The organism is Mannheimia glucosida (genome assembly GCF_046267875.1).
In the GTDB taxonomy this organism is placed as follows: Bacteria; Pseudomonadota; Gammaproteobacteria; order Enterobacterales; family Pasteurellaceae; genus Mannheimia; species Mannheimia glucosida.
The window spans coordinates 689,653-920,338 of sequence record NZ_CP176502.1; the positions used below are offsets into that span (position 1 = coordinate 689,653).

217 protein-coding genes and 2 other annotated features (2 of these 219 running past the window's edge) are annotated in these 230,686 nt (G+C 41.2%); of the genes, 141 read left to right on the top strand and 76 right to left on the bottom strand.

Annotated elements, in window-relative coordinates:
• Both iolE and iolD read right to left on the bottom strand, forming a co-directional pair.
• Positions 1–142 carry the 5' end (the start) of a myo-inosose-2 dehydratase gene (gene iolE, locus ACJ7Z2_RS03490; protein WP_006251495.1) on the bottom strand. It extends 755 nt beyond the left edge of the window, so only the first 142 of its 897 coding nucleotides appear in the window; it begins with the start codon at positions 140–142; its stop codon lies beyond the left edge, outside the window.
• Positions 143–267: 125 nt separating this feature from the next.
• Entirely contained in the window at positions 268–2,202 is a 1,935-nt protein-coding gene (gene iolD, locus ACJ7Z2_RS03495) for a 3D-(3,5/4)-trihydroxycyclohexane-1,2-dione acylhydrolase (decyclizing) (RefSeq protein ID WP_409500792.1), read from the bottom strand.
• A gap of 267 nt (positions 2,203–2,469) precedes the next feature.
• Between iolD and iolC the strand changes: the two genes are divergently transcribed.
• From iolC to ACJ7Z2_RS03515, 4 genes are all read left to right on the top strand, one after another.
• The gene (iolC, locus tag ACJ7Z2_RS03500) at positions 2,470–4,386 is read left to right on the top strand and encodes a 5-dehydro-2-deoxygluconokinase (protein ID WP_409500793.1); all 1,917 of its coding nucleotides are present in this window, start codon (positions 2,470–2,472) and stop codon (positions 4,384–4,386) included.
• A gap of 288 nt (positions 4,387–4,674) precedes the next feature.
• A complete protein-coding gene (locus ACJ7Z2_RS03505) occupies positions 4,675–6,015 on the top strand; it encodes an alpha-L-fucosidase (protein WP_409500794.1) in 1,341 nt (446 codons plus the stop codon).
• Between the two features lie 2 nt (positions 6,016–6,017).
• Positions 6,018–7,358, top strand: a complete 1,341-nt coding sequence (locus ACJ7Z2_RS03510) for a PTS sugar transporter subunit IIC (protein WP_409500795.1) — start codon at positions 6,018–6,020, stop codon at positions 7,356–7,358.
• A gap of 137 nt (positions 7,359–7,495) precedes the next feature.
• Positions 7,496–8,320, top strand: coding sequence for a MurR/RpiR family transcriptional regulator (locus tag ACJ7Z2_RS03515; protein WP_409500796.1), 825 nt, complete (start codon positions 7,496–7,498; stop codon positions 8,318–8,320).
• 43 nt (positions 8,321–8,363) lie between these two features.
• On the opposite strand, the gene ACJ7Z2_RS03520 is transcribed toward ACJ7Z2_RS03515, so the two are convergent.
• Positions 8,364–8,606 (bottom strand): PTS transporter subunit EIIB, encoded by a 243-nt coding sequence (locus tag ACJ7Z2_RS03520; RefSeq protein ID WP_409500797.1) that lies wholly within the window; start codon positions 8,604–8,606, stop codon positions 8,364–8,366.
• 264 nt (positions 8,607–8,870) lie between these two features.
• On the opposite strand from ACJ7Z2_RS03520, the gene rpsP reads away from it, so the two are divergent.
• The 4 genes from rpsP to rplS are packed head-to-tail and all read left to right on the top strand — an operon-like array spanning position 8,871 to position 10,856.
• Positions 8,871–9,119 carry a 30S ribosomal protein S16 gene (gene rpsP / locus ACJ7Z2_RS03525; RefSeq protein WP_005599334.1) on the top strand — a complete coding sequence of 83 codons (249 nt, stop codon included), beginning with the start codon at positions 8,871–8,873 and terminating at the stop codon, positions 9,117–9,119.
• A 32-nt stretch (positions 9,120–9,151) separates the two neighbouring features.
• Entirely contained in the window at positions 9,152–9,679 is a 528-nt protein-coding gene (rimM, locus tag ACJ7Z2_RS03530) for a ribosome maturation factor RimM (protein WP_126301557.1), read from the top strand.
• Positions 9,680–9,723: 44 nt separating this feature from the next.
• On the top strand, positions 9,724–10,479 hold the full coding sequence (gene trmD, locus ACJ7Z2_RS03535) for a tRNA (guanosine(37)-N1)-methyltransferase TrmD (RefSeq protein WP_006250173.1): 756 nt from the start codon (positions 9,724–9,726) through the stop codon (positions 10,477–10,479).
• A gap of 26 nt (positions 10,480–10,505) precedes the next feature.
• A complete protein-coding gene (gene rplS / locus ACJ7Z2_RS03540; RefSeq protein WP_006250172.1) occupies positions 10,506–10,856 on the top strand; it encodes a 50S ribosomal protein L19 in 351 nt (116 codons plus the stop codon).
• A gap of 73 nt (positions 10,857–10,929) precedes the next feature.
• On the opposite strand, the gene ACJ7Z2_RS03545 is transcribed toward rplS, so the two are convergent.
• The 8 genes from ACJ7Z2_RS03545 to dapD all read right to left on the bottom strand — a co-directional run bounded on the left by ACJ7Z2_RS03545 (position 10,930) and on the right by dapD (position 17,413).
• Positions 10,930–11,262 carry a MazG nucleotide pyrophosphohydrolase domain-containing protein gene (locus ACJ7Z2_RS03545; protein WP_409500798.1) on the bottom strand — a complete coding sequence of 111 codons (333 nt, stop codon included), beginning with the start codon at positions 11,260–11,262 and terminating at the stop codon, positions 10,930–10,932.
• Between the two features lie 92 nt (positions 11,263–11,354).
• A complete protein-coding gene (locus ACJ7Z2_RS03550; RefSeq protein ID WP_409500799.1) occupies positions 11,355–12,551 on the bottom strand; it encodes a JmjC domain-containing protein in 1,197 nt (398 codons plus the stop codon).
• A 148-nt stretch (positions 12,552–12,699) separates the two neighbouring features.
• A complete protein-coding gene (gene accC, locus ACJ7Z2_RS03555; protein WP_126301561.1) occupies positions 12,700–14,043 on the bottom strand; it encodes an acetyl-CoA carboxylase biotin carboxylase subunit in 1,344 nt (447 codons plus the stop codon).
• Positions 14,044–14,114: 71 nt separating this feature from the next.
• Entirely contained in the window at positions 14,115–14,582 is a 468-nt protein-coding gene (accB, locus tag ACJ7Z2_RS03560) for an acetyl-CoA carboxylase biotin carboxyl carrier protein (protein WP_006251482.1), read from the bottom strand.
• Positions 14,583–14,834: 252 nt separating this feature from the next.
• Positions 14,835–15,617 carry a glycosyltransferase family 32 protein gene (locus ACJ7Z2_RS03565; protein ID WP_409500800.1) on the bottom strand — a complete coding sequence of 261 codons (783 nt, stop codon included), beginning with the start codon at positions 15,615–15,617 and terminating at the stop codon, positions 14,835–14,837.
• 9 nt (positions 15,618–15,626) lie between these two features.
• Positions 15,627–16,064 carry a type II 3-dehydroquinate dehydratase gene (aroQ, locus tag ACJ7Z2_RS03570; RefSeq protein ID WP_409500801.1) on the bottom strand — a complete coding sequence of 146 codons (438 nt, stop codon included), beginning with the start codon at positions 16,062–16,064 and terminating at the stop codon, positions 15,627–15,629.
• A gap of 6 nt (positions 16,065–16,070) precedes the next feature.
• Positions 16,071–16,529: an N-acetyltransferase family protein gene (locus ACJ7Z2_RS03575; RefSeq protein ID WP_409500802.1), complete on the bottom strand. Its 459-nt coding sequence runs from the start codon at positions 16,527–16,529 to the stop codon at positions 16,071–16,073.
• Positions 16,530–16,588: 59 nt separating this feature from the next.
• A complete protein-coding gene (gene dapD / locus ACJ7Z2_RS03580) occupies positions 16,589–17,413 on the bottom strand; it encodes a 2,3,4,5-tetrahydropyridine-2,6-dicarboxylate N-succinyltransferase (RefSeq protein ID WP_409500803.1) in 825 nt (274 codons plus the stop codon).
• Positions 17,414–17,721: 308 nt separating this feature from the next.
• On the opposite strand from dapD, the gene ACJ7Z2_RS03585 reads away from it, so the two are divergent.
• From ACJ7Z2_RS03585 to ftsN, 6 genes are all read left to right on the top strand, one after another.
• The gene (locus ACJ7Z2_RS03585) at positions 17,722–19,599 is read left to right on the top strand and encodes a beta-glucoside-specific PTS transporter subunit IIABC (protein WP_409500804.1); all 1,878 of its coding nucleotides are present in this window, start codon (positions 17,722–17,724) and stop codon (positions 19,597–19,599) included.
• Between the two features lie 122 nt (positions 19,600–19,721).
• Positions 19,722–21,191, top strand: a complete 1,470-nt coding sequence (locus tag ACJ7Z2_RS03590; RefSeq protein WP_195913501.1) for a glycoside hydrolase family 1 protein — start codon at positions 19,722–19,724, stop codon at positions 21,189–21,191.
• Positions 21,192–21,261: 70 nt separating this feature from the next.
• On the top strand, positions 21,262–22,101 hold the full coding sequence (gene licT, locus ACJ7Z2_RS03595; RefSeq protein ID WP_409500805.1) for a BglG family transcription antiterminator LicT: 840 nt from the start codon (positions 21,262–21,264) through the stop codon (positions 22,099–22,101).
• Between the two features lie 42 nt (positions 22,102–22,143).
• Complete coding sequence (locus ACJ7Z2_RS03600) at positions 22,144–22,827, top strand: M15 family metallopeptidase (RefSeq protein WP_409501101.1); 684 nt, start codon at positions 22,144–22,146, stop codon at positions 22,825–22,827.
• Complete coding sequence (locus ACJ7Z2_RS03605; protein ID WP_409500806.1) at positions 22,824–23,576, top strand: class I SAM-dependent methyltransferase; 753 nt, start codon at positions 22,824–22,826, stop codon at positions 23,574–23,576. The genes ACJ7Z2_RS03600 and ACJ7Z2_RS03605 overlap by 4 nt, the downstream gene beginning before the upstream one ends.
• Before the next feature lie 185 nt (positions 23,577–23,761).
• Entirely contained in the window at positions 23,762–24,637 is an 876-nt protein-coding gene (gene ftsN / locus ACJ7Z2_RS03610; RefSeq protein ID WP_409500807.1) for a cell division protein FtsN, read from the top strand.
• Between the two features lie 42 nt (positions 24,638–24,679).
• Here the strand turns inward: ftsN and ACJ7Z2_RS03615 are convergent, their stop codons facing one another.
• Positions 24,680–25,861, bottom strand: a complete 1,182-nt coding sequence (locus ACJ7Z2_RS03615) for an FAD-dependent oxidoreductase (protein WP_409500808.1) — start codon at positions 25,859–25,861, stop codon at positions 24,680–24,682.
• A gap of 106 nt (positions 25,862–25,967) precedes the next feature.
• Between ACJ7Z2_RS03615 and ACJ7Z2_RS03620 the strand changes: the two genes are divergently transcribed.
• Together ACJ7Z2_RS03620 and ACJ7Z2_RS03625 are read left to right on the top strand one after the other, a co-directional pair.
• Positions 25,968–26,303: a hypothetical protein gene (locus ACJ7Z2_RS03620; protein WP_409500809.1), complete on the top strand. Its 336-nt coding sequence runs from the start codon at positions 25,968–25,970 to the stop codon at positions 26,301–26,303.
• Between the two features lie 131 nt (positions 26,304–26,434).
• A complete protein-coding gene (locus ACJ7Z2_RS03625) occupies positions 26,435–27,967 on the top strand; it encodes a YifB family Mg chelatase-like AAA ATPase (RefSeq protein WP_409501102.1) in 1,533 nt (510 codons plus the stop codon).
• A gap of 38 nt (positions 27,968–28,005) precedes the next feature.
• On the opposite strand, the gene menH is transcribed toward ACJ7Z2_RS03625, so the two are convergent.
• From menH to ACJ7Z2_RS03640, 3 genes are all read right to left on the bottom strand, one after another.
• Complete coding sequence (gene menH / locus ACJ7Z2_RS03630) at positions 28,006–28,854, bottom strand: 2-succinyl-6-hydroxy-2,4-cyclohexadiene-1-carboxylate synthase (protein WP_409500810.1); 849 nt, start codon at positions 28,852–28,854, stop codon at positions 28,006–28,008.
• Positions 28,855–28,902: 48 nt separating this feature from the next.
• Entirely contained in the window at positions 28,903–30,609 is a 1,707-nt protein-coding gene (menD, locus tag ACJ7Z2_RS03635) for a 2-succinyl-5-enolpyruvyl-6-hydroxy-3-cyclohexene-1-carboxylic-acid synthase (RefSeq protein ID WP_409500811.1), read from the bottom strand.
• Positions 30,610–30,798: 189 nt separating this feature from the next.
• On the bottom strand, positions 30,799–31,086 hold the full coding sequence (locus ACJ7Z2_RS03640; protein ID WP_126301576.1) for a YfcZ/YiiS family protein: 288 nt from the start codon (positions 31,084–31,086) through the stop codon (positions 30,799–30,801).
• 119 nt (positions 31,087–31,205) lie between these two features.
• On the opposite strand from ACJ7Z2_RS03640, the gene ACJ7Z2_RS03645 reads away from it, so the two are divergent.
• The 13 genes from ACJ7Z2_RS03645 (at position 31,206) to ptrA (ending at position 47,687) form a co-directional block, all read left to right on the top strand.
• Positions 31,206–31,619, top strand: coding sequence for a PACE efflux transporter (locus tag ACJ7Z2_RS03645; protein WP_409500812.1), 414 nt, complete (start codon positions 31,206–31,208; stop codon positions 31,617–31,619).
• An 84-nt stretch (positions 31,620–31,703) separates the two neighbouring features.
• On the top strand, positions 31,704–32,696 hold the full coding sequence (locus tag ACJ7Z2_RS03650; protein ID WP_409500813.1) for a substrate-binding domain-containing protein: 993 nt from the start codon (positions 31,704–31,706) through the stop codon (positions 32,694–32,696).
• Positions 32,697–32,970: 274 nt separating this feature from the next.
• Positions 32,971–33,960: a galactose/glucose ABC transporter substrate-binding protein MglB gene (gene mglB / locus ACJ7Z2_RS03655; protein ID WP_006253404.1), complete on the top strand. Its 990-nt coding sequence runs from the start codon at positions 32,971–32,973 to the stop codon at positions 33,958–33,960.
• Between the two features lie 71 nt (positions 33,961–34,031).
• Positions 34,032–35,531: a galactose/methyl galactoside ABC transporter ATP-binding protein MglA gene (mglA, locus tag ACJ7Z2_RS03660; RefSeq protein ID WP_126301579.1), complete on the top strand. Its 1,500-nt coding sequence runs from the start codon at positions 34,032–34,034 to the stop codon at positions 35,529–35,531.
• A gap of 13 nt (positions 35,532–35,544) precedes the next feature.
• On the top strand, positions 35,545–36,555 hold the full coding sequence (gene mglC, locus ACJ7Z2_RS03665) for a galactose/methyl galactoside ABC transporter permease MglC (RefSeq protein WP_126301580.1): 1,011 nt from the start codon (positions 35,545–35,547) through the stop codon (positions 36,553–36,555).
• Positions 36,556–36,731: 176 nt separating this feature from the next.
• Positions 36,732–36,877: a sequence feature (His leader region), on the top strand.
• A gap of 25 nt (positions 36,878–36,902) precedes the next feature.
• Positions 36,903–38,489 carry an ABC transporter substrate-binding protein gene (locus tag ACJ7Z2_RS03670; RefSeq protein ID WP_409500814.1) on the top strand — a complete coding sequence of 529 codons (1,587 nt, stop codon included), beginning with the start codon at positions 36,903–36,905 and terminating at the stop codon, positions 38,487–38,489.
• Positions 38,490–38,544: 55 nt separating this feature from the next.
• Complete coding sequence (locus ACJ7Z2_RS03675) at positions 38,545–38,994, top strand: pseudoazurin (RefSeq protein ID WP_409500815.1); 450 nt, start codon at positions 38,545–38,547, stop codon at positions 38,992–38,994.
• A 100-nt stretch (positions 38,995–39,094) separates the two neighbouring features.
• Complete coding sequence (locus ACJ7Z2_RS03680; protein WP_409500816.1) at positions 39,095–39,616, top strand: Tfp pilus assembly protein FimT/FimU; 522 nt, start codon at positions 39,095–39,097, stop codon at positions 39,614–39,616.
• The gene (locus ACJ7Z2_RS03685; RefSeq protein ID WP_409500817.1) at positions 39,576–40,268 is read left to right on the top strand and encodes a type II secretion system protein J; all 693 of its coding nucleotides are present in this window, start codon (positions 39,576–39,578) and stop codon (positions 40,266–40,268) included. Before ACJ7Z2_RS03680 ends, ACJ7Z2_RS03685 begins: the two co-directional genes overlap by 41 nt.
• 8 nt (positions 40,269–40,276) lie before the next feature.
• Complete coding sequence (locus ACJ7Z2_RS03690; RefSeq protein WP_409500818.1) at positions 40,277–40,960, top strand: DUF2572 domain-containing protein; 684 nt, start codon at positions 40,277–40,279, stop codon at positions 40,958–40,960.
• Positions 40,953–41,246 (top strand): DUF5374 domain-containing protein, encoded by a 294-nt coding sequence (locus ACJ7Z2_RS03695; RefSeq protein WP_126301585.1) that lies wholly within the window; start codon positions 40,953–40,955, stop codon positions 41,244–41,246. Before ACJ7Z2_RS03690 ends, ACJ7Z2_RS03695 begins: the two co-directional genes overlap by 8 nt.
• Before the next feature lie 48 nt (positions 41,247–41,294).
• On the top strand, positions 41,295–44,597 hold the full coding sequence (recC, locus tag ACJ7Z2_RS03700) for an exodeoxyribonuclease V subunit gamma (protein WP_409500819.1): 3,303 nt from the start codon (positions 41,295–41,297) through the stop codon (positions 44,595–44,597).
• Between the two features lie 138 nt (positions 44,598–44,735).
• Positions 44,736–47,687: a pitrilysin gene (ptrA, locus tag ACJ7Z2_RS03705; protein WP_409500820.1), complete on the top strand. Its 2,952-nt coding sequence runs from the start codon at positions 44,736–44,738 to the stop codon at positions 47,685–47,687.
• A 48-nt stretch (positions 47,688–47,735) separates the two neighbouring features.
• Here the strand turns inward: ptrA and ACJ7Z2_RS03710 are convergent, their stop codons facing one another.
• The 11 genes from ACJ7Z2_RS03710 to coaBC all read right to left on the bottom strand — a co-directional run bounded on the left by ACJ7Z2_RS03710 (position 47,736) and on the right by coaBC (position 56,050).
• Positions 47,736–49,379 (bottom strand): ABC transporter substrate-binding protein, encoded by a 1,644-nt coding sequence (locus ACJ7Z2_RS03710; RefSeq protein WP_409500821.1) that lies wholly within the window; start codon positions 49,377–49,379, stop codon positions 47,736–47,738.
• Positions 49,380–49,555: 176 nt separating this feature from the next.
• Positions 49,556–50,317 (bottom strand): biotin--[acetyl-CoA-carboxylase] ligase, encoded by a 762-nt coding sequence (locus ACJ7Z2_RS03715; RefSeq protein ID WP_409500822.1) that lies wholly within the window; start codon positions 50,315–50,317, stop codon positions 49,556–49,558.
• An 11-nt stretch (positions 50,318–50,328) separates the two neighbouring features.
• Positions 50,329–51,360 carry a UDP-N-acetylmuramate dehydrogenase gene (murB, locus tag ACJ7Z2_RS03720; RefSeq protein WP_409500823.1) on the bottom strand — a complete coding sequence of 344 codons (1,032 nt, stop codon included), beginning with the start codon at positions 51,358–51,360 and terminating at the stop codon, positions 50,329–50,331.
• Positions 51,361–51,462: 102 nt separating this feature from the next.
• Positions 51,463–52,137 carry a cAMP-activated global transcriptional regulator CRP gene (gene crp / locus ACJ7Z2_RS03725; RefSeq protein WP_021280185.1) on the bottom strand — a complete coding sequence of 225 codons (675 nt, stop codon included), beginning with the start codon at positions 52,135–52,137 and terminating at the stop codon, positions 51,463–51,465.
• 61 nt (positions 52,138–52,198) lie between these two features.
• The gene (locus ACJ7Z2_RS03730) at positions 52,199–52,417 is read right to left on the bottom strand and encodes a YheU family protein (RefSeq protein ID WP_006248722.1); all 219 of its coding nucleotides are present in this window, start codon (positions 52,415–52,417) and stop codon (positions 52,199–52,201) included.
• 2 nt (positions 52,418–52,419) lie between these two features.
• Positions 52,420–53,025: a nucleoid occlusion factor SlmA gene (gene slmA, locus ACJ7Z2_RS03735; RefSeq protein ID WP_126301591.1), complete on the bottom strand. Its 606-nt coding sequence runs from the start codon at positions 53,023–53,025 to the stop codon at positions 52,420–52,422.
• Positions 53,026–53,036: 11 nt separating this feature from the next.
• Positions 53,037–53,492: a dUTP diphosphatase gene (gene dut / locus ACJ7Z2_RS03740; protein ID WP_409500824.1), complete on the bottom strand. Its 456-nt coding sequence runs from the start codon at positions 53,490–53,492 to the stop codon at positions 53,037–53,039.
• A gap of 33 nt (positions 53,493–53,525) precedes the next feature.
• Positions 53,526–54,365 (bottom strand): glycosyltransferase family 8 protein, encoded by an 840-nt coding sequence (locus ACJ7Z2_RS03745; RefSeq protein ID WP_126301593.1) that lies wholly within the window; start codon positions 54,363–54,365, stop codon positions 53,526–53,528.
• Positions 54,352–54,525, bottom strand: coding sequence for a DUF1016 N-terminal domain-containing protein (locus ACJ7Z2_RS03750; RefSeq protein WP_409500825.1), 174 nt, complete (start codon positions 54,523–54,525; stop codon positions 54,352–54,354). Before ACJ7Z2_RS03750 ends, ACJ7Z2_RS03745 begins: the two co-directional genes overlap by 14 nt.
• Before the next feature lie 5 nt (positions 54,526–54,530).
• Positions 54,531–54,848 (bottom strand): hypothetical protein, encoded by a 318-nt coding sequence (locus ACJ7Z2_RS03755; RefSeq protein ID WP_409500826.1) that lies wholly within the window; start codon positions 54,846–54,848, stop codon positions 54,531–54,533.
• Positions 54,848–56,050: a bifunctional phosphopantothenoylcysteine decarboxylase/phosphopantothenate--cysteine ligase CoaBC gene (gene coaBC / locus ACJ7Z2_RS03760; RefSeq protein ID WP_318006824.1), complete on the bottom strand. Its 1,203-nt coding sequence runs from the start codon at positions 56,048–56,050 to the stop codon at positions 54,848–54,850. Before coaBC ends, ACJ7Z2_RS03755 begins: the two co-directional genes overlap by 1 nt.
• Positions 56,051–56,209: 159 nt before the next feature.
• Between coaBC and radC the strand changes: the two genes are divergently transcribed.
• From radC to rpmG, 3 genes are all read left to right on the top strand, one after another.
• The gene (gene radC / locus ACJ7Z2_RS03765) at positions 56,210–56,908 is read left to right on the top strand and encodes a RadC family protein (protein ID WP_409500827.1); all 699 of its coding nucleotides are present in this window, start codon (positions 56,210–56,212) and stop codon (positions 56,906–56,908) included.
• 258 nt (positions 56,909–57,166) lie between these two features.
• Positions 57,167–57,403: a 50S ribosomal protein L28 gene (gene rpmB, locus ACJ7Z2_RS03770; RefSeq protein WP_006251446.1), complete on the top strand. Its 237-nt coding sequence runs from the start codon at positions 57,167–57,169 to the stop codon at positions 57,401–57,403.
• A gap of 11 nt (positions 57,404–57,414) precedes the next feature.
• Complete coding sequence (gene rpmG / locus ACJ7Z2_RS03775; RefSeq protein WP_005613503.1) at positions 57,415–57,585, top strand: 50S ribosomal protein L33; 171 nt, start codon at positions 57,415–57,417, stop codon at positions 57,583–57,585.
• Positions 57,586–57,674: 89 nt separating this feature from the next.
• On the opposite strand, the gene ACJ7Z2_RS03780 is transcribed toward rpmG, so the two are convergent.
• The 4 genes from ACJ7Z2_RS03780 to pdxA form a co-directional block, all read right to left on the bottom strand.
• A complete protein-coding gene (locus ACJ7Z2_RS03780) occupies positions 57,675–58,430 on the bottom strand; it encodes a DeoR/GlpR family DNA-binding transcription regulator (protein ID WP_409500828.1) in 756 nt (251 codons plus the stop codon).
• A 104-nt stretch (positions 58,431–58,534) separates the two neighbouring features.
• A complete protein-coding gene (locus tag ACJ7Z2_RS03785) occupies positions 58,535–59,764 on the bottom strand; it encodes a four-carbon acid sugar kinase family protein (RefSeq protein WP_409500829.1) in 1,230 nt (409 codons plus the stop codon).
• On the bottom strand, positions 59,761–60,759 hold the full coding sequence (locus ACJ7Z2_RS03790) for a 2-keto-3-deoxygluconate permease (protein WP_409500830.1): 999 nt from the start codon (positions 60,757–60,759) through the stop codon (positions 59,761–59,763). The genes ACJ7Z2_RS03785 and ACJ7Z2_RS03790 overlap by 4 nt, the downstream gene beginning before the upstream one ends.
• 10 nt (positions 60,760–60,769) lie before the next feature.
• Complete coding sequence (gene pdxA / locus ACJ7Z2_RS03795; protein WP_154703778.1) at positions 60,770–61,771, bottom strand: 4-hydroxythreonine-4-phosphate dehydrogenase PdxA; 1,002 nt, start codon at positions 61,769–61,771, stop codon at positions 60,770–60,772.
• A 434-nt stretch (positions 61,772–62,205) separates the two neighbouring features.
• On the opposite strand from pdxA, the gene ACJ7Z2_RS03800 reads away from it, so the two are divergent.
• Entirely contained in the window at positions 62,206–63,570 is a 1,365-nt protein-coding gene (locus tag ACJ7Z2_RS03800; protein ID WP_409500831.1) for a diaminobutyrate--2-oxoglutarate transaminase, read from the top strand.
• Between the two features lie 89 nt (positions 63,571–63,659).
• A complete protein-coding gene (gene ddc, locus ACJ7Z2_RS03805; RefSeq protein WP_154703779.1) occupies positions 63,660–65,195 on the top strand; it encodes an L-2,4-diaminobutyrate decarboxylase in 1,536 nt (511 codons plus the stop codon).
• Between the two features lie 68 nt (positions 65,196–65,263).
• On the opposite strand, the gene ACJ7Z2_RS03810 is transcribed toward ddc, so the two are convergent.
• Positions 65,264–65,839: an NAD(P)H-dependent oxidoreductase gene (locus ACJ7Z2_RS03810; RefSeq protein ID WP_409500832.1), complete on the bottom strand. Its 576-nt coding sequence runs from the start codon at positions 65,837–65,839 to the stop codon at positions 65,264–65,266.
• Between the two features lie 175 nt (positions 65,840–66,014).
• Here ACJ7Z2_RS03810 and napF point away from each other — a divergent pair, with 175 nt between their 5' ends.
• The 7 genes from napF to ACJ7Z2_RS03845 all read left to right on the top strand — a co-directional run bounded on the left by napF (position 66,015) and on the right by ACJ7Z2_RS03845 (position 72,449).
• Complete coding sequence (napF, locus tag ACJ7Z2_RS03815) at positions 66,015–66,563, top strand: ferredoxin-type protein NapF (protein WP_409500833.1); 549 nt, start codon at positions 66,015–66,017, stop codon at positions 66,561–66,563.
• On the top strand, positions 66,556–66,822 hold the full coding sequence (locus ACJ7Z2_RS03820) for a chaperone NapD (protein WP_006248701.1): 267 nt from the start codon (positions 66,556–66,558) through the stop codon (positions 66,820–66,822). The genes napF and ACJ7Z2_RS03820 overlap by 8 nt, the downstream gene beginning before the upstream one ends.
• Before the next feature lie 38 nt (positions 66,823–66,860).
• Complete coding sequence (gene napA / locus ACJ7Z2_RS03825; protein ID WP_409500834.1) at positions 66,861–69,359, top strand: nitrate reductase catalytic subunit NapA; 2,499 nt, start codon at positions 66,861–66,863, stop codon at positions 69,357–69,359.
• Between the two features lie 214 nt (positions 69,360–69,573).
• Complete coding sequence (gene napG / locus ACJ7Z2_RS03830; protein ID WP_409500835.1) at positions 69,574–70,479, top strand: ferredoxin-type protein NapG; 906 nt, start codon at positions 69,574–69,576, stop codon at positions 70,477–70,479.
• The gene (gene napH / locus ACJ7Z2_RS03835) at positions 70,479–71,357 is read left to right on the top strand and encodes a quinol dehydrogenase ferredoxin subunit NapH (protein WP_409500836.1); all 879 of its coding nucleotides are present in this window, start codon (positions 70,479–70,481) and stop codon (positions 71,355–71,357) included. The genes napG and napH overlap by 1 nt, the downstream gene beginning before the upstream one ends.
• Before the next feature lie 44 nt (positions 71,358–71,401).
• A complete protein-coding gene (locus ACJ7Z2_RS03840) occupies positions 71,402–71,830 on the top strand; it encodes a nitrate reductase cytochrome c-type subunit (protein ID WP_006251434.1) in 429 nt (142 codons plus the stop codon).
• A gap of 10 nt (positions 71,831–71,840) precedes the next feature.
• Complete coding sequence (locus ACJ7Z2_RS03845) at positions 71,841–72,449, top strand: NapC/NirT family cytochrome c (protein WP_409500837.1); 609 nt, start codon at positions 71,841–71,843, stop codon at positions 72,447–72,449.
• Between the two features lie 61 nt (positions 72,450–72,510).
• On the opposite strand, the gene cpdA is transcribed toward ACJ7Z2_RS03845, so the two are convergent.
• Positions 72,511–73,353: a 3',5'-cyclic-AMP phosphodiesterase gene (gene cpdA, locus ACJ7Z2_RS03850; RefSeq protein WP_409500838.1), complete on the bottom strand. Its 843-nt coding sequence runs from the start codon at positions 73,351–73,353 to the stop codon at positions 72,511–72,513.
• A 289-nt stretch (positions 73,354–73,642) separates the two neighbouring features.
• On the opposite strand from cpdA, the gene ACJ7Z2_RS03855 reads away from it, so the two are divergent.
• The 7 genes from ACJ7Z2_RS03855 (at position 73,643) to ACJ7Z2_RS03885 (ending at position 81,858) form a co-directional block, all read left to right on the top strand.
• Positions 73,643–73,777, top strand: a complete 135-nt coding sequence (locus tag ACJ7Z2_RS03855; RefSeq protein WP_006248694.1) for a hypothetical protein — start codon at positions 73,643–73,645, stop codon at positions 73,775–73,777.
• A gap of 3 nt (positions 73,778–73,780) precedes the next feature.
• Positions 73,781–74,944, top strand: coding sequence for a pentaheme c-type cytochrome TorC (torC, locus tag ACJ7Z2_RS03860; RefSeq protein WP_409500839.1), 1,164 nt, complete (start codon positions 73,781–73,783; stop codon positions 74,942–74,944).
• A gap of 136 nt (positions 74,945–75,080) precedes the next feature.
• On the top strand, positions 75,081–77,546 hold the full coding sequence (torA, locus tag ACJ7Z2_RS03865; RefSeq protein ID WP_409500840.1) for a trimethylamine-N-oxide reductase TorA: 2,466 nt from the start codon (positions 75,081–75,083) through the stop codon (positions 77,544–77,546).
• An 8-nt stretch (positions 77,547–77,554) separates the two neighbouring features.
• Positions 77,555–78,145 (top strand): molecular chaperone TorD, encoded by a 591-nt coding sequence (torD, locus tag ACJ7Z2_RS03870; protein WP_409501103.1) that lies wholly within the window; start codon positions 77,555–77,557, stop codon positions 78,143–78,145.
• A gap of 139 nt (positions 78,146–78,284) precedes the next feature.
• Positions 78,285–78,974, top strand: coding sequence for a CPBP family intramembrane glutamic endopeptidase (locus ACJ7Z2_RS03875; protein WP_154703790.1), 690 nt, complete (start codon positions 78,285–78,287; stop codon positions 78,972–78,974).
• A 140-nt stretch (positions 78,975–79,114) separates the two neighbouring features.
• Positions 79,115–80,410 (top strand): factor H binding protein domain-containing protein, encoded by a 1,296-nt coding sequence (locus ACJ7Z2_RS03880; protein ID WP_409500841.1) that lies wholly within the window; start codon positions 79,115–79,117, stop codon positions 80,408–80,410.
• 53 nt (positions 80,411–80,463) lie between these two features.
• Entirely contained in the window at positions 80,464–81,858 is a 1,395-nt protein-coding gene (locus ACJ7Z2_RS03885) for a surface lipoprotein assembly modifier (RefSeq protein WP_409500842.1), read from the top strand.
• Positions 81,859–81,907: 49 nt separating this feature from the next.
• Here the strand turns inward: ACJ7Z2_RS03885 and nudF are convergent, their stop codons facing one another.
• From nudF to ACJ7Z2_RS03905, 4 genes are read right to left on the bottom strand one after another with little or no spacing between them, the layout of a single operon-like run.
• Positions 81,908–82,528, bottom strand: a complete 621-nt coding sequence (nudF, locus tag ACJ7Z2_RS03890; RefSeq protein WP_409500843.1) for an ADP-ribose diphosphatase — start codon at positions 82,526–82,528, stop codon at positions 81,908–81,910.
• A gap of 8 nt (positions 82,529–82,536) precedes the next feature.
• Entirely contained in the window at positions 82,537–82,956 is a 420-nt protein-coding gene (gene psiE / locus ACJ7Z2_RS03895) for a phosphate-starvation-inducible protein PsiE (RefSeq protein ID WP_409500844.1), read from the bottom strand.
• A 9-nt stretch (positions 82,957–82,965) separates the two neighbouring features.
• Complete coding sequence (locus ACJ7Z2_RS03900) at positions 82,966–83,688, bottom strand: 4'-phosphopantetheinyl transferase family protein (protein ID WP_409500845.1); 723 nt, start codon at positions 83,686–83,688, stop codon at positions 82,966–82,968.
• 5 nt (positions 83,689–83,693) lie between these two features.
• The gene (locus ACJ7Z2_RS03905) at positions 83,694–84,122 is read right to left on the bottom strand and encodes an EamA family transporter (RefSeq protein WP_154703795.1); all 429 of its coding nucleotides are present in this window, start codon (positions 84,120–84,122) and stop codon (positions 83,694–83,696) included.
• 167 nt (positions 84,123–84,289) lie between these two features.
• Here ACJ7Z2_RS03905 and nhaA point away from each other — a divergent pair, with 167 nt between their 5' ends.
• Positions 84,290–85,480, top strand: coding sequence for a Na+/H+ antiporter NhaA (nhaA, locus tag ACJ7Z2_RS03910; protein WP_154703796.1), 1,191 nt, complete (start codon positions 84,290–84,292; stop codon positions 85,478–85,480).
• A 76-nt stretch (positions 85,481–85,556) separates the two neighbouring features.
• On the opposite strand, the gene panF is transcribed toward nhaA, so the two are convergent.
• Genes panF through metJ form a run of 3 tightly spaced genes read right to left on the bottom strand, consistent with a single transcriptional unit; the run spans position 85,557 to position 87,569 of the window.
• Positions 85,557–86,981: a sodium/pantothenate symporter gene (gene panF, locus ACJ7Z2_RS03915; protein WP_409500846.1), complete on the bottom strand. Its 1,425-nt coding sequence runs from the start codon at positions 86,979–86,981 to the stop codon at positions 85,557–85,559.
• Positions 86,974–87,204, bottom strand: coding sequence for a YhdT family protein (locus tag ACJ7Z2_RS03920; protein ID WP_154703798.1), 231 nt, complete (start codon positions 87,202–87,204; stop codon positions 86,974–86,976). The genes panF and ACJ7Z2_RS03920 overlap by 8 nt, the downstream gene beginning before the upstream one ends.
• Before the next feature lie 47 nt (positions 87,205–87,251).
• Entirely contained in the window at positions 87,252–87,569 is a 318-nt protein-coding gene (gene metJ, locus ACJ7Z2_RS03925; RefSeq protein ID WP_409500847.1) for a met regulon transcriptional regulator MetJ, read from the bottom strand.
• Between the two features lie 155 nt (positions 87,570–87,724).
• Here metJ and ACJ7Z2_RS03930 point away from each other — a divergent pair, with 155 nt between their 5' ends.
• The 3 genes from ACJ7Z2_RS03930 (at position 87,725) to ACJ7Z2_RS03940 (ending at position 91,231) form a co-directional block, all read left to right on the top strand.
• Complete coding sequence (locus tag ACJ7Z2_RS03930; RefSeq protein WP_409500848.1) at positions 87,725–88,480, top strand: VacJ family lipoprotein; 756 nt, start codon at positions 87,725–87,727, stop codon at positions 88,478–88,480.
• 236 nt (positions 88,481–88,716) lie between these two features.
• Positions 88,717–90,081, top strand: a complete 1,365-nt coding sequence (gene mpl / locus ACJ7Z2_RS03935; protein WP_409500849.1) for a UDP-N-acetylmuramate:L-alanyl-gamma-D-glutamyl-meso-diaminopimelate ligase — start codon at positions 88,717–88,719, stop codon at positions 90,079–90,081.
• Between the two features lie 160 nt (positions 90,082–90,241).
• A complete protein-coding gene (locus tag ACJ7Z2_RS03940) occupies positions 90,242–91,231 on the top strand; it encodes a virulence RhuM family protein (protein ID WP_409500850.1) in 990 nt (329 codons plus the stop codon).
• Between the two features lie 47 nt (positions 91,232–91,278).
• Here the strand turns inward: ACJ7Z2_RS03940 and ACJ7Z2_RS03945 are convergent, their stop codons facing one another.
• A complete protein-coding gene (locus tag ACJ7Z2_RS03945; protein ID WP_126301620.1) occupies positions 91,279–92,433 on the bottom strand; it encodes a cytochrome-c peroxidase in 1,155 nt (384 codons plus the stop codon).
• A 363-nt stretch (positions 92,434–92,796) separates the two neighbouring features.
• On the opposite strand from ACJ7Z2_RS03945, the gene ACJ7Z2_RS03950 reads away from it, so the two are divergent.
• Positions 92,797–101,229 (top strand): YadA-like family protein, encoded by an 8,433-nt coding sequence (locus ACJ7Z2_RS03950; protein WP_409500851.1) that lies wholly within the window; start codon positions 92,797–92,799, stop codon positions 101,227–101,229.
• Between the two features lie 136 nt (positions 101,230–101,365).
• Complete coding sequence (locus tag ACJ7Z2_RS03955; RefSeq protein ID WP_126301622.1) at positions 101,366–101,665, top strand: DUF4298 domain-containing protein; 300 nt, start codon at positions 101,366–101,368, stop codon at positions 101,663–101,665.
• A 26-nt stretch (positions 101,666–101,691) separates the two neighbouring features.
• Here the strand turns inward: ACJ7Z2_RS03955 and fabR are convergent, their stop codons facing one another.
• Positions 101,692–102,324, bottom strand: coding sequence for an HTH-type transcriptional repressor FabR (fabR, locus tag ACJ7Z2_RS03960; RefSeq protein WP_006250448.1), 633 nt, complete (start codon positions 102,322–102,324; stop codon positions 101,692–101,694).
• A 1-nt stretch (position 102,325) separates the two neighbouring features.
• Positions 102,326–103,210, bottom strand: coding sequence for a DNA-binding transcriptional regulator OxyR (gene oxyR, locus ACJ7Z2_RS03965; RefSeq protein WP_006251712.1), 885 nt, complete (start codon positions 103,208–103,210; stop codon positions 102,326–102,328).
• Between the two features lie 114 nt (positions 103,211–103,324).
• Between oxyR and ACJ7Z2_RS03970 the strand changes: the two genes are divergently transcribed.
• Entirely contained in the window at positions 103,325–104,059 is a 735-nt protein-coding gene (locus tag ACJ7Z2_RS03970; protein ID WP_006251713.1) for a glutathione peroxidase, read from the top strand.
• A 78-nt stretch (positions 104,060–104,137) separates the two neighbouring features.
• On the opposite strand, the gene thrC is transcribed toward ACJ7Z2_RS03970, so the two are convergent.
• Positions 104,138–105,412: a threonine synthase gene (thrC, locus tag ACJ7Z2_RS03975; protein ID WP_409500852.1), complete on the bottom strand. Its 1,275-nt coding sequence runs from the start codon at positions 105,410–105,412 to the stop codon at positions 104,138–104,140.
• A gap of 125 nt (positions 105,413–105,537) precedes the next feature.
• Here thrC and ACJ7Z2_RS03980 point away from each other — a divergent pair, with 125 nt between their 5' ends.
• Both ACJ7Z2_RS03980 and yccS read left to right on the top strand, forming a co-directional pair.
• Positions 105,538–105,996, top strand: a complete 459-nt coding sequence (locus tag ACJ7Z2_RS03980) for a methylglyoxal synthase (protein WP_409500853.1) — start codon at positions 105,538–105,540, stop codon at positions 105,994–105,996.
• A gap of 43 nt (positions 105,997–106,039) precedes the next feature.
• Positions 106,040–108,232, top strand: coding sequence for a YccS family putative transporter (gene yccS, locus ACJ7Z2_RS03985; RefSeq protein WP_409500854.1), 2,193 nt, complete (start codon positions 106,040–106,042; stop codon positions 108,230–108,232).
• A 47-nt stretch (positions 108,233–108,279) separates the two neighbouring features.
• Here yccS and ACJ7Z2_RS03990 read toward each other — a convergent pair whose 3' ends face one another.
• A complete protein-coding gene (locus tag ACJ7Z2_RS03990; RefSeq protein WP_409500855.1) occupies positions 108,280–109,515 on the bottom strand; it encodes a PqiA/YebS family transporter subunit in 1,236 nt (411 codons plus the stop codon).
• Positions 109,516–109,732: 217 nt separating this feature from the next.
• Between ACJ7Z2_RS03990 and ilvC the strand changes: the two genes are divergently transcribed.
• The 3 genes from ilvC to ACJ7Z2_RS04005 all read left to right on the top strand — a co-directional run bounded on the left by ilvC (position 109,733) and on the right by ACJ7Z2_RS04005 (position 112,026).
• Complete coding sequence (gene ilvC, locus ACJ7Z2_RS03995; protein WP_409500856.1) at positions 109,733–111,214, top strand: ketol-acid reductoisomerase; 1,482 nt, start codon at positions 109,733–109,735, stop codon at positions 111,212–111,214.
• A gap of 76 nt (positions 111,215–111,290) precedes the next feature.
• Positions 111,291–111,719: a nucleotidyltransferase substrate binding protein gene (locus ACJ7Z2_RS04000; RefSeq protein ID WP_409500857.1), complete on the top strand. Its 429-nt coding sequence runs from the start codon at positions 111,291–111,293 to the stop codon at positions 111,717–111,719.
• Position 111,720: 1 nt separating this feature from the next.
• Positions 111,721–112,026 (top strand): nucleotidyltransferase family protein, encoded by a 306-nt coding sequence (locus ACJ7Z2_RS04005; protein ID WP_409500858.1) that lies wholly within the window; start codon positions 111,721–111,723, stop codon positions 112,024–112,026.
• Positions 112,027–112,099: 73 nt separating this feature from the next.
• On the opposite strand, the gene ACJ7Z2_RS04010 is transcribed toward ACJ7Z2_RS04005, so the two are convergent.
• Positions 112,100–112,957, bottom strand: a complete 858-nt coding sequence (locus ACJ7Z2_RS04010; RefSeq protein WP_409500859.1) for a phosphoribosylaminoimidazolesuccinocarboxamide synthase — start codon at positions 112,955–112,957, stop codon at positions 112,100–112,102.
• A 198-nt stretch (positions 112,958–113,155) separates the two neighbouring features.
• Positions 113,156–113,281 (top strand) — a sequence feature (His leader region).
• Between the two features lie 27 nt (positions 113,282–113,308).
• Between ACJ7Z2_RS04010 and hisG the strand changes: the two genes are divergently transcribed.
• Both hisG and hisD read left to right on the top strand, forming a co-directional pair.
• Positions 113,309–114,208 carry an ATP phosphoribosyltransferase gene (gene hisG / locus ACJ7Z2_RS04015; protein WP_409500860.1) on the top strand — a complete coding sequence of 300 codons (900 nt, stop codon included), beginning with the start codon at positions 113,309–113,311 and terminating at the stop codon, positions 114,206–114,208.
• Positions 114,209–114,219: 11 nt separating this feature from the next.
• The gene (hisD, locus tag ACJ7Z2_RS04020) at positions 114,220–115,503 is read left to right on the top strand and encodes a histidinol dehydrogenase (RefSeq protein ID WP_409500861.1); all 1,284 of its coding nucleotides are present in this window, start codon (positions 114,220–114,222) and stop codon (positions 115,501–115,503) included.
• Positions 115,504–115,597: 94 nt separating this feature from the next.
• On the opposite strand, the gene plsX is transcribed toward hisD, so the two are convergent.
• The 3 genes from plsX to yceD are packed head-to-tail and all read right to left on the bottom strand — an operon-like array spanning position 115,598 to position 117,347.
• The gene (plsX, locus tag ACJ7Z2_RS04025) at positions 115,598–116,620 is read right to left on the bottom strand and encodes a phosphate acyltransferase PlsX (protein WP_409500862.1); all 1,023 of its coding nucleotides are present in this window, start codon (positions 116,618–116,620) and stop codon (positions 115,598–115,600) included.
• An 18-nt stretch (positions 116,621–116,638) separates the two neighbouring features.
• A complete protein-coding gene (gene rpmF / locus ACJ7Z2_RS04030; protein WP_006251723.1) occupies positions 116,639–116,809 on the bottom strand; it encodes a 50S ribosomal protein L32 in 171 nt (56 codons plus the stop codon).
• 16 nt (positions 116,810–116,825) lie between these two features.
• The gene (gene yceD, locus ACJ7Z2_RS04035) at positions 116,826–117,347 is read right to left on the bottom strand and encodes a 23S rRNA accumulation protein YceD (protein ID WP_409500863.1); all 522 of its coding nucleotides are present in this window, start codon (positions 117,345–117,347) and stop codon (positions 116,826–116,828) included.
• 216 nt (positions 117,348–117,563) lie between these two features.
• Here yceD and ACJ7Z2_RS04040 point away from each other — a divergent pair, with 216 nt between their 5' ends.
• From ACJ7Z2_RS04040 to ACJ7Z2_RS04065, 6 genes are all read left to right on the top strand, one after another.
• Positions 117,564–118,361: an inner membrane protein YpjD gene (locus ACJ7Z2_RS04040; protein ID WP_409500864.1), complete on the top strand. Its 798-nt coding sequence runs from the start codon at positions 117,564–117,566 to the stop codon at positions 118,359–118,361.
• A 126-nt stretch (positions 118,362–118,487) separates the two neighbouring features.
• Positions 118,488–119,777 (top strand): HlyC/CorC family transporter, encoded by a 1,290-nt coding sequence (locus tag ACJ7Z2_RS04045; RefSeq protein ID WP_409500865.1) that lies wholly within the window; start codon positions 118,488–118,490, stop codon positions 119,775–119,777.
• A 320-nt stretch (positions 119,778–120,097) separates the two neighbouring features.
• Positions 120,098–121,606 carry a sodium-dependent transporter gene (locus ACJ7Z2_RS04050; RefSeq protein WP_409500866.1) on the top strand — a complete coding sequence of 503 codons (1,509 nt, stop codon included), beginning with the start codon at positions 120,098–120,100 and terminating at the stop codon, positions 121,604–121,606.
• Positions 121,606–121,701 carry a methionine/alanine import family NSS transporter small subunit gene (locus ACJ7Z2_RS04055; protein WP_409500867.1) on the top strand — a complete coding sequence of 32 codons (96 nt, stop codon included), beginning with the start codon at positions 121,606–121,608 and terminating at the stop codon, positions 121,699–121,701. Before ACJ7Z2_RS04050 ends, ACJ7Z2_RS04055 begins: the two co-directional genes overlap by 1 nt.
• A 335-nt stretch (positions 121,702–122,036) precedes the next feature.
• Positions 122,037–123,542, top strand: a complete 1,506-nt coding sequence (locus tag ACJ7Z2_RS04060) for a sodium-dependent transporter (protein WP_409500868.1) — start codon at positions 122,037–122,039, stop codon at positions 123,540–123,542.
• A 2-nt stretch (positions 123,543–123,544) separates the two neighbouring features.
• On the top strand, positions 123,545–123,640 hold the full coding sequence (locus ACJ7Z2_RS04065; RefSeq protein WP_409500869.1) for a methionine/alanine import family NSS transporter small subunit: 96 nt from the start codon (positions 123,545–123,547) through the stop codon (positions 123,638–123,640).
• A 50-nt stretch (positions 123,641–123,690) separates the two neighbouring features.
• Here ACJ7Z2_RS04065 and ACJ7Z2_RS04070 read toward each other — a convergent pair whose 3' ends face one another.
• Positions 123,691–123,954 carry a GrxA family glutaredoxin gene (locus ACJ7Z2_RS04070; protein WP_409500870.1) on the bottom strand — a complete coding sequence of 88 codons (264 nt, stop codon included), beginning with the start codon at positions 123,952–123,954 and terminating at the stop codon, positions 123,691–123,693.
• A 160-nt stretch (positions 123,955–124,114) separates the two neighbouring features.
• Here ACJ7Z2_RS04070 and srmB point away from each other — a divergent pair, with 160 nt between their 5' ends.
• The 4 genes from srmB (at position 124,115) to ACJ7Z2_RS04090 (ending at position 129,417) form a co-directional block, all read left to right on the top strand.
• The gene (gene srmB / locus ACJ7Z2_RS04075; RefSeq protein WP_409500871.1) at positions 124,115–125,449 is read left to right on the top strand and encodes an ATP-dependent RNA helicase SrmB; all 1,335 of its coding nucleotides are present in this window, start codon (positions 124,115–124,117) and stop codon (positions 125,447–125,449) included.
• Between the two features lie 211 nt (positions 125,450–125,660).
• Positions 125,661–126,329, top strand: coding sequence for a response regulator (locus ACJ7Z2_RS04080; protein WP_409500872.1), 669 nt, complete (start codon positions 125,661–125,663; stop codon positions 126,327–126,329).
• A gap of 5 nt (positions 126,330–126,334) precedes the next feature.
• Positions 126,335–127,624: an ATP-binding protein gene (locus ACJ7Z2_RS04085; protein WP_409500873.1), complete on the top strand. Its 1,290-nt coding sequence runs from the start codon at positions 126,335–126,337 to the stop codon at positions 127,622–127,624.
• A gap of 146 nt (positions 127,625–127,770) precedes the next feature.
• The gene (locus tag ACJ7Z2_RS04090) at positions 127,771–129,417 is read left to right on the top strand and encodes a phosphoethanolamine transferase (RefSeq protein ID WP_409500874.1); all 1,647 of its coding nucleotides are present in this window, start codon (positions 127,771–127,773) and stop codon (positions 129,415–129,417) included.
• An 84-nt stretch (positions 129,418–129,501) separates the two neighbouring features.
• Here ACJ7Z2_RS04090 and ACJ7Z2_RS04095 read toward each other — a convergent pair whose 3' ends face one another.
• From ACJ7Z2_RS04095 to ACJ7Z2_RS04110, 4 genes are all read right to left on the bottom strand, one after another.
• Positions 129,502–129,795: a YfcZ/YiiS family protein gene (locus ACJ7Z2_RS04095; protein WP_409500875.1), complete on the bottom strand. Its 294-nt coding sequence runs from the start codon at positions 129,793–129,795 to the stop codon at positions 129,502–129,504.
• A gap of 1 nt (position 129,796) precedes the next feature.
• A complete protein-coding gene (locus ACJ7Z2_RS04100; RefSeq protein ID WP_409500876.1) occupies positions 129,797–130,837 on the bottom strand; it encodes an LLM class flavin-dependent oxidoreductase in 1,041 nt (346 codons plus the stop codon).
• A gap of 85 nt (positions 130,838–130,922) precedes the next feature.
• Complete coding sequence (dsbA, locus tag ACJ7Z2_RS04105; protein ID WP_409500877.1) at positions 130,923–131,561, bottom strand: thiol:disulfide interchange protein DsbA; 639 nt, start codon at positions 131,559–131,561, stop codon at positions 130,923–130,925.
• Between the two features lie 43 nt (positions 131,562–131,604).
• Positions 131,605–131,874, bottom strand: coding sequence for a YihD family protein (locus ACJ7Z2_RS04110; RefSeq protein ID WP_040081194.1), 270 nt, complete (start codon positions 131,872–131,874; stop codon positions 131,605–131,607).
• Positions 131,875–131,965: 91 nt separating this feature from the next.
• On the opposite strand from ACJ7Z2_RS04110, the gene mobA reads away from it, so the two are divergent.
• Entirely contained in the window at positions 131,966–133,093 is a 1,128-nt protein-coding gene (gene mobA, locus ACJ7Z2_RS04115) for a molybdenum cofactor guanylyltransferase MobA (protein WP_409500878.1), read from the top strand.
• Positions 133,094–133,147: 54 nt separating this feature from the next.
• On the opposite strand, the gene ACJ7Z2_RS04120 is transcribed toward mobA, so the two are convergent.
• Both ACJ7Z2_RS04120 and fbp read right to left on the bottom strand, forming a co-directional pair.
• Positions 133,148–137,656: a S6 family peptidase gene (locus ACJ7Z2_RS04120; protein WP_409500879.1), complete on the bottom strand. Its 4,509-nt coding sequence runs from the start codon at positions 137,654–137,656 to the stop codon at positions 133,148–133,150.
• Positions 137,657–137,839: 183 nt separating this feature from the next.
• Complete coding sequence (gene fbp, locus ACJ7Z2_RS04125; protein ID WP_126301640.1) at positions 137,840–138,844, bottom strand: class 1 fructose-bisphosphatase; 1,005 nt, start codon at positions 138,842–138,844, stop codon at positions 137,840–137,842.
• 123 nt (positions 138,845–138,967) lie between these two features.
• Here fbp and ACJ7Z2_RS04130 point away from each other — a divergent pair, with 123 nt between their 5' ends.
• On the top strand, positions 138,968–139,759 hold the full coding sequence (locus tag ACJ7Z2_RS04130; RefSeq protein ID WP_040081189.1) for a D-hexose-6-phosphate mutarotase: 792 nt from the start codon (positions 138,968–138,970) through the stop codon (positions 139,757–139,759).
• A gap of 69 nt (positions 139,760–139,828) precedes the next feature.
• Here the strand turns inward: ACJ7Z2_RS04130 and ACJ7Z2_RS04135 are convergent, their stop codons facing one another.
• Entirely contained in the window at positions 139,829–140,518 is a 690-nt protein-coding gene (locus tag ACJ7Z2_RS04135) for a pirin family protein (protein WP_409500880.1), read from the bottom strand.
• A 192-nt stretch (positions 140,519–140,710) separates the two neighbouring features.
• On the opposite strand from ACJ7Z2_RS04135, the gene ACJ7Z2_RS04140 reads away from it, so the two are divergent.
• Entirely contained in the window at positions 140,711–141,376 is a 666-nt protein-coding gene (locus ACJ7Z2_RS04140) for a 7-cyano-7-deazaguanine/7-aminomethyl-7-deazaguanine transporter (protein ID WP_021279454.1), read from the top strand.
• An 85-nt stretch (positions 141,377–141,461) separates the two neighbouring features.
• Positions 141,462–142,265: a type I methionyl aminopeptidase gene (gene map, locus ACJ7Z2_RS04145; RefSeq protein WP_006250417.1), complete on the top strand. Its 804-nt coding sequence runs from the start codon at positions 141,462–141,464 to the stop codon at positions 142,263–142,265.
• Positions 142,266–142,380: 115 nt separating this feature from the next.
• Here map and ACJ7Z2_RS04150 read toward each other — a convergent pair whose 3' ends face one another.
• The 3 genes from ACJ7Z2_RS04150 to thiP form a co-directional block, all read right to left on the bottom strand.
• The gene (locus ACJ7Z2_RS04150; RefSeq protein ID WP_040081185.1) at positions 142,381–143,799 is read right to left on the bottom strand and encodes a sucrose-specific PTS transporter subunit IIBC; all 1,419 of its coding nucleotides are present in this window, start codon (positions 143,797–143,799) and stop codon (positions 142,381–142,383) included.
• Positions 143,800–143,916: 117 nt separating this feature from the next.
• Complete coding sequence (thiQ, locus tag ACJ7Z2_RS04155; RefSeq protein WP_409500881.1) at positions 143,917–144,564, bottom strand: thiamine ABC transporter ATP-binding protein; 648 nt, start codon at positions 144,562–144,564, stop codon at positions 143,917–143,919.
• Positions 144,561–146,135 carry a thiamine/thiamine pyrophosphate ABC transporter permease ThiP gene (thiP, locus tag ACJ7Z2_RS04160; protein ID WP_409500882.1) on the bottom strand — a complete coding sequence of 525 codons (1,575 nt, stop codon included), beginning with the start codon at positions 146,133–146,135 and terminating at the stop codon, positions 144,561–144,563. The genes thiQ and thiP overlap by 4 nt, the downstream gene beginning before the upstream one ends.
• Before the next feature lie 260 nt (positions 146,136–146,395).
• Here thiP and ptsH point away from each other — a divergent pair, with 260 nt between their 5' ends.
• From ptsH to ACJ7Z2_RS04220, 12 genes are all read left to right on the top strand, one after another.
• Positions 146,396–146,653, top strand: coding sequence for a phosphocarrier protein Hpr (ptsH, locus tag ACJ7Z2_RS04165; RefSeq protein WP_126301646.1), 258 nt, complete (start codon positions 146,396–146,398; stop codon positions 146,651–146,653).
• Between the two features lie 121 nt (positions 146,654–146,774).
• Positions 146,775–148,496 carry a phosphoenolpyruvate-protein phosphotransferase PtsI gene (ptsI, locus tag ACJ7Z2_RS04170; protein WP_409500883.1) on the top strand — a complete coding sequence of 574 codons (1,722 nt, stop codon included), beginning with the start codon at positions 146,775–146,777 and terminating at the stop codon, positions 148,494–148,496.
• An 84-nt stretch (positions 148,497–148,580) separates the two neighbouring features.
• Entirely contained in the window at positions 148,581–149,081 is a 501-nt protein-coding gene (gene crr, locus ACJ7Z2_RS04175; protein ID WP_006249537.1) for a PTS glucose transporter subunit IIA, read from the top strand.
• Between the two features lie 216 nt (positions 149,082–149,297).
• On the top strand, positions 149,298–150,725 hold the full coding sequence (gene miaB / locus ACJ7Z2_RS04180) for a tRNA (N6-isopentenyl adenosine(37)-C2)-methylthiotransferase MiaB (RefSeq protein WP_409500884.1): 1,428 nt from the start codon (positions 149,298–149,300) through the stop codon (positions 150,723–150,725).
• 116 nt (positions 150,726–150,841) lie between these two features.
• Complete coding sequence (locus tag ACJ7Z2_RS04185) at positions 150,842–151,765, top strand: aminoimidazole riboside kinase (RefSeq protein WP_409500885.1); 924 nt, start codon at positions 150,842–150,844, stop codon at positions 151,763–151,765.
• 104 nt (positions 151,766–151,869) lie between these two features.
• On the top strand, positions 151,870–153,300 hold the full coding sequence (locus ACJ7Z2_RS04190; RefSeq protein WP_409500886.1) for a glycoside hydrolase family 32 protein: 1,431 nt from the start codon (positions 151,870–151,872) through the stop codon (positions 153,298–153,300).
• Positions 153,301–153,345: 45 nt separating this feature from the next.
• On the top strand, positions 153,346–154,362 hold the full coding sequence (locus ACJ7Z2_RS04195) for a LacI family DNA-binding transcriptional regulator (RefSeq protein WP_409500887.1): 1,017 nt from the start codon (positions 153,346–153,348) through the stop codon (positions 154,360–154,362).
• Between the two features lie 24 nt (positions 154,363–154,386).
• Positions 154,387–154,884, top strand: a complete 498-nt coding sequence (locus ACJ7Z2_RS04200) for a thioredoxin family protein (protein ID WP_409500888.1) — start codon at positions 154,387–154,389, stop codon at positions 154,882–154,884.
• Between the two features lie 102 nt (positions 154,885–154,986).
• Positions 154,987–155,268: a DNA-directed RNA polymerase subunit omega gene (gene rpoZ, locus ACJ7Z2_RS04205; RefSeq protein ID WP_025216583.1), complete on the top strand. Its 282-nt coding sequence runs from the start codon at positions 154,987–154,989 to the stop codon at positions 155,266–155,268.
• A 109-nt stretch (positions 155,269–155,377) separates the two neighbouring features.
• Positions 155,378–157,495, top strand: coding sequence for a bifunctional GTP diphosphokinase/guanosine-3',5'-bis pyrophosphate 3'-pyrophosphohydrolase (gene spoT / locus ACJ7Z2_RS04210; protein WP_409500889.1), 2,118 nt, complete (start codon positions 155,378–155,380; stop codon positions 157,493–157,495).
• A 293-nt stretch (positions 157,496–157,788) separates the two neighbouring features.
• The gene (locus ACJ7Z2_RS04215; protein WP_409501104.1) at positions 157,789–157,926 is read left to right on the top strand and encodes an Abi family protein; all 138 of its coding nucleotides are present in this window, start codon (positions 157,789–157,791) and stop codon (positions 157,924–157,926) included.
• A gap of 19 nt (positions 157,927–157,945) precedes the next feature.
• Entirely contained in the window at positions 157,946–158,281 is a 336-nt protein-coding gene (locus ACJ7Z2_RS04220; protein ID WP_409500890.1) for a hypothetical protein, read from the top strand.
• Between the two features lie 58 nt (positions 158,282–158,339).
• Here the strand turns inward: ACJ7Z2_RS04220 and hemH are convergent, their stop codons facing one another.
• A complete protein-coding gene (gene hemH / locus ACJ7Z2_RS04225; RefSeq protein WP_409500891.1) occupies positions 158,340–159,302 on the bottom strand; it encodes a ferrochelatase in 963 nt (320 codons plus the stop codon).
• A 236-nt stretch (positions 159,303–159,538) separates the two neighbouring features.
• Here hemH and rpmH point away from each other — a divergent pair, with 236 nt between their 5' ends.
• From rpmH to yidD, 3 genes are read left to right on the top strand one after another with little or no spacing between them, the layout of a single operon-like run.
• Positions 159,539–159,673, top strand: a complete 135-nt coding sequence (gene rpmH / locus ACJ7Z2_RS04230; protein ID WP_005599701.1) for a 50S ribosomal protein L34 — start codon at positions 159,539–159,541, stop codon at positions 159,671–159,673.
• 35 nt (positions 159,674–159,708) lie between these two features.
• Positions 159,709–160,083: a ribonuclease P protein component gene (rnpA, locus tag ACJ7Z2_RS04235; RefSeq protein ID WP_006249525.1), complete on the top strand. Its 375-nt coding sequence runs from the start codon at positions 159,709–159,711 to the stop codon at positions 160,081–160,083.
• On the top strand, positions 160,032–160,355 hold the full coding sequence (yidD, locus tag ACJ7Z2_RS04240; protein WP_006249524.1) for a membrane protein insertion efficiency factor YidD: 324 nt from the start codon (positions 160,032–160,034) through the stop codon (positions 160,353–160,355). Before rnpA ends, yidD begins: the two co-directional genes overlap by 52 nt.
• Before the next feature lie 104 nt (positions 160,356–160,459).
• On the opposite strand, the gene erpA is transcribed toward yidD, so the two are convergent.
• The gene (gene erpA, locus ACJ7Z2_RS04245; RefSeq protein ID WP_126301656.1) at positions 160,460–160,801 is read right to left on the bottom strand and encodes an iron-sulfur cluster insertion protein ErpA; all 342 of its coding nucleotides are present in this window, start codon (positions 160,799–160,801) and stop codon (positions 160,460–160,462) included.
• 148 nt (positions 160,802–160,949) lie between these two features.
• On the opposite strand from erpA, the gene ACJ7Z2_RS04250 reads away from it, so the two are divergent.
• The 9 genes from ACJ7Z2_RS04250 to rfbB all read left to right on the top strand — a co-directional run bounded on the left by ACJ7Z2_RS04250 (position 160,950) and on the right by rfbB (position 169,149).
• A complete protein-coding gene (locus tag ACJ7Z2_RS04250) occupies positions 160,950–162,074 on the top strand; it encodes an LPS O-antigen chain length determinant protein WzzB (protein WP_126301657.1) in 1,125 nt (374 codons plus the stop codon).
• A complete protein-coding gene (locus ACJ7Z2_RS04255; RefSeq protein WP_195913503.1) occupies positions 162,075–162,581 on the top strand; it encodes a serine acetyltransferase in 507 nt (168 codons plus the stop codon).
• Between the two features lie 15 nt (positions 162,582–162,596).
• Positions 162,597–163,541, top strand: coding sequence for a glycosyltransferase family 52 (locus ACJ7Z2_RS04260; protein ID WP_126301658.1), 945 nt, complete (start codon positions 162,597–162,599; stop codon positions 163,539–163,541).
• Between the two features lie 238 nt (positions 163,542–163,779).
• Positions 163,780–164,613 (top strand): hypothetical protein, encoded by an 834-nt coding sequence (locus ACJ7Z2_RS04265; protein ID WP_409500892.1) that lies wholly within the window; start codon positions 163,780–163,782, stop codon positions 164,611–164,613.
• Positions 164,594–165,463: a beta-1,6-N-acetylglucosaminyltransferase gene (locus ACJ7Z2_RS04270; RefSeq protein WP_409500893.1), complete on the top strand. Its 870-nt coding sequence runs from the start codon at positions 164,594–164,596 to the stop codon at positions 165,461–165,463. The genes ACJ7Z2_RS04265 and ACJ7Z2_RS04270 overlap by 20 nt, the downstream gene beginning before the upstream one ends.
• Positions 165,459–166,268 carry a glycosyltransferase gene (locus ACJ7Z2_RS04275; protein WP_154704751.1) on the top strand — a complete coding sequence of 270 codons (810 nt, stop codon included), beginning with the start codon at positions 165,459–165,461 and terminating at the stop codon, positions 166,266–166,268. Before ACJ7Z2_RS04270 ends, ACJ7Z2_RS04275 begins: the two co-directional genes overlap by 5 nt.
• A gap of 3 nt (positions 166,269–166,271) precedes the next feature.
• Complete coding sequence (locus ACJ7Z2_RS04280) at positions 166,272–167,543, top strand: sugar transferase (RefSeq protein WP_154703837.1); 1,272 nt, start codon at positions 166,272–166,274, stop codon at positions 167,541–167,543.
• A gap of 20 nt (positions 167,544–167,563) precedes the next feature.
• Positions 167,564–168,145, top strand: coding sequence for a GTP pyrophosphokinase (locus ACJ7Z2_RS04285; RefSeq protein WP_006249516.1), 582 nt, complete (start codon positions 167,564–167,566; stop codon positions 168,143–168,145).
• Complete coding sequence (gene rfbB / locus ACJ7Z2_RS04290; protein ID WP_409500894.1) at positions 168,142–169,149, top strand: dTDP-glucose 4,6-dehydratase; 1,008 nt, start codon at positions 168,142–168,144, stop codon at positions 169,147–169,149. Before ACJ7Z2_RS04285 ends, rfbB begins: the two co-directional genes overlap by 4 nt.
• Positions 169,150–169,250: 101 nt before the next feature.
• On the opposite strand, the gene ACJ7Z2_RS04295 is transcribed toward rfbB, so the two are convergent.
• On the bottom strand, positions 169,251–170,507 hold the full coding sequence (locus tag ACJ7Z2_RS04295; RefSeq protein ID WP_409500895.1) for an O-antigen ligase family protein: 1,257 nt from the start codon (positions 170,505–170,507) through the stop codon (positions 169,251–169,253).
• A gap of 141 nt (positions 170,508–170,648) precedes the next feature.
• Between ACJ7Z2_RS04295 and ACJ7Z2_RS04300 the strand changes: the two genes are divergently transcribed.
• The 5 genes from ACJ7Z2_RS04300 to ACJ7Z2_RS04320 all read left to right on the top strand — a co-directional run bounded on the left by ACJ7Z2_RS04300 (position 170,649) and on the right by ACJ7Z2_RS04320 (position 176,741).
• On the top strand, positions 170,649–171,245 hold the full coding sequence (locus tag ACJ7Z2_RS04300) for a Uma2 family endonuclease (protein WP_409500896.1): 597 nt from the start codon (positions 170,649–170,651) through the stop codon (positions 171,243–171,245).
• Positions 171,246–171,392: 147 nt separating this feature from the next.
• Complete coding sequence (gene rpsU / locus ACJ7Z2_RS04305) at positions 171,393–171,608, top strand: 30S ribosomal protein S21 (protein ID WP_006252283.1); 216 nt, start codon at positions 171,393–171,395, stop codon at positions 171,606–171,608.
• A gap of 153 nt (positions 171,609–171,761) precedes the next feature.
• A complete protein-coding gene (dnaG, locus tag ACJ7Z2_RS04310) occupies positions 171,762–173,510 on the top strand; it encodes a DNA primase (RefSeq protein WP_409500897.1) in 1,749 nt (582 codons plus the stop codon).
• 282 nt (positions 173,511–173,792) lie between these two features.
• On the top strand, positions 173,793–175,664 hold the full coding sequence (rpoD, locus tag ACJ7Z2_RS04315; protein WP_154703844.1) for an RNA polymerase sigma factor RpoD: 1,872 nt from the start codon (positions 173,793–173,795) through the stop codon (positions 175,662–175,664).
• A 93-nt stretch (positions 175,665–175,757) separates the two neighbouring features.
• Positions 175,758–176,741 carry a DUF3298 domain-containing protein gene (locus ACJ7Z2_RS04320; protein ID WP_409500898.1) on the top strand — a complete coding sequence of 328 codons (984 nt, stop codon included), beginning with the start codon at positions 175,758–175,760 and terminating at the stop codon, positions 176,739–176,741.
• Between the two features lie 51 nt (positions 176,742–176,792).
• Here ACJ7Z2_RS04320 and ACJ7Z2_RS04325 read toward each other — a convergent pair whose 3' ends face one another.
• A complete protein-coding gene (locus ACJ7Z2_RS04325; protein ID WP_409500899.1) occupies positions 176,793–177,701 on the bottom strand; it encodes a 1,4-dihydroxy-2-naphthoate polyprenyltransferase in 909 nt (302 codons plus the stop codon).
• Positions 177,702–177,880: 179 nt separating this feature from the next.
• On the opposite strand from ACJ7Z2_RS04325, the gene tsaA reads away from it, so the two are divergent.
• The 9 genes from tsaA (at position 177,881) to serA (ending at position 186,388) form a co-directional block, all read left to right on the top strand.
• Positions 177,881–178,618, top strand: coding sequence for a tRNA (N6-threonylcarbamoyladenosine(37)-N6)-methyltransferase TrmO (gene tsaA, locus ACJ7Z2_RS04330; protein WP_409500900.1), 738 nt, complete (start codon positions 177,881–177,883; stop codon positions 178,616–178,618).
• Positions 178,619–178,675: 57 nt separating this feature from the next.
• Positions 178,676–179,395 (top strand): SIMPL domain-containing protein, encoded by a 720-nt coding sequence (locus ACJ7Z2_RS04335; RefSeq protein WP_409500901.1) that lies wholly within the window; start codon positions 178,676–178,678, stop codon positions 179,393–179,395.
• A 186-nt stretch (positions 179,396–179,581) separates the two neighbouring features.
• Positions 179,582–180,268: an aquaporin Z gene (gene aqpZ / locus ACJ7Z2_RS04340; RefSeq protein ID WP_126301671.1), complete on the top strand. Its 687-nt coding sequence runs from the start codon at positions 179,582–179,584 to the stop codon at positions 180,266–180,268.
• Between the two features lie 71 nt (positions 180,269–180,339).
• Positions 180,340–180,480 (top strand): hypothetical protein, encoded by a 141-nt coding sequence (locus ACJ7Z2_RS04345; RefSeq protein ID WP_006252292.1) that lies wholly within the window; start codon positions 180,340–180,342, stop codon positions 180,478–180,480.
• 102 nt (positions 180,481–180,582) lie between these two features.
• Positions 180,583–181,173 carry a peptidylprolyl isomerase gene (slyD, locus tag ACJ7Z2_RS04350; protein WP_409500902.1) on the top strand — a complete coding sequence of 197 codons (591 nt, stop codon included), beginning with the start codon at positions 180,583–180,585 and terminating at the stop codon, positions 181,171–181,173.
• Positions 181,174–181,436: 263 nt separating this feature from the next.
• Entirely contained in the window at positions 181,437–182,966 is a 1,530-nt protein-coding gene (gene ilvA, locus ACJ7Z2_RS04355; RefSeq protein WP_409500903.1) for a threonine ammonia-lyase, biosynthetic, read from the top strand.
• A 25-nt stretch (positions 182,967–182,991) separates the two neighbouring features.
• Entirely contained in the window at positions 182,992–184,326 is a 1,335-nt protein-coding gene (gene glmM, locus ACJ7Z2_RS04360; RefSeq protein WP_409500904.1) for a phosphoglucosamine mutase, read from the top strand.
• A gap of 136 nt (positions 184,327–184,462) precedes the next feature.
• Positions 184,463–185,122: a ribose-5-phosphate isomerase RpiA gene (rpiA, locus tag ACJ7Z2_RS04365; RefSeq protein ID WP_409500905.1), complete on the top strand. Its 660-nt coding sequence runs from the start codon at positions 184,463–184,465 to the stop codon at positions 185,120–185,122.
• A gap of 36 nt (positions 185,123–185,158) precedes the next feature.
• Complete coding sequence (gene serA / locus ACJ7Z2_RS04370; protein ID WP_409500906.1) at positions 185,159–186,388, top strand: phosphoglycerate dehydrogenase; 1,230 nt, start codon at positions 185,159–185,161, stop codon at positions 186,386–186,388.
• Between the two features lie 77 nt (positions 186,389–186,465).
• Here serA and ACJ7Z2_RS04375 read toward each other — a convergent pair whose 3' ends face one another.
• The 4 genes from ACJ7Z2_RS04375 to nadR all read right to left on the bottom strand — a co-directional run bounded on the left by ACJ7Z2_RS04375 (position 186,466) and on the right by nadR (position 189,843).
• Positions 186,466–187,023, bottom strand: coding sequence for a porin family protein (locus ACJ7Z2_RS04375; protein ID WP_015484438.1), 558 nt, complete (start codon positions 187,021–187,023; stop codon positions 186,466–186,468).
• Positions 187,004–187,726, bottom strand: a complete 723-nt coding sequence (gene arcA, locus ACJ7Z2_RS04380; RefSeq protein WP_126301678.1) for a two-component system response regulator ArcA — start codon at positions 187,724–187,726, stop codon at positions 187,004–187,006. Before arcA ends, ACJ7Z2_RS04375 begins: the two co-directional genes overlap by 20 nt.
• A 132-nt stretch (positions 187,727–187,858) precedes the next feature.
• Positions 187,859–188,551, bottom strand: coding sequence for a metallophosphoesterase (locus tag ACJ7Z2_RS04385; protein WP_126301679.1), 693 nt, complete (start codon positions 188,549–188,551; stop codon positions 187,859–187,861).
• A gap of 17 nt (positions 188,552–188,568) precedes the next feature.
• Positions 188,569–189,843 carry a multifunctional transcriptional regulator/nicotinamide-nucleotide adenylyltransferase/ribosylnicotinamide kinase NadR gene (gene nadR / locus ACJ7Z2_RS04390; protein ID WP_154703856.1) on the bottom strand — a complete coding sequence of 425 codons (1,275 nt, stop codon included), beginning with the start codon at positions 189,841–189,843 and terminating at the stop codon, positions 188,569–188,571.
• A gap of 223 nt (positions 189,844–190,066) precedes the next feature.
• Here nadR and ribF point away from each other — a divergent pair, with 223 nt between their 5' ends.
• The 6 genes from ribF (at position 190,067) to rlmB (ending at position 198,150) form a co-directional block, all read left to right on the top strand.
• Entirely contained in the window at positions 190,067–191,029 is a 963-nt protein-coding gene (ribF, locus tag ACJ7Z2_RS04395) for a bifunctional riboflavin kinase/FAD synthetase (RefSeq protein WP_409500907.1), read from the top strand.
• A gap of 13 nt (positions 191,030–191,042) precedes the next feature.
• Positions 191,043–191,345: a hypothetical protein gene (locus ACJ7Z2_RS04400; protein WP_126301682.1), complete on the top strand. Its 303-nt coding sequence runs from the start codon at positions 191,043–191,045 to the stop codon at positions 191,343–191,345.
• 84 nt (positions 191,346–191,429) lie between these two features.
• Positions 191,430–194,246, top strand: a complete 2,817-nt coding sequence (ileS, locus tag ACJ7Z2_RS04405) for an isoleucine--tRNA ligase (RefSeq protein ID WP_409500908.1) — start codon at positions 191,430–191,432, stop codon at positions 194,244–194,246.
• Between the two features lie 193 nt (positions 194,247–194,439).
• Complete coding sequence (locus ACJ7Z2_RS04410) at positions 194,440–195,918, top strand: tannase/feruloyl esterase family alpha/beta hydrolase (RefSeq protein WP_409500909.1); 1,479 nt, start codon at positions 194,440–194,442, stop codon at positions 195,916–195,918.
• Positions 195,919–195,987: 69 nt separating this feature from the next.
• On the top strand, positions 195,988–197,355 hold the full coding sequence (pssA, locus tag ACJ7Z2_RS04415) for a CDP-diacylglycerol--serine O-phosphatidyltransferase (protein ID WP_409501105.1): 1,368 nt from the start codon (positions 195,988–195,990) through the stop codon (positions 197,353–197,355).
• Positions 197,356–197,409: 54 nt separating this feature from the next.
• A complete protein-coding gene (gene rlmB, locus ACJ7Z2_RS04420; RefSeq protein WP_409500910.1) occupies positions 197,410–198,150 on the top strand; it encodes a 23S rRNA (guanosine(2251)-2'-O)-methyltransferase RlmB in 741 nt (246 codons plus the stop codon).
• Between the two features lie 103 nt (positions 198,151–198,253).
• Here the strand turns inward: rlmB and ACJ7Z2_RS04425 are convergent, their stop codons facing one another.
• The 4 genes from ACJ7Z2_RS04425 to ACJ7Z2_RS04440 all read right to left on the bottom strand — a co-directional run bounded on the left by ACJ7Z2_RS04425 (position 198,254) and on the right by ACJ7Z2_RS04440 (position 203,183).
• On the bottom strand, positions 198,254–199,669 hold the full coding sequence (locus ACJ7Z2_RS04425) for an ABC transporter ATP-binding protein (RefSeq protein ID WP_409501106.1): 1,416 nt from the start codon (positions 199,667–199,669) through the stop codon (positions 198,254–198,256).
• A complete protein-coding gene (locus tag ACJ7Z2_RS04430; protein ID WP_409500911.1) occupies positions 199,666–200,448 on the bottom strand; it encodes an ABC transporter permease in 783 nt (260 codons plus the stop codon). The genes ACJ7Z2_RS04425 and ACJ7Z2_RS04430 overlap by 4 nt, the downstream gene beginning before the upstream one ends.
• 9 nt (positions 200,449–200,457) lie before the next feature.
• A complete protein-coding gene (locus ACJ7Z2_RS04435) occupies positions 200,458–201,390 on the bottom strand; it encodes an ABC transporter permease (protein WP_409500912.1) in 933 nt (310 codons plus the stop codon).
• Between the two features lie 218 nt (positions 201,391–201,608).
• Positions 201,609–203,183: an ABC transporter substrate-binding protein gene (locus tag ACJ7Z2_RS04440; RefSeq protein WP_409500913.1), complete on the bottom strand. Its 1,575-nt coding sequence runs from the start codon at positions 203,181–203,183 to the stop codon at positions 201,609–201,611.
• A gap of 227 nt (positions 203,184–203,410) precedes the next feature.
• Between ACJ7Z2_RS04440 and ACJ7Z2_RS04445 the strand changes: the two genes are divergently transcribed.
• The 3 genes from ACJ7Z2_RS04445 to ACJ7Z2_RS04455 are packed head-to-tail and all read left to right on the top strand — an operon-like array spanning position 203,411 to position 205,104.
• Positions 203,411–204,079 (top strand): CsgG/HfaB family protein, encoded by a 669-nt coding sequence (locus ACJ7Z2_RS04445; RefSeq protein WP_409500914.1) that lies wholly within the window; start codon positions 203,411–203,413, stop codon positions 204,077–204,079.
• A gap of 9 nt (positions 204,080–204,088) precedes the next feature.
• On the top strand, positions 204,089–204,436 hold the full coding sequence (locus ACJ7Z2_RS04450; protein WP_126301692.1) for a DUF4810 domain-containing protein: 348 nt from the start codon (positions 204,089–204,091) through the stop codon (positions 204,434–204,436).
• An 11-nt stretch (positions 204,437–204,447) separates the two neighbouring features.
• Positions 204,448–205,104, top strand: coding sequence for a DUF799 domain-containing protein (locus ACJ7Z2_RS04455; RefSeq protein WP_154704753.1), 657 nt, complete (start codon positions 204,448–204,450; stop codon positions 205,102–205,104).
• Positions 205,105–205,222: 118 nt separating this feature from the next.
• Here ACJ7Z2_RS04455 and prfC read toward each other — a convergent pair whose 3' ends face one another.
• Complete coding sequence (prfC, locus tag ACJ7Z2_RS04460; protein WP_409500915.1) at positions 205,223–206,803, bottom strand: peptide chain release factor 3; 1,581 nt, start codon at positions 206,801–206,803, stop codon at positions 205,223–205,225.
• A gap of 221 nt (positions 206,804–207,024) precedes the next feature.
• Between prfC and ACJ7Z2_RS04465 the strand changes: the two genes are divergently transcribed.
• From ACJ7Z2_RS04465 to ACJ7Z2_RS04495, 7 genes are all read left to right on the top strand, one after another.
• Complete coding sequence (locus tag ACJ7Z2_RS04465; RefSeq protein ID WP_126302715.1) at positions 207,025–207,900, top strand: D-alanyl-D-alanine carboxypeptidase family protein; 876 nt, start codon at positions 207,025–207,027, stop codon at positions 207,898–207,900.
• 87 nt (positions 207,901–207,987) lie between these two features.
• The gene (pth, locus tag ACJ7Z2_RS04470) at positions 207,988–208,575 is read left to right on the top strand and encodes an aminoacyl-tRNA hydrolase (RefSeq protein WP_409500916.1); all 588 of its coding nucleotides are present in this window, start codon (positions 207,988–207,990) and stop codon (positions 208,573–208,575) included.
• A gap of 187 nt (positions 208,576–208,762) precedes the next feature.
• Positions 208,763–209,854 carry a redox-regulated ATPase YchF gene (ychF, locus tag ACJ7Z2_RS04475; protein ID WP_409500917.1) on the top strand — a complete coding sequence of 364 codons (1,092 nt, stop codon included), beginning with the start codon at positions 208,763–208,765 and terminating at the stop codon, positions 209,852–209,854.
• 286 nt (positions 209,855–210,140) lie between these two features.
• On the top strand, positions 210,141–211,745 hold the full coding sequence (locus ACJ7Z2_RS04480; RefSeq protein ID WP_409500918.1) for an L-lactate permease: 1,605 nt from the start codon (positions 210,141–210,143) through the stop codon (positions 211,743–211,745).
• 144 nt (positions 211,746–211,889) lie between these two features.
• Entirely contained in the window at positions 211,890–212,621 is a 732-nt protein-coding gene (locus ACJ7Z2_RS04485) for a (Fe-S)-binding protein (protein WP_409500919.1), read from the top strand.
• 1 nt (position 212,622) lies between these two features.
• On the top strand, positions 212,623–214,032 hold the full coding sequence (locus tag ACJ7Z2_RS04490; RefSeq protein ID WP_409500920.1) for a LutB/LldF family L-lactate oxidation iron-sulfur protein: 1,410 nt from the start codon (positions 212,623–212,625) through the stop codon (positions 214,030–214,032).
• Positions 214,033–214,036: 4 nt separating this feature from the next.
• Complete coding sequence (locus ACJ7Z2_RS04495) at positions 214,037–214,738, top strand: lactate utilization protein C (protein WP_126301697.1); 702 nt, start codon at positions 214,037–214,039, stop codon at positions 214,736–214,738.
• Positions 214,739–214,815: 77 nt separating this feature from the next.
• On the opposite strand, the gene ACJ7Z2_RS04500 is transcribed toward ACJ7Z2_RS04495, so the two are convergent.
• Positions 214,816–217,116: a TonB-dependent receptor gene (locus tag ACJ7Z2_RS04500; protein ID WP_409500921.1), complete on the bottom strand. Its 2,301-nt coding sequence runs from the start codon at positions 217,114–217,116 to the stop codon at positions 214,816–214,818.
• Positions 217,117–217,338: 222 nt separating this feature from the next.
• Complete coding sequence (rph, locus tag ACJ7Z2_RS04505) at positions 217,339–218,055, bottom strand: ribonuclease PH (protein ID WP_409500922.1); 717 nt, start codon at positions 218,053–218,055, stop codon at positions 217,339–217,341.
• 279 nt (positions 218,056–218,334) lie between these two features.
• Between rph and ACJ7Z2_RS04510 the strand changes: the two genes are divergently transcribed.
• Positions 218,335–219,198 carry a YicC/YloC family endoribonuclease gene (locus tag ACJ7Z2_RS04510; protein ID WP_409500923.1) on the top strand — a complete coding sequence of 288 codons (864 nt, stop codon included), beginning with the start codon at positions 218,335–218,337 and terminating at the stop codon, positions 219,196–219,198.
• Positions 219,199–219,206: 8 nt separating this feature from the next.
• Positions 219,207–220,097, top strand: coding sequence for a folate-binding protein (locus tag ACJ7Z2_RS04515; RefSeq protein WP_409500924.1), 891 nt, complete (start codon positions 219,207–219,209; stop codon positions 220,095–220,097).
• A 30-nt stretch (positions 220,098–220,127) separates the two neighbouring features.
• On the opposite strand, the gene ACJ7Z2_RS04520 is transcribed toward ACJ7Z2_RS04515, so the two are convergent.
• Positions 220,128–220,388 carry a YfhL family 4Fe-4S dicluster ferredoxin gene (locus ACJ7Z2_RS04520; RefSeq protein WP_006249318.1) on the bottom strand — a complete coding sequence of 87 codons (261 nt, stop codon included), beginning with the start codon at positions 220,386–220,388 and terminating at the stop codon, positions 220,128–220,130.
• 229 nt (positions 220,389–220,617) lie between these two features.
• On the opposite strand from ACJ7Z2_RS04520, the gene rbsD reads away from it, so the two are divergent.
• The 6 genes from rbsD to ACJ7Z2_RS04550 all read left to right on the top strand — a co-directional run bounded on the left by rbsD (position 220,618) and on the right by ACJ7Z2_RS04550 (position 226,496).
• On the top strand, positions 220,618–221,037 hold the full coding sequence (gene rbsD, locus ACJ7Z2_RS04525; protein WP_126301702.1) for a D-ribose pyranase: 420 nt from the start codon (positions 220,618–220,620) through the stop codon (positions 221,035–221,037).
• Positions 221,038–221,046: 9 nt separating this feature from the next.
• Positions 221,047–222,543, top strand: coding sequence for a ribose ABC transporter ATP-binding protein RbsA (gene rbsA, locus ACJ7Z2_RS04530; protein WP_409501107.1), 1,497 nt, complete (start codon positions 221,047–221,049; stop codon positions 222,541–222,543).
• 9 nt (positions 222,544–222,552) lie between these two features.
• Positions 222,553–223,521: a ribose ABC transporter permease gene (rbsC, locus tag ACJ7Z2_RS04535; RefSeq protein ID WP_409500925.1), complete on the top strand. Its 969-nt coding sequence runs from the start codon at positions 222,553–222,555 to the stop codon at positions 223,519–223,521.
• A gap of 22 nt (positions 223,522–223,543) precedes the next feature.
• Positions 223,544–224,422 (top strand): ribose ABC transporter substrate-binding protein RbsB, encoded by an 879-nt coding sequence (rbsB, locus tag ACJ7Z2_RS04540; protein WP_409500926.1) that lies wholly within the window; start codon positions 223,544–223,546, stop codon positions 224,420–224,422.
• A 120-nt stretch (positions 224,423–224,542) separates the two neighbouring features.
• Entirely contained in the window at positions 224,543–225,472 is a 930-nt protein-coding gene (rbsK, locus tag ACJ7Z2_RS04545) for a ribokinase (protein WP_409500927.1), read from the top strand.
• A 13-nt stretch (positions 225,473–225,485) separates the two neighbouring features.
• Complete coding sequence (locus ACJ7Z2_RS04550; protein WP_409500928.1) at positions 225,486–226,496, top strand: substrate-binding domain-containing protein; 1,011 nt, start codon at positions 225,486–225,488, stop codon at positions 226,494–226,496.
• A gap of 35 nt (positions 226,497–226,531) precedes the next feature.
• On the opposite strand, the gene ACJ7Z2_RS04555 is transcribed toward ACJ7Z2_RS04550, so the two are convergent.
• Positions 226,532–227,161, bottom strand: a complete 630-nt coding sequence (locus tag ACJ7Z2_RS04555) for a response regulator (protein WP_409500929.1) — start codon at positions 227,159–227,161, stop codon at positions 226,532–226,534.
• A 197-nt stretch (positions 227,162–227,358) separates the two neighbouring features.
• On the opposite strand from ACJ7Z2_RS04555, the gene rlmKL reads away from it, so the two are divergent.
• The 3 genes from rlmKL to nagB form a co-directional block, all read left to right on the top strand.
• A complete protein-coding gene (gene rlmKL / locus ACJ7Z2_RS04560) occupies positions 227,359–229,518 on the top strand; it encodes a bifunctional 23S rRNA (guanine(2069)-N(7))-methyltransferase RlmK/23S rRNA (guanine(2445)-N(2))-methyltransferase RlmL (RefSeq protein ID WP_409500930.1) in 2,160 nt (719 codons plus the stop codon).
• 10 nt (positions 229,519–229,528) lie between these two features.
• Complete coding sequence (gene trmL, locus ACJ7Z2_RS04565; protein WP_006249846.1) at positions 229,529–230,008, top strand: tRNA (uridine(34)/cytosine(34)/5-carboxymethylaminomethyluridine(34)-2'-O)-methyltransferase TrmL; 480 nt, start codon at positions 229,529–229,531, stop codon at positions 230,006–230,008.
• A 167-nt stretch (positions 230,009–230,175) separates the two neighbouring features.
• On the top strand, positions 230,176–230,686 hold the 5' portion of the coding sequence (nagB, locus tag ACJ7Z2_RS04570) for a glucosamine-6-phosphate deaminase (protein WP_409500931.1). It continues 284 nt past the right edge of the window; 511 of the gene's 795 nt are visible here — the first part of the coding sequence; it begins with the start codon at positions 230,176–230,178; the stop codon falls past the right edge of the window.

Sequence of the window (230,686 nt, forward strand, 5' to 3'; positions counted from 1 at the left end):
TACCCACTTCACAGCCCGTGTAGCCGGCAAGTGCCATCTCACTCACACACTGCTCGAAAGTGTTTTCCGCACCCAGTTCTGGCAGGTCATCGTTCGTCCAACCGATTGGGGCAATGCCTAATTGAATGTTTTCAGCTTTCATAGAGAAACCTCGTTTGATTTATAGAGATAAATTTGGATGCAAGCGGTTATTTTTATCAAAAATTTTGCAAATTTGACCGCTTGATATTCTCCCCTCGTAGCTCAAAGAGGAGAATTGTTTTTTAACTAATACTTCCGAGCCTTAGCTAACTGCTCTTCGGAGCGTTGGCGGGCTTGTTGAATGCGCTCGCTTTCTGAGACTTCCGCCACACCTACGTGCCACCAGCAGCCATAGCCGTGAGCCATTGTTTTCGGCAGCACTTTAATATCGATTAAGGTAGAAACAGTCTGTTTTCTCGCATCATCAAGGGCAGCACGCAATTCGGCTTCGTTGGTTACCCGATAGGTTTTACAGCCGTATGCTTCGGCGTTTTTGGCAAAATCAATCGGTACTAAACCGCCATTGAGCTGGTTAGTTTCGCCATTGCGGAAGCGGAATTCCGTACCGAAACTGTCCATACCGTTACCAATTTGTAGGTTGTTGATACAGCCGTTTGCCATATTGTCGAACAGCACCACGTTGATTTTTTTGCCCTCTTGAATCGAGGTAACTAACTCGGTATGTGCCATTAAGTAAGAGCCGTCACCGAGCAGGGCATAAACCTCTTGTTCAGGACGGGCAATTTTCACGCCGACTGCCGCACTCACTTCATAGCCCATACAGGAGTAGCCATATTCAAGGTGGTAAGTCTCTTCACCTTTACTTAACCAAGTGCGTTGTAAATCACCCGGCAAACTTCCGGCGGCGGCAACAATAATCGCATTGTTATCAATGGTTTCATTCACAATACCCAGCACTTGGGTTTGGGTGAGCTGGGAACCAGTGAGCTGAATAAATTCATTGTGAACCGCTTTATGATCAAGATTATCGTTAATTTCAGGGGTGAAATCAGGGTGATATTGCACCGCGCGCAGGCGTTGAATTTCATCAGCAAAATCCGCTTTCACCTGTGAAATTTCATTCCCCCATTGAGCTTGATAATCAGTAGGAATGGCTTGGCTTAACGCCTCTAATGCAGTTTTTGCATCGGCAACCAGTTGCACGCCGTCTAATTTGTACGCATCAAAACGTGCAACATTAATGTTTAAGAACTGCACGTTCGGGTTTTGGAAAATCCATTTGGAAGAAGTCGTGAAGTCGGTGTAGCGTGTACCAATGCCGATCACTAAATCCGCTTCTTTTGCCAGACGGTTTGCCGCTAAACAACCGGTTTCGCCCACACCGCCTACATTCAATTCGTGATCGGACACCACCGCACTTTTACCCGCTTGGGTTTCAGCAAACGGAATGCCGAACTGTTTGGCAAATTTTTGCAGCATTTGACCCGCTTGCGAGTAGCGAACACCTCCGCCGCAGACAATCAACGGTTTTTTCTTGGTTTGAATTAATTTTACCGCTTGCTCAATCATCGCATTTGTCGGTGGTGTACGCTCCAAGCGATGCACTCGTTTTTGCAGGAAGCTGTTCGGGAAATCAAAACTTTCCGCTTGTACATCTTGTGGCAGAGCAATAGTGACAGCACCGGTTTCGGCAGGGTCAGTCAGCACACGAAACGCATTGATACAGGCACTCATTAACTGCTCAGGGCGTTGCACTCTATCCCAATATTTACTGACAGCACGGAATGCATCGTTAGTACTGATGCTTAAATCGTAAGGTTGTTCGATTTGTTGCAGTACCGGATCCGGCTGGCGAGTCGCAAACACATCGCCCGGTAATAAAAGAAGAGGAATACGGTTCGCTGTTGCTGTTGCCGCAGCCGTAATCATATTTGCCGCCCCCGGTCCGACCGAGGAAGTACAGGCAATAATTTTTTGACGCAGATTTTGCTTAGCAAAGCCCATTGCTAAATGTGCCATACCTTGCTCATTTCTGCCTTGGTAGAGCGTTAAACCACCGGCATTTTGGACAAGTGCCTGACCGATCCCTAGCACATTGCCGTGCCCGAAAATAGCAGCAACACCGTGAACGAATTTAATCTCTTTGCCGTCCACTTCTAAATATTGATTATCCAAAAATTGCACTAATGCCTGTGCAACCGTTAAACGAGTAGTCTGCATAAAGCCTCCTCTGGCTTACATCGCTTTTGCAAGCGGTCGGTTTTCTACTGATTTTCATAAATGAAAAATTTATTTCATTCATAATAGCAAGGAAATCGAAAAAAAGATGTGATCCAGTTCTCATTTCTGCGAAGTCATTGCCTTATTTTTCAAAGTGAGAGCTAGATCACAGAAATGATAATTTAAATAGAATAAATTTGAAATAAAAATTTCATTTTTGTATGATGTATAGTGTGTATTCAAATTTACTTGTTGAAAGGAGCGGTTATGGCAACAGTTAATCATCAAGATCGTCCATTGGATCTTATCTGTTTAGGACGTGTGGCGGTGGATTTGTACGGGCAACAAATCGGTTCCCGTTTGGAAGAGATGACCACATTTTCAAAATACCTCGGCGGCTCGTCAGGCAATGTGGCTTACGGTACAGCAGTGCAAGGTTTACGTTCCTCAATGCTGGCAAGAGTTGGTGACGAACATATGGGGCGTTTTCTGCGTGAAGAGCTACAAAGCGTGGGCGTGGACACCAGCCATTTAATTACCGATAAAGAACGCTTAACCGCACTGGTTATTCTCGGCATTAAAGATAAAGAGACTTTTCCGCTGATTTTCTATCGTGATAACTGTGCGGATATGGCAATCACCAAAGACGATTTTAGTGAAGCCTATATTGCTTCCAGCCGTTGCTTGGCAATTACCGGCACTCATCTCTCAAACCCAAAAACCCGTGAAGCGGTGCTGACTGCACTCGAATATGCGGGTAGAAATGAGGTAAAACGAGCGTTAGATATTGATTATCGCCCTGTGTTATGGGGATTAACCTCACTCGGTGATGGCGAAACCCGTTATATTGATAGTGCCGAAGTCACCAAATCGCTACAAGAAGTATTGCACCATTTCGATCTGATTGTTGGCACAGAGGAAGAATTTCATATCGCAGGCGGTTCGACCGAAACACTCACGGCACTCAAAAATGTGCGTAAAGTCTCCAATGCCGTATTGGTGTGTAAACGTGGTGCATTAGGGTGTTCAGTATTTGAAGGCGAGCTACCGAATGATTTAGACGGTGGCTTGAATGTGTACGGCGTGCGTGTAGAAGTACTGAACGTGCTGGGTGCAGGCGATGCCTTTATGTCGGGCTTACTGCGTGGCTACTTAAATAACGAAGGTTGGGAACAAGCATGCCGCTATGCCAATGCGTGCGGAGCGTTAGTGGTATCTCGTCACGGCTGTTCACCGGCAATGCCGACCAAACGTGAACTTGACGATTATTTAACCCGTGCAGAGAGTGTACCACGTCCGGATTTAGATGAGCGTTTAAACCACTTACACCGTGTCACTACACGCAAAAAACAGTGGGAAAATCTCTGTATTTTTGCTTTCGATCACCGCAAACAGTTGGTGGATATGGCAAATAAAGTCGGAGCAGATCTTGCTCGCATACCGAAACTAAAACAGCTGCTATTAAAAGCGATGGAACAAACCGCAACTCAATCCGGCTTACCACAAAATCAAGCAGGGATCCTAGCCGATACCACTTTCGGGCAAGATGCACTTAATGAGATTACCGGCAAAGATTACTGGATTGCCCGCCCGATTGAAGAGCCGTCTTCCCGCCCGCTGGAATTAGAGTATGGCGATTTAGGTTCTCAACTGGCATTATTCCCACGCGATCACGTCATCAAATGCTTGGCATTTTACCACCCGAATGATGAAAGCGGTTTAAAATCCCGCCAAGATCGCAAGTTAAAAGAGGTGTATCAAGCCTGTTGCCGTACCGGTCACGAGCTATTGTTGGAAATTATTCTGCCTGCTGATATGCCACAGGACGAAGCATTCTATAACCAAGCGATAGCACATTTCTACCAACTTGGCATTAAGCCGGAATGGTGGAAATTGCCGGGCGTTTCTCACGCACAATGGCAAGCAATTTCCACCACTATTGAGGCGAACGATCCGGACTGTCGTGGTATTTTAATTTTAGGTTTAGATGCCCCGTTAGAGGTGTTTAAAGCCACCTTTGAACAGGCAAAAGGCTGTGAGAAAGTGAAAGGCTTTGCAGTCGGCCGCACCATTTTCGGTGAACCGTCCGAAAAATGGCTTGCCGGTGAATTGGACGACAACGCCTTAATTTCAGCGGTATCGGAAAAATATCGCACTTTAATCGATCTCTGGCAACAACGTTAATCATATTGCTTTAAGTGAAAACCCCTTAGCTTATGGTATGAAGCAAGGGGTTTTGTTTTGCAAAAAATCCGGCTAAACAGACCGCTTGCTAGCCGTAAAAATGCCCGAATTTTCCTAAAAAAGCGAATATCGGGCATTCCTCAATCTGCTTATCACAAAATAAGTGTGATGAAGTTCACATTTCATACATAAACCCCGCCCTTTTTATCGAAACAAATTGTTTTATTTTTATCAAAATGGAAAATATATTTCAGTTTAGTTCTATTTAGATCCAATAGGAGTCTGTGTATGAGTTGCAACACTTCACCAAAACGTTTCCACGCCAGTTGGGAGTCGATCAAACAGCACCAAGTACCAGAGTGGTATGAAGATGCTAAGTTTGGGATTTTTATTCACTGGGGGATTTACTCCGTCCCTGCCTTTGCCCCACCGACCTGTCAATTAGGTGAAATTGATATTGATGAACAGTGGTTCTGTAATAACCCTTATGCAGAATGGTATTTTAATTCTATCAATGTCAAAAAAGGCCCGACCTACGAACATCATATCAAAACCTATGGCGAATCCTTTGCCTATGACGATTTCTTGCCACTATGGAAAGCGGAAAAATGGCAACCGGCAGAATGGGCGAAACTGTTTGCCAAAGCCGGCGCAAAATATGTGGTATTAACCACCAAACATCACGATGGTTTCTGTCTCTATCCAAGTAAATATACCGATTTCAACTGCACGCAAGCCGGACCGAAGCGGGATTTAATGGGCGAGCTGACTGAAAATGTGCGGGAGCAAGGCTTAAAAATGGGAGCATACTACTCGGGCATTATTGACTGGACTTATTCTTCTGCCCCGATTTTCACCGAAAGTCAAAACTTCTCAAACGCTTGCCCGACTTACGAATACGCTGACTACGCCTATAAACAAGTGGTAGAGCTGATCGACCGCTATAAACCAGATGTATTGTGGAATGATATTGGCTGGCCAAAAGTGGGCGAGCATATGCTACCACACCTATTTGCTCATTATTACAACAGCGTTCAAGAGGGTGTGGTGGACGACCGCTGGAACAAACTCTGGTGCGATTTCACCTCCAAAGAATACAAACACGGCGTGGCTTCTCGTGATAAAAAATGGGAAATGTGCCGTGGTATGGGCTTATCGTTCGGCTATAACCAAGTAGAAGACGAAAGCCATTTGATTTCGGTGAAAGACTTGATTTCCCTATTGGTAGAAACCGTAGCAGACAACGGCAATTTATTGCTGAATATCGGCCCGAAAGCAGATGGCACTATTCCGCAAGAGCAGGTTGAACGCTTATTAGCACTGGGGAGCTGGCTGGAAATAAATGGAGAGGGAATCTATAAATCCCGTTGTAGCCAACACCAAACCGAGCAAATCGGTGATGTAACCTATCGTTATACCAAAGTTGGGGCGGATCTCTATCTCTACATTGATGGCCTAACCGAAGCCCAAACCAGCTTGCCACTGTCAGTTTATGGTGAGCTACAAGCACTCAATACCGACCTGAAATTTACCATTGAAAACACTGCACAAGGCAGAGTGTTACATATTCAAAACTACCAACCGGATTGGTATGTATTAGGCTTTAAAATTGCAGATGGGGAGAAATAGGTATGTCTGTTTCACAACGCTTTATTAACTTTATGAATACCCACGTTGCCCCAGTGGCACGCCGAATGGAAAATCAACCGCATATTTCTGCTATTCGAGACGGTTTTATTGTAGTGTTACCATTCTTAATTGTCGGCAGCTTTATTATGATTTTGCTAATTCCGCCATTTGATGAAAATACCCAAAATGCTTTCGGTCAAGCTTGGTGGCGTTTTGCTAACTGGGCAAGTCCTTACGGTTGGAATTTCTTCCAAATGTCGTTTAATGCGATTTCGTTATTTACCTCTGCCAGTATCGCCTACAACCTTGCCAAAGCCTATAAAAGAGAGCCTTTACCAGCAGCATTTCTCTCGGTAATGGCATTTTTGTTAGTGGCTGCACCAGTCAAAGACGGAATGATGGATATTAAATTCTTCGGCGGTATTGGGCTATTCTCTGCGATTTTTATTGCCATTTATTCGGTAGAAATGACCCGCTTGTTGGAGTTCTTAAAAATTAAAATCCGCTTACCGAAAGAAGTGCCGCACGCTGTGGCAGAATCTCTGAATATAGTGATTCCAATTTTAGCGATTTTACTGACTCTCTATCCGTTTTCCATTTGGGTGGAAAGTGCCACAGGTCGTAATATTCCACAACTGATTATGGACTTTATGGCGCCATTGATCGCTGTAAGTGACTCACTAGGGGCAATTTGCTTGTTCGTTATTGCTACCCATTTGCTCTGGTTCTTAGGGATTAACGGCTCATTGGTACTAATGCAACTTTGGACGCCATTCCTACTGCAAAATATGGCGGCAAACTTAGCAGCATTCCAAGCCGGTGAACCGCTCCCCTTTATCATCACTAACTCCTTCTGGGATTTCTACATCGTACACGGGGCAAGTGGTGGTGTAATCGCCTTAGCATTCTTGCTGGTACGCAGTAAATCGGCACACTTACGCTCTATCGGTAAAATCGGCTTGGTTCCGTCTTTCTTCTCTATCGGTGAACCAATTGTGTATGGCGTGCCAATAGTCGTCAATCCGCTGTTCTTTATTCCTCTGATTTTCGCACCACTGGCAAATGCTGTGATCGCTTATCTGATTTTAGATTTTAACCTTATTCACCGTGTTTACTTGATGGCACCGTGGACAACACCGGCACCGATTGGGGCATATCTGGTTTCTGCCGGTGATATTTGGGCACCAATTTTAAGTATTGCACTGATTATTTTGGATATTGTGATCTACTATCCATTCTTCAAAATGTATGAAAAAGTCTGCGTCGAGAAAGAAAAAGCACAAAATCTAGATGAAAAAGCACAACAGGAGTTGCTAGAAAAAGCACGAATGGCAGCACAATAACACTTATTTCTAGCGTAATTGAGAGGGGCTAATCGAAAGATTAGCCCCTATTTTTGCAAAAAATTGGCAAAATTTATCCGCTTGTAAACAAGAAAAGCGTATAATGAAATAAAAAATTCAAGCAGAGATAATTTGAAATGAATGGACCTACTCAATTAGCACATTTTCAAGAACAAATCCGAAAAGAGTATGACGGACTAAGTAAACGTTTAAAACAAGTGGCACAGTATGTGCTGGATAATGGCAACAGCGTGGTGTTTGATACGGTTTCTACCATTGCCGAACGTGCAGGTGTTCCGCCTTCCACCTTAATCCGTTTTGCCAATGCGTTTGGATTTAGTGGTTTTAATGAAATTAAACAGCTTTATCGCCAAGATATGATGGAAGGCACATCACGTTACACCGAACGTGTGCAACTTTTTCGTCAAATTGAACCGCTTGATGAGCAAAACAGTGAGCTCAATCATATTTTAGATGTGTTCGTACAGGGTAATACGCAGGCACTGCAACAGTTATCGACACAAATCAGCGAAGAGCAGTTAGCACAAATGGTGGATATTTTACACAATGCTAAACGCATTTTTATTGTGGGTTTAAAACGCTCATTCAGCATTGCAAACTACCTAAATTATGCTTTGCACCATTTGGATTATGATGTTTTTATGATTGATGGTTGCGGCGGTATGTTTGACGAGCAATTAAGCCGAATTCGTGAAGGTGATGCGGTGATTGCGGTGAGCTTTTCACCTTACGCAAATGAAACGCTCAATGTGGTGACAGCAACTGCCAGACCGGGGGTAAAACACATTGCGATCACCGATAGCCAACTTAGCCCGCTCCTTTCATTTAGCGATGTGTCGTTTATTATTAAGGAAGCACAGGTGAGTGGTTTTCGATCCCAGTGTGCTACAATGACGCTTGCACAAACGATTGCCGTTTCACTGGCGTTGAAAAAAGCCTAGATTAAGAAAGTGAAAGACCTGCGTAAATGCAGGTCTTTGCTTATTAGCCGATTAAAGCGTTAATTTCATCACGATACTGCCCGGCTTTTGCACCAAAAATAATTTGTTGCGTATTACCGACTTTAATGACATCAACAGCACCGAGTTTTTTCAATGCCGACTTCTTCAATAAACTGTTATTGTGTAACACCACGCGTAAACGAGTTAAACAAGCTTCAACTTGCTTGATATTCTCTTTGTTTCCTAAAGCATTAATAATTTCTAGAATGACCGATTTCTCAGACATATTTCCTCCATACCTATTTATATTTAAAACTCTTATTATGATATTTTAAACATTTTCTGATGGTTAGAACAATTTTTATTAGTAATTTGTATAAAAAAACGCTAAATGTATCTTTCTTTAAAAGAGTCACATCAATGAATCTCCCTTGTCTTTTCGCAAAAAATCTGTATAATTTGACCGCTTGTTTTCTCTTTTGAAACAAGTTCGTTACCCTCACCTCGAACGAGGGTTTATTTTTTACTATCAACATTTAGAGGAAAGGTTATGGTAACCATTCGTTTAACTCGTGGCGGAGCTAAAAAACGCCCATTTTACCAAATCGTGGTAGCGGACAGCCGTTCACCTCGTGATGGTCGCTTTATCGAGCGTATCGGTTTCTTCAATCCATTAGCAGCAGGTCAAGCTGAGCGTTTACGCTTAGATGTGGCTAAAGTAGATGCTTGGGTTGCTAAAGGTGCTGATTTATCAGACCGTGTTGCTTCTTTAGTAAAAGAAGCTCGCAAAGCAGCTTAATTTTTAAGCCAAAATTAAATAAGTAGGTGAGTATGAGCGAACAAAAGATCGAAGTTGTCGGAAAATTAGGTTCAACCTATGGTATCCGTGGTTGGTTACGTCTCTATTCATCGACAGAACAAACTGAGAGCATTTTCGACTATCAGCCGTGGTTTTTAAAAATTAAAGGTCAGTGGCAGCCGGTCGAATTAGAAAGTTGGCGTTATCACAGCAATGATTTGATTGTGAAATTAAAAGGCACGGAAGACCGTGAAGCCGCACAGTTATTAACCAATGCTGAAATCGGCGTGGATTTAGCTGTGTTTCCTGAATTGGAAGAGGGAGATTACTATTGGCACGATTTAATCGGTTGTTCAGTAGTAAACTTAGAAGGCTACACAATGGGAACAGTTGCCGAAATGATGGAAACAGGTTCAAATGATGTGTTAGTGGTGCGTAATAACGGCAAAGATGCTTTCGGTAAACAAGAACGATTAATTCCGTTTTTGTATGAACAAGTAGTTAAAAGAGTAGATCTCGCCACCAAAACCATTACGGTGGAGTGGGACGCTGGTTTCTAACCTCAGGTATGCGGTGAGCTTTGGAAAACATTTAAGGCGTTAAAATGTGGATTGGTATTATTTCACTGTTCCCTGAAATGTTTAAAGCAATTACCGATTTCGGGGTGACAGGACGTGCAGTTAAACAAAATCTGCTGCAAGTCGAGTGTTGGAATCCTCGTGATTTTACATTCGATAAACATAAAACCGTAGATGATCGCCCTTATGGCGGTGGTCCGGGAATGTTGATGATGGTGCAACCTTTGCGTGATGCGATTCACGCAGCGAAAAAGGCGGCATTAGCAGTAGAAGGCGGTGAAGCTAAAGTGATTTATCTTTCGCCGCAAGGACGTAAACTCGATCAAAACGGTGTGCAAACACTGGCTTCAAATCAGAAACTGATTTTAATCTGTGGACGATATGAAGGGGTTGATGAAAGATTGATTCAAACAGAAGTTGATGAAGAATGGTCAATCGGTGATTACGTTCTTACAGGGGGAGAATTACCTGCAATGACATTAATTGATGCGGTTGCAAGGTTTGTTCCCGGGGTATTAGGCAAACAGGCTTCAGCGTTGGAGGATTCTTTCGCAGAGGGTTTATTAGATTGCCCACATTATACCCGCCCTGAAGTATTAGACGGTATGCCTGTTCCGGAAGTGCTGATGTCTGGACACCATGAACAAATTCGTAAATGGCGGTTGGAACAATCGCTGGAACGAACGTGGTTAAGACGCCCTGAGCTATTGGATAGCCTAGCTCTGACTGACGAACAGCGTGTGTTGTTAGCTAAAATTAAAAAACAGCACAAAATCAGTTAATTCTAGGATTATAGAAGGTTTTCAAAATGAGTAACATCATCAAACAACTTGAACAAGAACAGTTAAAACAAGACTTACCTAGCTTCCGTCCGGGTGACACATTAGAAGTTAAGGTATGGGTAGTAGAAGGTAGTAAAAAACGTTTGCAAGCGTTCGAAGGCGTGGTTATTGCAATTCGTAACCGTGGCTTGCACTCTGCATTCACTCTACGTAAAGTTTCAAACGGCGTAGGCGTTGAGCGTGTATTCCAAACTCACTCACCTGTAATTGACAGCATTTCTGTTAAACGTAAAGGTGCGGTACGTAAAGCTAAACTTTACTACTTACGTGAGCGTTCTGGTAAATCTGCACGTATCAAAGAGCGTCTTGGCGACTAATTGTTACAAAGCAGTGAAATGCACAAAAGCCTTGAGGAAACTCAAGGCTTTTGCTTTTTGTACTTACAAGCGGTTATTTTTCTATATTTTTTTGCAAATAACGTTTCTCAAATTTGGCTTGATGGCGTTCAAGCACTTCTGTCATCGAAATGTCGTATTTATCGGCCAGCACAAAGATATTATCCATCACATCGCCTAACTCTTCAATTAAGTTGTCTCGCTTTTGCTGTTGTGAGGCTTCGGTTTCGTCCGGTCGTTCACGTCCGATTTCAATCGCTCTTACCGCACAAGCTACTTCGCCGATTTCTTCTGTCAGATAAGTCACCCGCATAAAAGGGCTTCGTTCATACCAACCTTGTTGTTGGTAAAACTGACGAACCCATTGTTGATATTGTTCAATTTGCATTTTATTTTTGATTCAAAAAGTAGGGGCGAAAAATTTTTCGCCCTTTTATAAGAAAATGTATCAGGGCAAATAATGATTTGCCCCTAGGAGGGTTACTCTGCTTCAGAGAGAATAATCCAGCCACTATCCAGCCAGTCGCAAATGGTGTCTAGCATTAGCTCCAGCTCCGCTTGGTCTTGCACTTTGGAGGCAAGTTTGTTCCACGAAATCGAATCTCCATTGGCGATACGAATCAGTAATGCCATTTCGGCTTCGTTTAACTCATCAATCCACTCGCCATTCACATAAACCCGTTGAGGGTTCTCGGTGTAGAGGATTTTTACATTTGCATCTTGCTGTAACCAGCCGCCGGCTTCGAGAATTTCTTGCACTTCGTCAGGGTAATATTCATTGTCAGTTTGCAATAATTCATAACGGCGGCTACTTGCTGCAGTGGCAACACTGTGAGTGAGTAACTCATCGAACTGTTCGGAATTTTGGAGCAAGTCGATTAACTGATGTTTAAACATTTTCACCATTTTCGGATCAAGCAACGCATTCGGCTGTTCATTCGGCGTTAAGCGGAACGGAAGATGAAATTCCGATGAATTAATGTTGTCGGCTTGTTGTTCGATGGTTTTGCATAGATTTTCCAGTAAATCGGTCGCATTTGGATAACGTAAACCAAAAGAGAAAGTTAAGCCTTGCTCGCTTTCGGAAACACCATAGTGAGCCATTCGAGACGGTACATAAAGCACATCACCCGGGTTCATTACCTCGTCCATAACCAGTTCGCCCATATCATCAAAAATGCGGATCGGTTGGTTTGGTTTGAATTCGGTGCTTGGGTCACACCATTTGCCTAATTGCCAGCGGCGTTGCCCGTAGCCTTGCACCAAGAACACATCGTACTCATCATAATGTTTGCCGACAGTGCCGTTGAGCGGTGAGCAAGAAACCATAATGTCATCACGTTGCCATTGCGGGATAAAACCAAAAGCCTGCCAAAGCTCGCCTAGCTCAGGCGACCATTGCTCGAGGTTTTGCACCATTACAGACCATTGTGCAGGTAACTCTTCCAAATCTTCCTCAACAAGCGGGCTGGATTTAACAGACCATTTCTCGTCTTTGCATTGAATAAGACGTGCAGTGACTTCTTCCTCTAATGCCAGTTCTAAAATATCTTCCGGCTCAAATAATCCGACAATTTGAGGTAAGCCGTTACGGATTAATAGCGGTCGTTTTTGCCAATATTCTCGCAAAAAGGTTTCAGGGCTGATATTTTCAGGTAAGCAGAATGGAATGTTCATAAAAGCTCCTTGCAACGTGCATCTCTAGGTTTGTTGATATTCTACCCGAGAAATCAGGAAAAGCGGGAAATTTTTTATGATTTAGCGACATCATTCACATTTTGAAAGGGAAATAATGAAAAAGGCGAACATTGTCCGCCTTTGAAATTTATTTTAAGCCGAGTTTTTTCTCGAGATAGTGGATATTTGTGCCACCTTTGCGGAATTCTTTATCCGCAAGAATTTGAGTATGTAAAGGAATATTGGTTTTAATACCTTCTACAATGGTTTCGGAAAGGGCATTTTCCATCCGGCGAATCGCAATATCACGATCTTCTGCAAAGGTAATCAATTTACCAATCATCGAATCGTAATGTGGCGGTACGCTATAGCCAGAGTAAATATGTGAATCCCAACGCACACCTAAACCACCCGGAACGTGTAAACGGGTAATTTTACCCGGTGATGGCAAGAAGGTATTTGGATCTTCTGCGTTGATACGGCACTCAATGGCGTGACCTTTCACTTTAATATCATCTTGTGTGATCGAAAGTGGTAAGCCAGCTGCCACACGCAGTTGCTCTTTTACCAAGTCCACACCGGTAATCATTTCGGTTACAGGGTGTTCTACCTGTAAGCGGGTGTTCATTTCAATGAAGTAGAACTCGCCGTTTTCATATAAGAACTCAAAAGTACCTGCACCACGGTAGCCAATTTCACGGCAGGCATTGGCACAACGCTCCCCGATAAATTGACGCAATTCAGGTGTAATACCCGGAGCAGGTGCTTCTTCCACCACTTTTTGGTGGCGACGTTGCATTGAGCAATCACGCTCTGCTAAATAAACCGCATTACCGTGAGTATCGGCAAGTACTTGGATTTCAATATGGCGTGGATTTTCTAAATATTTCTCCATATACACCATATCGTTATTAAATGCCGCTTTCGCTTCGGCTTTCGTCATTGCGATAGATTCTTCCAAATCTTTCTCGTGATGAACTACACGCATACCACGACCTCCACCGCCGCCTGATGCTTTGATGATCACCGGGTAGCCGATACGTTTAGCGATTTCTTTATTTTTCTTCGGATCGTTACCGACCGGACCGTCAGAACCCGGTACGCAAGGCACGCCGGCTTTTTTCATTGCATTGATAGCAGACACTTTATCGCCCATTAAGCGAATCACATCAGCCGTTGGACCAATAAAGATGAAGCCTGATTTCTCAACTTGTTCGGCAAAGTTTGCGTTTTCAGATAAGAAACCGTAGCCTGGGTGAATAGCATCGGCATTCGTTACTTCGGCAGCGGCAATAATCATCGGGATATTTAAATAGCTTTTTACCGATGGAGCAGGACCGATACAAATGGTTTCATCGGCTAATTTAACGTGTTTTAATTCACGGTCGGCGGTTGAATGCACGGCAACCGTTTTAATGCCTAATTCTTTACAGGCACGCAAAATACGCAGAGCAATTTCGCCACGGTTTGCGATAACAACTTTTTCTAACATAGGGAAGTTCCTTGTGTTTTAGAAAATGTAGGGCGTGTTGCACACGCCCGTTTGAAAATTTAAGGAAGAGATTATTCAATGATGAATAATTTTTGGTCGAATTCTACCGGTTCGCCATCATTAACTAAAATTTCTTTTACCACACCGGCTTTGTCTGACTCGATACGGTTCATCATTTTCATTGCTTCTACAATACATAACGCATCACCGATTTTCACGGTTTGCCCCACTTCAACGAACGGTTTTGCATCTGGGCTTGGGCTACGGTAGAAAGTCCCCACCATTGGTGAAAGCACTGCGTGGCCACTCGTTTCTGCGGCTTTTGGTGCTTCAGCCGGAGCTGCAACAGGTGCTGTCGAAGCTACTTGAGGTGCCGCTGGTGCAACAACAGGAGCTGCTGCATATTGAACTGCAGCTGGTGCAACAGCTGGAGCAGCACGGCTAATACGCACTGTACCTTCTTCTTCAGACACTTCTAACTCGGTAATGCCAGATTCTTCAACTAATTCAATAAGTTTTTTGATTTTGCGAATATCCATAATAAGATTCCGTATGTGATTAAATAAAATAAAAAAGAGAACTCCACATTTGGGGTATAAATTCAAATGTAGAGTTAAAAAATGCTGGGCGTAGAATACCTGAATTTCGCTAATTTTGCGAATAAAATCTGATAATTTTGGCGAAAATGGACGATTTTGGCATTCATCGTACCAGTTGGGGTTAGCGAAGAATGGAGACTTGTAAGTGGTCGAAAATTGCTAATTTTTTGCAAAAAACGACCGCTTGTCAGACTATTTCAATAAATCTTCATTTTTCTTGTAATTCCACTTGCTACCGGGCTTGTCGATATACTGAAAATATTCGTTGGTAAAAGTACCTTGAGCACAAGTTACTTTGTCTCGGCGGAAATTCACTTCTTTATCACCAATGGCGTTATTTAAGGTGTCAGGACCGGTCATAACAAACACTCCACCTTCAATTCGGCGGTTCTCAATATTGCTGATAATTAGCTCAAGTGTGTCTTTTAGAATCCAATTCCCTTTTTCAGCGGCAAGGAAAAAATTAGTATATTTGTCGCGACGCTTGATTAAAACTTCACTATCATTCTCGCCAATAATTTGAGAGAGCGGGTAAACCAAATGCCCATCAATATCAATATAAATACCACCTTCTCTGAGCAAGGTAAAAATTCGCCAAAAATCCGCTTGTGCCGCACCATCGGTTAATTTGCTATAGGCATTAAAGGCGCGTTCATCGGCATTGGCTTTGATGTATGCCTCACGCTCTTCCGTGCTAACGTAGCGATAATCGTAGCTCAATGACATCAAGCGATTGAACAGATAATTCGCATACATTGGCAAGGTCACTTTGTTGGAATAATTCGTTTGCCAAATGGTTTTGGTAATTTTGCTCGGAGTGCTTGATTGGATTTTTGCCGGGCTATATTCGGGAATAGTGAAACGTTTTTTCGGAAACAGGGCGTGAAACGGATAACTCAATATTTTGACGATATTACCCAATAAACGGAAAACTCCGTTACAGATCACAATAAATTGTTCATTTTTAACAGCCATTTTATTGCCTTATGCTTTTAAGTGTGAAATTGCAAAATCCAACGCATATTCATAGCCTTTTGCCCCTAAACCGCAAATAACGCCTTTTGCAATATCACTTAGATAGGAGTGATGGCGAAAAGGTTCACGGCTATGAACGTTAGACAAGTGCACCTCAACAAACGGAATCGACACACTCAATAACGCATCACGAATTGCTACGCTGGTGTGAGTGAATGCCCCGGGGTTAATAATAATAAAATCGGTATGCTGAAAGGCTTGGTGAATGCGGTTGATAATCGGCTCTTCACCGTTGGCTTGAAAGCTCTCCAGCTCAACGCCTTGATCCGCAGCCAATTTTTTTAAGTGGTTTTCAATATCCGCTAAAGTTTGCGAACCGTAAATTTGCGGCTCACGTTTGCCTAACATATTTAAATTCGGGCCATTAAGAAGAAGGATTTTTTTCATATTTACTTATTCAACTTGTAATTCATAATTAAGCCATTCACGGTTTTCTTTCGCCCCCAAGCGTTGATAAAAACGAATACCGCCGTCATTCCAAGGAGCAACCGTCCATTTTATCGTCTTGCAATGATGTGCCTTCGCCTCATTTTTCAAGGCTTGCATTAACGCCTCTCCTACTTTCTGGTTCCGAGCAGTTTCATCAACATAAAGCTCTTTCATATAAATAGCGGGGCGATTTTGGGCAGTGTAAGGGAGAAAATAATAAACCAAAATGCCGATAATGTTAGACGCATTTTCAGCCACTAAGCAGTAAAAATCGGGTGGGTTTTTGCGGAAGCCTGATTCTATTACAACTTCAGGAGTGATCGCAAAAGAATCGATATAGTGCTCAAACACAGCCAGTTTTTGCATCAGTGGGAACACTTGGTGGGTATCTTGTTCGACCATTTTGCGGATTGTAAATGCCATAAAATTCCTTACAAGCGGTAAAAAAATCCCTCACTTTTGCAAAGCGAGGGAGGTTTTAATTATTCGTCAATAGAACGTAATAAGTCGTTTAAGCCCACTTTGCTTAAGGTTTTCTCATCCACTTTTTTCACAATCACCGCACAGTAGAGGTTGTGTGAACCATCTTTTGATGGAAGCGAGCCTGAAACCACAACAGAGCCTGCCGGCACACGGCCGTAATGCACTTCACCGGTTTCACGGTCGTAAATTTTGGTAGATTGACCGATAAACACGCCCATTGAGATCACGCAGTTATCTTCGACAATCACGCCTTCTACGATTTCAGAACGAGCGCCGATAAAGCAGTTATCGCCGATGATGGTCGGGTTTGCTTGTAATGGCTCTAACACACCACCGATACCCACGCCGCCTGAAAGGTGAACATTTTTACCGATTTGCGCACAAGAACCCACTGTTACCCAAGTGTCCACCATTGTGCCTTCGCCAACGTATGCACCGATGTTCACGAAAGATGGCATTAACACCACGTTTTTCTCGATGTGTGAACCTTTACGCACCACCGCACCCGGCACAGCACGGATGCCGTCTGCCTTGAACTGCTCTTCGGTGTAGTTACCGTATTTGGTCGGCACTTTGTCGTAGAATTTGGTTTCTGCACCGTCGATGATTTGGTTGTCTGCGATACGGAATGAAAGCAATACGGCTTTTTTCACCCATTGATTTACGACCCATTCGCCCTCTTTTTTCTCGGCAACACGCAGTGAACCGTTATCCAGACCTGCGATCACCTCTTCTACTGCCGCTTTGGTTTCGGCGTCTACGCTTTTCGGGGTAATTTCCGCACGGCGTTCAAATGCCGCTTCAATAATTGCTTGTAAAGACATTGTTGTGTTCCTTAATACATAAATTAAAACAGAAAATTCGGCTCACTTTTTAACATAGAAAGGCGTATATTTCCATAGAAAAAGATGAAATTATGGGTAAAAAGGCAAATTTTAAAATGTGAACAAGATCACAAATTCAAACATTCCCTTTTGCAAGCGGTTATTTTTTCCGATAAATTTGCAAACGTTGAAACACTTAGGGTGTTACGTTAATTCGGCAAGCCTAAGCAAGATAAAGTATTGAAACTAATTCAGTGTTTTATCTTGCTTAGGCTTTTTTTATTGTCTTATTTCAAGAGGACCGCATTATGGCTAAAGATTTTAGTAAACTTGCGCAAGACATTCTCCGCTTGGTTGGGGGAGAGCAAAATATCCATTCGTTGGTACACTGTGCAACCCGTTTACGCTTTATATTAAAAGATCGGGAAAAAGCGGATAAAGCTCACTTAGAGCAAACCGCCGGTGTGATTAGTGTGGTCGAAAGCGGTGGACAATTTCAAATCGTAATTGGCAATAATGTGCCAAAAGTCTATGCGGAAATAATGAATATCGCCAATATTCAAGCTAGCGACACCGATGAGTTGCCTAAGCCCTCACTCCTTAATCGGGGCATTGATTTTCTTGCGGGTTCCTTTACCCCACTTATCGGTGTAATGGCAGGCGCCGGTATCTTAAAAGGCTTAATTGCGATTTTACAAGTTTCAGGATTATTAGATCCAACATCAGGTACATTTACCGTGCTTGATGCCGCTGCCAGTTCAACCTTCTACTTCTTACCTATTTTGCTCGCCATTACTTGTGCCGCTAAGGTAAAAGCCAGCCCTTATATTGCAGTTGCCGTTGCAACAGCGTTAGTTTACCCAAGTATTGTTGAAGTTAGCTCAAGCGGTAAGCCACTAGACTTTTTAGGGTTTGAATTAGCAACAATGACGTACACTTATAGCGTCATTCCTATTTTGATTGCGGTGTGGGCTCAATCTTATATTCAACGTTTTTTTGAAAATCTCTGGCACGAAGCAGTCCGCAATTTCTTCGCACCTGCCTGTACCCTCCTTGTTGTTGTGCCATTAACCTTAGCCGTGATCGGCCCTATCGGTGGCGCTATCGGACACGGCATTGCTGCGGTATTAGCTTGGCTATATGAAGCCAGCCCGATTGCAACAGGGCTTGTGGTCGGGGCATTATGGCAAGTGTTGGTCATCTTCGGTATTCATTGGAGTATTGTCCCGATTATGATTAACAATATGGCCGTTGTCGGTTTCGATTTAATCGGCCCACTCACTGCCGCCGCAGTATTAGGGCAAGCCGGTGCAACATTTGCCGTATTCCTCAAATCACGCAATAAAGGCATTAAATCCCTTGCTGGTTCAACCACATTTAGCGGTGTATTGGGCATTACCGAGCCGTTGATTTATGGTATTACCTTACGTTTTAAAAAACCGTTTGTATGTGGTGTTTTAGGTGGAGCTGTCGGCGGAGCCGTGATTGGTTGGGGAGGCACAAAAATGTTTGCTTTCGGCTTCTCAGGCTTACTGCTCTATCCGGTGATTATCGGTGAGGGATCAAACATTGTAATGTACACGGTAGGAATGGTGGTGGCATTTATTACCGCAGGTATCTTGACCTATTTATTCGGTTATAGTGATGCAATGTTGCCGCAAACAGCGGATACCGCCAAAGCAGAAAAACCACAAAACGCTCAGGTTTCGACTATTCCGCTGGAAAAATTTAATGTGGTTAGCCCATTGGAAGGTAAATTGCATAAACTAAATAGCATTGCAGACCCAATGTTTGCCTCCGAAGCATTAGGCAAAGGGGTTGCCATCGAACCAACTAAAGGTGAACTGCTATCCCCTGTAAACGGCACAATCAGCTCCGTCTTTCCGACCAAGCACGCTTATAACATTGTATCCGATGACGGCTTAGAGATTTTAATCCATATCGGAATGGATACCGTCCAACTCAACGGCAAACATTTTGAGTCTTTCGTCAAAGATGGAGAACGCATTCAAGCCGGACAACTTCTGGGAACCTTTGATCTTGATGCCATTAAAGCTGCCGGCTACAGCACCATTACCCCTGTGATTATTGCAAATACAGACGATTACTTAGATGTGATTGCCTCTCAAGAAGCACATATTTATCAACGTGAGCCGTTGCTTAAAGTATTACTGAACAAATCATAAGCCTGTAAGCGGTCGGCTTTTGCAAAAAATCGGCAAAATTTGACCGCTTGGAAAGAAACTTTTGATTTAAACACCCTACAAACGGTGAAAAATTCATAACATTTTACAAACAGGAGCAAATTATGCGTCATTTAAAACCATTTCCAACAGATTTCTTATGGGGCGGGGCAACCGCTGCGAACCAAATTGAGGGTGGGTTCGATCAAGGAGGCAAAGGGCTATCTTCTGCCGATATGGTTGCTTATGTACCGAAAGCGGAACGAGGAGCCCACAGCGCCTCAATTGAAGTCTCTTCTCAACGTATTGAAGATATTCTTTCTGGCAAATTCCAAGCTCGTTTCCCAAAACGAGACGGCATTGATTTCTACCATACTTACAAAGAAGATATTGCACTGCTTGCAGAAATGGGCTTCAAAATGTTCCGTATTTCCCTGCATTGGGCAAGAATTTTCCCGAATGGTTATGATGAACAACCTAATGAAGAAGGATTAGCCTTTTATGATCGTGTTTTTGATGAACTGCTCAAACACGGCATTCAACCGATGGTGACACTCTGCCATTATGAAATTCCGTTGGGCTTAGTTCAAAAATATAACGGTTTCTTGGCTCGTGAAACTGTCGATCATTTTGTACGTTATGCCGAAACGGTGTTTACACGCTACAAAGATAAAGTGAAGTATTGGCTTACTTTCAATGAAATCAATATGGTGACGATGCACAGCCCGTACACCGGTGCTGGCGTCGTGTTAGATCGTCTCCCTGAAAGCGAACACGAAAATGCCAAATACCAAGCATTACATCATCAATTTATCGCCAGCAGTTTAGCGACCAAAGCCCTGCACGACATCATTCCTGACGGCAAAATGGGCTGTATGTTGGCTCGAATGCTACATTATGCGCTGACTGCCGATCCTATCGATCAGCGTAAAGCACAATGGGGAAACCAACAAAATCTCTTCTATACCGATGTACACGCACGTGGCGAATACCCGAAATATATGTTACGCCACTGGGCGGAAAATAATGTGCATATTAAAAAAGAAGCGGGCGATGATGCGATTTTGAAGCAGTATCCAGTCGATTTCATCTCATTTAGTTACTATATGTCGGTATGTGTGACTCAGCACAATGATAAAGCCGAAAAAGTGGGCGGTAATTTAATTGAAGGCGTCAAAAATCCATATCTGCAAGCCTCAGACTGGGGCTGGCAAATTGACCCTGTCGGTTTGCGCATTGCCCTAAACGAAATGTACGACCGCTATCAAAAACCACTCTTTATTGTGGAAAACGGACTGGGTGCTTACGATAAAGTAGAAGACGGAAAAGTTCACGATAGCTACCGCATTGACTACCTCCGAGCGCATATTGAACAAATGCAAGAGGCGATCAGCGATGGTGTCGATTTACTCGGGTATTTGGAATGGGGGCCGATTGACTTAGTCAGCATGTCAACCTCTGAAATGTCAAAACGCTATGGCTTTATTTTTGTGGACATTGACGATGATGGCAATGGCTCTCGCCAACGTCTGCGTAAAGACTCCTTCTTCTGGTATAAAAAAGTCATTGCCTCAAATGGTGCCGATCTCGCTTAATTGCGATTGATACAAGCGGTTGTTTTTCGTAAAATTTTTGCGAATTTCGACCGCTTGGATAGGGAATACTATGCTAAAAATTACCAAGATCTTCAACAACAATGCCATTCAAGCTGAAAATGAATTTCAGACGGAACTTGTCGTGCTTGGCAAGGGCATTGCGTTTGGGAAGAAAGTGGGGGATTTAGCCGATGAAAGCTCGGTTGAGAAAACATTTAGCCTAAATAAAAGCCTGTTTGCCACACGTTTAACTGAAATTTTAAGTGAAATTCCGCAAGAATATTTTCAGTTAGTTAATCGAGTGGTGAATTTTGCCAATCAACAATTAGGCACAACCTTATCCAACAGCATCTTTGTCAGCCTGCCTGATCATCTCTTTCACGCCGTTGAAAGAGTGAAACAGCAGCAATCGCTTTCTAACGGATTGCTGTTTGAGATCCAACGGCTATATAAGCAGGAATTTGCCATTGGCTTATATACATTAGAACTCATTGAAAAAATGTTTGGGGTAAAAATGGCAGAAGATGAAGCCGGTTTTATCGCTCTGCACATTTTTAATGCCCGCACCGATGGTTCAACGATGAATGATACCTATCGAGCTACGCAAATGATTAAAGATATTTTGAATATGGTGGGGTATCATTTTAATTTGAAATTAGATGAGCAAAGCTATGATTACGCCCGCTTTTTAACCCATCTACAACATTTTGCCCAACGTTTTTTTGTCAGTACCAGTGCTGCATTAGGCGATGATTTTCTCTATCAACAAACCAAAATCGCTTATCCAAAGGCCTATCAATGCGTGGAAAAAATCAATAAATACCTCACCTCTGCTTATCAAAAATCATTGAATGAAGATGAACAACTCTATTTAATGATTCATATTCAACGTGTCGTTTCTCATCAATAGTCTGCGAATTTGGCAAATTTCATTTATAATCTGCTTTATTTTTTGATACAAGCGGTGATTTTTGTGGAAAAATTTGCAAATTTGCTTACTGGTAAAACACGTGAGCATTTAGTGCCGTTGCCGAATCCTCTTTCGGATAAACATTACCTTCAGCCTCAGGTGGTTGAGGCATTTTTGGCGTTGCAGCAGGCAGCAAAACAAGCCGGCTTTAATTTACAGCCAGCCAGTACCTTTCGTGATTTTGAACGCCAAAAAGGGATTTGGAATGCGAAGTTTAGGGGGGAGCGTAAGGTTCACGATGATAATGGGGTTGCGATTGATATGGCGGCATTATCGGATCTTGAAAAGTGCAGAGCAATGTTACGATGGTCTGCAGTGCCGGGGGCGAGTCGGCATCATTGGGGAACGGAAATTGATATTTTTGACCCTGACTTATTGCCGGAAAATACGCCTTTGCTGCTTGAGCCGTGGGAATATTTAGATGGTGGCTATTTTGCCGGCTTAACCAAGTGGTTACACGCTAATGCGGAAACATTTGGCTTTTATTTCCCGTTTAACGGCAAACATTCTCGAGTGGGTTTTGAGCCGTGGCATATTAGCTATCGCCCGATTTCAAATGAATATGAGCAATGCTTTAACGATGAAATCTTAAAAGCTGCGTGGCAAGATGAAGATGTGGCGGGTAAGGAATGCTTGCTTGAACATTTTGAAGAATTACTAAAATGATCCAATTAATTAACGAAACCCAACAACACGACAAATTCCGCCAAATTTGCGACAAATGGCAGCTGGTTGAAGACAAATCCAGCCCGTTAGCCTTAGTGCTAACGGAGGAACGGCTGGAATTACGCAAATTGGACGAACCCAAGCTCGGGGCGATTGCGGTGAATTTTGTGGACGGTACGATGGCACATCGGCGTAAATTCGGTGGTGGGCGAGGTGAAGCCGTTGCGAAAGCGGTCGGCATTAAAGGGGATTATTTGCCAACTGTGATTGATGCGACAGCCGGTTTAGGGCGAGATGCTTTTGTATTAGCAGCGGTTGGTTGTAAAGTGCTGTTAGTGGAACGCAATCCGATTGTCGCTGCCTTGTTGGAGGATGGTTTAAACCGAGCTTATCAAGATGTGGAAATCGGCAGTTTTATGCAAGAAAGAATGATCTTAGCCGATGTTCGAGACATTTCTCAGTTAGATCCACAATCCCAAATGGCTGAGGTGGTGTATTTAGATCCGATGTATCCGCACAAACAAAAAAGTGCGTTGGTGAAAAAAGAAATGCGAGTGTTTCAACATTTAGTCGGGGCGGATTTGGATTCGGACAGCTTTTTCTTACCTGCAAAAGCATTGGCAAAAAAACGCGTAGTCGTTAAACGCCCGGACTATGCCCCGTTTTTAGCGGAGCAAAAGCCTGATTTTTCACACACCACCAAAAATCATCGTTTTGATGTTTATCTTTCTCACCTGAAAAACGGTTAAAGGTGGATCAGGATCGGTTTTTACAAAACTTTAACTTGAAAAGTGATCGTATCTGATAGGCAAGCGGTTATTTTTACAGTAAAATTTGCTTTTCGCTTGTTCTTTTGGAAATGCAAGTATAGCTAAGCACCCAATGCAGGCGTTGGTACAAATTATTTATAGCTAATTTATAAGAGGCGGTTATCGTGCCACAACGTGATTATGTTGCTCGTTCAAACGAGAAAAAAAGCAAAAAAAATCAAAAAGAGAGTAATGTCAAAAAGATTTTAATGCTGATTATTGGTTTAATTTTATTATGCGCTATTGGTTTATGGTTTTTAAAATCAAGTGCTCCTACGCCAATAGTGCCGACTACAACACAGCCAAGTAATCCGCAAGCAAAAAGCGAATTACCAAGTCGACCGGAAGAGACTTGGAGTTATATTCGTGATTTAGAAACCCGTACAGTGATTACCGATAATAGCCAAACTTCACAGGAACGTTTGGCACAATTAACAGCTGAACAAAAGCAGCAAATTGAAGAAAGACGCAAGCAAGAAGAAGCACGTTTAGCCGCTGAGCAAGCTCAACAAAAGCCTGCGACCGATGTATCTGCTACAGAATCGGCTCCGAAAACAGAGGAAGTTAAGTCGTTAACGGAAGAAGAATTAGCAGCAAAAAAAGCACAGGAGCAAGCTTTAGCACAAAAGCAAGCGGAAGAGAAACGCAGACAAGCAGAGCTTAAAAAACAGCAGGAAGAGAAAAAAGCTGAGCAAGCTAAGTTAGCGGAAGAAAAAGCGAAAAAAGAGCAGCCGGCTAAAATTGTAGCAAGTGTTGCAACACCGGCAGATAAAGCTGCAAATCAGGCGGGTAAATTTGGGTTACAGTGCGGTGCATTTAAAAATAAAGCCCAAGCCGAAAATATGCAAGCAAGATTGGCAATGGCAGGTTTTAACGCCCGTATCGCAAGCAGTGCCGATTGGAACCGTGTTTTTGTCGGCCCAATTGGCGATAGAGCAGCAACGTCAAGAGCGCAATCGAATGCCCGTAGTGTAGCGGAATGCGTGATTGTAGCGATGTAAAGTTAATTAACATAAAAAGAGAGCCTGAGAAGGCTCTCTTTTTTATATCCCAATCGCATATTTCAAAGCTTGCTTTTTGATTGGTGACACTTTATCTGCCAAAACTAAACCGATATTGCGGGCTATTTTGAGCGGTAATAAATCAGTCTTAAACGCTTTATAAAAAACGTCCATTCCTGTTTGCATCAGTAAATTATCCGGTTTGCGTTTTTGCTCATAACGCTTAAGCATCTGCTCACTTGCAAAATTTTCGCCTTTTTTGACCGCTTGTTCAAACACTTCCAGCAAGGTTTTTACATCTTTAAAGCCTAAATTTACACCTTGTCCGGCAAGCGGATTAATGGTGTGAGCCGCATCTCCAACTAACACCACCCCATTTTGCACATAGTGCTGAGCGTGCTGGCGGGTTAGCGGGAAAGCTCCTGAAGCCTGCACCTGAATTTTACCTAATTCTGCATTGAGTCTGCTTGGGAAATGTTGCTCAATCGCAACCCTTAGCTTTTCTGCCGAAAGCGTTTTTAGCTCGGCAATTTTTTGTGGCGAGTCGTACCAAACAACACAACCGTGATTGCCGGAAAGCGGTAAAAAGGCTCGAGGGCCGGTTGAATAGAATTGTTGCCAAGTGCCGCTTGGAGCAGGTTTTTCGGTGGTAACGGTGGCGAGTAAACAATGTTGGCGATATTGCCAAGCAGTTAAACCAATGCCTGCCCATTGGCGAACCTGCGAATTTGCACCGTCTGCGGCAATCAGAAGTGGGGCTGCAAAGGTGTTGCCATCAACCGTTACTTCCCAATATTCACCGGTTTTATTTGCAAAAATTTGCTCAAATCCGACCGCTTGCAGGCAGTTTGGATATTGCTTTAATTGCTCCCATAACGCAATTTGGAGGACGTTGTTTTCGACCATATCGCCGAGCTTTTCCAAGCCTAAGTCAGTTGCTGAAAAAAGGGTGTTGAAACCATCAATTTCCCACGTTTCGAGCTGGGTATAAGGGCAGGTTCTCATTGAAGAAATTTGTTCCCATACGCCTAATTTTTCTAGCAGTTGAATTGAGCCCATACTAATCGCGGAAATTCGCAAATCGTAGCCTGAATCAGGATTAAAAGTCGGCAGAGGGTTTTTCTCCAACAAAGCTAAACGAAGCCCCTGTTTTGCTAATCCTAGGGCAGTCGCAGCCCCAATCATACCGCCACCAATGACAATTATATCTAATTCAGTTTTCATTTTTTCTTCCTTTTTGGTTAGGCAAAATACTGCTAAAACGCCTTGAATTGTAGTCCATTTAAGATTAGGATAAAACCGATTTATTCGTTTCGTTAAGGAGCATTTTATGTCTTGCAAAACTCACGCAAACCACGATCACGAACACGGCGAAGGCTGTGGTCATACTGCTATTAAACATAACGACCACATCGACTATTTACACGATGGGCATTTACACCACAAACACGGTGATCACTATGACGAACACGTTTTAGAGGTGAATGAAACCAACCCGGCAGAATGTAATGCCGCTCATTGCTGCGGCGACCACGTTCACGGTGAGGGTTGCGGACACGAAGCAGTGCCGCACGGCGATCATATCGACTACATCGTGAATGGGCGTTTGCACCACCAACACGGCGACCACTGCGATGACCACGGGCCGGTTGAAATTGTGAAATAAGATTTTTGATGGGAGGTTTTAGCCTCCCATTATTATTTTTGCGATCTCGCTCGAAAAATTGAACATTCCTGCTACCCCTCTCCCGATTTTCCTTTTATGCTCTCGACACTGATTTCTAACACCGAAAAATGATGACCTTAGCGATTGTTTACAGCCGAGCCTCCATTGGCGTTGAAGCCCCATTGGTGACGATTGAAGTGCATATCAGCAACGGGCAACCGAAATTAACCATTGTTGGCTTGCCCGAAGCCACCGTGAAAGAGGCGGGTGATCGTGTGCGGAGTGCGTTGCTGAACGCCAATTTTATCTATCCACCACAGCGGATCACGATTAACCTTGCCCCGGCAGATTTACCCAAAGAGGGCGGCCGTTTTGACTTGCCGATTGCGATAGGCATTCTGGCAGCCTCAGGGCAAATTGATTCTGATTTATTAACGCAGTTCGAGTTTTTGGGCGAGCTGGCACTGACAGGGCATTTGCGAGGGGTGCATGGCACTATTCCGGCGGTGATTTCTGCCGATAAAGCAAAACGGCAGATGATCTTAGCCAAGCAAAATGCGAATGAGGCATCGCTTGTTTCCAATGCCACTACCTACTTTGCTAGCTCGTTGTTGGACGTTGTAAATATGCTCAACAAACGGGATAAGCTGCCGATTTGTCAGCACATTTCGCAAAATTCTGCTGAAATTCGACCGCTTGTCAGCCGAGATCTTACTGATATTATCGGGCAACAACACGCCAAGCGAGCTTTGATGATTGCCGCTGCCGGGCAGCATAATTTGCTGTTTCTTGGCCCACCGGGAACCGGTAAAACGATGTTGGCAAGCCGACTGGCGGATTTACTGCCGGAAATGACCGATGAAGAGGCGATTGAAACCGCCTCGGTGACCAGTCTTGTGCAAAATGAACTGAATTTTCAGAACTGGAAACAACGCCCGTTTCGTTCACCCCATCACAGTGCGTCAATGGTGGCATTGGTGGGGGGAGGTTCGATCCCGAAACCGGGGGAAATTTCTCTTGCCCATAACGGTGTGCTGTTCTTAGATGAGTTACCCGAATTTGAACGTAAAGTGCTTGATGCGTTACGCCAGCCGTTAGAGGCAGGCGAAATTGTAATTTCTCGAGCCAATGCTAAAGTGCAATTTCCGGCACGCTTTCAATTAATTGCTGCAATGAACCCAAGCCCGACAGGGCATTATCAAGGCACGCATAACCGCACTTCGCCCCAACAGATAATGCGGTATTTAAACCGCCTTTCCGGGCCTTTCTTAGACCGTTTCGATCTCTCCATTGAAGTGCCGCTTTTGCCACAAGGGGCATTACAAAGTGGGACGGAGAATCGAGGAGAGACCACCGAGCAGGTTCGCAAGCGGGTGTTTTTAGCCAGAAAAATGCAATTTGAGCGAGCAGGTAAAATCAATTCGCAACTCACCACCCGAGAAATTGAGCGAGATTGCCAATTATCGGCACAAGATGCCCTGTTTTTAGAAACTGCATTGACAAAGCTCGGTTTATCGGTACGAGCCTACCACCGTATTTTGAAAGTTTCTCGCACCATTGCCGATTTAGCCGGCGAGGCGAATATTCAGCAACTGCATTTAGCGGAAGCACTTGGTTATCGGGCGATGGATCGCTTGTTGCAACGGTTGCAGGGGGAGCCCTAACACCTAGCACGGCTGAGCCGTACTAGGTTATATTCAGCCTACGGCTGATTAAGCCCCACTGGGGCTTTTGTGCAGCAGAGCTGCACCGTTATGCTTAACCGATTGCGACCGTGGTCGCTGTCGGAATGGAGTATCCGCAACCTCAATTTCTCCATAAAATCTTTAGCATTAGCCCGATGAGTATTATGCCCTGCATTAGCAATCAGTTGTGTTGGCAGTTGGTGGCTTGATGCCATTTTGCGGAATTTCTGATCCTTTTCACCGATAAAAAAGACAATGTTTTTATCTATCTGTTTGAGTTTTTTAGCGTAGTTAGGCTGTTTGGCAAGGCTTGTAGCCTCTAACATTGCGGCGATCTGCTCCCCTCGGTTGTGCTTGCGGCTTTCGATGTAATGTTGTCGCTCTGTGGCAGTCAAATCTGCAAAAACAGGCTGTTTGTACCAATCTTCAAGCACTTGTTCGATGGGTTCTTGACGGAAACGGTTTGCCCAGTGGAGGTCATTTTGCCAGCGAATCTGACGGTCGTTTTCTGAGCTTAAGCCGATATTTGCCCCTTCTAACACCACACCTTGCAGATTCGGATTATCCATATTTAGCACATAATCCAGTGCTGCTCGCCCACCGAGTGAGTAGCCGACTAAATAGAAAGGCTGTGAGCCGATTAAGCTTTCAAAGGTGGCGTGTAGTTGCTGTCGCAGGTCGGCAAAATCGGTACAGGTAATATGCTTACTGTTTCCGTGAAAAGGAAGATCGATGGTAAGCGGTCGAATTTGCGGAAAATTTTGCAAATGTTGGAGAACAGCTTGCCAGTCTTGTTGTGAGCCGAGTAGTCCGTGTAAGAAAACAACAGGTGTGCCCTGTTGAGCGTGCCATTGATAGGAAAGCATAGTCGATACATTTTTACCCCTCGCAGGATTGGCGAGGGGCAGTTGTGATTAGGCAATTTCCGCCTGTGAAATTTGTTTTAGCAATGATTTATACATATTGCTACCATCGTGTTCGTTCACTTTGATTTCCACAATGGTTACGCCTTTGCGGGCGTAGGCGTGTTTGAGTTTGGTTTTTAAATCAGCCCAAGTAAACGGACGGATATATTCCAGCCCAAACATTGTCGCTACTTGTGCAAACTCAAAGTTATGTGCCAAGCGGTAATATTGGTCTTTCGCTTTGCTTTCAACCGGTAACATATCAAAAATAGCCCCACCGCTGTTATTCACCACAAATAAAATAGTTGGTTGGTTAATTTTGGTGAGTAATGCAATCGAGTTGAGATCATGTAATGCGGAAATATCGCCCACTACACCGACAGTTGGGCGGTCGCTACCTTTGGCAATCCCTGCCATTGTGGCAATTAAGCCATCAATGCCACTTGCACCTCGGTTGGTATAAACAGGGTAGCCTTCCGGCAGTTTGCACAGAGCATCAACCAAACGAACAAATAAGCTATTACCGATAAATAAGTTACCATTAATCGCTAAAACATCTTGAATGTTGTGTGCAAGTGAGGCTTCACTTAAGCTGCCACCCACTTGTTGCTCTATGAAAGTGGAGCAGAATTGCGATAATGCCAATGGCTCAAGCAACCACGGTTTTTGGCGAAGTGGTGGGTGTACTCGCAAAAAGTGATGTGCTTTGGCAATAAAACGGGTTTGATGGTGAGCGTTTGGATTATGGTAATCGTGCGATTGTTCCACCACCCAATATTCCCCTTGGAATGCTTTTAAAAATTCATTCACCCGTTTGCTGACAATTTGCGTGCCGAATTGAATCACGATATCCGCTTGTAATAAACGCTGTTTGACAGTCTCGTTGGAGAGCCAAATATCCGCATACGGCAGGCTAGCTTCAATGCAAGATTGCACATCACTTAGCAAGCACCAACCCATGGTTTCCGCCCAAGTTTTTAAGCCAGTGCCTTGTTCCGGTGGCAGTTTGCCGACCACAATCACTCCACGCTTGGTTCGCCAGTAATCCCAATTTTCGTGCATTGAGACTTCGCTTTGAATCGCTTGTTGGTCTATCCATTTGGTTTGGGCGTTATTTAGCCAACCTTGGATTGGGCGTAACCAAGGTGTATTTAGAATCTCATTAATGTCTGCTTCATAAAGTGGCTCTTCAAAAGGCACATTGATATGCAATACACCGCCTTGTTGTGCTTGGGTGGTGCAGGCTTGCTCAATGGTCGAAACCAGCCAGCTTGCGTGGTAAGCCTCGTTCGCTTTCGGTAGATTGACACTGGCAACCGGGTAATTGGCAAAAATACCTTGCTGATGAATGGCTTGGTTTACCCCACAGCCGATTAATTCGGTTGGGCGGTCGGCAGAAAGAATAATCAGTTTTTGATGGCTCAGGCTTGCCTCTATCACCGCAGGATAAAGGTTCGCTACTGCTGTGCCGGAAGTGACAATAATCGCGACCGGGCTGTCAGTTGCTTTAGCAATCCCTAATGCATAAAAGCCTAAACCACGCTCATCAAAATGAGTGTGGCACTCTGCATATTGCGTTTGTTGAAGTTGCACTGCCTCTAATGTGAGCGGTGTTGAGCGAGAACCCGGAGCAATACAAAAATGTTTTACGCCATAACGCATTAATGCACTTAAAATCACTTTTGCCCAAGTGCGATTAAAAGAACTGGTATTCATATTCTTCTCTACTGATTGATAAATTCGATAAATGGTTAGGATTGTAGCAAAAAGTGAAATTATTGTGGGAAGTTTTAGCGCAAAATTAACGATTTTTTGCAAATTATTAGGCAAAAATGACCGCTTGTAAATGAAAAAGCAGCTTGAATGAAATCAAACTGCTTGGGATAGATTAAACGTTTAAATTAATTAGAAACGTGTCCCTAATTGAAAAATAACCACTTCTGCTTGGCAGCTAAATTTGAAGTGAGCAACCAGTTCAAAACCGCTTTCAATCGGGGTGATTTCACTGCTGATTTCACAGGGTTCAGATTCGACATCACGGGCTTTTTGAATCAATTTTTCAAGTGCTGATTTAGCTTCATTTTCGCTTTCATAAGTGCGTTGAATAGTAGCGACTGTTTCGCTGTTATCTAAAATAGAACCTACATCAAATGTGTTACAGCCTTCGCATTCAATCGGTTTATCGTTTTTCATTGGCTAATCCTTCTAAATTGATGAATAATGTGGGTACTTTAAAACGAAATTGCGTAACCTGCAATCATCAGTGAACGATTATTTGATTTAATTAGTATTTTGCAAAGTTTGGAGTAAAAATGACCGCTTGGGAGCGAGTATTTCACGCGCTGTTATTTGAATTTTTCGCTATTATTTTTACGGTTATCTTAACTTCTTGGCTGACTTCTCATCGTATGGTTGATTTAACCGCTGTGATTGTGATGATTTCGGTGGTTGCAATGGTGTGGAATGTCATTTTTAACTGGGGTTTTGATAAGGTGTTTACCGGTGAGCGAGTGCAACGTGGTCTAGGCATTCGTATTTTGCATTCATTCCTTTTTGAGGGTGGTTTGCTGGTTTTTACTATCCCATTGGTGATGTATATGCTCGATATTGGCTGGTGGCAGGCGTTTGTGATGGATATTGGAATGACTTTATTTGTGTTGGTTTATTCGGTGATTTTTAATTGGGTGTACGATCATTTACGCCTGAGGTGGGTTAAATCTGACTAAATTGTGAACTAGATCACGGTTTCCTTACACAAAATTCGCTATGCTTTAACTGGTTCATATTTGACATAGCAAGAGGGACATTCTATGAAGCGTACAATCTTGAGTGCTTTTGCACTTTCTGTTATTTGCGGTGTGAATCTAAGTTACGCACAATCTGAAAGCAGAGTGGGGGTAACGATTTACAAATATGATGACCATTTTATGACTCAAATGCGTAAGGATATGCAAAACGAGGCGAAAGGCTTCGCTGGGTTGAAGTGGTTTATGAATGATGCGCAAAATTCCCAAGTGAAGCAATTAGCGCAAATTGAAACCTTACTTCAGCATAAAATGCATGTGTTGGTGGTGAATATTGTGAATGCTAATGAATCGAATACCATTGTAGAAAAGGCGAGAGCTTATAATGTGCCGATTGTCTTTTTTAACCGCACACCGAGTAAACAAGCGTTAGAAAGTTACGAAAAGGCGTATTTTGTGAGTGCTGATCCTAAAGAAGCCGGTAAAATCCAAGGGGAATTAATTGCGAAAGCGTGGAAATCAAACCCAGATTTCGATCTGAATAAAGACGGTAAATTGCAATTTGTATTGCTTAAGGGAGAGCAGAGTGATGTGAGTACCGAACGTTCTCAAGCAGTAGTCCAATCGCTCAATCAACAAGGTGTTGAAGTGCAAGAAATTTACAGTGATACGGCAAGATGGCGTAGAGCAGAGGCTCGAAATAAAATGAATGAGTGGTTGGTGGCAAACCATGCAGCTGAGATTGAAGTCGTGATTTCAAACAATGATGAAATGGCAATCGGTGCTTTAGAAGCATTAAATGCACACGAGAAAAAATTGCCGATCTTTGGGATTGATGCCTTACCTGAGACCTTAGCATTAATGAAAAAAGGGGAAATAGCCGGCACGGTATTAAATGATAGCTCCGCACAAGCGAAAGCGGTGGTGAAATTGGTGTCTAATTTGGCAAAAGGTAAGCCAGCACTGAAAGATACGCAGTGGGAAAACCATTCCTCTAAAACGATTTATCTTCCGCATATTGGTATTGATAACGAAAATTTAGGGCAATTTTTACCTTAAATGGAGGAGCGGGGCGTTATAAATACGCCCCTTATTGATGATAACAAGCGGTCATTTTTCAGTAAAATCTTGCAAATCCTTTCTCTTTTCTTCCAACAGATTTGAATAGAGCGAATATTCAAATTTTATACTTCAAATTAAAAATTTCTCCACTTTGTCTTAATTCTGTGAGAATGATCACGGATTGTTTTCTAAAAATTAGTTATGCTTTGCCTCAAGTTGCTTATGGTAAGCAATTCATTTCCCTATAAACACATAAAAGAGGTGATCTCCTATGAAGAAAGCAGTATTAAGTGCAGTTGCAATGGCAGTCGCATTAGGTGCAACGATCAGTACAGCTCAAGCTGAAAACCGTATTGGTGTAACAATTTATAAATATGACGATAACTTTATGGCATTAATGCGTAAAGAAATCGAAAAAGAGGGTAAAACACAAAAAGTTGAGTTATTAATGAATGACTCGCAAAATACGCAATCCATTCAAAACGACCAAGTTGATGTATTACTTTCTAAAGGGGTTAAAGCATTAGCAATTAACTTGGTGGATCCATCAGCTTATAAAACAATTATTCAAAAAGCGAAAAGTGAAGATGTGCCTGTGGTGTTCTTCAATAAAGACCCGGGTGCAGCTGCGATTGATAGCTATCCGAAAGCCTATTATGTAGGTACTGAGCCGAAAGAGTCAGGCATTATTCAAGGTGAGTTAATTGCAAAACAGTGGAAAGCCCACCCTGAATTAGACTTGAATAAAGACGGTAAAATCCAATTTGCGTTATTAAAAGGTGAGCCGGGTCACCCTGATGCGGAAGCTCGTACAAAATATGTGGTAGAAAGCTTAAAAGCACAAGGTATCGACAGCGAGCAAATCTTTATGGATGCAGCATTATGGGATGCCGCTCAAGCGAAAGATAAAGTGGATGCTTGGTTATCAAGTGGTAAAGCGAAAGACATCGAAGTAATTATTTCTAATAATGATGGTATGGCGTTAGGTGCATTAGAAGCAACTAAAGCTCACGGTAGAAAATTACCAATCTTCGGTGTAGATGCATTGCCAGAAGCACTTCAATTAATCAAAAAAGGTGAATTAGCCGGTACGGTATTAAATGATGGTGTAAACCAAGGTAAAGCGGTTGTTCAGCTTTCTGCTAACTTAGCAGACGGTAAAGATGCAGTTGCTGGTACACAATGGAAATTGGAAAACCGTGTGGTGCGTATTCCTTACGTTGGTGTCGATAAAGACAACTTATCTGAATTTTTAAAATAATTCACGCTTTTAGCACGGGTGATGGATACCCGTGCTTTTTTTCGATTTTTCGATGTAATCAGGGGTGAGATATGACAGGTGAAGTTTTACTCACAATGACAAATGTTAGCAAGTCATTTCCCGGGGTAAAAGCCTTAGATAATGCTAACTTAACGGTGAAATCCCATAGTGTTCACGCCTTAATGGGAGAGAATGGAGCAGGTAAATCAACGTTACTGAAATGCTTATTTGGGATTTATGCTAAAGATGAGGGAGATATTCTCTTTCTTGGCAAGCCGGTGAATTTTAAGACCTCAAAAGAGGCGTTAGAAAATGGGATCTCAATGGTTCACCAAGAGTTGAACCTAGTAAAACAAGTGACGGTAATGGATAACTTATGGCTAGGTCGTTACCCACTAAAAGGGCCTTTTGTAGATCACGATAAAATGTATCGTGATACTAAGGCGATTTTTGATGAATTAGATATTGATGTTGATCCACGTGATAAAGTAGCCAAATTATCGGTTTCACAAATGCAGATGATCGAGATTGCAAAAGCTTTCTCTTACAATGCCAAAATTGTGATTATGGACGAACCAACTTCGTCACTTTCAGAAAAAGAAGTCGAGCATTTATTTAAAATTATCCAAAAACTGAAAGACAGAGGCTGTGGCATTATCTATATTTCACACAAAATGGACGAAATTTTTAAAATTTGTGATGAAATTACCATTTTGCGTGACGGTAAATGGGTAAACACCGTTGCGATTAAAGATACCTCAATGGATCAAGTGGTTTCAATGATGGTTGGGCGTGAATTAACCCAACGTTTCCCAGAGAAAACCAATACGCCAAAAGAAACTGTACTTGAAGTTGAACATTTAACTGCGAAAAATCAGCCTTCTATTCAAGATGTTAGTTTTAGTTTGCGTAAAGGTGAAATCTTGGGGATTGCTGGCTTGGTCGGGGCGAAACGAACAGATATTGTAGAAACGATTTTCGGTGTACGTGATAAAGCTAGTGGATCTATTAAATTGCATGGTAAAGAGGTTAATAACCGCAATGCGTTTGATGCCATTAATAATGGCTTTGCGTTAGTGACGGAAGAGCGCCGTTCAACGGGTATTTATGCAAACTTGAGTATTGAGTTTAACTCCCTGATTTCAAATATGAAGTCTTACCTAGGGAAATTTGGTTTGCTAAGCAATAAAAAAATGAAAAGTGATACCCAATGGGTGATTGATGCGATGAATGTAAAAACGCCATCGCACCAAACCCATATCGGCTCACTTTCCGGCGGTAACCAACAAAAAGTGATTATCGGGCGCTGGCTTTTAACTCAGCCTGAAATTTTGATGCTTGATGAGCCGACCCGAGGTATTGATATTGGGGCGAAATTTGAAATTTATCAGCTAATTTTAGAGTTAGCGAATAAAGACAAAGGAATCATTATGATTTCATCGGAAATGCCTGAATTACTTGGGGTAACAGACCGAATTTTGGTAATGAGTAACGGAAGAGTCGCAGGTATTGTCGAAACCGCTCACACTTCGCAAGAAGAAATCTTGCAACTCGCAGCAAAATACTTATAACAAGGAGTGAATTATGTCTGCCTTACAACAAAATAAAACGCTCGATTTTTTTAAACAAAATGCGATTTACTTTGTACTTTTGATTTTATTAATTGTGATTATTGTGCAAGATCCGAGTTTCTTGAGCTTGCGTAACTTCAGTAATATTTTATCGCAATCTTCGGTTCGCCTTATTATTGCACTCGGCGTAGCGGGGTTAATTGTTACACAGGGAACTGACTTATCTGCCGGTCGTCAGGTAGGTCTTGCGGCGGTCATTTCGGCAACCTTGTTGCAATCAATGGAAAATATGAACAAGGTGTTCCCGAACCTCTCGGAAATTCCGATTCCGGTAGTGGTACTTACTGTCTGTGTAATTGGCGGATTAATCGGCTTATTTAACGGTATTGTAGTTGCTTATCTTAACGTAACACCTTTTATTGCCACAATGGGGACGATGATCATTGTTTATGGTATCAACTCACTTTACTATGATGCGGTAGGTTCATCGCCAATTGCCGGTTTTAGTGACGATTTCTCAACCTTTGCACAAGGTTTTTTCCGATTTGGAGAATTTAAATTATCCTATATTACGATTTATGCGGTAGTTGCGACCATTATTATGTGGACACTGTGGAACAAAACTCGTTTTGGTAAAAATGTGTTTGCTATTGGTGGAAACCCGGAAGCAGCACGTGTTTCAGGGGTGAATGTGCCACTTAACTTAATGTTCATCTATATGCTTTCAGGTATCTTCTATGCTTTTGGCGGTATGTTAGAGGCAGGGCGTATCGGAAGTGCGACTAACAACCTGGGCTTCATGTATGAAATGGACGCTATCGCTGCTTGTGTGGTAGGTGGGGTATCCTTTGCCGGTGGTGTGGGTACTATCATTGGTGTAGTAACAGGGGTGTTAATCTTTACCGTTATCAACTACGGCTTAACCTATATTGGCGTAAACCCTTACTGGCAATATATTATTAAAGGTGGAATCATCATCTTAGCGGTGGCGATTGACTCCCTTAAATATGCGAAGAAAAAATAGCCTATTGCTTGGAAACCTAGGAGCAAATCGAAATTTTCTCCTAGGTACGATACAAGCGGTTAAAAATGTTGAATTTTTTACAAAATTTTAAAGAAAACGTTTGCAATTGATTTTTAAAAAGCGTAAATTCTTAAACATTCAATTTTGGAGAATATTATGAGCTATTGCGTTAAACATCATCACCACCATTTGACCGATTAATCTTTCGGGCATTTGGCGTGTTCGGAAGATATCTTCCGAAAACCTGAAATGGCAAACGCAATCCAAAATCGCAAACCCAATTCTAACCCTTTCGGAAGGCAACTTTTGAAAGGGTTTTTTATTGCTTAACATTTAAGGATATGACAATGAACAAGCTGACACAACTTGCACTTATTTCTTTAGCATTTACAGGTTCTGCTTTCGCAGCACCTAAATCTTTTACTTACTGTTTGGAATCATCTCCGGCAGCATTGAATCCTCAGATTGCAACAGATGGAGCTACTCTTGATGTCGGGCAAGCAATCTATAATCGCCTGATTGATTTTGAAAAAGGTACAACTAACCTCACTCCTTCTCTGGCAGAGCGATGGGAAATCAGTGAAGACGGAAAAATTTATACTTTTTTCTTGCGTCAGAATGTGCAGTTCCAGAGTAATAAAAGTTTTACCCCTAGTCGTTATTTTAATGCTGATGATGTTATTTTTTCGATTAACCGTCAGTTTGATAAGACGAATCCATATCACAAATTGTCCGGCGGTAACTATGAGTTTTTCTACGGAATGAATATGCAAAACATCATCAAAAATGTAACAAAAGTAGATGATTACACGGTAAAAATCGAATTATCTGAACCGAATGCCCCCTTTCTTGCTAATTTAGCTATGGATTTTATGGCGATCTTTTCTGCGGAATATGCAAATAAAATGCAAATAGCGGGTACGCCGGAAAAATTAGATTTAGAACCTATAGGCACAGGTGCATTCCAGTTCTATGGTTACCAAAAGGACGCTGCGGTAAGATTTACAGCATTTGAACACTATTGGGAAGGAAAAGCGAAGATAGATCGCCTTGTATTTAGTATTACGCCCGATGCCTCAGTACGTTTAGCTAAATTGGAGAAGAACGAATGCCAAGCGATGCCTTATCCGAACCCGTCAGATTTGCCTGCTTTAAAAGCGAATAAAGATATTCAATTATTTGAAAAGTCAGGCCTAAATATCGGTTATATTACTTTTAATACTCGTAAGCCCCCTTTTGATAACCCTAAAGTTCGCCAAGCATTGAATTATGCGGTGAATAAAACTGAAATTTTAACTTCCGTTTATCAAGGCTATGCAACGCCAGCTAAAAACCCAATGCCTTCTACGATCTGGGGATATAACAACGAAGTAGCCGGTTATGAATTTAATCCGGAAAAGGCGAAGAGCTTGCTTAAAGAGACCGGATTAGAAAATGGTTTTGAAACAGAAATTTGGGCAATGCCTGTTTCTCGCCCTTACAATCCAAATGCCCGTAGAATGGCTGAAATGATCCAAGAGGATTGGAAAGCAATAGGGGTAGAGGCAAAGATAGTGAGCTATGAATGGGGAGAATATCTTAAACGAATGGGAAACGGCGAGCACGCTACCGGAATGATTGGTTGGACAGGAGATAACGGCGATCCGGATAATTTCCTCAATGCCCTGCTCAGTTGTAATGCGGTGGAACAAGGCTCAAACTATGCAGGGTTTTGTAATCCAGAGTTTGACCGTTTAATTAATGAGGCTGCGACTATCAGTGATCAAAACAAGCGGTCAGATTTATATAAAAAAGCGCAATTCATCTTCAATGAGCAAGTACCTTGGTTACCGATTGCACATTCAACGGTGTATTTTCCGGTAAGGAAAGAGGTAAAAGGCTATGTTGTTAGCCCGTTTATTGCTCATAATTTTTATGGTGTTGAGCTGGAATAACCTAAGGTATAATGAATTGAACTCATTTTGTGCCTCATAAATTTAGGAGCAATATATGTTAGCGAAACTTAAGTGGAATCAATTAGCTTGTGTCACATTGGCATTTTGTTCAGCCTCAGTCTTTTCAGCCCATCACGAAATCAAAATGTTAGATAACAATGCGGAAGGCTCAATGGTATTTGAGCCCGGTTATGTAAAAGCAGAGGTGGGCGATACGGTAACTTTTATTCCATCTCATAAAGGACATTGGGTCGAGAGCCGAGCGATACCAGAAGGGGCGGAAAAGTTCTTATCTAAAGAAGATGAAGAATTTACTATTACCCTTACTCACGAAGGTGTTTATGTTTACTACTGTCCGCCACACCGAACCATGAATATGACCGGAATTATCCAAGTAGGACAAGCTCTCAATCTTGAAGCCGCACAAAAAGAAGTGGAAAAAATTGAAAAACGCACGAAAGGAAATAAAGGACGTTTATTTGAATATTTAGAGCAAGTTAAGTAGATGTGATTTAATTTTGCGATCTGCATCGAAAAATCAATATTTAATAGTTTACAAATGATGCTTAAATTCTAAGATACCCTTTATCAATGAGGGTATTTTTATGTATAAAGCCATCACATTAATTGAAATACTAACCACTATCACTATTATGGTGATCGCTGTTTATTTTATCTCGCCGGTTATTTTTACCTTGCAAGATAGAATTGCACTCAATAGTGAAATTGAAAATATTCAATCTTTTATTCACCAAATCCAAACCAAAGCACGTTATACCAAACGTAATTATACTTTAACCCTTTCTCAGCGGAATGAACAGTGGTGTATGATTGCGATAATTAAGCCAATTAATACCACTAAGCAGATTATTTGTGATTGTTTAAATAAACAGTTTTGTGATTTAGGGAAAGAATATCATCTTTATACGCCGACTCATCAACATATTGTTTTAAAAAATAAAAGCTTATATCCCAAATCCTTTATTAATATTGATGGGGTAAGTGGTCAATTAGAGTCTAAATGTATTAAGCTCAGTTTAAATAAAGAAAATGAAATTTTACAATTTGAACAATTAGGGCGTGTTTATGTGGCAGCAAAAAATAAACGTAGTACCTGCAAAGATTAGTTTATCTGCTTTTAGCCTAATTGAAGTATTAATGGCTAGTGCATTAGGGGCGTTTTTATTATTGCTTGTTGCCTCAAATTATGCTGATTTTTATTACACTCAAACCAAACAAAAAGAACAGCTCTACTTGCAAGCAGAAGCTCACCAGTTACTGAATTACTTTCAACAGCATTTTCAACACATTGGCTATCAAGGCTCTCACAGAACAGACAGTAATTTTGATTTATTTCAGCACGCAGGGAAAAGCCTGAATATTTTGCATAAAAACTGCATTATTGGATTTTACGATCTAAACCAAGACGGTTGTTTGGGAAAACGTAGGACAAAAACGACCGCTTGTAAGTTAGGAACAGTGAATAATACCAAAGAGGTGTTAAAAGAAATTATTGGTTTTAAACTAGAAAATAATGAAATCTATACTTTTTCATCGCAATTAGATAATTGTATTAAAGAACAATGCCAAACGTTACTCAAAAATTGCGATGGAAATTGGAGTAAATTTACCGAAGTACATAATTTTAAAACCAATAAACTGGATTTTAGTTGGAAGCAAGAGGATAACTTATTAAAAATAGAGTTGGAAATAGAATCGGCTAAACAAAAAGGATTAGTTTATGCGGCAACGCGTTATATTTTTATCTTAAATCATTAGGGGTAAAAGTGAATAAATATAAAAATGCCAGTGCATTATTGGTTTCATTACTACTGATTTCTACGATTTTATCGGTTTTATTTTTAAGTAAAGAAAAATGGCTTGAACAACAAAATATTACCCATTTTTATAGTGAGAAATATCTTGCGGATCAATATGCTTTTTTAACGTTATATCCACAAGATAAAACTAAAATATGCCAAAAATTTCAAAAAGAGCAGATCAGCCAAGCGGATTTATCCGATAAGCAATTTAAGTTTTTACAGTATCAATTTGCCTGCCAATTCCATAGTTTATTTAAAGATAAAAAACCGACTAAAGAGAAATATATTCACTTTACCCGTTTGGCGGATTATTTGGATTTATCAAATGTGCCAAACCAAGAGATTTATACGATTCATTCTTTGGCTGAATTGCCGAGTAGCAGTGAACGTGAGCCTAAAATTGTGCTTGCTAAAAACGCAATTAATGAAAACTTACCGCAAGATTTTTACGGCATCGTGATAACTGACTATCTGTTTGATATTACAGGCCAAAAAATGTACGGCACGCTTTATTCCTCTTATGATAATGCCCGAGAGGAGCGAAATTTAACCTTTAAAAAAGAGGTACTGGCAGAGCTTGAGGCGAGGTATTCCACTTGGCGATATTTGCCGCATTCCGAACATCTGATGGGGGCAGTTGATGATTAAATATAAAGCAGAAACGACTTTATCGCTTTTGGTTGGCATCACGCTATTTGCGATTGTGATATTGAGTTTCAGCTATTGGCAATCGGCACAAAACCGAAGGTTAAACCAGCATTTCCAACAGCAACAAGCAGTCATTATTTTAGAAAATCAGCTTGCCCTAAAATTAGCCGGGTTAGATTGTGAGCCAAGCATTACCCAGAATCAGATTCGGTATCAGATTCAATGCACTGGCAATCGCTTAAGCATTCGTTTCCCGTTAGGCAAAATTGAGCTGAATAATGATTGAATCGTCCCTCGCTTTGGAGGACAATAATTCGATTAGCGAGGCGTTATTATGTTTACACTTTACCAATCCAACCAAATTTCATCACTGGCGGAGATGCTGGTGAAAATCCAGCAGGTAAATCCACTTGAAGATCCGTTTGAGCCGGAAACCATTTTGATTCAAAGTCAGGGGATGGCACAGTGGCTACAAATGCAGATTGCTGAATTAAACGGTGTGATGGGGAATTGTGATTTTCTCTACCCCACAACTTTTTTATGGCAACAGTATCGGCTATTGTTCCCGGAGCTGCCGAAAGAGAATATTTTTGAGCGTAGTTCTCTAGTTTGGCGGATTATGCGGTTATTGCCGAGTTGTTTGGCACTATCGGAGTTTGCCCCACTCAAACGTTACTTAAGCGATCAGCCTAAAGAGAAGAATGAAGAGCAGTATCAGCTTAAGCTCTATCAACTCTCTGCCAAAATTGCCGAATTGTTCGACCAATATTTGGTGTATCGCCCGCATTGGCTGGTGAGTTGGGAAGAGGGCAAATTACAAGCGGTTGAAAATGAGATAAAAATTGCAACTGCCGCCAAGCCGATTGATTTTGATTTAATTCGAGCTGATATGAAATGGCAAAGCCATTTATGGCAGCAGATTGTATCTGATCTGCAATCGGAATCTGATGAGCAGGTTTTTACTACCTCCCACCGTGCTTATTTGCAACAAAATTACTTTGCTAAGTTAGATTCGCTTACCGATGTAGAAAAAGCCAAATTGCCAAAACGCATTTTCATTTTTGGGATTTCGTCCTTCTCGCCATTACAGTTAGCGGTGTTTAAGAAACTCAGCGAGCATTGCGATATCCACCTGTTCTTTTTCAACCCAAGCGAAAAATATTGGGGCGACAGTGTGGAAGAAAAAGTGTGGCAAAAATTGGCGTTAAGCCACAAGATTTCGCAAGACGATCTGGATAACTTATTGGCAGAGCAAAGCAATAAACTGCTGAATCTTTGGGGCAAACAAGGGCGGGATTTCTTAGCCCAATTAATCGAATTTGAGCCGAATACCATTGATGTATTTGTCGAACCAGAGGAAAACAGTAACCTCAATAAACTCAAAAAACAGATTTTCAGTTTAGAAAATAACGCCACTATTACCGATTTAACCTCTGATAATTCACTCCAAATTCATTCGTGCCACAGCCCAATGCGGGAAGTGGAAGTGTTGCATAACCAGCTACTGAACTTGTTTGAGCAAGATAGCACCTTGCTACCAAAAGACATTATCGTAATGTCGCCGGATATTAATAGATACGCTCCTTACATTGATGCGGTGTTTTCTCGCTACAATACTGGTAATCGGGATCCTCGCTATATTCCTTTTTCATTATCCGACCAAGCATTTACGCAGGTTGATCCGATTATCCACAGTTTCCTGCAACTGCTGGCAATGAAAGAAAGCCCGTTTAATGCCGAAGAACTGTTTGATTTGCTGGAAGTGAATGCGATCCAAACCCGTTTTGGCTTTAGTACGGAAGATATTCATACCCTGCGGGTTTGGGCGAGAAATGCCGGCGTACGTTCGGGTGTAGAAATCGAGCAACCTCACTGGCAAAACTACAATTCGTGGGAAAACGGGCTAAACCGTTTATTGCTTGGCTCAAGCCTGAAAGAAGAGCAGGGGATTTGGGAAAACACCCTTGCCTTTGGGGATAGCTATGGCTTAAATGCCGAGCTGGTGGGGCGACTTGCCTCTTTTATTGAGGCTTTATTAGCGTGGGTAAACTTTATGCAAACGCCACAGCCGTTGGCTGCGTGGCAGCAGGCAATAAAAAATTTGACTGCTGATCTGTATCAAGAAAATGCCGAAAATGCGGCATCAATTTTATTGTTGAATAATGTGAATGATCAGATTATCGAGCAAATTTCCGCAACCCATTTTTCAGACGATCTGCAAATTGAGGTTTTAGTCTTATTGTTTGAGCAGCAGCTCAGCCAACATTCACAGCAGCTCAATTTCTTGGTCGGACGGGTGAATTTTGCCACTTTGCTTCCGATGCGGGCGATTCCGTTTAAGGTGGTTTGCTTGCTAGGTATGAATGAGGCAGATTTTCCTCGCCAACAACAAATCAATAGCTTTGATTTAATGCAGTATGCCCCAAAAAAAGGCGACCGTGCCAAACGTGATGATGATCGTTATTTGTTCTTAGAAGCCTTACTTTCCGCTCAACAGGTGTTTTACATCAGCTATGTCGGGCAGTCGCAAAAAGACGGTAAAGAGATGCTACCGTCGATTTTGGTTTCCCAGCTGTTAGATACGATTAATGATGCTTCAACACCTGAATTGAAGCAACGATTAGGCGATGAAGTGGAAAAAGTTTTGGTCAGAAAACAACCTTTAAGCGTGTTTAGCAAAAAGAATTTTACCCACCCACGAGATTACGCTTACAACGCAGAGTGGATCATCAAGCCAACCTCTGCAGTACAAGATTTTCTCAGCGAGCCTTTAATCAACGAAAGCGTGTCTTCGGTAGAAGTTGATGAAGTTATCTCTTTTGTGCAAAACCCGATTAGGTTTTTCTTTCTAAAAGTGTTGGGGATTTCGTTTAACACTTATGATGACACCATTGATGAAAGCGAAATTTTTGAGATGTCGGGGCTGGATAACTACCGGATTTTAAACGAGTTATTAACGGTAAATTCAGCACAACAGCAACGTTTTTTTGCCGAAGAGCAACTCAAAGGCAATTTACCTGCTTCTCATTTTGCTCAAATTGCCACACAAGATTTGATCGGCAAAATTACCGAAATGCAAACGGCATTAAGCCACTATTTAGCCAGTGAAAGCGGTATTTTGAGTGTTAATCAGGAGCTTGAGTTGGAACGCCAAACCCTCAGCCTAAACGGCAATATTGCCAACCTATATCACAATGAAGTGGTGTTATGGCGAGTGGGGCATTTACGAGATAAAGACAAGATTCAGACTTGGATCTATCATTTATTGCTGTGTGCCTATTTTCCTGAAAAAACGGTAAAATTCTATTATCGAGAAGGCGAGCAAGTTGGTGTGTTGAGCTTTGAAACCGTCTCGCAGATAGAGGCATTATCGCAATTAAGCATTTATTTGAATGCTTATTTGGACGGATTATCGCAAGCCCAGTTAGTGATCTACAACCGAATTGAGGAATATCTCAAAGGCGATGGCACAAACAGTGAGCAAGTTTTTATCGATTTAGCAGATAAAGATGAGCGAGACGGCAGTTACCTCAATCGGATTCTTGCTCAAACTAAAGAGCTGGATTCTCAAGCAATTTACCAACGTACTCAAAGCTGGTTTAGCTTAATGAATGAGAAAGTAGAGAAAAACGATTAACTGCAAGCGGTCGTTTTTGGCTAAAAATTTGTAAAATGATGAAAGGCGAATAATGATTCGCCTTACCTATAAAAATAGAATTTTCCCCGCATTTTACTGTCCATTGATTACTACAATGTTAATTTCAAAAGGAGATGTATGAAATTATCTTTTCTTACCCAATTCGTTGCAGCGGCTTTTGCCCTTAATGTGATGACTTACCCTGCATTTGCAGAAGTTGCAAAAAACGCAGAAAAAACGAACGCTAGTCAATCTCAACCTCAATCCCAACTCGGTTTTGAGCTGATTAAACAGAGCATCAACAAAAGCCCGAATGATAAAGCGATTTATCAAGGCATTAAACTTGATAATGGAATGGAAGTGCTACTGATTTCCGACAGCCAAGCGAATAAATCGCTAATGTCTGCAATTATTCCGATTGGTTCAATGGACGACCCGATTTCTCAGCAAGGTTTAGCCCACTATCTTGAGCATATGATCTTGATGGGCTCGAAAAACTATCCGGAAACCAACAGCTTAGACGGTTTTTTAACCAAAAATGGCGGTATGAATAATGCCTCGACTGCTTCTCACCGCACGGCGTATTATCTACAAGTGAATAACGAAGCCTTTAGTGAGGCGGTTACGCGCATGGCAGATACCCTCGCTTTTCCATTGTTACTCGAAAGTAATGCCAAGAAAGAGATTAATGCAGTGAATGCAGAAATGATCCGAGCCAAATCACATGATGGACATTTATTGCATAGTGTAAATTTAGCGACTTCAAATCCTGCTCACCCTTCAACTAAATTTGCGGTAGGTAATATTCAAACGCTTTCTGATAAACCAGATAGCAAGCTACAAGCCGAGCTAGAAAAATTCTATCAACAACATTATTCTGCGAATCTGTTTAAGGTAGTGCTGTATTCTAATCAATCTATTGAGCAAATGGCGAAATTGGCAGCTAATACTTTAGGCAAAATGGAAAATAAAAACTTAAGTGTGCCGAAAGTCAGAGAACCGTTATATCGTGCTGAAGATCAATCGGTTGTAGTGCAATATAAGCCGATTAAGCCAAGTAAAATGTTAGCAATTTCGTTTGATTTTCCCAATGATGAAATGCAATTTAAGCATAAAACTGGCGAATATATTGCTTATGTATTGAACAATAATACGGAGGGGACTTTATCTGGTTATCTGATTAAGCAAGGTTTGTCAGACAGTGGTGTGACAGCTGCTTCTGTTTCAAATATTGGCCGGGATCGAGGTGCATTTGAAATTTATGTGTCATTAACGGATAAGGGGCTAGTGCAAAAAGATAAAATTATCTCGCTTGTTTTCCAACAACTTGAAAAAATCAAGCAACACGGTATTCAAGAAAGCTATTTTAATGAGGTAAAAGAAAGTCTGAAGCAGGATTTCCAACATTTACAGGTGGAAAAAAATATGGGGTTTGTGGAATTTATTTCTGAGCAAATGCTGTATTTTCCGTTAGAAAATGTGATTGACCAGCCTTACATTGTTGAGACGATGGATAAAGTTGCAATTCAAGAAAAATTAGCCGGAATGACGTTAGAAAATGCACGAATTTTGTTAATTAGTAATAATGCTGTAACCGATAAGAAAACACCACATTTTGAGGCAGGTTATTCGGTAGCTAAAATCAGTGAAGCTCAAAAGAGAAAATGGCTGGATTTTAGCCAAAACCCACAATTGAATTTGCCTGAGCTAAACCCTTATTTCACGACAGATTTCACGTTAAATAATGTTGAAAAAAGCTTAGTCAAACCGAAATTGATTAACGATCAACAAGGCAATTTAATTTACTCGATGCCAAGCTTATATTTTTCCAATGAGCCAAAAGCTAAGATAGGCTTAGGCTTCAATATTCGCCCAAGAAACAATGATTTAAAAAGCGTGATGGCAGCCTCAATTTTAGGCTATATGAATAGTTTGGCACAAACTAAGCTGGATTTTCAATCGTCTGTCGCCGGCATGGATTTAGGTTTAAATGTAACAGCTAATGGGTTCTCTGTGAGCGCAGAAGGATACACACAAAACTTAGGTAAATTAGTCCTAGATAGCGTAAAACAGTTCAGTAGTTTTGAATTGAGTGAGGATATGTTAGCTCAAGCTAAACAACGTTTTCATCAAGAGTTAGATCGTGGTGAAAAAGAGAATAGCCTTCATCAGGCAAATGCGGCTTTAAGCCGTTTTGCAACTTATCCTTATTTCGATATTAATAAGCAGCGAGAGATGATTGATAAGATTACTCTTGAAGATATTCGTAGCTCACGCCGCCATATATTAAATGATGCTACCGGCTTTAAGATGTTATCAGTAGGGAATTTATCTTCAGAGCAAGTTCTATCTCTGGCTGAGAGTTTACAAGCGGTTATAAAAAACCAAAAATCTACGAATACCACTGGGCAATATGTAGATATTAGTGCAAGCCAACGAAAAATTAATGTAATTACTAAAGTACCGAATGAAGATAATGCATTAACAATGGCTTTTATGCCTAATGGCTACGATGAATTAGAAAGCTTTACTCGTGCAAAATTATTGCGAAATATTATTTCCCGATGGTATTTTGACGATTTGCGTACTGATAAACAATTAGGCTATGTAGTTTATGCGACTGATAATTTAATCGGGAAAACATCTGGTATTCAGTTTATGGTTCAAAGCCCAAATACTACGCCGGCAGGTATTTTAGAGCATAACGAACGCTTCTTTAAACAAGCGTTAGAACGTTTACAAAACTTATCTAATGCTGAGTTTGCTAAATATCGAGATAGCTTAGTGGAAAAATGGCAATACAGACCGGAATCTTTAACGGAAGAGTATGCGAGATTTGGTTCTGACTTTAGTAGAAATAATGCAGAATTTGACCGCTTGCCACAGATAATTGCGTTAACTAGGGAGTTAACTAAAGCAGATATCATTGAATTTTATCAAAAAGCAGTGATTGACAAGCAAGGTTTTGTATTTGCCAGCCAAGCAATTGGTACTAAAACAAAAGTAGAGGATGCTGCGAAATTCAATGGTTTTGAACAGATCGAAAGCATTGAAAAGCTACAACGAGAGTTTGAGATTAAGGATTATTAGAGAGTTATTAGAGAGAGTTAGGGGCGAAAAATTTTCGCCCCTCATTTTTTAATCTACAATTTTCACCGGATATAAGTAAGTATATCCAAACGGACTTTGTTTATAGCCTTGCACACGTTTGCTGGTTGGAGCAAAGTTTACCGAGTGAGCCACGTTAATCCAAGGAGCTTGCTCTCTTAAAATAACCTGTGCTTGTTCGTATAACTTAGTACGTTCTGCTTTATCAGATGAAGCTAATGCTTTTTCTAATAACGCATCTAACTCAGGGTTAGTAAAGCGTGCGTAGTTACTGTTACCGATATTTTGTGTGCCGAATAATGGCGATAAGAAGTTATCCGGATCGCCGTTATCGCCCGACCAACCGTAAGTTCCGGCAGTTAATTCACCTGCTTTGGTGCGCTTGATGTAATCGCCCCATTCATAGGTGACTAAATTGGCTTTTACCCCAATTTTTGCCCAGTCCGCTTGAATAATTTCAGACATACGGCGTGGGTTCGGGTTAGAAGCACGTACCACAGGTTGTACCCATAAGTCTGTTTCAAAACCGTTCGGGAAGCCTGCTTCTGCTAATAATTGCTTCGCTTTCTCCACGTTATGCTCAGAATCTGGCAAACTGTCGTTATAGCCCCAAATCGTTGGTGGCAGTGGGTTTTTCGCCGCAAAACCGTTGCCTTGATAAACCACATCAATAATCGCTTTTTTGTCCACCGCTAAGTTTAACGCTTGGCGAACTTTCACGTTATCAAACGGCGCTTTTTCGGTATTGAATGCCACATAAGCAATGTTTAAGCCCGGTTGAGAAAGTAAATTGATCTTCGGATCATTTTTCATTTTCTCAATGTCGGTTGCATTCGGGAAGTCCATTAAATCACATTGACCGGATTGTAATTTTGCATAGCGGGTTGTTGCATCTGGCACGATCTCGAAAATTAAGCGGTCGATGTCCGGTTTGCCTTTCCAATACTCTTTGTTTGCTACATAACGGCTTGCTTGGTCTAGCACATAGCCACTAAATACGAAAGGCCCTGTGCCGATTGGCGTGGTATCCACCGCTTCAGGTGTGCCGGCTTTTAACATTTTATCCGCATATTCAGCTGAATAAATGGAGGTGAAATCCATACCAAGGCTGGATAAGAATGACGCATCACGTTTGGTTAAGGTAATACGAACGGTGCTATCGTCCACTTTTTCTACTGATTTCAATAATGTCGGGAATTTCATCGCATTAAAATACGGATATGTCCCTTTTGAAACCGTGTGATACGGGTGGTTTTTATCTAACTGGCGGTTAAATGAGAAGACCACATCATCTGCATTCAATTCACGACTTGGGGTGAAATCTTTGTTTGAATGGAATTTCACGCCCTTGCGTAATTTAAAGGTGTAAGTTAAACCGTCTTCGCTGATTTCCCAGCTTTCTGCCAATGCCGGTTCAATATCGGTTGTTCCCGGCACAAATTCCACCAAGCGGTTGTAAATTTGTTGCGAGCTGGCGTTATAAGATAAGCCGTCCATCATTAAAATCGGGCTAAAGCCGGTTGGTGAACGGCTAACGCAGTTTACAAAGGTTTTCTCGGCTTGCGGTTTTGCCGCTGTTGTAGCTTTATTTTCATTGCTTTTATCATCACAAGCCGCTAAAGCTAATATTGCTAAAACGCTTGCACTGATTTTAGTTAACGTTGGAAATTTCATATTGTTCTCCGCTTTTAATCTTAGGATTAACTTGTGAAGATTACCTTTTCCACAATGAGGAGTAAAGAACAAAAAGCATTTTGTTATAACGAAATGATATAAAAAGAGAGATGACAAGCGGTTATTTTTGGCAAGTAATTTGCAAAAAACAATAAAATCCGACCGCTTGTAGAGGGCTAATCCGCCCTTAATGAAATTTCACCAATGCCAAAATAGCGGATGTTCTCACCCTGTTTTAGAATTAATTCTCCCTGCTCGTTAATACCTTGCGAAATACCATGGATTTCTTCGGCTTCGGTAATGAGCTTAACCGCTTTGTGGCGGAAAAGGTCGAAGCTTTGCCAACGCTCGGCATAATGAGCGAAGCCGACAAGCGGGTAAATTTTGAGATTTTTTTGCAATTCATAGGCTAAACGGCAAACCAATTCGTTGCGGTCAAAATGGTATTGCGATAAATCTGCCCACGCTTGCGTCACAATATTTTCATCCACTTTTGCCATTCCTAGGTTAAGCCCAATGCCGATAACCACATCTAAACCATTACGATTGGCTTGGGTTTCCAACAAAATGCCCCCCATTTTTTTGCCTTGGTAATAAATGTCATTCGGCCACTTAATTTGAATATCTTTCACCTTTTGAGCAGTAAGACTTTCTGCAATAATGAGTGCAACCACTAAACTTAAGGGCGGTAGATCCGCTGCCTGCTCCATCGGATAATGCCATAAAATCGAGAAATAGAGATTTTCACTCTCGGGCGAATACCAAGTTCGACCGCGTCTGCCACGCCCGGCGGTTTGTTTTTCGGCAAGGCAAACCGTGCCGTTTTCCAAACTGTGGTGATGCGTGAGCAAATATTCATTGGTTGAATCGATTTCATCGAACACAACGGCTTGCCCGCAAATTAACGCATTTTGGATGTGAGCTTGGTTAAGTTTCATTATGTCTCCACTTAGCGAGTGATTTTTTCGCTATCGACCTCGCCGTTCTTGCCGATAAAACGCACTTCAGGCTGAATTTCTACCCCAAATTTTTCTCTCACTCTCTGGCGAACGGTTTTGGCTAATGCCAAAACATCTTGCCCTGTTGCGTTTTCTTTGTTAACCAGCACTAAGGCTTGCTGGGTGTGTACCGCCGCTCCGCCAATTTGTAAGCCTTTCAGCCCGGTTTGGTCAATCAACCAACCTGCGGCTAATTTTACCGAACCATCAGCTTGAGGGTAGTGCGGAATGGTTAGGAATTTGGCTTGTATTGGTGCAAATTGTTCGTTTGAAATCACCGGATTTTTAAAAAAGCTGCCGGCATTGCCAAATTCATCAGGGTTAGGCAATTTTGAGGAGCGAACCGCACAGACTTCATCAAAAATCTGTTGTGCGGTAACCGTTGCCGGATTGAGTTGGGCTAATGAGCCATAACTTAGCACCGGTTTCCACGCTTTGGCTAATTTTAAGCCTACCGAGATAATCGCAAATCCATCACGGTATTGGTGTTTAAACACACTTTCACGGTAGCCAAATTCGCACTCGGATTTGGATAGCTTAAAGCGTTCGCCGGAACGTAAATTTAACACTTCCACGAAATCACACAGCTGTTCAAATTCAACCCCGTAAGCCCCGATATTTTGAATTGGAGCAGAGCCGGCGACACCCGGAATTAATGCCAAATTTTCAATGCCGGCGATATTGTGTGCCAACGTCCATTTAACCAATTCGTGCCAGTTTTCCCCGCCTTGAACGTGCAAATAGTGGAAGTGTTCGTCTTCGTGATGTGCAATCCCTTTGAGTTTATTCACTAACACCACGCCGTCAAAATCCTCTAAAAACAAAACGTTAGAGCCTTGCCCGAGAATTAAAATCGGCAGTTGAGCGTGAAAGGCTTTTTGCCATTCACTCAATAGCTGTTCGGCTGTGGTAAATTCAATAATTTGGGTTGCTTTTGCAGGCAAATGGAAAGTGTGAAAAGGGGTTAAACTGTGTATCATCATCAAATTAGTTAGTTAAGAAGTGGAAATAACAAGCGGTGATATTTTTACAAAATTTTGCAATTAAGATTTTGGGCAAGCACAGGACCTGCCCTACATTCAGAATTACCTTGCCCCATATACCACAATGGTCTTGCCGTGAGCAGAAATCAAGCCTTCGTCTTCCAACATTTTCATAATGCGTCCCACGGTTTCACGAGAGCAACCGACCATTTGTCCGATTTCTTGGCGAGTAATTTTGATCTGCATACCTTCTGGGTGAGTCATTGCATCTGGCATTTTAGCCAAGTTGAGTAAGGTTTGAGCAATGCGACCGGCAACGTCTAAAAAGGCAAGATTACCGACTTGGCGTGAAGTTTGACGTAAACGGCGAGCCATTTGTGCCGATAAATACATTAAAATATCGGGGTTTAAATGGACTAGCTGTTTGAATTTTTTATAGGAAATTTCCGCAATTTCACACGGGCCTTTGGTGCGGACGTAAGCGGTACGTTGTTGGACTTTTTCTTCAAATAAACTTAATTCACCGACAAACTCACCTGTGCCTAAGTTAGTTAAGAGCATCTCTTTGGTTTCATCATCTTTGATGTAAACCGACACCGAGCCATTCACGATGTAGAAAAGCGATTCCGCATCTTCACCGGCGTGAATGAGTGTATATTTCGCCGGATAACGATGGATATGACAATGGGTTAAAAACCACTCCACCGCGGGGTCGTGAATAGAGGGCGGAGGAGTTACATTTTCCAGAGGAGCTGTTGAAAGTGTCATATCTTGCATAGTATTTCCTATAACTCTTATACTAGGTTAAATTTTTAGAATTTTAACACGAAATTAAAGGTTAGCCTAAAAAAGATTTTTTGTCTTTAATATCAAGGCTTTCGTGTAACTCCGACCAAACAATCACCACTTTATCTGCCTTAAGTTGTGTGAGTAATCGTTCTCTTTTTTCCGCCAGAGAAAGTTCCCTTTCCCCGTAGTCTGTGCCTTCTCGTAAAATGAAGGAATCCAAAATATTATGTAAAGTTGATTCTTCGAGTTCTTGCCAAGGTATAATCATAATTAATCAAATAAAGGCTTAATAAATGCCCACTGTTTTTCAAAATGTTGGTGTTGGTTATAGCTAAAATTAGAACGAACCAAGCGTAAAAATTGTCCTTCGCAGAAATTCACTAAATAACCGGCTAAGGCTCTCTCATCTTCAAAGCTCTTGCGTTCACGCAGTTTGCTAAGTTGCAAAATATTGGCAAATTGTAACTCCAAGTTATCAAAGAATTTTGCCACTCGAGCTTTGAGCAGCTCCTCTTCAAACATCAAGGCATGTCCAGTCAGAATGCGGGTAACACCCGGATTTTTGCGAGCAAATTCTAAAATCACATAAAGAATGGCTCGCACCGAATTGGCACTGCTGTCTTGGCGTTTATTAGCGTGAATATAGCTGGTGAGGGTTTGCTCGATTTTCTCGATTAACGCTTCAAACATCTTGGTTTTACTTGGGAAATAGCGATACAACGCCCCCTCCGACACCCCCACTGCAGCGGCTAAACGCTCGGTAGTTACTCGCTGCATACCTTCTTCCGAATTTAACAAGCTGATTAACACTTCCAGCACTTGTTGGCGACGTTCGACCACTGATTTTTTCGGCATTTTAATTTTAGGTTCTGTCATTGCCAATCCTATTATTGCTTACCTGAATGCCCAAAACCGCCTTCGCCACGGTCGGTCTGTTCAAACTCTTGCACAATGTTGAAACTTGCCTGCACCACCGGCACAAAGACTAACTGAGCGATGCGGTCGCCCACATTCACGGTAAAATCGTCTTGGCTTCTATTCCAAAGTGAAACCATTAGCGGACCTTGATAGTCGCTATCAATTAAGCCAACTAAGTTGCCTAGCACGATCCCGTTTTTATGCCCTAAACCTGATCTTGGCAAGATCACTGCCGCCAAATTTGGGTCGGCGATATAAATTGAAATCCCTGTTGGGATCAGCACCGTTTCACCGGCTTTTACCGTCAGTGGCTCGTTGAGCATCGCCCGTAAATCCAACCCTGCTGAGCCTTCTGTCGCATACGCCGGTAATGGAAAGTCCGTACCAATACGGCTGTCTAAAATTTTTAAATCAATTTGTTTCATTGTTTGTCCTTTTTGTAAATTTTTAAAACTATATTATTCAGTTATAAAAGGTTTTAATTGTATCGTTCCAATTGGAAGTTCAGTCAATATTTCCCAGCTTGTGTTGTGGTAAAATCGAAATAAACTTGCAACGTTTTCAACGTAACTTGAATTAAATTTACCTTCTAATGGCTTTATTCCTCCAGTAAAATGAATTATATGTGGAATATAATTTGGCGAAATTTTTTGCTGGGCAATATCATCTAATAAATGTTCTGTTTGATAATTATATTTTCGATCTAACTCAATCCAATTATATTGAAAGCAGTAATTAAGAATATCTTGATCCCCAAATGGTAAATTTTCTTTAAATCTCTCAGTAAGCTTTATAAATGGTTGCTTACTAAAATGCTTTGCATTTAGATAAAATACACCAGCATTGAAATAGTTTTTGTAAATATAGGGATGATTTTTTAGTTTGTTTACATAAGGATCAGCAATTGCAGCAATATTTCCAAAAGAAAAATCTAGGTTTGTAAATGGATCCGTAATATTTCCATTAACTACAAGATCGCAATCTAAATAAATCCAATATGGGCTATCGCTGTGTTCAAATAGTTCTTCAATATAATATCGTAGATAAGTTGAAGTGGTAATATAGCCGTTTGAGTTAAAATTTGCTAAATTATTTGAATCTAAATAGCCAAGTCTTAATGTTGAATATCTATTTTCTAAATAGGGGCGTAATGTTTCTATCCAGTGGTGAGAAATATCGCCAGTACTCAATATAAAAATAGATAAATGACTATGATGAGCTAATAGTGATTTTAAGGCAATCTCTAAATATGGCAGGTAGTTTTTATCTGCTGCAAATACAATATTATACTTTTTCATTTTGATCTTTGACCCTATTTTTCTCTTCTTGCACAATTCGTTCGCCAATTTTCCAATAGGCTTCGACCATTGTTGAATTTACGGCTTGATATACCTTTGGGCGAGAAGATAAAAGAATATGTTTAATGTCGTTGATATACTGATTTGACGTAAGTTGCATAATTTTCATCCTATTACCCTTAAGATTTCACAAGGTAGCCAGCCAATTTCGTTTTCTCTTTTGACAATTGCCCATTGGTAATGTAGTTCAAGGAGTTCTACTCTCTCGCCTTGTGCTGCAACAAGTTCCGTTGGGTTATAATCGCATATCAATTTATCTTCGCTAATAAAATGGCTTGGCACAAAGGTTTTCCAACCGTCAATTTCACAGGCAAACCAGTTTGGGTAGTTTACACATTCACTCCCTAATCGAACGGCAGTACCAGCTGAGAATGTAGGAAATTTCCCTTCGCCTTGATGAAAATAGCTAACCAGTAATTTCATTATTTTTCTCGATAATGTTTTACAATTTCCTGTACCAAACTTTCTGCCAATTTGCTTTTATCCGCCAGAGGAAGCGTTTTTTCACCATTTTTCCAGAACAAATGCAACGCATTTTGATCCTGCCCGAACACTTGTCCGCCTGAGACATCATTGGCACAAATCATATCCAGATTTTTGCGTTCGAGTTTCGATTTAGCGTACTCCGCCACATTTTGCGTTTCTGCGGCAAAACCAACCACAAAAGGGCGATTTTCGGCAAGATTGGCGACGTTAGCGATAATATCGGGGTTTTTTACCAATTTTAGCGTGAGTTCATCATTGGCATCGGTTTTCTTAATTTTTTGGTCAGAGACTGCCGCCATTCGGTAATCGGCAACCGCAGCACAGCCGATAAAAATCGCAGATTTTTGAGCAAATTTGACCGCTTGTTGCTCCATCTCAACCGCAGATTCCACATTAATTCGTTCCACATTTTTCGGTGTCGGCAAATTCACCGGGCCGCTAATCAGCGTAACGTTCGCCCCACGTTCGGCAAAGGCGTTGGCAATCGCATAGCCCATTTTGCCGGAGCTGTGGTTGCTGATATAACGCACAGGGTCAATCGCCTCACGAGTCGGGCCTGCGGTAATGGTTACATTTAAGCCCTCTAAATCTTGATTGTTGGAGAAATGAGCCAACACCGCTTGGTAAATTTCTTCAGGCTCAGACATTCTGCCTGCCCCCACATCGCCACAGGCTTGGAAGCCACTATTCGGGCCGATAAATTGTATGCCTCGAAAGATGAGGGTGGTGATATTTTCTTGCACCGCCAGTTGTTTGTACATTTGTTGATTCATCGCCGGTGCAAGCAAAATCGGGCTTGCAGTTGCAAGACAGAGGGTGGAAAGTAAGTCGTTGCCCATTCCCATACGCAGGCGGGCAATAAAATCGGCACTTGCCGGGGCGATAACGATCAAATCCGCCCATTTTGCCAGCTCAATATGCCCCATCGCCAGTTCGGCTTGTGGGTCAAGCAACGAGGTGGAAACCGCATTGCCGGAAATCGCTTGTAAGGTCAAAGGTGTTACAAAGGCTTCTGCCGCAGGGGTAAGCACTACACGCACTTCCGCATTTGCCTTTTTTAAGTGGCGGATAAATTCAATGGTTTTATAGGCAGCAATCCCACCGGTAATGCCGACTAAAATTTTTTTGTTTTGTAACATCTTTCTATCCTTAAGCGTGGATTCATTTTGCGTATTTTAGCGGAATAAGGAATTGCTCACAACTTCACTATTTTTGCGATCTGGCTCGAAAAATTGAATAAATCCTTTTGTCTGCAAAGGTTGGCTCTTTTATGCTTAACGAAATTGATGGAGGAAAAAATGAACGATTTTTTTGATGAAGATTCTCAAGAGCCAACAATAATGCCGCGTGAGAAATTATTAACACAGGGTGCAGCCTCATTAACTGATGCCGAATTATTGGCAATTTTCCTACGGACAGGAACGAAAGCTGTGCCTGTGTTGGCATTGGCAGAGAGTGTATTGATTGCATTTGGCTCGTTACGCCAATTACTGAATGCAAATATTGATGATTTTTGTAAAATTTATGGTTTAGGAAAAACTAAATACATTCAGTTACAAGCCTCTAAAGAGATGACTAAACGCTATTTGGCTCAGCAGATGGAATTTAGCGAGATGATTCAAGCCCCTTATATGGCGATTATGTATTTCCAAACCGAGTTGGAGGAAGAAGAACGGGAAGTCTTTATGGTGTTGTTTTTGGATAACCAAAACCGATTGATTTATAAAGAAAAAATGTTCTTTGGCACCATTAATCAAACTGCTGTTCACCCCCGAGAAATTATTAAAAGAGCGTTAAAATATAATGCCGCGGCGATTATTGTGGCTCATAATCACCCCTCAGGTTCTTGTCTGCCGAGTGAGTCGGACAGAAGTTTAACTAAAAAGATCGAAATGGCGTGCGAATTGGTTGATATTCGCTTTGTGGATCATATTATTGTCGGCAAAGGGGACTATTTTTCCTTTGAGGAAGAGAAATTAGAGATGCAGGAGCATTAATTTTTGCAAATTTCTGATAGAAAATGACCGCTTGCTTTATGTAACCTTTAACATTTCTCCTGAAACAGTAAAAGATACGCATATAAATTCTACTTGAATATAACAAATGAAATCGGTATAATCCGCAGTCTTTATTACATAGACTGTGGTCGGGTTAATGCCTGACGAGGCAATCAAAATCGGAGGGGTTGGTTGAGCAACGCCTTTTGTGAGATCGCCCGAACCATTTTTAAGCTTAAAATTATTGGAGAAATTCAAATGTCAAGAGTTTGCCAAGTAACCGGCAAGCGTCCAGCAGTTGGTAACAACCGCTCACACGCAATGAATGCGACAAAACGTCGTTTCTTACCAAACCTTCACACTCACCGTTTCTGGGTTGAGAGCGAAAACCGTTTCGTAACCTTACGTTTAACTGCGAAAGGTATGCGTATTATTGATAAAAAAGGCATTGATGCAGTATTAGCTGAAATCCGTGCTCGTGGCGAAAAAATCTAAGGAGCTAAAAAATGGCAGCTAAAGGCGCTCGTGAGAAAATCCGTTTAGTTTCTACAGCAGAAACTGGTCACTTCTACACAACAGATAAAAACAAACGTAATATGCCTGAAAAAATGGAAATCAAAAAATTTGATCCAGTTGTGCGTAAACACGTTATCTACAAAGAAGCAAAAATCAAATAATTTTGCTTTCAGATTTAAAACCCAGCAAATGCTGGGTTTTTTCGTATATAGCTTTGCAAAAAATCAAGAAAAAACAACCGCTTCTATCATTAAACTAATGAGAGTTTAAAGTCATTGTTTGATAGGGCTTGGCTATATTCATTAGGTAGCCCTTTATCTGTGATAATTTGCGTAAAGTTATTGAGTTGAGTTGCACAAAACAGGGAATATTTTCCGTATTTACTGCTATCGGCAACTAAGATTTTTTGTGTTGCATTTTGTTGGAGCATTCTTTTTAGATTAGCTTTTTCCTCTGTTGGTGCGGTAACACCTTTTTCTAAGCTCCAAGAGTTACAACTGACAAAAGCAATATCAGGATTAATATTTTCTAATAAAGTTAAGCTATGATTGCCAATGCAGGATTGGCTGCTGTTATCTACCCTTCCTCCCGTAATAATTAATTCTATTTGCTTATATTCAGAGAGCAATAAAGCGATATGTAGATCTGCTGTAATCACCCGAAGCGGCATATGAGCAATTTTTTTTGCGATGCATAATGTTGTAGTGCCAGCATCTAAAACAATAGAATTTCCCGGAGAAATCAGAGAAACGGCATATTCAGCTATGCGTTCTTTTTCGACAATTTGCTTAAGCTGCTTTTCATTTGTAGTTGGCTGGAACGGGATAAATTGATTCAAACTGACCCCTCCGTGTGTGCGAATTACCACACCCTCTTCATCTAATTTTATTAAATCACGGCGAATAGTTGCAGGAGAAGCCCCAGTTACTTTTACCAGTTGCTCTACGGTAGCAATATTGTGGCTTTTTAGGAATAGTAAAATTTGTTCTAGGCGGTTTTTAGACATATAAACTCTCTTATTTTTGACTGCTTTTACTATAAGTAATTTTTTAAAAATAAGATAGTTAAAATTAAAGAACCTAAAACATTGTTGTTTTAGGTTCTTTGTTGTTACTTATTCATTATATGGCTTAAGAGTGTTTTGTCTCCAAATCCTCCTGATTTAGTCATTACAATGATACCTGAATATCTACTCTTTTCAATGGAGCATAAAGGAACGCCCGGTACTACCGCATATTGTACATTCATCTCTGTTACATTCATTTGATCTAATAGTGCTGCTGCACCGTCTCCGCCAAATAATATAAGGCTATCAAATTTTTCATTATCAAGACAGAATTTACTTAAATCAGCTAAGTGTTGAGAAATCTCTTTAGCAGTTTCCGCGATATTGGCAGATTTTGCATTTACGACTTTTGCTGGATTTGCCCGAATAATCACATTATCTTTACTAAAACGTATTAGAGCATTTAATTGTAGTTTGAGTGAATGTTCAGACTGCGAGTAGTTAATCAGCTGCGAAGGAGAAGGATTAAATACGATAGATTTTCCACCTAAAGTTGAAATATATTCATCAACTTGTAGCTGACTTGTTTCGTGAATTGAGGTTACGACAATTAATGCTCTACCTAATTTAAGTTCTTGCTCTGGTTTCAGTTGATTTTGGATATTTTTCAACTTCTGTGCCAATCCAGCGGAGCCAACAGGAATAATTTTATGACCTATATGGTTTATGGCTTGAGCGATAGTTTCAAGATCTTTAGGCGTTTTGGCATCAATAATGATCTGCTGATATTCACTGTTTTCAATAGATGTCAGTAAATTATCAACGGTATCACACGGGATTACTTGGGCATCAGGTAATAATTCTTGCATAGAGGAAGACAGCACAGGACAAATAGGATCTTTGCCTGAGGCAGTTTCATTTACAGGAACACCATTAACATATAAATGACCAGCTTCTATCGTTCTTCCCATTTCTGGATAGGTAGGACAAATAATTGCTTTGGCCTCGGGATATAAACTAGACCAAGCTTCAATAGCACCTTCAATCTGATATTTAACAGAACCTCTCATTGTAGAATCAATTTTGAGGTAAATTTGCCCAATACCATTTTGGATAGCATTGTTAATTGCAATTTGAGTTTGTTCTTTTGCTTTTTCGCCAATAGCTCTTGAATCTGTAGAAACAGAAATTACTTGAGCTTTATCAGAGTGAATTTGTGCTAATGCTGAAATTTTTGTTTTTAATATAGTATTAAATCCTGCTTCAGCAAACATAACGGCAGTATCATTTGCACCAGTAAGATCATCTGCAATAACTAAGAGTGTTTCTTTCATAGGTTCTCTCCTTTTACAGGTTCTTGTACTAATCCACCTTGACGTTTTAAAACCCAAGCTGCAAATAATGGAGCTAAAATAGCGGAAACTAATACTGCAGCTGCAATTTGTGCAGTGGCTGTTTGAACAAAAGGTACTAGTGTAGGGTCTGCTTGAGCAACAATTTCAGGTGTAATAATGGCATTTCCTGCGGTAGTACCTGCTGCAAATCCAATCCCTGATTGATTACCCCGTTTTAAAATAGTTTTGTAGCCGATAAATACAAGGAAACCTGTAAAGAGAGAAGCTACGATACCTAAAATAATACCTGTTGCTCCGCCAGTAATAATGGCTTGTAAGTTAATACCTGTACCTAATGCAAAAGCAAAGAAAGGAATAACGATTGCACCTGTTGGTTTCATTAGCTCTGTCCATTTAGGATCTAAATTACCAATAACCATACCAACAATCAGAGGAATAACAGCGGCAAGCATTAATGAGAGAGGAATATCTGCTAATCCTGATACACCTAAAAATAGTAAAACAAAGAAAGGACCGTCATTAACAGCAGAGGCAACATAAGCTCCTTTATCTCTATAGTCACCATACTTTCCTGTAAATGCTAACCAAATTCCTCCGTTTGAGTTGGCTACAACAGTTAGCATTGCTAATAAAGAAACACCCATAACACCATCATTTCCTACCCATAACCCTAAAATAACGACTAACAGAGCAGGAATAATTGTTTTAAATAATAGAATGAGCCCTGTATGAGCAAGTACAGGTCCAGAACTTCTTACCGTAATCTGCATACCTGTTGCGAAAATTAGTAGTGCGATAAGTGGCCCTGCTGATGATTTGAATAACGCGGTCGTAAATGAACCTAAATTTAAAAATTCAGGAAAGAATGTACCAATGATAGAACCAAGAATTAGCGGTATTACCATTGCTCCTCCGGGAATTTTATTCATACCATCATATATCGGAACGATGGATTTAGATACTTGAGTAGACATATTAATCTCCTTAGTGTGTTGCATATTTGATGTTTGCCATTTTTGCACCCAAATAGAGTGCTTCAGTCATACTACGGCTATCTGCAATACCCTTTCCTGCAATTGGAAAAGCAGTACCGTGATCGACAGATGTCCGAATAAATGGAAGACCGACAGTAACATTTACGCCTGTATCAAAACCTAATAATTTGATTGGAATATGCCCTTGATCGTGGTACATCACAACAACAATATCGAACTCATTTAGGTTAGCTGCACGGTGGAATAAAGTATCTGGCGGTACAGGGCCTGTAACATTAAATCCCTTAGCTTGAGCTGCTTGAATTGCGGGAACAATTTCTTTTTGATCTTCATCGCCAAACATTCCGTTTTCCCCCGAGTGAGGGTTTAAACCTGCAACAGCAATACGAGGCTCTTTAAAACCGAGAATACGAGCATTTTCTTCTGCTAAATCAATAACAGTGGCAACCCTTTCTTTGGTAACTAAATCGCAGGCTTTACGAAGTGGAACGTGAGTAGTAACGTGGATAACATTAAGTTTTTCACTGGTTAGCATCATTGAATAATCTTTGGTATTACTAAGAGTTGCTAGAATTTCAGTATGACCGGGAAATAACTTACCTCCTGCGTGCAAGGCTTCTTTGTTTAAAGGGGCTGTAACAATAGCGTGGATTTTTCCTCCCATTGCTAAATTAACAGCTTTCTCAATATATTCATAAGCGGCTTTACCAGCACGAGGATCGACTTGAGCAAAAGGTAAATCTTCTGGTAGGTTATCCAAATCTAAAATATCAATAACGCCATATTCTGCAACAAAGTTATCTAGTTCATTTAGTGTTTTTAATTTCAGCTCTGAATGAACAATAGATAAGGCTCGTTGCATAATTTTTCGATCACCGATCACAACTGGGTGTGCTAACTCGTAAATCCGTTTATCAGCCAATGCTTTAATAATAACTTCTGGTCCGATACCTGCGGCATCTCCCATCGTAATTCCTAAGATAGGTTTCATTTTTACTCCTTGATTGAAATTAATCATTTTGAGCGAAGTATATCGTAAATAAAGTAATAAAAATGTGATTAATATCACAAAAATGAATATTTACAATCTTTTTGATTTATTTTAATCATTTTTGGGAGGGTGGATTAGATAGAGTAGGAAAGTAAAATGTCAGTCATTACCTAGATAAAGCTTCCCTTTTCCATAAAAAAGAGTATTATAGCCCCCCTTAAATGTAACCCTACATTTAAGTCTGTTTCCAACCTATCCCAATTTCGTTATTCCTTAGGGGCATATAGGGTAAAAACAAAAAAGCTGAAACGCTTTTTTTAATAAGTAGCGAGTCAAATGCCCCATGGCATCTATTCTTTTAGGAATAGAAAGCTTAGGCTTTCCGCAAGGCACCCGACTTATTTTTTTCACCTCTTGTAGAAGGTTTATTTTCAATGACAATTAAAACTCCTATTCAAGCCGTTCTTGCTTCAAACCAATATTTTTTAGATCGCCAAGATGCAATGGAATCAAACGTGCGTAGCTACCCACGTAAATTACCTTTTGCTTACCAAAAAGCACAAGGCGTTTGGGTAACTGATGTTGAAGGCAACGAATACCTCGATTTCCTAGCAGGTGCAGGAACGCTTGCATTAGGTCATAACCACCCTAAATTAATCCAAGCAGTTAAAGATGTATTAGACAGTGGTTTACCTTTACACTCGTTAGATATTACGACTCCGTTAAAAGATGCTTTTACGGAAGAATTACTCTCTTTCTTTCCAAAAGATAAATATATCCTCCAATTTACTGGCCCGTCTGGTGCAGATGCTAACGAAGCGGCAATTAAATTAGCCAAAACCTACACTGGTCGTGGAAACGTAATTGCTTTCTCCGGTGGTTTCCACGGAATGACCCATGGTGCGTTATCGCTCACCGGTAATTTAAGTGCGAAAAATGCAGTACAAGGCTTAATGCCGGGCGTACAGTTTATGCCTTATCCGCACGAATACCGCTGTCCGTTTGGCATTGGTGGCGAAGCCGGTGCAAAAGCAGTTGAACATTATTTTGAGAACTTTATTGAAGATGTTGAAAGCGGCGTGGTAAAACCGGCAGCGGTGATCCTTGAAGCCATTCAAGGTGAAGGTGGTGTAGTGCCGGCTCCAATCAGCTTCTTACAAAAAGTGCGTGAAGTTACTCAAAAACACGGCATCTTAATGATTGTGGACGAAGTTCAAGCCGGTTTCTGCCGTTCAGGGAAAATGTTTGCCTTTGAACACGCAGGCATTGAGCCGGATATCGTAGTAATGTCAAAAGCGATTGGTGGTAGCTTACCGCTTGCGGTATTAGCGATCAAAAAAGAGTTTGACGCTTGGCAACCGGCAGGTCATACCGGTACATTCCGTGGTAACCAATTAGCAATGGCAACCGGCTATGTATCGCTTAAAATTATGCGTGAAGAGAATTTAGCGAAAAACGCACAAGAGCGTGGCGAATACTTAACTAACGCATTACGTGAATTAAGCAAAGAATTACCTTGTATCGGCAATGTGCGTGGTAAAGGCTTAATGATGGGAATTGATATTGTTGATGAACGTCAGCCAAAAGATGCAACAGGTGCATACCCGCGTGATTGCGATTTAGCCGTTGCAATTCAAAAATACTGCTTTAAAAACAAATTGTTATTAGAGCGTGGCGGACGTGGCGGTAATGTGGTGCGTGTTCTTTGTGCCGTGAATATTACCCAAGCAGAATGTGAAGAGTTTATTAAACGCTTCAAGCAATCTGTTACCGAAGCAGTGAAAGCGGTGCGTGGTTAATAGTTAGAATGGTAGGGGCGAAACATTTTTCGCCCTAATGTAAAAAGGGGCGAATATTTATTCGCCCCTACACCAATAGGATAGAAATAATGTCAAACCTAGAAAAACACAGACAATCCCTGTTCTGTAGCGATCCAAAATCGATTGCTGATTATGAATCGGCGATGAACAATGCGGTAAAAGCGGTTTCAGATTGGCTGAAAGAAGAAAAAATGTACACCGGTGGCTCAATTAAAGAGTTGCGTGCAAAAATCAACGGCTTTAACCCAACCCAAGCCGGTGTGGGCGTGCAAAAATCACTGGAACATTTGGTGGAAATTTTCTTAAAGCCAAGCCTCAAAGTTCACCACCCTCATTCTTTGGCCCACTTACATTGCCCGACAATGGTAACCAGCCAAATTGCAGAAGTGTTAATTAATGCCACCAACCAATCAATGGACTCTTGGGATCAAAGCCCGGCAGGTTCGATTATGGAAGAGCATTTAATTGACTGGCTACGTCAAAAAGTCGGCTATGGCAAAGGAACTTCAGGAGTCTTTACCTCAGGTGGTACGCAATCAAACCTGATGGGCGTATTATTGGCTCGTGACTGGGCGATAGCGAACCATTGGAAAAAGGCAGACGGTTCAGAGTGGTCGGTGCAAGCCGACGGTATTCCTGCCGATGCAATGCAAAAAGTGAAAGTGGTTTGTTCGGAAAATGCTCACTTCTCTGTGCAAAAAAATATGGCAATGATGGGAATGGGTTTCCAATCAGTAGTGACTGTGCCGTCAAATGCCAATGCACAAATGGACGTTGAAGCCCTTGCGAAAACCTTAGCGGATTTAAAAGCCGAAGGCAAAATTGTGGCTTGTATCGTCGCAACCGCAGGCACGACCGATGCCGGTGCGATTGATGATTTAAAAGCGATCCGCAAATTAGCCGATGAACATCAGGCTTGGGTTCACGTTGATGCTGCTTGGGGTGGAGCATTATTGCTGTCGAAAGATTTCCGCCATTTCTTAGATGGCATTGAATTGACCGATTCGATTACCCTTGATTTCCACAAACATTTCTTCCAATCGATTTCATGTGGGGCGTTCTTATTAAAAGATGAAGCGAATTACCGCTTTATTGATTACAAGGCAGACTACCTGAACTCGGAATATGACGAAGAACACGGCGTACCGAATTTGGTGTCAAAATCATTACAAACTACCCGCCGTTTTGATGCGTTAAAATTATGGTTTACCGTTGAAGCCTTGGGCGAAAATCTATACGCTTCGATGATCGACCACGGGGTTTATCTTTCTAAAGAAGTGGAAGCCTACATTAATGCTACCGATGGCTTGGAAATGTTAGTGCCGGCACAATTTGCCTCAGTCTTATTCCGTGTTGTGCCACAAGGCTATCCGGCAGAGTTTGTGGATACCTTAAACCAAAATGTGGCAGATGAATTATTTGCTCGTGGCGAAGCGAATATCGGTGTGACCAAAGTCGGTGAGCATCAATCACTGAAAATGACTACCTTAAGTCCGATTGCAACACTTGAAAACGTAAAAGCATTATTAGCTCAGGTGTTGGCAGAAGCAGCTCGGATTAAAGATTCAATTGTGAATGGGACTTATGTACCACCGATTGACTAAGTTATCCTAATGGTACAAGCGGTTAAATTTACGTTATTGCAAAAAAACAGTAAAATTTAACCGCTTGCTTATTTTAAGATTTCTCTACAAGATATTGAAACTTGTTGCAAAATGGTTGCATAATCGGTTTCTTTTAGTCCAATATTACCGAAATAGTGCATTTTTACATCACGAATCCCACAGAACTCAAACAGCCCTTTTCCCAGCGTATGTTCAAATGCTGCTAAAAAGCCTTTTCGTTCATATTTTTCATTGGAATTACCGAGCGTTACAAATTGTTGCATTTTTTTGCCGGTCAGCAAGCCGATACTTTCAATTTCCCCGTTACGATAGGCAAAGTCGTAACTTAATACTCTGTCTAAATACCCTTTTAAAATTGCCGGAAAGCCCATCCACCAAAGCGGATAAATTAACGTAATCACATCAGCTTCACGCCAGTATTGATGTTCAATTGCCACATCTGCTTCATAGTGTTGGCTGAGTGTGCCTTGAAATTCAGCCCAGCCTAATATCGGCTTGAAGTTAAGTTGGTAGAGATCTCGCACAACCACCTTATTTGGAACGGAAGCTGCTATCGTTTTTTCCAAAATCGCATGGTTAAAGCTGGAGGGATTCGGGTGTGCGTAAATAATCAGGTGATTCATAGCGTTTTCCTTTACTGTGTCGAGGCAGCTACTAGAAGATTTTAGCAAAACTTTCTTTGATGAAAATCAATGTTTTGGCGAATATACCGGCAAATACCCCGTTTGAGGAATGAACGGTTTTAAGTGAACATTAGATAATTTAGCCTATTATAGTGATGAGTAAAAAGGTGTTTTCTTGACTGATTATCCTAATCAATCACTTCCTCGCCGTAGCTTTTTGCGAGGGCAATTTTTAGACTCGTTAAAAAGCCAAAAAGTCAGTCAGCAAGGGTATGAGCCGATTCGTCCGCCTTGGGCTAATTTAGCAAATTTTTTAGAAAAATGCACCGCTTGCGGTAACTGTATTCAGGCTTGCGAAACCCAGATTATTGTAAAAGGTGCTGCGGGCTACCCCGAAATTGATTTTAGCCGTGGTGAATGTACCTTTTGTGAAAAATGCGTGCATTCTTGCGAGGCGGAGGTATTCCGAGCGGTTTCAGAACAGGCTTGGAGCCACAAAATTGAGATTCAAGCCGGCTGTTTATTAAAGCTGGGAACGGAATGCCGAAGCTGTGGTGATAGCTGTGAGATGAGAGTGATTCGTTTCCGCCCGAGCTTAGGCGGCATTGCCGAAATGGTATTAAATTTAGAAAGCTGTAATGGCTGTGGGGCTTGTTTGAGCGTTTGCCCGACAAGTGCGATAAAAATTCAGCCATTACAAATACAGGCAAACAGAGATGAGTGAAAAATTATCCGAACAGGAAAACTGGTATGTATGCAGCCTCGTGGTGCAGGCAAAACCGGAAAAATTGGAAGAAGTAAAAGCCGAGATTCTGAAGATTCCTCATACCGAAATTCACGGGGAGAAAACAGATGAAGGCAAATTGGTCGTGACGATCGAAAGCAATGTGCATTTAGCCCTTTCCGATCGAATCGATCAAGTAAGAGATATTAAAGGCGTGATTGTGGTGTCTTTAATTTCTAATTACATTGATGAACAGTGATTAATGATTATTTTTGAAGCCAAACGTGGGACATAGTTATGGAACTCAATCGTAGAGATTTTATGAAAGCGAACGCCGCTGTGGCAGCTGCTGCAGCCGCAGGAATTATGATTCCTGTGAAAAACGTTCAGGCAGATGATACGGGTATTCGTTGGGATAAAGCCCCTTGTCGTTACTGTGGTACAGGTTGTAGCGTGCTGGTAGGAACGAAAGACGGACGAGTAGTCGCGACCCAAGGTGACCCGGATGCAGAAGTAAACCGTGGTTTAAACTGTATTAAAGGTTATTTCTTATCCAAAATGATGTACGGTGCAGACCGTATGCAAGAGCCAATGTTGCGTATGAAAGACGGCAAATTCGACAAGAACGGCGATTTCACGCCGGTTTCTTGGGAGCAAGCCTTTAGCATTATGGCGGAGAAGATCAAAACCATTATTAAAAATGACGGCCCGAATGCAGTAGGTATGTTCTCATCAGGTCAAACAACCATTTTTGAAGGTTATGCGAAAGTAAAACTTTGGAAAGGCGGTTTCCGTTCAAATACGATTGACCCAAATGCCCGCCATTGTATGGCGTCCGCTGCGGTTGCCTTTATGCGTACCTTTGGTATGGACGAGCCGATGGGCTGCTATAACGACATCGAAAAAACCGATGCGTTTGTGCTTTGGGGTTCAAATATGGCAGAAATGCACCCGATTTTATGGTCTCGTATTTCTGATCGCCGTTTATCAGACAACAAAGTGAAAGTGGTGGTAATGTCTACTTACGAACACCGTTCGTTTGAATTAGCCGATACACCGATTATCTTCAAACCACACTCAGATTTAGCAATCTTAAACTACATTGCTAACTACATTATCCAAAACGATAAAGTAAACTGGGATTTCGTGAACAAACACACCAAATTTAAACGTGGTGAAACCAATATCGGTTACGGTTTACGCCCTGAACACAAATTACAACAAAATACCAATGCGAAAACCGCCGGTAAAATGTATGACAGCGATTTTGAAGAGTTTAAGAAAATCGTTGCCCCTTATACATTAGAAGAAGCACACCGTATTTCCGGTGTGCCGAAAGATCAGCTTGAAACATTAGCAAAATTATATGCAGATCCTAACCAAAAATTAGTGTCGTTCTGGACGATGGGCTTTAACCAACATACCCGTGGTGTGTGGGTAAACCATATGATGTACAACGTCCATTTATTAACCGGTAAGATTGCGTTAGAAGGTTGCGGACCATTCTCACTCACCGGCCAGCCGTCAGCTTGTGGTACTGCCCGTGAAGTGGGTACATTTATTCACCGCTTACCGGCAGATATGGTGGTCACAAATCCGAAACACCGTGAGATTGTAGAGAAATCTTGGAAATTACCGGCAGGGGCAATTCCTGATGTACCGGGTTTCCACGCTACAGCACAAAGCCGTGCCTTAAAAGACGGCAAAATGAAATTCTTATGGCAGATGTGTACCAACAATATGCAGGGCGGTCCGAATATCAATGAAGAGATTTTCCCGGGCTGGCGTAACCCTGAAACCTTTATTGTGGTTTCAGATCCGTACCCATCTGTTTCAGCGGTGGCGGCCGACTTAATTCTTCCAACCTGTATGTGGGTGGAAAAAGAAGGGGCTTACGGTAACGCAGAACGCCGTACCCAATTCTGGCGTCAGCAAGTTAAAGGGCCGGCAAATGCCCGTTCAGATACTTGGCAGTTAGTGGAGTTCTCTAAATACTTCAAAGTAGAAGAAGTATGGCCGGAAGAGTTATTAGCCAAAGCACCTGAATTGCGTGGTAAAACTTTATACGAAATCCTTTACCGCAACGGCAAAGTAGATAGCTATCAAGTACCAACTAACATTCCGGGCTATATGAATGATGAAGCAGATCACTTCGGTTACTACATTCAAAAAGGCTTATTTGAAGAGTATGCGGAATTTGGACGTGGTCACGGTCACGATTTAGCCGACTTTGACACCTACCACAAAGTACGTGGCTTACGTTGGCCGGTGGTAAAAGATGAGAAAACCGGCGAATACAAAGAAACTTTATGGCGTTACCGTGAAGGATATGACCCATACGTTAAAGCCGGTGAAGAAGTGGCATTCTATGGCAATGCGGACAAAAAAGCAGTGATTTTAGGTGTGCCATACGAGCCACCTGCGGAAGCACCGGACGAAGAATATGACTTATGGTTCTGTACCGGTCGAGTATTAGAGCATTGGCACACCGGTACGATGACCCGTCGAGTACCGGAGTTACACAAAGCATTCCCAACCAACTTGGTTTGGATGCACCCAAATGATGCGAAAAAACGTGGCTTACGTCACGGCGATAAAGTGAAAGTGATTTCACGCCGTGGTGAATATGTATCGAACTTAGATACCCGTGGACGTAATAAATGTCCGGAAGGTTTGATTTACTCGACTTTCTTCGATGCTGGTCAGTTAATCAACAAAGTGACACTTGATGCGACTGATCCAATTTCATTTGAAACCGACTTCAAAAAATGTGCGGTTAAAGTGGTGAAAGCTTAATAAACGCACTCTCCCCCTTGATGGGGGAGAGACAGCATAAATTGCGTTCAGCAATTTATGCAGAGAGAGGGTGGAGTTATTCCCCTCTCCCTGATTTAACTTCTGAACGAAGTTAAATCTGTCCCTCTCCCACAAGGGGAGAGGGTGATATAACAAGCGGTCAAATTTGCAAATTTTTTTACAAAAACGACCGCTTACCTAAGAGGAACCCACAATGAAAATGGATCCAAATCGTCGCCAGTTTTTAAAAAATGCAACCCGTACCGCAGCTGGTGTTTGCGGTGTGGGAATCATTTTAGGGCTACAGCAACAACAAAGTTTTGCCCGCCAAGGGGTGGCGTTGCGTCCACCGGGTGCATTGCCGGAGCAAGATTTCCTGAGTGCTTGCACCCGTTGCGGACAATGTGTGCAGGCTTGTCCTTACGATATGTTGCATTTGGCATCGCTTATTTCTCCAGTGGAAGCCGGCACACCATACTTTATCGCACGGGATAAGCCTTGCGAAATGTGCGTGGATATTCCCTGTATGAATGCTTGCCCAACTGGGGCATTAAGCGAAGAGCTAAAAGACATTGACGATGCACGAATGGGGCTTGCGGTGTTGCTCGACCACGAAACTTGTCTTAACTGGCAAGGCTTGCGTTGTGACGTGTGTTACCGTGTTTGTCCGTTAATCGACAAAGCGATTACTCTTGAGAAAGTGCATAACGACCGTACCTCGATTCACGCCAAACTGATTCCGACCGTGCATTCTGATGCTTGCACCGGTTGCGGTAAATGTGAACAGGCTTGCGTATTGGAAGAGGCAGCGATCAAAGTGTTACCGATGGATTTAGCCAAAGGCTTGCTCGGTCGTCACTATCGTTTAGGCTGGCAAGAGAAACAAAATGCAGGTAAATCGCTGATTGAAGATGTTCACCCAGAGGGTTTACGCCCAGCTTATGATGCTAGAATGCCGGAAGGCTTACACGAACCGGTGTATCAGCATATGGAAGTGAAGCCGGGAGCGAAAGTAGCAACGCCAAGTCGGGCGACACAAAATTATGTACCGAACTCTACGACGGTGGAAGCTCCGGAGCATTTCCCTGATTTAGACTTGAATCTCAAGGGGGTGAAATAATGGCAGCCAATTCCCCAAAAAATGCGGGCTTAGAGGCTCGTCAGAAACTAGGTTGGTGGCACGCTTACCGCTTTTTGATTTTAAGACGCTTAAGCCAACTCAGCATTATTTTGATGTTTTTAAGCGGCCCACTTTGGAATATCTGGATTTTAAAAGGAAACTACAGCGGGAGCTTATTACTAGATACCGTGCCGATGACAGATCCATTAATGGCTGCTGAAGTGTTGGCAACCGGCTATCGTCCTGAATGGACGGTATTGGTTGGGGCGTTAATTATGGTGGCATTTTACGGCATTGTCGGTAGTAAGCTGTTTTGTAGTTGGGTCTGCCCGATGAATATAGTAACAGATACTGCCGCTTGGTTAAGACGTAAACTCGGCATTCGCCAAAGTGCTAAAATTCCACGCAATTTACGCTATGTAATTTTGGCAGTTATTTTAGTCGGTAGTGCAATTTCCGGCACGCTATTGTGGGAGTGGATCAACCCTGTTGCGGCTCTCGGTCGGGTGTTTGTATTCGGTTTAGGGGCAACGCTCTGGTTGGTTTTAGTGGTGTTCTTGTTTGACTTATTGGTGGCAGAGCACGGCTGGTGCGGTCATCTTTGCCCGATTGGGGCAACTTATGCCTTAATTGGGGCGAAAAGCCTGATTAAAGTCAAAGTGGTAGATCGTAACCGTTGTGATAATTGTATGGATTGTTACAACGTTTGCCCGGAACCCCAAGTGTTGCGTGTGCCACTACACGGTAAACCGGAGGAAAGCACGATTATCTTATCTAAAGATTGCATTACCTGCGGACGTTGTATTGATGTTTGTGCCGAAAATGTGTTTGCCTTCGGAAGTCGTTTTCAAGGCAGTATTGATGTGAAAAATATTTAATTTTTATCTTTTGAAAACAAGAATTTTAATGGAGTGAACCTCAAATGAGAAAATATCTCGCCTTAATTTTAGCTGTGATGTCCGGCTTTGCAATGGCGGAAGCCCCGAAGTTATCCGGCACTATTGATGAGACAACCGAAAGTGTTGCGCCGGGATTTCATAACCCACAAAAAGATGTGGGCACGATTCCAACCACTTTCCCTTTCCAACCACCACTTGTTCCACATAGTATTCGTGGCTTACAAGTGAGCAAAAACGTAAACCATTGTTTAGGCTGCCACGCTATTGAACCATCTAAAACCACCGGTGCGACCCGTTTACCGCCAAGCCATTTTACCGACCGTGATGGTAAGGTGTATGAAAACGAATCTCCTCGTCGTTATTTCTGTTTGCAATGCCACGTGCAACAAACTGATGTAAACCCGATTATTCAAAATAAATTTGAATCTGTACGTGAATCTCAAGCTAAATAAGGAGTAAGTAATGTTGAGAAGATTTTGTAACTGGTTACGCAGCCCAAGCAAAATGGCAATTGGTGCTGTAATCCTTATTTCTGCATTAGGTGGCATTTTTGCGTGGAGCGGTTTTAACGCAGGCTTGGCTTATACCAATACTGAGGAATTCTGTTCAGATTGCCATATGAATGATGTTGTGCCTGAATACCGTGCCTCTGCTCACTATTCAAACCGCAGCGGTGTGAAAGCGATTTGTTCAGACTGCCACGTACCGCACGAATTTTTTCCGAAATGGCAACGTAAAATCATAGCCGCAAAAGAAGTTTACGCACACTTTACCGGTAAAGTGGATACCAAAGAGAAATTTGAAGCTCACCGTGGCGAAATGGCAGAACGTGAATGGGCACGTATGAAAGCGAACGGCTCGCAAGAGTGCCGTAACTGTCATAATTTTGATGATATGGACTTCACTCAACAAAAAAACATTGCGCAGCAAATGCACGCATTGGCACAAGAGCAAGGTAAAACCTGTATTGACTGCCACAAAGGGATTGCACATAATCTCCCACATATGGAAGCGATTCAGAAAAACTTTATCCCTGATGATTTGTTGAAAAAAGCAGAAGAGAAGAAATAACTTAACGTGTTTCAATAGAAAACCCTCAATTTCCATTGAGGGTTTCTTTTTAGTAGCCAAGTTAGTAACCAACGGCATTGACATTTGGTAAAAAATCGTTGGAATTTAACCGCTTGACGACCGTTTCTATCGTGCCGTCTTCGTGCAATTCAATTTCACGCCAGCCTTGTGGTTGTAAGTCTAAGGTAAACTGGTCGCAATTCGGCTTAAATTGAATGCAAGTAGATGGGGTGGCATAAATCGGAATACCATGCCAAATATCATCAACCTGCTGATGAATATGACCATGCACAATCGCTTTTACATTCTTAAATTTTGCGAAAATCTTGGCTAATTCATTGCTGTTTTTTAAGCTATGCTGATCCAGCCACGCTGAGTTTGTCGGCAAAATATTGTGGTGCAAAGCAATTAAGGTAAAACGTTGCGGATATTGTGCCAATTTTTCTTCCAACCACTTTAGTTGTAAGTAACAGAGTTCACCATAAGGCATACCTACCACCTGGGTATTTAGCATCAGAAGCTGCCATTGCTCACCGAGTAAAATTTGTTTATGGGGAAGGATATGTTTATATTGCGCCAAAATTTCTGACATACTCGGCTGAACATCGTGATTCCCCTCTAGCCACACTATCGGCGAGTTTAGCGAATTAGTTATCTGTGCAAAATAGTGATAACCAGCAATATTGTGATCTTGAATCAAATCACCTGTGGCAAGAACTAGATCAAAATATTGCTTCGCTTGTTTGTTTATTTGCTCAATAACTGCCGAAAAACTTTTTACTGTTTTGACATTCAGTAGAGTTTCCTCCGGATTGGAGAAAAGGTGAGGGTCAGTTATTTGTAATAACTTAATTACCCCTGTTACGGGTAACTTAATATATTCGTGCATTCGTTTTGCATCCATTCAAATTCTAGTAATTTTTAACTGGTGAGATTCTATCAGTAAGCTAAAAGTAAAAATGTGGACTATGCCGCATTTTTGAAAAAAAGTGAGATTAATCAAAAAAATTTATTATTTTCGATAGCTAATACAATGATAAGTATTGATTAATATTTTCATATTGTAATAGATGATTTTTATACTGTTTGGCTGTTTCTAGAACAACTTCTCTATATTTTTGATTGATATCAAGGCAAATTGTTTCTGAAGATAAAATAATTAACACTTATTAGTTAATAAAAAAGGAGTTGAAATGCGTTCAGAATTATTAAAAACGCTTTTGTTATCGGGGCTGATTTTACCGTTATTGATGGCATTTGCCGTAGGAGCTTACGGCTTTATTGTGTGGATGTTACAACTGTTTGTTATTGGTTTACCGGGAGCGTAGAAAATGTTAGGTTCAATCAAAGCATTATTTACTAAGCCGGCAACCAAAATCGGGTTGGGAGTGTTAGTTGGTATCGGTTTTATTGCGGGGGCAATTAGCTGGCATCAATTTAATAAAGTAATGGATCAGACCAGCACCGAAGAGTTTTGCGTAAGTTGCCACTCAATGCAAAAACCCTTGGAAGAGCTTAAACAAACCGCCCACTGGTCGAATAAAAGCGGGGTAACGGCAACCTGTTCAAGCTGCCACTTACCGCACGATTACACCGAAAAATATGCCCGCAAAGTGCAGGCAAGCCGTGAGGTGTGGGCAGAATTATCCGGCAAATATAAAGAAGAAGGCTCATTTGAAAAACACCGCTTAGAAATGGCAGAGCGTGAGTGGGCAAGATTTGCCGCCAATGGTTCAAAAGAGTGTAAGGCTTGCCACAGCTATGAGCGAATGAATTTTGATAAGATGTCGGAAGCAGCTCGTAAGGCAATGAAACCGGCAGCGGAGAAAGATCAAAGTTGTATGGATTGCCACAAAGGAATTGCTCACCACTTACCGAAAGCTGATGAAAATGCACTGAAATCGAAGTTTGATCAGTTTGTGAACAAATCCCCAAGTCAAGGCAAATCTTACTACACCAAAGGGAATGCGGAATTATTCCTAGACGAAGGTTTAAGCCAAGCTATCGGGCAATTAGAAACCGCTGTGCCGGCGGCATTTGTACAAACGGGCAAAAATGCGGATTTGGTGGAGCTGACAATGTGGCGTAAAGAGAAAGGTTTTGGTCGCATTTGGTATCACGATTTCGGTAAAAACATTACCGATGCGGTACTCACCAAAGAGTTTATGGCAAATCAGCCGAAATTTGAGGTGTTGGAAACCAAAGAAGATCCGATTACCGGTTTGAATTGGCAAAAAGTGAAACTACAAGCGTGGATTGGCAAAGCTCAATTATTAGACGATGTTACCCCAATCTGGGCGAATGCAGAAAACCAATACAAAACCCAATGTAGCACTTGCCACAGACAGCCTGATGTCGCTCACTTCGATTCCAACAGCTGGATCGGCTTATTCAACGGAATGGTCGGCTTTACTAATATGGATAAACAGACCGGCAAAGAGGTGCTACGTTATTTACAAATGCACGCCTCCGACAGCGAAGGAGCGAAGCATTAATCCATATAGATGGCGCAAGCGTCCTCGCTTGTGCCAATAATTAAGTATATGTGTAGCACCAGCGTGGACGCTGGTGCTATCAATCAAACAAGCGGTCAAATTTCCGCAAAATTTTACAAATTAAAAAGGACAAGATATGCAACAATCTCGCCGTCAATTTTTAAAAAATATGTCTGTGATGGCTGCCGCTGTCACAATGCCGAATTTCCTCGTGCCTCGCAATGTGTTTGCGAATGAAGACCTTAGCCAGTGGAAAGTTTCCGGCTCTCACTGGGGAGCAATGCGTGCCAAAATTGAGAACGGACGAGTGGCAGAAATCAAACCGTTCGAGTTTGATAAACACCCGACCGAAATGCTCAACGGCATCAAAGGCTTAATTTACAGCGATTCCCGTATCCGCTACCCGATGGTGCGTTTAGATTGGCTCAAAAACCGCCATAACAGCAATACTGCACAGCGTGGCGATAACCTCTTTGTGCGAGTAACGTGGGACGAAGCCCTTGACCTGTTCTACCAAGAGTTAGAACGGGTACAAAAAGAGTACGGCCCGTGGGCGTTACACACCGCCAATGTGGGCTGGCGTTCAACCGGTCAATTCCACAGTTGTGGTAACCATATGATCCGAGCAATTGCGATGCACGGTAACAGTGTCGGCACGGCAGGCGACTATTCCACCGGTGCAGGGCAGACCATTCTGCCGTATGTGCTGGGTTCAACCGAGGTCTATTCACAAGGCACATCGTGGGAAATCATCTTAAAAGAGAGCGAAAACATCATTTTCTGGGCAAGCGATCCGGTGAAAAACCTGCAAGTCGGCTGGAACTGCGAAACCCACGAAGCCTATGCCTACTTGGAAAAACTGAAAGAGAAAGTGGCGGCAAAAGGCGTGAATGTGATCTGTGTTGATCCGGTGAAAAGCAAAACCCAGAATTTCTTGGGTTGCGAACAGCAGTACATCAATCCACAAACCGATGTGCCGTTTATGTTGGCACTTGCCCACACGCTCTACACGGAAAATCTGTACGATAAAAAATTCTTGGATATGTACACGGTCGGCTTTGAAAAATTCCTGCCGTATCTGTTAGGCGAAACCGAAGACAAAGTGGCGAAAACCCCAGAATGGGCAGCCGAAATTTGTGGTATTTCTGCCGACAAAATCCGTGAATTTGCACGAATGCTTGCCGGCAAACGCACCCAGTTTATTTTCGGCTGGGCAATCCAACGCCAACAACACGGGGAACAACCATATTGGATGGGAGCGGTGTTAGCCTCAATGTTAGGGCAAATCGGCTTGGCAGGCGGTGGTATTAGCTACGCACACCATTACAGCTCTATCGGTATTCCGGAATCCGGTGCGGCAATGCCGGGGGCATTCCCGCTCAACATTGATGAAGGGCAAGCCCCGAAATACAACAATAAAGATTACAAAGGTTACAGCGACACCATTCCGGTGGCTCGTATGACCGACAGCTTGCTCCACGCCGGTGAAACCATCGATTACAACGGCAAAAAAGTGACTTACGCCCCGTTCAAAATGGCGATTTTCACCGGTTGTAACCAATGGCACCGCCAATCTGAGCGGAACAAAATGAAGCAAGCGTTCCAAAAACTGGAAACCATTGTCTCCATCAACTACAGCTGGACGGCAACCTGTCGTTTCTCTGACATCGTATTGCCAGCCTGTACCCCGTTTGAACGCAACGACATTGATGCCTACGGCTCATACAGCAACCGTGGCGTGATTGCGATGCACAAGCTGATTGACCCGCTCTACGACTCTCGTTCCGACTTTGAGATTTTCCGTGACCTCTGCCGCCGTTTCGGTAAAGAAAAGGAGTACAGCCGTGGAATGGACGAAATGCAATGGGTGGAAAAACTCTACAAAGATTGCCGCCGTGAAAACAAAGGCAAATTTGAAATGCCGGAGTTTGCCGAATTTTGGCAAAAAGGCTATGTGTTGTTCCCAGAGGGTAAACCTTGGGTTCGCCACGCTGATTTCCGTGAAGATCCGGAATTGCACGCACTTGGCACACCGTCCGGCTTTATCGAAATTTACAGCAACAAAATCGCCTCTTTCGGCTATGACGATTGCAAAGGTCACCCAATGTGGTTTGAGAAAGCCGAACGTTCACACGGCGGTAAAAATTCCGACAAATTCCCGTACTGGTTGCAATCGGTTCACCCGGACAAACGCTTACACTCCCAACTTTGTGAATCGAAAGAACTGCGTGAAACTTACAGCGTGCAAGGGCGTGAACCGCTTTACATTAACCCGCAAGATGCCGCCAAACACGGCATTCAAGACGGTGATTTAGTACGAGTGTTTAACGACCGTGGGCAAGCGATTGTAGGTGCGGTGCTTTCCGATAACTTCCCGACCGGCGTGGTGCGTTTGCAAGAGGGGGCTTGGTATTCACCCCTTGACGAAAGCGTAGGGGCGATTGATACCTATGGCGACCCGAACACAATGACGCTCGACATCGGATCGTCCAAGTTGGCACAAGCGGTTTCCGCTAACACCTGCTTGGTGAATATCGAGAAATTTGTCGGCAATGCCCCAGCACCAAACAGCTTTAACGGTGCGATTGAGGTAACTGCTTAATGGCATTGTTGAAATTAGATATCAGCCGTGAAGAACGGCAATTTATCTATGGCTGGTTTAACGCAATGCTCGCTCGAGAACTCTCGGACGAGCAGTTAAACGCTTTACAAGCGGGCGAATTTGACGATTTTTTTGCATACCTCAGCGAATTGGGTTTTGCTGAGCAGGTTGCAAAATTTCAAGCAGAATTGACTGCTTGCAACCGTTTGGAATTTCCCCGCCTCGAACTGGCAGCCGACTTTGCCCAACTGTTTTTATTGGAAGGCAGTATCAGTGCAATCCCATACGCTTCCGCCTATTTAGACGGCGAAGTGTTAGAGAAAAACTTAGCGGAAATGGACAGGCTACTGGGCGAATTTAGGCTACAAGTCAATCGGGAAAGTAAAGAGCCGAGCGATCATCTTTGCGTTTATCTCACTCTTTTCGACCGCTTGCTTGCCGAAAAACCGTTGGAAGAGCAACAGCAATTTCTGCAAACCCAACTGATGAGCTGGCTCCCTGCGTGGTTCGTCAAAGCCAAAACCGTCAAAACTAACACCGGCGTTTATCCGGCGTTGCTAAGGTTGTTTGAACAGGTGTTGCTGAAGGAACAAAGATAAAGTTATTTATTTGAGAATGATTTGCATTGAGCGAGTTTAAAAAGGAAGTTAAAATTTCAACTTCCTTTTTTATTGGCTGGATTTATCCACATTATTACAAGCGGTTATTTTTATAAAAAAATTTACAAAGGAGACATTAATGCAAAATAATAAAACCACCTACCTAAATTGGTACGATTTATGCGTGCTAACCCTGATCCTGTTTGGTGAGGCAATTTATACCTCAACCCAGCAATATTTCATCACCACCGAAATGCAAGGTAATTTTGAAGAAAATTTAACCTTTTCAAATGAACAAAACTATTGGGCATTACTGACTCAACTTGCCTTGTTGCTGATTGCAATGGGCTATCTAAAATGGCGGAATTTTGATTTCAGCCGTTGGGTGATTCGTCCCTCTTGGCTGGCTTTTTTTAGCGGTATCGGGTTGTTTATTTTACTCTCGTTAGCGATGGATCTCTATTTTGAGGTGTTATACGGCGTTTACAACCTAGTGTATCCGGAGCCATTTTTGGCAGTATTGAGAGAAGTGAATATTTCTACCGTGCTGTATGCGATTTTAAACGGCTTTTATGAAGAAATCTTTTTCCTCGGTATTTGCTTGGCGGTTAAACCTGAATATTTAAAATGGGCGGTGATTTATTCACTGATTATTCGGGTGAGTTTTCATACCTATCAAGGAATGGAAAGTGCGTTAGGATTAGGAATTTGGCTCGGTTTAATTATTTATTTGCTCTACTCACGCTCAAAACAGAAAAACCTATTTCCATTTTGGGTGGCACATAGTATTGCCGATATTTTTGGCTTGAGTTTGTTGGCTTATTTTTAATCAAACTCATCCTACCAGTAGGTTAAAAACATCATTTTTTATATGGAAATGTATTTTTAATCTATAATATAACTTTGGGTTATTTTATATAACCAAAAGTTATATTTTTGTTGTGTGTTTGTTAAAAGGAAACCAAAATTATGAGTATTAAAAAATTAACCCTAGCCACCTTAATTTTAGTTGGTTTAACTGCTTGTGGCAGCAGTGGTTCAGGTAGCAATTCTAATAATGGTAAATCGGATAAATCTAACATTGTTATACCAAAAGATCTAAAAGACAAAGCTGATCAAGCAAAAGATAAAGCAAAAAAGGAAGCCGAACGTTTAGCTAAAGAAGCGGAAAAAGCAAAATCAGAAGCGGATCGTTTAGCAAAAGAAGCGGAAAAAGCGAAAGCAGAAGCGGAGCGTTTAGCAAAAGAAAAGGCTGAAAAAGCAAAAACGGAAGCAGACCGTTTAGCAAAAGACGCCGAGAAAGCAAAGGCGGAAGCAGAACGTTTAGCTAAAGATGCTGAAAAAGCAAAAGGAGAAGCACAACGTTTAGCGAAAGAAAAAGCTGAAAAAGCAAAAGCAGAAGCTGAACGTGTCACTAAAGAAGCTGAGAAAGCCAAAACAGAAGCAGAGCGTTTAGCAAAAGAGAAAACTGAAAAAGCCAAAGCGGAAGCAGAGCGTTTAGCACAAGAAAAGGCTGAAAAAGCCAAAGCAGAAGCAGAGCGTTTAACTAAAGAAGCTGAGAAAGCAAAAGCCGAAGCTGAACGTTTAGCCGCAGAGGAAGCCAAAAAAGCTGAAGAAGCCAAAAAAGCTGAAGAAGCCAAAAAAGCTGAAGAAGCTAAAAAAGCCGAAGAAGCTAAAAAGGCTGAGGCAGAAGCAACAGAAAAAGCGAAAGCTGAAGCCATTAAACTCAAGGGAACTGATGATAAAGAATATGCAGTTATTAAAGAAATGAAATCATCAGACAATACACGAAAAGGTCATATTTATAACCAACCTTATTCTGTTGTGACGGCTAGTACGTTAGTCACATTAGGAGAGAAGCCAAATGAAAATGATAGTCTTGTTGAAATTAAGGGCTTAAAAACAACAGCATTACCACAAGAGGGTAAAGCAACTTATAGTGGTAAACTATTCGAATTTACAAATGTAGATTCAAGTGATTTAACCTATAATGTTGATTTCGGTAAGCGTAAAGGTTCTGGCGTGGCAAAAGGTCAGGAGACGTCTATTGAATTGAAAGAAGGAAGCATCGAAAATGGAGCAATTTCTTCTACTGTAACGTCTTCAGGGGGAATATTGGATGGTAAGCAAGGCAGCTATAAAGTCGAATTCTTTGGACCAAAAGCAGAAGAAATTGCTGGTGAAGTTGAAATTAAAAATATTGATTCGACAGGTCTTTCTATAAAATACGGATTAGCAGGTTCTCGTGGTGAAATCTCTAAATAAATTTTTATGATATTCAATGCCGTTTAATCCCTTAAACGGCATTCTTTTTTACTATGCATAAAAAACACTTTCTATTTTTACTTGTTTCGCCGTTGGCAATGGCGGAAACGGTTGAGTTTCAGCAAGATCCCAAAGAGTTTGATGGGCAGCGACAAGCGGTCAAATTTGAGCAAGAAATTGCAAAAAAAGATTTAAAATCAACCGCTTACTTGGCAGAAGATAATACGCTTAAAGGTATTGAACAGCATATTAACCAAGCAATTCTGAGACAAGATTGGGCGAAGCTGGAAAACCTGTTAGGCGATTATGCAAAGCAAGATCAATTTGACCCACTGCTTTTGGACTATGCTTTGGCGGCATTGGCTTATGCTAAAAAAGATTATCGCTCTGCGGCGTTTTATTATCAGCAGTTGCTGAAAAAACAGCCTGATTTAACCTACCCTCGTTTTGATTTAGCCCTGATTTTAAAAGAGGATTATCGCTACAGGGAAGCAGAGCAAGAATTTCAGCAACTCAAAACCGATGATTTACGCAATGCGGTGAACAGTGCGTTGGCTCAAATAGAGGAAGAAGAGAGCTGGAAGCCGGATTTTTACTTGCAATATACCCAAACCAACAATGTGAATAATGCTTCTTCATCGCCAACGGTAAATGTAAACGGGCGGATTTTTATTAAAGAATCAGACAGCTTGCCGCAGTCGGCAAAAGGCATCAGATATGGCATTGGCTTGAGTAAAATGCGAAATATCGGCGGTAATCATTTTGTGGGAGTCGATCTTGGCTATAACGGCGTTTATTACTGGAATAACCACGATTATAGCGAACAGTCGGTCTCACTAACGCCAAAATATAGCTACAGAACGGCAACTTATCGTATCGGGGTTTCGCCCTTTATTGAGCAGAATTGGCTGGGTAGCTCTCGGTATAACTATCAATTTGGTAGCAGTATCAATGCTGTTAAACTTTTTGAACGTGGGGTTATTTCAGGCTCATTCAGCCACCTGCAAAAACGCTATCTTGAAAAGCATACTGCTGAGCGTTACAACGGCTACCGCAACCAACTCACGCTCGGCACTCAATGGCAAGCGGTCAAAAATTGGCGATTTTTTGCAAATCTTAACGCTAGCCGTGAAATTACCCGTGAGAAAGCTCAATCTTCCAATAAGTGGCTGGCGACCATTGGCGTAATTTACCAAACACCAAGTTGGGCAAGTTCGGTAAGTGTCGGGTATGGCAAGCGTTATTTTGCTGATAAACATTATCTGTTTGGCTATAAACGCCAAGATAAGGAATATCAAGCGAATGTGGCGGTGTGGAACCGAAATTGGCACTGGCACGGGATTGTGCCGAAATTAAATTTCCGCTATCAAAAAATCGACAGCAATATTGCCGATTTCTACTCGCGTAGCAATAAAGAAGTCTTTATGACGTTAGAGAAGCTGTTTTAAGACTGTGTATGAATATCGGGGCGAAAATTTTCGCCCCCATCAATATTAACTAATTGAATTTTTGGTAATTTAACTGCAACCATTGTAGCCCAATTACCGCAATCACATTGTCAATTGTGCCGTCTTCTACCCATTGATATGCCTGTTCACGGCTTACAACGTGAACCAAAATGTCTTCATTTTCTTCTTCCAGTAAGCCGTGTACCTCACCGGATTTCACTTGGGTGCTGTCAATCAAGCCGAGAAACAGGTGCAAGCGTTCCAGTTGTCCACCGGGACTGTCCCATACGCTTAAGGCGTGTTGCACTGTTGTGACTTCCAAGCCGGCTTCTTCTTTGGCTTCACGCATTGCCACTTCTGCCGGCTCTTCGTTGCCTTTATCTACCATACCGGCAACCAATTCCAGCAACCAAGGGGATTTTTTCTGCCCTGAATCATAGGCTCCGATACGCACTTGCTCAATTAGCACCACCTTGTCTAAGATAGGATCGTAAGCAATTAAAGCCGCCGCTTCGCCTTTAATTAAGAGTTCACGCACCACTTCACCGCTCATTTCACCGGAAAACAGTTTATGGCGGAAAGTGATTTTTTGTAGCTCAAAATGCCCTTTATAGACGGTTTCTCGGTTTAGAATCTGTAAATCATTGTGCTGATATTGGGTTAGCTTCATATTAGTTCCTAGCTTTTATGTAAACGATCGGTGTGTACAATATATAATGCTATAATCATCACCAAAATAGAGAGTGCGAATAATAGTGTATGCAACGCATTAGAATGATCGACAATAATCAAACGCACCATGGCAGTAATCCCGATATAGAGGAAATAGCGTAACGGAAAGTGATAATTCGATTTGAAATATTTCACAATCAACGCAAGAAACTCAAAATAGAGAAAGAAAATTACTATTTTTTCTACAATTTGGAATTTCTCACTGTCGCTAAAGGAGAGTTCATAGAGTGAATAGGCTTCGGCAAATAGTGAATAAGAGAGCAATGCCCCTGCTGCAAGCAAGGCTATATTCATAATCCATTGAAAGGTTTCGGAAGCGATTTTGCCAAAACTGGAATGGTGTTCTTCTAAAGATTTTTTAGGCATTCGTTATCCTTAATTAACATCATAAATAAGCGATTGGCACTTAATAGGCTGAAACTGCCCTTGTTGCCAACAGTATAATAAGGGCTCAGATAATAGCATATTTTGCGATTGCTGATAGAAGTAGCTCAAATAGAACGGTAGCTCGCTCACAAAATGCAGTTTTCCGCTCGGGCAATGGGCGGAAAAGAGCTGTTTTTCTAACGGTAAATGTTTTACTTCGGACAGTTTCGCAATCCCTACCCCTTGCGATTTCAATATCGCCTCTCGCAAGCACCAGCTCAAATAAAAGCGTTCAGCAAGGTTACTTAGAATGGGGGAGGGGTGGGCTAATAAAACATTTTGTTCTTCAGCGTTTCCGTAATGGCAGATTAAATCGTGGTAACGCCTGATTTTTTGTGGGTGTTCAATATCAATGCCGACCGCTAATTTTGCAAAAGAATGCGAAAAAATGACCGCTATCCACTCCCCGGAATGGCTGATGTTAAAGTCAATTTGCTCACAACTGACAAAAGGGCGACCGCTTGGGGAGCGTTTTATATTGGTGAGTAACGCTAAATCCAGATGGTGTTTTTTAAACAATTCCGTGAGCAGAAAAAAGGCAGCTCGGCGGCTTTGCCATTTTTGTATCTGTTTTTCAGTTAAACCGCTTGGCATTTCAGGGTAGGCGAAATCGTTTGGCAGGGCTGCTTGCCGATGAATAAACGCAATTTCAATATTTGCAAAATGTTGCATAAAAATCACCGCTTGAAGGCAAGTAACAGTACGCCACCGGCAACTAAGCTAATGCCTAACCAATCTTGCCCGCTTGGGCGTTCGCCAAGAAAGATCACTGCAAAAAGGGTGACTAACACCAGACTTAATTTATCAATCGGGGCAACTTGGGAAGCATTGCCCATTTGCAAGGCTTTGAAATATGCCAACCAAGAAGCACCAGTTGCCAAGCCGGATAAGATTAAAAACAGCCAGTTTTTGCCACTCAAGCTATCTAACGGCTGCCATTTTCCGCTGTAAGTGAGAAAGGCAATCAGTGCAACGATGATTACCAGCGTGCGGATAAAAGTGGCAAAATCAGAATCTACGCCTTGTAAACCAACTTTGGCAAAAATGGCGGTTAATGCGGCAAAAAGTGCAGAGGCTAATGCCCAATAGAGCCAATCGTGTGTCATAACAAAATTTTAATATTTTAGGTTAATTTCTAATCAGATGGAGCAATAAAATGCGAGTTAGCTCTAGTTTATCAAATTTTCTATTTGATCTTCGCAAAATCTTTGGTAAAAGATGGAATGTATAGAAATGAAAATACAATAAACAAATATTAATAGGAGAAAGTTAAGTGGAAAAATTAAAAGAATTTTTAAAATCTGAAGCCTCAGGAGGCGTACTGCTTCTGGTTTTTGCTTTTGCAGCAATTGTGTGTGCCAACACATCCTTAAGTGATTTCTATTTTGAGTTTTTACAAACGATTGTTAGTGTACAGTTTGGTGAATTTGCCTTGAATAAACCGCTATTACTCTGGGTTAACGATGGCTTAATGGCAGTGTTTTTTACGTTGGTGGGGCTGGAAGTAAAAAAAGAGTTGTTTGAAGGCTCGCTTTCAAGTTATAAGAAAGCCATTTTCCCGGCGATAGCAGCAGTAGGTGGTATGATTGTTCCAGCGATTATTTATTGGGCGATTAATCAAAACCACCCTGAATTTCACAACGGTTGGGCAATTCCGATGGCAACTGATATTGCTTTTGCAGTCGGAATTGTGGCGTTATTAGGTGCTCGTGTCCCGTTAGCGTTAAAAACCTTTTTATTGGCATTAGCGATTATTGATGACTTAGGTGCGATTGTGGTTATTGCGATTTTCTATTCGCAAGAAATCAGTGTGCAAGCTCTTACTATTGCAGCCATTGCGATTATCGGCTTAGTGCTGCTCAACCGCTTTAAAGTCACCTCGCTGTGTGCTTATTTAGTAGTCGGTTTAGTGCTTTGGACTTCCGTCTTAAAATCAGGGGTTCATGCCACCCTTGCCGGTGTAATTATCGGTTTCTGTGTGCCACTGAAAGGTAAAAACGGAGAACGCCCGGCAGACGAACTGGAGCATATTCTAGCCCCTTGGTGTGCTTATCTGATTTTACCGCTCTTCGCTTTTGCTAATGCCGGTGTTTACCTGTTAGAAATGGGAATGGAGCAGCTCTCATCGCCGTTACCGTTAGGCATTGCGTTAGGCTTGATTATCGGCAAAACCTTAGGCGTGTTTGGTTTTAGCTATCTTGCTGTGTTATTCCGCATCGCCAGTCTGCCGCAAGGGGTTAATTTCAAACAAATTTTTGCCATTGCGGTGCTATGTGGTATCGGTTTTACCATGTCGATGTTCTTGGCAAGCCTTGCCTTTGATGTAAGTGAGGCTGGGGAAAGTATTACCGCTCTAGCTCGATTAGGTATTTTACTCGGTTCTGCGGTTTCAGCGATTTTAGGTTATACGTTACTTAGAATGGCGACTAAGCAGAATAATCCAGAAAATAATGCCACTTATTAACCACAAGCGGTTGAATTAATCGGAAATTTTGCAAAATAGGCATAGTGGATTTCCATACCACTATGCCTATTTTATTTTACACCTTAGGAGCAAATCGGTTGCCGATTATAAAAGCAATCAAACCAATTAGCAGTGAAGGCACAATGGCGTGGAAGCTGAAAATAGCAAGCTTAAAGGTGGTCATCAGCACATAACAGCTTAAGCCTACCAGCATTGAGCAAATAGCACCGGTGGCATTTGCTTTTTCCCAATATAAACCCAGCACAATTACCCAAAGGAAAGTCGCTTCCAAGCCACCTAAAGAGAGTAGGTTCAGCCAAATTAACATTTCAGGTGGGGTTAGGGCGGCAAACACGAGTAATACCGTAAAAGTAAGAGTAGTAATAGTGGAGAACAATTTGATTTTTTTCTCGTTATTAATGGCATTCGGCTTAATTGCCAGATAGAGATCTTTAATTAAGGTTGAAGACGACTGAATCAACATTGAGTCAATCGAAGACATTATCGCTGCCATTGGGGCCGCGAGGAAAATACCGGCAACCACTGGCGGTAGCACTTGTACCATTAGCTTTGGAATCACTTGATCCGGCACTTTGAGATCAGGTACAACTGCTCTGCCTAATACACCTGAAAGGTGCATTCCAAACATTAAAATCGCAATCACTACTGTGCCGATAATCATTGCTCGGTGCAAGGCTTGGCTGTTTTTGTATGCCATACTTCTGACCGCAATATGCGGTAAACCGATTAAACCAAAGCAAACCAATACCCAAAATGAAGTCATAAATGTGAAATCAAGAGGGCGTTCGTCAATACCGTAAGGGGTGGTAAGTTGTGGGTTAATGGCTTCAAGGGTGTTCATTGCATTTTCCACTCCGCCTGCGGCATAAATTACGCCTACTAGCAAAATAGCTGTACCGACCATCATAACCAAGCCTTGAATGGTATCGGTTAGCACTACCGCCCTAAAGCCACCAATGAAGGTATAAAACCCGACAGTCACAGCAAAAATCATTACCGCTGTTTGGTAAGGGATTCCGAGTGTGGTTTCAAGTAAGCGACCGGCACCGATAAATTGCACCGTCATCATCGCAAAAAACGAAAGTAATAAGGCTAGTCCTGCAATCCAAACCACAAATTTGTTTTGGTAACGGGCTAACAGCATATCGTTAATGGTGACACTATTGTGCTTGCGGGCAAGTAAGGCAAATTTTTTGCCTAATGCACCGAGTGAGAGCAATACGGCAGGGACTTGAATCATTGCCAGTAACACCCAGCCTAAACCGTATTTATAGGCAGCACCCGGTCCGCCGATAAAGGAACTTGCCCCCACATAAGTGGCGGCGGTTGTCATTGCTAACACAAAGCCCGACATTGAACGCCCACCGATATAGTATTCCGAAATAAAGCTTCCGCATTGGCGTTTACGGTAAGCATAAAACGCTACGCCAAACACAAAAATTAAATAAGCAATCAGGGGTAAAATCATTTCACTATTCATTATTCACCTCAAGATCGATATTTTTATACACTTTTTTGACGACAATGGTGGCAATTAAGCTAAATAGCACAGGTAAGAAAATGCAAGAAAGTTCAAACCAAATCGGAAAGCCGAAAATGCCTCTGCCTTGCGGTGAAAAGTAAGCAAAACCTACCCAGCCGAGCAGATAAATCAGCGTAAGCAACACAGCCCAACGTGCTTCTGTTGTTAATTGTTGATACATAAAGTCTCCTTAAAATATAAAAAGAACCTCGCAGTTGCGAGGTGTGTCTAATATTGCCATTCGTCCGGGTCTATTCCCAGCTCACGCATTTTTTGTTTTGCCTCTTCAGGGATTTCATCTGTCCTGTCTTTCATCAAGTCTTCATCATTCGGCAAAGGCTGACCGGTAAAGGCGTGCAAAAAAGCCTCGCACAATAATTCGCTGTTGGTTGCGTGACGAAGATTTTTGATTTGGCGACGGGTTCGCTCATTAGTTAAAATTTCCAATACTTTAATTGGAATGGATACCGTCACTTTTTTGACTTGTTCACTTTTTTTGCCGTGTTCGGCATAAGGGCTAATATATTCGCCGTTCCAGTCTGCCATTTGTTTGCTCCTTAAATGTTGCCTGTATTGTAATCAAAAGCGAACTATATCTCAATCTAGACGTCTAGATTTCTAGATGCAAAACGGCTTTTTGTTTTGTATTTTTTATCAACTTCGCTACAATGGGCGAAATTTCTCTGCAAAAGGTTCAATTTATGAAACTCAAATCGTTCAAACCGATGTTTATGCTACTCAGTGTGGCATTTTTAACCGCTTGTTCATCAAGCATTAACCCAGAAACCGGCGTGCGAGATGACCCACTTGAGGGGTTTAACCGTGCGATGTGGAAAGTCAATTACGAATATTTAGACCCTTACGTGTTAAAACCGGCAGCTAAAGGTTGGAAAGAGTATGTACCAAGCCCGGTTAAAACAGGCTTAATTAATGTTGCTAATAACCTTGATGAGCCGGTTAGCTTTGTAAACCGCTTAATTGAAGGCGAAGGTAAAAAAGCGATGGTTCACTTCAATCGCTTCTGGATCAACACTGTGTTTGGTTTAGGAGGGTTAATTGACTGGGCAAGCTTAGACGATGGCTTACGTTTAAATAACGGACAACGTGGTTTAGGCGAGAGTTTAGGAACTCACGGCGTGCCTTCCGGCTCTTATATTATGATGCCGGCTTATGGAGCAACCACACCTCGTCAAGGTATTGGTAGTGCGGTGGAAACCGGTTATTCGGTGCTGACTTATGTTGGGTCACCTTGGTCTATCGCTAAATTTGTGGTGCAAGGGGTAGATACCCGTTCTAAATTATTAGAACAAGATGCGTTGTTAGAGCAAGCTCAAGACCCTTATGTTACCTTCCGTGAAGCTTATTTCCAAAACCTTGAATTTAAAGTGAAAGATGGCAATGTTGAGCAAAGCCAGCAAGAACAGCTTTCGGAAGAAGAGTTGAAGAATATTGATTAATTGATGTGAACGAGGGATGGTACGCCTCATCTAAAGCGTACTCTCTCCCCTTGTGGGAGAGAGACCGAAAAATATTTCGTTCAGAAATATTTTTCAGAGAGAGGGGGAGCTTACAATATTAAGCCTAAAAATGACCGCTTACCCCTCTCCCTGATTTTTTCTTCTGCACGAAGAAAAAATCTATCCCTCTCCCACAAGGGGAGAGGGGATGACTCTAACATTTTAAATATAAAAAGATGAAAAAACATATCCATATTTTAGGCATTTGCGGCACCTTTATGGGAGGTGTGGCAATGATTGCCCGTGAGCTTGGCTATAAAGTTACCGGCTCAGATACTAACGTTTACCCACCGATGAGTACCTTTTTAGCGTCTCACGGTATTGAAATTATTCCGAATTACGATGTCACTCAACTGCAACCGGCCCCTGATTTAGTGGTGATTGGTAATGCGATGAGCCGTGGTAATCCGTGCGTGGAATATGTGTTGGACAACCAACTCAATTACACCTCCGGCCCGCAATGGTTGCACGATCATTTGCTTAAAGACAAATGGGTACTGGCGGTTTCCGGCACGCACGGCAAAACTACCACAACAGGAATGTTAGCGTGGATTTTAGACCAAAACGGAATTGATACCGGCTTTTTAATTGGTGGTGTTGCCGGTAATTTCGGTATTTCCGCTCGTGCCGGTAACAGCCCATTCTTTGTGATTGAGGCAGACGAGTACGATTCTGCGTTCTTTGATAAGCGTTCTAAATTTGTGCATTACACCCCGAAAACGCTGATTATCAATAATATGGAATTTGACCACGCCGATATTTTTGATGATTTAAAAGCGATTCAACGCCAATTCCACCACCTTGTTCGCACTATGCCACAAAGTGGTTGTATTTTGTCGGCAATCGCAGATCAAAACGTGCAAGATACGCTAAAAATGGGCAGTTACAGCCAGCTTCAATTTATTGGCGAACAAAACGAATGGTTTGCCAAACCGCTAAATGCCGATTGCTCACAGTTTGAGATTTTTCACTTAGGCGTTAAACAAGGCGAGGTGCATTGGTCGATTATCGGCAAGCACAATATGCACAATGCCTTAATGGCGATTGCAGCTGCCCACCACGCAGGAGTTGAGGTGCAAGGGGCTTGTGAGGCATTGGGTAAGTTTGTGAATGCCAACCGCCGCTTGGAAGTGAAAGGCGAGGTAAACGGCATTACCGTTTATGATGATTTCGCCCATCACCCAACTGCGATAGAAGCGACCATTGATGCTTTGCGAGGCAAAGTCGGGAAAAACCAACGCATTTTGGCAGTGCTAGAGCCTCGTTCAAATACAATGAAAATGGGCGTACATAAAGATGAAATAGCCCCAAGCCTACACGATGCCGAAGCGGTATTTGTTTACCAGCCCGATATTATTGCGTGGAGTGTGAGTGAGATTACCAATGCGTTATCGCAACCGGCGTATTGGTCAGCAAATATTGATGATTTAGTCGAACTGGTCGTCAAAGAAGCCAAACTCAGCGACCACATCTTAGTGATGAGCAACGGAGCCTTTGGCGGTATTCACGCGAAGTTGTTAGCTAAATTAGCAGAGCGATAAACCTTACAAGCGGTAAAATTTTTGGAAAATTTTACCGCTTGTTTGTATAACCCATCTATTTTTGTGATCTGCATCGAAAAATTCAAAATCATTTATGGATATTCATACATATTTTATTGAAAATAGTGACTAATATCTCTACCAATAAACAGAATAAAATATGAGCGATTTAATTATTTATAACACGGAAGACGGCAAAAGCAATGTAGCCTTGTTAGTGGTTGAAAATGAAGCTTGGCTGACACAAAATCAACTTGCAGAACTTTTTGACACCTCTGTTCCAAATATAACCACACATATCAAAAATATCTTACAAGACAAAGAGTTAGACGAAAATTCAGTTATTAAGGATTATTTAATAACTGCCCAAGATGGCAAGAATTATCAAGTAAAGCATTATTCACTTGAAATGATTCTGGCGATAGGGTTTCGAGTTCGTAGCCCAAGAGCAGTACAGTTTAGAAAATGGGCAAACAGCACATTACGCACTTATCTCGAAAAAGGTTTTTTAATTGATAGCGAGCGTTTGAAAAATCCGCAGGGTCGTTTAGATTATTTCGATGAATTACTTGAACAGATTCGTGAGATTCGGGCAAGTGAATTGCGTTTCTATCAAAAAGTACGAGAGCTTTTCAAACTCTCTAGCGATTACGACAAAACAGATAAAAATACGCAAATGTTTTTTGCAGAAACGCAAAATAAGCTCATTTATGCAATAACCAAACACACTGCCGCTGAGTTGATTTGTCAACGTGCTGATGCGACTAAGATGAATATGGGATTAACTAGCTGGAAAGGAAAAGTCGTGCGTAAAGGCGATATTGTGATTGCGAAAAACTATTTAGATAATAATGAGCTGGATTCTTTAAATCGCTTGGTAATGATCTTTCTTGAAAGTGCCGAATTACGTGTGAAGAACAACCAAGATCTTACGTTAGGTTTCTGGCGAAGAAATGTAGATATGTTGATTGAGTTTAACGGCTTTCCTGTATTAGGAAATGGTGGAACAATCACGCATAAACAAATGGAAAGCTTTGTCAGAGAGCAATACGAAAAATTTGATATTCAGCGTAAATGTTTAAAACAGAAAGAGGCAGATTGGGAAGATTTGCAGGCATTGGAAAAGTTAGAAAGTGAGCTAACACGGTAGTTAAACGCAAGCGGTAAAATTTCCCCAAAATTTTACCGCTTGTCACCTTATTTTCTATACCGCTCATCTGTCAAGGTTTTTAAAAATGCTTCGAGGGCATCAATTTCTTCATCGCTTAAGGGTTTGGCTTTGAGTTTTTGGTGGGCGATAGTGGGTTCAAATTCTGCTTGTTGCCACGCCGTGCCGGTTTCAGGGTTGATTTTTCGCTCCGGGTTATTGTAGCTGTCTAAAAACAGCAAAACAGTCTTTAATTCTTTAAACACACCGTTGTGCATATAAGGTGCAGTCACGGCAACATTTCGTAACGTTGGGGTTTTGAATTTGCCTTTTTGTGTTTCATCACCTTTAACATTTGGGTTTTCAAATAAGCCTAAATCGACAAAGTCTGGTGCGAAGCCGTTAACCGCTATCAAGTCTGGGTTGCCGGGTACGCCTACATTGTAATAGTGATAGTTGCTAAAGGTTTCTTCTTGGTGGTTTGCAGCACTCTGTAATTGGTGGCAACTACTACAATTAGTTTGAGCTTTATTGAAAAATAAAGCTCTGCCTTTTTCTTCCAATGCAGTTAATTGTTCCTCGCCTTTTAAAAATAGATCATATTTTGAATCAAATGGAGCGAGAAGTTTGTTTTCTTGCTGGAATGTCGCAATCGCATCTTCCATTGCTGCATAAACGCTTTCATAACTTTCCCATACCTTTTCACCGTAAAATTGCCCTAAAAATCGCTGATACATCGGCACATTATATAATCTTTTGGCTACTTCTAATTTGTTAGGCATTCCCATTTCATTTGGGTCGATAGGCGGCATACCGGCTTGCTCGGCGAGATTTTTGGCTCGCCCGTCCCAGAACTGCCCGCCGATATATTCTTGACTTTGCTCATCAAAGTGGAACTCAGGAGAGTATTTCGCATAAAGCATGGTCGGGGAGTTGCGTTTGCCGAATTTGGTCGGATCATCTCCTTGTGAAACCACGCCTTTTGCCGGAGTAGTGCGGTTATCAATAAAGGCATAATCCGGATTATGGCAGCTGGAGCAGTTTTGTGAACCGTTGTGTGACAGCATATTGTCAAAGAATAGAATTTGTCCAAGTAGGGGCTTATTTATTCCTTCTGCCGGTATAGTTCGAGGTGCTTTTTCTAGTGCCAAAGTTACGCCGGAAAATAGAGTTAAGCTAAAGATTAGAGGGAAGAATTGGTTCATAAAAGCATACCTTTTTAACGATAACTACAGTGATAATTCAATAGTGTTGAATGATTATCCGTAAACCTTAGCTTATTTTAAAATTTCACTGCGTATAAATCTCCCCTCAAAATGAGGTAGTGGCTTGATTCAAATCAAGGTGTTTTGCATTATAACAAGCGGTCAGATTCCTCATATTATTTACAATAAATTTACACTCCAGAAGATGAATTATATTACAAATAGCGTAAAATACGCGCACTTAAATTTATGAGTCTAACTTTTTGTGGTCAGATCAAAATAGGTGGCGGTTTTTTATATTGGTTAAGATTATGTTGAACATAGGTTCTACGTAATCTTTTTTATTTTTATATAGGGTCGATTATGAATCAAATTTTTAAAGTTATTTGGAATCAGGCAACACAAAGTTGGGTTGCAGTATCTGAATTACAACGAGCGAAAGGTAAAACGAAATCTGTTAGTTCTGCAAGTAAGGCAACATTGGCTTTATTGGCTGGAGCTAGTGCTGTATTGGGAGCTACTAATGCTGTGGCTGTTGTATCTATAGGTTCAACAACAAGTAATTATATTTCAACGCAAGCAACGGCATCATCGGAAAACGCAATTGCTATTGGTGCGGATTCAATCTCAACAGGAAGATCTACTATTGCAATTGGTACAAATGCGAATGCAACACATAGAACAAATTTAGTGGATCCAGAAGATACTTCTTACATTACTAGTAATACTGGTGTAGAGAGTCTCAATAATACTGGTCAGAATTGGGCATTAGTGCCTTCAATTGCTATAGGTATGGGAAGTTCTGCTACTTCTGCAAATGCGATAGCATTAGGAACAGATACTCATGCAACAGGTAACCGCGCAACAGCTTTTGGTGCAGGAGCTCTAGCTACTGGTAACCGTTCAACAGTAATGGGATGGAGATCTGCCGCCAGTGGCACTCGCTCATTTGCAATGGGTTCAGGTGCAACCGCAAATGCTGATTTTTCAGGTGCAATGGGGGATAAGTCTGTTGCAAATGCTACTTATTCTTTAGCTTTAGGTTCAAGTGCTAATGCAACTTCTACTGCAACTAGAGGTACAGCGATTGGTTATAATGCGACAGTTTCAGGTGTTAATGCGACAGCTTTAGGGGTAAGTGCAGTATCTTCCAACCAAGCTACGGTTGCAATTGGTGATAGTGCGAAAGCAAGCGCCGATTTTGCTATTGCCTTAGGCTCAGGTGCTAATGCAACGTTAGATAATTCTGTTGCTTTGGGGAGCAATTCAACCGTTTCCAACGCTGTGGCAGTTCCTTCTGCGACGGTAAATGGTATTACTTATTCCGGCTTTGCGGCTAATACTACGGCAGCAGGGAATGTTGTTTCTGTTGGCTCAAACACGATCAAACGCCAAATCCAAAATGTGGCAGCGGGTCAGATTTCTGCTACATCAACCGATGCAATTAATGGTTCACAGCTTTATATGGCAATGAACGCAACAGGTAACCTTGCTAATTCAACTAAAAATATTTTAGGTGGTAATGCTACAGTAAATCCTGATGGTTCTATTACTTATACTAATATTGGTGGAACAAATAAAAATACCATTGAAGAAGCACTAAAAGCGGTAAAAACAGAAGTTGTTGCAGGTAGCAATGTTAATATTACAAATGCAACCGGTGCGAATGGACAAACTATTTATACAGTAAATGCGTATAACACCACGGCAAATTCTTCTAGCCCTGATTACATTACTGTAACAGGTAAAGCTGCAACTGCTGCGAATACAACTAACTATGAAATTGGTTTAACTAAGAAAGCCATTGATGACTTTACGAAAGATACCCAAGCTACTGTTGTTTCAAACGATGGTACAGTAACTGTAAAAAGTACAGAGAGAAATGCAAATGGCACGGTTATTTATGATCTTTCTGTCAATATTCCTGCGCAAGCAAGCCAAATTCAATATTTCTCTGTAAATTCAATCGTACCTGAGAATCAAGCTAATGATGGCGCGAAGAGCAGAAACTCAATTGCGATCGGCCCGAATGCAACGGCAACAGGTGGAGAGCAAGCGGCAGTAGCATTAGGTACAAACTCAAATGCAAATGGTAACGGAGCGTTATCTTTAGGTGTGGCTACGGTTTCAAAAGGTATTCAAGCTACGGCAGTTGGTCATTCAGCAAATGCAACGGCTAATGGTACAACCGCACTTGGTCGCCAAACAAACGCGACAGCAGGTGATGCTACAGCGGTAGGTTCTAATGCTAATGCAACGGCTGAAAAAGCCTCTGCCTTTGGTGTTGCAGCAAATGCGAGTGCAAATGCCTCTTTGGCCGTAGGTGCAAATTCAATTGCCTCAGCACAATCAGCAGTGGCTGTTGGTACACGTGCTAATGCAACAGCTCAATTTGCTACAGCATTAGGTATGGGGGCTCAAGCTACTCTGAATAGTTCTGTTGCTTTGGGTAGCGAATCAGTCGTAAGAGCAGCAACACCAACTGAAAATGCAACGGTAGGGGGTATTACTTATAATGGCTTTGCCGGGGTAAATAAAGATACTAACTATGTTGTTTCTGTAGGCTCTGCAGATAAAGAGCGTCAAATCCAAAATGTGGCAGCGGGTCAGATTTCTGCTACATCAACCGATGCGATTAATGGTTCACAACTTTATATGGCAATGAATGCAACCAGTAACCTTGCAAATTCAACTGCAAATAATTTTGGTGGCGGTTCTGTTGTGAATCCGGATGGCTCTGTGACTCAGCCTAAATATAATGTAACGAATGCAGCTGGAACTCAGTATGGTAATACTGCAACAAATGTTGGCGATGCAATTACGAACTTAAATAACTATGTAAACCAAGGTTTCAATATTAAAGATAATGCGGGTACAACCAAAGGTACTGTGACCCCAAATGAATCTGTACAATTTGTAAACGGTAAAGGTACAGTTTCAAATGTTACACAAGAAGCTGATGGCGTAACTAAAGTAACCTTTGATGTGGATACCGGTTCTATCACGGTTGATAACACAACAGGTGCAGTCACTACCCCTACAGATGAAAATAAAGTTGCAACAACTAAAACAGTTGCTGATGCAATTAAAAATTCAGGCTTTACGGCAACATCTAGCCAAAGCGCAGGTGAAGTATCAGGTACTTCAGCTGAGTTGGTTAACCCCGGCGATACAGTAACTTTTGATGCAGGTAAAAATATCAAGATTACTCAAGCTGGTAGTAACTTTACTTTCGCAACTAAAGATACGGTTGAATTTGATAAAGTAACAACCAAAACGTTAGAGATCCCAACGGACACAGCAAATAAACCAATTACCATCACTAAAGATGGCATTAACACAGCCGGTAAGCAAATCAAAGATGTAGCGGACGGCGTAGATGGTAAAGATGCGGTAAATGTTGATCAGTTAAAAGCGGCAAAATGGACACTTCAAACGTCACAAGATAATGCGGCTGCGGATAAAGTAGGCGATATCAATGCAGATGATAAAGTGACCATTGATGGTAAAGGTGTAATTAAAGTCACTAATACCAAAGAAGCGAATAATGAAAGCAAAGTTCATATCGCACTAGAAACTCAAGCGATTAAAGTAGAAAACGGACAGGCAACGACTGATGGCAACTCAAAAACGGGTGATACAGTAAATACAGCACCAAATACCAATGCTATTGCAACGGTGGGTGATGTAATTAATGCTGTGAATAATGTGAGTTGGTCTATCTATCAAGGTGCCGATAAAGTTAATGATGTGAAAGCGGGTAACGAAGTTCACTTTGTTGATAGTGACCAATTCACTGCATCGGCTACAAAAGATGGTGATACTAAAACCAATGTGACATTTACTGCAAAAACCGTTTCATTAACTGATGCGGATAATAACGGTAAGGTTGATGCTCCACAAACTGAAGCGGATAAGAAGAAATTAGTTAATGCAGGAGATATTGCTAATGCAATTAACAATTCAGGCTTTAAAGCAAAAGCGAATGGTGATGATGGGGAATTAATCAACCCAGGTGATGAAGTTAACTTTAAAGATGGTGAAAACATTAAAGTTACTCGTGATGGTAGCAACTTTACGATTGCAACGGCTAAAGATGTGACTTTCAATAATGTAACATCTAATAATATTAGTGTACCAACCGGCACAACAGCTAATGATAAGCCAATTACCATTACTAAAGATGGCATTGATGTTGCAGGTAAACCAATTACTAATGTGGCAAGCAATCTGCCGGCAACTAACAGCACAGGTGATGCTAATAATACCGTTTCACAAGCGAAACCGGAAAATGTGGATAACATCAAAAACAATGCAGCAACAGTTGATGATGTGTTGAATGCAGGCTGGAATTTACAAGAAAATGGCGGAGCGAAAGACTTCGTTAAAGCTTATGACACAGTAAACTTTGTTGATGGTAAAGGCACAAAAGCAAATGTAACAATGAACGCCGATAACAGCGTAGCGAATGTGACATTTAATATCGATGCCGGCACTATCACTGTAGATGACAAAGGTGCAGTAACTACACCTGCAGAAGAAGATAAAGTTGCAACTACAAAAACAGTTGCTGAAGCAATTCAGAAAGCAGGTTGGAATGCAAAATCTGGTGGCAATAAAGCTGATGATGATCAAGAAGCAGCAGAGTTGATTAATCCGGGTGAAGAAGTGATTTTTGCAGCAGGCGATAACTTAACCGTTAAGCGTGTAGGCAATCAGTTTACTTTTGCAACGGCTAAAGACGTTAAATTTGATAGCGTAACATTTGGTGATAACGGTCCAAAGATCACAAATAACGATGGTAATGTTAATATTGCAGGTAATGATGGTAATCCAACCAAAATTACAGGCGTGAAAGCAGGTGAAGCTGATACTGATGCGGTGAATGTAAGTCAGTTAAAACAAGCAGCAGCAGCGTCCAAAACCGAAGTGAAAGGTTCAGGTTTAGCAACTGTTGGGGCACCTGAAACAGGTGATAATGGTCAAACAATCTATACGGTAGATGTAGCGAAAGCAGATGCTCCTACAGTAACTCGTGGTAATGTGGCTGTTAAAGAAGGCGATGAAAACAAAGTTATGACCGCAGGTGATGTGGCTGATGCAATTAATAATTCAGAGAAAACCTCATCTGTAGTAGCTGGTTCTAAAGCCGTAACTGTTAAAGCCGGAAAGGAAGATCCTAAAGGCAATACTGAATATACGGTAGATGTTGCAACGGATAAATCTATCGGTCGTGATAATGACGGTAATATGACAGTGAATACTGACAACGTTACTATCGTGAAAGATCCGACAACAGGTGAAGTTAAAGCGAATACCACAACATTAAATAATTCGCCTGAAGGTAAAGTTACTGAGCCTACAGGTGACGATGCTAAGAAATTAGTGACGGCAGGTGATATTGCTAATGCAATTAATAATTCAGGCTTTAATGTAACAGCAGGTGATGGTGTTGATGGTGGTGAAACCAATGGTAAGAAAACACAGCTAATCAAGCCGAGTGAAACAGTTACCTTTGATGCGGGTAAAAATATGACACTTACCCAAGCTGACGGTAAATTCACTTACACAACAAAAGATGATGTTGCATTCAACAGCATTGATATGAGCAATGGTAAACCAAATACAACAGGCTCAATCACTAACCTGAAGAGCGGTGTGGGCGGTACATTTGCAGATAAAGCAGCACCAACAGATGCAGAGCGTAAAGCGATTGCGGATAAGATTAACAACGCAACAGGTGATACGTTGAATAATGCTGTGAATGTGGGTGATGTACAAGCAGCAATGAAAGCAGCAACCACCAAAGTGGAAGGTGATAAAGGTGTTACTGTAACATCTAAAACTAACGATGACGGCTCAACCACTTATACCGTTGAAGCAAAAACGGATGGTACAACCATTAAGGTAAACGATAAGGGCGAAATCACGGCAAACACCAGCGAGTTAACAAATAACCCTGATGGTAAAGTGGAAGAGCCTACAGAACCAAATGCATTAGTAACAGCTAAAACCGTTGCAGATGCAATTAACAATGCAGGTTTTAACATTCAAGCAAACGGTGACGAGAAGAGCCTGGTGAAAACAGGTGATACGGTTCAGTTCTTAAATGGTAAAAACATTGAGATTACCCGTGATGGGAATAACATTACTGTTTCAACTGCAAAAAATGTGAACTTTGATAGTGTACAGTTCGGAAATGAAGGTCCTAAGATTACTAACAATGGTGGTAATATCAATGTTGGTGACAAAGACGGTAATGCAGTCAAAGTAACTAATGTAGCTGCCGGTGACGTAAATGCAGATAGTAAAGATGTAGTAAATGGTAGTCAGCTTTATACTTTCGCTATGGCATCTCGTGAAGAAGTGAAGTCGGATGATAAATCAGTTACGGTTAACACTACAAAAAATGCTGATGGTGCGAATGTGTTCGATCTTTCTGTGAATACAGACAATGTAACGATTGTAAAAGATCCGACAACAGGTGCAATTAAGGCTAACACTACGGCATTAAATGATGCAAATAATGACGGTAGAATTGATGAACCAACCGCTGATGATGCTAAGAAATTAGTGACAGCAGGTGATATTACCAACGCCATCAATAACTCAGGCTTTACGTTGAAAACTTCGGCTGTAGAAGGTGGAGAGAAGCTTTCAGGTGGTGATGAACTGATTAATCCGGGTAAAGCAGTTGAAATGGTTGCAGGTAAAAACTTAACTGTGAAGCAAGAAGCTGATGGTAAAGTCATTTATGCGACTAAAGATGATGTTAAGTTTAGCAGCGTAACCTCTAACACTGTAACTGTACCAACTGATGAAGCAGATCCTGCAAATAATCCAATTACTATCAATAAAGATGGTATCAATGCAGGTAATAAAGCGATTAGCAATGTTGCGTCTAACCTGACACCTGTGACTGCAGATGATAAGGTTCAACCAGCAGACAATAATCCAACCAACTTAGCTGATAAGTTAAGTAATGCAGCAACATTAGGTGATGTATTAAATGCAGGCTGGAATTTACAAGGTAACGGCAAAGCGGTTGATACTGTGGTACATAATGACACGGTTGATTTTATTAAGGGTAAAGGTACAACGGTCACGGTTGAAAACAAAGACGGTAAGAATACGATTAAAGTAGATAGCCCGATTGAGTTTGTTAACCAAGATCCTGCTGATAGCTCAACCCCAAGCAATACAGCTAAATTTACCGGTGAAGCACCAGTACAATTAGGCAATGTGGCAAGTGGTGTTCGTAAGCCTGATGGCACAACACCAGAAGGCAAAGAGCGTGCAGAAGCTCTTAACAATGCATCTGGTGATACCGTAAACAATGCGGTAAACGTAGGTGACTTACAAGCAGCGACAAAAGCAGCGACCACCAAAGTGGACGGTAATCAAGGTGTTGTTATTACACCTACCACCAATGGTGATGGTTCAACGACGTATACAGTAGCAGCGAAGACTGACGATACTACTATTAAAGTAGATAGTGAAGGTAACATCACTGCAAACACCAGCGAGTTAGGTAACAACGCAGACGGTACGGTGAAAGCACCAACTCAACCAAATGCGTTAGTGACTGCTCAAACTGTTGCAGATGCAGTGAATAATGCAGGCTTTAATATTAAATCTGCAGGTAATAAGGCTGCCGGTGACCAAGCTGCGACTAAGCTAGTGAAAACGGGCGAAGAAGTTGTGTTTGAAGCAGGTGATAACTTAACTGTTAAACGTGATGGTAATCAATTTACTTTTGCGACAGCAAAAGATGTGAGCTTCAACAGCGTACAGTTCAGCGAGAATGGTCCGAAAATCACTAATGATGGTGATAACATCAAAGTCGGTGATAAAGACGGTAAACCAACTAAGATCACTAATGTAGCAGATGGCGATATTAGCCCAGTAAGCACAGATGTTATCAACGGTAAACAGCTGAACAACTATGCGAAAGTGAATGGTAATAACATTGGTACTGATGAAGATGGTTCTATCAATATCGTAAATGGTAATGGTACAACTATTACCAGTGATAAGGCTGGTGAGGTGAAAGTGAACGTAAACAGCACAGATTTAACCGTTGCTGATAACGGCAAAATCAATGTTCAAGATCCTAACGGTACCGGTTCACACTTTGTGAATGCAACAACAGTAGCAAATGCCGTAAACAACGTAAGCTGGAACGTAGATTCTAAAGCAGTTGGTACAGGTGTGGTTGAAGGGGATAAAGCCCCTGCGAAAGTAAAAGCAGGTAGTACAGTGAGCGTGAATGCAGGTAATAACATCAAAGTGACACGTAAAGGTTCTGATGTAACTGTAGCCGTTTCAGATACCCCTGAATTTACTAGCGTTAAGACTGGTGATACATTGGTGAACAATAATGGCGTAACCATTAATAATGGCTCTGCAGGAAAAGCGGTAAGCTTAACCAAAAACGGCTTAGATAATGGTGGTAACCGTATTACTAATGTTAAAGCAGGTGAGGCAGATACCGATGCGGTTAATGTTGGTCAGTTAAAAGGTGCTGTTAATCACTTAAATAACAAGATCCATCGTAATAACCGTGAAGCCCGTGCAGGTATTGCCGGTTCAAATGCAGCAGCAGCGTTACCGCAGGTTTACATTCCAGGTAAATCTATGGTGGCTGCAGCAGGTGGTACATTTAAAGGTGAAAACGCGCTTGCAGTAGGTTATTCACGTTCAAGTGATAACGGTAAGCTTATCTTGAAATTACAAGGTAATGCGAATAGCCGAGGCGACTTTGGTGGCGGTGTAGGCGTTGGATACCAGTGGTAATTTAGCCTAATTGAGTTGAAATCCCCTTCTTCGGAAGGGGATTTTTATGTTATATTGAGGCTAAAATTTATGGTGTAAGCGGTAAGATTTGTAAAAAAATTTGCAAATCTTACCGCTTGTAATTAAGAGGTAAAGAATGAAAAAAGCAGATATTCAGAAAATGCAGGATTGTTATAACCAATGGGTAGCACTATTACCAGAATTGGAAAAAGGGATAGAGCAATGGAAACAAGCTACTGCACTTTTGGAGCCATTAAGTCAGTTTTATGCTAGCCCGGAATGGCGTGAATTACATGATAGTTTTGATGAACAGTTAGATACTAAAGGCAATTATAGTATCTTGTCAGAAGATGCGTTATGGAATGCGTTATCTGAACATCATCAATTAGCACTAGAATGGTTAAAGCTATCGACTGCATATATTACGAAAGAATAAAAACAGACGCTTAGGCGTCTGTTTTTTTATGTTGATGAAGCTTGTTTATTGGCATAATAGGTGGAGCCACGAATCAGCATTCTTAGCTGCATAATGACACGTTGCTTTAGTTTTTCCCGTTCTTGATTGTTCATATCCAAAGCATGAGAACCGGCAGTAAATACTAGCGTGACTAAACCTTCCGATTGAATATAAGCAAGTTCTCGGTTACTGTGATTATCTTTGCTCATAATATAGTCCGCCAATTCAGCTACAAAATGTTGAATTTCGCGTGATGCTGCGGTTCTAAACGCTTGCGATGTACCGGAACTTTCGCGTAATAATAGCTGGAAAACATTGGGACGGTCGGCAATCAGTTCGAAGAATGTTTCTACTGAAACCACAACAACACTTCCGCCATTTGCAATTCGCTTTCGTGCTTGCCTCATTAATTGGCGTAATAGTAGCCCGGATTCGTCCACCATTGCTAAGCCTAGCTCGTCCATATCTTTAAAGTGGCGGTAAAACGAAGTCGGTGCGACTCCAGCTTCACGCGCAACTTCACGCAAACTGAGATTAGAGAAATTTTTTTCTGAGCTTAATTGATTAAAGGCGGCTTCTACTAATGCTCTGCGTGTTTTTTCTTTCTGAATTGCACGCACACTCATACCGTTTGCCATTTTACGCCTCGGATTGCATAATTTTAGTAATGGCTTGAGCTAAACGCTCATAGCGGGCGCGTAATGGTGAACCTGGTCGATACACCATTCCCACAGCTCGAAACGGTTTCGGGTTTTCAAGTGGAATATAATGTACTCCTTTAATCGGTTTAGCGGCTAATTTAGGAATTAATGCTAGGCCAACATTTGCTGCTACCATATTGCGTAAGGTTTCAAGGTTGGTAGCTTTAAAGTGTGGATTTTCTTTTGCTCCAATGGATAGACAATAGTCTAGCGTATTAGTGCGTAAACAATGGCCACTGTCTAAAAAGAGCAACTCACGGTTTTTTAATAAATTCATATCGAATTTTTTAAGCGCTGCCCATTCGTGTTGTTCTGGAACTACCAAGTACATTTCTTCATTAAAGATAGGCACTTCAATAAAAGATTCACTCTCTTTTACAAATGAGATAATGCCACAATCAAGCTGGCCGGATTCAAGTTGATCTAATAATTGGTTGGTTTGTAATTCGTAAATATACAGCTCTAAATCTGCAAATTCTGCTTTTAATGCAGGCACAATAATTGGCGAAATGTAAGGCCCCAAGGTTGGGATTACACCAACATGAAGCGGGCCAGACATCTCTTTACCTTGGTTGCTTGCCATTTCTTTTAGAATTTTTACTTCACGTAAAACTACCTTGGCTTGTTCAACTAATGTTAAGCCTGCTTGCGTAAAGAGGACTTTGCGACTGGTTCTTTCAAGCAGAATAGTGCCTAGTTCGTCTTCTAATTTGCGAATTTGCCCGCTTAAAGTAGGTTGGCTAACATTACAAGATTCTGCTGCACGACGGAAATGCTTATGTTCTGCAAGTGCAATAAGGTATTCTAAATCTCGAATATTCACTTGATTCCTCCAATTTAAATTTTTCCTATTGTTCCGATAGGCTGAATTATGCCATATTTGTGAGTACAATGCCTAAGATTTTTATAATATATAATTCTATAGGAGAACATTAATATGTCTTTTAAAGATATGACGGGTCAGAAAGTACCCAGTGTAACATTTCGTACACGTCAAAACGATGCTTGGGTTGATGTCACAACCGATGAGTTATTTAATAACAAAACGGTAGTTGTGTTTTCATTACCCGGAGCATTTACACCGACTTGTTCATCAACACATTTGCCTCGCTATAATGAATTAGCTTGTGAATTTAAGGCATTAGGGGTAGATGATATCATCTGTATGTCAGTTAATGATACCTTTGTAATGAACGCTTGGAAAGCAGATCAAGAATCTGAAAATATTACTGTTATTCCTGATGGTAATGGTGAGTTCACAGAAGGTATGGGGCTATTAGTTGATAAAAATGACCTTGGGTTTGGTAAACGTTCTTGGCGTTATTCGATGCTGGTGAAAAACGGTATTGTGGAAAAAATGTTTATTGAGCCACAAGAACCGGGTGATCCGTTTAAAGTATCAGATGCCGATACAATGATTAAATATTTAAGTCCAAATTGGACAGCTAAAGAGTCTGTTTCGATTATCACTAAACCGGGTTGCCCGTTCTGTGCAAAAGCAAAAGCATTATTAAAAGAGCAAGGCTATACTTTTGAGGAGATTGTGTTAGGTCGTGATGCAAGCACGATTTCTGTACGAGCAATTACAGGTAAAACCTCTGTTCCACAAGTATTTATCGGCGGTAAACATATTGGTGGTAGTGATGAGTTAGCTGCTTATTTTGCAAAATAATAGGCAAATATAACCGCTTGTAATGCATAAAAAGAGGGATTAAGTTTAATACTTAATCCCTTTTCTATTATTGAATATTTATTTCAACAAATAGGCACGCAATGTTGCAAAATCAGCCGCCATTTCATCGGATAATAGTGGCAGTTTGTTGTGCTTATCTAATGCTTCCGGTAACGGCAATTCAATCGCTAAAATGCGTTCTACCGACTCTTTGAATTTTGCCGGGTGAGCGGTGCATAAGAAAATACCTGTTTCGCCTTGTTGTAGCTGATCTTTTAAGCTTTGGTAAGCAATAGCGCCGTGTGGTTCACACAGATAACCTTCCGCATATTGAGCTTTCAAAGCCGCTTCGGTTTCGGCATCGTTTAATGCGGCAGAACCCAATTCGGACAAATTCCAGCCATTGCGTTTAAATAATTCTTCAACTCGTGGCCAGTTGTTCGGGCGGCTTACGTCCATTGCATTAGAAAGGGTTGCAACGGTCGCGTTTGGTTCCCATTTGCCTGATTGTAAATAGCGTGGCACGGTGTCATTGGCATTGGTTGAGGCAATAAAACGTTTAATCGGTAAACCTAATGTTTTTGCAATTAGGCCAGCAGTTAAGTTACCGAAGTTACCGCTTGGTACTGAAACCACCACGTTGTCTCGTTTTTCTTTTGGTAACTGAGCAACTGCCTCAAAGTAGTAGCAAATTTGAGCCAGTAAACGGCTAATGTTGATGGAATTTGCTGAATTTAAACCAATCGCTTGGCGTAGCTCGGCATCGTCAAAGGCTTGTTTCACTAAGGCTTGGCAAGCATCAAAGTCGGATTCGATCGCAACAGTGCGAATATTACCGCCTAAAGTACAGAATAATTTTTCTTGTAACGGGCTGATTTTGCCTTTCGGGTAAAGAATAACCACGTTGATATTTTCCAAACCATAGAAAGCGTGAGCCACCGCCGCACCGGTGTCACCTGAGGTAGCAGTTAAAATAGTAATTTTGCCATCGCCTCGCACATTGGCTAAGGCTTGAGCCATAAAACGCCCACCAAAATCTTTGAAGGCTAAAGTCGGGCCGTGAAATAGTTCTAACGCATAAATATCATCATTGACTTTGGCAAGTGGTGCCGGGAAAGTGAACGCATTTTTTACCATTGCATTTAAGGTTTCTTGCGGTAACTCTTCGCCGATTAAGGCTGAAAGAATTTTTTGGCTGCGTTCAACCAGAGGTAAATCCAATAATTCATCAATGTTATCTAATTTAGGTAACACCTCAGGGAAAAATAGCCCCTGATTTTTGCCTAAGCCTTGGCGTACCGCTTGGGCGAAATTGACTTGTTCTTCAGGGTGTTTGATGTTGTATAAGTTCATTGCGGTTAATCCTTTGTTTTAAAATGCGAATTTTTACCTGATTTTAGCCATAAGCCGTGATTAGTCAATGCAAAAGCGAAAAATAAGCGGTATGATTTGTGAAAAATTTTGCAAAGGAGCTAAAAATGAAAACCACCGTCAGAACCATCGCAAAACAAAAACAGATTGCCTTAGTGGCTCACGATAGCTGTAAACAAGATTTAATTCGTTGGACACAAACTCATCAAGCCCAACTTGCTTCGCATAAGCTATATGCCACCGGCACTACCGGGCATTTGCTCGCCCGAGAAACGGGGCTTGAAATTACCTCGCTGTTAAGCGGCCCGATGGGGGGCGATCAACAATTAGGCGGGCTGATCGCAGAAAAGAAAATTGATCTGCTGGTATTCTTTTGGGATCCGATGAATGCCGCTCCGCATGATCCTGATGTGAAAGCTCTAATGCGGATTGCGACCGTCTGGAATATTCCGGTGGCGATTAACGAAACCACTGCCAATTTTCTGTTAAATGCGGATTTGTTTCATCAAGCAATCAGCGTGAATGTGCCAGATTATGATGGCTATTTGGCAGAACGTTTGGGGTAGTGTAGGTAGGGGCAGGTTCTGTGCCTACCCGAAATGAGCAAATATGAATAAATTTTTAAGATATCTACAACACAGTTGGCTTTCGGAAAATGTAATTAAAACCCTGCCGATGTTTATTTCGCTAAACATTGCGGCGGTCAGCATTTGGCAGCTCGGTATTTCTGATTTTGCGATGCCGTTGATGTTAGGTATTATCGCCGGCGGTTTGGTGGATTTAGACAACAGCCTAATCGGACGAGCGAAAAATCTGATTATTAGCCTAGTGGCGTTCTCGCTTTCCTCGATTGGAGCGAGTGTCTCGCTCTACCTTGGCTGGCTATTTGTGCCGGTGGCGGTGGTTTGCACCTTTTTGCTGGTAATGTTAGGGGCAATCGGGCAACGCTATAGCACCATTGCGTTTGGCACGCTGATTGTGGCGGTTTATAACAGCCTGACTTATACGCCCGAAGTATTGTGGTATCACAATGTGATGATGATCTTACTCGGCACCTTACTCTATGGCTTGGTCGGTATTTTGGTGTACCTGATTTTCCCGAATCGAACCGTGCAGGAGAATTTAGCGTCTGCCTACCTTGCGTTGAGCCATTATTTACTGGCGAAATCTGCCTATTTTGACCCTGATGATGACGATTTAGCCGAGAAGCAGTTAGCTTTGGCGAAAGCCAATAGCGAGGTGATGGCTGCTTTTGATAAAACCAGAGTCGCCCTATTCTACCGCCTAAGACGTCAGCACAAGCAGCAACGGACACAGCGAATGCTGCGTTACTATTTCACCGCTCAAGATATTTTAGAGCGGGCAAGCTCCAGCCATTATCAATATCACGAGCTGTTTCAACAATTAAGCAACAGTGATTTAATGTTTCGCTTTCAACGGGTACTGGAATTACAGGCGGCGGCGTGTCAAAAAATTGCGATGTCGTTACGCCATAGGGAAGTATATGAACACGGTATGCGTGGCGAAAAAGCCTTGCAGGGGTTACTTAACTCATTAAGTTATCACCAAGAAAGGGGCTTGAAAAGTGCCTATCGCTGGCGTGCCATTGCAGAAAATTTAGGCAATATTGAGCGGCAATTAGCTCAGATTGAACAAGGTACAAGCAGTGGTGAGCATATTGAACCGTTAAGCAAAAATTTCACTAAATCTCACCGCTTGATCGCTGAAAATATTACCGGCTTAAGCAATATCAGCCAAGCGATTAAAGCCCATTTAACCTTTGAATCCCAACTGTTTCGCCACGCCGTTCGGCTGTCGATAGTGGTGCTGTTGTGCAGTGCGATTGTGCCGATTTTAGGCTTTGACAGCAAAGGCTACTGGATTTTACTCACCGCCATTTTTGTCTGCCAACCGAATTACACCGCCACCAAGACCCGACTGATTCAGCGTGTAATCGGCACGATTTTTGGCGTGCTGGTTGGTGGCTCTTTTGAACTGTTTAACGTGGCGCTCAGCCTCGAAGCCCAGCTTGGGCTAATCGTACTGACCGGTTCGCTCTATACCTTTTTCCGCTTGGTACATTATGGCTTTTCAACCTTTTATATCACTGTGTTGGTAATGATAAGCCTTGATATTGCAGGCGTGAGCCTTGAAAGCGGCATCTTAATGCGAATGCTTGATACCTTACTAGGTACAGCGATTGCGTGGCTGGCAGTGGCATTCTTATGGCCGGATTGGAAGTATTTAAATTTACAACGTAACTTACATAATGGCTTGAAAGCCAGCGGGCAATATTTACGCCATATTATCGCCCAGTTGCAGTTTGGTTATAACGAGCAACTGCCTTACCGTATTGCCCGCCGTGATGTGCATAACCATTTATCGGCACTGAGTAATGCGGTTACCAATATGTACAGCGAACCACAGAAATATGCGAACGATTTAACCTTCGCCCCAAAATTGTTAGGTATTGCTTACACCTTGCTGGGCTATATTTCCACTTTAGGGGCTTACCGCATTGCCAGCCGAGAGATTAATCAGCAAGTAGATTTTTCCGCAATGTTCTTCTCTCACGCCAGAGAGGTGGCAAACATCATCGAGCAAATCGCCTCAGAGAGCCGTTCATTTGCAAAATTATCGGAAAAATTGACCGCTATCGACCAAGAGCTCGCCCAGTTTGAGCAGGAAAATCAGCAAAAACAAAATGATCTTGCCTTAGTGTTGATACAACAACTGAGGCTGATAGTGCAGTTGTTACCGCAGATGCAGAGCTTGCTGAAATCTACCTGCGGCAATAGATGAAATAAGGACGGGTATAAACCCGTCCTACCATTTATTAATTAGTGAGTCTATTTGCGTTTATGATCGTAATGAATCTTCCATAACATTCTGGCATCTAAATTTGCAGAGGCAAACATCGTTAAGAAAACCGCTGCACCAAAATAGAAAGCGGCTTCCCCTACCGAGAAACTGAGAATCTGCCCTCGTTCGAGTAGCGACATCATTAGCGATAACACGAATAAATCCAGCATTGACCAGCGTCCGACAAAATGGACGTAGTGCAGTAGTTTCATTTGCCAATGAATTGAGTGTTTCCATTTGTAATGAATCGCCAGCAAGAGATAAAAAATAATGGTAATTTTGCTCACCGGCACCGCAATACTAGCGATAAACACAATCGCTGCCACGGTATAGCTTCCCATTTCCATAAATAGAATGACCCCCGACATTAATGAATCTGCCGAAACCTGCCCTGCTAATTCAGTTGTAGAAATCGGGAAAATATTTGCCGGAATCATCATAATCGTGCCGGCAATTAAGCAAGCCCATACTCGTTGGATTTTAACGTTATCGGAAATTGATAAATTGCTTTCACAACGAGGACAGCGTTGTCTGCCTTTTAAATCTAAGATGGTTTCATCAAAGCAATATTCACAGGTTGGGCAAAGGGTTGGATTGCTTGGGTGATCAAATGGCAAGGCGTGGTATTCAGGATAAAACCTTTCCCAAGCCTGTTTGGGCTCGGTTTTAATAAAAAGTAAGGTGTTTAAGATCGTTACTAACACAAAGGCGATTAGATTTACATCAAATTGTAGATCGGCATAATCTCGAATTTTAAAAGCAGCTACTGCGAGGGCAACTAAATAGACATCAAGCATTACCCATTCTTTTATTTTAGTTAAGAAAATTAGAGTGTAACGGGGGCGTTGGCGAATAATACGTTGTAGCTGAATGGTTAAAATCAGCAATACGAATGCAATCGGCATTATTACCGCACAGACTAGCACCATAAAAGCAGTATAAGGATAGCCTTCGGTTGCCATTTTCCAAATACCGTCCCACACGGTAGCATTAATTTTGATACCGAGTAAGTCAATGCTCATTAGGGGAAAACTCAGTGCAAAGGGGAGCAAAATTAAGATGGCTAATGCCAGAAAAGCACTGCGGTGCAAGCTCCATGTATTGCTTTTGCGTAATATATTATTACATACCGGGCAAACGGCATTGCCGTTTGACGTGAGTGGCAGTCGCACCTGTTGCCCACATTCGCTACAGCTTTGTAGAATGATTTTGTTTATTTTCATTTTTCAATCTTCTGTCAAATTAGGTAGTTATTTTCTACTTTATTGCTGAGATTGCAAGCGGTTAAATTTAAGTAAATTTTTACAAGTTGCATTTTATGCAATATTAAATATTAATATTTTCAATTTACGCAATATGGGTTTGATGTATAATCAACATAAATTCGCACAATGTGCAAACAAAACATCATATTAACTTCTTAATAAAAAAGGATTAAAAATGGCTAACTATTTCAACACGTTAAATTTACGTCAAAAATTAGACCAATTAGGTCGTTGCCGCTTTATGAATCGTAATGAATTTGCAGACGGCTGCAATTTCTTAAAAGGCAAAAAAATCGTGATTGTCGGCTGCGGGGCTCAAGGTTTAAACCAAGGTTTAAATATGCGTGATTCAGGCTTAGATATTGCTTACGCTTTGCGTGCCGAAGCAATTGCTGAAAAACGTGCTTCATTTAAACGTGCTTCTGAAAACGGCTTTGTAGTGGGTACTTATGAGCAATTAATTCCAACAGCAGATTTAGTGATTAACTTAACGCCGGACAAACAACACTCAAAAGTGGTTGCCGATGTAATGCCGTTAATGAAACAGGGTGCAGCATTTGGTTATTCACACGGTTTCAACATTGTTGAAGAAGGTGAGCAAATTCGTCCGGATTTAACGGTTGTGATGACTGCTCCGAAATGCCCGGGCACGGAAGTGCGTGAAGAGTACAAACGTGGTTTTGGTGTGCCAACCTTAATTGCCGTTCACCCTGAAAATGACCCTAAAGGTGAAGGCTTAGCCATTGCGAAAGCGTGGGCGAGTGCTACCGGTGGTGACCGTGCCGGCGTATTAGAATCTTCATTCGTGGCAGAAGTGAAATCTGACTTAATGGGCGAACAAACCATTCTTTGCGGTATGTTACAAGCAGGTTCAATTGTGTGCTACGATAAATTAGTGGCGGAAGGTAAAGATCCGGCTTACGCAGGTAAATTGATCCAATACGGTTGGGAAACCATTACCGAAGCCTTAAAACAAGGCGGTATCACCTTAATGATGGATCGCTTATCTAACAGTGCTAAATTGCGTGCGTTTGAGCTTTCTGAGCAAATCAAAGAAGAATTAGCGTTCTTATTTGAAAAACATATGGACGATATCATCAGTGGTGAGTTCTCATCAACTATGATGGCAGACTGGGCAAATGGCGATGCCAACTTATTAAAATGGCGTGAAGAGACAGGTAAAACTGCATTTGAAAACGCACCACAAGCAGAAGGTATCAAAATCTCTGAGCAAGAATACTTTGATAATGGCGTGTTAATGGTTGCAATGGTGAAAGCTGGGGTTGAATTAGCGTTCGATACAATGGTTTCAGCCGGTATTTATGAAGAATCGGCTTACTACGAGTCTCTACACGAGTTACCGTTAATCGCAAACACAATTGCCCGTAAACGTTTATACGAAATGAACGTGGTAATTTCAGATACTGCAGAATATGGTAACTACTTATTCTCTCACGTGGCAACTCCGATTTTAGCGGAGAAAATTATCCCAACGTTAGAGAAAGGCGATTTAGGCGAACCAACTCCGGCAGTAGAAATCGACAACGTTACCTTACGTGATGTGAATGATGCAATCCGTAACCACCCAATCGAGTTAATCGGTCAAGAACTACGTGGTTATATGACAGATATGAAACGTATCTCTTCGCAAGGCTAACAAGCGGTCAGATTTACACAAAATTTTGCAAAAGTGCGGTAGAATAACCGCACTTTTGTTTTTTGTGGAGGCTTAAATGTCTGAACAGCTTAGTACTCAAGTTTTAGAAGATGCTTTTCAATCGTTAGAACAGACAATTCATCAACTTTCCGATCTTCAATGGTTTGAACAGCAACTTCCCATTGTGCAAGATACACTTATTGCAGGAGCTATCCAAAAGTTTGAATTTGTTTATGAGTTAAGCCTAAAAATGATTAAAAGACAGCTTCAACAAGAGGCTGCAAGTTTTGATGAGCTAGGTGCTTATAGTTTTAAAGATATTTTGAGAGATGCGTTAAAATCAGGCTTGATTGATGATATGGCAAAATGGGTAACATTCCGAGATATGCGAAATATTACTTCCCACACTTATAATCAAGACAAAGCAATGGCGGTTTATAGCCAGATTGGGGATTTTCTTGAATATAGCCGTTTTTTAGTAGAGCAACTTCGTTTGAGAAATTAGAATGAGTAACACCGAGCTTGATATTCAGCCTGAAGAATTGACAATCGTAAAATCTATTTTGCAACAATTTGTCCCAAATTGTCCGGTTTGGGCGTTTGGCTCACGGGTAAAAGGTACATCTCGCCCATATTCTGATTTAGATCTGGCTATTATGACCGAAACGCCTTTGACTTTTTTAGAGCGAGATAATTTGAAAGAGGCTTTTTCTGAATCGGATTTAGTTTGGAAAGTGGATATTATTGATTGGGCTAGTACCAGCGAAGAATTTCGGCAAATTATTCAGAAAAAATATATTGTGATTCAATAATAGAAAACCTGTAAGCTAACACTTACAGGTTTTTGTTTTGCAAAAAATAGCGTAAATTAAACCGCTTGTTGCCTTATTTCGTTAATAAATCCAACGCTTCTTGATATTTGGCTACGGTTTTTTCAATTATCTCTGCCGGCACTTTCGGGGCAGGGGCTTGTTTGTTCCAACCGCTGTTTTTCAGCCAGTCACGCACGAATTGTTTGTCAAATGAAGGGGGATTTGTCCCTTCTTGGTAGGTTTCAACCGACCAAAAACGGCTGGAATCCGGAGTTAGCACTTCGTCCATTAGGGTTAATTCCCCGTTTTCATCTAAGCCGAATTCAAATTTGGTGTCACAAATAATAATGCCTTTGGTCAGAGCGTAGTTTGCCGCTTCAGTGTAGAGTTTTAGGGCAGCATCACGCACTTTGGCGGCAAGTTCTTTACCGATCTGGCGTTCACACTCTTCGTAGCTGATATTAATATCGTGATCTCCCACCTCGGCTTTGCTCGACGGTGTGAAGATCGGCTGTGGTAATTTGCTCGCCTCAACCAAGCCTTCCGGTAATGTTAAGCCGCAGATCGTGCCGGTTTGTTGGTAGTCTTTCAGCCCCGAGCCGGTTAAATAACCCCGCACGATAGATTCAATTTTCACCGGCGTTAAGCGTTTACACACTACCGCACGGTGTTGGATGGCTTCTGCTTCTTCTTTCGGTAGCACGTCAAATACGCTGTCTCCGGTGAAATGGTTTGGCATAATATGAGCTAATTTGTTGAACCAGAAGTTAGAAATTTGAGTTAAGATTTCACCTTTATGCGGAATGGGATCGTCTAAAATTACATCAAAGGCAGATAAACGATCGGTCGCAACCATTAGCATACGTTTTTCATCAATTTCGTAGAGATCACGGACTTTGCCGGAATAGATTTTTTTGAGGCTGATTTGCATAGTTTCATTCCTACTTTGTTCAATTTGCAAAAAATCGGGCAAATTATACCGCTTTACGCAAACGTTTGCGATAAATTGTTGAGTAATAGAAAAAATAACAAAATTTTTTATTAAAAGGCTTGTCAACTGCTCGTTTTAGGCGTATCTTTCAAGCTAATTCATTTTGGAGAATCGCACAATGGCATTTAGTCGTACTCATTACCATCATCATTTACCTGAATAATCTTTCGGGCATTTGGTATGTGCGGAAGATAATACTTCCGAGTACGCAAACGCAGCATAAATTTAGCCCTCTCGGAAGTTACTCCGAGAGGGTTTTTCGTTATAAAACAAAATAAAAAAGGAAACACAATGACAACACAAAATCGATTAAGAATTGCGATGCAGAAAAAAGGTCGCTTAAGCCAAGAATGCAGTGAGTTGCTCAAACAATGTGGTGTGAAAATTATTTGGAACGACCAACGCCTGATTGCCTATTCCGAAAATATGCCGATTGAAATTTTGCGGGTGCGTGATGATGACATTCCGGGCTTAGTTTTTGACGGCGTGGTCGATCTCGGGATTATCGGTGAGAATGTATTGGAAGAAGAGGAACTGGGGCGATTAAGCACCGGTGAGAAAGTTGCCTATAAAAAACTCCGTCAGCTCGATTTTGGCGGTTGCCGCTTATCGTTAGCTATTGATCGTGATAAAAATTATAACAATATCAAAGATTTAGAAGAGGCTGTGATTGCCACCTCTTACCCTAATCTATTAAAACGCTATATGAAAGAGCAAAATGTGCCGTTCAAAAGCATTTTGCTCACCGGTTCGGTTGAAGTTGCTCCAAGTGCCGGAATCGCGAATGCGATTTGTGATTTGGTTTCTTCAGGTGCAACGTTGGAAGCAAATGGCTTAAAAGAGGTTGAAGTGATTTACCGTTCAACCGCTTGTCTCATTCAACGCCAAGAGCCGCTTTCAGCGGAAAAACAAGCGTTAGTGGATAAATTATTAACCCGTATTCAAGGTGTGCAACAGGCGAACGAATCTAAGTATATTATGCTTCACGCCCCCAAAGACAAACTGGCGGAAATTACCGCTTTATTACCCGGTGTGGAAAATCCAACCATTTTACCGCTTGCCAACGATCAAACCCGTGTAGCAATGCACGTTGTCAGCCAAGAAAACCTGTTCTGGGAAACAATGGAGCAGCTAAAAGAAATGGGTGCAAGTTCCGTATTGGTTTTACCGATTGAGAAAATGTTGGCGTAAAAGGAATAAATATGCAAACCCTAATTTGGAACAATTTAACAGAAACTGAGCAGCAGCAATATCTTGCCCGTCCGGCACAGGTGGTTGGCGAGAGTATTAAAGCAGCAGTTAATGAAATTAAAGCGAATGTAATTGCCAACGGTGATAAGGCATTATTTGAACTGGCAGAAAAGTTCGATAAAGTGAAATTAGAGAGCTTAGTTGTATCAGAACAGCAGATTCAGCAAGCACAGAGCCGCATTTCACCAGAGCTTAAGCAAGCGATTCAAAATGCGAAAGCCAATATCGAGGCTTTCCACAAGGCACAGCAAAATCAAGAGGTGGATATTGAAACTCAACCCGGGGTGCGTTGCCAAGTCATCACTCGCCCAATTAATGCTGTAGGGCTTTATATTCCGGGCGGTTCAGCTCCACTTTTCTCTACTGTGTTAATGCTTGCAGTGCCGGCAAAAATTGCCGGTTGTAAGAAGATTGTGCTTTGCTCGCCACCGCCGATTGCCGATGAAATTCTCTACACTGCCAATTTGTGCGGGGTAGAAACGATTTATGCGGTGGGCGGGGCTCAAGCGATTATTGCGATGGCAAATGGTACGCAAACAGTGACGAAAGTAGATAAAATTTTCGGCCCAGGCAATGCGTTTGTGACGGAGGCAAAACGCCAAGTTGTGCAAGAAGGCACGGCGATTGATATGCCGGCAGGCCCGTCTGAAGTGCTGGTGATTGCCGATGAGTTTGCTGACCCTGCATTTGTGGCGAGTGACTTGCTCTCTCAAGCGGAACACGGGGCTGATTCTCAAGTGATTTTAGTCACGCCAAGTGAGAGCTTGGCAAAAGCAGTCGATGAAGAATTAGAAAAGCAGGTGGCGGTTCTGCCTCGTGCTGAAACGGCTCGTAAAGCATTGGCTCACAGCCGTACTTTTATTGCGGAAAACTTGCAACAAGCGGTCGAAATTAGTAATAAATATGCGCCCGAGCATTTAATTGTGCAAACTGAAAATGCCCGCTCACTGTTAGCGGATTTAGATAATGCCGGCTCGATTTTCTTAGGGGCGTATTCGCCGGAAAGTATGGGGGATTATGCCAGCGGCACCAACCACGTTTTACCGACTTACGGCTACACTAAAACCTATTCGAGCTTAGGTTTAGCTGATTTTAGCAAGCGAATGACGGTGCAGGAACTAACACCACAAGGCTTTCTAGCCTTAGCTGAAACGGTGGAACGAATGGCAAGTGCAGAATTGTTAGATGCACACCGCAATGCGGTTAGTTTACGAGTGGCAAAATTAAAAGGCTAAATACAAGCGGTTGAATTGGTAAATTTTTTTGCAAATTTGACCGCTTGTGTCTTTAAGAAACAAGAAATGAAAATAAGCGAACAGTTGAGTTCGCTTATTTTTGGGTTAAACCCTCTAGGATTTTATTTGGAATGTCGCTTTGAATTTGTTGCACCGCATAATCAATGGCGTAATAAAAGGCATTGGTGTTTGCTCCGCCGTGGCTTTTCACAACCACTTTAGATAAGCCGAGCAAGGTCGCACCGTTATGGCGGTCTGGGTTAATTTGTTGCAATTTGCGGTAATAACGGTAGAACATCGCTTTCAGTAAGTAACCTTTGGTTTTACGACAAATATTGGAATCGGCTTTCTCTTTTTTAAACAGAGCAATAATGTTTTTAGCCGCCCCTTCTAACGCTTTTAACGCGATATTACCGGTGTAGCCATCGCAAATAATCACATCGGTGAGATAGCTGGTTAATTTATCGCTTTCAATAAAGCCGATGTAATTTAAGTCTTGTCTGTTTTTCAGCAGTTGATGCACCGCCTGAAGTTGTGCTGTGCCTTTATTTTCTTCCGTACCAATGTTTAATAAAGACAGGCGAGGGTAAACCAAATTAAGCATTACTTGGGCAAACAAATTTCCCATTTCGGCAAATTGTTGTAGCTGGTGGTTGCTTACTTCAATATTTGCCCCTAAATCTAACATTACGCTGGATTTGCCGTTTAGGGTAGGAATTAGCGAAGTGAGTGCAGGGCGTTCAATATTCGGTAATGGCTCAATCAATAATTTTGCCAGCCCCATTAACGCTCCGGTGTTACCACCACTGACACAACCTTGTGCTTTGCCCTCTTTTACTGCCTCAATTGCTAACCGCATAGAGCTGTTTTTACTTTGTCGGATGGCAGTAGTGAACGGAACATCAGCTTCAATCACTTGTTCGGTATGATGAAGTTGGATTTTCGGGTGGTTGAGTAGTGTGTGTTTTTGTAATAAAGGGGTTATTTGGTGTTCATCGCCAAATAATAAAAAAGAGAGGCTTGGATTTTGTTTTAAGGCTTTTTGTAGTGCAGGAATAGTAACACGGGGACCAAAGTCCCCGCCCATCACATCTACTGCAAGAGTGATATCAACCAAGATAAACCTCGAAAGGAATTACTTGTTGATTACTTTACGACCACGGTAGTAACCGTCTGCAGTTACGTGGTGGCGAAAGTGAGTTTCACCACTGGTTTTATCTACTGAAACTGCTGCAGTTGTTAATGCATCGTGTGAACGACGCATATCACGACGTGAACGAGATTTCTTATTTTGTTGAACAGCCACGGGCTTTCTCCTAGATCTAGTTTTTCTTTAAATTAGCTAATACTGCGAACGGGTTTGGTTTTTGTGCCAGTTCTTCTGGCAATTCGCCAAATACCTGTTCACTCACGGACACTTCACAGTGTTCTTCACTATGCATCGGGACTAGAGGTAATTCAAGAATAAATTCATCTTCAATCATATCTAGTAAATTTACTTCACCGAACTCGTTTACTTCGATAGGTTCATAAATTTCGGGCAAGATGTCCGCCTGATCCATGTTAGACACCGGACTGAAAACAAATGAACAGTCGAGCGTTTGTGTAAACGGGTCACCACATCGTTGGCAATCAAGTTCCACATCCACTTTGGCCGTGCCTTTAATCACAGTCAAGCGTTGCGGATCGACATATAACGAGAGAGTAACTTGTGCATCATGCACATTACATACTAATTCACCCAAGCGTGTTAGAAGATTACCTGAAATGTAGCCTTCATAATCTACGCGACGCTGAGCGTCTTTGTAAGGGTCAATTGTAAGGGGTAGTTTTACCTTTTGCATAGGGTGTGCATATTACAGATAGAAAGCAAATTAGTCAAAGGAAAATTATTGTTTTCAGCGAGATAATCCTGCCGTTAAAATCCGAATTTCAATTTAAGGTAAAATGCACATTTTTTTAGGATAATTTTTGATCTAGCCACAGCAAAAACTAGCTAAAACTGTTACTTTTGATTAAAATTCTGATAGTTATTCTTATTTGACGAGATTCGAGACAATATGTTACTTCCTCTTCTATCCATTGTTGCTTACGCTTTAACGCTGCTTTGGGTTGCCCCTACTTTGGTGAATTTAGAAAGTGCCACAACCGCCAATAAAAAACCCAATATTACATTAGTATTTGCATTAGGGCTAATGGCAATCATTCTTCATTTCTCTGTGTTATATGATGAATTATTTTTAATTGAAGGACAGAATTTTACGCTAACCAATGTGGTCTCATTAATGAGCTTTATTATGGCAGCTTGCGTAACTTTTGCTTTGCTGAAATGGAAAACAGTCTGGTTTCCTTTAATTATTGTGTACTCGTTCGCCATTTGTAGCGTGGCGGTTGCAAGTTTTGTGCAAGGGAATTTTATTCGGCATTTAGAGCAAAATGCAGGTTTGTTATTCCATTTAGGAATTGCGTTATTCTCGTATGCGTTATTTTTCTTAGCCTTAATTTACGCGTTTCAATTAAAGTGGTTGGATCGCAAACTAAAAAGCAAAAAAATGGTCTTTTGTTCGATTTTGCCGCCGTTAATGTCGGTTGAACGCCATTTCTTTACGCTAACCTTAGCTGCTCAAGCAATGTTGACGCTAACGTTGTTTTCCGGCGTGGTTTATTTGCATAACTTTTTTGAGCCTGAACATATTCACAAAGCGATTTTCTCGTTTTTAGCTTGGATTGTTTACAATATTCAACTACTTGGTCAATGGAAATTGCGTTGGCGTGGGAAACGGGTGCTTATTTATTCAATTTCGGGTATGATACTGCTCACCATTGGCTATTTCGGTAGTCGTTTGATCGTCAATTAATGTCTTACAAGCGGTCAAAAAAGCAAAATTTTTTGCAAGGCATCAGTCGGTTGCCTACAACGTGAGGTAGTGACAACGCTTTTAGTGTTACTACCTTTTATGATTAATTCACATAGGAATTTTATTTTGGACAGTATTCCCCTGAGTAGTTTATTTATTACCTTAGCTATTCTTTTAGTACTCTCTGCATTTTTTTCAGGCTCGGAAACCGGCTTGATGTCTTTAAACCGCTACAAAATGCGTCACCTTGCCGAGCAAGGGCATAAAGGAGCAAAACTGGCGGAAAAACTCTTGGCACGCACCGATGTGCTGCTTAGCCTTATCTTAATTTGTAATAACTTAGTCAACATTGCCGCCTCAGCAATTGCAACGATGATTGGTATGCAGTTATCCGGTGAAGCCGGTGTGGCGATTGCAACGGGTTTGCTAACCTTTGTGATGCTGGTTTTCTCAGAAATCTTACCTAAAACCGTGGCGGCAATTTACCCTGAAAAAGTGGGATTCTTCGCCAGTTTTATTTTAACCCCACTTAAAAAATTACTTAGCCCGATTGTATTTTTAATGAATCTGATTATTGCCGGGCTGATGAAATTATTAAGGATTCAACAAAAAGATAAACAAGGATTAAGCTCCGAAGAGCTGCGTAGTGTAGTGCTTGATGCCGGTAAATTTATTCCTGCCGAACACCGTGAAATGTTGGTGTCTATTTTAGATATGGAAAAAGTGACGGTTGATGACATTATGGTGCCACGCAATGACATCAGTGGCATTGATATTGATGATGACTGGAAAGCGATTATGCGTCAGCTTAATCACGCCCCTCACGCTCGAGTGATCATCTACAAAGGCGATATTGATAATAACATTGTCGGTATTTTACGGATACGTGAAGCCTTTCGTTTGATGCTGGAAAAAAATGAATTTACCAAAGAGATGCTGGTGCGTGCAACCGATGAAGTTTATTTTATTCCTGAAGGCACACCACTAACGACACAATTAATGAACTTTAAAGCGAATAAAGAGCGAATCGGTTTAGTAGTTGATGAGTATGGCGATATTAAAGGTTTAGTCACTCTTGAAGATATTTTAGAAGAGATTGTGGGCGAGTTTACCACCTCATCGGCTCCAACCCTTGAGCAAGAAGTCCAGCAGCAGTCAGACGGTACGGTGATTATTGAAGGCTCAGCTAACCTGCGTGATCTGAACAAACTATTTGATTGGGATTTACCGCTTGAGGAAGCCAGAACTTTCAATGGGCTGATTTTAGAGCATTTAGAAAAAATCCCTGATGAAGGTATGGAATTTGAACTCTACAATTTAAAAGTAACCATCTTAGAAGTCAGTGAGAATATGGTGAAACAAGCAAAAGTAGAACACCTTTCACCGCAAACAGAAAAAGAGCAAGCATCTGCCTAATTCAAATATACCTGCATAACACACTATGATTCATAGTGTGTTATTTTTTAACTGAATTTAGCCTAAAATAATTATGCTGGCTTATTTTATGTTTCACTTTTATTTAACTAGAGCTGAGTTGATATTTGGTTTTTTATTTTGGTTTTGTCTGATTTTTAGGTTTTTATATATTAAATAAGGCTATTTCCTATTAATTTTATTTGCTTTTCCTGCTTTACATTCTATTTGAATTTCTTCATATTCCGCTCTCCAAATGCGATTGTTCGCATTTAATCAGATTCATTTTTCAATACAAAATTTATAAATTTGAGGTACATCTCATGTCTAATTCATCTTCCACTTCACCGCAAAGGGAGGCATTTGCCGGTCGTAGTGCCTTTATTATGACAGCCATCGGCTCAGCTGTTGGTTTAGGAAACATCTGGCGTTTCCCTTATACTACCTACGAAAATGGCGGTGGTGCATTTATCGTTCCTTATATCATCGCACTATTAACCGCGGGTATCCCTCTGCTGTTCTTAGATTATGCTATCGGGCATAAACACCGAGGGGCAGCACCGCTTTCCTACCGCCGTTTAAACACGAAATTTGAGCCGCTAGGCTGGTGGCATATGATCATCAATCTACTGATCGCAATTTACTATGCGGTGGTACTTGGCTGGGCAGCGACTTATACCTATTTCTCAATCAACGGTACTTGGGGTGAGAAACCGGTCGATTTCTTCGTGGGTGAATTTTTAAAAATGGGCGATATTACCAACGGACTGAGTTTTGACTTCGTTGCTGCGGTTACCGGCCCGCTGATTGCAGTCTGGTTGATTGCAATTGTGGTGTTATCCATGGGAGTGAAAAAAGGCTTGGCCGGTGCGTCAAAAGTGTTAATGCCACTATTAATTGTTACCTTTACTATACTGGTAATCTACGCTCTTACCTTACCGGGGGCGACAAAAGGCTTAGATGCGTTATTTACACCAAATTGGGAAAAATTGGCTGACCCAAGCGTGTGGATTGCCGCTTATGGGCAAATTTTCTTCTCACTCTCTGTTGGCTTCGGGATTATGGTAACTTACGCATCTTACCTGAATAAAAAAACCGATTTAACCGGCTCCGGCTTAGTAGTCGGCTTTGCTAACAGTAGCTTTGAATTACTTGCCGGTATTGGTGTGTTTGCCGCACTCGGCTTTATGGCAACTGCCGCAGGGCAAGAAGTCAATGAAGTGGCAAAAGGCGGTATCGGCTTAGCGTTCTTTGCATTTCCAACTATCATTAACCAAGCACCATTTAGTGCCTTACTCGGTGTATTGTTCTTTGGTTCACTCACTTTTGCTGCGTTTACCTCTTTTATTTCAACGATTGAAGTAGTAATCGCTTCATTACAAGATAAGCTACAGATGCCTCGTGTAAAAGCAACCTTATTGGTTAGTATTCCGTTAATGGTGATTTCGGTCTGTTTGTTTGGCACGACTACCGGATTACCTGTGCTAGACGTAATGGATAAATTTGTTAACAATTTCAGTATCGTCTCAGTTGCATTTTTAGGGTTAGTCCTAATTGCAAGCAATAAAAAATTAGGTATGTTGGGGGATTATTTAAACGAAATTTCTTCATTCAAAGTCGGTTTCATCTGGCGGTTATGCTTAATCGGCACATCGGCTATCTTAGCGTTTATGTTGTTTAGCGAAATTGCCAAAGTGTTACGTGAAGGTTACGAAGGCTACCCAAGCTGGTTTGTAAACAGCTTCGGCTGGGGTATTACCATTGCTACAATTATCATCGCTTACCTACTGTCAAAACTGGCGTGGCACAACGAACCAAAAGGAGAGAAATAATGAGTACTACTGCAATGATTACGATGGTAATCGCTATGGCAATTATCTGGGGTGGTTTAATTTTTGCGATTAAACGTTTGCCGAAAGAAGAGTAATAGCGAGAGAGCAACGATTTTGCAAATTTCTGCTTAGAAAAGACCGCTTGCAGGCGGTCTTTTCTATGTTTTTTTGCATAAAAATAATTATGCTAATAAACTATATGGCTTGAATTATTTTTATCTATAAATAAAATTTATTTGGAATTTTATGCTTTATTAAATTTAAATTTTGGATTTTAATGTTGTGATTTTGCTTATATTAGTGATTTTTTTAGATTTTTTCGCTTTACTTTCTAAGTTAATTTAGGCATATTCCAAACATTAAATGTGAATAAACCATATTTAATCCTTTTAGAATTTATTTCTCTATTTATATTTTCGAGGTATTTACCATGTCTAATTCATCATCAAGCACCCTGAAGCGAGAAACGTTCTCCGGACGTGGTGCATTTATTATGGCTGCCATCGGCTCGGCAGTCGGGCTTGGAAACATCTGGCGTTTCCCTTATACCACTTATGAAAACGGTGGCGGTGCATTTATTGTGCCTTACATCATTGCACTTTTAACCGCCGGCTTACCACTGTTGTTTTTAGATTATGCTATCGGGCATAAATACCGTGGTGGTGCACCGCTTTCCTTCCGCCGTTTCAGCCCGAAATTTGAAACTTTCGGCTGGTGGCAAGTACTGATTAACGTGATCATCGGGCTTTATTATGCGGTGGTCCTTGGCTGGGCGGCAAGCTACACCTACTTCTCACTCAACGGAGCCTGGGGCGATAAACCGGTTGATTTCTTTATCGGTGAGTTCTTAAAAATGGGCGATATTGCTAACGGCGTGAGCTTTGAGTTTGTCGGTATGGTAACCGGCCCATTAATTGCCGTTTGGCTAGTGGCGATTGCTGTGTTAGCAATGGGGATCAAAAAAGGGATTTCTGCCGCTTCAAACCTACTAATGCCGCTCTTGCTTGTGATGTTCTTAGTACTGGTCGGCTACTCATTGACCCTACCGGGTGCAGCAAAAGGCTTAGATGCACTCTTTACCCCAAACTGGGAAAAATTGGCTGACCCGAGTGTTTGGATTGCCGCTTACGGGCAAATTTTCTTCTCACTCTCTATCTGCTTCGGGATTATGATTACCTACGCATCATATCTGAAAAAAGAGACAGATTTAACCGGCTCTGGGTTAGTGGTAGGCTTTGCTAACAGTAGCTTTGAGTTACTTGCCGGTATTGGGGTTTTCGCCGCACTCGGCTTTATGGCAACCGCTGCGGGGCAAGAAGTCAATGAAGTAGCAAAAGGCGGTATCGGCTTAGCTTTCTTCGCTTTCCCAACCATTATTAACCAAGCACCGATGGGAGCGTTAGTAGGCGTATTATTCTTCGGCTCACTGACTTTTGCTGCATTAACGTCATTCATCTCGGTAATTGAAGTAATTATTTCAGCGGTACAAGACAAGCTTAATGCAGGTCGTGTAAAAGCTACCTTGTTAGTTGGTATTCCGATGATGATTGTTTCCGTATTACTATTTGGTACTACCACCGGCTTACCAATGCTTGATGTAATGGATAAATTCGTAAACCAATTCGGTATTGTTGCTGTAGCATTTGTTTCCTTGATTGCGATTGTAACCAATGAAAAACTCAGCACTCTTGAAGTACATCTAAACGAAACTTCTTCGTCTAAAGTAGGCTTTGTTTGGCGTTTATGCGTAGTTATTACCTCTGGCGTACTGGCGTTTATGCTGTTTAGCGAAATCAGCAAAGTTTACCGTGAAGGTTACGAAGGCTACCCAAGCTGGTTTGTAAACACCTTCGGCTGGGGAATGGCGATTGGATTAGTGGTGGTAGCGTATTTGCTGTCGAAAATGGCGTGGAAAAATGAACCAAAAGGAGAATAACAATGAGTACAACAGCAATCATTACAATGGTGGTGGCAATGGCGATCATCTGGGGCGGTTTGATTTTTGCGATTAAACGACTGCCGAAAGAAGATTAATAATTTACAAATTTCTGCATAAAAAAGCCCGCTTGTTAGCGGGCTTTTGGTTATACGGTAATCCCAAACTTCTCTTCCACAAAGGCTTGGAAATCGGTGCAACCGCCAACGTGGTTATTATCCACAAAAATTTGTGGCACAGTTGCAACCGGTTTACCTACACGAGGCTCTAAGTCTTGCTTTGAAATATTTTCAGCGATCATATCAATAAATTTGAAGTCAAAATCGCTTAATTCTTTTTTCATTTTCTCGGCTAATGTTTTTGCACGCACACAATATGGGCAAGATAAACGTCCATAAATTTCAACAAACATATAATGTTCCTTCTATAAAAGTAAAAGTGAGCGAATTGTCCGTTAAACGGCTCTGTGTAAGTGTAACAATTTTTTCACGATTTTAGGATAAATTTCTTCACCGTCACGACAAGCGGTTAATGTGATATACTGGCACAAATTTACAAATAGAGAAATAAAGATGACCCAATTAATGACGTTTGAGGAACTTGATTTAAGCCCTCAACTACTCAAAGCCTTAGCACAAAAAGGCTATAGCCGCCCAACTACGATTCAGCAAGCCACGATTCCGGCTGCGTTAGAAGGGCGTGATCTACTCGGTTCCGCCCCCACCGGTACCGGCAAAACCGCCGCTTTTTTACTGCCGGCAATTCAGCATTTATTAGATTACCCTCGCCGCAAACCGGGAGCACCTCGCATTTTAATTCTCACCCCAACCCGAGAGCTGGCAATGCAGGTGGCGGAGCAAGCCCAAGCACTTGCTAAATTTACCCAGTTAAGCATTGCAACTATTACCGGTGGTGTGGCATATCAAAATCACGGCGAAGTCTTCAATAAAAATCAAGATATTGTGGTCGCCACCCCAGGGCGTTTAATGCAATACATTAAAGAGGAAAATTTTGACTGCCGAGCGGTAGAAGTGCTGATTTTTGATGAAGCGGACAGAATGCTGCAAATGGGCTTCGGTCAAGATGCGGAAAAAATTGCGGCAGAAACCCGTTGGCGTAAGCATACTTGGTTATTTTCAGCGACCCTCGAGGGCGAGTTATTAGAGGATTTTGCAGAGCGATTATTAAATGACCCAATCAAGGTTGATGCCGAACCAAGTCGCCGTGAGCGTAAAAAAATTCAGCAATGGTATTACCACGCCGATAACGTAGAGCATAAAACCAAATTATTGGCTCGTATCATTAGTGAATTTTCGGTGGAAAGAGCGATAGTGTTTGTTCGCCGCCGAGAAGATGTGCGAGAACTCAGCGAAACCTTGCGTAAACGGGGAATTCGTTCTACTTATCTTGAAGGCGAAATGGCTCAATCCCAACGTAACCAAGCTATTAGCCGTTTAAAAGAAGGTGTCGTAAATGTATTGGTCGCAACCGATGTGGCGGCTCGAGGCATTGATATAGACGATATTGATTTCGTACTGAACTACGATTTGCCTTATAGTGCGGATACTTACTTGCACCGTATTGGGCGTACCGCCCGTGCCGGCAAAAAAGGCTCTGCAATTTCGTTAGTGGAAGCTCACGATTATAAATTACTCGGCAAAATTAAACGTTACACCGAAGAAGTACTAAAACCTCGTATTATCGAGGGCTTAGAGCCTCGCACTAAAGCCCCGAAAGATGGCGAGTTAAATGTGACCAGCAAGAAAGAAAAAGCACGCATTAAGAAGAAAAAAGAGGCGAAAAAAGAAGCGGCAAAACCAAAAGTAAAAGTCCGCCACAAAGATACCAAAAATATCGGTAAACGGCGTAAACCAAGCAGTGAATTGGCTGCGGTTAAACAAGTGTAATGATACAAGCGGTTATTTTCTGAATTTTTTTGCAAAAAATTCATCAAAAATAACCGCTTGCTAATTCTTCGCTAATTTTTCTTATTTAGAATGTTTGTCATCGGAACTGCTAAGCCGATATGTTTTTTTCATCATAATTTTAGAGGCTCAAACCGATTATTGGTTTGAGCTTTTTTTTCGGCATATAATGGGCGAATTAGGAGAAGAAAATATGCGAATATTATTAGTTGAAGATGATGTAATGATTGCGAAAGTAGTAGAAGCCAGCTTAAAAGATGTAGGTTATGCGGTAGATTGGGTCAATAATGGCAAAGTTGCTGAAACCTCTTTGCGGGATCAAGCTTACGATATGGTTTTACTGGATTTGGGATTGCCCGGGCAAGATGGGTTAATGGTTTTACAGCACGTTCGTAATCTGAAAAATAATACGCCAATTGTGATTATGACTGCCCGAGATGATATTAATAGCCGTTTGGCAGGGCTGGACGGTGGTGCAGATGATTATTTAGTCAAGCCTTTTGATTTGGCTGAATTACACGCCCGCATACGAGCCGTTATCCGCCGTCATAGCGGTCAGGCAACGCCAAAACCGAGTAATGGTGTTTTAACGCTTGACCCGCAAACGTATCAAGTTGAAATTGCCGGACAAAATGAGATTGTTGCTTTGACTAATAAAGAATTTACGGTTTTACAAGCATTGGTTTTACGTCAAGGTATTATCCTTTCTCGAGCGGATTTAGAAGATAAACTCTATGGTTGGGGAGAGGAGGTAGAAAGCAATGCGATAGATTTCTTGATTCATTCTATTCGTAAAAAAATTGGTAAAAACCATATTAAAAATGTGCGTGGTGTGGGTTGGCTGGTATCGAAGGAAGAATAGGAAAAATGAAAAATTCAATCAAATCACAATTAATGTGGGGCATTTCTGCTCTCCTATTTGTGACCGCACTATTGAATGCTGCTTATAACTTTTCGGATATTTGGCGAGAAACCAATGAATTACAAGATAAGATATTAAAGCAGGTAGCGGATTATATTGAGCCGACCAAGGGCTATTCTGCAACTGATCTAGACCACGATAATATTCAATTACTGGTACAAACTTCGGTGAGTCCAAATAGTATCTTTGATGTGAGCGGCAAACAAGCGGGTTTTTATGATGCGGAACATCAAGGCAATCTATACCGCTTTTATTTGAAAAAGAAAGCCGATGGCTATGTATTAGTTGCACAAAATAGTCATTATCGTACTGATTTAGCGATGGATGTTGCATTAGATAATACCGTGCCATTTGCTATTTTATTGCCGCTTACCCTACTGGCAATCGGTTTTTTGGTGCATTTCAAAATGCGAACGGTACAGCAGGTGTCTGAGGAGATTGAACAGCGTCAAGATCTCGATCTTACCCCAATCAATACACAACATATTCCGACTGAGATTCAAGGCTTCACCAATGCGATTAATCAACTTTTGGCTCGAACCCAACATTTGATTGAGCAACAACAACGTTTTATTGCAGATGCTGCTCACGAAATGCGTAGCCCAATGACCGCACTGTCATTACAGGCAGAACGTCTTTCAGGGCAACAGCTACCAGATGATCAAAGAGTGCAAATTGAGCAAATTCAGCAAAGTATTAAGCGTAATCGTCATTTAATTGAACAATTACTTTCTCTTGCGAAAGCCCAAGCCGGCAATGTTACTTTACATAAAACGCAAATTAACTCACAACATTTATTCCGCCAAATCATTGAAAGTTTGTTGCCAATTAGTCAGCAAAAAGATCAGGATATAGGTGTGGTTGGTACGCAAACAGTAGCTTTTTATGCAGCAGAGATCGATATGTTTACTTTGGTAAAAACCTTGGCGGATAATGCTTTACGCTATACCCCCGTAGAAAGCCAAATTGATTTAGTTTGTGAAGAAAATGATGAGTTTGTCATTTTCAGTGTGGAAGATAATGGTAGCGGCATTCCGGTGGAAATGCGAGAGCGGGTTTTGGAACCTTTCTACCGTATTCTTGGCTCAGAGCAGCAAGGTTCGGGGCTGGGTTTAGCCATTGCGGAAAATATCGCTAAACGATATGGAGGTTATATTGAATTACAAGATAGCCGACAATTTCCAACAGGGCTTTTAGTTAAAGTTTTTCTCCGGAAATCTTATCTGCAAGCCTAAATAGACGTGGGAGGGTATAATCAGAAAATGCCTTCCCATTTTTTATCTCTCCTAATTTTTCGCTAATTCTAGCGTTTTAGAATATCCACATAGAAAAGACAGATCATAGCGGTCAAATTTCCCTATTTTTTTACAAAGGATATTCAATGAAACTGAAACACCCTCAATGGCATTTATCTCAAATTAGCCTTATAGCCCTTGTTTCTCTCTATTTTACCATTGTTCTTAATATAGCTTTTTTCCGAGAAACCTTTAATCTTTATCAATTTACCGGAACAAATTCGGATTATTTTATTTATACCACACCTTTGGTACTTTTTGCCGTATTAAACATTGTATTGAACATACTGGCTTTACCTTTCATTCATAAAGTGATAGTGCCGTTATTGATCATCGTAAGTGCTGCGGTAAGCTATAATTCGCTCTTTTTTAATGTTTATTTTGATCGAGATATGCTTTCCAATGTGTTACAAACCAATATGGCTGAAAGTATTCGGATGCTAACACCTCGCTACCTTGCGTGGATTTTCTTCCTAGGTATTGTGCCGGCACTGGCTTATTTGAATGTGAAAGTTCGTTACCAAGGGTGGTTGAAAGAAATTTCCGTGCGAGTCGTAACAATTTTTGCCGCCGCATTGATCATTTTTGCCGTTGCTTGTCAGTATTATCAAGATTATGCCTCGTTTTTTCGTAATAACAAATACTTACCACACTTGATTGTACCCTCTAATTTTGTCGCCGCGGGTGTGAGCAAAATCAAGCATAGTCGAATGGAAAATCGCCCTTTTGTTACCTTGGCTGAGGATGCCAAAATACAAAAGCCGGACCGCTATCGTCACGTTTCTGTGATTGTATTAGGAGAAACGACTCGAGCAATGAACTGGGGACTCAATGATTATGCACGCCAAACCACACCCAAAATGGCAGCTCGCCTTGCAAACGGTGATAATTTAATTAATTTTCGCAATGTGAGTAGTTGCGGGACATCGACAGCAGTTTCCGTACCCTGCTTATTTTCATCAATGACTCGTGAACAGTATGATGAAGTGACGGCAAAGAATCAGGATAATTTACTCGATATTCTTAACCGTGCCGATGTGAATGTGGTATGGATTGAAAATAATAGCGACAGCAAAACTGTTGCGGATCGACTTAAAGAAATCAATACATTCAGTGGCAATACCTCTTCACTTTGTACCAATGGCGAGTGTTTAGACGAAGTGATGTTGCCAGAATTGGATAAAGCGTTAGCTGAAAATCCGGATAAAGATACGGTGATTGTGTTGCATACCATCGGCAGCCACGGACCAACTTACCACGAACGTTATACCGAAAATGAACGCATTTTTACCCCCACTTGCGACACGAACGAAATTAACAAATGTAGTCGGGAAGAATTGGTCAATACCTATGACAACGGTATTGTCTATTTAGATAAATTTCTCGATCAAGTTATTCAACGTCTGGAAGGGAGAAATGATTGGGAGAGTGCAGTGTATTATTTTTCCGATCACGGTGAGTCATTAGGCGAAAATGGCATTTACTTGCATAGTACACCATACTCTCTTGCTCCAAGGGAACAAACTCAAGTTCCTATGATGATGTGGTTTTCTAAATCGTGGGCTCAAAACGAACCATTCGATCTAGAATGTATAAAACAAAATGCTGATGCAGCCTATTCGCATGATAACGTTTTCCACACGGTGTTTAGTTTGATGGATATTGATATGAGCAAGCATAGTTTACCAGTTTATGATAAATCACTCGACATACTAGGGCGTTGCCATCGTTAGTAATAGAAGAATAAAAATGCCTTTAACTTGTAAGGAGTTAAAGGCATTTTTTATGTATTTAAGATAGTGTTTCCGGTTTTATGTTTACCGCACCGCCATTTGGAACAAAATCACTTCTGCTTGGCAGCTGAAGGTGATCCACATTTTCATCAAGAACCCTTCCTCAGTTTGGCTGATTTCACTTTGGATCTCACAAGGTTCGGTTTCGACCGATTTTGCTTTTTGTGTGAAAAATTCGACCGCTTGTTGAGCCAGTGTTTCGCTCTCATAGACTGCCTCAAAGCCAATTTGGCGGTCTGTGTTATCCAACATCGAATCGCCTTTTAGCCGGCACATATTATGTGCCTCTGCCGCTTTTTGTTGCATTGTTTTGCTCATATTACACCTTATCCGTAATTTGTTTTAACCAAGTGTAGGATTGTTGCTGTTTTTGCTCATCGAAAATGTAGCTTACCGCCATAATTTCATCAATTTCCACTCGGGCTTTTAGGGCTTTAAGTTGTTGTTCAACGCTTTGCGGGCTACCAATTAAGGAGCATTCGGTCATTTGGCGGACAACGGTTTTCTCTTGGCGGTATAGGGCATTTTGCTCAAAGGCAACCGGCCCGAAATGCGGCACGATTTCTGCTTTCACAAAATTTTCCCACACTTTGTCGTCAGACTCGAGCGGTGGTTGCAGATTTTGTTGGGCATTGGTGACTACATTTAAGAAAAATTGGGTTTGGGTGGTGGCTAATTTTGCTGCTTCTTCATCAGTTTCTGCCACAATCGCATTCACGCCTAAAATCACATAAGGTTTATCTAGCACTTCAGAGGGCTTAAAGTGTGAGTGGTAAATGCGGATTGCATCGTCCATAAAGCGAGGGGCAAAGTGCGAGGCAAAGGCGTAAGGCAAACCTCGTTCAGCCGCTAAATAGGCACTTTCAGGGCTTGAGCCTAGAATATAAAACGGCACATTTAGCCCTTGTGCCGGATAGGCGGAAACAAGATTTGTACCGTCAAAATAACCTTTTAATTCGCTGATTTCATCAGGGAAAGGCAAACTCTGGGCGTTGCGGCGTAGGGCAGTTGCGGTTCGCATATCGGTGCCGGGCGCTCGCCCAAGCCCGAGTTCTACCCGGTTTGGGTAGAGTGTTTCCAGTGTGCCGTATTGTTCTGCCACAATATAAGGGCTGTGGTTGGGTAACATCACCCCACCGGAGCCGACTCTTAATTTTTCAGTGTGGGAGAGGGCGTGTTGAATCAATAATTGCGTGGCGGAACTGGCAAGATTTTTCATATTATGGTGTTCAGCAATCCAATAGCGTTCAATACCAATATTTTCTGCGTGTTTTGCTAATTTCACCATAGAATCGACCGCTTGTTTGGCAGTTTGCCCTTCACGAATCGGCACTAGGTTGAGAATGGATAAATTTGTCATTTTGCTCTCCGAGTTTGCATATAAAAAAGGCTGAATAGCTTTACTATTCAGCACTTGTAAAACCATCACCTTAATATGGGGACGATTATTTCTTACTCAAGAAGACCACAGCGTCAATATAGCGTTGGATAAAATCATTGGTTGAACTTGAATCAGAAAATCCTTCTAAATTAAGCTGGTATTGACCATTCACGAAAAATGCCGGCACGCCACGAATTTGGAACTCTTCGGCTAATTGTACTTGCTTGTTCACTAAGCCGTTTACTGCAAAGCTGTTGATACCGCTGTCAAACTGTTCTGCACTAATGCCGTTAGCAATAAAGACCGCACGAATATCGTCCATTGATTTAAACGCATCTTTTTGTGCAGCTTCAAACAAGGCGGTTTTTACTTTATCTTCCGCCCCTAACGCCATTGCTAATGCCCACGCACGGGTTAAGTCTTCTGATTGGCGACCTAAGAAATTAACGTGATATTGCACTAATTTGCTGTCTGTAGGCAATTTCGCTTTGATTTGGCTTGGAATTTTGTAATTTAACTCAAAATCATAACAGTGTGGGCAGTAGAATGAGAAAAATTCTACCACTTCTTTTTGAGCTGATGGGGCTTTACGCACTTCAATATATTCTTTACCCGCAGTTGGATCAGCTGCAACAGCGGTTGAGTTAAATGCAAAAAGAGCAGAAAGTGCAACAAGTGCGGTTTTTAATGCGAATTTCTTCATAATGATTCCTTCAAAAATGTGATAAGTGAGAAATAAGACAAACTTAATCGTTTAAAATTCCACGAGCTCGGAGTAATGCGGTTTTAAAATCATCTTCATAATCTTTTTTAATGCCCGGAATCGGCTCAAATTTATCGGCATTTCGCATTTTGAGCTGATAAATCAAGACTTCATCACGCAGGGCGTGAAAATTATCCGGCTCGCCTACTTCCACCGAAAGCTGTTGCAGAATATCAATTAAGTGAAGATCGGGGTTTTTCCGCCAATGTTCACCAAGCAGTTCCAATAGCTCTTCTAAACGTTTGCATTTCATAGTATGCCTCTTAAAAAACTTGTTGAATAGTAAGCGGAATAATATACTTTTACCTTTCATTTGGCAAAAAAATTCAGGTTTGGAGAGGGAAATGACAGACAAAATTTCAGCAGTAATTTTAGCCGGCGGTTTGGCTCGGCGAATGAACGGGGCGGAAAAAGGGTTGCAACTGTTAGATCAAAAACCGTTGATTTCGCACCTGTTATCCCGACTTTCGCCACAAATCGAGGATATTTGGCTCAATATCAATCGTTCAGTGGAACAATATCAACAACTTTACCCTGAATTACCTTATTACCAAGACAGCTTGCCCGATTTTCAAGGCCCGCTAAGCGGAATGCTTGCCGGGTTCGAGCGGATTGAAAGCGACTATTTACTGTTTGTGCCTTGTGACACGCCGTTTATTCCAAGCCAACTATTGCAAAAGCTACACACGGCATTACGCATTAATCAGGCTCAAATTGCCTATGCTCACGATGGCAACCGCCCACACCCAACGGTTGCGTTGGTGCATCGTTCGGTGGCGGAAAATTTAAGAGCCTATTTAGCCTCCGGCGAACGCCGATTATTGTGTTTTTTTCAAACCCAAAAAAGTGTAGCAGTGGATTTCTCGGCATATAAAGCCGCATTTCGCAATTTTAATTGTTTGGAAGATTTAACGGCTTTCAATCCATATCCCATCAAAACCCTAGCGATTACAGGCTATAGTGGTACAGGAAAAACCACTTTATTGGAAAAATTAATCCCAAAATTGACCGCTTGCGGTATTCGGGTTGGCTTGATTAAACATTCCCACCACAATGTCGATATTGATAAAAAAGGCAAAGACAGCTATCGCTTGCGAGAAGCCGGTGCAAACCCGACTATGGTCGTGTGCGATGAGCGTTGGGCGTTAATGACGGAAACGAAACAGCTGATTGAAACCAAGCAAAAAACGGAAACTAAACAAGCGGTCGAATTTTCACAATTAATTGCAAAATTTGACCCAGAGACAGTAGATTTAGTTTTGGTAGAAGGCTTTAAGCACGAAACAATGCCGAAAATTCAACTACACCGTAAAGAGATTGAAAAACCGTTGCCGGATTTAGATGAATGGACAATCGCGACTGCCACCGATTATCCGCTTGAGCGGGAAAATCGGTTGGATATTAATGATGTTAAACAGCTCGCTGATTTTATTCGGCAGTGGCTAGAGGCAAGCAAAGAGCCGGCTAATTAATTGACTAAAAAGCCCCTAAAATAAGCGATTACTTAGTTTAGGGGCTAATAGCAATTACCAGCTATATCCCAGTTTGAAACCGGCAAAATGTTGTTTGCCGATTTCGTTACCTTTCAATAGACCAAAGTGAGTGCTGAATTGCCATTGACCTTTTGTAACACCCACGCCCACTTCACTTTTCAGATAACGTCCGAAACGTTGGCTAAAGGTGTTGTCGTTGACTGCCACATTCAGGCGTTTGCTGCTGGCATCCACATAATGTGCAGCCAAGCTAGGCTCAACTTTCCAGCCGGATAAGTCAAAGGCCTTGCTGACTTTCACTCCTGCTTGGTACGCCATAAAGTTCGCTTTCGGGCTGCGGACTTCTACTTCACCCAGTTTGTAATCTTGTGCGCTGAAGCGATAGTAACGTGCGCCAATAGCAGGCTGAACTTGTACGCCGGCTAAGTCGAAGTTATGTCCAAGATTTGCCCCAATCGCCATAATATGACGGTTAAAGCGGTTTTCCTCGAATAGATTGATACGGTTTTTCGCTTTGCCGTAGCTACCGTCTAGGCTGACGAAAGTCCCGTTTTCCGAATGCCATTTACCATATAGGCTTGCCATCAGTAAGTTGGACTTGCCGTTCACTCCATCATCAAATTCCGCATCGGCGTGGTTGCGGGAGAGTACTACACCGGCATTGATATTGTTTGCGAGTGGTAATTCCAGCCCGAGCTGAGTTAGGTTAGTTTGTTGCTCATACGGGCGATATAAATCCGATTTGTGTTCGGTTTTTTGATGTTCCAAACTGCTCCAAACGTGGAATTTATCGTGTTTTGCTAACAGTTGGCGATCTAACCCTTGCCCGATGTGCAACGCAGAATTTGCTTGTGCCGATAGCTCGGAAAGAGCGGTATTGGCATATTGGCTTACCCAGTCGCTTTGTTGAATATTACTACTGTCAGTGTCTGCGTGTGCTTGTAGATGCTCACAATTTGCACCATTCTCTTGGCAAAGTTTTAGTGCCTCAGCGTTTAAAATTGCTTCACTATTTCCAGCAGTTATACGTAAGGTCGCTAATTTTGCTTCTACTTGTTTTGCAATATTTTGTGCAGTTTCAACCGCTTGTTCTACGTTAGCAATTTGCGCAGCGGCTGCTTTAGCATTGTTTTCTGCTGTAGTGAGTGCAGCACTCGCTTGTGTGACTTTCTGCTTTGCTGTCGTAATTTGCCCTTGGATTTGGCGGTAATACGTTGGATAGTAACGGCGGTAGTAATCAGCATATTGTTGCAAACGGGTTAATTCGCTATTTGCTTGGCTAAGCTGAGATTGTGCGTTTGCAGCGGCTTGTTTAGCATTTTTCTCTGCTTGGCGCTCTTTCTCGGCTTCTGCGTTCAAACGGCTGATTTCCTGTTTTTGTTTATCCGCTTCTGCAATAGCATGGTCTAATTCCGCTTTCGCCGTTGCAATCGACTGATTCCGATCTTTAGCATCTTTTAACGGATTGTATAAGCGATAGTCGTTGCTTCGATTTGCCAGCACATAACGATATGCACCTAAATCAACATAACCATTTTCCAGTGAGACTTTAGCTTTATCGGCTTGCTCGTGGTGCGTTAAAGTTAATAAACTTAACGGGCTAACAACTTCAGCTTCTTTGCCACTGTTGCGCAATGCAAGAGTGAAAGTTCCCTCGGCGAGACCATTTACCTGTAGGTGATCGCCTTTGCCAGCAGCAATATCGGTTAAGTAGTTGATTTTGGCATTACCTTGGAAATTACCGTCAATAATCAACTTATTAAAACGAGTCGGTATCTCGCCTGTTACAAATTTTTCATTCAGGTTGATGGTTGAACCGTTTTCTGCCACTAAATTGCCAGTACGGCTATCCCCAGTATTTGTCCAGCTTGCTTGGTTAGCTAAACGAATGCTCGTTGTTGCTGCTGCTTCAATGGTGCCAATCAGGTTCGCTTTGCCGATGTGTAATTGGCTCTGTGCTGCCAAGCTGACATCACCATTAATTTGTGTTGTGGGCAGTGTTGCAAAAATTTCATCAGAAACGACCGCTTGTGTATCGCAGCTTGTTTTACCGGTGTACTCAGAATAGTAGCAACTTGGAGTTTGCCCGTTGATAAAGCCTAAATGTAGCTGTGCATGGTCATTCGCTGCCAAGTTTGCTTGCAGGTTTGAGACATTACGACCAACATAAAGCTGAGCGTATTGGTTTAGCTGCATATTATCAGCCTTAAATTGACGATTTTGCCAATCATCGGCATAAACTACATCTTGCTTATTGATCACATCATAAGCGTGAGGAGTCGGTCTGCCGGAAAGTAGCACTTTACCGCCTTTCACAGTCAGATCGCCGTTTAAGTTCAAACCACCAGAGAAGGTATAAATACTATTGAGCTTTTCTTGCTCTATTGGTGCGTTTTTACGGGCTAATACTTTGTTGATCGCTTGATTGCGATCTGCAGCTAAAAATTCCCAATGCTCGCTGCTTAAGCCACCGCGAGGAACAGGTTGTTTTGGATCACCTTTTAATGCAAAGTATTCCCGAATTTTAGTTTTCGGATTGGTGAACTGATAAATATCTGCACCAGCTACTAGCCCCTTACCCCAAGTTACTTCAGAGGCAGTTGCCAGCGGTGTAGAGGCTTTTGGATTATATACCACATTCAAACGACCGTTATGTTGGACGTTATCTGTTTCGCCAATAAAACCGTTAAAGCTATTATAGCGATGCTCTAGACCTTTTTGCGCGAGTACTTGTTTTACTGCTGTATCCTTGTCAGAAGAGAGGAAGGTCCAGTGGGCATTACTTGCGCCATTCGTTGGCATATATTGGTTTGGATTGCCTTTAAGTGTAAAGTAATCGGTACGGTTATTAGCTCGTGGATTAATGTATTCATAAATATCAGCACCGTTTTCTTTCCACGTTCCCCATTTTAAGTCTGTTGCTTCAGGAGCTTTCGGACCATTAATGGTGAGTGTTGCAGCTTTTTGTAGATGATTATTAACAATACGCGCACCATTATCACTGTTTTGAATACGATTAAACGCAATGTCGTTGCCGTTGAGATCTAAACGACCACCACGGAAGCCAAAGTAAATCTTATTTGGATCGACTTGATCAGCACTGTTTAATACAACGGTTGAACGGCCGCTCACAATACCAACTTGGTTAAATGCAGATTTTTTGCCATTTTCACCCGCTTGTTGATTCAAAATGACAGTGCCTTGTCCAACACTAATGTCACCAAGGTTTTCGCCTTTACCGTTAATATGTAGCGTACCTTCGCCCAATTTAGATAAACGGTCGCCTTGTGGGTTTTTGACTTGCCAGTTGACTTGCTTATCTTTAGCAACAACTATCCCGGCACCAAGCCAAGTTTGGTCGTTTTCAGGTCGAACAGTAGTATTAGCATTGAAATATAATGCACCAGCACCTTGGTCAATATCGGTTTTCAATACGATAGTGCTATCTTTTCCTTCAATGTTTAGGGTTTTTCCTGTGTTGTCTTGCGGAAGTTGTAGCTGAGGTGTACCACCATAGCCTAATGGAGAAGCGCTATTGTCTTTAATTGAACGATCGGCAAGCGAAACCGTTAAGTTTTGTCCTTTATTACCAATGCTACTGTCTTTACCCTGTGTAGACCATTCAAAGACGGCATTTTGTTGTGCATTGGTTAATGTGCCGGCAATATCTTCAGCAAACTGTTTATCGTGATAATCCTGACGGATAATACCAGCACGGTTATAGTAGTTGTTTGCAGGCGTACCAAAGGTGTAAGTAGCTAGTAGTAACCAGCGTTTCGTTTTCTGATCGTAACCATACACACCTGAACCACTATCACCACGAGTACCAAATGCAGTTAATGCCCCATATGGGCTGTTATTTAATGCGCTGCCTTTAAAATCTAGCCAGTAATCAGAACGGTTTCCTACAGGCAAATGTACACCGCCAATTAAATATTGGTAAGATCCCGAAATTTGAGTATCTTGATGTTCTGTATTTTTAAGAATTTGACGACCAGAGCCTAAACGAGCGAAATGACTAAAACGGCTGCTGTCTTGATAGATAGCCGCATTGTTCCCTAAATCAGTGGCCGTTGTTGGCACAACTTCGGTCACTAACTTATTTAAACGAGGCACTTGGTAGTCGTGATGGCGATCTCCATCAACTTTTTCATAGTCGTTACGATCAACGACTTTGTAAGTGTAGTGGTGTGCATCGGCATTAGTGCCTGGGGCGCCAAATTCCACAGTATTGTATTGTGTATTATGGGCAACGCTGACTAAATATTGCGGTGCAACTAGAGTTGCTATCCCTAAGTTACGGTTTGCAGCACTAAAATCTGGCATCGGTACATTTGGGAAGAGTGCATCTAATGTATTGCCACTTTTATCTTTAATTTCAATATTGCTTGCACCTACGGTGAATTTACCCTTATTCTCCGCAAAATCACGGTAGTATTGAAGATCGATATCATCTCTGAAAACAGAGGCTGTTGCAGATAAACTAACAGCAAATGCCACAAAGCTGGCAAGGTAAGAAAGTGGAAAGTTTTTATTTATCATAAAATGTTAATAAATTGCTAATATTAATGGAGTAAAAAGGTGGGGTATTCTATAGATAATTATTTATTTGGCAAGAGGTCTTACCTGTTTTTTATACAAATTTACAATCTTAAGATAGGCAAAAGCAGCTACGGAATACGCAGCTGCTTTGTTGAAAGTTTTATTGAGTGATAAGCAGGAGCATTATTTTGCAAATTCTTGCATAAATTCGCCCGCTTGTTTGACCATTGAGGTTGAACCGACAAAGAACGGTACACGCTGGTGTAGCTCTGTTGGCTTAATATCTAAAATCGGATTAATACCATCTGTCGCCATTCCTCCGGCTTGTTCGGCAAGAAACGCAATCGGGTTGCATTCATAGAGTAAACGCAATTTCCCTTTTGGATATACGGTGGAGGTTGGGTAAATATAAATACCGCCTTTTAATAAATTGCGGTGGAAATCGGACACCAGCGAGCCGATATAGCGTGAAGAGTATGGACGTTTGCTGGCTTCATCGGTTTCTTGGCAATACTTAATAAAGCGTTTCACACCTTGTGGGAAAGTAACATACTGCCCTTCATTGATGGAGTAATATTTTCCTTCGGTAGGGGTTTTTAGATCAGGGTGTGAAAGAATAAATAAGCCTAATGACGGATCATAGGTAAAACCGTTCACGCCATTGCCTGTGGTGTAAACCAGCATGGTTGAAGAACCATAAGTAACATAACCGGCGGCAACTTGTTTACGCCCTTCCTGCAAGAAATCTTCTTGTGTTACTGGGGTGCCGATAGGGGAGACACGGCGGTAAATAGAGAAGATTGTCCCCACAGAAACATTCACTTCAATATTGGAGGAGCCATCAAGCGGATCGGTCATTAAAATATATTTTGCATTTCTCCCACGCTCATTATCAAAGGCAACAAAATTATCATCTTCTTCCGATGCAAATCCGGCAACATCTTCACGTGCAAGTAACGCTTTTTTCATCGTTTCGTTGGCGAATACATCAAGTTTCATTTGGGCTTCACCCTGTACATTTTCAGAACCTGCAGTACCTAAAATATCTTGACTTAAACCGGCACGGTTGATTTCTCGATGAATAATTTTAGCGGCTAAACGAATAGAAGATAAAATCCCACTTAATTCCCCTTTTGCCCCTGGGTATTCTGCTTGTTTTTCAATAATAAATTCGCCGAGTGTTTTCATTTTTTTCTCCTTCGCTATGTTAGAATGCCCTTATTATAACGATTACCTTTAAAGAGGTAGCGGTTTAAGCTTTAATTCTGTGATCCACTTCACATTTTATCTTTCAAGATGAGGAGCAATACGATGAATAATCTACGAATCAAAATGATCAGCCCTGAAATAGCATTAGCAAAATATAATGAATTGGATGTTTTAGAGATTAATCACTCCAAAGTGAAGGCTAAAATTGCATTGCAAGGTGCGCAGTTACTGAGTTGGCAACCTAAAAATACTCAGCAAGATGTATTATGGTTAAGTGAAATTGAACCTTTCCAAACAGGTGTGGCGATTCGTGGCGGCATTCCGATTTGCCACCCTTGGTTTGGTACAGACAAAAAGCCTGCTCACGGCACAGCCCGTATTCAAGCGTGGAATTTGCTGGAACATACTTCCTCAGCAGATGGGATTCGTGTTGTTTTGGGGTTAGAAAATCAGGCAAAACTCGAGATGATACTAGGCGAAGTCTGTGAGTTGTATTTTACTCACTTAGCACCGGAGCCGGCACAGGCTGCATTGCATACTTATTTTCAGGTCGGTGATATTACGAAAATGGAAGTACAAGGCTTGGCAACACAATGTTTTGATAAATTGACGAATCAAGAAGTTGAAGTGCCATCGCCTCGCAAGATAAGTGAAAATGTGGATTGTATTTATCCGGCACAAGCGGTGAATTTTATTCAAGATTTTGCAAATCAGCGCACCATTAAAGTGGAGCATATTAATGCGACCGAAACCGTACTTTGGAATCCTTGGCATAATACTATTAGTGCGATGACAGAAACGGCGTATCAAAATATGGTATGTGTGGAAACAGCACGGATAAATACCTTACTTCAACAAAATGAAACGCTAGGAGTGAGAATTTTGGTGCGATAATGTTTAATGAGAGCAAGCAGCTGAATTAGTAATATTGTTTACAAATTTAACTGCTTGTTTTTTTTGTATTTACACTAGATCAAACAGTAAAAATTCCACGTTATCTTGAACGTTGATTTCAAGCAGCGCTTCTTGGCGAATGCCTAAAGCATCGCTGGTAGAAAGCTCAACGCCGTTCACGCTTAAATTTCCTTTCACTACTTGTAACCAATAATTGCGGTTCGAGTTTAAGGCAATGCTATCCGATTTTGCACTCGGGTATTGATAACGCCACAGCTTCATATCTTGGTAAATTTTAAATGAACCTTCTTCTGCGTTTGGCGAAAGAATCAAGGTGGCTCCCTCTTTCGGGGTAAATTTGTCTTGGCTGTAGCGTGGGGTCACATCTTTTTGGTTTGGGATAATCCAAATCTGGTAAAGGTGTAAGGTTTCATTCGGATCTGGATTAATTTCTGAATGGAAAACCCCGGTTCCGGCAGACATAATTTGAAATTCGCCAGCTTTTACTTCGGTTTTATTACCCATACTGTCTTCGTGAGCCACACGTCCGTTTAACACATAAGTTAAAATTTCCATATTATCATGAGGGTGTTTACCGAAACCGTGATTCGGTGCAATGAAATCCTCGTTGATAACTCGCAAATGTGAAAAATGGATATGTTTTGGGTCGTAATAATTGGCAAAGGAGAACGTGTGGTAGCTTTCAAGCCAGCCAAAAGATCCATCGCCTCGTTCATTGGCTTTTCTAAGTTGTAACATTATCTATTCCTTATATAAGTGTTAAGTTGTGCCATTTTACTTTATGCCAAAAATAGATAAACCCTAATTTAATAGATTAATTGTTTCATTTTTTGAAATAATAGGGGCTTGATTTTTATGGGAAAGTGTATAGAATAACGCCCCCTTGAGTTCCCTTACCTCAAGTTTTCATTTAACGAAAAAGGATACAATATGAACTTTACTACTTATTTTTCGGATGAGAACAAACGTCGTTCTCTAATTTTACTTTCACTTTTCCACATTTTTATCATCGCAATTAGCAACTATTTAGTGCAAATTAGCTTTGAAGTTCAAGTACCACTAACGGAATTTAGCTTCCCGACAACTTGGGGGACGTTAACATTTCCATTTATTTTCTTAGCGACTGATTTAACCGTGCGTGTATTTGGTGCAGATCTTGCTAGAAAAATCATTTTTGTTGTGATGTTTCCGGCACTTGTCATAAGCTATGTGATTTCCGTTTTATTCTTTGAAACCCAATTTCAAGGCTTTAGTGCATTAACTGAGTTCAATTTTTTTGTTTTCCGTATTGCACTGGCTAGCTTTGCAGCTTATTTAGTTGGGCAATTATTAGACGTTCTAGTGTTTAATAGCTTAAGACAAGGTAAGCGGTGGTGGCTTGCTCCAACCTGTTCAACCATTTTTGGTACTTTAATTGATACTTTTGTGTTCTTTGCTGTTGCATTTTATAAAAGTAGCGATGAATATATGGCAGAGCATTGGTTTACTATTGGTGCGGTCGATTATGCGTTTAAACTCTTTGTAAGCCTACTGCTATTTCTACCGCTTTATGGTGTGATATTAAATTTCATTATGAAGAAACTTGATTTAAAGTAGAAATCTAAACTGAGGTTTGGGGATTGTGCTGAAAAAAGGTATAATCCCCTTACTTTTTATGGCAGATATAGCAGAGAGCAATGTAATGAATAATATTCCATTAAGAAACGAAGAAGAAATTCAAAAACTACGAGTAGCCTGTAAACTGGCTTCAGATGTTTTAGTAATGATCGCCCCTTATGTGAAAGAGGGCGTAACAACTGGTGAATTAGATAAAATTTGTCACGAATACATTTTGGCAAATGGGGCAACTTCAGCCAGTTTGGGCTATCACGGCTTCCCAAAATCGGTGTGCATTTCGTTAAATGAGGTCGTTTGTCACGGTATCCCAAGTGATGACAAGAAGCTGAAAAAAGGCGATATTTTAAACATTGATGTAACCGTCATCAAAGACGGCTACTATGGCGATAACTCGATGATGTATGTAGTCGGTGAGCCAAGTGTGCGGGATAAACGCTTAATGGCGGTTACGCTAGAGTCCCTTTATGTCGGGATTCGCACCGTGAAAGCGGGGGTGCGTTTAAAAGAAATTGGTACAGCGATTCAAAAATATGTGGAAAAAGAAGGCTTTTCGGTGGTGCGTGAATATTGTGGACACGGCATTGGTACCGAATTCCATTGCGATCCGCAAGTGGTGCATTATGCTACCGATGATGGTGGTGTAGTGTTAAAAGAAGGTATGGTGTTTACGATTGAGCCAATGGTGAATGCTGGCAAAAAAGAAGTCCGCTTAATGGGTGACGGTTGGACAGTGAAAACCAAAGACCGCAGCCACTCCGCACAATATGAGCATCAAATTGTAGTGACTAAAGACGGTTGTGAAGTGCTAACAATTCGGGATGAAGAGATTGCCGAAGGGCGTATTTCTCGAATTATGCACAACAGCTAATTTGCAAATTTTTAGCGAAAAATGACCGCTTGCGAAACTCATTGTTAAGCTAAGACGTTTAAAAACAAAAGGGATTAAGCTAACACTTAATCCCTTTTTTGTGATCTATTTTTGATTATTTCGCTTGTGCTTTTTTCACCCAAATGGCTGAAATGGTAAAGGCAACTACAAATGAAATTACCATACCGACAGAATACATTGCAAGGCTGTCAGGTTTAATCGACGGAATACCTAAGAAACCGGCTGCACCTAAGGCAATTGCTTTCACATTAAAGAAAGCGATAAATGCACTGGCTAAACCTGAACCGATCATCGCTGCAATAAAGGCTTGGCGGTAGCGTAAATTTACTCCGAACATTGCCGGTTCGGTGATACCTAACAGGGCTGAAATACCTGACGGCACGGCTAAACCACGCACTTTGGCATCTTTCATTGCAAAAGCTACACCTAAACAGGCTGCACCTTGTGCAATGTTAGACATTGCTGCAATCGGGAAGATAAATGTACCGCCGGTTTGTGCTACTTCAGCTAATAATTGGGTTTCAACCGCAATAAAGGTTTGATGCATACCGGTAATCACGATTGGAGCGTAGAATGTACCGAAAATTGCTCCACCGATAAAGCCTAAGCTGTCATATAACCACGTTAAGCCTGCTGAAATCGCTGAACCTGCTTCACGACCCAATGGTCCGATTACAGTGAAAGCTAAAATACCGGCGATAAATAATGACATCATTGGCGTCACTAAGTTATCTAAATAGCTCGGTACAAATTTACGGAAAGTTTTCTCAAGGGTTGCTAACACCCAAGCCGAAACGATAGTTGGAATAACCGTGCCTTGATAACCCACTTTTTCAATTTCTAAGCCGAAAATATTCCAGTATTTGATGTTACCTTCCATTAAGGTTTTGGCATAGTTCCAACCATCTGCAAGTGCTGGGTGAACCAATAACATACCAAGTGCCGCACCTAAGAATGGATTACCGCCAAATTTGCGTGTAGCTGAGAAACCGAGTAATACAGGTAAGAATACAAATGGTGCGTTAGCAATAGTGTTGATGAAATCAACTAAATCGGAAATATTCGGATAACGGCTAACAACAGATTCACCTTCCCAGAAGAAACTGACTGCCGTTAGCATTGAGTGAATACCCATTAGCAAACCACCAGCCACAATAGCCGGAATGATCGGCACGAAAATATCGGCTAAGCCTTTTACCAAACGTTGTAGTAATGGCTGATTTGCTGCACCGGCAGCCGCTACTTCAGAGGTGGACATATCTGCCATACCCATTTGTTTTTGCATTTGGGCATACACTTCATTTACCGTGCCTGATCCAAAAATAATTTGGTATTGACCGGAAGTAGAGAATTGACCTTTCACGCCTTCAATATTTTCAATCGCTTCTTTATCAATTTTGGATTCATCAGCAATGGTTAAACGTAAACGGGTAGCGCAGTGAGCAAGAGTAGTAATGTTTTCTTTACCACCTAATTTCGCAATCGTTTGTTCTGCAATTTGGGGATAGTTCATTTGAATTTACCTTTCATAGAAAATAATCGCTTGCATTTTAACTAAAACGGTTTAGCTAAAAAAGAGAAGATTTAAAATATTTCCAAATTTGTGAAGTAGATCACATTTTGAGCTGTTTTAGAGTTTTTGATCGGAAATAATTTTTCCATTATAAACGGTAAGCACTCGATTAAACAAAAACAGGCTCTCTTCAAATTGGTGAGTTACCATTAACAGGGTTAAATTTCGGCTTTGGCAAATTTCAAACACGATTTGCTGTAACTCGGCTCGGCGTTGCGGGTCGAGGGCGGAGAAGGGTTCATCCAATAATAAAATCGGCTTATCTCGCAATAAGGTACGGGCTAGCGCCACCCGCTGTTTTTGTCCGCCCGACAGTTGTTCGGCTTGACGCTGAAGGAAGGTTTCTAGCCCCATTTGCGCAGCAATTTGTTTAACCTGTGCTTTTTGTTTCGGATTGAGCAACAAACTCGGTACTAGAGCTAAGCCGATGTTTTGTTCTACCGTTAAGTGCGGGAAAATATTGTTATCTTGGAATAGCATTGAAACAGGGCGTTGTGCAACTTCGGTATCAAGATGATTTTCCTGATTTAACCACAGCAGGCTTTGCTGACTTTCGGGCTTTTCAAAACCGGCAATTAGATTAAGCAATGTGCTTTTGCCTGCTCCGCTTTCACCAATCACCGCAATGCGTTCTCCCGATTTAACAGAAAGCTGAAAGTGCATATTCATTTGCTCGTAAGTGAAGTGGAGATCCAGTTCGATCATAGTTTATCCTTAGTGAATAAGAATGGTAGTAACGCAAATAACATCAGAATCAGTGCGGTAACGCCAGCATCTTCGGTTCTATAGCTACCAAGCTGTTGGTAGAGTAAATAAGGGAGTGAGCTGAAATCTGCACTGCCGAAAAATGCAATGACGGTGAAACTCCCTAAACTTGATGACATTGCTAATGCAAAGGTGGTGACAAGCGGTCGAATTAGCTGATTTTTTTCCACAATCCACCAACGCCTCATTCCCCTCAGCCCAAGTTCTTGGGCTAGTTTATCGTGTGAGGTCAGGCTATTCCACATGGCAGAAAAAAGCATCGGGTAAATAAAAGGCAGTAATGTTAAGCCGTTGCATAAGCCGACCAGTAACAGTAACACCTCAGTTGAGAGTTCGCTATTCATTAATAAAATAAACAAACCAACCGATAGTAGAAAGATTGGTAGAAGTAACGGAAAGAGGGTAATTGCGGTGAGGACGCTGTATCCGAGTTTGGCTTTTTTATAGAGTAATTGGCGTGCCTCAAGTGCAATCAAATAGCTGATTGCAATTACAAATAGGGTAGCTATGAGGCTTAAGTATAAAGAAAATTGCGCGGCTTGCCATAAAGCAGGGTTAAGCAAACGCTCACTGAATTTTGATACACTCAGACCTGCCCAAACTACGCTTACAAGCGGTAGGATTATTGCAAAACTTTGCAAAAATATAACCGCTTGTAACCCGAGTTTAGCCAGTCCGGTAGGCTTTGGTTTCCAAATTTCTACACGGTTGGGTTGCTGTTTTAGCTGTTTGAGGGCGGAGGTTGAGATGCGGTTCATCACAAATTGTAAGCCAATACCCACCACAAATTGCACCGCAATCAAGATAACCGCTTTTGCAAAATCAAATTCAAAAGTGACCGCTTGATAAATCGCTACTTCGAGAGTGCTGTATTTTGGGCTACCACCTAACATTAATACGATAGGAAAGCTGGTAAAGCAGACCAGAAAAACGGTCATAAAAATATAAGGCAGCAAAGTTTTGATAACCGGCAGTTCTACAATTTGGAGATAGTTCCAACCTTTTAGGTTTAATTGAGCCGCAAGCTGAAAGCGGCTACTTGGAATTAAGTTTAGTCCGCTTATGTAATATTTCATTACAAAAGGAATGTTAAACAGGCAGTGAGCCAAAATGATGCCGTGCAAGCCGTATAAATTGAATTGCCAATTAAAACCGAGTTGTTGGAAAAGTTTGGCCAGCCAGCCTGAGTTACCAAATACGCCAATTACCGCAAAAATAATTACCAGTGAGGGCAATGCCCAGATAAACGAAATGGTTTTGTAGAGTAAATTTTTTCCTTTAAAGTCCAAATAAAAGAAAGATCTTGCCAGTAGGCTGCCTAAAAAGAGTGAAATTACCGCAGAGAGGCTGGCTTGAAGTAGGCTATAAGCGACCGTGGACGTTATATCGGAAAAAACAAATAAGGTGTCATTTTGGTGATAGCCCATTAACGCCCATAGACTAAAAGCATAGAGGGCAATAATACTAAAGTAGATAAACCATGCGGTTGTTTTGGTTAATGTGCTAAGCATATTGCTCCAAATTTAGAATATAAGTGAAAGAAGTGGTAGCGAAATTATTGTAACATTTCCGCTTAAGTGTGTGCTAGAATCTTGATATTCGACAAATGATTTTTAAGTTAGATTAAAAAACACCCTATTTGGCAGGGTGATACGACGAGTTTTTGCGCTTTTTAGCGTGTTTTTAATTTGAATTTGTAGTAAAGTTGCGTGCGCAAAATAAATGGATTAAAACAAATTTTTTTAACTTTCAAATTTAAGAGGAAGATTTTATGTACTCAAAAGATGTTGTTATTACTGCTCCAAATGGTTTACACACTCGCCCAGCGGCTGAGTTTGTAAAAGCAGCTAAAGGTTTTGCTTCTGATATCACTGTGACTTCAGGTGGTAAAAGTGCAAGTGCAAAAAGCTTATTCAAATTACAAACATTAGGTTTGACTCAAGGCACAACAATTACAATTTCTGCGGAAGGCGAAGATGAGCAAAAAGCAGTTGATTTCTTAGTTGATTTGATTCCTACTTTAGAATAATTTTTCTATTCTCGGATTTAAGATTTATGTCACTTTATTGTAGCTTAATAAGCTACAATAAAGTGTTTTGCTATGTAACATCCAGATGATTTTTACATCATCTTAAATTAAGGACACAATTATGATTACAGGTATCGCAGCTTCCCCTGGTGCAGTGTTTGGAAAAGCATTGGTTTTAAAAGAAGAGCCGATTGTACTAAATACTCGCAAAATTACTGAAAGCGAAGTTGAGGCTGAAAAAGCAAAATTCTTTACAGGCCGCGAAAAAGCAGCTGCTCAATTAACCGCGATTAAAGAAAAAGCTCGCCGTACATTAGGTGAGGAAAAAGAGGCGATTTTCGAAGGCCACTTGATGATCTTAGAAGATGAAGAGCTTGAAGAAGAAATTTTGAGTTACCTTACTGATAATCTTGTGACTGCGGATGTTGCAGCAAGTAAAGTGATTGAGATGCAGGCTTCAATGCTTGCGGAAATTGACGATGAATATTTAAAAGAACGTGCAGGTGATATTCGTGATATTGGTAATCGCTTGGTACGCAATATTTTAAATATGAATATCGTAGATCTTGGTGATATTCAAGATGAAGTTATTTTAGTCGCTTATGACTTAACCCCTTCCGAAACAGCTCAATTAAATTTAGATAAAGTATTAGGCTTTATTACCGATATCGGTGGTCGTACTTCTCACACTTCTATTATGGCTCGTTCCCTAGAGCTTCCTGCCATTGTTGGTACTAACAATGTTACTTCCCTAGTTAAAACTGGTGATTTTCTGATTTTAGATGCAGTGAACAATGAAGTACATTTAAATCCATCGGAAGAAAAAATCGCTAATTTCAAAGCATTACAAGAGAAATTAAATGCGGAAAAAGAAGAATTAGCCAAATTAAAAGAGCTGCCTGCTCAAACATTAGATGGCCATAAAGTCGATGTGGCAGGGAATATTGGTACTATTCGTGATGTAGAAGGTGTATTACGCAACGGTGGTGAAGCGGTTGGTTTATACCGTACTGAGTTTTTGTTTATGGATCGTACTCAATTACCGGGAGAAGAAGAGCAATTCCAAGCCTACAAAGAGATTGTTGAAGCAATGAATGGTCAAATGGTCATTCTGCGTACAATGGATATCGGCGGTGATAAAGAGTTACCATACCTTGATTTACCGAAAGAGATGAACCCGTTCTTAGGCTGGCGTGCAGTGCGTATCGGTTTTACCCGCCGTGAAATTTTAGATACTCAATTACGTGCGGTATTACGTGCTTCTGCGTTTGGTAATTTAGCGGTAATGTTCCCGATGATTATCTCGGTAGAAGAAATCCGCTTATTAAAATCCATCGTTGCGGAATTGAAAGATCAATTACGTGCAGAAGGTCACGCTTTTGATGAGAATTTAAAACTAGGTATTATGGTGGAAACCCCATCAGCAGCGGTAAATGCACGTCATCTTGCAAAAGAAGCGGACTTCTTTAGTATCGGCACTAATGACTTAACTCAATATACTTTAGCGGTTGACCGTGGTAATGAAATTATTGCTCATTTATATAACCCATTAAGCCCATCAGTCTTAAACTTAATCAAGCAAGTTATTGATGCTTCACACGCTGAAGGTAAATGGACAGGTATGTGTGGTGAATTAGCCGGTGACGTGCGTGCAACTGCGTTGTTGCTCGGTATGGGATTAGATGAATTTAGTATGAGTGGTATCTCTGTGCCACACGTTAAAAAACTCATTCGCTCAATTAATTTTGCCGATGCCAAAGCATTAGCTGATGAGGCACTTGCTCAACCAACTTCTGCAGATATTGAACGCTTAGTGGATGAGTTTTATCAGAAATTAAACTAATTTTAATTATTTAGCATACAAATACAAAATTCTCGTATAAAATGTACGAGAATTTTGTATCTAATATCTAAGGGAGATTTTAAGATGGGTTTATTTGATAAATTATTCGGCTCAAAACAAAAAGAGAGTCAAGAAATCAAAATCTATGCGCCATTAACAGGTGAAATCGTAAATATTGAAGATGTGCCTGATGTTGTTTTCTCTGAAAAAATTGTAGGTGACGGTGTGGCAATTCGCCCGAGTGGAGACACTATCGTTGCTCCAGTAAATGGGACTATCGGCAAAATTTTTGAAACCAACCACGCTTTTTCGATTGAATCTGAAGAAGGCGTGGAATTATTTGTTCACTTCGGTATTGATACTGTTGAATTAAAAGGCGAAGGCTTTACTCGCCTTGCACAGGAAGGTCAAACCGTAAAAGTGGGCGAGCCGATCATTAAATTTGATTTAGCTCTACTTGAAGGTAAAGCCAAATCAGTATTAACGCCAATCGTGATTTCAAATATGGATGAAATCAGCAACTTATCTAAATTAAATGGTCAAGTTGTTGCTGGTGAAAGCGTGGTTTTAACCTTAACCAAGTAATACCACATACTTATCTTGAAGCCACGATAGAAGATCGTGGCTTTTTGTTTTTAAGTAAAATCAGATAAATGGCGATTATTTATAGATAAAAAATAGGCAACAAGGTAAAATAATGCCACAAATTTTGCGTAAAGGGTTTATTTTAAGTCAAAAATAATAAATTGCTTTACGCTTTTCTTTTCTAAGTTATTGAATTATTTATTATTTTTAAACGTTATGGCTAAATTACATATTACCACTTGGGGCTGCCAAATGAATGAGTACGACTCATCAAAAATGGCGGATCTCCTAAACTCTACTCACGGTTTTGAACTGACCGAAAACCCTGAAGATGCAGACGTATTGCTGTTAAACACCTGCTCGATTCGTGAAAAAGCACAAGAAAAAGTATTCTCACAACTCGGGCGTTGGAAAAACTGGAAAAAAGATAAACCGAACCTGATTATTGGTGTTGGCGGTTGTGTGGCTTCACAAGAAGGGGAGCATATTCGTGATCGTGCCCCTTATGTAGATATTGTTTTCGGGCCGCAAACTTTGCACCGTTTGCCTGAAATGATCAACCAAATCCGTGGCGGTAAAAGCTCGATTGTGGATATTTCTTTCCCTGAAATTGAAAAATTTGACCGCTTGCCGGAGCCAAAAGCCGAAGGCCCGACGGCATTCGTTTCGATTATGGAAGGCTGTAACAAATATTGCTCGTTCTGCGTTGTGCCTTACACCCGTGGTGAGGAGGTTTCCCGCCCGGTTGATGACGTATTATTTGAAATTGCCCAACTTGCGGCACAAGGTGTGCGTGAGGTTAATTTACTCGGTCAAAACGTAAATGCTTACCGTGGTGAAACTTTTGATGGCGGCATTTGTACCTTTGCTGAATTGTTACGTTTAGTGGCAGCGATTGACGGTATTGACCGCCTACGTTATACCACCAGCCACCCGATTGAATTTACTGATGATATTATCGAAGTTTACCGTGATACACCTGAATTGGTCAGTTTCTTACATTTACCGATTCAAAGTGGTTCAGACCGTGTATTAACAATGATGAAGCGTAACCACACAGCGTTGGAATACAAAGCGATTATCCGTAAATTGCGTGCTGTTCGACCTGAGATTCAAATTAGTTCAGACTTTATTGTCGGCTTCCCGGGGGAAACCGCAGAAGATTTTGAGCAAACAATGAAAGTGATCGAGCAAGTCAATTTCGATATGAGCTTTAGCTTTATCTACTCGGCTCGCCCGGGTACGCCTGCTGCGGATCTGCCTGATAATGTATCTGACGATGAGAAAAAAGAACGTTTGGCACGCTTACAGCAACGCATTAACCACCAAGCTATGCAATTTAGCCGTGCAATGCTTGGCACAGAGCAACGCATTTTAGTTGAAGGTCCATCTAAGAAAGATTTGATGGAACTCACAGGGCGTACAGAAACTAACCGTGTAGTAAATTTTGTTGGCACACCGGATATGATTGGCAAATTTGTCGATGTGAAAATTACCGATGTTTATACCAACTCGCTACGTGGAGATGTGATTCGCACCGAAGACCAAATGGGATTGCGTGTGGTGGAATCGGCAGAAAGCGTAATTGCCCGTACCCGCAAAGAAGATGATTTAGGCGTAGGCAAATACGTGGTTAATCTGTAAAAATTAAAGAAAAAATGACCGCTTGTAGGTATGTACAAGCGGTCTTTTAGTATATAATCGAATAAATGCTAAATCGTTTTAGCTTGGTGTTTTGTGACTAATTAAAGGTGTATGAGATGAGTAAGATTTGGGTAACAGGCGATGCGGTGGTGGATTTAATTCCCGACGGCGAACATCACTATTTAAAATGTGCCGGTGGTGCTCCGGCGAATGTTGCAGTAGGCGTTTCTCGTTTAGGGGTTGAGGCAGGATTTATCGGGCGTGTGGGTAACGACCCTCTGGGTAAATTTATGCGAGAAGTGTTACAGGCAGAAAATGTTTGCACCAAACAGATGATTTTAGACGCTCAGCACCGCACTTCCACCGTGATTGTTGGCTTAGATAACGGTGAGCGTAGTTTTACTTTTATGGTAAATCCGAGTGCCGACCAATTTTTAGAAATTGGCGATTTACCTGAATTTAACCAAGGTGATTTCTTACACTGCTGTTCTATTGCCTTGATTAACGACCCATCCCGTTCCACTACCATTGAAGGGATTCGCCGAGTGAAAAAGGCGGGTGGCTATGTTTCGTTTGATCCAAACTTGCGTGAATCGCTCTGGAAGAGCCTTGATGAAATGAAAACAGTGGTAAATTCTGTGGTGGCGATGGCGGATATTCTCAAATTTTCCGAAGAAGAGCTGACCTTATTAACCGAGACAGAAACTTTGGAACAAGCCACACAAGCTATTACCGCTCAGTATCCGGAGAAATTGATTATTATCACTCTCGGCAAAGATGGTGCAATCTACCATTTCAACGGAAAAAGCCAAGTCGTTGCCGGCAAAGCCTTGAAACCTGTGGATACTACCGGTGCCGGAGATGCTTTTGTCAGCGGATTATTAGCTGGTCTTGCTCAAACGCCGAATTGGTACGATGAAACTGCTTTGGTGGAGGTGATCCGCAAAGCGAATGCCTCAGGTGCTTTAGCGACTACCGCAAAAGGGGCGATGTCGGCATTACCGAATAAAGCGGAGTTAGACGCATTTTTGGCGGAATAATGTAATGATGGCGCAAGCGTCCACGCTTGTGCCTCATTTTTTACAAAAGGGTACAAGCGTGGACGCTTGCACTATCGTAATTTCTGAAATGACAGGAACACCCTATGCACATTTTCAACAACGGCAAATACAAAAGCCTGCACGCACAAAGCGAGGGCGAATTAAATGCACTTCGTCAAACCGTTTTATCCGACCCTGACTTTTACCCAACCTATCATCTTGCTCCCGAAACAGGCTTATTTAATGACCCAAACGGCTTGATTTTTGATGGAGAGAAATACCACATTTTCGCCCAATGGTTTCCTTATGGGGCATTGCACGGAATGAAGCATTGGCAGCATTTCATCACTACCGATTTTCAAACGTTTAGCAAAGGGGATTTGCTGATTCCCGATGAGCTGTTTGAATCCCACGGCTGTTATTCAGGTGGGGCGATTTTATGGCAAGATAAGATTGTCGCTTTTTACACCGGCAATACACGCCGCCCATCAGATAATGCCCGCATTCCTCACCAAAATATCGCGATTTTTGATAAATCGGGCAAATTATTGGAAAAGCGTTGCATTATCGACCAAGCACCGGCAGGCTACACCGAACACGTGCGTGACCCGAAACCTTATCTTACCGCAGAGGGCAAAATTCGTTTTGTGTTGGGGGCTCAACGTGAAAACCTGACCGGCACGGCGTTAATTTATGAAATGGATGATTTAAATGCCGCACCCCGTTTAATTGCAGAACTGGACGTTCACGATTTTGATAACAGCAATGTGTTTATGTGGGAATGTCCGGATCTGTTCTCACTTGGTGGTAAAGATCTGTTTGTGTGGTCGCCACAAGGCAAACTGCGTGAAAGCCATCAATTCCAAAATAACTACCACGCCACTTACGCACTTGGCGAGCTAAACGGCAACAGATTACGGGCAGAGCATATTGAAGAGCTGGACTACGGCTTTGACTTTTACGCACCGCAAACGGTGGAAAGTTCCGATCGCATTTTGTTTGGCTGGGTCGGCTTGCCTGATCTCACTTACCCAACCGATAAATATCAATGGCACTCAATGCTGACCTTGCCTCGTAAACTTTCCCTGCAAAACGGCAAAGTGGTACAAACCCCAATCGTGAATTTAGGCGAATTACAAGCGGTCGAAATATCAGAAAATTTTGCAATTGATGATTTAGATACGGCTTATTTACAAATTTCTGTGGAAAATCAACCGCTTGTATTGGATTTTTTCAGCAATGAACAGGGGCAAACGCTCAGTTTACGTTTTGAGAATGGCGTATTGAGCTTAGATCGTAGCCAAACCAAACAAACGGAATTAATGGAAAAATTTGGCTCGGTTCGCCATTGTAAAATTGAACAATTAGAGACAATCGAGATTTTCTTTGACCGCTCGGTGGTGGAAATTTTCGTAAACGGCGGAGAAAAAGTGCTGACTTCACGCTTTTTTATCGCTAAGCGTGAAAATGTCGTAAAAAGCTCTCGTCCGATTCAAGTGAAAGTAGCAAAAGTATTGCCAATTAGCGTAGAATAAAGCAATGGGCAGTAATGCCCATTTTTATGCTAAAAGGAGATAAGTGTGACTAAAAAACGCCTAACGCTCAGTGATATTGCGGAACTCAGCGGCGTATCTAAAACAACAGTCAGTATGATTTTAAATGGGCGGGGCAATGATTTTAGAATTAAGTCCGAAACCTGCCAAAAAGTGAAAGAGATCGCTAAAAAACACGGTTATCGTGCCAATGTATATGCAAAATCATTACAGGCTCAACGCACGAATGTGGTGGGTTTAGTCATTCCTGATTTAACTAACTATGGCTTTGCACTGACCTCTAAAACATTAGAGAAATTATGTCGTGAAAACGGGTTACAGCTAGTTATTGCTTGTTCTGATGATACCTTTGAAGGTGAGAAGAAAGCGATAGAGCGTTTATTAGACAGGCAGGTCGATTTGCTGATTACTGCCCCGACACACAATGAGCCGACTTATTACCAAAATGCGGCGCAATATACCCCAATGTTACAGCTAGACCGTTATATTAAGGGGTTGAATATCCCTTCTATCACCAGTAATGATGCACAAAGTATTAGTATGTTAGTTGAAAATATTGTGCGAGCTTATCATTTGAAAGAGTTTTTTTACTTGGGGGGGCAACTTTCGCTTTCGCCAAGTCAAAATCGGTTAAAAGGCTTTCGTGAAGGATTGGAGCAATCTCATTTGGTGTTAGATGAAAATTGGGTTCTACATCAAGACTATCAGCAGGAATCGGGCTATCAAATGTTCGCTCAGATAGTTGAAAAACTTGGCAGGCTCCCGGAAGCGGTATTCACAGCCTCTTTTACCCTACTTGAGGGGGTAATGCGTTATCTCACTGAACACCAACAAATGGATAAACTATTGACTCAAGAACTGCATTTAGCAACCTTTGATGATCACCATTTACTGAATGCACTACCTTTTCATATTCATTCAATTAAGCAAGACCATCAACAAATTGCCGAACGTACCTTTGAATTAATTCAGCAAAAGTTAGCGCAACAGAAAATAGATGACGTTAAAGTTGATTGTGAAATTTTATGGCGTAAATCCGTTTAAGACGAAATAGGAAAAGAGAAATTTATGGCACATTTTTACGAATATTTAGAATTTAACAGCGATGAAGATCGTGAAAACCAATTAGAAGTGTATGTGGACGTCAAACTCTCCACAGATACAGAAGAAAAACTGAAATCCATTGGTGTGCAAGGCGATTGGCTGGTAATGGCAGAGCCATATTGCCCCGATTGCGTGGAAATTATGGCTTATTTCCAGCGAATGGCAAAGCTCAATCCCAACATTAAGGTGAAATATGTGGCTCGCAAAGATAATCAGGAACGCAAACATTTTGACAGCGATGAACAGCAACAAGCGGTCATTTCTGCCCAAAAAATTCCAACTATTTTTGATATTCGTAATGGAAAAACGCAGGCAGTATTATCTGAATTTCCGCAATTTTTAAAAGCGAAAATGGCAGCGAACCCTGAGCAATTCGAGCAATTAAAAGCCGATTTTAGAATGGGGAAATTCGGTAAAGAGGTTGAGGCGGAATTATTGGCGATTTTACTGCACGCCAAATAAATTTTGCGAATTTAGACCGCGTTCATTGCGGAATTGGCGGAATTTCTGTATAATTCGCAATCTTTTTATGAATAAAACCGAATATATCTTTGGAGTAAATTTATGGCTCGTGTAACCGTACAAGAAGCAGCGGAGAAAATTGGCAACCGTTTTGATTTAATCTTAATTGCCGCACGTCGTGCAAGACAATTACAACTTCATACCCGTGAGCCACTTGTGCCTGAAGAAAATGATAAACCGACCGTGATTGCATTGCGTGAAATCGAAGAAGGTTTAATTACCACCGATATTATGGATCAGTTGGAAAATCACGAGTCTATTAAGCAGGAAGCGGCTGAGCAAGAGGCGATTTCATTTTTAACTGAAATGAGTAACGAAGCGTAATTTTATTTTTCGTAAATAGAGAATGGACAATTGGGTCTGCAAGCGGTAGGATTTTCCTCAAAATTTGCAAATTCGTTGTCCATTTTTATTTCTGTTGTTGAGGTATAACGTGTATCTTTTTGAACCTTTAGATCGAATTATTCAAGGCTATTTGCCACCCGAGCAGATTGAGCGTGTGAAACGTGCTTATGTGATCGCCCGTGATGCTCACGAGGGGCAAACACGCTCAAGCGGTGAGCCTTATATTACTCACCCTGTGGCGGTGGCATCGATTATTGCGGAAATGAAGCTTGATCACGAAGCGGTGATTGCGGCTTTGTTGCACGATGTGATTGAAGATACACCTTACACCGAAGAAGAACTGGCGGCGGAATTTGGACAAAGCGTGGCGGATATTGTGCAAGGCGTTTCTAAGCTGGATAAATTAAAATTCCGCACCCGTCAAGAGGCAGAAGTGGCGAACTTTCGTAAAATGATTTTGGCAATGACCAAAGATATTCGGGTTGTGTTAATTAAACTTGCCGACCGAACCCATAATATGCGTACGCTTGGTGCTTTGCGTCCGGATAAACGCCGCCGTATAGCGAAAGAAACCTTAGAGATTTATAGCCCGTTGGCACATCGCTTGGGAATAGAGCATATTAAAAACGAGTTGGAAGATTTAGGCTTCGAGGCAATGCACCCGCAACGTTATCGGGTACTGAAAATGGCGATTGCCAGTGCCAGAGGACATCGTAAAGAGCTAATTCAACGCATTGCCGATGATATTCGTGGTCGGTTAGAAGAGGTGCAAATTGAAGCCCGTGTGTATGGGCGTGAAAAACATCTCTATTCCATTTACCAAAAAATGCGCCAGAAAGATCAGCATTTTCACTCGATTTTAGACATTTATGCATTCCGTGTAGTGGTGGGAAATGTGGATAATTGCTATCGCGTATTAGGGCAAATGCACGCCTTGTATAAGCCTCGTCCGAAACGGGTGAAAGATTATATTGCCGTGCCAAAACCGAACGGCTATCAATCTTTGCACACTTCGATGATTGGCCCGCACGGTGTACCGGTGGAGGTACAGATTCGCACCGAAGATATGGACAAAATGGCGGATATGGGGGTAACAGCTCACTGGCGTTACAAAGAGGGCGAGTCGCACCATAACACGACCGTTCAACTCAAAGCCCAGCAATGGCTACAAAGTATTGTTGAATTGCAAAACAGTGCCGGCAATACAGCAGAATTTATTGATAGCGTTAAATCGGATCTGTTCTCTGACGATATTTTCGTCTTTACTCCGAAAGGGCGTATTGTTGAATTGCCAGCGAATGCTACCGCCATTGATTTTGCCTATGCGGTGCATTCGGGCATCGGTGATCGCTGTGTGGGTGCAATGGTTGATCGCAATCCATATCCACTTTCAGAACCGTTGCGAACAGGGCAGACGGTGGAAATCATTACCGAGCAAGGTAAACGTCCAAATGCATCGTGGTTAAATTTTGTAGTAAGTGGTAAGGCGAGGGCTAAAATTCGTCAATCGCTTAAAAATCAGCAGCACGATGAGGCGATTGCACTTGGGCGTAGACAGCTAGTTCGAGCAATGAATTTACGCTCACTTGATGAATTATGTTCAGAAACTATTCAATCCGTATTAGACGAGCTACGTTTATCAAGCTTTGAGGAGCTACTGGCTGAAATTGGTCTAGGTAACCAAATGAGTAATGTTATCGCTCAACGCTTATTAGGGGAGCCACTATTAATTGATACTGATGGTAATCCAGAAAATAATCAACCACTTAAAATTGAAGGGATTGAGAACCGCCTTATCAGTTTTGCAAACTGTTGCTTACCTATACCGGGTGATGAAATTATTGCTCACGTCAGTTCAGGTAAAGGATTGGTAATCCACAATGCTTGTTGTGGTAATGTGAAAGATTACGCAACAGAGCCGAGTAATTATTTACCTGTGGAATGGGAAATTGCCAAAGAAAAAGCGATTCAATTTGAAACTGAAATCGTACTGGATATTATCAATGAACCAGGGGTACTCGCGGGGATCACATCAACGCTTGCCAAATTAAATAGCAACATTGGCAGCATTAATAGCGAGGCAAGAGAAGGAAATATCTATCAAGTGAGAGTACAAATTTCTGTGGAAAATAAAGAGCATTCTGAGCTGATTCTCCGTAAGCTATTAAGTGTAAAAGGTGTTGTAAAAGCGGCCCGTAAGCAGTAACAAGCGGTAAAATTTTATCAGTTTTTTGCAATTATAGTCCTTAAAAGTACAGTATTGCTATTATTAATTGATGAAACCTTTTGACTTTAATCAGCTAAAATGTATAATCCCTTGCAATCGTGGCGTAGCCCCTGTCCCTGAGGTTTACTAAATGTAATCGACTTAGAGTGTCAAGCTACGTCCTTGCCTTTCTTAAAATGCCTTCAATTTTATGCCTACAAAACCACATAAAGAGTATCACGAATTAGTAGAACTACTCATATCTAGAGGAATGCTCATAAATGATAAAAGCTATGCAGAGAAAAAATGAGAAGGAAATCCCATTTTGGGTAATTACTGAAACCTGGGATTTTGGTGCATTATCTAAGTTTTACTCATTGTTAAATGGGCAACACCAAAGGAAAATTGCTAAGAAATTTAATGTAGAGTGAGAATACGTGAAAGAATTGGTTGAATGAAATAAACATTGTAAGAAACCTTTCTGCTCACCATTCTCGTATTTGGAACAGAAAATTTAGCGATATTGCTATTCCTAAGCTAGATGATCCTCGTTGGTCGAAATTTAAAAAAATGCAGCAGTATTTTTCAAACTTATCGCTGGATGGCAAAGCAAAGGAGAGAATTTTCGGAAGGGTAGCTATTCTGTGGTTTTTAGTTAGTCAAACCAGCACTAATTACCATTGGTTAGATAAGTTTGAAGATTTATTAAATGACTTCCCTAATTTACCGAATACAAAAGTAGAACTGATGGGATTTAACAGAGAAATATTAGAGAAAATAAAATAAGTACATTCCTATAGGGTGTAGATAAAAATGGGCGGATTTATTATCCGCCCAAATTGTATTACATCTTCGCTTCAATCAATTTCACTAAGGCTTTAATGTGATCGCCGTTTGCATTCAATGCAGGAATGTAACGATAAGATTCTCCGCCGGCGTGTTCAAAGTTTTCACGGTTTTCTTCCGCAATTTCTTCTAAGGTTTCCAAACAATCGGCAGAGAAGCCTGGGCAAACAATAGCTACTTTTTTCACCCCACGTTTTGGAAAACTTTCCAATGTTTCATCGGTATAAGGCTGTAGCCACTCTTCATTGCCAAAACGTGATTGGAAAGATAAATACCATTTTTCTCTTGGCAGACCTAGCTTTTCAGCCACTAATTCTGCCGTTTCTTGGCAATGCTTGGCGTAGAAATCACCTTCCGTTTCATAACGTTTAGGAATGCCGTGAAATGAAAATAGCAATAACTCGTCCGGTTTAACATCAATAGAGTTAGCTAATGCCTGAATATAAAGCGGATCGTTGTGATAACTGTGAATAAAATCAAACGGCACGATGTTTCGTTGTGCTTTTAAGCCGTTGGCGAATGCGTCAAACACCGAAGCGGTGGTCGTGCTGCTGTATTGCGGATAAAGCGGTAGCACAATAATTCGCTCAACGCCTTGTTTGATTAGGCTGTCAGTGGCACTTTCAAGGCTTGGGTTACCGTAAGACATTCCCAATTCCACCACCACATTTTTGCCTTTGGCATCAAAATAGCGTTGTACCGCTCGTTGTTGTTGCCGAGAAATCGCCAATAACGGTGAGCCTTCTTCGCTCCATACTGATTGATATAATTTTGCCACTTTTGGCGAACGTCTTGGCAAAATGATGCAGTTTAGGATTGCTTGCCATTTAAATTTTGGTAGATCGATCACACGAGGATCGCTTAAAAATTGCTTTAAATAACGCTTCACCGCACTTGGCGTGGGTTCATCTGGCGTACCTAAATTAGCCAGCAAAATACCTATTTGTTGGGGTTGATTCATTGTTCTATTTCTCATCAATAGTTAATATTTTTTCGATTATGCCACAAACCAATATAAATTTCTGCGATTATAACAAGCGGTCGTATTTTTCAAAAATTTTGCAAACAACCCGAGTTGTGCTTGGATTGTTTCTTGCTTTTTATTTTAATTGCCTGTAGAATTGCAACTCTTTTTTATGGTCCTTGTTTGGCAGAAACCATTTTATGCCAACTTTTTAAATTTTAGGTAGATAAGCAATGAAACGTACATTTCAACCATCAGTATTAAAACGTGCTCGTACTCACGGTTTCCGTGCTCGTATGGCTACTAAAAACGGTCGTCAAGTGTTAGCGCGTCGTCGTGCTAAAGGTCGTAAATCTTTATCTGCATAATTGCAGAACCAGCCAAAACACCTTTCTGATTAAGTGTGAAGAAGCTAAATTTCTCTCGGGAGCTACGTTTGTTAGCTCCCGTTCAATTTAAGGCGGTGTTTGAAGAGCCACTTCGAGCCAGCACACCCCAAATGACTCTTCTTGCTAGAGAGAATAATCTAGAAAATCCTCGTCTAGGCTTAACTGTTGCCAAAAAACATTTAAAACGGGCTCACGACCGTAATCGCATTAAGCGGATAGTGCGTGAAAGTTTTCGCCTCAAGCAACACGAATTGCCGAATTTCGATTTTGTATTTGTGGCAAAAGGCGGCATTGGCAAATTAGACAACGCAACGCTGTTTGAAACATTGGAAAAACTATGGTCAAGACACATTCGCCTGAGCAAAAAGCCGGCACAACAGAATCCATAAATCAGCCACCTCGTCTCAGCCTATTAGCCAAAATTCTATTGCTACCGATTTATTTCTATCGCTATGCTATCAGCCCATTGATTGGCCCACGTTGCCGATTTTACCCAACCTGCTCTACCTATGCGGTCGAAGCGATTAAAATCCACGGAGCAATTAAAGGTGGGTATTTAGCGTTTAAGCGTATTCTGCGTTGCAACCCTTTGAGTGAGGGAGGCGAAGATCCTGTCCCACTTTGTTGTAAAGGCAACTGCAAACATAATGATAAAAAATAGCCTAAACTCAATAAGTTAGGCTATTTTGTTTGATACAAACGGTCATTTTTAGTAAAAAATTTACTTGTGAGACTGATATTGAATAAGGCAATAATTCGAGTGAATTAAATGCTAAAGGAAGAACCACAACCACAGGTTGAGCTTGCATTTGGATTATTCACTACAAAACGTGAACCATCTAAGCCTTCGGTATAATCTACCGTACCTCCGATTAAATATTGCAGACTCATAGGATCAACCACCAAGCCTACATTTTGGTTCTCAATGGTAAGGTCTCCCTCATTGACTTGATCATCAAAGGTAAACCCATACTGGAACCCACTACAGCCCCCACCCGTAATATACACACGCAAGCGAAGATTCGGGTTCTCTTCGCCCTCAATTAAGCTTTTTACTTTACGTGCCGCCGCATCAGTAAAGATTAAAGGAATTTGAATATCGCTCATTTTGTTTTAGATCAAAATTTTACTGTGATTGGATATTATCTAATAATTACATAGGAAGTGCAATCTTAAAAAAGAGTAAATGAATGCAGTGGAAATAAGAAAATGATGTATAATGCTGTACAGAAACATGCAAATTTTAGAGGAAACTATGGCAGATTCAGTAAAAAGTCATGAGCAAAGCTCGGATGAGATTGATTTAATTGAGATTTTTCGTGCTCTATGGGATAAAAAATGGTGGATTGTTATAACAACATTCGTTACTACATTACTTGCCGGTATTTATGCATTTACTGCAAAAGAGCAATGGACGTCTAAAGCAACAGTTATTGCCCCTAAATTAACAGAGTTAGGCGAGTACTTAAATGTTCGCCGAGAGTATAATCGTATTTTGCGTGTAGAGCCTATTGACCCAAATGCATTATCTGTAAGACTATTCAACAATTTTAACCGATTAGCACAATCTCAAGATACTAAAAATGAATTTTTTATCACTTCCAATGTGTATAAGACGTTAGCTGAAGGAAAAGATGAGCAGGGGCAACGCACAGTTTTATCCAATTTGAGTAATGAAAATACCAGCTTTATTATTCCTGATCCTAAGAAAGAGCCTAATGCGATAGGTCGTACACTATCTTTTTCTGCAGAAACACCGGTAGAGGCACAAGATACTCTTGGTGAGTTAATTCAATTCATCAATAACAAAGCATTTACTGTTGAATTAGAAGATTTTTTAGTCGATTTCCAAAATGTGCTTACTGCATTACAATATGAAAAATCATTAATTCAGGAAGATTTATCTGTGAATAAGTCGGTTCAGTTGGAAAACTTAAATAAAGCCTATGAAACTGCACAAAAAGCAGGTATTAAAGAATATTCAAAAGCATTTAATCAATCAGATGCATCAAATATTGCAGCAGCTTTAAGTGATACTAAAATCTCCCTTTCTGATTCAAAATTAGCAGATAGTTCATATTTATTTATGTTAGGGGAAAAATACCTAAAGGCTCAAATTGATGTGGCTAATGAGAAAGGTGTTGTTTATCCACCACGTTATTATCAAATTGATTACCAACTTAAGCAACTAGAGCCGTTATTTGAAAAAACAAAGACAGTTAAAACACAAACTTTTAGTTACCAAGCTTCGCCGGATTATCCTGTAATAAAAGATAAACCTAAAAAGGTAATTATTTTATTAATAGGTGCAATATTAGGTGGTGTAGTATCAAGTCTTATTATCTTAGTTTCTCGCTTATTAAATCGTGGAAAAAGCTAAATGTTGCGTAATTTTATTCTTTCTATTTTCTTTAAAAGCTTTAATGAAAAGTTACTGATTGATATCCGTAAAATGCATAATTTTTTTAAACGTAAAGAAAGTAGTAATAAATATATAAAGCCTTTTTATATACTATTAGTCAATCATTATCATAAAAAAATTTATTATAAATATGCATGCGATATTACACCTAGTTGTCAATTAGGAAATATTGAATTTCGCCATCCTTTGGGTATTGTTATTGGTGGCAGTGCAGTTTTAAATGATGGTGTTATTATCCACCAAAATGTTACTTTCGGTGCTTTAAGGTTTAATCAAGAAAGGCGAGGTATAGATTGTAAACAAATAGTAGGTAAAAATACAATTATTTGTACAGGAGCAAAGGTCCTTGGTGATATCACTATCGGTGAAAATTGTATTATTGGAGCCAATGCAGTTGTAACTAAAAATGTGCCAGACAATTCTATTGTTGTTGGGTTTAATAAGATTCTTGAAAATAAGAGCTAAAAACGCACCAAATATATGAATTTAATTATCTGTTTAACACCTTTGCAAATGTTGATTGCTGAAACAATTATTAAGAAAAAACAACTTAAAAATAATATATTAGTTGTTATTGCTTATAATGATAATGATAAATTTCGTTACTATTATAATCGGTTAAGTTCGTTGTGTAATGCGTCTTACTTTTTCTTGATTGATAATTCTAGTCTATTTAATAGAATTAAAGCAATGGCAAGACTAAAATTATTTGTTTCATTGTTGAGTAAATATGATTTTTCCTCGTGCTATCTTGCAAGTATTGACTGTTCATATATTCAACTTATTACAAGCAGTATAGAATATCAGGAACTTTACACATTTGATGATGGAACAATTAATTTACTAGCAGATAGTTCTTATTACAGAGATAAATCTTATTCATTATTTGAGAAAGTTTTTAGGAGGATATTCGGAATAAAAGATACCGTATCGTTATATCGTAAAAATAGTATATTCCACTATACTATTTTTAAAAATAATAGCAATATAATAGAGAATACGGAATTTATTCCATTTATTCAGCCTAATGTTATTCAATCATATAATGTAGATAAAGTAGTTAAGATATTTGTTGGTCAACCATTATCTGAAATAAAAGTGGATAAGAATACAGTTATCTCTTTCTTAAAAGATGAGAAAATAGATTATTACTATCCACATCCTCGAGAGAAGGATTTTTTTGATAATGTTGAATATATCTACAGTAATAGAATTTTTGAAGACTATTTGGTTGAATATCTTGAATGTAATGTTAGTGCAGATATAAATGTTTATACTTTCTTTAGTACGGTCGTTATGAATATAAAGGATCTAAATAGAGTTAATGTAATTTCATTGTTTTCTAGTCAAGTACCTGATAGTTTTATTGGTGTTTATAGGCTGTTTAGGGAAAATAATATTGAAATAAGGACGATAGATGAATAATATAAAGAGTTACTTTATTTCATATTTGCTTTTTTTTCAGTTTGTTTCATATTTTCTGTATTTGAAGTTCGAAAATTATATATTTTTACTTTGCTATTTCTTTATAGGTTTCGCTAGTTTCTTTACTATAAGGAAAGTAAATAAGACTATATTGCTGATATCTATTTTTGTTGTTTCTATATTCTTGATTTTTTCTATGTCCTCAAGGGAGAATAGCTTCATTCTAAATGCTTATAATGTGCTATTAGGTGTTTTTGCATTTCTTTCCGCCTATGTTTTATATCTTTCTGATAGATTTTACAATTATATAAAAGTAATGTTTTGGGCTTATAGTCTAATGATTTTATATTATTTTTACATGTTTGGTTTATCTGATCCTGATCTTTACAACAATATCTTTGTAAAAGGTAGTAGAAATTATGTTAGTGCAATATATATATTTCTTTTCTGCCTTCTGATATTGTCTTACGATAAGGATAATATTAAAGTACCTATTGTATATCCTATGGTGACTTTTTTAGGATGTATCATCTTGTATGGGCGAAGTGGGATTATAATCTCTTTTGTTATTATGATGTATTTATACTTTTCTAATAAGAGATATTTATTATTTAAGCTGGCTCTTATTATAGCAGTGATATTCATAGTTGTTTTTAATCTAGAGCAAATAATGTCATTTTTTATTGAAAAAACAAGTTTCTCTTATGGGGTTGAGTCAGAAAGAACAGTGATGATCCAAGAGTATAAGAATGGTATCTTATATAGTTTGGATAATTTTATATTAGGATTTAAATTAGATGGATGCTGTGCTACTATTAAGCTTTTCGATAGTAATCCACACAACTCATTTATTGCTGGACACATTAGATATGGGATTTTTCACCTGATTTTTGTTTTAAGTGTCTTAACCTATATTTTGCTTTCAGGAAAATCATTGTATATTTTTATATCTTTGGTTTATTTTTTTAGGCTATTCTTAGATCAGCTAGGATTGTTTTCTCCCCTAGATGTTATTTTATTTTATATTATTTTTTTAATTAATGGTAATAAACGTGATAAAAGAATCGCATAGTGAAAAGTCTGCTATTTTAGTTGTTTGTCATAAGCCAATACCGTATGTTGCAAAATTAGCAAATAGTGAGATTAATTCTAATTTTTATATCCATGTAGATAGAAAGGCAGATATTGATATAATTAAAAAAGATTTTGCACCTAACTTAGAAAATGTATTTTGGTTGGAAAAACGCGTTGATGTGAATTGGGGTGGTTTTAGTATAGTTCAATCAATAGTATCTCTGATGAGGGTTGCTTTAGAGAATAAGGAGAACTTACACTTCCATCTTATTTCTGGCAATTGTATTTTTCTTGATGATATTACTTTAATTGAAAAAAGGATGAAGAGTTATCCCGAAAGTAGCATTTTTTTAGAATTGAGTTCCTCATTAAGACGTAGGTATAGGCTTCGATTTAATGCACCACATGCTGATACTAAATATCAGCGGAGTATTATTGGACGATTATTAACGAAGTGTTTCCAGCTCATAGATAAGTTAGTTTACCCAAGAAATGAACTTATTAAATTAGCTCCTTTTGGAAATATGTGGTTTTCTGCAAATATAGAAGGAATGAAACAATTATTATCTATAGTAACAGAAGATGAAGAAACCTATTTTAGTCATAAGTTAGTCCCTGATGAGCATTTTTTCCAATATCTAATATTAAAAAATGGTTTGCAGGATACTGTTTATGATAATAAGCGTTATATTAAATTTATTGGGAGTGCGAACCACCCAGAAAATCTGAATTATGGAGAGTTAGTCAGTTTAGAACGTTCTAAATATTGGATTGCTCGTAAGGTTTCCTCTGGTATTGCATTAAATTATTTAGAAAATATTAAAAAAGATTGCGGTAGTGAGTATTAAATTCTCAGTGTTAATGTCCTTATATTTTAAGGAAAAAGAAGATTATTTATTATCTTGTTTGGAAAGTCTCAAACAACAAACTTGTCAGGCAAATGAAATTGTTCTAGTTTTTGATGGTGAAGTATCAGAAACTCTAGAAAGTGTAGTGCAAAATTTTGCAGAGAAACTACCGCTTGTTATCGTACGCCTACCTCAAAATGTAGGGTTAGGAAGAGCATTAAATGAAGGGCTGAAGCATTGCGCTAATGAGTGGGTATTTAGAATGGATACTGATGATATTTGTTTACCTACTAGATTTGAAAAGCAAATTAATTTTATTTATCAAAACCCAAATGTGGTTTTACTAAGTAGTCAAGTAGAAGAGTTTGATGAAACTATGATGGAGTCTATTGGCATAAAACAAGTGCCGATTAATGATGATGAAATTCGTGTTTCAGCATTACTTAGAAATCCTTTTAATCATATGGCAGTAGCCTATAAAAAATCTGTGATTGAGCAGGTTGGAGGTTATCAGCACCATCTTTATATGGAAGATTACAACTTATGGTTACGAGTTATTGCACAGGAATATGAGGTATATAATTTACCAGATGTGCTTGTTAATGTGCGCTCAGGTTCTGCAATGTACGCTCGGCGTAAAGGGTGGGAATATATTAAGAGTGAGTATCAATTAGCAAAATTGAAAAAAGAGTTGGGATTACAATCACTGATCTCATCAAGTATGTTTTTTATACTTAGAGCCTTGCCTCGGTTACTGCCTACATCTCTTTTAGGTAGACTTTATAAGAAATTAAGAAAAGGATAAATTATGAGTATTCAGCAAAAGAAAAGGCACTCTCGTTGGTATGAACGTATCTTTTTTAGTACAACTGTTCAAAGCATTTTGGGCGTTATGTTCTCAAGTGTCTTACCCGCTATCTATTTTTGGGGAGAGAAATTTAATTCTATTGAAACTCGTTCTAATACGATTATAGCGACTTCTCTTGCCTTTGTAATGATAGCTATCAGCTTAAGAGTGTTAATGAAATATCCAGGTAATAAGTCAGCAAGTTTTGTCTTCTCAACAGTTATTTCTTGGTATGCGGTTTTATTAATCGTGTTAACGATATTTAGATTGGATTATTCTAATACATTGCTAGGTACGAGCTTTATACTCACAATTCTATTTTGTTTTATTGGTTATTTTCTTTCGAGAAGTTGGATTATTCCTAAAATCGCTTTGGTTCCATTTGGAAGAGCTATCAATTTGAACCGAATTCAGAATGTAGAGTGGATTCAATTAAGTGAACCAATATTGGGGGAAAAGAGAATTAACTCTATTGCGGTAGATTTACACTATCCTGATTTGCCCGCAGAATGGCATAAATTTTTAGCGAAATGTACATTGAATGGTATTCCTGTATATAACGTTCGCCAGCTTGAGGAGTCTTTAACCGGACGTGTAAAAATTCGCCATATGTATGAAAATGACTTAGGTTCATTACTTCCTTCTCCAATTTACTCATTAGTGAAGCGTATCATTGATATTACATTGATTGTTGCTACGTTTCCCATTACTTTACCTATTATGGCAATCACTGCTATTGCTATTCGCTTAGAAAGTGAAGGTGGAGCAATGTTTATTCAAAAGCGCGTTGGGCAAGGTGGAAAGGAGTTTAATATTTATAAATTTCGTAGTATGTGTAAAGACTCCGAAAAAGATGGTGCTAAATTTGCACAAAGTGGCGATATGCGTGTAACTCGTATTGGTAAATTTATTCGCAAAACCCGTATTGATGAGCTGCCTCAATTTTTCAATGTACTAAAAGGCGATATGAGTTTAATAGGTCCTCGCCCTGAGCAAAAGGCCTTTGTAGATAAATTTGAAGAGGAAATTCCATTCTATAATTATCGTCATATCGTTAAACCAGGTATTTCTGGTTGGGCTCAGGTCGTCCACGGTTATGCAGCAGATGTTGATGATACAAAAGTAAAAGTAGAGCATGACTTCTACTATATTAAGCATTTTTCTTTATGGCTTGATATTTTAATTATTTTTAAAACATTGAAAACAATGCTAACTGGATTTGGGGCAAGATAATAAATTAGAGAGTGAATAGCATGCTTGAGAAAATAGAAAAACTTATTGATGAAATCAACAAGTTGCACTTAGCTTTTTCGAAAGACTACTTTGAAACAGGTAAGATTGAAAAAGTGAATCTTAAGCATACTTTTGCCAAAGTGCCTACGCCACATATTTTAGCTTATCGTCTTAATTTACACGAATCTATTAATGATTATTTATATCGTGCAGATTTAGAGGGAATTTCTTATTTTTACCGAGTAAAAACCTCAGAATCGATTTTAGATAAAATCGAGCGTTTTAAACAGCGTAGTGAAGGTTATCCAGTAAATAGCATTCTCAACGATATTTTTGGAGCTCGTATTATTGTTTCTAGTGAAGTGATTCAGCAAGTAATGGAGTCATTAGATTATTGGCAAGAAAAATATGGACTAAAAAATTGGTATTTGAGAGATAAAGATGAATATGTGGGTATTCATATTTATTTTAAGAATTCAAGTAACTTTTATTATCCTTGGGAATTGCAAATTTGGGATAAAAAAGACGCTGAAAAGAATATTCAAAGCCATATTAAATACAAACGAAATTTCGTGAATCAAATTTCATATTCACCTTTATGATCATCCTCATCACTGGCGGAGCCGGTTTTATCGGATCTGCATTAGTTCGCTATCTGATTGAACATACTCCACACACAGTTATCAATGTGGATAAGCTCACCTATGCGGGAAATTTAGCCTCATTGGAGAGTATCGCACATCACGAACGCTACCATTTTGAAAAAGCAGATATTTGTGCAAGCGGTCAAATTTCTGAGATTTTTGGCAAATATCAGCCTGATGTGGTAATGCACTTAGCAGCGGAAAGCCATGTTGATCGCTCTATTTCTGGGGCAGCAGATTTTATTCAAACCAATATTGTCGGCACTTATACTTTATTAGAGGCAGCGAGAGCCTATTGGGACACATTGCCTGAGCCAAGGAAATCGGCGTTTCGCTTTCTACATATCTCGACCGACGAGGTCTATGGTGATTTAGCCAAAAGCGAGGAATTATTTACCGAGAAAACCCCTTATAATCCAAGTAGCCCCTATTCGGCATCTAAAGCTGCCAGCGATCATCTGGCTCGGGCTTGGCATCGCACCTACGGTTTACCGACTGTCATCACCAACTGTTCCAATAATTATGGAGCATACCAATATCCCGAAAAACTGATTCCGTTAATGATTTTAAATGCCTTAGAAGGTAAATCCCTACCTGTTTACGGCAACGGCTTGCAGGTCAGAGATTGGCTGTTTGTGGAAGATCATATTCGTGCCCTCTATTTGGTGTTGCAAAAAGGGCAAATCGGAGAAACCTACAATATTGGCGGGCATAATGAAAAAACCAATATCGAAGTGGTTCGTTCTATCTGTTCTATTTTGCAAGAAATGGTGCCAAATAACCCGCTTGTTGTAGGACAATATGCTGATTTAATTACTTATGTGCAAGATCGCCCTGGCCACGATTTCCGCTATGCAATTGATACTTCAAAAATCGAAAAGGAACTCGGCTGGAAACCGAAAGAAACTTTTGAAAGTGGCTTGCGTAAAACAGTGGAATGGTATTTGGCAAATCGGAATTAGTAGTAAGAAGCAGAAAAAGAGGAAATATCCCGACATTTATCCTGTGGTAGAAGATGAAGTTACCACCTCGGTTATATTCCCAACTTTCTTCTATTGTTTTATCATATTATCTCTTCGTTCTGTTTGACTAAATGGTAGAGTAAAATTAACACAAAGAAATAGAATAATGAGCCTGAATTATGGGCTAAAAATGATTGGCTTAGGAAAAAGAATGAATGCGAAATAATATGTACAATGCCTAATATCGCCATACATTTTACCTCTCTATTTTTTGCCTTTAATCGTTTGGCAAAAATAACAAATGGAATAATTAAAATAGCCATTAGCGCCATAAAACCAACTACACCTCTTTTCACAAAGGCTTCTAGGTATTGGTTGTGTAAGCTATTAAACCTAAGCGTTGTTTTTGCCATTTGTTTTGTTTCAATCTGTTTCTTTTTGAATGTTTCATAGCCTGTGCTACCGTGTCCTAATAGCGGTTTTTCACGGATTCCGATAAGCGCATTTTCCCACATATCAAAACGAGCTCCCAGAGATGAATGTCTATTTCCTTTTTCTAAAAATACGATAATATCATTCTTAGCTGCATTATATCGTTTTTGTATGCCAAATTCTGGTTTGGAGATAAAAAATGAGAGTGAAGATATAAGTGCTAATAGAATCAGGAAAATAGCTTTCTTATTTAGCTGTCTTAAATTTAAAAATAGGATAAATAAGAAAGCAAATGGGAATGCAAGCCAGCCGCCTCTTGCTCCTGTTAGAATACTGGCAAATAACCCAAACATGGCAAAAACCAGGTAGGCAATGCCAGTTTTAATTCTTTTTTTTGAAAGCCAATAAAAGGCAATTGCTATACTAAATAGTGATAATAATATTGCTATGTTCCCCGATTGAATACGCATTATTTCAGGGAAAGGAAATTTAAGATTTAATATAAACCTCTGATATATTGCTATACAACCAGCTACCAACGCTCCAATCGGTATAAAGTGCAATACAGTTTCTTTTTTAATCGGGTAAAGTCTAAAGAGGATGATTAAAGGGATAAGCAATAAAATCCGGATAGGATTATCAATTTCACGAATGCCATCGCCATTAAAAATAGCAGACATTGCAAACGTTAGAAAATAGCCAATAAGCGAGAAAATAAAAAATTTATCCTCTTTATCAAGTAACCACTTTTGTTTTAATTTGAAACGATAAAATAAGAAACTAAGTGTAGCGATAATACCTAATGCCATTGGCACATAACTATAACCTTTCTTAAAGGTTAAAACAGTGACAAAAAATGTGGCGACTAGTACATTATAGAAAAGAGCAATATGTGAGTTGTCTATTTTTTTGAAGTTAAGGTGCATCGACATATCCTAAAACAATGAAAATTGCTGTCATTTTATACTAAGGGTATAAAGGTTATCTATCTCTTTTTTGCGAAAGTTTTTTTGAATTTGAGGGATTATTCGGCATAATATCTTTATATGTTTGATAAAGGAGGAGATATGAGCTTATTACCTATGAATGAAGTTACCAGTTTAAGCCAATTAGATCCAAACGGAAGTTATACTTACGCGGATTATTTGCTATGGAAATTTAAAGAACGGGTAGAGATTATTAAAGGGAAGATTGTGGCAATGTCTCCGGCACCAACTCGTTTTCATCAGCGAATTTCTATGAAGATGACAGCAAAATTTTTAGAGGTTTTTGACAATCACCAATGCCAGATTTATTCTGCGCCTTTTGACGTTCGGTTTCCCGATGAAAACGGAAAAGTCAAAACTGTAGTGCAGCCTGATCTTTGTGTAATTTGTGATGTCAGTAAGTTAGATGAAAGAGGCTGTGTAGGGGCACCGGATTTAGTGGTGGAAATCCTTTCTCCGGGTAATACCAAAAGGGAGATGAAAGATAAATACGAGCTTTACCAGGAACAAGGGGTGAAAGAGTATTGGATTGTTTCTCCCGAAACCCGCACTATTCAGATTTTTGTGTTGGAAAACGGTAAATATATCGGTATTCAGCCGGTGGCAGAAGATGAGCAGGCAACATCTGTGGTCTTTCCTGCATTAAGTTTTTCGACCGAGAAATTATTCGAACTGTAGAAAGATGCAACATAATGCGGCGGTTTTATGCCACAATACTACTTTACTTATGTAAGTGCTTAAGGTAGAATGCACTACCTTTTTTGTTCTATGCCGCCAAAATTGTGTGCGGTTTAATTTAATCATATTTTTCTGAGGTGATGGCATATGCCAGTAATTAAAGTTCGTGAAAATGAATCATTTGACGTAGCATTACGTCGTTTCAAACGCTCTTGCGAAAAAGCGGGTATCTTAGCTGAAGTTCGTGCTCGTGAATTCTACGAAAAACCAACCACAATTCGTAAACGTGAAAAAGCATCACTTGCTAAACGTCACGCTAAACGTAACTTCCGTGAGAACGCACGTAACACACGTTTATACTAATTAGTTAGGCTGGTTAGCAAAATATATCGAAACCGTGATTCCGTTAGGCTCACGGTTTTGGTGTTTTTAACGTTTCTATATCAAGCGGTCGTTTTTTGCAAAAAATTTGCAAAATTAATCCGCTTGTATCATTCAAAGAGCAGGAGGAAATCAATGAAAGGCACAATTCCACGTTCGTTTATTGATGATCTTATCGCTCGTACCGATATTGTTGAGGTCATCAACAGTCGGGTTAAGCTCAAAAAAGCAGGACGTGATTATCAAGCCTGTTGCCCTTTTCATCACGAAAAAACACCTTCTTTCTCTGTGAGCCAATCCAAGCAGTTTTACCACTGTTTCGGCTGTGGCGTACACGGTAATGTTATCACCTTTTTGATGGATTACGACAAGCTCGAATTTCCGGAAGCGATTGAAGAACTGGCGGCAATGCACGGGCTGGAAGTGCCGAGAGAGAATGTGATTCAACGTGACGGCAAGCCTCAAGCTAATTTTAAAACTAAGCGTAATCTTTATGAATTGATGGAGGCAGTGGCGAAGTTCTATCAACAGAATTTATCGCACCAAATTGAGCCACAAAGCTATTTACAGCAAAGAGGTTTGTCGCCTGAGATTATCGAACGCTTTGAAATCGGTTTTGCTCCGAATGCCTTTGATGCCGCCCTACGCACTTTTGGGCAATCGTCTGAAGAAACACAAAAATTGCTCGATACGGGTGTTTTGACCAAAAATGATAGCGGTCGAATTTACGATAAATTTCGCAATCGGGTAATGTTCCCGATTCGGGATAAGCGTGGACGAGTGATTGCCTTTGGTGGGCGAGTGCTGCCGAATGATGAGCAAGGGGCGAAATATATGAACTCGCCCGAAACGGTGATTTATCATAAAGGCAGTGAGTTATATGGCTTGTATCAAGCACTGAAAGTCAATGAAACGCCGGATTATCTATTCGTGGTGGAAGGATATATGGACGTGGTTGCCCTTGCTCAATTTGGGGTGGATAACGCAGTTGCTTCTTTAGGCACGGCAACCACTGGTGAACAAATTCAGCAAATGTTTCGTTGCACCGAGCAAATTGTCTGTTGTTATGATGGCGATAGAGCCGGCCGAGATGCTGCATGGCGTGCATTAGAAAATGCGTTGCCTTATTTGCAAGACGGTCGCCAACTGAAATTTATTTTCTTGCCTGATGGAGAAGACCCAGACACCTTTGTTCGTTCTCAAGGTAAAGCTGGATTTGAGCAATATGTGGCACAGAATGCCAAGCCGTTAAGTGATTTCCTCTTTGACAGTTTGTTGGCTGATGTGGATCTCTCTTCAAAAGAGGGAAAATCAAAGCTCGCTGCTTTAGCTGTACCATTAATTAACCGTATTCCGGGCGAAATGCTGAGGGTGTATTTACGCAATATTCTAGGGCAAAAATTGGGGATTTTAGACCCAACGCAGATAGAAGCATTGCTCCCAACGAAAAAAGTGCCGGATAAGCCTTTACATCAAGCAGTCAAAATGAAACGTACGCCAATGCGGCTGTTGATTGCGTTATTGATTCAAAATCCGTATTTGGTGAAATTCGTACCCGATGTAAGTGCTTTAGCCTCCTTGAAAGATCCTGGCTTTACATTATTAACCGATATTGTCGCAACTTGTCAGCAAAATGCAGGTATCAGTATGGGTGGGCTACTTGAACATTATCGGGAAGATCCCCAATATAAGATTGTTGAAGCCCTCGCAAATTGGGATCATTTAGAGTTACCCGAAAATATCGAACGAACATTTATTGACACTCTCGATTTTCTCTACGCCAAATTAGTGGAATTACGCAAAGAAGAGCTAATTGCCAAAGACCGAACGGTGGGCTTAACCGATGATGAGAAAAAAGAGTATGCTATTTTGATGTTTCAGTAGAATTTTAAGCTCGAATAATTCCCCTCTTTAGCAAAGAGGGGTTAGGGGAGATTTGGCAGAAGTGATGAACGAAGAAAATAATTAATTCTATCTAAAAATAAAAAGAAAGTTATTTATCTCTCTTACTGCACCTCTTTTTATTGGCAAACCTCTCTGCTCTCATAAGCATCAAAGCGATGCGTAAATTAGAAAAATAGAATTTTTTTGTGAATTTATGAAGTCGAACCAAATTTAGTGATATAATCCAATACTATTTTTGCTCGCATAATAAACGGATAGACTATGGAAAACCAAGCAGATCAACAATTAGAACAGCAATCTCAATTAGAACTTCTGATCAGCCAAGGGCGTGAGCAGGGCTATTTAACGCTTTCTGAGGTGCACGACCACTTACCGGAAGAGTTGGTGGATGCGGAGCAGATCGAAGATATTATTCAGATGATCAACGATATGGGGATCCAAGTATTAGAAACTGCACCTGATGCAGATGATTTACTACTCGCTGAAAATATCGCCGATGAAGATGTGGTAGAAGAAGCCACCAAAGTGCTTTCAACCGTAGAATCAGAGTTGGGTAGAACAACCGACCCTGTGCGTATGTATATGCGTGAGATGGGGACAGTTGAGCTTTTAACCCGTGAAGGTGAGATTGATATCGCTAAACGCATTGAAGAAGGGATTAACGAAGTTCAATGTGCGATTGCGGAATATCCGGAAGCCTTAAGTGGCCTGTTAGCCTGCTATGCTCAAGTTGAAACCGGTGAAATGCGCCTTTCTGATTTAGTGACAGCATTTGTCGATCCTAATATTTTAGAAGAAGCACCGTTAGAGGATATTGAGGCTGCTTTAGGTGAAGATGAAGAATCTTCTGATGTGCCTGATGTAGATGACGAAAACGAAGATGAAGACGGTGATAGCAGCTCAGACAGCAGTGATGACAGCTCAATTGACCCGGAACTTGCCCGTGAAAAATTTGAAGCCCTACGCAGCCAACACGAAAAAGTGTTATTGGTCATTCAAAAACACGGGCGAACCAGTAAAAAATCGAAAGAGCAAATTGAAATTTTATCTCATATTTTCCGTGAATTCCGTTTGGTGCCGAAGCAATTTGACTTATTGGTTGCTTCTATGCAAAAACTGATGAAACAGGTTCGCACTGAAGAACGTCAAATTCAACGCTATGCAGTGGAATATGCCGGCATGAAAAAAGCGGACTTCTTAAAAGCATTCCAAGGGCACGAATTAAGCGAAGCATGGATCGAAAAAGCGATTAATGCAAAGAAAAATGCAGCACCAAAACTTGCCAATTATGTCGATAATATTCGAGTGAATATTGCTAACTTACAGAATTTGGAGCAAACCTCAGGCTTAACTATCGCCCAAATCCGTGAAATTGGTGGGCGTATTTCCAATGGTGAATTAAAAGCTCGCCGTGCGAAAAAAGAGATGGTGGAAGCAAACTTGCGTTTGGTGATTTCGATTGCGAAAAAATACACTAACCGTGGCTTGCAGTTCTTAGATTTAATCCAAGAAGGAAACATCGGCTTAATGAAAGCGGTGGATAAATTTGAATACCGCCGTGGTTATAAATTCTCGACTTATGCAACTTGGTGGATTCGTCAAGCGATTACCCGTTCGATTGCTGACCAAGCCCGTACAATTCGTATTCCGGTGCATATGATTGAAACTATCAACAAACTCAACCGTATTTCACGCCAATGTTTACAAGAAATGGGGCGTGAGGCAACGCCGGAAGAACTGGCAGAACGTATGGGAATGCCGGAAGATAAAATCCGCAAAGTATTGAAAATTGCCAAAGAGCCGATTTCAATGGAAACACCAATCGGTGACGATGACGATTCACATTTAGGTGATTTTATTCAAGACGAAAGCCTTGAATTGCCATTGGATTCCGCTACTGCAGAAAGCCTGCGTATGGCAACGAATGAAGTGTTAGAGGGTTTAACCCCACGGGAAGCTAAAGTGTTACGTATGCGTTTTGGTATTGATATGAACACAGACCACACACTCGAAGAAGTAGGTAAACAATTTGACGTAACTCGTGAACGTATCCGCCAAATTGAGGCGAAAGCACTGCGTAAACTTCGCCACCCAAGCCGTTCGGAAACCTTACGCAGTTTCTTAGACGACTAATGATTTCCCCTATGCCTGATGGTATAGGGGATTTTGTTTTAATCTGTATCACAAGCGGTGATATTTACCGCGTTTTTTACAAAAGAGGGAGATATGAAGAAATCATTATTAGCACTTTTAATTAGCTCGGTCTTTGTGATGAGTGGCTGTGAAGATGGTAAAATGACACAAACAGTACTTGAAGCAGAAAAACAAATTGTTCAGTTGGGTAATGAGTTAAAAAGCACAAAAGATACATTAGAGAAGAAAGATATTGAGCTTACTGAGCTTTCTAACGTTAAAGCTGAGAACGAAAAACTAAAAGCAGAACTTGAAAAAGCCCAAAAAAATGTGGCATTGCAAGTTGAGATTGTAAAAATCTTCGATAAGAAAGAAGTAATTGAATATAACAATGAGAAAAAAGAAGAGTATATGCCTGAAGAAAGCCGCATTGAATCTTTCGTAAGCATTCCAAAAACCAATGTGGAGTGGCTCAATCAGCTTTTACTTAAAACTATTTACGATCCTAATGAAGAGGCTGGGCGAAAATTGCAAAACCCAACGGAAGATGATTTGAAAAAATATCGTGAAGAAGTTTATCAATCGTTGGTTGTTAGTGCGAAAGAAGAGCCTGTTATCGGTTATGAAGAAAGTATTCATAGCGATTTTATCGGACAACGCAACAACATTGTAACCTTTAGCGTGCAGCCTTATAGCTATAGTGGTGGTGCTCACGGCTTGCACTATACTCAGTACATTAATGTAGATTTAAATAAGAAATCTGTTATTCGATTAGATGATTTAGTGAGTAAGCAAAATCAAGCTAAGCTAAAAGATGCTCTTTGGGAAAGTTATGCAATGTTCCGTGTAGATGAAAATGGCAAATATAACGGATTTGCGGATAAAAAAGAGTTCCGTATTTCGCCAGAGTTCTATTTCGGAGCATATGGCGTTGTGTTTGTTTATCCGCCTTATGAGTTAGGCCCTTATGCCGAAGGTGATGTAGAGGTGAATTTGCCTTGGTATTTAGTAAATGAGCTATTTAACAAAGATTACCAACGTGGCGAGAAAGATGGTTTCTTTAAACGGGAAGAGTAGTAGCAAACCGCTTGTTGATACAAGCGGTTATTTTTTGCCTAAATTTTGCAATTAACCCAACACAATCCCTAAACTAAACAATAAGTTAGTGATTAATGCCAACCCTGCCATTTGCCCTAAAATCGGGTAAAGTTCTTTTGGATCTCGGTGCTGATAAACAAAACGAGCGTGTTTTGCCAGCAACGGTACAGCCAGCAAGAAGATGAAACTATACCAGTGTTCAAATTCAGACATCGCAAAAATCAAATAAGAAATGACCGCTAGCACTAACAATGCAACGTGATATTTTCGCCCGTTTTGGCTGCCGATTCTCACAATAAGTGTATTTTTACCGGCTTGTCGGTCTTGGTTAATGTCTCGCAAGTTATTGATATTTAACACTGCCACAGACAGCAATCCACAGCCGAAAGCTGGCAGCAGAATCATTATAGGTACGCTATGAGCCTGCAAGTAAAACACGCCAATCACTGCCACAAAGCCAAAGAAAATCAGCACAAACAGATCGCCTAGCCCCAAATAGCCGTAGGCTTTTTTGCCGACCGTGTAAGTAATGGCGGCAATAATTGAGACGATGCCAAGCCCGATAAAGAAAAACAGATCCTGCACTGTTTCATAAGCATAGGCACTTAATGCAACACCGGAAACAAATGAGAGCAGACTTAAGATAATCACGGCTTTCTTAAGTTGTTCACCGCTAATGGCACCGTGCTGAATTGCCCGCAGCGGACCAATTCGCTCTTTGGTGTCAGAGCCTTTAACGTGGTCGCCGTAATCATTGGCAAAGTTAGACAGGATCTGCAACAAAATGGTGGTGATAAACGCGAGTAAAGTGGTAATAATATCAAATTTCCCTGCCCAATGAGCAAGAGCTGAACCCACAATAATTGAAGCTAACGCCAGCGGTAAGGTTTTCGGGCGAGCGGTGGTAAACCAAATCGAAAAGAGAGAATTTTTGTTCATAGAGAATAATCTTAGCGTAATTTCATTTACAATGATGTTAAGGATTTAAGCGATAGTGCAAGCATCCACAGCTTGTGTAAATGGTAAAACGAATTGGTACAAGCGTGGACGCTTGCACCATCCTCAATTTCATATCATTATGTCCAATATTTTAGATTATTTTAACAGAAAAAAGTGCAATGAACTCTACCTCAAATCAATTAACCTCGATTCAATTAAACCCTATCGGCTTTGTGGAAAGCCCCTATGATGAAAAATTTTCCGTGCCTCGCCAACCGAATTTGGTAGCGGAGGGGAAAGGCATTCTACGTTTAATTCCGCCTTACAATACCCCCGATGCAGTCAGAGGCTTGGAGCAATTTAGCCATATTTGGTTGATTTTCCAATTCCATCACATTCCCGAAAGAGAGTGGCACGCCACCGTCAGACCGCCTCGCTTGGGCGGTAACGAGCGGGTTGGGGTCTTTGCCAGCCGTGCCACCCATCGCCCAAATCCGCTTGGTTTATCGAAAGTGAAGTTAGAAGCGGTGGTGGCGGAGGGGAGTGAAGTTTATTTGAAATTAGGCAGCGTGGATTTAGTTAATGGCACGCCGATTTTTGACATCAAGCCTTACATTGCATTTGCAGATAGTGAGCCACAAGCGGTTTCCGGCTTCGCCCAGCAAAAACCACAGGCAAGATTAGCGGTGCGTTTTAGCGAGGAGGCAAAACAATCGGTCGAATTTTGCCGACATTTTGCAAAATTTGACATCGAGCAGCCGCTTACTTTTATTGCCGATGTCATCGCCCAAGACCCTCGCCCGGCGTATCAACAAGGGAAACCTAGCGAGCGAGTTTATGGTATGAACCTTGCCGGTTACAATATCCGCTGGCAAATTGAAAATGATGTACAGGCGATTGTGCTTTCGATTGAATGAACTTTCCCAACCAAGTAGGATCTAAGAAGTGATTTTTAACCCTTTTAAGGACTGATTATGAAATTGAAAAATTTTCTGACAATTCTACCGCTTGCAGTGGCAACAACGGTAACTTCAGCGGAAACTCATACCGTGGAACATAAAGATAAACCGGCTTCTTTTAATTTCTCAACCGAAGTCTCTCGCACGGTGGAAAAGGACGTGATGCAGGCAAGTGTGTATAGCCAAAAATCAGGTAAATCCTTGCCGGAACTGAAAAAATTTGTATCTGAAAACCTGAATCGTGTATTGGCTGAGGCAAAAAAACATCCATCGATTGAAGTACAAGCTGAAGGTGTGGCTAATCACGTTAATTATAACAACAAAGGGAATATTGATGGTTGGGATACCTCTGGTAGCATTCAGTTGAAAAGCAAAGATTTTGATGCAATGGCGGCAGTGTTGGAAAATTTAGGCAAAGATGTGGCGATTCGTTACATTGATTTTAGTGTATCGCCAGAGAAAATGGCGTCCCTTGAAGATGAAATGACGCTGGAAATTATCAGTAAATTTCAACATAAAGCTGATGTGATTCAAAAAGCCTTAGGGGCGAAAACATATAAGCTAGTTAATATCAATATTCAAACTCCAAATGATGGTGGTAGACCATATTATGAAAACAGAGCAATGTATGCAGTTTCATCAATGGCACAAAGCAAATCTATGGATGAAATCCCGTTAGAAGCAGGTAAAACCACAATTTCAGCTACCGCTTCAGGAAGTGTGGAATTTGAATAGAAATGTATAGATTTGTATAGAGTTGTATTTTTACTTTAATTGGAGGAAAAAATCGATCTATACTATCAATTAAGAAATATGCGTCTTTACTTTTTTAGTATACTCATATTTTATTGGCTATGTTTTATAGCATTCGGAAAGTTAATACACTTATGTGTGATTCACCCTTTAGGGTAAGGATAAAAAATGAAAAAATATTTTGCTGAGTTTTTCGGTACATTTTGGTTAGTGTTTGGTGGTTGCGGCAGTGCAGTTTTAGCGGCAGGCATTCCCGAATTAGGCATTGGTTATGCAGGCGTTTCATTAGCGTTCGGTTTAACCGTATTAACAATGGCGTATGCAGTCGGTCATATTTCAGGTGGTCACTTCAACCCGGCGGTTTCAATCGGTTTATTAGTCGGCGGTCGTTTTAACGCTAAAGATTTAGTGCCTTATATCATTGCCCAAGTAATCGGTGCGATTGCTGCCGGTGCAGTGTTATACACCATTGCTTCAGGTATTCCGACTTTTGATGCCACAGCAGGCTTTGCCAGCAACGGCTATGGTGAACACTCACCGCACGGCTATAGCTTAACCGCAGCATTATTAATTGAAGTAGTATTAACGGCATTCTTCTTAATTATCATTATGGGTGCAACTGATAAACGTGCACCGGCAGGTTTTGCACCGATTGCTATCGGTTTAGGATTAACCTTAATCCACTTAATCAGCATTCCGGTAACCAATACCTCTGTAAACCCTGCTCGTTCGACCGGTGTGGCGTTATTCCAAGGTAGCTGGGCAATTGAACAATTATGGTTGTTCTGGGTTGCTCCGATTGTCGGTGCAATTATCGGTGCAGTAGTATATCGCTTTATCGCGGAAGAAAAATAATTTAAGCGAATAAATATGATGCAGCTCTAGTCTTGATTAGGGCTGCTTTTTGTTTTTGAAAGGATTTTAAAATGAAAAAATTAATCAAAGTATGTGGGCTGATTTCAGCAACTATTTTCCTAAGTGGTTGTTTGGTAACTTCGGTGGTTGGTGGAGTGGTGGGAACCGCAGTTGATGTGGTAGACACCGTAACCCCTGATATTATCGACTAAATCACTTACAAGCGGTTAAAATTTCCAGACAGATTGCAAATATAAAATAAAGCGTTACAATGGCTTGCTATTTTATAAAACCGATGAATTAAAGGATTCAATATGAACATTACAAAAGATTTAGTGCCAAGCATTGCGTATCAAGTGCGTACTCAAGAGGGTGTATTAGTAGATGAAGCACCGGTAAATCAACCATTAGAATATTTACACGGTCACAACAACTTAGTAGAAGGCTTAGAAAAAGCCCTTGAAGGCAAAGCTGTAGGCGATGTGTTTGAAGTGCGTGTGAAACCGGAAGAAGGTTACGGCGAGTACAACGACAATATGGTTCAACGTGTACCGAAAGATGTATTTATGGGCGTTGATGAATTAGAAGTGGGTATGCGTTTTATTGCAGACACCGATTTAGGCCCGCTACCTGTGGTAATTACCGAAGTAGATGGCGATGAAGTTGTGGTGGACGGTAACCATATGTTAGCTGGTCAGGAATTACTTTTCTCTGTGGAAGTGGTTGGCATTCGTGAAGCGACAGCGGAAGAAATCGCACATGGACACGTTCATGGTGGTCACGAACACGGCTGCGGTTGTAGTGGACACGATCATCACGATCACGATGGTTGCTGCGGCGGTCATGACCACGAACATCACCATCATCACGGACACGGTGGCTGTGGTTGCGGTGGTCATCACTAATTTTGTGATTTCCCATCTCCCCGTTTGCGGGAGAGGGTGGAGCAAATCAAAGATTTGCGGAGGGAGAGGGGGATATCGAAAGTTTTCCCTCTCTCTGCTTAAAATTTCTGAACGAAATTTTAAGCTGTCTCTCTCCCGCAAACGGGCGAGAGGAAGTATTCCCTGTTAAAGCCATTGCCAAATAGCCAAACAAGCGGTTAAATTTTATTAAAAATTTACCAATGTCTTTATCACAATCTAAAAATAAATAACCTTTCAAAAAGATGAACGAAACACAACATTCCCAATCCGCTATCGACTATTTACGCTCGATTTTAAGCTCAAATATTTATGACCTAGCACAAGTAACGCCTTTGCAGAAAATGGAAAAACTGTCTGAGCGGTTAGGCAATGCGATTTTTATCAAACGTGAAGACCGACAGCCGGTTCACAGCTTTAAATTGCGAGGTGCTTTTGCGATGATCTCAAATTTATCCAAAGCACAAAAAGAGGCTGGAGTCATTGCAGCCTCAGCAGGCAACCACGCACAGGGAGTAGCCCTTTCTGCCAAGCACTTGGGTTTAAGAGCCTTGATTGTAATGCCGCAAAACACGCCGGCAATTAAGGTTGATGCGGTGCGTGGCTATGGTGGCGAAGTGTTGCTTTATGGGGCGAATTTTGATGAAGCTAAGGCGAAAGCGATTGAGCTTTCCAGCGAACTGGGTATGACGTTCATTCACCCGTTTGACAGCCCGGCGGTGATTGCAGGGCAAGGTACAATCGGTTTAGAGCTGGTACAACAAAAGCCGGATTTAGATTATGTATTTATTCCGGTGGGTGGCGGCGGCTTAATTGCCGGCATCGCGGTTTTAATTAAGCAGGTGATGCCGAATATTAAAGTAATCGGGGTCGAGTCTAAAGATTCTGCTTGCTTATACCACGCCTTAAAGCAAGGGCAACCAACCGATTTAGAACGAGTTGGTCTTTTTGCCGATGGTATTGCGGTAAAACGCATTGGCGATGAAACTTTCCGCCTATGTCAGCAATATGTTGATGATGTGGTGTTGGTGGATAATGATGAAATCTGTGCCTCGATGAAGTTGATTTTTGAAAATGTGCGTGCGATTTCTGAGCCGTCTGGGGCAGCTTCCCTTGCCGGTTTGAAAAAATATGTGAAAGAGCATCAATTACAAGATAAAAATTTGGCTTGCATTCTTTCCGGGGCGAATGTGAATTTCCACACCTTGCGTTTTGTGTCAGAACGTTGTGAAATCGGGGAGAAACGAGAAGCTTTATTGGCAGTTACCATTGCTGAACAGAAAGGCAGTTTCTTAAAATTCTGTGAGATTTTAGGCAACCGTGCGGTGACGGAATTTAACTATCGCCATTCCGATGATAAACAAGCCTGCATTTTTGTGGGGGTGCGAATTTCAGGTTCGGCAGAAAAATCAGAAATTATTAAAGATCTGCAACAAAACGGCTATGATGTGGCGGATTTATCCGACGATGATATTGCCAAAACTCATATTCGTTATATGGTTGGGGGCAGAGCAAGTTCCATTCAATATGAGCAACTCTATAGCTTTGAATTTCCGGAGCAGAAAGGGGCATTGCTGAAATTCTTGCAAATGCTCACTAACTGGGATATCTCGTTATTCCACTACCGAGCTCACGGAGCCGATTATGGCGATATTCTTGCCGCATTTGCATTGAATCAGGGCGATGAAGTAGAATTAAACCAACATTTAGAACAGCTAGGCTACCGTTTCCAAAATGTGAGTGAAAGCCCGGCATATCAATATTTTTTAAAGTAAATTTTTATTCATATTAGGAATCAAAATGGCTCGTAAATATTTCGGCACAGATGGTGTGCGTGGTGAAGTAGGTAAATTTCCAATTACACCTGAATTTGCATTAAAACTTGGTTGGGCAGCAGGTAAAGTGTTGGCAACCCAAGGTACGAAGAAAGTATTAATCGGTAAAGATACCCGTATTTCCGGCTATATGTTGGAATCGGCACTGGAAGCAGGTTTAACCGCAGCTGGTTTGAATGCGGTGTTTGTTGGCCCGATGCCAACGCCGGCGATTGCTTATTTAACCCGTACTTTCCGAGCAGAAGCGGGCATTGTGATTTCAGCCTCTCATAACCCTTATTACGATAATGGTATTAAATTCTTCTCTTCAGTAGGTGAAAAATTGCCTGATGAAGTGGAAGAAGCGATTGAGGCAATGCTTGATCAGCCAATGGATTGTGTCGATTCAGCAAACTTAGGACGTGCCAGCCGTATTAACGATGCCGCAGGACGTTATATCGAGTTTTGCAAAGGCACTTTTCCGTCTGAATTAAGCCTGGAAGGGTATAAAATTGTAGTCGATTGTGCTAACGGTGCAACCTACCATATTGCACCGAATGTGATGCGTGAATTAGGGGCAGAAGTACTTGAAATTGGGACTAAGCCGGACGGTTTAAACATCAACGAAAAGTGCGGTGCAACCGATATTAAAGCGTTACAAAAAGTAGTGCTGGAAGCAGGAGCAGATGTTGGCTTAGCCTATGATGGCGATGGCGACCGCTTAATTATGGTTGATCACTTAGGCAATAAAGTTGATGGCGACCAAATCCTGTTTATTTTAGCCCGTGAAGCTTTACGTTCAGGCAAATTACAAGGTGGTGTAGTCGGTACATTAATGAGTAATATGAGCTTGGAATTAGCGTTAAAAGAGCTAGCCATTCCGTTCTCCCGTGCTAATGTGGGTGACCGCTATGTGCTAGAGCAGCTTAAAGAAAAAGGCTGGAAATTGGGTGGTGAAAACTCCGGACATATTATCGTGTTAGATAAAAACACCACCGGTGACGGCATTATTGCCTCACTGCAAGTATTAGCAGCAATGGCAAGCCACAAATTAAGCCTGAATGATTTGGCAAAAGCGGTGCCACTGTTCCCTCAAGTTCTGCTGAATGTTCGCTTTGAGAAAGGGGCGGCAAATCCGCTTGAAAGCGATGAAGTGAAAGCGGTAGCGGCTGAGGTGGAAAAACGCTTGGCAGGCAAAGGACGTATTTTATTGCGTAAATCAGGCACCGAGCCATTAATTCGAGTGATGGTAGAATGCGAAGATGCCGCTCTTGCTCAAAGCTGTGCGGAAGAGATTGTCGAAGCAGTAAAACGTAACTAATGACAAGCGGTTAGATTTTGTAAAAAATTTGCAAAATATGACCGCTTGTTGCATATATGTGTAGAATAGATGGCGAAATATTTTTCGCCTTACCGAAGTGGGCAAATGATGATTTGCCCCACAAGTGGAGGTAAAAATGGATCAACAAGAAATGAAAAAAATTGCGGCACAAGCGGCATTAAAATTTGTAAAACCGGACACTATTGTTGGGGTGGGGAGCGGTTCAACCGTGAACTGTTTTATTGATGCCCTTGCTTCAATGAAAGATGAGATTAAAGGTGCAGTCGCCGCCTCTAAAGCCTCAGAACAGCGTTTGCGTGATATCGGCATTGAAGTGTTTAGTGCCAATGAAGTAACCGAATTAGATGTGTATATTGACGGAGCCGATGAAATCACGCCACAAGGGGCGATGATTAAAGGTGGTGGTGCAGCACTCACTCGTGAGAAAATTGTTAGTTCATTAGCGAAAAAATTTATCTGCATTGTAGATAGTTCAAAACAAGTTGATGTGCTGGGTTCAACTTTCCCGCTGCCGGTGGAGGTGATCCCAATGGCTCGTTCTTATGTTGCTCGTCAGCTTGTGGCATTAGGCGGTTCGCCGGAATACCGTGAAGGGGTGGTCACTGATAACGGCAATGTGATTTTAGATGTGCATAACTTTAAAATTATGGAGCCGTTGAAAATGGAACATACCATTAATAATATTGCAGGCGTAGTGACTAACGGTATTTTTGCACAACGTTTTGCCAATGTAACCATTGTCGGCACACCTGAAGGTGCAGTTATTTTAGAATAATTTATTATTGCAAATACAAATACTTAGGAGCAAAAAATGGCTAAAATTTCTTTGGATAAATCCAAGATTAAATTCCTTCTGCTAGAGGGTGTGCATCAAAATGCCATTGATGTATTACAGGCAGCAGGTTATACCAATATTGAAGTACATAAGAAAGCGTTAGACGGTCAAGAGTTAATTGAGGCGATTAAAGATGCTCATTTTATTGGTATTCGTTCTCGTACTTTTTTAACCGAAGAGGTGCTGGCTCAAGCTCCAAAATTAATTGCGATAGGCTGTTTCTGTATCGGCACTAACCAAGTCGATCTTCAAGCTGCAAAAAGACGAGGCATTCCGGTGTTCAATGCCCCGTTCTCAAATACCCGTTCGGTGGCAGAATTAGTGCTGGCGGAGATGATTTTATTAATGCGTCAAGTACCGACTGCCAATGCGGAAGTGCATCGTGGCATTTGGAATAAATCGGCAGCAGGTTCTAACGAAGTGCGTGGCAAAAAATTAGGGATTGTCGGCTATGGTCACATCGGCTCGCAATTAAGCGTACTGGCGGAAGCTATTGGTATGCAGGTTTATTTCTATGATGTAGAAAATAAGTTGCCATTAGGGAATGCTCAACAAGTACCAACGTTGGAGCACTTGCTTTCAACCTGCGATATGGTTTCGCTCCACGTGCCTGAAATGGATTCCACCAAAAATTTAATGAGTGCCGAGCGTATCGCACAGTTGAAAAAAGGCTCGGTGCTAATTAATGCCGCTCGTGGTACAGTGGTCGATTTAGACGCATTAGCCACCCGACTTGAAGACGGTTCATTGCGTGGAGCCGCAATTGATGTGTTCCCGGAAGAGCCGGCATCGATTAATGACCCGTTCGTATCGCCATTGTGTAAGTTTGATAATGTGATTTTAACACCACATATCGGCGGTTCAACCTCTGAAGCACAGGCGAATATCGGCACCGAAGTGGCAAATAAATTTGTTAAATATTCGGATAATGGCTCTACGGTGACTGCGGTCAATTTCCCTGAAGTGTCGCTACCAATTCACAACCAAACCAAACGTTTATTGCATATTCACGAAAACCGCCCGGGTATGTTAAATCAAATCAACCAAATTTTCGTGGAATCGAATGTGAATATTGCCGCTCAATATTTACAAACCGATGCAGCTATCGGCTATGTTGTAATTGATGTAGAGAGCGACAATGTTGATGAAGCATTACAACGTTTAAAAGCGATCGAAGGCACGATTCGAGCCCGAGTATTATATTAAAAGGCAAAGAGCCTGAATCACTTCAGGCTCTTTTGTGTTACAAGCGGTTATTTTTTCAGAAAACTTTACCGCTAAGATTAGAAACGATAAGTTGCATTCGCGGTGAAAGCGTTACCTTTTAATTTTGTGCCGCTACGTTTTAAATTATCGCGAGTGTATTCTGCACCTAATTCAACATCGCTTGAAACTGCATATTTTGCACCAGCACCGAAACCAAAGCCACGATAGGTTTCATTACCGATTTTGCTTGAGCTGGCATCTACTTTTACATAAGGTAATAAATCGGATCCAACACGATAACCTTGTTGATAAGCTATAGTATATTTATTTTTTTGTTTTACATCGCTAAATACTTTTGTACTACCTACTTTTGCTTTTCCTTGTACAACGCCTACAAAGTTATTGCCTTGCTCAATACCATAATCGACCACTAATGCCGGACCTGTGGAATCTTTGCCTTTTACTCCTTCAACTTTATATTTTGTTGTAGTCACATCTACACCGACGCCGATGCCAGTAAATGTATTTCCGACAGGAGCGGCTAATAGATGAGTAGAAAATAAACAAGTTAATGCGACAATAGTTAATTTTTTCATAAAATTACTCCTATCTTGATTAAGATTCGATGTTACCACAGAAACGGTAACCTTCACCGTGAATGGTGACAATAATTTCTGGGGTATTGGGGTGGTCTTCAAAATGTTTACGAATACGGCGAATAGTAACATCAACGGTTCTATCATGAGGTTTTAGTTCCCGCCCGGTCATTTTTTTCAATAAATCTTCACGTGTTTGAATTTTTCCAGGATGTTGGCAAAAATGTAATAAAGCCCTAAATTCACTACGTGGTAATTTATTTACCTCACCTTCTGGTGAGATTAAACTATGACTGTTAATGTCTAAGATCCAACCGTTAAAGCGATAGCTTTCAATTTCAGATTGCTCTTTTACAACGCCGTTTTCTTTATCTATCATGGTTCGTTGCAATAAATTTCTCGCTCGGATAGTCAATTCTCGAGGATTAAATGGTTTAGTGATATAGTCATCTGCACCTATTTCTAAACCGAGGATCTTATCAATTTCATTGTCGCGGCCGGTTAAAAACATTAATGGTAGCTTCATATTCTCTCGAATTTCTCGGGCGAGAATTAATCCATTTTTTCCCGGTAAGTTAATGTCCATTAGCACAAGATTGATTTCATTTGTACTCAGAACAGAGTGCATTTCCTCGCCGTTAGATGCTTGAAATACCTGATATCCTTCTCCTTCAAAAATGCTTTTCAGCATATTCCTTGTTACTAACTCATCCTCAACAATTAAGATTTGTGGGATCTTCATCTTTTAAACCTCTGATTTAATTTATAAATTCTGTTTAATAACGTTTATGTTACAAATTTCTCGCATTTTACTTATAAATTTATGAATGGGAAGGGTAAAATGACAATTTGTTTAATTCAATCAAATTTTTGGCTATTTCTCTCGATCATCAACACCTAAAATTAGATAATTTCCATTAATATCCGCTAGGCTACGAAAGCCGATATTATAAATAGCACATTCTCTGCTGGCATTTAGATTGCCATAATTAAAATTATCATGGTGGTGGCCATGGAAAATTTTGCTCGCCCCTAATTTTCTTGCTAGCTGGTTGATTACAGAGAAGCCTTGAGGGTGTGGCTTTGGTGCTTCGTGCGTAATTAAAATATCGGCTTTTTCATTTTCCAACGCCTCAAAATCAGAAGGGAAGATCGAAGAGCGGTGCCTTAATGGAATACCACCACGCCAAATTTTTTCCGGAGCAGAGTATTGGCAAAAATGGATGGGATCAAAAAACATTGGACGATTGGGCGGCATCCAAATATGACCTCGGAAGACCCCTCCAATACCTGCAATTTTTATTCCTTGAATGTCAACTACTTTACCGTGAATATTGCGCTCTTTCCAGCTACTATTCCAAATAGCATCAAAGGCAGCAACGGTTTTACTGTCATGGTTACCATGAATAAACCAAATATCACAATACTGCGAAAGCCGATCTAATTCATCAGGAGTAGTCAATTGAAGATCGCCTAGAATAACTAAAGCTACCTCCTCCGTCTGCTGTTGTAGAATCGGATAAAGATGCTCGTAGCTACCGTGTGGATCGCCTGCAAAAAGTATCATGTTATTTCCTGTGGCAGTTATTCAAATTCGTGAATATTATATTGCTTAAACTGTAATGGGATTGGTTCTTCATTTAAAATAGCTTCTACCACCTCTTTGGCTTGATTGTAGCGATCCAAATAACTTGGCGATTCAATTTCAATATAAGGAATATGGTGTTTTTCCAGTAGTTTTTTCAGTAAGTGTTGAAACTGTTGACGCTGTTTTTTCGATCCTAAACTGCGTAAACCATCGGCTACCCATTTTGTATTGTTAGAAAGTAAAATCGTCACATCAAAAGGATATTCGCGGATCATTGAATCCAGAAACGGGTGAGCCTTCCCTTCATACTGAATACAGAACGCTTGAGTTGTGATGTAATCGGTATCAATAATAGCCACTTTATGAGCATGTTTCATGGCATAATCAACGTAGCGTTGATGTCCAAGTACCATTTGCGGATAGTCGGAATATTGCATTGCTTGTTCATTGCCTCCAAGTTGCTCAAACACAAACTCGCGCCCATATTCCCAAGCAGAGGTAGTGTTAAATACATTCGCTAATTTGCTCACCAACACTGATTTACCACTGCTTTCACCACCTAAAATCGCAATAGTTTTAACAAAGAAAGGACGAACTTCTTTCGGAATAAAGCGCCAGTATTGAAAAGGATTATTACGAATTTGTGTTGCTGAAATATTAAAGGATTCACGAGTAGGATCGACAAGTTGAACTTCTAGATTCAAATATTTTTCATAAGGTTCTTTATCTTGAATTTCACTACTAAAAACAATAGTAGGATTAATGCTTTTTTCTTCAAATAGCGCTTTAACACGACCAGACCAATCTTCCCAGCCATTTGGATAGCTCGGAATACCGTCTTCAACTAAATGGTGAATAAAGATCTGTTTTTGTTGGTATTTAAAAATTTGCTGTACCCAGCGTAGCCGATCTTCATTTGTCGGCATTCGTTTCATTTTACTTTCCTGGAAAAGACGTAAATCCCGTTCAGAATCGGTACAAACAATAACATGTAAAACATCTACTTTACTAAATGCTTCATAGATCATATTAATATGACCTGTGTGAATAGGATAGAATTTGCCAAAAATAACCCCGGAACGCTGGTTGCTATCTTCTACGATATCTAAAACGGAATGCAAGGCTTTAAGCTTATTGGCGCTTGGATTTTTGATTTTTCCGCTTACTAACTGATTAAAATAAGCTCGGGTTACCCCAGCTTGTTCACAAATATCATTCACTTTGAGTTTAAGCTGTTTGCGCTTTTGTTGAAGATAAGCAAAATCTGTCATAATGATTCCCTCGATTTTTTGATGATTATCATATAGTAAAATGTAGCATTTGAATATATTTTTATTGTATAAATAGCAGTTTTATAGCATATCTTTGCTTTAATAATTAGCTACATGACCACTTTCAGCACTAAAAAAATATAACAGATTGAATTTTTTTCCTTTTTTGTAGATTTCTCGTTATAATCACAGCAATTTTCACTTATAAAATGGTTTATCTTTTATGCAACTTATTCGAGGTTTCCACAATTTAGACAAACACATCGCTTTAAATCAAGGCTGTGTTCTCTCTATCGGGAATTTCGATGGTGTGCATCTTGGGCATCAAAATATTTTGGCTCGTCTTTGTGATAGAGCTTTAGATTTAGGATTGCCCTCAGTTGTGATGTTATTTGAGCCACAACCTCGAGAGTTTTTTGCAAAAAAAAGTGGAAATTCAACCGCTTGTAACCCGCCCGCCCGCTTAATGCGCCTGCGAGATAAGCTAAAATATTTGGAAGAAGCCGGTGTGGATTTTGTGCTATGCGTGCGTTTTAGTGAAAAATTTGCTCAAATTTCGGCAGACGATTTCATCAGCGATTTGCTCGCTAAAAGACTGAAAGTACGCTATTTAAGTGTAGGCGATGATTTTCGCTTCGGGGCAAAACGGGCAGGTAATTTTGAAACTTTACGCAATGCTGGCTTAAAATATCGCTTTGCGGTGGAGGAAAGCCATACGCATAGTTTAAATGAAGCACGCATTAGCAGCTCGCTGGTACGAGAAGCCTTACAAAACAATGAGTTAGAGTTAGCTGAAAAATTACTTGGTAAGCCGTATTCAATTCTCGGTCGAGTTGCACACGGTAATAAACTCGGCAGAACCATTGGTTTTCCTACCGCAAATATTATGCTCAATCGTTTGGTTACGCCGATTCAAGGGGTATTTGCGGTAAAAGTGAAGACCAAACAGGGCAGTTTTAACGGAATCGCCAATGTCGGCAACCGCCCGACCATTAACGGTACTAAGCCATTATTAGAGGTGCATATTTTTGATTTCAACGCCTCTATTTATGGTGAGGCAATTGAGGTCGTCTTTTTAAAAAAATTACGCAATGAAATAAAATTCCCCGACTTTGAAACATTAAAAGCCCAGATTGAAAAAGATCGCTTACAAGCGGTGGAATTTTTTAAGGAATTTGTAAAATAAGAAGAGAATGAGAATGGAAATTTTCGTTAAGAAAATCAGCAAATTAACACTACTCAAAATTTATTTTATCGGGTTATTTATTCCCCTGTTTTTATTTGGATTAATTTGTGGCATTTTATCTTTTTTCGGATATACCACAGTGACGATAGATGGAAATATTGTAACTGGCTTCGAAGGACTATGTTACGGTATTTTATTAGGTGTAGGCGTTAGCCTAAACTTTACTTTATTGGTGTGGCTATTAAGTTTATTTGGCTTATGGATTTATTCGCTGATGTCTCCGCTTAAGATAAAACTTGTCGAATATAAAGAGTAGTAATAGGCAATAAATATGTCGTAGGGCGAATTGCTATTCCTCCCTACAATAATTTTGTAATATTAAAATATGTTGGAATAAAAAATGACAGTGGACTACAAAAACACCCTAAACTTGCCTGAAACAGGCTTTCCTATGCGTGGTGATCTCGCGAAACGTGAACCCGATATGTTAAAAAATTGGTATGACAAAAATTTATACCAAAAAATTCGTACTGCCTCGAAAGGCAAGAAAACCTTTATTTTGCATGATGGTCCTCCGTATGCTAACGGTAATATTCACTTAGGTCACGCAGTGAATAAAATTTTAAAAGATATGATTTTGAAATCGAAAACCGCATTAGGTTTCGATACCCCTTATGTGCCGGGCTGGGACTGTCACGGTTTGCCGATTGAGCTGAAAGTAGAAGGCATTGTTGGTAAACCAAATGAGAAAATTTCGGCTGCTGAGTTTCGCCAAGCGTGCCGTGACTATGCGAAAGAACAAGTAGAAGGTCAGAAAGCCGATTTTATCCGTATGGGTATTTTAGGTGATTGGGATAACCCATACCTAACAATGAATTTTAACACTGAGGCGAATATTATCCGCACGCTCGGCAAAGTGATTGCAAACGGTCATTTATACAAAGGTTCAAAACCGGTTCACTGGTGTTTGGATTGTGGCTCATCACTTGCAGAAGCTGAAGTAGAATATGAGGATAAAGTTTCTCCGTCTATTTATGTGCGTTTTAACGCCGTTGATGTGAATGCGGTAGAAGAAAAATTCAACGCACAGGGTAAAGGTAACGGGGCATTATCTGCGGTAATTTGGACAACCACACCTTGGACTATTCCGTCTAACCGTGCGATTGCAATTAACCCTGAATTAGACTATGCCTTAGTCCAATTAGGTGATGAGCGTGTGTTACTAGCGGTCGATTTAGTCGAAGATGTTGCAAAAGCAGCAGGCGTTGAATCTGCTGAGATTTTAGCAACCACCAAAGGCGAGAACTTAGAATTATTACGCTTTAACCACCCATTCTATGATTACAGCGTGCCATTTATTTTTGGCGACCACGTTACCACTGACGGTGGTACAGGTTTAGTGCATACTGCACCGGATCACGGTGCGGACGACTTCGTGGTCGCTCGCAAATATAACATTGAAATGGCAGGGTTAATTTCTAATGACGGTAAATTCAAAGCAGACACCCCGTTCTTTGCCGGCTTAGGTGTGTTTGAATCCAACGACAAAGTAGTCGAAAAATTACAAGAAGTGGGAGCATTATTAAAATTATCCCGCATCAAGCATAGTTATCCGCACTGTTGGAGACACAAAACCCCGATTATCTTCCGTGCTACCCCACAATGGTTTATCGGAATGGAAACCCAAGGCTTACGCCAGCAAGCACTAGGAGAAATCAAATCGGTGCGTTGGATCCCAAGCTGGGGTGAAGCTCGTATTGATACGATGGTGGCAAATCGCCCAGACTGGTGTATTTCACGCCAACGTACTTGGGGCGTGCCAATGGCGATGTTTGTGCATAATGAAACCGAAGAATTACACCCTCGCACTTTAGAATTAATTGAAGAAGTAGCGAAACGTGTAGAAGAAAAAGGCATTCAAGCGTGGTGGGATTTAGATCCTGCAGAATTGCTCGGTGAAGAAGCCAAAGATTACCGCAAAGTGCCGGATACCTTAGATGTATGGTTTGATTCAGGATCAACCTATGCCTCTGTTGTAGAACAACGCCCTGAATTTAACGGCAATTCAGCGGATATGTATTTAGAAGGCTCAGACCAACATCGTGGTTGGTTTATGTCATCTTTAATGCTTTCCACTGCTACTAACGGCAAAGCACCATACAAACAAGTGCTAACTCACGGTTTTACCGTAGATGAGAAAGGCAGAAAAATGTCCAAATCGCTTGGCAACGTAATTGTGCCAAGCGAAGTGTGGAACAAAAACGGTGCGGATATTTTACGCTTATGGGTTGCTTCCACCGATTACACCGGTGAAATTACCGTTTCGCATAATATTTTAAATAGTGCCGGGGAATCATACCGCCGTATCCGTAACACTGCCCGTTTCTTATTGGCGAACTTGAACGGTTTCGATCCAAAACGTGATTTAGTTCAACCACAAGAGATGATCGCCTTAGACCGCTGGGCGGTGGCTTGTGCGTTAGAGGCTCAAAACGACATCAAAGAAGCCTATGATAACTACCAATTCCACACGGTGGTACAACGTTTAATGCGTTTCTGTTCGATTGAAATGGGGTCTTTCTACTTAGATATTATCAAAGACCGCCAATACACCACCAAAGCCGACAGCCTTGCCCGCCGTAGCTGCCAAACAGCATTATGGCATATTGCAGAGGCGTTAGTACGTTGGATTGCACCGATTTTATCTTTCACAGCGGATGAAATTTGGGGCTACCTACCGCAGGTGGAAGGCAGAAGTGAATTTGTCTTTACCGAAGAATTCTACACCGGATTATTCGGCTTAACCGAGCAAGACAAATTAGATGATGCCTACTGGCAACAAATCTTAAAAGTGCGTGCGGAAGTCAACCGTGTGCTGGAACAAGCCCGTAAAGACAAAGTAATTGGTGCTGGCTTAGAAGCAAAAGTAACAGTATTCGCCAATGATGAAATTCGCCCGTTATTAGAACAACTTGGCAATGAATTACGCTTTGTGCTGATTACCTCACAAGCGATTGTCAAACCACTGGCGGAAGCTGATATTGCAGAGGGCGAATTAGCCGGACTCGCGGTGAAAGTAGAAAATGCAGATGGCGAGAAATGCCCTCGTTGCTGGCATTATGCTACCGATATCGGCACCCACGCAGGCCACGAAGAAGTTTGCGGACGTTGTGTGGAAAACGTAGCGGGCGAAGGCGAAAAACGCTTATTTGCTTAAAATGTAATTCAATTCATCTTTCTAAGGCAGAGGAAACTCTGCCTTAGCTTTTCCAGCGATAGATAGACACTCAACCTAAAATTTGCAAAAATTTTCGGAAAAATAACCGCTTGTATTGATGTAAATGATGAAAATAATCGCTTTTCTTTTTATTTTTCTCTCCGTTTTTTCTCACACTGCTTTGGCTAATTCTATGGCTGAGCAATGTGCAGTGTTAAAATCCACCTCGTTGGAAAAAACCGCTATTTATAAAGCCGAATGGGTGGAAAAATCTGCTGAATTGCCAGCTTACTGCTTAGTACAAGGTGAAATTGAAAAACGGGTGGGGGTAGATAATGTCCCTTATGGTATTCAATTTGAGCTACGTTTGCCCGAACAATGGAATGAAAAATTTTTATTTCAGGGAGCGGGCGGTGTAGGTGGGGTGATTTTCCCTGCTATCGGTAAGCTCTATCCACACGGAGCGAGTGGTGCAAATGGCTTAAACAGAGGCTATGCAGTAGTGAGTAACGACAGTGGTCACGCCACTCGAGATTTAGTGTTTACCGCAGATCCCGAAGCTCGCTCAAATTATGCCTATGCCTCTATCGGCAAAGTGACCACGGTTGCCAAGCAGTTGATTGCCGAATTTTACCGAAAACCGAGCAAGCACAATTACATTATGGGCTGCTCGAATGGTGGTCGTGAGGCGATGATGGCGGCAATGCGTTATCCACAGGAATTTGACGGTGTGATTGCAGGCAGCCCCGGCTTTCGGGTTTCCCGTTCAGTCTTGGCGGAAGTATGGGATAATCGAGCTTTGTTGGCAGTTGCTCCGAAGAATGGTGAAGGCGACAAAATTTTATCCCAAGCCCTCACTCAACAAGATTTAGATGTGATTGCCAATGGCGTATTAACACGTTGCGATAAGTTAGACGGCTTAGCAGATGGTTTAATTAATGCGTGGGAACAGTGTGATTTCCAGCCGGAAATGGTGGCAAAGCAACTGGGGCAGAAAAAAGTCGCTTTAATCAAAACGATTTTCGAGGGGGCGAAAAACAGTCGAGGCGAGCTGATTTATAGCCCTTGGGCGTATGATTCCGGCATTAACGCTAAAGGCTGGCGGGATTGGAAATTAGGTGATAGCCAAACTGCTCAGCCCAACAGCATTAGCTTTAAAATGGGATTGAAAAGTTTGACCCATTACTATTTAGCCCCCAGAGTGCCGAGCCGTGATCCACTCAGTGTAGATTTGGAGCTAGCCAGCGAACAAGTGAAAGCGGTAGGGAGCATTCACGATGCAGATCAAGTTGATTTATCCGCTTTTAAGCAGAACGGTGGCAAAATGCTGATTTATCAAGGCGTTTCAGACCCGATTTTTTCGGCAGTTGATCTCAAAAATTGGTATCAAAGCCTACAACAAGCGGTCGAAAATCCGCAACATTTTGCAAAATTGTTTTTCGTGCCGGCAATGAACCACTGTGGGCGAGGGGCTACAGTGAATGATTTTGATATGCTCACTGCCCTTGAAAATTGGGTTGAGAAAGGACTGGAGCCGGAAAGTATTGCCGCCAAAGCCGGTGAGCTTTACCCTAATAAAGCCAAGCAGATCCCGCTTTGTGCTTATCCGAAAGTCGCAATTTATCAAACCGGCGAAGATCCTAATCGTTTGACCAGCTATCAATGCCGTTAAGCTAAAATCGCTTTATTGGCGATTTCAGTGTAAAATAGCGGGCAACGATTGAAAATTTTGGAATCAATGATGTTAATTTTGAACAAACAACGTAAAGCTGAATACCTATTGAAAAACCTGCCATACTTACCACAATCGGCAGAGCAGGTTCAGTTTCTCGCCTCGAGCAAAGCGTTTAAACAACAAATTTTACAGCTGATTCAAACGGCAAAAAAGCGTATTTATATAACCGCTCTTTACTTTGAAAAAGATGAAGCCGGGCAGGAAGTATTAGCTGCTTTACATCAAGCGAAGCGAAATAATCCTGAACTGGAAATTAACATTTTGGTTGATTGGCACCGAGCCCAACGTGGGCGTATTGGTGAGGCAGAGAATTTATCTAACGCCGACTGGTATGCAAGAGTTAAACACGAACAAGGTTTACCGGCAGGGCAAGAGATTGCCTTTTACGGTGTGCCGATTAACGGACGAGAAGTGTTTGGTGTGTTGCATTTGAAAGGCTTCGTATTTGACGATACGATTCTGTATAGCGGAGCAAGCATTAATAATGTGTATTTGCATCAATTTGAACGCTACCGTTATGACCGTTACCACGTCATTGAAAATAAAGCTCTTGCCGATAGCTGGGTGGCATTTATTCAACAGCATATTTTAACCAATGAAGCGGTAAAACGTTTAGATACGGAAAATCGCCCGAAAACGGCTGAAATTCGTGCGCAAATTAAGCATTTCCGCAAACAATTAAGTCGGGAAGCGTATTTATTTAACGGTGTTGCTGAAAATGGTCGCTTAGCGGTTTCTCCTTTAGTAGGCTTAGGGCGACGTAAGAATCAGTTAAATAAAGTGATTGAAGCGTTGTTTTATCAAACTGAGCAGAAATTAACGATTTGCACTCCGTATTTTAATTTTCCGCATTCTCTGAGAACCCGTATTGAATGGCTATTGGCAAACGGCAAATCGGTTGAAATTATTGTGGGGGATAAAACCGCTAACGATTTCTACACCAAGCCGGACGAAAAATTCACGATGGCATCGGCTCTGCCTTATTTGTATGAAAAGAACTTACGAGCCTTTGCAAAACGGTTGGACGGCTATGTGCAAAATAAACAGTTAACCATTCGCTTATGGAAAGATGGCGAAAATAGCTACCACTTAAAAGGGGTTTGGGTGGATAACCGCTATATTTTGCTGACCGGCAATAACCTTAACCCAAGAGCGTGGCGGTTAGATGCCGAAAATGCAATTTTAATTTCCGATCCTCAACATCAATTAAGTGAAAAAGCAGAAACGGAGTTAAACCAAATTTGCCAACATACGCAGATTTTAACTCACTACAGTGATTTGGAAGTTTTAACCGATTACCCTGAAAATGTGCGTAAATTGCTGAAAAAATTCGGCAGGGTTAAGTTGGATAAAATTGTGAAGATGTTGCTTTAGTTAAGTATTTATATGGGCGAGCTGATGGGTTCGCCCAATTATTAAGGATAAAATATGAGCGAACAAATTTATGGCATTCACGCAGTGAAAGCCTTTTTGGATAATGCACCTGAGCGTTTAATTGAAGTGCTGGTGCTAAAAGGGCGTGAAGATAAACGCTTAATGCCACTATTAAATGAATTACAACGTTTAGGGGTGGCAATTCAACAAGTGAACCGCCAAACCTTAGATAACAAATCGCAAGGTGAAGTGCATCAAGGGATTATTGCCAGAGTCGTGCCACAAAAAGAGCTGAATGAACACGATTTAGAGGCGATCTTAAGCCAAAAGAAAAATCCACTCTTGTTGATTTTAGATGGCGTGACCGACCCTCACAACCTAGGGGCTTGTTTGCGTACCGCTGATGCGGCAGGGGTTGATGCGGTTATTGTGCCGAAAGATAAATCTGCTCAGCTTACACCAACCGCTCGCAAAGTCGCCTGTGGGGCAGCGGAAGTGATGCCACTGATTCGAGTCACCAATTTGGCTCGCACAATGCGAGATTTACAAGAACGGCATAATGTTTGGATTGTCGGCACGGCAGGGGAATCAGAATCCGGCATTTATGAGGCAAAATTAACCGGCTCGATTGCGTTAGTGATGGGGGCAGAGGGTGACGGAATGCGCCGCCTTACCCGTGAGCATTGCGACCAGCTTATCAGCATTCCAATGGCAGGCTCGGTCTCTTCCTTGAATGTTTCGGTTGCAACTGGGGTTTGTTTGTTTGAAATTGTGCGGCAGAAACTGGCTCTATAATAAAGAATAAGTAAGGAAAAATGCGAAGAACTAATGTAACAAAATAGTGTCTTCGCATTTTTGTTTGTAGAGATGCAAAAAATCTCAGAAATTGAACCGCTTGTTACCCTACATACTCTTCCAAATTAATCACCTTATCGCACGATTTTTCAATTAGATAAGGATCGTGGCTGACCAAAATCAGGCTGCAATTTCTCGCTCGGCATTGGTTGATCAGCAATTCAATCGTTTCTTGCTGTGTGATTGGATCAAGTCGAGAAGTTACTTCATCGGCAAAGAGTAGCACAGGATCGAGCAATAAGGCTCGCAAAATTGCTACTCGTTGTAGCTCGCCGCCGGAGACATTTTCCGCATTGCGTTGCAAAATTTCCAGGTTGAGCGAAAGTTGTTGCAGTAAACTTGGAATCGGCAGTCGATCTAATCGGTGCTTGTTAATCACATCATCAAGCAGGGTTTTTAGGCTGACATTCGGAGCAAAGGCTTCCGGTGGATCTTGGTAAAGCTTCAGCACTTGGTGTTTTTTATGGCTGTGGCTGTGCCACACAACCTCGCCCGATTTCGGCTTAAGCAAGCCACAAAGTACATCGGCAAGCGAGCTTTTGCCAATCCCACTATGCCCGACAATCCCAAGCACTTCGCCTTTGTGTAAATCAAAGGAAAGGTTGCTGAACAACGTTTTTTTGCCACGGGCAATACTCAAATTTTTGATCGACACAAGCGGTTGTTTTTGGCTTAAATTTTGCAAATCTTGCAAGGGTTGCCAATGTTTTGGATCAGCCGCAATTAAGGCTTTGGTATAAGCGTGTTGTGGATTGCTTAATAGTGCTTCCGCCTCGCCTTGTTCCAACAATTCGCCTTTTTTCATTACCAAAATGTAGCCACCAAGCTGCTCGGCAACTTCAATATCGTGGGTAATGGTGAGCAAGCCGCCCCCGTTTTGGTAGGCGGATTTTAACAGCTCAATCACTTTGCCTTTACTGGTTGGGTCAAGCCCTTTGGTTGGCTCATCGGCAAGTAAAATTTTTCCACCCGCCGCCGTTGCAATCGCAAAAGAGGCACGTTGAGCCATTCCACCGGAAAGCTGGTGTGGGTAGTTTTCAACCGATTCGCCCAACCCAAGTTTGGCTAAATAGGCTTGGCTTTCCGTTTTGGCTTGAGGTGACGGTTTGCCTGCCACATAGTGAAAACTTTCCCACAACTGCTTGCCGATTGCCATAATCGGATTAAGCGAGCGGCGAGGCTCTTGTGGCAGCATTACCAAGGTTTTACCCCACAATTTTTCAATTTCAGTTTGTTGATTAAAATCGATTTTGCAAGTTTCCACAAAAAATTGACCGCTTGCAGTTAAGCCTTCAGGTAAAGCTCCCATAATGGCTTGAATTAACAGGCTTTTGCCTGAGCCGGTTTCGCCTAAAATTGTGATGTTTTTGCCTTGTTGCAATGAAAGTGAAATAGGCTGAACCAGTATTGTACCATCTTGAGTTTGGACGCTGACATTTTGAATTTCCAGTAACATTATTTCACTCTCCCTGATAATAATTGTAGGCTGAGTACCATTAAGAAAACGGCAACCACCGGTTGTAAAAAGATAATCGGGGCTTGGTAATAGTAAGGGAATAATTCAGTCATCATTAAGCCAAGCTCTGCTGTAGGCGGACGAAGCCCTACGCTGACAAAGCCAAGTGTAGCGAGAGCTAAAATCGCATTGCCGAGTGAGAATGCCGATAAAGTGGCAATCATCGGTAATAAGCGGGGCAATAAGTGGCGTTTGAAGCTATAAAGCCAGCCCATTCCCATTAGGCGTGAAGCTTGAATTTCCGAGCTATTTACCATTGTTGAGCTGATAGAGCGGATCACACGGAAAAATTCCACCCACATTACCAATGAAATTCCTAAATAGAGCGTCCAAAATGAGCCGGGAGAAAGGGCGGCAAAGAGCAATACTAAAAGTAAGCCGGGGAGTGCCATCACTAGATCACAAATAAAGCTGAAAATGCGGTCAATCCAGCCGCCGAAAAAGCCCGCAATAATGCCGGTAATTAAGCCGGCAATTAAGGCACAAATCACGCTAAATAGCGATAAACCAAAGGAAAGGCGAATGGCGGAGGCAAGGCGGGCAAGCATATCCCGCCCGAGATGATCGGTGCCGAACCAAGCGATTTCATTTGGATTGGAAAGGATATTGGTTAAATCTTGAAAGCCAATATCCATTGGGTAAAAATAAGGCTGTAAAAAGGCAAATCCCAACATTACGAGGAGAATTGTGCCGCCTAAATATTGTGAAATTGAAATTTTCATCTTGATGTCCTATCGCTTAATTCGTGGGTCAATCCAAGCACTTAATAGATCGGCAATGGTGTTTAATACAACAAACAATCCGCCCATCACGAGCGTTGTACCTTGAATCATTGGCACATCACGGGCAATAATGGCGTGAACCAATGCGTGCCCGCTGCCCGGCCAAGCGAATAGGCTTTCAACCACCACAACCCCTTCAATTAAATAAACTAATTGCACGGCGTGGTAGGCAATGACCGGCACGGCAATATTCGGCAATCCGTGACGCAAAAAGGTATGCCAACGGCTTAAGCCTTTTAATTGTGAAAATTGGTAAAATTCTGAGCCTTTTACCTGAACCATTGCAGAACGGGTGACTCGTACCGAAACCGCACTCAAGCCAATCGCAAGCGTTAAGGCAGGCAAGATAAAATGTTGCCAACTGCCGTAACCGCCGGCAGGTAGCCATTTTAGTTGAGCGGAAAACAGCGTAATCAAGCCAATCGCAATAATAAATGCCGGCACGGAACGAAACAGGGTACTAAACACCAGTGTCAAGCGGTCAAAAAAGCCGTTTGGTTTACGAGCAGCTAACAAACCAAGCGGAGGGCCGATCAAAATTGCTAAAATAAGGGCGACAATCGCAAGACTTAAGGTATGCCCGAATTGGTGCTGAATTTCAGCCCAGACGGAATCGCCTGTTACCAATGATTTGCCTAAATTAAATTGAGCCAAGTCACTTAGCCAGCTGAAGTAGTTTTGCCACCAAGGTTGATCTAATGCAAGCTCGGCACGCACTGCTTCAGCAGCGGCACTATCTGCTTGGTCATAACCATAACGGCTGGCTGCAATACGATACGCCATATCACCCGAAAGTTGGCGGGTGAGGATAAATGTGAGTGTGCCAACCGACCAAATCACCAGCAGGATTTGGATAAGACGGCGGAAGAGAATTTTGTGCATTGTGTTATTTCATTTATTAAAAGATGATTTTATGCGATCTGCTCCCCCTCTTTAGCAAAGAGGGGAAGGGGAGATTTGGCAGAAGAAATAAGCGGAGAAAATAGGTGGAAAATGAGAAACAACGATAATTCTGTCACTATTTATTCACCTAAGATCGCAAATTACTACTGAAAAATCTTACCCTCCCTTTTCTAAAGCGAGGAGTATTTTGAATTAAACTACTTACTCAATAACTCCAAAAAGAAGCGTCTTTCAAATGGATCTAGCGTCACATTTTTCACTTCTTTATGTGCCACCACATTTTGTTGGTAGTAAACCACCGGAATGATTGGCAACTCATCGTAAATAATTTTGCTGACCGTTTGCTTTAATGCTTTCGCTTTTTGTGGGTCACGTTCGGTTTCGAGTGATTTGACGGCATTATCCACCTCAGCATTTTGCCAATTCATTACCCCCCAATCACTGCCACCGTTGGCGAAGTCGGAGGCAATTACGCCATACGGATCTAAGGTTTTACCATAATTTAAGGCATAAAGAGCCATTTCTAAGCTGCCATCTTGATGCCCCGCCGGAATTTCGCTGAAATTACCCACCGAAACATTCACTTCCACGCCAATTTGTTTCCATTGAGCTTGTAAGATAGTGGCGATCACCGGCAATTCAGGACGATCTGAGAAGGTTCGCATCGTAAAGCTAAACGGTTTGCCATCTTTGGTTAAGCGACCTTGTTCATCAAAGGTATAGCCGGAAGCGGTCAGATTTTGTTTAATTTTTGCAATATCGATCGCTTGTTCTACGGTATCAACACGCCAGTCGGCAAAGGCTTTCGGTAAAATTTGATCGGCAGCTCCGTTCTCAATTTTTAAAACCTGCTCAGCAATCGCCTTGCGATTAATCGCTTGCGATAAGGCTTGGCGAATCGCTAAGTCGTTAAAAAACGGCTTTGCCACGTCCATTTTTAATTGAATAGTACGGGCAATCGATCCGCTGGTTAATTGCAGGTTAGGATCGGCTTTCAGTCTTGCCACGCTGGCGGTATCTAAATTAAATACCAGTGATGACGGCTCGCTTTGTGCCATTAACATACGGGTTTCACTGCGGCTGCTGGCTAAATAATTGGCTTGCTGAACTTGCGGTTTTTTGCCCCAATAGCCCTCAAACTGTGCAGCTTCCAATTTCTGCGGAGCTTCAATTTTTGTGGGTTTAAACGCACCTGTACCGATGATTTGGGTCACTTCGCCTTTTTCATTATAGCTTTCCGGAGCCAAAATTAAGGCGGTGTAGTGGGTTAAAAAGGAAGGAAACGGCACGAAAGCTTTAGTTAGCTCAATTTCTACTTTGTTATCTACCGCTCGAATTTCCTTGATAAAGGCTTTTGCTAACACACCCGGTTTGCTTTTTGCGATATTCAAACTATTTACCACCGCTTGTGCAGTAAGTGGTTGATTGTTATGGAATTTCACCCCATCACGCAAGGTAAAACGCCAGATTGTTCCCTCTTCGTTACTGCTCCAGTCAGTGGCTAATGCCGGAATTAAATTCCCGTTAAGATCGGCTTCGACCAAGGTTTCCGCTAAGTTCATACGCTGGAAAATCACGCCTGATTGGTTCGGGTCAAGGCTATTGATTTCCCACGGAGCAACCACGGTTGCAAGCGGTAATATTTCCGCATTTTTTTGCGATTGAGTATTCTCTACTTGCGGTTTTTCTTCGGTTGCTTGAGTGCTGTTTTTATCATCGCAAGCAGAAACACAGAACGCTGCGACAGTTAATGGAATCAACCATTTTTTCATTTTATTTTCTCCATAAAAAAATCAGGGCTATGAATATTGGCGAACTTTAGCATATTTCCATAAAAAAAGTAGAGTTTTTTAGTGAAGTATTTTTAAATGGTGGTTTAATCGGCAAATAGTGAGATAAATTACATTCGTTACAGATTGTTTTTGGGTTGTTTTCTCTATGGGTAAGGCGTAAACTGTAAACAGTTTTACTTAAATTATTATTATCAATGAGGTCTTCTATGAAAAAAATTATCACATTGTGTATTTGTATCGCTGGTTTAGCTGGCTGTGCTTCTGAAAATTCTCGTGTTATTGCTCCTACTGAGACAAATGCAGCTCAGACTGCATCTTCTTATCAAGGCATTAAATCACCGATATCTGTAGGTAAATTTGATAATACATCAAGTTTCCAAAATGGAATTTTCTCTGATGGGGAAGATCAACTAGCAAGCCAATCGAAAACAATTTTAGTCTCTCATTTGCAACAAACGGGGCGTTTTTCAGTATTAGATCGTACTAATATGAGTGAGATCGCTGCTGAGGCAAAAATTAAAGGTAAAAAACAGAATTTAAAAGGAGCTACTTATGTGATTACCGGTAATGTAACAGAATTCGGACGTAAAACTGTCGGTGATCATCAATTATTCGGTATTTTAGGAAGAGGGAAAGAGCAAGTCGCTTATGCGAAAGTGATGCTAAATGTAGTTAATGTAAGTACTTCAGAAGTTGTTTTTTCTGCTCAAGGTGCTGGAGAATACAATTTATCTAATAGAGAAGTATTAGGATTTGGCGGTACTGCAGGCTATGACTCAACATTAAATGGCAAAGTGTTAGATTTAGCTATTCGTGAAGCAGTTAATAATTTAGTTAATGGAATTGAGTCAGGTCGCTGGGCACCTTCAAAATAGAGAGGTTCTATGAAAATCATTAAATTAATTGGTATCGCTACAGGCGTTCTATTACTTGCAGCCTGTGCAGGTCAACAAAAGAATACGGATTTATACCATTGGGGCAATTATTCTGATGTGGTATATAGCCACTATAATGAACCGGGTGATTTTGCTAAACAGGAGCAATCTTTAAATCAAATTATTTCACAAGCAAAAGAGCTAAATAAGCCAGTGGCTCCAGGAGTATACGGGCATTTAGGTTTGGCCTTATTAAAGCAAGGTAAATCTGGCGAGGCAAAAGCTGCATTTCAGCAGGAGCAATCGCTTTATCCTGAAAGTACTCAATTTATCCAATTTTTACAGCGTAAAAAATAAGGGAAAGAATGATGAAAAAATTATTAGTTGCTCTAACCGGTATGATTTTACTTGCTGGTTGTGCGGGCAAAAAAGTACCAGAGTATGATTATACAGCGTTGAAAGAGAGTAAACCTAAATCTATTTTAGTGGTTATGCCTGTGAATAATTCTGTTGATGCAAAAGCAGATACTAGTGTGCTTGCTCGAGCTTCTTATCAATTAGCAGAAAAAGGGTATTATGTTTATCCAGTTGCTTTAGTTGATGAAACTTTTAAACAGAATGGTTTAATAGATGGTGCGGCTATTCGTAGTGCAAGTACTAAAAAGATTCACGATATTTTTGGAGCCGATAGTATCCTTTATTTGAATGTGAATGAATATGGCACAAGCTATCAGGTCTTCGATAGTGTCACGAAAGTTTCTCTTGAAGGAAAATTAGTCGATTTGAAAACAGGGAAAACCTTATGGGAAGGAACCGGGTCACATAGCAAAGGTTCAACTAACAGTAATGATGGTGCTTTAGTTGCTTTAGTTAAAGCAGTTGTAAACCAAGTGATTGATACTTCGAAAGATAAAGGTTATGAAGTGTCTGCATTCGCAATGAGTAACTTAGTCCATTTAGGTAAAAATGGTGGGTTATTGGTTGGTCCACGTCATCCAAGTTATAATCTAAGTGATAAGAAGTAAGATAAATTTTATACTTCTTATTTGAAAAGATAATGGTCAATTTTCTGCAAAATTTTACAGAAAATTGACCGCTTGTGCTTTATTTGTAGGGGCGAAAGATTTCTCGCCCCTATTGGTTTTAGTGCTCTCTGGTTTTAAAGAACTGTACGTCAGGATAACGCTCTTGAGCGAGGTTTAAGTTCACCATTGTCGGGGCGATGTAGGTGAGATTATCGCCGCCATCTAGGGCAAGGTTTGCCTCGTTTTTGCGTTTGAACTCTTCAAATTTTTTGGCGTCTTTGCATTCGACCCAACGGGCTGTGGCAACGTTTACGGTTTCGTAAATTGCCTCTACACCGTATTCGGTTTTCAGCCGTGAAACCACCACGTCAAACTGTAATACCCCAACTGCACCTACGATTAAATCGTTATTGATTAACGGGCGGAACACTTGCACTGCCCCTTCTTCGGAAAGCTGTACCAAGCCTTTGAGTAGCTGTTTCTGTTTGAGCGGATCACGCAGGCGGATTCGGCGGAACAGCTCAGGGGCGAAGTTCGGAATACCGGTAAATTTGAAATTTTCGCCTTGGGTGAAAGTGTCGCCAATTTGGATCGTGCCGTGATTGTGCAAGCCGATAATATCGCCGGCGTAGGCTTCTTCGGCGTGTGAACGATCGCCCGCCATAAAGGTTAATGCATCAGAAATCACTACATCTTTGCCGATCCGGACGTGTTTAAGCTTCATTCCTTTCTCATATTTACCTGAAACGACACGCATAAAGGCAACCCGATCGCGGTGTTTCGGATCCATGTTTGCTTGAATTTTAAACACGAAACCGCTGAATTTTTCCTCGCTTGGTGAAACTTCACGTTCGTCCGATTGGCGGGCTTGTGGTGCCGGTGCCCATTCGGTTAAACCGTCAAGGAAGTGATTAACCCCGAAGTTACCCAATGCAGTACCAAAGAAAACCGGTGTCAGCTCGCCTTTGATAAATTCGGCGTGATCGAACTCGTGTGAAGCACCTTGCACTAATTCCAATTCATCACGCAACTGCTGGGCTAAATCATCGCCAACCGCTTGATCCAGCTCCGGATTATTTAAGCCTTTAACCACTCGTACTTCTTGAATGGTATGCCCCTGCCCGGTTTGGTATAAGTAGGTTTCGTCCTTGTAGAGATGATATACCCCTTTAAATAATTTTCCGCAACCAATCGGCCAAGTGATAGGCGCACATTTGATTTTCAGCACGCTTTCCACTTCATCTAACAGCTCCATCGGGTCACGAATATCACGGTCTAGCTTGTTCATAAAGGTTAGGATTGGCGTATCACGCAAGCGGGTCACTTCCATTAATTTAATGGTGCGTTCCTCAACCCCTTTTGCCGAGTCGATAACCATTAAGCAGCTATCTACCGCAGTCAAAGTACGATAAGTATCTTCCGAGAAGTCTTCGTGCCCCGGTGTATCGAGTAAGTTTACCAAGCAATCATTGTACGGGAACTGCATCACGGAGGTGGTAATCGAAATTCCACGTTGTTTTTCCATCTCCATCCAGTCGGATTTAGCGTGTTGTGCCGAACCTTTGCCTTTTACCGAGCCGGCAGTTTGGATTGCATTTCCGTAGAGCAATACTTTTTCGGTAATGGTGGTTTTACCCGCATCGGGGTGGGAAATAATCGCAAAGGTGCGACGTTTATTGACTTCTTGTGGGTATGACATTTTTCTCAACCAATTAAAATAAAAAGGGCGGAAAGTCCGCCAAAAAATTAAGTGTTATTTTCGCTGATTTGAGGCGAGAGGGCAAGCGGTTAAATTTGGCGGAAATTTTGCAAAATCGGCTAGATTTGCAAAAATTTTGTAAAAATCGACCGCTTGCTTTGGCACAATCTTGGAAACAGGGTAGAATAACCAACTTTGACTTTATTATCGATGAATCTATTATGATGAAAAAATTTATTCCTGTTATGATTGCGGCTCTGGTGTTAAGCGCCTGTTCCTCCCAGCCGGCAAAAAGGAAAAGCACACCACGGATTAAAGCAACTGCTGCTTATATTCCAACCGAAAATTCCGCTTATGTGGTGTTTGACTTAAACCAAAAGAAATTTTTGGAAGGTAAGAATTTCAATTTAGTTCGCCCAATTGCTTCAGTCACAAAATTAATGACGGCAGTCGTTTTCTTAGAAGAAAACCGCTACGGGGCGAGTTGCCAAACCCAAATTTTGCCGTCAGATGCTGATTTCTTAAAAGGCACGACTAGCCCATTGCCGAAAAATCTTAACATTGCCTGTAGTGAATTGTTAAAAGCGATGTTAGTACGTTCCGATAACTATGCTGCACACGCTCTGGCACACGCAACGCATTTAAACAAAGCCCAGTTTTTGGCTCGAATGAATAGCAAAGCCCGTGAAATCGGTATGACTCAAACCTACTTTGGCGATAGTTCAGGCTTATCTTCAGACAATGTTTCAACCGTAGTGGATTTGGCTAAACTGGCAGGTTATGCGGCAAGCAAGCCGGAAATTCAACAATTATCTAATTCCCCAATGGTGAGCGTGTATGCCGGTGGTCAATATTTTTCGATGAAGAACACCAACAAAATGGTGAGAGAGCAGAGTTATCCTGCAATGGTGAGCAAAACCGGCTACACTCGTGAGGCAGGTTATAATTTAGCCTTTATTACCCAACAAAACTGCAACGGAAAACGCATAGGGGTGGTGAGCTTAAATAACAGCAGTTCGGCAGACCGTGTTGATTTTACCGAGACGATGTTGGCGAAATATCAGTGTAAAGCCAATCCGTTTAGATATGATGGCTAGTGGCGATTAACCTTGAGAAGATCAAGGTTTTTCTCTAAAATATTGCGATTTATTCAACATTGATTATTTAACATTGATAGGCATCTTGTGTCAGAAATTAAATTAATTGTCGGGCTTGCAAACCCCGGAGCGAAATATGAAGAAACCCGCCATAATGCCGGCGAGTGGCTGGTGAATGAACTAGCCAGAATCTATAACGTCAGTCTAAAAGAAGAACCGAAATATTTTGGCAAAGTAGCAAAAATTAATACAGTTCAAGGCGAAGTCCGTTTATTAGTGCCGACCACTTTTATGAACTTAAGTGGTAAAGCGGTGGGGGCGTTAGCCAATTTTTATCGAATTAAACCGGAAGAAATTTTAGTCGCTCACGATGAATTGGATTTACCACCCGGTTCGGTAAAATTGAAAAAAGGCGGCGGACACGGTGGGCATAACGGTTTGAAAGATATTATTGCCGCCCTTGGCAATAATAAAGAGTTTTACCGTGTTAGAATCGGCATCGGACACCCGGGGCATAAAGATATGGTAGCAGGCTATGTGTTAGGTAAGCCTGCTCCGCAAGAAAAAGAGCTAATCAATGCAACCGTTGATGAAGCCGCACGTTGCGTAGAAGTTTTATTTAAAGACGGAATGGTTAAGGCAACTAACCGTTTAAATAGTTTTAAAGCAAATTAAAACTCTCTCCCCTTGTGGGAGAGAGACCGAAAAATACTTCGTCCAGAAGTATTTTTCAGAGATAGGGAAGCGGTCATATTTGAGGAAATTATTGCAATTTCGCCCTCTCCCTCATTTTCGCTTCTGAACGAAGCTCAAATTTGTCCCTCTCCCACAAGGGGAGAGGGGATATTCTAAGGAACAAAAAATGGGATTTAAATGTGGTATTGTGGGTTTACCGAATGTCGGTAAATCGACTCTTTTCAATGCATTAACTAAAGCAGGTATTGAGGCGGCAAACTATCCGTTCTGTACGATTGAACCAAACACCGGTGTGGTGCCAATGCCCGACCCTCGCTTAGATGCGTTGGCGGAAATTGTGGAACCTGAGCGTGTGCTTCCAACGACAATGGAATTTGTGGATATTGCCGGCTTAGTGGCAGGTGCGAGCAAAGGTGAGGGGTTGGGTAATAAATTCTTAGCCAATATTCGTGAAACTGATGCGATTGGTCACGTTGTACGTTGTTTTGAAAATGATGACATTGTTCACGTTGCAGGGAAAATTGACCCAGCCGATGATATTGAAATCATCAATACCGAATTGGCTCTTGCCGATTTAGACAGTTGCGAACGTGCTATTCAGCGTTTACAAAAACGTGCTAAAGGTGGCGATAAAGACGCAAAATTTGAATTATCGATTATGGAAAAAATCCTACCTGTGCTTGAAAATGCCGGTATGATTCGTTCGGTAGATTTAGATAAGGATGAACTGCACGCTATTAAGGGCTACAACTTCTTAACTTTAAAACCGACAATGTATATTGCCAACGTGAACGAAGACGGTTTTGAAAATAACCCTTATCTTGACCGTGTGCGTGAAATTGCCGAAAAAGAAGGGGCGGTGGTTGTACCGGTGTGTGCAGCGATTGAATCGGAAATTGCCGAGCTTGATGACGAAGAAAAAGTGGAATTTCTACAAGATTTAGGCATTGAAGAGCCGGGCTTAAACCGTGTTATTCGTGCAGGCTACCGTTTACTTAACTTACAAACCTACTTTACCGCAGGGGTAAAAGAAGTGCGTGCGTGGACGGTTTCGGTAGGTGCAACCGCTCCAAAAGCAGCAGCCGTGATTCACACTGACTTTGAGAAAGGCTTTATTCGTGCGGAAGTAATTGCTTACCAAGACTTCATCGACAATAAAGGTGAAGCCGGTGCAAAAGAAGCGGGTAAATGGCGTTTGGAAGGTAAAGATTATATTGTTCAAGACGGCGATGTAATGCACTTCCGTTTCAATGTTTAATTTGCAAATTTTTGCCTAAAAAAGACCGCTTGTTGATCTGATCTGCAAGCGGTCTTTTTTGTTAATTAATTGCATATTGCTCGATTCGGTAAGAATGTCTTAAATAGGGCTAACTATTAAGTATTAAATGAAAATAAATATGGCTCTTTTTTAACCATACAATCATTAAAAATGCGAGTTAGATCACAAAATTGTAACAACCTAGTTACATTAGTTTTTTTTAAGAGTACAATTCGCACCTATCCGACCAGTTAGGTCATTTTATAATCATATAAAGAGGTGCAGTATGGCTCTATTCCTGAGCGTATTTCCAATTGTTTTGCTCATTTATTTAATGGTAAAACGTAACGCGTTACCGTCTTATGTGGCTTTACCACTTACGGCGCTATTAATTTTTGTGCTTCAGCTTACCTATTTTGGTAATGATACCACGTTAATCTTTGCCAATATTATTGCCGGTTTAGGTGATGTATTAACCCCAATTACCGTTATTTTCGGGGCGATTTTATTTAACCGTTTCTCTGAAGTTTCAGGTGCAACCAACACTATGCGTAAATGGTTAGGGACAATTAACCCGAATCCGGTGGCACAGTTGATGATTATCGGTTGGGCATTTGCATTTATGATTGAGGGCGCATCAGGTTTCGGTACGCCGGCGGCAATTGCAGCTCCAATTCTGGTTGGTTTAGGCTTTAAACCGTTACAAGTGGCAATGTTAGCCTTAGTAATGAACTCTGTGCCGGTGTCATTTGGTGCGGTTGGCACACCAACTTGGTTTGGTATGGGACCATTATTAAAAGATGGTTTACTAACTGATGCACAAGTGCTTGAAATTGGTTCGATTACTGCACTGATCCACTCTATTGCTGCGTTTATTATTCCGGTTATGGCATTGCGTTTAATTGTGAGCTGGAAAGAAATTCGTCAAAATATTGTGTTTATTTATATCAGCATTTTTGCCTGTGTCATTCCTTACTTCATTATTGCTCAATTTAACTACGAATTCCCATCATTAGTTGCCGGGGCGATTGGTTTATTGGTGTCAGTCTGGGTAGCAAATATGGGTATTGGTTTAGCGAAAAGCGAGAACCACCTTGACGGCGATAAAGCGACCTTTGGTGAAGTGGCAAAAGCATTATTACCAACAGGGTTACTGATCTTCATTTTGGTAATCACCCGTATTCAGCAACTTCCATTAAAAGCAATGCTAAATGATGCAACAGCTTGGATTGTCAGTTCGCTTGGTTTCGCTAACTTTGAAATTAGCCAAGGCTTAATTTTGGCACTGAAAAATATTTTAGGTACGAATGTAGCAACTAGCTATAAATTACTGTATGTTCCTGCGTTGATTCCATTTGTTGTGACCGTATTAATTTGCTTACCGATTTTCTCGGTATCAGGTAAAAATACTCAAGAGATTTTTGGCACTTCATTTAAACAAGTGAAAAAACCATTCTTAGCACTTTTAGGTGCGATTATTATGGTAAAATTGATGTTAATTGGTGGATCGGAGTCAATGGTGCAAACTATCGGTAGAAGTTTTGCTGAATTTACCGGTCAATCTTGGACATTATTTGCATCATTCTTAGGGGCAATCGGTGCGTTCTTCTCCGGCTCAAATACGGTATCTAACTTAACCTTCGGTACGGTACAATATGCAACTGCACAACAAGTTGGTTTATCTGTTACCTTAATTCTTGCCTTACAATCTGTTGGTGGTGCAATGGGGAATATGGTGTGTATTAACAACATCGTGGCTGTGTGTTCTGTTACCGGCATTGAGAAACAAGAAGGCAATATTATTAAGAAAACAGCCGTGCCAATGTTCGTGTATGGCGTGATTGCTGCGATTTCGGCATTGTTTATAGTACCTATGTTCTATAACCTATAATGAGTTAATAATCAGCCTACTTGATTTAGAAAGGAAGCGGTGAGATTTAGCAAATTTTTTGTAAATCCGCCTCTTCCTTTCGCCGTCTTAGAACGGCATTTTTTTGAGTTTAATTCTTATTTATATTTACTGTGGGGGTTCTTTATGAACGTTAATTTTTACGTTACCTGCATTGCAGATGTGATGAAAGCCGGGGTAGCAAAAAATACTGTGCTTTTATTGGAAAAATTAGGTTGTAAAATCACTTTCTTAGAAAAACAAGGTTGCTGTGGACAACCTGCGATAAACAGTGGTTATACCAAGCAAGCTTTAGCAGGTATGAAAAACTTGGTTGAAACCTTTGAAGCTAATGATTTCCCGATTGTTGCCCCGGCAGGTTCTTGTGTGTATGCCATTAAAACCTACCCAGAGCATTTTGAACGCTTTGGCGAAAAAGAATGGGTGGAACGTGCGAAGAAAGTGGCTGAGCGTTTCTATGACTTAACCGATTTTATTGTGAATAAACTAGGCGTGAAAGATGTTGGGGCTTATTTACCGGGCAAAGCGGTTTATCACCCCTCTTGTAGCTTGTTCCGTAAGCTGGGGATTAAAGAAGAGCCTATTACCTTATTACAACACGTCAAAGGGTTAGAGTTATTACCAATCAAAAACCAAGAAACTTGCTGTGGTTTTGGTGGTACATTCTCGGTCAAAATGGCGGAAATTTCCGGTGAAATGGTAAAAGAGAAAGTCGCGAATATAGATTCTGATGAACCGGATTATTTAATCGGGGCTGATGTGAGTTGCTTAATGAACATTGGTGGTCGTTTAAGCCGTGAAGGCAAGCCAATCAAAGTGATGCACATTGCTGAAGTGTTAATGCAGGGAGGAAAATAAGATGTCTTATTTACAAACTAACACCCTGCCATTTAAACAACGTGTTGAGCAGCAAGTTAACAACGAGATTGTGCGTAAAGCCTTAGTTAAGGCTCAAGAAACCATTGGGGCAAACCGTCAGCGTATGGTGGATGAGCTGGGTAACTGGGAAGAGTGGCGTGATGATGCGAAAGCCATTCGTAACCACGTTTTAGCTAATTTAGACGCTTATCTCTACCAATTAAGCGAAAAAGTGACCCAAAACGGCGGACACGTTTTCTTTGCCGAGACTGCCGAAGAAGCCACCGATTATATCAAAAAAGTGGCAAAGGCTAAAAATGCGAAGAAAATTGTGAAATCGAAGTCGATGGTGACCGAAGAGATTGGGATGAACCACGTGTTAGAAGCGGAAGGCATTAAAGTGGTTGAAACCGATTTGGGCGAATATTTATTGCAAATTGTGGGCGATAAGCCTTCTCATATTGTTGTACCTGCAATCCATAAAGACCGCCACAGAATCCGCCAAGAAATGCACGATGTGCTAGGCTATCAAGGTTCGGAAACCCCGGAAGAGATGACTGCATTCGTCCGCCAAAAAATCCGTGAAGATTTTTTAGAGGCAGATATCGGTATTTCAGGCTGTAACTTTGCGGTACCAGAAACCGGTTCGGTTTGTTTGGTTACCAACGAAGGCAACCTGCGTATGGCAACAACCGTGCCGAAAACGCATATTGCGGTAATGGGTATGGAACGTATCGCTCCAACCTTTAAAGAGGTTGATGTCTTGATCACAATGTTGGCTCGCAGTGCAGTAGGGGCAAAACTTACTGCTTACAACACTTGGCTGACAGGCCCTCGTCTTGAAGGCGAAACCGATGGACCGGAAGAGTTCCACTTGGTCATTGTCGATAACGGCCGCTCTAAAATCTTAGAAAGCGAATTCCAAGAAGTGTTGCGTTGTATTCGTTGTGGTGCTTGCTTGAACACTTGCCCGGCGTATCGCCAAATTGGTGGTCACGGCTACGGTTCAATTTATCCGGGTCCGATTGGTTCGGTGATTTCGCCATTACTCGGTGGCTATGAAGAGTTTAAAGAACTGCCATATGCTTGTTCACTTTGTACAGCTTGTAACAGCGTTTGTCCGGTGAAAATTCCATTGGCACAGCTTATCTTAAAACACCGTGAGAAAATTGCCGATGCAGGCTTAACGCCAATGGCAGAACGCCTTTCTATTTTCGGCTTTAACTTTGCAAACTCACACCCAACCCTTTGGAAAGTCGGAGTGAAAGTGGGGGCGAAAGTGGCAAGCAAATTGATTAAAAACGGCAAAGCACCGGTGAATTTTGGGGCGTTAGGCGAGTGGATGAAAGCCCGTGATTTACCGACTGCCGAAGGCGAAAGTTTCCGTGAATGGTTTAATAACAGAGGATAAGAAAATGGATTTACAAAATCGTGAAAATTTCTTAAATAAATTGGCACAGCGTATGGGCAGACCACGCCAAAATGTGCCTGAGCCAATGCCTGTGTTGGAAAACAACCACGCGATTACCCGTTTAACCGATCGCTCTCAACCACAACTTTGCCAAGAGTTTATTGACTTTGCCCGTGTGATGATGGCAGATGTAGTAGAGGCAAAAGAGGCGGATTTACCACAAGCCATTATTGATATTTGTGAAAAATATGGCGGGGCGAGTGTGATCGTGAATAACGATCAACGCCTAAAAGATCTTGGGATTACCGCAGCTATTCAAGCAAAATACCAAGACAGCTATGTGTGGGATTTCAACCAAGCTGAAACTAACTTTGAAAAAGCCAGAAATGCTAACATCGGTGTGGTTTACGGCGAATATGGCTTGGCAGAGTCTGGTGGTATTGTGCTGTTTTCCGATAAAGAATTTGGGCGTTCAGTGAGCTTACTGCCTGAAAAATCGGTGGTGGTGTTACGCAAAAGTACAGTGTTACCTCGTGTGGCACAGCTTGCACAAATTCTGCACGAAAAAGCCCAACAAGGTGAAAGAATGCCATCTTGTGTGAATATCATCTCAGGTCCATCGGCGACTGCAGATATTGAGTTGATCAAAGTAGTTGGCGTTCACGGACCGGTAAATAAAATTTACTTGGTAATTGACGATCTCTAATTGCAAAAAATCCACTGAAAGTAACCGCTTGTAGATAGAAATTTACAAGCGGTTATATTTTTGTAGAGATTTACAAATTAAAAACTGATATTCATTCCAAGCATTGCATTTCTACCCATTTGTGGAATATGTGGTAGATATGAGGCATGTTGGTACATTTTCTGATTAAGCAAGTTATCCACTTTAAGGAATACTTGGTATTCTGTTTGATTAAAATGATTACTATAGGTTACGCCAAGGTTTACTTGATGATGGCCAGGGGTAACTTGTTCGTATTTCGAGACTTTTTTCTGAGCAAAGACTCGGTAATATTCTAACATTCCAGACCAGTTTAGGTTGAAGTCAGCATTAAATCTTGCTCCTAAACGTAGTGGTGGAACCCGAGGTGCTGAAATGTCTGGCTGAGAAGCCCATTTGTCAACTTCACCTGTCCAAATGTTGTAACTCATTGCAATATCAGGTAAATTGACTAACTTTCCACGCACATAGTCCCCGAATACGGCTAAGCGATAATTTGGTGTAAATAGATAACCAATTTCGCCTTCTGCCCCACTAAAGCGAGCTTCGCCTTGATAATATCTATTCACTTTTAGGTTATATTCATCGGTAAAAGATTTAGGTCCACGATTATCATTAAGGGTTAATGGGTAAATATAGTTGCCATAACGGGTATGGTATAGATTTAATTTATAATCCCATTTGTCGCCAACATAAGCTAACGCTAGCTCTATTTGGTTAGAACGCTCTTTTTTTAGATTTTTATTGCCAGCCTCAAATGCATTTAAAGCAATGTGTTTACCATGAGCATAGAGTTCCTGAGCATTAGGTAAACGTTCTTGATGTGCAGCATTTAATGTTAACTTATGGTTTGGTGCGAAATACCAATGGGTTGCAAAGCTATAAGAATAACCTTTATCTTTATGTGGATCTAAGTTTGGCATAGGTGTATTAAAGCCTAGCCAGCGATCAATTAATTTCACATCATAATCCATTGCTATTTTTTGACGTTCTGCCCGCCCACTTAACTCAAAGGTAAAGTCACCTAAATTAAGGCGTTCAATCGCAAAGAGACTCCATAATTTTGTTTTTGGATTATTGAGTAAAGGCTGTTTATTAAATACTTTTGCAGCTCGTGAAGCTTCAAGTGCAAGTGCTGAGGTAGATTGGTTGGTGTATTGCAGACCAATAGCTCCTTTTAGCCCTTTCCACTCTTTGTGAACCAATTCGAAACGTAGATTTTTTCCTTTGTTCTTGAAGTAATTTTCAACTCTTTTTCCATCTTTTTCATCATGATAGTAATCTACATAGTTAGCTGATATTTTGGCTTCTTCAAAACCAGGAAGTGGATTTTGCAAACTTCCATCAATATCATACCGCTTGGAGTGCATATCAATCCAAGGTTTGCCGTGCTCGTGAGTATCTTGTCCATAATGTGAGCCACCCGGAATATGAGTATGCAGTAAACGGATACCAGGGTTGTTATAGTCAATATCTCCTTCTTCTGCAAGGTGCGGGTAAAAACGTAAATAACCTTTTGCAAACATAACGGCTTGGCGAATAATACTAATAGTATAGTGATCGTATTTGTGTGTGTGACCAATTAATCCATATTTATCACGGCGATCAGTGTAAGCAATACCAAGATGTCCTCGCTCTCCAATCCAAGAAAGACCTACTGTGCCGGTTTGTGATTGTACATCGCTATCCGGCACACGGTGGTAAGGTTTGCCTTCAATCGTAAAGTGCGGAGCATAGTATTCGGAAGCTTTGTTATACATTCCCTGTACGCGTAAGGCTAAATGATTTCCAAGGGCAAAGGTTGAGCCTGCATAGGTTAAACGCTCTTTACTGGCTGAGCCAAAACGCATACCAAACTGCCCCTCATAGCCTTTTTCGGGAATGGCGGTTGGAATTTTATTGTCTACTACATTAATTACACCTGCCGTATTACCTGCACTATAAAGTAGAGTGGTTGGACCACGTAAAATTTCAATACGTTTAGCAAGTAGCGCATCTACGGTCACAGCATGATCAGGAGACATTCCCGACATATCTAAGTTTTCGCCATTATTTTGTAAGATTTTTGCACGCTTACTCTCTTGCCCACGAATAATTGGCGTACTTGCACCGCCACCGAACTGGCTTGAATGAATGCCTAATTCACCGGATAAAGCGTTACCTAATGTAATACTACCTTGTTTTAATTTTTTTTCATCAACAACAGATTCATTGCTATTTAGTTCACCACCTAGTAATTTCCCTTTGGTTGAAGGCGTATTTCCATCAACAGTAATAGTCTCTAAAGAGATTTCATTAGCGTAGCCTACTCCACTAATGGCAAGGAGAATTGATACAGTGAGATAATTTTTCTTTAACACGTTTAGAGTCCTTCTAGAATAAATAGCCATAAAAAAATAATGGCAATGAAATTTACAGATATTTTGTAAGAAGTGCAATATTTCCATAAAAAAATAATTGTTATTTTATGATTGAGTGTATTTTGAAAAGGGAAATAAAAAAATCTACACTGAATCAGAACGGTTATTCTGTTTTGTCAGATGTAGATTTTATTTAAAAAGAAAATCAAAAAGAGAAGTGAATTATTCAGCTAACGCTTTACGTTGAGCTTCAACTAGCTGGCTAATGCCTTGCTTCGCTAAATCTAGCAATGTCAGTAATTCTTCGTGCGAGAACGGTTCGCCTTCTGCCGTGCCTTGTACTTCCACTAAACGACCATCTTCGACCATCACCACGTTCATATCAGTTTCAGCGTTGGAATCTTCCACATATTCTAAATCGCACACGGCTTCGCCTGATACAATACCGACAGAAATTGCCGCTACTAAACCTTTCATTGGGTTATTTTTCAGTGTTCCATCAGCCACTAATTTATTCATTGCATCGTACAATGCTACGCACGCACCGGTAATTGAGGCGGTACGAGTGCCGCCATCGGCTTGAATAACATCACAATCTACGGTAACGGTACGTTCGCCTAAGGCTTTTAAATCCACCACCGCACGCAGAGAACGGGCAATCAAGCGTTGGATTTCCATTGTGCGTCCGCCTTGTTTACCTTTTGCCGCTTCACGCTGAGTGCGAGAGTGGGTAGCTCGTGGCAACATTCCATATTCTGCTGTTACCCAACCTTGTTGCTGACCTTTTAAAAAACGTGGTACGCTTTCTTCTACCGTAGCGTTACACAATACTTTGGTTTCGCCAAACTCAATTAACACCGAGCCTTCGGCATAGCGGGTGTAATTACGGGTAATTTTAATTTCTCTAACTTGGTTGTTTGCTCGATTATTTGGACGCATTTTCTTTTCCTTTTGCTAAAATTTTTACCATTTTAGCAAAGAACACAGTAAAATGTGATTTTTCTTTAGCAAAGAATTTACATAGCCCTCGCCCCTTGTGGGAGAGGGACGGATTTTTCTTCGTTCAGAAGAAAAATCAGGGAGAGGGGGAAGCGGTTATTTTTATCTCAAATTTTACAAATTCCCCCTCTCTCTGAAAAATATTTCTGAACGAAATATTTTTCGGTCTCTCTCCCTCAAGGGGAGAGAGCTTTACTTATAAAAATATAAGGAATACCAATGATTTATAGTATGACAGCATTTGCCCATTTAGAAATGAAAAAAGAGTGGGGCAATGCGGTGTGGGAAATCCGCTCGGTGAATCAACGCTTTTTAGAAACCTATTTTCGTTTGCCGGAGCAGTTTCGCAACCTAGAAATGACCTTGCGTGAACGTTTACGTTCTGCACTAACAAGAGGCAAAGTAGAGTGTAGCTTACGCATTGATTTAAGCAAGACCCAAAACAGTGAAATTGCGTTAAATAAAGAATACGCCACGCAGGTGGTGCAATCACTAAAATGGTTAAAAGAAACCGCAAATGAAGGCGAGATCAACCTTGTGGATGTGCTACGTTTCCCGGGTGTGGTGGATAATGAAAGCCAAGATTTAGACCAAATTGCCCAAGATTTATTAGCCGGCTTTGAGCAAATTCTGGCAGATTTTATCGCAATGCGAGCTAGAGAGGGCGAGAACGTGCAAGCCCTGATCTTGCAACGTTTAGAGGCAATTTCAGTTGAGGCCGCAAAAGTGCAAGCCCAAATGCCGGAAATTCTGCAATGGCAGAAAGATCGTTTACAACAACGGTTTGATGAGCTGAATGTACAGCTTGATCCACAACGCTTAGAACAAGAAATGGTGTTACTTGCCCAACGTGTTGATGTGGCGGAGGAATTAGACCGCTTGCAATTACACGTGAAAGAAACCACTAATATCCTGAAAAAAGGCGGTGCGGTTGGGCGTAAACTGGATTTTATGATGCAAGAACTAAACCGTGAATCCAACACGCTCGCTTCAAAATCGATTAATGCGGACGTGACCAATTCGGCGGTGGAGCTGAAAGTGTTGATCGAACAGATGCGTGAACAAATTCAGAATTTAGAATAGGACAGATTATGGCAATGAATTTCAAGCAAGTGAGCCAGAGCTATCCAAATCTCTGCGTGCCGCTTTCTCAGTATTGTTTAATTGAAATCGCAGGGGTAGATGCTGAGAAATATCTTCAAGGGCAATTAACCTGCGATGTGGCAAAAATTTCGGTGGGCGAACATACGCTAACCAGCCATTGTGATCCGAAAGGCAAAATGAGTGCGTTACTGCGTTTGTATCGTGCAGAAAATGAGAAATTTATGGCGATCATTCACCGCAGCTTATTGCCTGAAGCCCTGACGCAACTTAAAAAATATGCGGTTTTTTCAAAAGTGACCTTCACGGAATTAGACACCCCACTTTATGGTATGGCAGGTGAAGCAGCATTTGCAAAATTAAGCGAAAATATGACCGCTTTGCGTTTAACCACAGGACAGCCTCGGGCCATTGTTTGGGGCGAAGAGCTTGAAACGACTGCCGATGAACAGCTCTGGACATTAATGGATATTCAAGACGGCATTCCTGTTCTCTTGCAACAAAACCAGTTTGAGCTGATTCCACAGGCAACTAATTTACAGGCACTTGAATCTGCGATTTCATTCACCAAAGGTTGCTATATTGGGCAAGAAACGGTAGCGAGGGCGAAATATCGTGGAGCGAATAAACGTGCTTTATTTACCCTTGCCGGCAAAGTTGAAGGTGAAGTGAGCTTACCGGAAGTTGCTTCTGCAATTGAAATGCAACTGGGCGAAAATTGGCGGGCAACCGGCACTGTGCTGGCGAGTGCCACTGACGAAAACACCCTGTGGGTGCAAATAGTGTTGAATAAAGATATCGAACCTGAAACGAAGTTCAGAGCCAATGGCGTAGCGTTGGAAATGGTCGAGTTGCCTTATAGTTTGGCAGAAAATGAGTAAAACGAACGGTCATCAGAGTATGACCGTTTTTTATATCTGATCAGGGTGATGAATCATTACAAAACGTTCCCACAACTGCTCTTCGGTTTCGATATTATCAGGATCTTTGATAATGCAGTTGGTAATCGGGCAAACTTTCTGGCAAGTTGGCTTTTCATAATGCCCGACACATTCGGTACATAACACCGGATCGATGATATAAATATCATCGCCCACCGAAATCGCCTCGTTCGGGCATTCCGGTAAGCACATATCACAGTTGGTACATTTGTGGGTAATTAATAAAGCCATAGTTTGTATTGAGAAAATAAAAATTAAACAAGCGGTCGATTTTGCAAAAAAATTTGCAAATCTTACCGCTTGTCACTAAATGTTGCCTATTATAAAGCAAAATAATTTGAACTACTTCACATTTTTGCAATTTGCTTGTTTATCCGGTTAAGAAAATTTTTTATGATTTCATCGAAACGTTTCGATGGAGTATTTTCCAGCGTGATGGAGCAAAAATAAAGGAGTTAGTATGAAAAAAACGCTAAATCTGAATGCACAACTTTCACACAGCATTGCGACACTCGGGCATACCGATAGTTTGACCGTTTGCGATGCCGGTTTGCCGATTCCAAATGCAATAGAGCGTATCGACTTGGCTTTAACCGCCGGTGTGCCGAGCTTTTTGCAAACATTTGATGTGGTCGTCAGTGAGCTGTTTGTTGAACGAGTGCTACTTGCTGAAGAAATTAAACAGAAAAATCCGCAAGTGCTAGCGGCTCTTTTGGAGCGTTTAACCCAATTAGAACAAACCCAACAAAATAAAATTCAAATTGATTATGTGAACCACGAAATCTTTAAAGAGCAGACACATTACAGTAAAGCAGTTGTACGTTCGGGCGAATGTTCGCCGTATGCCAATATTATTTTATATTCGGGTGTACCGTTTTAAGGTGGAATGATGGAAACCTTATTAAAAATGAGCGGGATAGATAAAGCCTTTCCCGGTGTGAAAGCCTTGAGCAATGCGTGCTTGTCTGTTTATGGTGGGCGAGTAATGGCATTAATGGGCGAAAATGGGGCAGGTAAATCCACCTTGATGAAAGTATTGACGGGGATTTATAGCAAAGATGCCGGCTCTATTACTTATTTAAGCAAAGAAGTGACTTTTAAAGGCCCGAAAGATTCACAAGAAGCCGGTATTAGCATTATTCACCAAGAGCTGAATTTAGTCGGTAATTTAACCATTGCTGAAAATATTTTTTTGGGCCGTGAGTTCAAAACCGCTTGGGGGGCTATTGATTGGAAAAAAATGTACGCTGAGGCAGATAAACTGCTTGCCCGACTTGGGGTAAAACACAGTAGCCATCAGCTTTGTGCGGAGTTATCCATTGGCGAGCAGCAAATGGTGGAAATTGCGAAAGCCCTGAGTTTTGAATCTAAAGTGATTATTATGGATGAGCCGACCGATGCTTTAACCGATACAGAAACAGCATCGTTGTTTAAAGTTATTCGAGAGTTAAAAGCGGAAAATCGAGGCATTGTTTATATTTCCCATCGTTTAAAAGAGATTTTTGAAATTTGTGATGACGTGACGGTGCTAAGAGATGGGCAATTTATCGGCGAGCGAGTGATTGCCGATATTGATGAAGATCAGTTAATTGAAATGATGGTTGGTCGCCGTTTGGAAGAGCAATATCCGCATTTACACCAAGAGCGTGGCGAGTTATTACTTGAAGTGAAGAATTTAAGTGGAAGTGGGGTGAATAATGTGTCATTCCAATTACACAAAGGTGAAATCGTGGGTATTTCCGGCTTAATGGGGGCAGGGCGTACTGAATTAATGAAGGTGCTTTATGGTGCATTGCCAAAAACAGCCGGCTCGATTGAGCTAAATGGAAAAGTGATTTCCAACCATTGTCCGCAAGATGGGTTAAATAACGGCATTGTGTATATTTCAGAAGATCGCAAAGGCGATGGGCTGATTTTGGGAATGTCGGTAAAAGAAAATATGTCTTTGACCTCTCTCGATCATTTCTCCAAAGCCGGCAGTATTCGCCACGATGCGGAAAAATTGGCGGTCGATGATTTTATTGAGATGTTTAACATCAAGACCCCAAGTCGGGAGCAACAAATTGAGCTGCTTTCCGGTGGTAATCAGCAAAAAGTGGCGATTGCCAAAGGGTTGATGACCCGCCCGAATATGCTGATTTTAGACGAGCCGACACGGGGTGTGGATGTAGGGGCGAAAAAAGAGATCTATCAATTAATTAATGAATTTAAAAAAGATGGGCTTAGTATTTTGATGGTTTCGTCCGATATGCCGGAAGTGTTGGGAATGAGCGACCGCATTTTAGTGATGCACGAAGGGCAAATCAGTGCTGAATTTTCACGAACAGAGGCGACACAAGAAAAGCTACTGGCAGCAGCTATCGGCAAAAGTACAGGATTAAATTAAGGTGTGTTTATGACGACTCAAACAAAGCAGTTTCAACTTGGCAGATTTTTAATCGAGCAACGTTCTTTTGTAGCGTTATTTATTTTAATTGTCATTGTTTCAATGATTAACCCTGATTTTTTCAGCGTGGATAATATTTTAAATATTCTACGCCAAACCTCGGTGAATGCGATTATTGCGGTCGGAATGACCTTTGTGATTTTAATTGCAGGCATTGATTTATCGGTCGGTTCGGTTCTAGCCTTAACCGGTGCGGTTGCGGCTACGTTAGTCGGCTCTGAATTGCCTATTTTGTTGGTGATTCCGCTGGTTTTATTATTAGGGACGGCATTTGGTGGTATTAGTGGGGCGATTGTTGCTAAAGGTAAAGTGCAGGCATTTATTGCGACTTTGGTCACGATGACCTTATTGCGTGGGATTACGATGGTTTATACCGATGGCAGACCGATTAGCACCGGCTTTTCTGATCAAGCAGATGCCTTTGCATTTATTGGTACAGGCTATTTGTTTGGTATTCCTGTGCCGATTTGGATTATGGCGGTAGTGTTTGCTGTGGCTTGGTATATTTTAAAACATACCCCGATTGGGCGTTACATTTACGCCTTAGGCGGCAACGAGTCGGCAACCCAGCTTTCAGGCATCAATGTGAATAAAATTAAGATCTTCGTATTTGCCGTGAGTGGTTTTTTATCTGCTCTTGCCGGCTTAATTGTGACTTCACGTCTCTCTTCTGCTCAGCCAACGGCTGGTGTTTCCTATGAGTTAGATGCGATTGCAGCGGTAGTTGTTGGCGGAACCAGCCTAATGGGCGGTAAAGGGCGTGTAATGGGAACGCTTGTTGGGGCATTAATTATCGGTTTCTTAAACAATGCCCTTAATTTATTGGATATTTCTTCATATTATCAGATGATTGCTAAAGCGTTGGTTATTTTAGCAGCGGTATTAGCTGATAATTATCTAGGCACTAAAAAAGTTTAATCTATCTTCAAAGGAGATTTCTATGAAAAAATTAACTACGATTGCATCAGCGGTTATGTTAAGTTTATCGGTTGCAGCTACTGCTTCGGCAAAAGAGACTATCGCTCTTGCGGTCTCGACTTTAGATAACCCATTTTTTGTGAGCCTTAAAGACGGTGCACAGAAAAAAGCAGATGAATTAGGCTACAAATTAGTGGTGCTTGATTCCCAAAATGACCCGGCTAAAGAGCTTTCCAATGTGGAAGACTTAACCGTTCGTGGGGCAAAAGTGTTATTGATTAACCCAACCGATTCAGAAGCGGTCGGAAATGCAGTGGCTATTGCAAATCGCAACAAAATTCCGGTCATTACCCTTGACCGTGGTGCAGCAAAAGGCGAGGTGGTTAGCCATATTGCTTCTGATAACGTTGCTGGCGGTAAAATGGCGGGAGATTTCATTGCTCAGAAATTAGGCGCAGGAGCGAAAGTGATTCAATTAGAAGGCATTGCCGGCACTTCAGCTGCTCGTGAACGTGGTGAAGGTTTCAAACAAGCGATTGAAGCACATAAATTCAATGTCTTAGCCAGCCAACCTGCTGATTTTGACCGTACTAAAGGCTTAAATGTGACCGAAAACTTACTCTCAAGCAAAGGAGATGTACAAGCGATTTTCGCACAAAATGATGAAATGGCATTAGGAGCTTTGCGTGCAGTGAGTTCAGCGAAGAAAGAGGTTGTAATTGTGGGCTTTGACGGCACAGATGATGGTGTAAAAGCCGTTGAAGGCGGTAAACTTGCCGCAACGATTGCACAACAACCTGAACTGATTGGCTCATTAGGTGTGGAAACCGCCGATAAGGTGCTAAAAGGCGAAAAAGTGGAAGCAAAAATTCCGGTTGATTTAAAGGTTATTTCAAAATAATTACACTTGAAGATAGCGTTCGTCTCTGACGAACGCTTTAAATTAATAAAATAGCACTCGTCAGAGACGAGCGCTATCAGAATCCTAGTTTTGTTGTACTAGGTAATTTGAGGGCTTAATATGAAAAAACTCACCGTTCTCGGCAGCATTAATGCAGATCACGTGATTTCTGTTCCCTATTTTGCCAAACCGGGAGAAACGCTTACCGGGCATAGCTACCACATTGCCTATGGCGGTAAGGGGGCAAATCAGGCAGTGGCGGCAGCACGTTTGGGCGCTAAGGTTTCTTTCATCGGTTGTATTGGCAGTGATGACATCGGCAAAGCAATGAAATCAGCCTTCGAACAAGATGGCATTGACACGCACCCGATTAAATCAATCCCGAATGAAATGACCGGCATTGCAATGATTCAAGTGGCGGAATCTGGCGAGAACAGTATTGTGATTTCAGCTGGAGCGAATGGGCATTTAGATGAAACGGTTGTGGCAGAGGGTGTAGCCGAAATCACACAGGCGGATTATTTGCTAATGCAGCTAGAAACACCGTTGCTGGCGATTGTGCAAGCAGCAAAATTGGCTCAGCAAAACGGCACGAAAGTGATATTAAACCCTGCACCTGCCCGAGCGTTACCCGATGAACTGTTAAATTTACTGGATATGATTACCCCAAATGAAACGGAAGCGGAAATCTTAACCGGCGTGAAAGTTGTTGATGAAGCCAGTGCGATTCAAGCCGCACAAGTGTTTCACCAAAAGGGCATAGAAAAAGTGTTGATTACACTTGGCTCAAAAGGGGTATTTGTAAGTGAAAACGGCGTAGGCAAAATTGTTGCTGGCTTCCGTGTTCAAGCGGTGGATACCACTGCCGCAGGGGATACTTTTAACGGAGCATTAGTGACTGCAATGTTAGAAGATAAACCGCTGGATCAAGCCATTCGTTTTGCTCACGCAGCGGCAGCGATTAGTGTGACTCGCAAAGGGGCTCAACCTTCTATTCCAACCCGTCAGGAAACACTGGATTTTCTAAGCCAACAAGCGGTGAATTTTTAGGAAAATTTTGCAAATGGTAACAATGAAGGATATTGCACGGCTTGCACAGGTTTCCACCTCGACAGTCTCTCACGTTATTAACAATAGCCGATTTGTTAGTGAGGAAATTCGGGAAAAAGTGCAGAGGGTGGTGAAAGAACTGAATTACACACCTTCTGCATTGGCTCGTAGCCTGAAAGTGAATGAAACCAAAACCATCGGAATGCTGGTAACGGCAACCGGCAACCCGTTTTTTGCAGAAGTAATGGCAGGGGTAGAACAATACTGCCAACAACACCAATATAATCTGATTATTGCTACCACCAATGGTGACACCGAACGTTTGCAACACCATTTGCAAATGCTGATGCAACGAAAAGTAGATGGGTTGTTACTGATGTGTGGCGATACCAGATTGAATGCCGATGAGAGCCTGAATATTCCGCTGCCATTGGTGGTGTTAGACTGGTGGTTTACCGAACTCAACGCAGATAAGATCTTTGAAAATTCCGTATCCGGTGGCTATCTTGCCACAAAAACCTTAATTGACGCCGGTCATACTAAAATAGCGATTATTACCGGTAGTTTAAAAAAATCGTTGGCAAAAAACCGTTTAGAAGGCTACAAAAAAGCACTTGCCGAGGCGAATATTCCACTCAATCCAAACTGGGTGATCGAAAGCCATTTTGATTTTGCCGGCGGGGTTAATGGAATGAATGCCCTACTTGCTCAAAGCGAAAAGCCCACTGCAGTTTTTGCCTGTAGCGATACCATCGCTCTTGGGGCTTACCAAGCAATTTGGCAACAAGGTTTGCAAATACCACAAGATATTTCGATTATCGGCTATGACGATATCGAACTGGCAAAATACCTTTCCCCACCGCTGAGTACTATTAGCCAACCTAAAGCAGAACTCGGACGGCTTGCAGTGGAGACGTTGCTAAAACGAATCCGTGCCAAATCCACCGATTTTCAAACCATAATGCTCGAGCCTGAATTAGTTTTAAGGCACTCAATCCAAACAATAAACAAAAACGCCGAATAATGTAAAGTTATTCAGCGTTTTTTATCCGATTTCTATTAGCCTTTTTGCTGTTCCAAATAAAGCACGGTGGCGGCAACTCGGGAATGCACGTTTAATTTACGCAGTAAATTGCGGATATGCACTTTTACGGTTTCTTCGGAAATAAAGAGCTGGGCTGCAATTTGTTTGTTTGACATACCGGTTGCGATCCATTGTAAAACGTCGAGTTCACGATCGGTTAAGCAACTTAAAGGATCATTTTCCGGTTGGCGGTTGAGTAAGTGCTGGCGAACGGTTTCGCTTAACACTACTTCACCGGCAGCGGCTTTGCGGATATTATCTAGTAGTTCCGGGGTGTCGGTATCTTTTAATAAATAGCCGTCCACACCAGCATCCATTAATGCAAATACATCGGATTGCTCGTCTGACACTGTTAAAACAATGATTCTGGCATCTATACCTTGAGCGCGCAATGAGCGTAAAGTATCTAGCCCTGAAAGCCCTTTCATATTTAAATCCAGAATAATCACATCCGGCTCAAGTCGTAATGCAAGTTTGATACCGTCGGTGCCGTTGCTTGCTTCACCCACTACACTAAATTGGTGATCTAATTCCAATAGTTGACGCATTCCCTGACGCATTAATGGGTGGTCGTCAATGAGTAAAATTTGAGTTGGAGCTGTCATTTATTTCTCCTTTCCTTTCTCTTAATCGGTTAATTTTGCAATTATTAATTCAAAATAGCAAGTTTAGGGATTTACTAAATGCCGCTTTTTTGATCTTAGCTAATTTTTAACTAAAAAAGAAATTGCAAAACTTTGCAAGAAAAAGACCGCTTGTTCGGCTATAATTACAGACAATTTTTATTTCAAGTGTGAAAAGAATGACAAATCAAACAACCTATTTTGCCACGGCAGCCCGTGGTTTTGAGGAAATGCTAAAAACCGAACTGGAGCAGATTTGTGCGGCAGAATGCAAAGTCGCTCAAGGCGGTGTGCATTTTACCACCACGCAAAAAGGGGCTTATCAGGCATTATTACACAGCCGTTTAGCCTCTCGGATCTTACTGCCGCTCATCAGCACCAAAATTTTTAGTGATAGCGATTTATATGCTTCCATCGTGTCATTTAACTGGGCGGATTTATTCGACCCCCGTGATACCTTTTACATTGATTTCAGCGGCACTAACCGAGAAATCCGCAACACCCAATTTGGGGCAATGCGAGTGAAAGACGGCATTGTGGATTACTTTGAACGCAAAGGTTTTGCCCGCCCAACAGTAGATAAAGACAATCCGGATGTTCGCATTCATGTTTATTTGGATCGTGAAAATGTTGTGGTTTCGCTTGATTTAAGTGGAGATGCCTTACATATTCGGGGCTATCGGGAAGAAACCGGTAAAGCTCCGTTGCGTGAAACATTGGCGGCAGCCATTATTTTGCGTTCCGGCTGGAAAGTCGGCACGCCATTGGTTGATCCGATGTGTGGTTCAGGCACGTTACTGATTGAAGCAGCACAAATGGCAGCGAATATTGCCCCTCAACTTCACCGTAAACATTGGGGCTTTAATGCGTGGAAAGGGCATCAACAAGTAGTGTGGAAAGCCGTGTTAGATGAGGCATTCCGAAATGTTGAATTGGGTGCGGTAAGGGAGAATTGCAATTCGCCCCTACAAAAAATGTTTTTCGGTTTTGACCTCGATCACCGAGTGCTAGCCAAAGCGAAACAAAACGCCAAAAACGCAGGGGTTGAGCATTTAATTCAATGGCAACAAGGTGATGTAGCTGCGTTGAAAAATCCGATTCCGGAACAAATTGGCACGGTGGTGTGTAATCCGCCTTATGGCGAACGCTTAGGTACGACACCGGCGTTAATTGCTCTTTATTCGGTGTTCGGGCAACGCCTAAAACAGCAATTTGCCGGTTGGAACGCCTCAATTTTTAGCGGCGAGCCTGAACTGTTAAATTGCCTACGTTTACGTTCAGCCCGCCAATTCAAAGCGAAAAACGGGCCGTTGGATTGTGTGCAGAAAAATTATCTGATTAGTGAAAATAGCAAGCGGTCAGATTTAGATGAAAATTTACAATTTGAACAGAACGCCCAAGTCGCACCGGATTTTGCAAATCGCTTAACCAAAAATATCAAAAAAATCGAAAAATGGGCGAAGCAACAAGGTATTGATGCTTACCGTCTATACGATGCCGATCTGCCGGAATATAATTTAGCGGTAGACAGATATGGCGACCACATTGTAGTGCAGGAATACCAAGCACCGAAAAATATTGATGAGCAAAAAGCCCGTCAACGCTTGTTAGATGCAGTCTCTGCTACGCTTTATGTGACAGGGGTTGAAACCAATAAATTGGTGTTAAAAGTTCGCCAAAAACAAAAAGGCACGAACCAGTACGAAAAACTTGCCAATAAAGGCGACTATTTTTATGTGAACGAGTATGGGGCGAAACTGTGGGTGAATTTGACCGACTATTTAGATACAGGGCTGTTTTTAGACCATCGTTTAACCCGTAAAATGGTTGGTGAAATGGCAAAAGGCAAAACGTTCCTGAATTTGTTTGCCTACACTGGCTCGGCAACTGTTCACGCCGCTCTCAATGGTGCAAAATCGACCACCACCGTGGATATGTCAAACACCTATTTGAACTGGGCGGAGCAAAATTTAGAGCTGAATAATCTATCACTTCGCCATAATCGTTTGTTCCAAGCAGATTGCTTACAATGGCTGGCAGAATGCCGTGAGCGTTTTGAGCTGATTTTTGTTGATCCGCCGACTTTCTCTAACTCAAAGCGAATGGAAAACAGTTGGGACGTGCAACGAGACCATATTGAGTTAATGAAACAGCTTAAACGTATTTTAACTGCTGACGGCACTATTGTGTTCTCGAATAATAAGCGAGGCTTTAAAATGGATTTTGACGGTTTGGCAGCATTAGGCTTAACGGCGGAAAATATTTCGCATAAAACCTTACCGTTGGATTTTGAACGCAATCCGCAAATCCATAATTGTTGGATTGTGAAGAATTTATAAGGCTCAAACTATGTTAGATATTGTTTTATACGAACCTGAAATTCCGCAAAACAGCGGTAATATCATTCGCCTTTGTGCAAACTGTGGCTTTCGTTTGCATATGATTGAACCGTTTGGTTTTGGTTGGGACGATAAAAAACTCCGCCGTTCGGGGCTGGATTACCACGAATTTGTGGACATTCAAAAATATAAAAATTTTGAAGATTTCCTCGAGCGAGCCAAGCCCAAACGCCTGTTTGCCCTAACTACCAGAGGGGAGCAGAACCACAGTGATGTGAAATATGAGCTGGGCGATTTTTTAATGTTCGGGCCGGAAAGCAGAGGTATTCCAAAGCCATTACTAGCGGAAATGCCGATGTCGCAAAAAATCCGTATTCCGATGTGCAAGGACAGCCGTAGTATGAATTTATCCAACTCGGTGGCGGTGGTCGTGTATGAGGCGTGGCGACAATTCGGCTACCAAAATGCGGTAGCGGCACAATCTATTTAACTTACAAGCGGTGTGATTTTGGTTATTTTTTGTAAAAATCATACCGCTTAAATTTTTCTGTGATCAGGATCACAAAAACGGCAGAAAAAATAGAAATTGAAGTTATATTTCATTAAAATAATAAAAAATGAAGTGATTTATTCAGAATTGATATTTAAGGAGAGACTATGCGTTTAATTCCGTTAGAAACTGATCACGATGTGAGTGTTTGGGCTGCTCGTTATATTGTTGATCGTATCAATGCATTCCAACCAACCAAAGAAAAACCTTTTGTGCTTGGCTTACCAACCGGCGGTACACCTGAAAAAACTTATAAAGAATTAATCAAATTATATCAAGCTGGTGAAGTGAGCTTTAAAAATGTGGTCACTTTCAATATGGACGAATACGTCGGCTTACCTAAGGAACATCCTGAAAGTTATCACAGTTTTATGTTCAAGCACTTTTTTGACCACGTAGATATTCCGCTTGAAAACATCAATATCCTCAATGGTATGGCGGAAGACGTGAATGCCGAGTGCGAACGTTATGAAGAAAAAATCCGTTCTTATGGTAAAATCCACCTGTTTATGGGCGGTGTGGGTGTGGACGGGCATATTGCGTTCAATGAACCTGCATCTTCGCTGTCTTCCCGCACTCGCATTAAAACACTTACCGAAGATACCCGCATTGCAAACT

Coding starts and splice junctions, on each gene's coding strand:
- ACJ7Z2_RS04465 (WP_126302715.1), top strand. CDS start 207,025: ATGATGAAAAAATTTATTCCTGTTATGATTGCGGCTCTGGTGTTAAGC.
- trmL (WP_006249846.1), top strand. CDS start 229,529: ATGTTAGATATTGTTTTATACGAACCTGAAATTCCGCAAAACAGCGGT.
- ilvA (WP_409500903.1), top strand. CDS start 181,437: ATGAACGAAACACAACATTCCCAATCCGCTATCGACTATTTACGCTCG.
- panF (WP_409500846.1), bottom strand. CDS start 86,981: ATGAATAGTGAAATGATTTTACCCCTGATTGCTTATTTAATTTTTGTG.
- ACJ7Z2_RS04050 (WP_409500866.1), top strand. CDS start 120,098: ATGTCTAATTCATCTTCCACTTCACCGCAAAGGGAGGCATTTGCCGGT.
- napH (WP_409500836.1), top strand. CDS start 70,479: ATGGCAGCCAATTCCCCAAAAAATGCGGGCTTAGAGGCTCGTCAGAAA.
- coaBC (WP_318006824.1), bottom strand. CDS start 56,050: ATGTTACAAAACAAAAAAATTTTAGTCGGCATTACCGGTGGGATTGCT.
- ACJ7Z2_RS04320 (WP_409500898.1), top strand. CDS start 175,758: ATGAAGAAATCATTATTAGCACTTTTAATTAGCTCGGTCTTTGTGATG.
- ACJ7Z2_RS04080 (WP_409500872.1), top strand. CDS start 125,661: ATGCGAATATTATTAGTTGAAGATGATGTAATGATTGCGAAAGTAGTA.
- nudF (WP_409500843.1), bottom strand. CDS start 82,528: ATGAAGCTAACCCAATATCAGCACAATGATTTACAGATTCTAAACCGA.
- ACJ7Z2_RS04085 (WP_409500873.1), top strand. CDS start 126,335: ATGAAAAATTCAATCAAATCACAATTAATGTGGGGCATTTCTGCTCTC.
- rpoZ (WP_025216583.1), top strand. CDS start 154,987: ATGGCTCGTGTAACCGTACAAGAAGCAGCGGAGAAAATTGGCAACCGT.
- ACJ7Z2_RS04400 (WP_126301682.1), top strand. CDS start 191,043: ATGGAAATTTTCGTTAAGAAAATCAGCAAATTAACACTACTCAAAATT.
- ACJ7Z2_RS04435 (WP_409500912.1), bottom strand. CDS start 201,390: ATGCACAAAATTCTCTTCCGCCGTCTTATCCAAATCCTGCTGGTGATT.
- slmA (WP_126301591.1), bottom strand. CDS start 53,025: ATGACAGAACCTAAAATTAAAATGCCGAAAAAATCAGTGGTCGAACGT.
- ACJ7Z2_RS04055 (WP_409500867.1), top strand. CDS start 121,606: ATGAGTACTACTGCAATGATTACGATGGTAATCGCTATGGCAATTATC.
- rph (WP_409500922.1), bottom strand. CDS start 218,055: ATGCGTCCAAATAATCGAGCAAACAACCAAGTTAGAGAAATTAAAATT.
- ychF (WP_409500917.1), top strand. CDS start 208,763: ATGGGATTTAAATGTGGTATTGTGGGTTTACCGAATGTCGGTAAATCG.
- ACJ7Z2_RS03645 (WP_409500812.1), top strand. CDS start 31,206: ATGACCGCTTGGGAGCGAGTATTTCACGCGCTGTTATTTGAATTTTTC.
- ACJ7Z2_RS03950 (WP_409500851.1), top strand. CDS start 92,797: ATGAATCAAATTTTTAAAGTTATTTGGAATCAGGCAACACAAAGTTGG.
- ACJ7Z2_RS03875 (WP_154703790.1), top strand. CDS start 78,285: ATGCAAAATAATAAAACCACCTACCTAAATTGGTACGATTTATGCGTG.
- napA (WP_409500834.1), top strand. CDS start 66,861: ATGGAACTCAATCGTAGAGATTTTATGAAAGCGAACGCCGCTGTGGCA.
- ACJ7Z2_RS04215 (WP_409501104.1), top strand. CDS start 157,789: ATGCAGAGAAAAAATGAGAAGGAAATCCCATTTTGGGTAATTACTGAA.
- mpl (WP_409500849.1), top strand. CDS start 88,717: ATGAAAAAACATATCCATATTTTAGGCATTTGCGGCACCTTTATGGGA.
- yidD (WP_006249524.1), top strand. CDS start 160,032: ATGGTCAAGACACATTCGCCTGAGCAAAAAGCCGGCACAACAGAATCC.
- ACJ7Z2_RS03930 (WP_409500848.1), top strand. CDS start 87,725: ATGAAACTCAAATCGTTCAAACCGATGTTTATGCTACTCAGTGTGGCA.
- ACJ7Z2_RS04005 (WP_409500858.1), top strand. CDS start 111,721: ATGAGTAACACCGAGCTTGATATTCAGCCTGAAGAATTGACAATCGTA.
- accB (WP_006251482.1), bottom strand. CDS start 14,582: ATGGATATTCGCAAAATCAAAAAACTTATTGAATTAGTTGAAGAATCT.
- ACJ7Z2_RS04510 (WP_409500923.1), top strand. CDS start 218,335: ATGATTTATAGTATGACAGCATTTGCCCATTTAGAAATGAAAAAAGAG.
- ACJ7Z2_RS03790 (WP_409500830.1), bottom strand. CDS start 60,759: ATGTCTACTCAAGTATCTAAATCCATCGTTCCGATATATGATGGTATG.
- rbsA (WP_409501107.1), top strand. CDS start 221,047: ATGGAAACCTTATTAAAAATGAGCGGGATAGATAAAGCCTTTCCCGGT.
- ACJ7Z2_RS04335 (WP_409500901.1), top strand. CDS start 178,676: ATGAAATTGAAAAATTTTCTGACAATTCTACCGCTTGCAGTGGCAACA.
- rpoD (WP_154703844.1), top strand. CDS start 173,793: ATGGAAAACCAAGCAGATCAACAATTAGAACAGCAATCTCAATTAGAA.
- ACJ7Z2_RS04430 (WP_409500911.1), bottom strand. CDS start 200,448: ATGAAAATTTCAATTTCACAATATTTAGGCGGCACAATTCTCCTCGTA.
- ACJ7Z2_RS03615 (WP_409500808.1), bottom strand. CDS start 25,861: ATGAAAACTGAATTAGATATAATTGTCATTGGTGGCGGTATGATTGGG.
- ACJ7Z2_RS03550 (WP_409500799.1), bottom strand. CDS start 12,551: ATGAACATTCCATTCTGCTTACCTGAAAATATCAGCCCTGAAACCTTT.
- ACJ7Z2_RS04410 (WP_409500909.1), top strand. CDS start 194,440: ATGGCTGAGCAATGTGCAGTGTTAAAATCCACCTCGTTGGAAAAAACC.
- miaB (WP_409500884.1), top strand. CDS start 149,298: ATGGCTAAATTACATATTACCACTTGGGGCTGCCAAATGAATGAGTAC.
- ACJ7Z2_RS04260 (WP_126301658.1), top strand. CDS start 162,597: ATGAATTTAATTATCTGTTTAACACCTTTGCAAATGTTGATTGCTGAA.
- licT (WP_409500805.1), top strand. CDS start 21,262: ATGCTAAAAATTACCAAGATCTTCAACAACAATGCCATTCAAGCTGAA.
- hemH (WP_409500891.1), bottom strand. CDS start 159,302: ATGAATCAACCCCAACAAATAGGTATTTTGCTGGCTAATTTAGGTACG.
- ACJ7Z2_RS03840 (WP_006251434.1), top strand. CDS start 71,402: ATGAGAAAATATCTCGCCTTAATTTTAGCTGTGATGTCCGGCTTTGCA.
- ACJ7Z2_RS04130 (WP_040081189.1), top strand. CDS start 138,968: ATGAATAATCTACGAATCAAAATGATCAGCCCTGAAATAGCATTAGCA.
- hisD (WP_409500861.1), top strand. CDS start 114,220: ATGCAAACCCTAATTTGGAACAATTTAACAGAAACTGAGCAGCAGCAA.
- ACJ7Z2_RS03675 (WP_409500815.1), top strand. CDS start 38,545: ATGTTAGCGAAACTTAAGTGGAATCAATTAGCTTGTGTCACATTGGCA.
- ACJ7Z2_RS03680 (WP_409500816.1), top strand. CDS start 39,095: ATGTATAAAGCCATCACATTAATTGAAATACTAACCACTATCACTATT.
- napG (WP_409500835.1), top strand. CDS start 69,574: ATGAAAATGGATCCAAATCGTCGCCAGTTTTTAAAAAATGCAACCCGT.
- trmD (WP_006250173.1), top strand. CDS start 9,724: ATGTGGATTGGTATTATTTCACTGTTCCCTGAAATGTTTAAAGCAATT.
- ACJ7Z2_RS03605 (WP_409500806.1), top strand. CDS start 22,824: ATGATCCAATTAATTAACGAAACCCAACAACACGACAAATTCCGCCAA.
- ACJ7Z2_RS03945 (WP_126301620.1), bottom strand. CDS start 92,433: ATGAACCAATTCTTCCCTCTAATCTTTAGCTTAACTCTATTTTCCGGC.
- ACJ7Z2_RS04490 (WP_409500920.1), top strand. CDS start 212,623: ATGTCTTATTTACAAACTAACACCCTGCCATTTAAACAACGTGTTGAG.
- ptsI (WP_409500883.1), top strand. CDS start 146,775: ATGATTACAGGTATCGCAGCTTCCCCTGGTGCAGTGTTTGGAAAAGCA.
- ACJ7Z2_RS03905 (WP_154703795.1), bottom strand. CDS start 84,122: ATGACACACGATTGGCTCTATTGGGCATTAGCCTCTGCACTTTTTGCC.
- rbsC (WP_409500925.1), top strand. CDS start 222,553: ATGACGACTCAAACAAAGCAGTTTCAACTTGGCAGATTTTTAATCGAG.
- dapD (WP_409500803.1), bottom strand. CDS start 17,413: ATGTCTTTACAAGCAATTATTGAAGCGGCATTTGAACGCCGTGCGGAA.
- ACJ7Z2_RS03730 (WP_006248722.1), bottom strand. CDS start 52,417: ATGATTATACCTTGGCAAGAACTCGAAGAATCAACTTTACATAATATT.
- ACJ7Z2_RS03545 (WP_409500798.1), bottom strand. CDS start 11,262: ATGCAAATTGAACAATATCAACAATGGGTTCGTCAGTTTTACCAACAA.
- ACJ7Z2_RS03575 (WP_409500802.1), bottom strand. CDS start 16,529: ATGGCATTTACAATCCGCAAAATGGTCGAACAAGATACCCACCAAGTG.
- ACJ7Z2_RS04135 (WP_409500880.1), bottom strand. CDS start 140,518: ATGTTACAACTTAGAAAAGCCAATGAACGAGGCGATGGATCTTTTGGC.
- prfC (WP_409500915.1), bottom strand. CDS start 206,803: ATGTCATACCCACAAGAAGTCAATAAACGTCGCACCTTTGCGATTATT.
- ACJ7Z2_RS03970 (WP_006251713.1), top strand. CDS start 103,325: ATGTCTTTTAAAGATATGACGGGTCAGAAAGTACCCAGTGTAACATTT.
- mobA (WP_409500878.1), top strand. CDS start 131,966: ATGACAGACAAAATTTCAGCAGTAATTTTAGCCGGCGGTTTGGCTCGG.
- srmB (WP_409500871.1), top strand. CDS start 124,115: ATGACCCAATTAATGACGTTTGAGGAACTTGATTTAAGCCCTCAACTA.
- torC (WP_409500839.1), top strand. CDS start 73,781: ATGTTAGGTTCAATCAAAGCATTATTTACTAAGCCGGCAACCAAAATC.
- ACJ7Z2_RS03900 (WP_409500845.1), bottom strand. CDS start 83,688: ATGCAACATTTTGCAAATATTGAAATTGCGTTTATTCATCGGCAAGCA.
- pssA (WP_409501105.1), top strand. CDS start 195,988: ATGTTAATTTTGAACAAACAACGTAAAGCTGAATACCTATTGAAAAAC.
- ACJ7Z2_RS04280 (WP_154703837.1), top strand. CDS start 166,272: ATGAGTATTCAGCAAAAGAAAAGGCACTCTCGTTGGTATGAACGTATC.
- ACJ7Z2_RS03810 (WP_409500832.1), bottom strand. CDS start 65,839: ATGAATCACCTGATTATTTACGCACACCCGAATCCCTCCAGCTTTAAC.
- recC (WP_409500819.1), top strand. CDS start 41,295: ATGTTTACACTTTACCAATCCAACCAAATTTCATCACTGGCGGAGATG.
- pdxA (WP_154703778.1), bottom strand. CDS start 61,771: ATGAAACCTATCTTAGGAATTACGATGGGAGATGCCGCAGGTATCGGA.
- ACJ7Z2_RS04010 (WP_409500859.1), bottom strand. CDS start 112,957: ATGCAAATCAGCCTCAAAAAAATCTATTCCGGCAAAGTCCGTGATCTC.
- ACJ7Z2_RS04120 (WP_409500879.1), bottom strand. CDS start 137,656: ATGATAAATAAAAACTTTCCACTTTCTTACCTTGCCAGCTTTGTGGCA.
- mglB (WP_006253404.1), top strand. CDS start 32,971: ATGAAGAAAGCAGTATTAAGTGCAGTTGCAATGGCAGTCGCATTAGGT.
- ACJ7Z2_RS04485 (WP_409500919.1), top strand. CDS start 211,890: ATGAACGTTAATTTTTACGTTACCTGCATTGCAGATGTGATGAAAGCC.
- ACJ7Z2_RS03685 (WP_409500817.1), top strand. CDS start 39,576: ATGTGGCAGCAAAAAATAAACGTAGTACCTGCAAAGATTAGTTTATCT.
- ACJ7Z2_RS03780 (WP_409500828.1), bottom strand. CDS start 58,430: ATGTCTAAAAACCGCCTAGAACAAATTTTACTATTCCTAAAAAGCCAC.
- ACJ7Z2_RS04000 (WP_409500857.1), top strand. CDS start 111,291: ATGTCTGAACAGCTTAGTACTCAAGTTTTAGAAGATGCTTTTCAATCG.
- nadR (WP_154703856.1), bottom strand. CDS start 189,843: ATGACAGATTTTGCTTATCTTCAACAAAAGCGCAAACAGCTTAAACTC.
- ACJ7Z2_RS04095 (WP_409500875.1), bottom strand. CDS start 129,795: ATGAGCAAAACAATGCAACAAAAAGCGGCAGAGGCACATAATATGTGC.
- ACJ7Z2_RS03715 (WP_409500822.1), bottom strand. CDS start 50,317: ATGAAACTTAACCAAGCTCACATCCAAAATGCGTTAATTTGCGGGCAA.
- ACJ7Z2_RS04190 (WP_409500886.1), top strand. CDS start 151,870: ATGCACATTTTCAACAACGGCAAATACAAAAGCCTGCACGCACAAAGC.
- mglA (WP_126301579.1), top strand. CDS start 34,032: ATGACAGGTGAAGTTTTACTCACAATGACAAATGTTAGCAAGTCATTT.
- iolC (WP_409500793.1), top strand. CDS start 2,470: ATGGCAACAGTTAATCATCAAGATCGTCCATTGGATCTTATCTGTTTA.
- serA (WP_409500906.1), top strand. CDS start 185,159: ATGGCTAAAATTTCTTTGGATAAATCCAAGATTAAATTCCTTCTGCTA.
- mglC (WP_126301580.1), top strand. CDS start 35,545: ATGTCTGCCTTACAACAAAATAAAACGCTCGATTTTTTTAAACAAAAT.
- hisG (WP_409500860.1), top strand. CDS start 113,309: ATGACAACACAAAATCGATTAAGAATTGCGATGCAGAAAAAAGGTCGC.
- ACJ7Z2_RS04140 (WP_021279454.1), top strand. CDS start 140,711: ATGAACTTTACTACTTATTTTTCGGATGAGAACAAACGTCGTTCTCTA.
- psiE (WP_409500844.1), bottom strand. CDS start 82,956: ATGCCTAAAAAATCTTTAGAAGAACACCATTCCAGTTTTGGCAAAATC.
- iolD (WP_409500792.1), bottom strand. CDS start 2,202: ATGCAGACTACTCGTTTAACGGTTGCACAGGCATTAGTGCAATTTTTG.
- ACJ7Z2_RS03510 (WP_409500795.1), top strand. CDS start 6,018: ATGTCTGTTTCACAACGCTTTATTAACTTTATGAATACCCACGTTGCC.
- ACJ7Z2_RS03880 (WP_409500841.1), top strand. CDS start 79,115: ATGAGTATTAAAAAATTAACCCTAGCCACCTTAATTTTAGTTGGTTTA.
- aqpZ (WP_126301671.1), top strand. CDS start 179,582: ATGAAAAAATATTTTGCTGAGTTTTTCGGTACATTTTGGTTAGTGTTT.
- ACJ7Z2_RS03670 (WP_409500814.1), top strand. CDS start 36,903: ATGAACAAGCTGACACAACTTGCACTTATTTCTTTAGCATTTACAGGT.
- ACJ7Z2_RS03745 (WP_126301593.1), bottom strand. CDS start 54,365: ATGAAAAAGTATAATATTGTATTTGCAGCAGATAAAAACTACCTGCCA.
- ACJ7Z2_RS04555 (WP_409500929.1), bottom strand. CDS start 227,161: ATGACAGCTCCAACTCAAATTTTACTCATTGACGACCACCCATTAATG.
- rlmKL (WP_409500930.1), top strand. CDS start 227,359: ATGACAAATCAAACAACCTATTTTGCCACGGCAGCCCGTGGTTTTGAG.
- ptrA (WP_409500820.1), top strand. CDS start 44,736: ATGAAATTATCTTTTCTTACCCAATTCGTTGCAGCGGCTTTTGCCCTT.
- rpiA (WP_409500905.1), top strand. CDS start 184,463: ATGGATCAACAAGAAATGAAAAAAATTGCGGCACAAGCGGCATTAAAA.
- arcA (WP_126301678.1), bottom strand. CDS start 187,726: ATGAAGATCCCACAAATCTTAATTGTTGAGGATGAGTTAGTAACAAGG.
- ACJ7Z2_RS03755 (WP_409500826.1), bottom strand. CDS start 54,848: ATGAAATTACTGGTTAGCTATTTTCATCAAGGCGAAGGGAAATTTCCT.
- erpA (WP_126301656.1), bottom strand. CDS start 160,801: ATGAGCGATATTCAAATTCCTTTAATCTTTACTGATGCGGCGGCACGT.
- cpdA (WP_409500838.1), bottom strand. CDS start 73,353: ATGGATGCAAAACGAATGCACGAATATATTAAGTTACCCGTAACAGGG.
- ileS (WP_409500908.1), top strand. CDS start 191,430: ATGACAGTGGACTACAAAAACACCCTAAACTTGCCTGAAACAGGCTTT.
- ACJ7Z2_RS03585 (WP_409500804.1), top strand. CDS start 17,722: ATGGCTAAAGATTTTAGTAAACTTGCGCAAGACATTCTCCGCTTGGTT.
- ACJ7Z2_RS03565 (WP_409500800.1), bottom strand. CDS start 15,617: ATGGCTGTTAAAAATGAACAATTTATTGTGATCTGTAACGGAGTTTTC.
- menD (WP_409500811.1), bottom strand. CDS start 30,609: ATGAATACCAGTTCTTTTAATCGCACTTGGGCAAAAGTGATTTTAAGT.
- ACJ7Z2_RS03590 (WP_195913501.1), top strand. CDS start 19,722: ATGCGTCATTTAAAACCATTTCCAACAGATTTCTTATGGGGCGGGGCA.
- ACJ7Z2_RS04480 (WP_409500918.1), top strand. CDS start 210,141: ATGGCTCTATTCCTGAGCGTATTTCCAATTGTTTTGCTCATTTATTTA.
- yccS (WP_409500854.1), top strand. CDS start 106,040: ATGAATAAATTTTTAAGATATCTACAACACAGTTGGCTTTCGGAAAAT.
- ACJ7Z2_RS04440 (WP_409500913.1), bottom strand. CDS start 203,183: ATGAAAAAATGGTTGATTCCATTAACTGTCGCAGCGTTCTGTGTTTCT.
- ACJ7Z2_RS04295 (WP_409500895.1), bottom strand. CDS start 170,507: ATGCACCTTAACTTCAAAAAAATAGACAACTCACATATTGCTCTTTTC.
- ptsH (WP_126301646.1), top strand. CDS start 146,396: ATGTACTCAAAAGATGTTGTTATTACTGCTCCAAATGGTTTACACACT.
- ACJ7Z2_RS03980 (WP_409500853.1), top strand. CDS start 105,538: ATGAAAACCACCGTCAGAACCATCGCAAAACAAAAACAGATTGCCTTA.
- accC (WP_126301561.1), bottom strand. CDS start 14,043: ATGTTAGAAAAAGTTGTTATCGCAAACCGTGGCGAAATTGCTCTGCGT.
- ACJ7Z2_RS04455 (WP_154704753.1), top strand. CDS start 204,448: ATGAAAAAATTATTAGTTGCTCTAACCGGTATGATTTTACTTGCTGGT.
- ilvC (WP_409500856.1), top strand. CDS start 109,733: ATGGCTAACTATTTCAACACGTTAAATTTACGTCAAAAATTAGACCAA.
- thiP (WP_409500882.1), bottom strand. CDS start 146,135: ATGCTTAGCACATTAACCAAAACAACCGCATGGTTTATCTACTTTAGT.
- ACJ7Z2_RS04060 (WP_409500868.1), top strand. CDS start 122,037: ATGTCTAATTCATCATCAAGCACCCTGAAGCGAGAAACGTTCTCCGGA.
- slyD (WP_409500902.1), top strand. CDS start 180,583: ATGAACATTACAAAAGATTTAGTGCCAAGCATTGCGTATCAAGTGCGT.
- ACJ7Z2_RS03845 (WP_409500837.1), top strand. CDS start 71,841: ATGTTGAGAAGATTTTGTAACTGGTTACGCAGCCCAAGCAAAATGGCA.
- ACJ7Z2_RS03885 (WP_409500842.1), top strand. CDS start 80,464: ATGCATAAAAAACACTTTCTATTTTTACTTGTTTCGCCGTTGGCAATG.
- ACJ7Z2_RS04150 (WP_040081185.1), bottom strand. CDS start 143,799: ATGAACTATCCCCAAATTGCAGAACAAACGATTGCGAAATTAGGTGGT.
- ACJ7Z2_RS03855 (WP_006248694.1), top strand. CDS start 73,643: ATGCGTTCAGAATTATTAAAAACGCTTTTGTTATCGGGGCTGATTTTA.
- ACJ7Z2_RS03620 (WP_409500809.1), top strand. CDS start 25,968: ATGTCTTGCAAAACTCACGCAAACCACGATCACGAACACGGCGAAGGC.
- map (WP_006250417.1), top strand. CDS start 141,462: ATGAATAATATTCCATTAAGAAACGAAGAAGAAATTCAAAAACTACGA.
- rbsB (WP_409500926.1), top strand. CDS start 223,544: ATGAAAAAATTAACTACGATTGCATCAGCGGTTATGTTAAGTTTATCG.
- ACJ7Z2_RS04495 (WP_126301697.1), top strand. CDS start 214,037: ATGGATTTACAAAATCGTGAAAATTTCTTAAATAAATTGGCACAGCGT.
- thiQ (WP_409500881.1), bottom strand. CDS start 144,564: ATGATCGAACTGGATCTCCACTTCACTTACGAGCAAATGAATATGCAC.
- thrC (WP_409500852.1), bottom strand. CDS start 105,412: ATGAACTTATACAACATCAAACACCCTGAAGAACAAGTCAATTTCGCC.
- ACJ7Z2_RS03785 (WP_409500829.1), bottom strand. CDS start 59,764: ATGAAAGAAACACTCTTAGTTATTGCAGATGATCTTACTGGTGCAAAT.
- rpmB (WP_006251446.1), top strand. CDS start 57,167: ATGTCAAGAGTTTGCCAAGTAACCGGCAAGCGTCCAGCAGTTGGTAAC.
- fabR (WP_006250448.1), bottom strand. CDS start 102,324: ATGGCAAACGGTATGAGTGTGCGTGCAATTCAGAAAGAAAAAACACGC.
- murB (WP_409500823.1), bottom strand. CDS start 51,360: ATGATGATACACAGTTTAACCCCTTTTCACACTTTCCATTTGCCTGCA.
- ACJ7Z2_RS04070 (WP_409500870.1), bottom strand. CDS start 123,954: ATGTTTGTTGAAATTTATGGACGTTTATCTTGCCCATATTGTGTGCGT.
- fbp (WP_126301640.1), bottom strand. CDS start 138,844: ATGAAAACACTCGGCGAATTTATTATTGAAAAACAAGCAGAATACCCA.
- dsbA (WP_409500877.1), bottom strand. CDS start 131,561: ATGAAGAAATTCGCATTAAAAACCGCACTTGTTGCACTTTCTGCTCTT.
- metJ (WP_409500847.1), bottom strand. CDS start 87,569: ATGGCAGACTGGAACGGCGAATATATTAGCCCTTATGCCGAACACGGC.
- ACJ7Z2_RS04520 (WP_006249318.1), bottom strand. CDS start 220,388: ATGGCTTTATTAATTACCCACAAATGTACCAACTGTGATATGTGCTTA.
- glmM (WP_409500904.1), top strand. CDS start 182,992: ATGGCTCGTAAATATTTCGGCACAGATGGTGTGCGTGGTGAAGTAGGT.
- ACJ7Z2_RS04040 (WP_409500864.1), top strand. CDS start 117,564: ATGTTACTTCCTCTTCTATCCATTGTTGCTTACGCTTTAACGCTGCTT.
- rbsD (WP_126301702.1), top strand. CDS start 220,618: ATGAAAAAAACGCTAAATCTGAATGCACAACTTTCACACAGCATTGCG.
- ddc (WP_154703779.1), top strand. CDS start 63,660: ATGTCAAACCTAGAAAAACACAGACAATCCCTGTTCTGTAGCGATCCA.
- rimM (WP_126301557.1), top strand. CDS start 9,152: ATGAGCGAACAAAAGATCGAAGTTGTCGGAAAATTAGGTTCAACCTAT.
- ACJ7Z2_RS03920 (WP_154703798.1), bottom strand. CDS start 87,204: ATGTATCAACAATTAACAACAGAAGCACGTTGGGCTGTGTTGCTTACG.
- ACJ7Z2_RS04285 (WP_006249516.1), top strand. CDS start 167,564: ATGCTTGAGAAAATAGAAAAACTTATTGATGAAATCAACAAGTTGCAC.
- ACJ7Z2_RS04300 (WP_409500896.1), top strand. CDS start 170,649: ATGAGCTTATTACCTATGAATGAAGTTACCAGTTTAAGCCAATTAGAT.
- ACJ7Z2_RS03955 (WP_126301622.1), top strand. CDS start 101,366: ATGAAAAAAGCAGATATTCAGAAAATGCAGGATTGTTATAACCAATGG.
- ACJ7Z2_RS03695 (WP_126301585.1), top strand. CDS start 40,953: ATGATTAAATATAAAGCAGAAACGACTTTATCGCTTTTGGTTGGCATC.
- ACJ7Z2_RS04255 (WP_195913503.1), top strand. CDS start 162,075: ATGTTGCGTAATTTTATTCTTTCTATTTTCTTTAAAAGCTTTAATGAA.
- menH (WP_409500810.1), bottom strand. CDS start 28,854: ATGCTTTCCTATCAATGGCACGCTCAACAGGGCACACCTGTTGTTTTC.
- ACJ7Z2_RS03505 (WP_409500794.1), top strand. CDS start 4,675: ATGAGTTGCAACACTTCACCAAAACGTTTCCACGCCAGTTGGGAGTCG.
- ACJ7Z2_RS03640 (WP_126301576.1), bottom strand. CDS start 31,086: ATGAAAAACGATAAACCGATTGAATGCGAAGGCTGTAACACATTTGAT.
- ACJ7Z2_RS03800 (WP_409500831.1), top strand. CDS start 62,206: ATGACAATTAAAACTCCTATTCAAGCCGTTCTTGCTTCAAACCAATAT.
- ACJ7Z2_RS04090 (WP_409500874.1), top strand. CDS start 127,771: ATGAAACTGAAACACCCTCAATGGCATTTATCTCAAATTAGCCTTATA.
- ACJ7Z2_RS04185 (WP_409500885.1), top strand. CDS start 150,842: ATGAGTAAGATTTGGGTAACAGGCGATGCGGTGGTGGATTTAATTCCC.
- ACJ7Z2_RS03940 (WP_409500850.1), top strand. CDS start 90,242: ATGAGCGATTTAATTATTTATAACACGGAAGACGGCAAAAGCAATGTA.
- ACJ7Z2_RS03750 (WP_409500825.1), bottom strand. CDS start 54,525: ATGCAACTTACGTCAAATCAGTATATCAACGACATTAAACATATTCTT.
- ACJ7Z2_RS04345 (WP_006252292.1), top strand. CDS start 180,340: ATGAAAAAATTAATCAAAGTATGTGGGCTGATTTCAGCAACTATTTTC.
- torA (WP_409500840.1), top strand. CDS start 75,081: ATGCAACAATCTCGCCGTCAATTTTTAAAAAATATGTCTGTGATGGCT.
- rfbB (WP_409500894.1), top strand. CDS start 168,142: ATGATCATCCTCATCACTGGCGGAGCCGGTTTTATCGGATCTGCATTA.
- ACJ7Z2_RS04385 (WP_126301679.1), bottom strand. CDS start 188,551: ATGATACTTTTTGCAGGCGATCCACACGGTAGCTACGAGCATCTTTAT.
- ACJ7Z2_RS04250 (WP_126301657.1), top strand. CDS start 160,950: ATGGCAGATTCAGTAAAAAGTCATGAGCAAAGCTCGGATGAGATTGAT.
- rpsU (WP_006252283.1), top strand. CDS start 171,393: ATGCCAGTAATTAAAGTTCGTGAAAATGAATCATTTGACGTAGCATTA.
- rplS (WP_006250172.1), top strand. CDS start 10,506: ATGAGTAACATCATCAAACAACTTGAACAAGAACAGTTAAAACAAGAC.
- rpsP (WP_005599334.1), top strand. CDS start 8,871: ATGGTAACCATTCGTTTAACTCGTGGCGGAGCTAAAAAACGCCCATTT.
- radC (WP_409500827.1), top strand. CDS start 56,210: ATGAACGATTTTTTTGATGAAGATTCTCAAGAGCCAACAATAATGCCG.
- crr (WP_006249537.1), top strand. CDS start 148,581: ATGGGTTTATTTGATAAATTATTCGGCTCAAAACAAAAAGAGAGTCAA.
- rpmH (WP_005599701.1), top strand. CDS start 159,539: ATGAAACGTACATTTCAACCATCAGTATTAAAACGTGCTCGTACTCAC.
- ACJ7Z2_RS03625 (WP_409501102.1), top strand. CDS start 26,435: ATGACCTTAGCGATTGTTTACAGCCGAGCCTCCATTGGCGTTGAAGCC.
- ACJ7Z2_RS04065 (WP_409500869.1), top strand. CDS start 123,545: ATGAGTACAACAGCAATCATTACAATGGTGGTGGCAATGGCGATCATC.
- ACJ7Z2_RS04450 (WP_126301692.1), top strand. CDS start 204,089: ATGAAAATCATTAAATTAATTGGTATCGCTACAGGCGTTCTATTACTT.
- rbsK (WP_409500927.1), top strand. CDS start 224,543: ATGAAAAAACTCACCGTTCTCGGCAGCATTAATGCAGATCACGTGATT.
- crp (WP_021280185.1), bottom strand. CDS start 52,137: ATGCAAGATATGACACTTTCAACAGCTCCTCTGGAAAATGTAACTCCT.
- ACJ7Z2_RS04325 (WP_409500899.1), bottom strand. CDS start 177,701: ATGAACAAAAATTCTCTCTTTTCGATTTGGTTTACCACCGCTCGCCCG.
- ACJ7Z2_RS04200 (WP_409500888.1), top strand. CDS start 154,387: ATGGCACATTTTTACGAATATTTAGAATTTAACAGCGATGAAGATCGT.
- rlmB (WP_409500910.1), top strand. CDS start 197,410: ATGAGCGAACAAATTTATGGCATTCACGCAGTGAAAGCCTTTTTGGAT.
- dnaG (WP_409500897.1), top strand. CDS start 171,762: ATGAAAGGCACAATTCCACGTTCGTTTATTGATGATCTTATCGCTCGT.
- ACJ7Z2_RS04100 (WP_409500876.1), bottom strand. CDS start 130,837: ATGACAAATTTATCCATTCTCAACCTAGTGCCGATTCGTGAAGGGCAA.
- dut (WP_409500824.1), bottom strand. CDS start 53,492: ATGAAACAAATTGATTTAAAAATTTTAGACAGCCGTATTGGTACGGAC.
- ribF (WP_409500907.1), top strand. CDS start 190,067: ATGCAACTTATTCGAGGTTTCCACAATTTAGACAAACACATCGCTTTA.
- ACJ7Z2_RS04110 (WP_040081194.1), bottom strand. CDS start 131,874: ATGAAATGCAAACGTTTAGAAGAGCTATTGGAACTGCTTGGTGAACAT.
- rpmG (WP_005613503.1), top strand. CDS start 57,415: ATGGCAGCTAAAGGCGCTCGTGAGAAAATCCGTTTAGTTTCTACAGCA.
- ACJ7Z2_RS03710 (WP_409500821.1), bottom strand. CDS start 49,379: ATGAAATTTCCAACGTTAACTAAAATCAGTGCAAGCGTTTTAGCAATA.
- ACJ7Z2_RS03520 (WP_409500797.1), bottom strand. CDS start 8,606: ATGTCTGAGAAATCGGTCATTCTAGAAATTATTAATGCTTTAGGAAAC.
- tsaA (WP_409500900.1), top strand. CDS start 177,881: ATGAACTCTACCTCAAATCAATTAACCTCGATTCAATTAAACCCTATC.
- ACJ7Z2_RS03990 (WP_409500855.1), bottom strand. CDS start 109,515: ATGAAAATAAACAAAATCATTCTACAAAGCTGTAGCGAATGTGGGCAA.
- ACJ7Z2_RS04515 (WP_409500924.1), top strand. CDS start 219,207: ATGGCAATGAATTTCAAGCAAGTGAGCCAGAGCTATCCAAATCTCTGC.
- ACJ7Z2_RS03515 (WP_409500796.1), top strand. CDS start 7,496: ATGAATGGACCTACTCAATTAGCACATTTTCAAGAACAAATCCGAAAA.
- aroQ (WP_409500801.1), bottom strand. CDS start 16,064: ATGAAAAAAATCCTTCTTCTTAATGGCCCGAATTTAAATATGTTAGGC.
- ACJ7Z2_RS04445 (WP_409500914.1), top strand. CDS start 203,411: ATGAAAAAAATTATCACATTGTGTATTTGTATCGCTGGTTTAGCTGGC.
- yceD (WP_409500863.1), bottom strand. CDS start 117,347: ATGCAAAAGGTAAAACTACCCCTTACAATTGACCCTTACAAAGACGCT.
- ACJ7Z2_RS03820 (WP_006248701.1), top strand. CDS start 66,556: ATGAGTGAAAAATTATCCGAACAGGAAAACTGGTATGTATGCAGCCTC.
- ACJ7Z2_RS03650 (WP_409500813.1), top strand. CDS start 31,704: ATGAAGCGTACAATCTTGAGTGCTTTTGCACTTTCTGTTATTTGCGGT.
- ACJ7Z2_RS04550 (WP_409500928.1), top strand. CDS start 225,486: ATGGTAACAATGAAGGATATTGCACGGCTTGCACAGGTTTCCACCTCG.